We start from the raw sequence: 230,069 nt of genomic DNA on the forward strand, positions 1-230,069 counted from the left end.
CGTGGCTGCGCCACGCACTTGAGCGCCTGCCACAAGCCTCGAGTGTAGAAGACTTCGAGGCCTTGCTGCCGTGGAACTGCACACCGCAAACTCCAAGATAGCCATAGATCCCCACCTTTAAAATGTGGGGTTCATGGAGCGCTTACGAAGGACATGCCCGACAGAACACCGCACCAAGGGCGGCGTTCAGGCAAATAGGTTCAGCGAGGGATCAAGCGAAAGTATCGATCAACGTACCGAGCATTTCGTCAGAAGCCTTGGCGACTTTGACACCCAGCTCTGCCTGGATCTTGCCTTGGGACATATCGACCATATTACTGGCCAGATTCGATTGCTGGCTGCGATCGACCGAGCGCAAGCGGTCGATCTGAGCGTCGGAGGACTGGCTGGAGGCCGAACGATCGACAGTGGTACCGGCGATCTGGCTGGCGGCCTGATCAACACGGTTCTGCCCAGCCTGAATGGAACTCAGACCAGCATAAAACGCGGTGCTTCCCGAAATGTCCATGGAGCAACTCCATCCTGCAAAGGATAAACAGCGCTCATTGAACCAGAGACACCGACAAAAGGCCCGACAAAAACACTAATGGCACAGTGCCTTATCATAGGCAAAACCTAGTCAAGCAAATCCAGCTGAAGATGCTCCGCCACCGCTTCTGCCGTGACCAGCTTGAGTTTCGGCACCCGCCCCAGACACGGTGCTGGCAGCCGTTCTGCCAGCGTGGCGAGGTTCTCTTCCAGCCGCGACGTCTTGGGGTCAATGATGTTGGCCACCCAACCCGCCAGTTGCAAACCGTCCCGGGCAATCGCCTCGGCTGTCAGCAACGCGTGATTGATACAGCCCAGACGCACGCCAACCACCAGAATCACCGGCAGATCCAGCGCCATTGCCAGATCCGAGAGATTGTCCTGATCAGCCAACGGTACCCGCCAGCCACCCGCGCCTTCGATCAAGGTGAAATCGGCCTGCATGTCCACTATGTGCCGCATCGGCACCAGCAACGACTGGACCGTCAGCGCGAAACCCGCCTCACGTGCAGCCAGATGCGGTGCGATGGCCGGTTCGAAGGCCACCGGATTGACCTCGGCATAGGTCAGCGGCAACGAACATTGCGCCAACAGCGCCAACGCGTCGGCATTGCGCAAACCTTTGGGTGTCACCTCGCAGCCAGAGGCCACGGGTTTCCCGGCAGCCGTGCTCAACCCTGCCAGTCGCGCGGCGTGCAGCAGGCCGGCGGCGATGGTGGTCTTGCCGACGTCGGTATCGGTACCGGTGATGAAATAGGCTGCGCTCATAGTGGCTTCTCCAACACGGCGTAAACCACCTGATAAGTCGCGGGCAGCCCTTGCGCCTGACGAAACTGCTCATAGGCCTCGATCAAACCCATGATCCGCGCCCGACCTGTCAGCCCGCCCGGCCGACCAGGATTGAGATTATGCGCGCCCAAGGCCTTGAGTTCGTGAGTCAGGCTACGCACATCCGGATAATGCAGTACGTGCGGGCAACTTTGCAGACTGATCACGCTCATGCCGCTCGCCGAACACAATTGTTGATACGTACTGAACTCGCGGAAGCGATTGACGTGCACCAGGCCATCGACCTGACGCCAACTGTCGCGCAACTCATACAGCGTACCCACGCAAAGACTGGCAAACGCCAACACACCGCCAGGTTTCAGAACCCGATTGGCCTCGCTCAGCACCGCCCTGAAATCGGCGCACCACTGCACCGCCAGGCTGGAAAACACCAGGTCGCAGCTCGCGTCCTGCAACGGCAAGCGCTCAGCATCGCCGGCAATGAAATGTGTCGCACCGCCCAAGGGCCGTGCGTGCTTGAGCATGCCTTGCGCGATATCCAGCGCCAACCCTTCGCTGGCGTTGAATCGCTCACCCAGCGCACGACTGAAATACCCTGTGCCACAGCCCAGATCCAGCCAGCGAGCGGGCGTTCGATCAGTCGGCAAACGCCCCAGCAATTCACTGCCGACCGCCCGCTGCAATTCGGCAACGCTGTCATAGCTGGCCGCTGCACGGGAAAAGGATGCCGCGACCTGACGCTTGTCGGGCAAGCCGCCGGGCAGGTTGGGAAGGGATAAATCAGTCATCACCGGACTCATGCAAAAAGGCCTGGATGGCCCCCGCCACACCGTGGGGATCTTCCAGAAGAAACGCGTGACTGGCCTGTTCAATCAGACCAATTTCGACATCGGGGAGCAACGCCAGCAGCTCACCGGCGGCTTCGGCCGGGACCAGCCCGTCGAGCCCGGCAAACAGGTGCAACTGCGGACCTCGAAAAGCCTGCAAGGCTTGCCGATTGTCCAGTTGAGCGAGCACTTCCAACCCGCTCATCAACTGCGCCTGCGGAGTATTCGGCGCACCCGCCAGCAACAGTCGCGACAACCCGCGCGGGTCTTCGGCACCCTGGGCGCAGAGCAGGCTGAAGCGCTTGAGGGTCATGCGCGGGTCCGCGTTGCAGCCAGCCAGAAACGCATCGAAGGTCTCGCCAGGCATGGCGCTCGACCACTCGGCATGCGCCACAAAAGAGGGGTTACTTGCCAGCGTCAGCAAACCGCAGCAACGCTCGCCGCGTCGAGCCGCGAGCGCTGAGGCGAGCATCCCGCCGAGCGACCAGCCGCCGAGCCAGACATCTTTGGGCAGGGTCGAATCCAGTTCGTCGAGCCATTCATCAAGGTCGCTCGACTCCAGTTCCGGCAGCGGTTCGATCTCGACACGCAGGTGTTCGTCCAACCCTTGCAAGGCTGCCGCCAAAGGCTCCAGCGGCGAAATGCCGAGTCCCCAACCGGGCAACAGAATCAGACGATCACGCATGGTTCGGCTCCGCTCCCAGTTGCTGAAGACAATCGGCCAGACCTTCTAACAATAGCTGCACCTGCGCTTCGCTGTGCGCCGCTGTCAGGGTCACGCGCAAACGTGCACTGCCGGCCGGCACGGTGGGTGGGCGGATCGCGGTCACCATCAGTCCGCGCTGACGCAGCATCTGCGAAAAAAGCATGGCGCGCCCGGCGTCGCCGATCATGATCGGCTGGATCGGCGTAGCGCTGTCCATCAACTCCAGCCCCATCTGCTCGGCGCCTTTTCGGAATTGGCGGATCAGCACGTCCAAGTGCTCGCGTCGCCAATGTTCGCTGCGCAGCAACTCAAGACTTTTCAGGGTCGCGCATGCCAGGGCTGGCGGTTGACTGGTGGTGTAAATGTACGGTCGGGCGAACTGGATCAGGCTTTCGATCAGGTCATCGCTGCCCGCGACAAACGCGCCCGCGGTGCCGAACGCTTTGCCTAGGGTACCGACCAATACCGGCACATCCTCCAGACTCAAACCGAAGTGCTCGACGGTCCCGCCGCCATTGGCACCCAAGGGACCAAAACCGTGGGCATCATCGACCATCAGCCACGCGCCTTTGGCCTTGGCCTCGCGAGCCAGCGCTGGCAGGTCGGCGATGTCGCCGTCCATGCTGAACACCCCGTCGGTCACCACCAGCGTATTGCCGGTAGCCTTCTCCAGGCGCTTGGCCAGGCTGACCGCGTCGTTGTGTAAATAGCGATTGAAACGTGCGCCCGACAACAACCCGGCATCCAGTAGCGATGCATGATTGAGCCGGTCTTCGAGCACCGTGTCGCCCTGCCCGACCAGCGCCGTGACCGCGCCCAGGTTAGCCATGTAGCCGGTGGTAAACAGCAACGCGCGCGGGCGCCCTGTCAGGTCGGCCAAGGCTTCTTCGAGCGCTTGATGCGGACTGCTATGGCCGATCACCAGGTGCGAAGCACCGCCACCGACACCCCAGCGGGCGGCGCCGGCACGCCAGGCTTCGATCACTTGCGGATGATTGGCCAGGCCCAGGTAGTCGTTATTACAGAACGCCAGCAATGGCTGGCCATCGACCACCACTTGCGGGCCTTGTGGAGTCTCCAGCAAGGGACGCTGGCGATAGAGGTTTTCGGCACGACGGGCAGCAAGGCGTGCGGCGAGATCGAAAGACATGCAGGCCTCGCGGGGTCAGAATTCAGAAGCGATGTCGCATTACCCTGTGGGAGCCTGCTCGCGATGAGGTCATAACATTCAACATTGATGCTGGCTGTTACGTCGCAATCGCGAGCAGGCTCGCTCCCACAGTGTTTTTGCATTCCTTCAGAAGGATCGATGGAGACGTCAAACAGCGGCGTTGTAGAACTGCTCGCTGCTTTTCTGCTCGACCAGCGCTTGCTCGATAGCCGCCTGATGCACTTCATCGGCGTGCTCTTCGCGCGCTTCCGGCAGGATGCCGAGGCGCGAGAACAGTTGCATGTCCTTGTCAGCCTGCGGGTTGGCGGTGGTCAGCAGTTTCTCACCGTAGAAAATCGAGTTGGCACCGGCGAAGAACGCCAGGGCCTGCATCTGCTCGTTCATCGCTTCGCGGCCGGCGGACAGGCGCACGTGGGATTTCGGCATCAGGATACGGGCGACGGCGAGCATGCGGATGAAGTCGAACGGGTCGATATCGTCGGCATTTTCCAGCGGTGTACCGGCAACTTTCACCAGCATGTTGATCGGCACCGACTCCGGATGCTCCGGCAGGTTGGCCAGCTGGATCAGCAGGTTGGCGCGGTCGTCGAGGGACTCGCCCATGCCGAGAATACCGCCCGAGCAGATCTTCATCCCCGAATCACGAACATACGCCAGGGTTTGCAGGCGCTCGCTGTAAGTACGGGTGGTGATGATGCTGCCGTAGAACTCCGGCGAGGTATCAAGGTTGTGGTTGTAGTAATCGAGGCCGGCTTCGGCCAGGGCCACGGTCTGGTCCTGATCGAGACGGCCGAGGGTCATGCAGGTTTCCAGGCCCATGGCCTTCACGCCCTTGACCATCTCCAGCACATACGGCATGTCTTTGGCCGATGGATGCTTCCAGGCGGCGCCCATGCAGAAACGGGTCGAACCGATAGCCTTGGCGCGAGCAGCCTCTTCGAGGACCTTCTGCACTTCCATCAACTTTTCTTTTTCCAGGCCGGTGTTGTAGTGACCGGACTGCGGACAATATTTGCAATCTTCCGGGCAAGCACCGGTTTTGATCGACAGCAGGGTCGACACCTGGACGCGATTGGCGTCGAAGTGCGCGCGGTGCACCGTCTGCGCCTGGAACAACAGGTCGTTGAATGGCTGAACGAAGAGTGCTTTGACTTCGGCCAAAGACCAGTCATGACGCAGGTTTGCAGTGGTGCTGGCGCTCATGGGTGTTTCCTTGTTTATGCTTGGCAAGCGGCTGTGGAACGGAATATCCACAGACGCGACACGGATGTTCGGCATATTTAAGGAAGAGTCATGCACTGTCAACCACGATACAAAGGGTTGGTTTACATCTGGTCAAAAAATGAACAGAACTGTTTGCTTTGCGATGAACTGTCTGACACCCCTCAACCGATTTGTACTTCCTGTGAAACCGAGTTGCCCTGGCTCGGCGATCATTGCCAGACCTGTGCCCTGCCGTTGCCCGTGGGCGGCCTCACCTGCGGCCAGTGCTTGAAGGACCCTCCGGCCTTCGAGCACGTCATTGCGCCCTGGACCTACAGCTTCCCGCTCGACAGTTTGATCACTCGTTTCAAGCATGCGGCAAAGTGGCCCTATGGTCGCTTGCTTGCCGAACTTCTTGCTCAATGCCTGCAACATCGCTTCGATGAAGGCCTCAAACGCCCCGACGCGTTGGTAGCGGTGCCCCTGGCCCGCAAGCGGCTGCGTGAGCGGGGTTTCAACCAGGCAGCGATGCTCGCCCGCTGGCTCAGCGACAGCTTGAAAATCAACTGCGACGCAAACCTGCTGCTACGCATCCAGGACACCACTGCGCAACAGGATCTGGACGCCAAGGCGCGCAAACAGAACCTGCTCAGCGCTTTCGCACTGATGCCGGGTGCGCAAATCAAGGGCCGCCACCTGGCGCTGGTCGACGACGTGCTGACCACCGGCGCCACCGCGCAAAGCCTGGCTCGCTTGCTGATCAGGGCGGGCGCGGCGCGGGTCGACGTTTATTGCCTGGCGCGCACGCCAAAACCCGGGGAGCTGACTTGACTCTCACGCGCCAAGCCGCCAACGTCCAAATCCATCACTACCCGCTCGCAGCCCCTTGCCATGTCCTTGCCTACTTTGTTGTCCCAACACATCGTCCGTCGTCCGCAGCGCATCGCCTTGCTGCAACACATCGCCGAACAAGGCTCGATCACCCGCGCCGCAAAAAGCGCCGGGCTGAGCTACAAAGCCGCGTGGGATGCGATCGACGAGTTGAACAATCTGGCGCAGAAACCGCTGGTGGAACGCAGCGTCGGCGGCAAGGGCGGTGGTGGCGCAAAACTGTCCAGTGAAGGTGAACGGGTGCTGCGACTTTATCAGCGCCTGCAAGCCTTACAGGCACAGGTGCTGGAAGCCGCCGAAGACGCCAGTGACCTCGACTTGCTCGGGCGACTGATGCTCAGGACCAGCGCGCGTAATCAGCTGCATGGCACCGTCGCGGCCATCGACGCTCACGGTCGTAACGATTTGATCAGCCTGGAGCTGGCTGAGGGACTGATCATTCAGGCGCAAATAACCCACGACAGCACCCTGCGCCTGGAACTGGAAACGGGCACTGAGGTGGTGGCGCTGATCAAGGCTGGCTGGCTCGATTTGCTCGGCACAGGACAACTTGCAACACCCGGACACAATTGTCTGAAGGGCACTGTCGAGGAGATTCTCGACGCCGAAGATGGCCCCAGTGAAGTCCGAATCGCCCTGCCCAATGGTCAGACGCTATGCGCGCTGGCCGAGCCGCAGCACCTGAAAACCCTGGGTTTGAGCGCCAAAAAAGCCGTCCAGGTGCAGTTCTCGCCCTCCAATGTTTTGCTCGGCACACCGCTCTAACCCAGGCCTGCCGCGCTTTCTGTAGCAGCTGCCGAAGGCTGCGTTCGGCTGCGAAGCAGTCGCAATCCTCTCGACTCAAATAAAGACTCAGAATCGCGGTGCCAGGTTTTTGCGGCGGCCTCGCCACCGAACGCAGCCTTCAGCAGCTGCTACAGGTCTGTGCTCACCCCGATCAAAACTGCAACATTTGTGTCATAGACGCTCCTTAAGGTGGCTGCAAAAACCAGCAGGGAGCCTGATGTGAGCCTATTAGAAGAAAACCAAGCCACCGACCTCGAAAAAATCGTCGGCCTCAGTCGTCGTGGTTTTATCAGCGCCGGCGCCCTTTGCGGTGCGGCAATGTTCCTCGGTGGAAACCTGCTGAGCCGTAGCGCACTGGCCGCCAGTGTCAACGCTGCTTCGAGCAAATTGCTGGGCTTCGACAGCATTGCAGCCGCCACCAGCGACACCATCACCCTGCCGCCGGGTTACAAGTCCTCGGTGCTGATCAGTTGGGGCCAGCCGCTGCACAAGGACGGCCCGGCCTTTGACCCGAGTGGCAATGGCAGCGCCCTGGCCCAGGAAGTCCAGTTCGGCGACAACAACGATGGCATGAGCCTGTTCGCTTTCCCCGGCGACGACAATCGCGCGCTGATGGCGATCAACAACGAATACACCAACTATCGCTACCTCTACGCCCATGGCGGCATGCCGCAGTCAGCCGAAGAAGTGCGCAAAGCGCTGGCCTGCGAAGGCGTATCGGTGATCGAAGTGCAGCGCAAGAATGGCCACTGGCAATTCGTTCAGGGCTCGCGCTACAACCGCCGAATCCACGGCAATGCACCGCTGCAGTTGAGCGGCCCGGCCGCTGGCCATGAGCTGATGAAAACCGCTGCCGACAAGGCCGGTAAAAAGGTACTCGGGACCTTTCAGAACTGCGCCAATGGCAAGACGCCGTGGGGTACTTATCTGACCTGTGAAGAGAACTTCACCGACTGCTTTGGCAGCAGCAATCCCGAGCACAAGTTCGACGCCGCACAAAAGCGCTATGGCGCATCGGTCGCCAGCAAAGAGATCAACTGGCATCAACACGACCCGCGTTTTGACCTGGCGAAAAACCCCAACGAACTCAACCGTCACGGCTGGGTGGTGGAAATCGACCCGTTCGACCCACAATCGACTCCGGTCAAGCGCACCGCCCTGGGTCGTTTCAAACATGAAAACGCAGCCCTGGCCGAGACCCACGACGGTCGCGCGGTGGTGTACATGGGCGACGATGAGCGCGGCGAGTTCATCTACAAGTTCGTCAGCCGCGACAAAATCAATCACGCAACACCCAAGGCCAACCATGACCTGCTGGACCACGGCACGTTGTACGTCGCTCGTTTCGATGCCGGCGACAGCAACCCCGACCATCCAAAAGGTCAGGGCCAGTGGATCGAGCTGACTCACGGCAAGAACGGCATCGATGCCAGCAGCGGTTTTGCCGATCAGGCCGAGGTGCTGATTCACGCACGCCTGGCCGCCAGCGTCGTCGGTGCCACGCGCATGGACCGCCCGGAGTGGATCGTGGTCAGCCCGCAAGACGGCCAGGTCTATTGCACCCTGACCAACAACGCCAAGCGTGGCGAAGACGGGCAACCGGTGGGCGGGCCGAACCCACGGGAGAAAAACGTCTACGGGCAAATCCTGCGCTGGCGCACCGATCACGACGACCACGCGTCGCTGACGTTCGGCTGGGACCTGTTCGTGGTGGCGGGCAACCCGACCGTGCACACCGGGACAGCGAAAGCCGGCTCGTCGAACATCACGCCACACAACATGTTCAACAGCCCGGATGGTTTGGGCTTCGACAAGGCCGGTCGGCTGTGGATTCTCAGCGACGGGGACTACAGCAACGCCGGCGACTTCGCGGGCATGGGCAATAATCAGATGCTCTGCGCTGACCCTGCGACCGGTGAAATCCGCCGCTTCATGGTTGGCCCGGTAGGCTGTGAAGTCACCGGCATCAGCTTTTCGCCGGACCAGAAGACCTTGTTTGTCGGCATCCAGCATCCGGGGGAAAACGGTGGGTCGACCTTCCCCGAGCATTTGCCGAACGGCAAGCCGCGTTCCTCGGTGATGGCGATTACCCGGGAGGACGGCGGGATCGTTGGCGCCTGACCTGGCCTCTTCGCGAGCAAGCCCGCTCCCACATTGGTTATCCAGTGTGCACACTATCTGTGACACACAGGAGATCACCTGTGCGGGCTTGCTCGCGAATACGTCCACACAGTCACCACCTATCCGTGCCAGTCTGCGCTACCATGTTTGGCCGGACGCGGCAGCCTGCTGCGCGCAGGAGTCAGCATGTCTCACCCGTTTGAAACACTTACCCCCGATCTGGTGCTCGACGCCGTAGAAAGCATCGGCTTTCTCAGCGACGCCCGCGTCCTTGCGCTCAACAGCTATGAAAACCGTGTCTATCAGGTTGGCATCGAAGATGGCGAACCGCTGATCGCCAAGTTCTACCGTCCGCAACGCTGGACCAACGCCGCCATTCTCGAAGAGCACCGCTTCACCTTCGAACTCGCCGAGTGCGAGGTGCCTGTCGTTGCGCCGTTGATTCACAACGGTGAAAGCCTGCACGAACACGCCGGTTTCCGCTTCACCCTGTTCCCCCGCCGAGGCGGCCGCGCGCCAGAGCCAGGCAATCTTGATCAGCTCTACCGTCTGGGGCAATTGCTTGGCCGCTTGCACGCAGTGGGCGCCACCCGCCCCTTCGAACACCGCGAAGTGCTGGGCGTCAAAAACTTCGGCCATGATTCGCTGACCACCTTGCTCGAAGGCAACTTCATACCGCGCAGTTTGCTGCCAGCCTACGAGTCGGTCGCCCGCGACCTGCTCAAGCGCGTGGAAGAGGTCTACAAAGACACGCCGCACCAGAACATTCGCATACACGGTGATTGCCACCCCGGCAACATGATGTGCCGTGACGAGATGTTCCACATCGTCGACCTCGACGACTGTCGCATGGGACCGGCGGTGCAGGACCTGTGGATGATGCTCGCCGGTGATCGTCAGGAATGTCTCGGTCAGTTGTCGGAACTGATGGATGGCTACAGCGAGTTCCACGACTTCAACCCGCGTGAACTGGCGTTGATCGAACCTCTGCGTGCCTTGCGCGTGATGCACTACAGCGCGTGGCTGGCCCGTCGTTGGGATGACCCGGCGTTCCCCCATAGTTTTCCGTGGTTTGGCACCGAACGTTATTGGGGCGACCAGGTCCTGGCATTGCGCGAGCAACTGGCAGCGCTAAACGAAGAACCGTTGAAATTGTTCTGACTCACCCGTTTCTTCCCTCCAAAGAAGATCCAATGTAGGAGCGAGCTTGCTCGCGATGCGAACACCGCGGTGTGTCTGGATGATCGCAGTGATGCAATCGCGAGCATCGGAACGCCGCCCGGCCCGCTCCCACAAAGGTTCCCTGCACATCGAGAAAAATCTCCTTACAATCCCCCCTTTGTTAGCTGCCTAAGCAAGGATTCTGCATGCAAGCCGCCAACCTGCGTCGCGGGTACATATTGGGCCTGAGCGCCTACATCATCTGGGGATTGTTCCCGCTCTACTTCAAAGCCATTGCCGACGTACCTGCCGTAGAAATCATCATCCACCGGGTACTCTGGTCGGCGCTGTTCGGCGCCTTGCTGCTGATGGTCTGGAAGCATCCGGGCTGGTGGCGTGAACTGCGCGAAAACCCGCGGCGGCTGGCAGTCCTTGCATTGAGCGGCACATTGATTGCGGCCAACTGGCTGACCTACGTCTGGTCGGTGAATAACGGACGCATGCTCGAGGCCAGCCTTGGTTACTACATCAACCCGCTGGTGAACGTTCTGTTGGGTATGCTGATCCTTGGCGAACGCTTGAGACGCCTGCAGTGGGTTGCCGTCGGACTGGCCACCGTTGGCGTTGCGCAACAGGTCTGGCAAGTCGGCAGCCTGCCGTGGGTGTCGCTGGTGTTGGCGCTGACGTTTGGCTTCTACGGGTTGATCCGTAAACAGGCTCCGGTCAAAGCATTGCCCGGGCTGGTGGTGGAAACCTGGATGCTGGTGCCGATTGCCCTTGCCTGGTTGCTCTTTAATCCAACCGCTACCAGCGCGCAAGCAGCGTTCTGGACTACGTCCGAAGCCTGGTGGCTGGTCGCTGCCGGCCCGGTAACGCTGGTGCCGCTGGTCAGTTTCAACGCTGCGGCACGGCATCTGCCCTACACCACCCTCGGTTTCCTGCAATACCTGGCGCCGACGCTGGTGCTGCTGCAAGCCGTACTGCTGTTCGGCGAGCACCTGTCGTCCAGCACGCTGGTGGCCTTCATGTTTATCTGGGCAGGTCTGGCGGTTTACAGCGTCGACGCCTGGATGAGTTTGCGCCGCCGTCGCTGATCAAAAAACGCACAAACCCTTGCAGGCCACGACCGACGTGGCCTGCAAGCATCCTTCCCAAGGTTATCCACAACGTGATCCCCGCCGTTTGTGCACAAGCCCTTGAAACTGCTGGTTTTTTGATCAATCCCTGATGAGCCCCGGCCGGCGTCGGCTGGCGACGTATCTCTACAGGTTATCCACAGGCGGGTGCACGCTTTACTTGGATAACCCGTTCACGGCTCGCTGCGCAGCACCAACTCCACCATCAAATCATCGGCCAGGGTCTCCAGCCGCGACTGCAGCACGTCCAGGGAAAGGGTCAGCGGTACCGCAAGAATCGCTTCGGCGTGGAACAGCGGCTCGCTGCTCATCGGCGCCGGGCGTACGTCGGTTACCAAGCGCTCAAGGTTGACCCCCTGCTCACTCAATAAACGCGTGATGTCACGGACTATTCCCGGCCGGTCGTTACCAACCAGCTCCATGGCAATCGGCTTCCAGGTGCAGGATTGTTCGATACTGCTTTCTGCTATCAGCACTCGAATCCCTTGAGCGGACAACGCCTGAAGTGCATCGACCAGTTCGTCGTAGCCCTCAGCCGGCACGCCCACCCGAAGGATCCCGGCAAACTGCCCGGCCATCCGTGACATGCGGCTCTCCAGCCAGTTACCACCATGCTCGGCAATGCATTGGGCGATGCGCTCGACCTGGCCGGGCTTGTCCGGGGCGAATACGGTGAGTACGAGGTGGTCCATGGCGCAGCCCTCTTGTCATGACTTTTGTTATAGAAAGGCAAGTATAGGCAAGGGACCCAATTCAGCGCGGTGGCAAAAAAATCAAAGCCCCATAGCAGTGAATCCAATATTATGTGTACAAGTTTTTAGATTTATCTGGAACAATCCAATAGTTTTTTGAGAACATCCTATCCCCCGGCGTGACCGGACAGCCTGGCCGGGTCGCTAAACGACGTAATTAGTCTAATTTTCACAACCGCAATTCATCATGTAGTATGCCGCAGCGCGCACTACATAACGTTGGATCGATGTCTGCCCAGGCGCCATCACAACCCTCAAAGCCCCCGTCAGCAAGGCTTTACGCCGTTGATTGGAACCACCCAGCCGCCAGCAATGGCATGTACTGGTAGAGGGGTTTGTGGTTTAAATGGCCAGAGGCTTCATTGTCAAATTGAAGAGCTGAAAAGCGAAATAGCTGAGCAGAGTGAGGCAAGCAATGACTGAACACGTTCAAGTCGGTGGCCTGCAGGTCGCCAAAGTCCTGTTCGACTTCGTGAACAACGAAGCCATTCCCGGTTCCGGCCTCACCGCCGACAAGTTCTGGGCCGGTGCCGACAAGGTTATTCACGACCTGGCGCCGAAGAACAAAGCCCTACTCGCCAAACGCGACGACCTCCAGGCGAAAATCGATGCCTGGCACCAGTCCCGTGCTGGTCTTGCACACGACGCTGTGGCTTATAAGGCCTTCTTGCAAGACATCGGTTATCTGCTGCCAGAAGCGGCCGATTTCCAGGCAACGACGCAAAACGTCGACGACGAAATCGCCCGTATGGCCGGCCCACAGCTGGTGGTTCCGGTGATGAATGCCCGCTTCGCCCTCAACGCTTCGAACGCCCGCTGGGGTTCGTTGTACGACGCGCTGTATGGCACTGATGCCATCAGCGAGGCAGACGGCGCGGAAAAAGGCAAAGGCTACAACAAGGTTCGCGGCGACAAGGTCATCGCCTTCGCCCGCGCCTTCCTTGACGAAGCCGCGCCATTGGCTGCCGGCTCTCACGTCGATTCCACCGGCTATAAAATCGTTGACCGTAAACTGGTAGTCGCACTTAAAGGCGGCAGCAACACTGGCTTGCGCAACGACGCACAGCTGATCGGCTTCCACGGCGATGCTGCGGCGCCGACCGCGATCCTGCTGAAAAACAACGGCCTGCATTTCGAAATCCAGATCGACGCCAGCACACCGGTCGGCCAGACCGACGCCGCCGGCGTCAAAGACGTCCTGATGGAAGCCGCACTGACCACCATCATGGACTGCGAAGACTCCGTGGCCGCCGTCGATGCCGATGACAAAGTGGTGATCTACCGCAACTGGCTCGGCCTGATGAAAGGCGATCTGTCGGAAGAAGTCGCCAAGGGTGGCAAGACCTTCACCCGCACCATGAACGCCGACCGCACCTACACCGCCCCGGACGGTAGCGAACTGAGCCTGCACGGCCGCTCGCTGTTGTTCGTGCGCAATGTGGGCCACTTGATGACCATCGACGCGATCCTCGACAAGAACGGCAACGAAGTGCCGGAAGGCATCCTCGACGGCCTGGTCACCAACCTCGCGGCGCTGCACAGCCTTAACGGCAACACCACCCGCAAGAACAGCCGTACCGGTTCGGTCTACATCGTTAAACCGAAAATGCACGGTCCGGAAGAAGCGGCGTTCACCAACGAGCTGTTCGGGCGCATCGAAGACGTGCTCGAGTTGCCGCGCAATACCCTCAAAGTCGGCATCATGGACGAAGAGCGGCGTACCACGATCAACCTCAAGGCCTGTATCAAGGCTGCCAGCGAGCGCGTGGTCTTCATCAACACCGGCTTCCTCGACCGTACCGGTGATGAAATCCACACGTCCATGGAAGCCGGCGCGATGGTGCGCAAGGCTGACATGAAGGCTGAAAAGTGGATCAGCGCCTACGAAAACTGGAACGTCGACATCGGCTTGAGCACCGGCCTGCAAGGTCGTGCGCAAATCGGTAAAGGCATGTGGGCCATGCCCGACCTGATGGCTGCCATGCTCGAGCAGAAAATCGCTCACCCGCTGGCCGGCGCCAACACCGCCTGGGTGCCTTCGCCGACCGCCGCTGCGCTGCACGCGCTGCATTACCACAAGGTTGACGTGTTCGCCCGTCAGGCCGAACTGGCCAAGCGTCCTCGTGCATCGGTGGACGATATCCTGACCATCCCGCTGGCAAACAACCCCAACTGGACAGCGCAACAGATCCAGAACGAACTGGACAACAACGCCCAGGGCATCCTCGGTTACGTGGTGCGCTGGATCGACCAGGGCGTGGGCTGTTCGAAAGTGCCGGACATCAACGACGTCGGCCTGATGGAAGACCGTGCGACGTTGCGTATCTCCAGCCAGCACATCGCCAACTGGCTGCGTCACGGCATCGTCACCGAAGCCCAGGTGCTGGAAACCCTCAAGCGCATGGCCCCGGTGGTTGACCGCCAGAACGCCAGCGACCCGCTGTACCGTCCGTTGGCACCGAACTTCGACAGCAACATAGCCTTCCAGGCGGCGGTCGAACTGGTGATCGAAGGCACCAAGCAGCCAAACGGCTACACCGAGCCGGTCCTGCACCGTCGCCGTCGCGAGTTCAAGGCTGCCAATAGCCTGTGAATAAGCGTTAGCGACATGAAAAAGCCCTGATCGAGAGATCAGGGCTTTTTTATTTGAAACAGGCTGCGATCTTTTCAGTGGCTCACACGTCCATCCCCAGCTGATGCTTGACCAGCGCCAACAGCTCTTTGCTGTCGATGGGCTTGAGCAGAAAATCCACCACGCTCAAGTGCATGGCATCAATGACATCCCGGGCCTTGGCGTCACCGGAAACGATGATGATCGGCAACGCCGCCCGTTCCGACTCACGCACTTCGCGGACCAGCTCCAGACCATCGATGTGACGCATCCGCAGATCAGTGATGAGCAACCCGATCGACTTGTTCGAATCCAACAGTTTGAGTGCGCTTTCGCCACTGGCTGCCGTCATGCTGCGGATGCCATCAAGCGCAAGAATTTCCGAAAGCAGCTCGCGTGTGTCCTTGTCGTCGTCGACGATCAGCACACGTTGTGCCGGCAAATCCGGTTCGTGCATGACCGCACTCAACGCTTCACGCTCGGCATCGCTCAAAATATCGTGGTCGGACATAAATCTCTCTACATATTCGGATTAATCCCCTAGCACCATGGTCGGACATCGCTAAGCAGAACTTAAATGTGCGCTTCGCCGAATAGTTTTCCAAGTGGGCTAACCAGCGGTTTTGCGCATTAATAGCGTAGGGTATTTCCGAAATTTCGCTTCCTGCACCGCGACCTAGACTTACGTCCAATGGGCACTCTTCGCACAGGGGCCGACCATGGCAGTGACTCCGACAACAACAAATCGAAAAAGACTGCGGTAATGGTTATGAGTAAAGCGGATGCCTTCACCCAGGCAGGGAAAACAGCAGTGCTGCAGAACATCCAGGGCACCTTGCAGTTCCTTCAGCGTTTCCCGCCGTTCAACCAGATGGAACACGCACACCTGGCCTACCTGGTCGAACAATGCCAACTGCGCTTCTACGGCCCGGGCGAGAGCATCATCAAGCCCGCGGACGGACCGGTTGAGCATTTTTACATCGTCAAACAGGGCCGGGTGGTCGGCGAACGTCCGCACACGGCCAAGGGTGGCACCGAAACCACTTTCGAAATCACCACCGGCGAGTGTTTCCCCCTCGCCGCACTGCTGGGGGAGCGTGCGACCCGTACCGAACACCTGGCCGCCGAAGACACCTTTTGCCTACAGTTGAACAAGTCGGCCTTCATCAAGCTGTTCGCCCTTTCCAGCACGTTTCGCGACTTTGCCCTACGTGGCGTCAGCAGCCTGCTGGATCAGGTCAACCAGCAAGTCCAGCAAAAAGCCGTGGAAACCCTCGGCACCCAGTACTCGCTCAATACCCGCCTCGGCGAATTGGCCATGCGCCATCCCGTGACCTGTAGCCCTGCGACCCCACTGCGTGAAGCCGTGACCCTGATGCACGAGCAACAGGTCGGCAGCATTGTGGTGGTCGATGAGCAGAAAGCCCCGCTGGGGATTTTCACCCTGCGCGACTTGCGTCAGGTGGTCGCCGATGGCACCAGTGACTTCAATCAGCCCATCGACCGGCACATGATCCACGCGCCGTTCTTCCTGACGCCGGACCACAGCGCGTTCGATGCGGCCATTGCCATGACCGAACGGCACATCGCCCACGTCTGCCTGGTGAAAGACCAACGCTTGTGCGGCGTGGTCTCGGAACGCGACCTGTTTTCCTTGCAACGCGTCGATCTGGTGCACTTGGCACGCACCATTCGCAGTGCGCCACGGGTGGAAAACCTGGTGGCGCTGCGCGGTGAAATCGGCCAACTGGTCGAGCGCATGCTCGCCCACGGCGCATCCTCGACCCAAATCACCCACATCATCACCTTGCTCAACGATCACACCGTGTGCCGGGTCATCGAGCTGACGCTGGCCGATAAAGGCGACCCCGGCATACCGTTCAGTTGGCTGTGCTTCGGCAGCGAAGGCCGCCGCGAGCAAACGCTTTACACCGATCAGGACAACGGAATTCTCTTCGAGGCGCGCGATGCCGTGCAGGCGGCCGAGATTCGCAGCAAGCTGTTGCCGATCGCCCAGCAGATCAATCAGAGCCTGGCGCTCTGCGGCTTTGCGCTGTGCAAGGGCAATATCATGGCTGGCAACCCGGACCTGTGTTTGTCCCGTGCCGAATGGGCGCGGCGTTTTGCGGCGTTTATCCGCGAAGCAACGCCCGAGAATTTGCTCGGGTCGAGTATCTACTTCGACCTGCGGGTGGTCTGGGGCGATGAGCAAGGCTGCGAGCAATTGCGCCGTGCGATTCTCGATCAGGTGGCAGACAATCGGCTGTTCCAGCGCATGCTGGCCATGAACGCCCTGCGCCAACGCCCGCCTGTTGGGCGTTTCCGCGAGTTCGTGCTGGAGAAAAAGAACGGTGAAAAAGCCACTCTCGACCTGAAAGTCCAAGGGCTGACCCCGTTTGTCGACGGTGCCCGGCTATTGGCGCTGGCCAATGGCATCGGGGTCAACAATACGCTGGAGCGCTTTCGTCAACTGGTGGCCAAAGGAGTCATCGACCCGCTGGACGGTGCGGCCTATGAAGAGGCCTATCACTTCATCCAGCAAACCCGCATGCAGCAGCATCAGCGACAGACCCGTGAGAACCTGCCCTATTCCAATCGGGTCGATCCGGACAGCCTGAATCATCTGGACCGGCGCATCCTGCGTGAGTCCCTGCGCCAGGCTCAACGCCTGCAAAGCAGCCTGACCCTGCGGTATCAGCTATGAAGCTGTTTTCCTGGCTGCGCCCCGCCGGACCGACATTGACAGCCGCGCAGCAACAGCGCCTGGACCAACTGCCAAGCGCCCCGACGCTGGGCGAATGCAGCCTGCGCGAGCAACGCTGGGTGGTGGTCGATCTGGAAACCACCGGGTTGAACCTGAACAAGGACGTGGTGCTGTCGATCGGTGCCGTGGTGATCGAAGACGGTGCGATCGATTTCAGTCAGCAGTTCGAGCGAACCTTGCAGCGCAACAACCATAAACTCGGGCCTAGCGTGTTGCTTCATGGTTTGGGCCCCAGCGCGATCGCCGCTGGCAGCGATCCTCGGGACGCGTTGCTGGATTTCATGGAGTTCGTCGGTGACAGTCCGTTGCTGGCGTTTCATGCGCCGTTCGACCAGCACATGCTCGGTCGCGCCTTGAAGGACAGTCTGGGTTATCGCTTGCAGCATCCGTTCCTTGATGTGGCCGACATGGCGCCACTGCTGTGCCCACAGGCGAACATCCGCGAAGCCGGACTGGACGACTGGATCAAGTGGTTCAAGCTGCAAGTCTTCGAGCGCCATAACGCCAGTGCCGACGCCATGGCCACCGCTGAGTTGGTGTTGATCCTGTTCAACCGCGCGCGAACGCAACAGATTCACAGCCCGCTGAATCTGCAACAGCGGTTGAGCCAGTGGAAACGCCGGCAGCAAGGCCATTCCTTTTAAGAGCGCCGCAATCCCCTGTAGCAGCTGGCGCAGCCTGCGTTCGAGGACGAAGTCCTCGCAAATCTTGCCTACGTGATTTGCTTGAAAGAACACGTTGCCTGATTTACGACCGCTTCGCCCGAGCGCGGACCGAGCCGAACGCAGCCTCGCAGGCTCGGCAGCTGCTACGGGAGTTGGAGCACAAAGAGGTGTAAATACTAAGCTGCGATGGCGACTTCATGGGTGCCATCAAACCCCTCGCCAGCCGCGCCGGAACTTACTAGGCTAGACCTCTGCCCCATGCTCCCTGAATACAGCCGAGGAATGTCCATGTCCGCCCCCAGCATGACCTTGTTCCACAACCCTGCTTCGCCCTACGTGCGCAAAGTGATGGTGCTGCTGCATGAAACCGGTCAACTGGACCGCGTGGCGCTGCAGCACAGCCAATTGACCCCGGTCAGCCCCGACGCCGCGTTGAATCAGGACAACCCACTGGGCAAGATCCCGGCGCTGCGCCTGGACGACGGTAACGTGTTGTACGACAGCCGGGTGATCCTCGAATACCTCGATCAGCAACATGTCGGCAATCCGCTGATCCCTCGTGAAGGCACGGCACGCTGGCGGCGCCTGACCCTGGCTGCACTGGCCGACGGGATCATGGACGCCGCGGTGCTGATCCGTTACGAACTCGCCCTGCGCGCCCCGGAGAAACACTGGGACCAATGGCTCGACGCCCAGCGCGACAAGATCCGCCGGGCCCTGGCGGTGCTGGAAGCCGACGCCATCGCCGAGCTGACCAGCCATTTCGACGTCGCGGCCATCAGCGTTGCCTGCGCCCTTGGATATCTGGACTTGCGTCATTCGGACCTGGAGTGGCGCAAGAGCAATCCGCAACTCAGCGCCTGGTATGCCGAAGTAAGCCAGCGGCCGTCGATGCTGGCGACCGTGCCGAAGGTTTAGCAGCACCTGCCGACCTGAGGGAGCGGGGCTTGCCGATGAGGGCATCACCCCGCTCCAACGCAAACAACCCGGCAATCTGCATCACCAACCACTCAGCCTGCAACTGGTCCTCGCGCAACCCCAGCGACCTACTCATACACCACCTCCGGCTTGGCGATCTTGCCTTGGCCAATCCCGTACCAGTCCAGTTTGCGCGTCAGCACCATAAACACGCCCAGCAAGCCGAACAGCAGCAGCGAGCCCATCAACAGCGCGTAATCCTCGGCACTCAACAAGCCGTAAAGCAAACCGTAGAGCGCCGCCAATCCCGCCGAAAAACTCAACCCGTGGCGCGCACTGCGCAGCACATGGCAAACATAGAAACCGATCAACAACACGCAGGCAGCGGCCGACAGCAGATACGCCAGGGCAAAGCCGATGTGCTCGGAGAGTGACAACAACAGCAGGTAGAAGAACGCCAGCGCCACGCCCACCAAGGCGTATTGAACCGGGTGTACCGCGAGGCTTTTCAGCACTTCGAACAGAAAGAACCCGGCAAAGGTCAGCACGATAAACAGCAGCGCGTATTTGATCGCTCGATCGCTTTTGAGGTACTGATCCACCGGGTCGATGAAGCTGACACCGAAACTGCGGCTTTTGAACTCTTCACAGCTGGAATGGGACAAGCAGCTATTGAGCGCCTCTTCCAGATTGGTGGAAAAGAACGAGGTCTGCCAATTGGCGCTGAAACCTTCAGCACTTATCTCACGCTGGGCCGGCAGGTAGTTGCCGATAAAGCTCGGATGCGGCCAGTTGGCTTTCAAACTGACTTTGCTGGTTTTACCCACCGGGGTGATCTGCAACTGACCGGTGCCTTGCAGACGCAGGTCAAAACCGAAGGCCAGTTCTGTGGCTTTGTTCGCATCCAGCATCGGCAGCCTGGCGTGCACGCCCTCGCCCAGCCAGTCCACTTGCGTACCCGGAACAAAGTCCAGGCTTTGGTCATCGAGTTCAAGCTTCAAGGCGTTTTCGATGCCACGAATATCGCTGATGCCCACGGTCAGGAACGGCTGGTCGAACTGGTAGTCGGAAAAGTCCTCCTTGATGCCCAAGTGCTCCGGGATAGAGAAGTGCCCGCTGATCCGGTTATCCGCGTGAAACAGCCGCGCCTCGTAAATGCCACGGGCGCGCAGTTCGGTTTGAACCTGGCCATCGAGTTCGAAACGTTCAGGAAGGAAATACAGTCGCCCCCGTTCCTGAGTCGTTTCCTGATAACGCTCGCTGGTTTTTTCGTTGGTTTTCCAGGTCCGGACCGCCTTGCGATACGGCACCACCATCAGCGGGCCGCTCAATTGCTGGCTGTAGCTGGAACTGCGGGCGATGTCCTCAAGGACACCGTTGCGCAGTTGCTGGCGGTCAAAAATCACCCCGCTGATCATCAGCAATGGAATCATCAACAGCACAATCAGAAGGGCAATCGCCCCAAGTTTTATGGCCAAGCTGCGGTTCATGGGTTCTCTCCCTGTTCGAATGAGGGAGAGTCTGGAAGATGGGTGTGAGGGCTTTATGGGGGGAATGTGGAGAGTGTGTGGAGAAGCTACCAATCGTTCCCACACAGAACGATCAGCGGGGTAAGCGCAACGTCACCTCGACGCCGTTCGGCACATTGCCGACATGCAACTCCCCCCCATGCAACTTGACTACTTCTTCAACGAAGTTAAGCCCCAGGCCCGTGCTTTTGCGTCCACTGTCCGGACGTGGCAGTGAATAGAAGCGTTCGCTCAAACGCCCCAGGGCGTAATCCGGAATCGGTTCGGCCTGATTGAACAGTTTGAATTCGACCTGCTCGGCATGACGTTCGGCGGTGAAGCGCAAGACGCCGTGGGACGGGGAGAAATCCAGAGCGTTCTCCAGCAGATTGCCCAGCGCCTGACGCAGTAGAAACGGTTCGCCCAGCACATCCAGGTCCGTTGAAATCTGCGTCTCGATCTTCAACTGCTTGCGCTCGATGCGCGCATGCTGACCGCTGAGCAACTCATCGACCAATGCTGCCAACGGCACTGGCACGCGCTCCTCCAGCCCTTGACGCTGTTCGACTTGCGCCAGGTTCAGCAAGCGTTCGATCAACTGCTGCATCCGCGCGCTTTCGCTGTCGATATTGCTGACAAAGCGCTGTTGTTGTGTTGCCGGCATCTCGCCTTGCAGCAACTCGGCGGCACCACGAATCGCCGCCAACGGACTCTTCAATTCATGGGTCAGGGTGTGCACGTAACGTTCGACGTAAGCCTTGCCCTCCAACTGCGTGCGCATGTGCTCCACCGCTGTGGCCAGTTGCTCCAGCTCCCCCCCGCGATAATGCGGCAGCTCGGCCCGCCGGCCTTCGCTGACCGCCTGGGCGTAGGCGGTCAAACGCCGCAATGCGACGCTCAGCCACCAGGACAACGCCGCCCCGAAGAGCAAGCCAAGGCCGATCAACCCGGCGCCGTACCAGAGCAATCGACGTTCGGTGCGGTCGACGTAAGGCTGCAATGAGCTGTTGGGCTTGGCCACGGTGACAACGCCGATGATCTGCCCGTTATCGCGGATCGGCGCGCCAACGTGCATCACCGAAGAAGTGGCATCGTCAGCGATGCTGCGGGTCGAACGTGCACCGTATTCGCCGCGCAAGGTCAGGTACACATCGTTCCAGCGCGAATAGTCCTGGCCCACTGCTGCGTCGCTGGAGTCCAGCACCACGATGCCCTTGGCATCCGTGACGTAGATACGGTGGTTGACCGAATTTTTTGGCAACCCCCAGATCGTCGCCGCCGGTTGCCGCTCACCGTAAGCCTTGAGCAATTCGGGCCAGCGATTCTGGTTGAGGGTGCCCGCCTTGAAGTCGTCGCGCAGGATTTCGGCCATTAGGTTGGCGGTGTCCACCAGGGTTTCTTCGGTGGACTGGCGTACGCCGGGGCGGATTTCTTCCATCACCGTGCTGAGCACGAAATAACCGGTCAGGCCGATGAACAGTACATAGACCAGGAAAATCCGGATTCCCAACGGCATCAGCTATTCCCCGGGCTGTAGCTGTAACCGAGGCCACGGTGAGTCTGGATCGGCTCCGCACTGGCAGCCACCAAACGCAACTTGGCGCGCAGGCTTTTGATGTGGCTGTCGATGCTGCGCTCATAACCCGCATCGGCGGCGACCCCCAGCGCATCGAGCAATTGCTCGCGGCTGAAGACTCGCTCAGGTTGCTCCAGTAAACACTGCAACAGACGGAATTCGTGGCGGGTCAGGCCCAGGGGTTGACCGCGATAGCTGATCAGCACGCGGTCGGTGTCGACCTGGAACACGGCGCTGGACGACTCGTTCACCGCGCGCGGCGCCATGCGTTTGAGAATCGCCCGGACGCGCGCCGCCACTTCCCGAGGGCTGAACGGCTTGACCACGTAATCGTCGGCGCCGATCTCCAGCCCCACGACCCGATCGATCTCGCCGTCGCGGGCACTGAGGAACATCACCGGCACTTCGCTGAAACGCCGCAATTGCTTGCACGTCTCGAAGCCGCTGATGTCCGGCAGGCCGATATCCAGAATGATCAAGTCCGCCGGTGTCGCGCGCTGATGCTCAAGCGCCGCCGCGCCGAGGCTCAACCAAGTGGTGGTGAAGCCCTCGCCCTGCAAGGCAAAAATCAGCGTGTCGGCAATTGCCGCTTCGTCTTCGACAATCAGGATATGAGGCATGGCATCCAAGCCCGGCAATTAAGTGGGCGAACGGTGCCCCAAGGCTGATTCGGCGTCAATCAGCAGTCAGGCTTATCCGCGACAAAGCGCCTGGCCGGGTTCACCGCCGCGCCAAACTCACGTAATGCCTTGGCACCGATCAGCAGCGGGTAATTGAAACTGCTGCGGTCGGTCAGGTTGACCTCGACCGTGCGCTTGATGCTGCCAAGACACAGCTCCAGCTCGACGACCGGACGCTTGGCGACGTCCGCCGTGTCCTTGTCATCTTCCTCGTCGGCGCGGCTTTTGATTTTGCTGATGCGCAAGACTTTGTGTTCGAAGACCTTGTTGCTCGCATCCTTGGTGCCCAAACGGAAGCGCACCCAGTCTTCGCCATTGCGGGTGAAGGTTTCGATGTCCTTGGCCGACAGGGACGCCGTCAGCGCGCCGGTATCCATCTTGGCCTTGAGGACCTGGCCACCGATTTCCGGCAGCTTGATGTATTCGTAACGACCATAAAGGGTCGGCTCGGCGGCCATGACCGGCAGAGCCAGAAGGGCTAACAATGCGAGGACAGATTTCACGTAATGGATTCCCTGGGATTAGGACGACGGGATTTTAGACCGCAGTTGTAATGATCGTTCGAGCATACCCAGACAAAAGTGAAACATTCGTCAGCCACCCGGATTTGGCCTCCGGGCCGAAGCTGCTTATCATTGCGCGCCCAAACGCTTCCAAGAGTCATTTATGCGCCGCCTGCTCACCGGCTGTTTCGCTACCTTGCTGCTGTTGCTCAACACCCTGGTCCTGTTCGGCCCGTTGATGGTGTTTGCCCTGCTGAAACTGCTCTTGCCGGGGCGCTTTCGTGATGATGCCAGCGCGGCAGTGATGTGGATTGCCGAGACCTGGGCCGAAATCGACAAACTGATTTTCGCCCTGTGCATCCCCACGCAATGGGACATTCGCGGCGGCGAAGGCCTGCGGGTCGACACCTCTTACCTGGTGATCAGCAATCACCTGTCCTGGGTCGACATCCCGGCGCTGATCCAGACGCTCAACCGGCGCACGCCGTTCTTCAAGTTCTTCCTGAAGAAAGAACTGATCTGGGTGCCGTTTCTGGGCCTGGCCTGGTGGGCACTGGATTACCCGTTCATGAAGCGCTACAGCAAAGCTTTCCTGGCCCGGCACCCGGAACTGCACGGCAAGGACCTGGAGATCACCAAAGCCGCCTGCGAGCTGTTCAAGCGCCAGCCGGTGAGTGTGGTCAATTACCTGGAAGGCACTCGCTTCACACCAGCCAAACGCACCGAACAGCAATCGCCGTTCAAGCACTTGCTCAAGCCCAAGGCCGGCGGCGTCGCGTTTGTATTGGCGGCGCTGGGTGAACAGCTGGATGCGGTGCTCGATGTGACCGTGGTGTATCCACAGGCGAAGATTCCGGGTTTCTGGGATCTGATCAGCGGTGCAGTGCCAAGGGTGATCATCGACATCAAGACCCGTGAGCTGGATCCTGCGTTGTGCCAAGGTGATTACGAAAACGATCCGGCGTTTCGCCAGAGCGTCCAGAACTGGGTCAACCAGCTCTGGACCGAGAAGGACTCACGCATCGAGGCGTTGCGCGCCGAGCGGGCTGAATCAACCGTCGGCGCCCCAGATCCCGCCGAGGCTGTTGAGTAGCGAACCGCCGACACCCTGTTGACCGAGGAACTGCAGCAGGATCGGGGTAAACTGGCCGATCATGCCGCCGTCCATGCCCAGCGCGCTGAAGGCGCTGCTCAGGTCATTGGTGTTCTTCACGTTATCCAGGTTGCCCAGGACGCTGTCCAGAGGCGACGACTTGCCGGACGAGCCACCGAGCAGTCCGCCCAGCATACCCAGACCACCGCCAGCCGACAGCATGCCCAACCCCGGCGCGTCTTGGGTCAACTGTGAATAGTCGGTCGAGCTCAACTGGTTCTTTGCCAGACCCAGCATCGCGCTCGTGCCACCGATGGCCTGCTCCGGGGTCACGTTCAGCACACTCAGCGCGCTCAACAGGCCTGCTGCCTGCGGGGCCGGTGTTGCGGCAGCCGTCTCGTCGTCGTCCTGCATGCCGGACACAACACCCGCCACATCGTTCAGGCTGAAGCCGGCAGCGAAGACCGGGCCGGTCGCCAGGGTCATGAGCGAAGCCAAAACAAAACCACGTGAAATCTTCATCGAAACCAACTCCTGAACCCTGAAAGCCACCCGAATGCGGGCGGAAAACTGCTGGTTTGACCGGAATGGGTCAGGCATTGTTCCGTGGCTACGCCCCCCTTTTTAGCGCTGCAACGATCCAGCGTTTCGCCAGAGCGTCCAGAACCGGGTCAACCCGTTCTGGACCGAGAAAGACTCACGCATCGACGCCTTGCGCGCCGAGCGGGTTGAATCAGCCGCCGACGCCCCAGATCCCGCCGAGGCTGTTGAGTAGCGAACCGCCAACGCCCTGCTKACCGAGGTATTGCAGCAGGATCGGGGCAAACTGGCCGATCATGCCGCTGTCCATGCCCAAAGCGGTGAAGGCGTTGTTCAGGTCACTGGTGTTCTTCACGTTGTCCAAGGCGCTGTCCAGGCCTGTCGACTTACCCGGCGAACCACTGAGCAGACCGCTCAAGCCACCCAGGCTGCCCAATGCATTGCTGCCCGACAGCTGATCAAGACCCGGCACTTGATTGGTCAACTGGGAATAATCGGACGCGCCCAACTGATTCTTCGCCAGCCCCAACATGGCTCCCGTGCCACCAATCGCCTGCTCCGGGGTGACGTTCAGCGAACTCAGCGCACTCAACAAGCCTGCTGCCTGCGGGGTCGGTGCAGCGGCAGCCGTCTTGTCGCTGCCCTGCATACCAGACACGGCACCGGCCACATCGTTCAGGCTGAAGCCTGCGGCGAAGACCGGGCTGGTCGCCAGCGTCATGAGCGAAGCCAAAGCAAAACCGCGGGAAATCTTCATCGAAACCAACTCCTGAGCCCTGAAAACCACCTGCAATCAGGTGGTGGAAACCAGCCGTTCAGCTGGTCGCGACATTACGTGTTGCCGGCCATTGTGCGCCGCACCGGCTTGCGTGAAATCTAGCCGAAAAACAATTTTCCTGCGCTGCATCCGATCTCTGACCCACTGCGTATATCAAGCACGGACAGACATTCCTGGCCGATTCCTCACCTAGGACAATCACCATGAAGCGCACTTCGATTAAAGCCCCGTTGATCGCCAGCCTGCTGAGCCTGGCCGTGACCTGCGGTTTGACCCTCAACAGCGTGCACGCGGCGGACATGAGCCACGACTCTGTAATGGTCGGCGGACAAGCCATGATGCCGAGCAAGGACATCATCGATAACGCCGTGAACTCGGCGGATCACACCACTCTGGTCGCCGCGGTGAAAGCCGCCGGCCTGGTCGATACCCTCAAGGGTAAAGGCCCGTTTACCGTGTTCGCACCGGTCAACTCGGCGTTCGCCGCCCTGCCCGCCGGCACCGTCGACACCCTGCTCAAACCCGCGAACAAAGCCACGTTGAGCCACATCCTCACCTACCACGTGGTCGCCGGCAAACTCGACATGGCGACGCTGGCCCAGCAGATCAAGGCCGGCGGCGGTAAAGCCGAACTCACCACCGTCAGCGGCGGCAAGCTGTGGGTGACGATGAACGGCCCGCACAACATCACCCTCAAGGACGAAAAAGGCGCCACCGCCGACATCACGACCTATGACGTGTACCAATCCAACGGCGTGATTCAAGTCATCGACAAAGTGCTGATGCCGAAAAGCTAAGCACTGACGCCGGCCCTGTCGATCAGGGCCGGCGCTGCCTTGAGGGCTGTCGCCGTGAATGGAACAACAACGTGCCGTGAACTAACCTCAGCCTGCAACCGACAGCGCATACCCACCGGGATTACTTGGAGAACGGTCATTTCCACCGCCGACGCTGAACCGCTCAGACAGCTACTCGCCCAATGTTCACTGGGTGACCGCCGTGCGTTCGAGACGCTCTACCACAGCGTTGCACCGCGCCTGCATGGTGTAGCGCTACGCTTCATGGGACGCAGCGACCTGGCCGAAGAAGTGCTGCAGGAAAGCTTCGTGCGCATCTGGAACAACGCCTCGCGCTACCAGGCGCATTTGTCGGCGCCAATGACCTGGATGATCAACATCACCCGCAACCAGGCCATCGACCAGTTACGCAAACACCGCGACCTTCGCCTCAGCGAACGGGAAGAACAGGCGCTGGTCGACGAAGCGCCCTCGGCCCAGGAGCTACTCAGCAGCGACCGTGAAGCCAGCGCGCTGAAGCGCTGCCTGGAGACCCTTGAAGACATGCAGCGTCAATCGATCACCGTGGCCTACTTTCAGTGTTTGTCCTGTTCTGAACTGGCCGATCATCTGGCGGCGCCCCTGGGCTCGGTCAAGTCCTGGATTCGCCGTGGCATGGAGCGCCTGCGCAGGTGCCTTGAATCATGAACTATCAAAACCAGCACTTGCGCCGCGCCCTCGCCGCCGATTACGCGATTGGCCTGATGCCCGCCGCCGCGCGCCGCCGCTTCGAACAGCTGCTGCTGGACGACGCCGAACTGCGCGTCGAACTGGCCAAGTGGCAAGAAAGCCTGGCCAGCCTCAACGAACCCTTGGTGGAAGTGCCCGTGCCCGACCGGGTATGGACAGCCATCAATGCGCGGATCGAACCGCAAGAACTGCACATGCCGGCCAAACGTCCGTTCTGGAACTGGTTGCGCGTGACAGTTGCGGTCTGCTCACTGCTGGTGGCCGTGACGCTGGGTATTCTCTACAACCGTGACAGCAGCCAGTACAGCGCCACCTTGCTCAGCGCCAGCGCGCAGCCTGCCTTGCGAATCAAGGCTCACGACGATTATCTGCAAGTCGAACCGCTGGCCCTGGCCACCGTCGCCCCCGGACACAGCCTCGAGTTGTGGGCGGTTCCAGCGGATGGCAAACCGATTTCCCTGGGCGTGATCCCGGCCGGCGGCAAAGGTCGGGTCGCGTTGAGCGAGAAACAGCATGCGCTGCTGGGTAAACCGATAGCGCTGGCGGTCAGCCTGGAGCCCGAAGGCGGTTCGCCGACCGGGCAGCCGACGGGGCCGGTGTTGTATCAAGGGGCGTTGGCGGGACTCTGAATCAAGGCACAAAACAAAACCTGTGGGAGCGAGCCGGCTCCCACAGGGGATGCGCTGTCATGAATGCAAAAAAGGGCGACATCACTGTCGCCCTTTTTTCCGTCTTGCCCTAAGCCTTACGCCGCACTGAACATCTTGTGCGGATCGATCACAAACTTCTTCGGTACACCGGCATCGAATTCGCCGTAACCACGTGGTGCGTCATCAAGGCTGATGACCTCGACACCCACGATGTCGGCAATCTTGATGCGGTCCCACATGATCGCCTGCATCAGCTGGCGGTTGTACTTCATCACCGGGGTCTGGCCGGTGTGGAAGCTGTGGGATTTGGCCCAGCCCAGACCGAAGCGGATGCTCAGGCTGCCCATTTTCGCGGCTGCATCGACTGCACCTGGATCTTCTGTCACGTACAGGCCAGGGATACCGATTTTGCCGGCAACCCGAACCACGCCCATCAGCGAGTTGAGTACGGTGGCCGGTGCTTCGTGTTTCACGCCGGCATGGCCGTGACCACGGGCTTCGAAGCCCACGGCGTCGACGGCGCAGTCCACTTCCGGTTCGCCCAGCAGTGCAGCGATTTGTTCGTGCAGTGGGGTGTCTGTCGACAGGTCGGCGATTTCGAAACCCTGAGCCTTGGCATGGGCCAGGCGGATCGGGTTGACGTCACCGATGATCACCACCGCAGCACCCAGCAGGCGAGCGGAAGCGGCAGCTGCCAGGCCAACCGGGCCGGCGCCGGCGACGTACACGGTGCTGCCAGGGCCAACGCCGGCAGTCACTGCGCCGTGGTAACCGGTGGGCAGGATGTCGGAGAGACAGGTCAGGTCACGGATTTTTTCCATGGCCCGGTCGCGATCCGGCAGTTTCAGCAGGTTGAAGTCGGCATACGGCACAAACGCGTATTCGGCTTGGCCACCGGTCCAGTCACCCATGTCGACATAACCATAGGCACCGCCCGGACGCGCCGGGTTAACGCTCAGGCAGACGCCGGTATGTTGCTCTTTGCACGAACGGCAACGGCCACAGGCAACGTTGAAAGGTACCGACACCAAGTCGCCGATCTGCAGGTTCTCGACACCGCTGCCCTTCTCGATCACTTCACCGGTGATCTCGTGACCCAGTACCAGGCCGGTTTGGGCCGTGGTGCGACCACGTACCATGTGCTGGTCGGAACCACAGATATTGGTGGATACCACGCGCAGGATGACGCCGTGCTCGATCTTCCTGCCGCGCGGGTCCTGCATTTTGGGATAGTCGATTTTCTGTACTTCGACCTTGCCTGCGCCGAGATACACCACACCACGATTACCAGACATGCTTTCACCTCGCTGTTGTTTTTATGTAGCGGTCGCGTCGCCAGGAATCGGCGGCGCGTTGATTGCTCGGGTTTATTGCCTGTTTGCTTTTGTGTTGTCTGTTATGCCGCCATCGCGAGCAGGCTCGCTCCCACAGTGGATCTTTGGTGTGACTGAGATCCGAGTGCTGACACGCCCCCCTGTGGGAGCGAGCCTGCTCGCGATGACGATCTAAAGAACTACTGTTCTGTTGGCGTTGAGAAACACCCGTCGTTCAATGTGATAACCCACTGCCCGGGCCAACGTCAGCCCCTCGATATCCCGGCCTTTGGCAATCAGGTCTTCGGGGTAATGGCTGTGATCCACCGCTTCCACGCCTTGGGCGATGATCGGGCCCTCGTCGAGGTCGTTGTTGATGTAGTGCGCCGTGGCGCCCACCAGTTTCACGCCCTTGCTGTACGCCTGGTGATACGGCTTGGCGCCTTTGAAACCGGGCAGCAACGAGTGATGAATGTTGATCGCCTTACCGTCGAGCTTGCGGCACAGCTCCGGCGACAGCACTTGCATGTAGCGCGCAAGCACCACCAGTTCTGCACCGGACTCTTCGATCACCTGCCAGACCTGCCGCTCTTGTGCAGGCTTGTCGTTCGGGTCGAGCGGGAAGTGGTAATAGAGAATTCCATGCCAGTCGGCCAGCGGCTTGAGGTCCGGGTGGTTGGACACCACCGCGACCACATCCATCGCCAGTTGGCCGATGCGCTGGCGATAGAGCAAATCGTTGAGGCAGTGATCGGCCTTGGAGACCATGATCACCACTTTCGGCCGATGGTGCGGCGGGGTCAGTTCGAACACCATGCCGAACGCGTCGGTCCGTTCGGCCAGGCCTGTGCGGAATGCCTGTTCGTCGAAACTCGACGGCTGACGGAACTCCACGCGAATGAAGAAACGTGCAGACAGCCGATCATCGAAGGAGTGGTGCTCGGTAACGTAGCAACCCTGTTCGAACAGAAAGCGGGTCACCGCATCCACCGTGCCCAGGACGCTTGGGCAATGGGCAGTCAAAATCCATGTGTCTGGGGCGCGGCTCATAATGCGGTGACTCCTTTGTGGCGAGGGAGCTTGCTCCCGTCGGCTGCGTAGCAGTCGTAAATCTACGGATTCGGTCTCACTGGCGGAATGCTATAGATGGCATTGGGGCTGCTGCGCAGCCCAGCGGGAGCAAGCTCCCTCGCCACAGATCAGGCCTGGACGCTAAGGCCATACTCAGCCGCCGCATCCTGCAACCACAGCCACCAGTAATCCGAGAAGCTGCGGCGAATCAGCAGTTCCCAGGTGTCTTCAGCGGTGTGGCGGATCACCAGTTGCGACTTGGCGAACACGGTGCCCACGGCTTTGCCCACCGGGAAGTTGTTGGGGTGCACGTCGTAGCTGGTGGACTTCATCAGCACTTCGCGGACTTTCGGGCCGCTCAGCTCAAGAAGCTGCTGGCCACCGCTGACGTTGACGATGGCGATGTGCAGATCGCCCAGCGCTTCGCGCAGTTTTTTCTCGGCGGCGAATTCTTCACCGCTCGGCACGATCAGCAGCCACTCGTCCGGGCCCATCCATTGCAGGCTGGTTTCGCCTTTGGCGACCACGGTCAGCGCGACCGGCAGCTCAAGGCCCAGGGCCTTGTGCACGCCAGCGGCGAATGCCGGATTGTGGCCATCGCCACGAATGGTCAGGTGACCCAGGAGTTTTTTCTCACGCACGGTGACACCGGCGTTTTTACGGCCCTTGCCCACCAGGCTTTGCAGGCCCGCGTGGTGCAGCGACGACTCGGCCTTTGCCCCAGTGGTTGGGCGCTGTTGGTAAACGTTGGCTGTGGTCATAAAGCACCTGTCTTGAATTCTGTTGGTTCCGGCCCTGGTGGTGGCAACTTCGCCGCCATCGCGAGCAGGCTCGCTCCCACAAGGGTTACGCGATCTCCTGTGGGAGCGAGCCTGCTCGCGATGCAGTCAACGCGGTGCAGCTGCCACCCCACAGGATTCGAGGCCACTAGATGTTCTGGCGATCGCCTTTCGGATCGAAGAACACCGAAGAAACGATTTCCGCTTCGATCACGCTGCCGTCGGCCAACGGCGCGAACACGCGCTCGCCGAGGCGCTTCAAGCCGCCTTTGACCACACCCATGGCAAACGAATAGCCAAGGGAGTTGTGGGCGTAGCTGGAGGTCACGTGACCGACCATGCTCATCGGGATCGCTTGCTTGGTGTTGAACACCAGTTGCGCACCTTCCGGCAGCCATTTGGTCGGGTCGATCGGCTTGAGGCCGACCAACTGTTTGCGTTGATCACGCACACAGTCTTCACGGTTCATGCCACGCCAGCCGATCCACGAGAACGGTTTGGTGCGACCGACGCACCAGCCCATGTTCAGGTCGTCCGGGGTCATCGAGCTGTCAGTGTCCTGGCCGACGATGATGAAACCCTTCTCGGCCCGCAGGACGTGCATGGTTTCAGTGCCGTACGGCGTCAGGTTGTACTTCTTGCCAGCCTCGACGATTTTTTCCAGGACGCCCATGGCGTAGTCGGCCTGTACGTTGACTTCGTACGACAGCTCACCGGTAAACGAAATCCGGAACACCCGCGCCGGCACGCCACCGACCAAACCTTCTTTCCAGGTCATGAACGGGAAGCCGTCCCTGTCCAGATCGATGTCGGTAACTTCGCTGAGCAGCTTGCGGCTGTTCGGCCCGGACAGGGTCATAGTTGCCCAGTGGTCGGTAACCGAGGTGAAGTACACCTTCAGGTCTGGCCATTCGGTCTGGTGGTAGATTTCCAGCCATTGCAGCACGCGCGCAGCGCCGCCGGTGGTGGTGGTCATCACGAAATGGTTGTCGGCGAGGCATGCAGTAACGCCGTCGTCGAAGACCATCCCGTCTTCTTTACACATCAGGCCGTAGCGAGCCTTGCCCACGTCGAGCTTGGTCCAGGCGTTGGTGTAGACGCGGTTGAGGAACTCACGCGCATCCGGGCCTTGAATGTCGATCTTGCCGAGTGTCGAGGCATCCAGCAGGCCAACGCTTTCACGCACGGCCAGGCATTCGCGCTTGACGGCGGCATGCAGGTCTTCACCGTTTTTCGGGAAGTACCAAGGACGCTTCCACTGACCGACGTCTTCGAACTCGGCGCCGTTCTTCACGTGCCAGGCGTGCAGTGCGGTGTAACGCACTGGCTCGAAGATGTGCCCACAGTGACGACCGGCTACCGCGCCGAAAGTCACCGGCGTGTAGTTCGGGCGGAACATGGTGGTGCCCATCTGCGGGATGGTCACGTTCAGCGAACGGGCGGCGATGGCCAGACCGTTGACGTTGCCGAGCTTGCCCTGGTCAGTACCGAAGCCCAGTGCGGTGTAACGCTTGACGTGCTCGACCGACTCGAAGCCCTCGCGGGTCGCCAGTTCGATGGCGGCAGCGGTGACGTCGTTCTGCAGGTCGACGAATTGCTTCGGCGCACGTGCGGTAGCCTTTTCATGCGGCACCTGGAACAGCGCCAGAGTCGGCTCTTCGACACGGCTCAGGGCTTTTGGCAGGACGCCTTCGACCGCTTTGAAGCCGGCTTCACTGGCCGCGCGCACGCCACCTTCAAAACCGTCGGCCAGGGAATCGCCGAGACTGTAGACGCCATTGATGCCGCCCACGCAGACGCGTTTTTGCGGTGCTTCGCCCGGGATGAAACCGAGGATGTCTTCACGCCAGATCGGTTTGCCGCCCAAGTGCGACGCCAGGTGAACCACCGGGCTGTAGCCGCCGGAGCTGGCAACCAGATCGCATTCAAGCCATTCGCCAGGGCTGGTGACGGTGTGCGCCTTGACGTCGATTGCGGCAACACGAGCAGCGGTGACGCGCTTGCTGCCGCGTGCTTCGATGACGGCACTGCCGGTCAGGATACGGATGCCTTTGGCGCGTGCTTCTTCTACCAGCGCACCGCGAGGATTGCTCCGCGCATCGGCGATGGCCACCACTTGCAGGCTGGCGTCGAGCCAGTCCAGCGCCACGCGGTAGGCGTGATCGTTGTTGGTCGACAGCACCAGTTTCTTGCCCGGTGCTACGCCGTAACGGCGCACGTAAGTCGAGACGGCGCCGGCGAGCATGTTGCCCGGCACGTCGTTGTTGCCGTAGACCAGCGGACGCTCGTGAGCCCCCGTCGCCAGCACCACACGCTTGGCGCGAACCCGGTGGATACGCTGACGAACCTGGCCGATCGGTGCACGGTCGCCGAGGTGATCGGTGAGGCGCTCGTGAATGGTCAGGAAGTTGTGGTCGTGGTAACCGTTGACGGTTGCACGAGGCAACAGCAGTACGTCCGGCAAGCCTTTGAGTTCAGCGATAACGCTGGCCACCCATTCAGTCGCAGGTTTGCCGTCGAGGCTTTCACGGGAATCGAGCAGGCTACCGCCAAACTCTTCCTGTTCATCGGCCAGAATCACTCGGGCGCCGCTACGCGCAGCCGCCAAGGCAGCCGCCAGACCAGCCGGGCCACCGCCGACGATCAGCACGTCGCAGTGCTGGTTCATGTAGTCGTAAGTGTCCGGATCGTTTTCGGTCGGCGAACGACCCAAACCTGCAGCCTTACGAATGTACTTCTCGTAGGTCATCCAGAACGATTGCGGGTACATGAAGGTTTTATAGTAGAAGCCCGGTGGCATCAGCTTGCCGCCGACCTTGCCGAGAATCCCCATCATGTCGTTGTTCACGCTCGGCCAGCCGTTGGTGCTGGTGGCGACGAGGCCCTGGTACAGCGCCTGTTGAGTGGCGCGCACGTTAGGAATTTGCGTGGCTTCGGTAGCACCGATCTGCAGCACCGCGTTCGGCTCTTCAGCGCCTGCGGCGAAGATCCCGCGAGGACGCGAATACTTGAAGCTGCGACCGATGATGTCGACGCCGTTGGCCAGCAATGCAGCGGCCAGGGAGTCGCCTTCAAAGCCCTTGTAGACCTGACCGTTGAAAGTGAAGCTCAGGACTTTGTTGCGGTCGATCCGTCCACCGTTGGACAGGCGATTGATCTGGCTCATACCTTCGCTCCCAGAGCCTGCGCGGCCGCTTTCGGACTTTCAGTCTTGTCGGTGAACTGCGGCTTGGTGCCGATCTTGTAGGTTTCGAGAATCTCGTAGGTCACGGTGTCACGGGTGACGTTGAAATACTGACGGCAACCGGCAACGTGATCCCACAGCTCGTGGTGCAACCCGCGAGGGTTATCACGGAAGAACATGTAGTCGCCCCACTCCTCGTCGGTGCAGGCGCTCGGGTCCAGTGGGCGCGGGATGTGCGCCTGGCCGGATGCATGGAATTCCTCTTCGGAGCGCAGTTCGCCGCAGTGAGGACAGAAGATGTGCAACATAGGGATTTCTCCTGTTAGTGGGCAACCGCAGCAGCGCCGTGTTCATCGATCAACGCACCGCTGTGGAAGCGGTCGATGGAGAAAGGTGCAGCCAATGGGTGCATTTCACCCTTGGCAAGGCTGGCGGCAAACACGTTGCCCGAGCCTGGAGTCGCTTTGAAACCACCGGTGCCCCAACCGCAGTTGAAGAACATGTTCGGTACCGGCGTTTTCGAGATGATCGGGCAGGCGTCCGGGGTGGTGTCGACGATGCCGCCCCACTGGCGGTTCATGCGTACGCGGGACAACACCGGGAACATCTCGACGATGGCCTGGATGGTGTGCTCGATCACCGGGTACGAACCGCGCTGGCCGTAGCCGTTGTAACCGTCGATACCGGCACCGATGACCAGGTCGCCCTTGTCGGACTGGCTGATGTAACCGTGTACGGCGTTGGACATGATCACGCTGTCGATAATCGGTTTGATCGGCTCGGACACCAGCGCTTGCAGCGGGTGGGATTCGATCGGCAGACGGAAACCGGCCAGTTTGGCCATGTGCCCGGAGTTACCGGCGGTGACCACACCGACGCGCTTGGCGCCGATGAAGCCCTTGTTGGTTTCAACACCGATGCACACGCCGTTTTCCTTGCGGAAACCGATCACTTCGGTTTGCTGGATCAGGTCCACGCCCAAGGCGTCGGCTGCACGGGCAAAGCCCCAGGCCACGGCATCGTGACGGGCCACGCCGCCGCGACGCTGGACGGTAGCGCCCATCACCGGGTAGCGAGTGTTTTTCGAGCAGTCGAGGTACGGAATCTCGTCAGCCACTTGCTGAGCGGTGAGCAGTTCGCCATCGACGCCGTTGAGGCGGTTGGCGCTGACCCGACGCTCGGAATCACGGATGTCCTGCAGGGTGTGGCACAGGTTGTAGACGCCACGCTGGGAGAACATCACGTTGTAGTTCAAGTCCTGGGACAGACCTTCCCAGAGTTTCATCGCGTGTTCGTACAGGTGGGCCGATTCGTCCCACAGGTAGTTGGAACGCACGATGGTGGTGTTGCGCGCGGTGTTACCGCCGCCCAGCCAGCCTTTTTCGACCACGGCCACGTTAGTGATGCCGTGTTCCTTGGCCAGGTAATAGGCGGTCGCCAGACCATGCCCGCCGCCGCCGACGATGACCACGTCGTAGACTTTTTTCGGAGTCGGCGTGCGCCACATCCGCTGCCAGTTTTCGTGGTGGCTGAGGGAGTGTTTGAAGAGGCCGAAGCCTGAGTAGCGTTGCATAGTCATTTACTCCAAAACCGCGCTCAGCGATAAACCGGGAAGTCCGCGCACACAGCTGCCACATGCTTGGCAACATTGGCCTCGACATCGGCGTCGCCGAGGTTGTCGAGGATGTCGCAGATCCAGCCGGCCAGTTCAACGCACTGGGTAACTTTAAAGCCGCGAGTGGTGACCGCCGGGGTGCCGATACGCAGGCCCGAGGTGACGAACGGCGATTGTGGATCGTTCGGTACGGCGTTTTTGTTCACGGTGATGTGGGCACGACCCAAAGCGGCGTCGGCTTCCTTACCGGTCAGGCCCTGACGGATCAGGCTCACCAGGAACAGGTGGTTATCAGTACCGCCGGACACTACATCGTAGCCGCGTTTGATAAATACGCTGGCCATGGCCTGGGCGTTATCGATCACTTGTTGCTGGTAAGCCTTGAAACCAGGCTCCAACGCTTCCTTGAAGCACACCGCCTTACCGGCGATCACGTGCATCAGCGGGCCGCCCTGGGCACCGGGGAAGACTGCGGCGTTGAGCTTTTTCTCGATTTCTTCGTTAGCCTTGGCCAGGATCAGACCGCCACGCGGACCGCGCAGGGTCTTGTGGGTCGTGGTGGTCACCACGTCGGCATACGGCAGCGGGTTCGGGTACAGGCCGGCCGCGACCAGACCGGCAACGTGCGCCATGTCGACGAACAGCAGCGCACCCACCTTGTCGGCGATCTGACGGAAACGCGGGAAGTCCAGAGTCTTGGAGTAAGCCGAGAAGCCGGCGACGATCATCTTCGGCTTGCATTCGACGGCCAGACGCTCGACTTCGTCGTAGTCGATCAGGCCGGTTTTGGTGTCGATGCCGTACTGCACGGCGTTGTACAGCTTGCCCGAGGACGACACCTTGGCGCCGTGGGTCAGGTGACCGCCATGGGCCAGGCTCATGCCGAGAATGGTGTCGCCGGGTTGCAGCAGGGCCAGGTAAACGGCGCTGTTGGCCGACGAGCCGGAGTGCGGCTGGACGTTGGCGTAATCGGCACCGAACAGCAGTTTGGCGCGTTCGATGGCCAGCGCTTCGACCTTGTCGACGTGCTCGCAGCCGCCGTAGTAGCGCTTGCCTGGATAACCTTCGGCGTATTTGTTGGTCAGGCCACTGCCTTGCGCTTCCATGACGCGTTTGCTGGTGTAGTTCTCTGACGCGATCAGCTCGATGTGATCTTCCTGGCGCAGCTCTTCGGCATTCATCGCCGCCAGCAGTGCATCGTCGTAACCCTTGATCTGGTCTTGCTTGCTGAACATCGCGTCTCTCCCAGCGGCGGCTTTGTGCGCCTTTCGTCTCGGTGAGGCACATACCTTGCGGCAGTGCCCTTTGGAAGCGATGGTATGACCGGCGCAGACAGGTCAAATGCCTATGGACGCCACGCAAAGGTGCGTTTACGACATGACCCGGGATCAAGGGGAAAATGCTGAAGGATCATGCGGCAAGCAGGTGTTTCAAGGTTTGCAGTAGACACGCGCATAATCTCCCAAGCTGTTTGCATTTTTCCTACAGAAACAGGGCGTGTGCTCCCCTGCCAATCTTGGGTACAGTGCGCACCATCATCGACCACGGAGCCGGCCATGACCGACAAGAGCCAACAATTCGCCAGTGACAACTATTCCGGTATCTGCCCGGAAGCCTGGGCCGCCATGGAACAGGCCAATCAAGGCCACCAACGCGCTTATGGCGACGACGAGTGGACGGCGCGCGCCTCGGACGATTTCCGCAAATTGTTCGAAACCGACTGCGAAGTGTTCTTCGCCTTCAACGGCACCRCTGCCAACTCCCTGGCGCTGTCGTCGCTGTGTCAGAGCTACCATAGCGTGATCTGCTCGGAAACCGCCCACGTCGAAACCGACGAATGCGGCGCGCCGGAATTCTTCTCCAACGGCTCCAAGCTGCTGATCGCACGCACTGAAAACGGCAAGCTGACCCCGGAATCGATCCGCGAAATCGCCCTCAAGCGCCAGGACATTCATTACCCGAAACCACGCGTCGTGACCCTGACCCAGGCGACCGAAGTCGGCAGCATCTACACCCCGGAAGAAATCCGCGCCATCAGCGCCACCTGCAAGGAACTGGGCCTGAACCTGCACATGGACGGCGCGCGATTCTCCAACGCCTGCGCGTTCCTCAATTGCTCGCCCGCTGACCTGACCTGGAAGGCCGGCGTCGACGTGCTGTGCTTCGGCGGGACGAAAAACGGCATGGCGGTGGGTGAGGCGATACTGTTCTTCAACCAGAAGCTCGCTGAAGACTTCGACTACCGCTGCAAACAGGCCGGGCAACTGGCGTCGAAAATGCGTTTCCTCTCGGCACCATGGGTCGGCCTGCTGGAAAACGACGCCTGGCTCAAACACGCCCGCCACGCCAACTACTGCGCACAGTTGCTGGCCGAGCTGGTGAGCGACATTCCGGGCGTTGAACTGATGTTCCCGGTACAAGCCAACGGCGTGTTCCTGCAACTCTCGGAATCGGCCGTCGCGGCACTGACCGCCAGGAGCTGGCGTTTCTACACCTTCATCGGCAAAGGTGGCGCCCGCTTCATGTGCTCGTGGGATACCGAGGTAGAGCGCGTTCGGGAATTGGCGGCGGATATTCGGGAAGTGATGGCGGGGTAATACCCTCACCAGAATGAAATGAAACTTTGTGGCGAGGGAGCTTGCTCCCGCTCGGCGGCGAAGCCGTCGTAAATTCAGCAAACACGGCCTGCCTGACAGACCGCACTCTCAGGGTTTGGGGCTGCTACGCAGCCCAACGGGGGCAAGCCCCCTCGCCACAGGTTCTGAGCCAGAGCCAATCAGAACTCGATCCGTACATCCCCTTTCGGAATGCTGCAGCACGACAGGATGTAACCCTCGGCTTCGTCTTCTTCGGTGATCCCGCCGTTGTGCTCCATCTCGACCTCCCCGCCCAGCTTCATCACCTTGCACGTTCCGCAGATCCCCATCCCGCAGGCTTTCGGAATCAGCAGGCCAAGCTTGGAGGCGGCAGCGTGGACGGTTTCGCCTGGCGCCACACGGATGCTTTTGCCGGAGGCGGTGAATTCCACTTCATGCAGGTCGGCGGCGTCGATTGCCGGCGCGTCGGCCGCCTGTTCGGCGTGCTCCATGGCGTCCGCGCGAGCCTCCGGCGGCGTGGCACCGAAAGACTCCTCATGGTAGCGCTTCATATCGAAGCCGGCGTTCTCCAGCAGGCGCTTGACCGCATTCATGTACGGCGTCGGGCCGCAGCAGAACACTTCACGCTCAAGGAAGTCCGGGACCATCAGTTCGAGCATCTTGTGGTTCAGGTAACCGCGATACCCGGCCCATGGCTCACCGAAACCATGTTTTTCGCAGATCAGGTGCAGGCTGAAGTTTTCGATCCGCGACGCCATGTGTTCCAGCTCGCGGTGATAGATGATGTCTTTTGGCGAGCGGGCGCTGTGGATGAACGCCATATCGACATTGCCGTTAGTGTCGAAGAACCAGCGGGCCATGGACATGACCGGGGTGATTCCCACACCACCACTGAGGTACAGCACTTTCGGGTTCGGGAAGTCGATGGCGTTGAACAGCCCGACCGGCCCGTGCACCGCCAGCTCCTGGCCTTCGTGCAGGGTGTCGTGCAACCAGTTGGAAACCTTGCCGCCCGGTACGCGCTTGATGGTTACCGAAAAGCTGTAAGGCACCGACGGCGAACTGGAAATGGTGTACGAGCGCATGATCGGCACGCCCTCGATCTCCAGCTCCAGGGTGACGAACTGCCCTGGCTTGAAAAAGAACATGATCGGCTGGTCGGCCATGAAGCAGAAGGTCCGCACATCCCAGGTTTCCTGGATGACTTTGACGCAACGGACAATGTGCCGGCCATTGGCCCAGGTCTGGGTGGTGACTGGGTTCAGGAAACTATTGGACATGCTGTTCTCCACGGCCGACTGTCGGCCTCATGTTGCCGATTCTGCGCAAGGCGTGCAGTGGCCACTTACCTATCTACGACATTCACGTACTTATCGCGACCAGCCCACAACCACCGGGGGTTGAGCGTCGGGAACAGATTGGGCCATGTCGCCCATGGATAAGGTTCCAGCCTGCGCCGGCCCCACACTCGCCTCAACAGATAAACGTTGTTTTCTGCCTTGCGTAGCAACCCTGATTAACTATTCGCCGGCCACACAGATGGCCATGAGGACTTAAACGATGGACGTCACCACTACCTTGAGCTTGGGCGATCCACTGGAACCCGCACGCAAGGCCACCGCGCAGATGCTGCAAGAGCGCGAGCGTACATTTTCGCTGCCACAGCCGTTCTACTCTGATGAGCGGTTGTTCGATATCGACATGCAGGAGATCTTCCAGAAAGAGTGGCTGATCGCCGGCATGACCTGCGAAATCCCGACCAAGGGCAACTTCCTGACCCTGCAGATCGGCAAGAACCCGATCATTGTGATTCGCGGCGCAGAAGGCGTGGTCCATGCCTTCCATAACGTCTGCCGTCACCGTGGCTCGCGTCTGTGCACCAGCGAAAAAGGCAAGGTCGCCAAGCTGGTCTGCCACTACCACCAGTGGACCTACGAACTCGACGGGCGCCTGCTGTTCGCCGGCTCCGAGATGGGCGACGACTTCGACATGAAGCAGTACGGCCTCAAACCGGTCAACGTGAAGACCGCTGGCGGCTACATCTTCGTCAGCCTCGCGGAAAACCCGCCGGCCATCGATGATTTCCTGTCGACACTGAGCCATTACATGGAACCGTACGACATGGAAAACACCAAGGTGGCGGTGCAAACCACCTTGATGGAAAAGGCCAACTGGAAACTGGTGCTGGAAAACAACCGCGAGTGCTACCACTGCAACGCGTCGCACCCGGAACTGCTGAAAACCCTGCTGGAATGGGATGACGTGACCGACCCACGCGCCGACCAGGCGTTCAAGGACCACGTCGCCGCCTCCGCCGCCGCCTGGGAAGCCGAGAAGATCCCTTACGCCCACGCCAGTTTCGGCCTGCGTAACCGCATCGTGCGCATGCCGCTGCTCAAGGGCACCGTGTCGATGACCATGGACGGCAAACAGGGCTGCGCCAAACTCATGGGTCGCATCAAGAACCCGGACCTGGGCTCGATGCGCATCCTGCACCTGCCGCACTCCTGGAACCACTGCATGGGCGACCACATCATCGTGTTTACCGTGTGGCCGATCAGCGCCCAGGAAACCATGGTCACCACCAAGTGGATCGTCCACAAGGACGCCGTCGAAGGCGTGGACTACGACGTGGAGCGCATGCGCCAGGTCTGGGACGCCACTAACGACCAGGACCGTCGCCTGGCCGAAGAGAACCAGCGCGGGATCAACTCCACGGCGTACCAGCCAGGCCCGTACTCCAAGACTTACGAGTTCGGCGTGGTGAACTTCGTGGATTGGTACAGCGAGCGTCTGCTGAGCAACCTGGGCGCAGAACCTGCACCGTACCTCAAAGGCGTACCGGTTCACGGCTAAGATCCAAAGCATCGCGAGCAGGCTCGCTCCCACAGGGGATTGGTGGTGTTCACAAATGCTGCGAACACCATCATTCAATGTGGGAGCGAGCCTGCTCGCGATAGCGTCCTCCCCTGCACCACATCCCTCCCGAATACACTCTCCTGGTCTTTAGAACTGTACGAAATATGATCTATCGCGTTCCAGCCTATAAGGAACGTGGCGTACAGCCTTCCGCGAACAAGTTATCCACACCTCCACCCACAGCTAATGGGGACAACTGTGGAAAGACTGAAAACTTTCTCCACAGAAACTGAAGAAAATCCGTGACTTATTCAATTGAGCGGTTTTCGACAGCCGCTGCCTATTTTTTGATCAAAACCCTGTAAGCCACGTCTTTCATGGCTCACAGAGGATCGCAAACACCTTATCCACAGAAGCGCCAACAGACTTTGGGGGCAACTGTGCACCTTATTCAGTGCGCTGTGGAAAACCACGTCCAGGCTGCATATTTCGTGGGCTTGAGCAGTCAGCGGAGGGCAAAAACCGGTATTTGGTTATTTATTGACCAGAAGCTTGAAAGCCACGATCTGTATGGCTTACAGCGGACAGCGAACATCTTATCCACAGAAGCGCCAACAGAGATTGGGGGCAAGTCGTGAACGACTGATGCCCTTATCCACTGAAAAAAGCTCGAAAAAACGCGAGGTTAGGCTGGTTGTTTTTCGTACAAGGGCTTGCAGGGCTTGATCTGCATGGGGTGCAGCGAGGGGTGAACATGTTATCCACAGAAGCGCTAACAGGGATTGTGGGTAAAAGCTCATAACAACTGTGGGAGCGAGCCTGCTCGCGAAGAGGCCATCAAATTCAACGATGATGTTGACTGACAGACCTCTATCGTCGGATCGCCGCCCGGAGCAGGCTCGCTCCCACAGGGATTGGGTTGATGCCTTAAGGCCGATACATCAAATAGGCTTCACCCGTGACCCGAATCATCGGGTGGGGTGTGATCTGGCAGGTATCGACGACACGGAAGCCATGTCGCTCGTAAAACCGACGGGCGCCGGTGTTCGACGCATAGTCGATCAGGCTCAAGCCGTTGAGCCCCAACTGGTTGGCACGGTCGTAAGCGTAGGCGAGGAATTGTTGGCCCAGCCCCTGATTGCGCCAGCCCTCATGCAGCGCCAGGCTCGATATGTAGAGGGTGTCGGGGATTTCCAGCTTGGCATACGGCGCCAGGACCGGATCGGTGACAGGAGCGGCCAGCGGATCGTGACGCATCACATAGCTGTGCAGCATGCCAATGACCTTCCCCTCCGCCTGCGCGATCAGGCAGTTTTGATAGGAGAAATCCACATCTTCACGGGCGTAGCGACTGGCACCGACATCCAGCAGGTCCTGGCCGGGCTCCGCCAGCTGGCTCCAGATGTAATCCGCGGCGCCTTCCGATGAAATCTGAAACAGGCGAGCAATCTCCCGCGCATCCGCGCGCTGGGCCGAACGAAATTCAACTGCCATTATTTCTCCTTGTGGGAGTGAGCCTGCTCCTGGCGGCGATCCGACGAAAGCGTTGGATCAGCCGACTGCGATGCAGAGTGTTAGCCCCCATTCGCGAGCAGGCTCGCTCCCACATTAGATCTGCGCTGATTTTCTGTTAGCGAACCACGCCTTCTTCAATCAGCAACTTGAGAATCGCCTCAGCCCCGGCCTCGGCACTCAACCCCTTGAGCACTTGCCCACCGCCGCCGCTGGCCTTGGCCGTCGCGGCTTTCATCCGGTCGGCGCCGCTCTTGGCCTTGATCACTTTCAAGCGTTTTGGCCGCGGCTTGGCCGGTTGCAACGTTGCAACCGCGAGCAATTCATCGTCGATAATTTCAACGTCTTCGGCGTGCAATACACCGCGTCGAGCCGGGCCGAAGGCGCTTTGCCGTGGCTTGGGCGCGGCGTTATCCACTGTGGCGAGAAACGGCAGGCGCACTTTCAAGCGGCGACGCTGGCCACGGGGCAAGGCTTGCAGCACCAGGGCCGAACTGCCGTCGATGGATTCGACCTGCGCCAGCCCGACCACCAGCGGCCAGCCCAGGCTTTCCGCCAGCAGGAACGGCAACATGCCCGAACCTTCACCGGTTTCCGCCTGACTGCCGGTCAACACCACCTGAGCGCCGGCATCGCGCAAATAAGCGCTCAACGCTGGCAGCGCATCGGCGCCTTGGGGCTGTTCGAGCACAAGCAACTGCTCCAGGCCCATGCCCAGGTAAGCCCGCAGCGCAGGTTCCTCGACATCACCGGCGTGCAGCACTTGCAGGTTATCCCCAGCCAGTTGCAGACCGAGTTCAACCGCCCGCGCATCCTGCTCGGCGCGGCGTGGCCGGCCCGAGGTCGGGTGGGCGCCGATCGACACCAGGCTGATTACATGAGTACTCATAACCCTTTCCTTCTCTTAAGCCGCATCGCGCTTGGCGTCGTTGCGGTAAGCCTCTACCGCCGCGATCAAGGCCTGAAGAATTTCTGCGCTTTCACCTATCACCGACAGGTCGGCACGTTTGATCATGTCGCAGCCAGGATCGAGGTTGATCGCCACCACCTTGTCGCAGGCACCGATGCCTTGCAGGTGCTGGATCGCCCCGGAAATCCCCACCGCCACGTAGACCCGCGCCGTGACCCAGGTGCCGCTGGCGCCGACCTGACGGTCGCGGGCCATGAAACCATCGTCCACCGCCACCCGCGATGCGCCTTCGGTCGCGCCGAGGGCTGCTGCGGTCCTGTGGAAAAGGTTCCAGTCCTTGACCCCGTTGCCGCCCGAGAAAATGAACTCGGCTTCGGCCATGGGAATCGCTGCCGGGTCGACCGCTACCGCGCCCTGGTCCTCGATCCGCGACAGACTGCGCGCAACCGTTGTGGATAACTCCACCGGCAACGCTTCATGACGGGTTTCGCTGACCGGTTCGGCGCATTCCACCGCCGCCAGAATCAACCGTGCAACAGGGCGCGCCAAGTCTTGCAGACCGGCACCGGCGCGGCCGATGCACTCCTGATCCTTGACCTGCCAGACCCGCGTGGCCGGGCGTTCACCGAGTGCAGCGGCAAAGCGTCGACCCAGTTCACCGCCACCGGTGCGGCTGTCCGGCAGCAGCCAGTGACGAGGACTGAACTGGTTATCCACAGCCCGCAGGCCCTGCACCCGCTGTTCCGGTGCATAACCCTCGAATTCCTCGCCATCGAGCACCAACAGGCGGTCGACGCCCGCGGTGGCGAAAGCGCTTTCCTTGTGTTCGCCAAAGACCACCGCCAGCACCGCACCGTCCTTGCCGGCCAGTTGATGGGCCAGGCCCAGCAGGTCGCGGTCGTGGCTGCTCAAACGGCCGCCAACCATGTCCGGCACCACGCTGATGTAGAACGCAGGTGTCGCCACCTGATGCAGCGGCAATTGCACTTCAACGGCGGCCGTACGCTTGGTCGCCCCGCCCTGCTGTGCACCACTGCGGTCAATCCGCTTGATGCCATTGAGGCCGATGAAACCAATGCCGTGAGGATTCTTGCGAATGATCCCGTTGGGGCCCATCCAGCTGTGTTCCACCGGTTGCATGGCGGCATGCAGCGGATGCAGACGGTTGCGGGCGATCCATTCAGCGCGCGGATCGCGGCGGATAATGTCGCTCATCAGTGGGCCTCCGCGGGTTGACGTTTAGTCGGTGCCGGTGACTTGCTGGGCGCCGCGTCTTCGAGCAGCGCGTCGGCCACCAGTTCGGCGATGTCCTTGATCAGCGGCCGTGGTTCGACCACGCCTTCGAGCATCGCCGTGCACTGTGGGCAACCCACGGCCACCAGCTCGGCACCGGTTTCGCGAATGTCGTCCATGCGCATGTCAGGGATCCGTTGCTTGCCCGGGATGTCAGTGATCGGCGCACCGCCGCCACCGCCGCAGCAGCGCGAACGGAAACCGGAACGTTGCATTTCCTTGACCTCGATCCCCAGCGCACGCAGTACCTGGCGCGGCGCCTCGTATTCGCCGTTGTAGCGACCGAGGTAGCACGGATCGTGATAGGTCACGCTGTCGCCTTTGTGCTGACCCAGATTGAGCGCGCCAGCGTCGATGATTTCCGCCATGTAGGTGCTGTGGTGCTGCACCAGGTAGTTGCCATCGAAGGCGCCGTATTCATTCTTCAGCACGTGGAAGCTGTGCGGATCGCAGGTAACGATGCGGTTGAAGCTGTATTTGGCCAGGGTCTGGATATTGCGTTTGGCCAACAGCTGGAAGGTCGCTTCGTCGCCCAGACGGCGAGCCACGTCACCGCTGTCACGCTCTTCAAGACCGAGCACGGCAAAGTCGACTTTCGCGGCTTTCAGCACTTTGACGAAGGCGCGCAAGGTGCGCTGGTTGCGCATGTCGAATGCACCGTCGCCAACCCAGAACAGCACGTCGGTGGATTTCTTCTCGCTGAGCAGTGTCAGGTTCAGGTCCGCCGCCCAGTTCATCCGCCCGCCCGGCGCGAAACCGCCAGGGTTGTCGGTGGCAATCAGGTTTTCCAGGACTTCGGCGCCCTTGTTCGGGGTCGCGCCTTTTTCCAGGGTCAGATGGCGACGCATGTCGACGATCGCGTCAACGTGCTCGATCATCATCGGGCATTCTTCAACGCAGGCACGGCAAGTGGTGCAAGACCACAGGGTTTCAGCGTCCACCAGACCGTTGACGATCGGTTGATGCGGATTACCCGCGTGTTCACCGATAGCTTTACCTGGATAAGGACTGCCAGCGAACTTGGCGTCAGTGCCGCCGGCCAGGCCGACGACCATGTCCTGAATCAGTTTTTTCGGGTTCAGCGGCTGGCCAGCGGCAAACGCCGGGCACGCTGCTTCGCATTTACCGCACTGCACGCAGGCGTCGAAGCCGAGCAGTTGGTTCCAGGTAAAATCCTTGGGCTTTTCCACGCCCAAGGGGGCTTGCGGATCGTTCAGGTCAAGCGGTTTAAGACCTGTAGAACGACCACCACCAAAACGTTCGGCGCGACGGTGCCAGGCCAGGTGCAAGGCACCGGCGAAGGCGTGCTTCATCGGCCCGCCCCAGGTCATGCCGAAGAACAACTCAGACACGCCCCACAGCACGCCGACACCGAGGATCGCCGCCAACAGCCAGCCGCCGAAGTTTTCCGGAAGAATGCCCGCCACCGGCAGGGTCACCAGAAAGAACGACGCCGAGAATGCCAGCAAACTTTTCGGCAGGCGCATCCACGGACCTTTGGATAAACGCGCCGGCGGGTTGCGCCGACGCAGATAAACAAAGATCGCACCGACGAACATTACTGCCGTCATCAACAACAGTGCATAACCGAGGAAGCGGTTATGCAGGCCAAAACCGTGAACCAGGATCGCCAGCACGATGGACGCCACCGCACCACCCGCCGTGGCGACGTGGGTGTTGGCGATGTATTTGTCCCGCGCCACTACGTGGTGCAGGTCGACCATGTAGCGTTTGGGCATTGCCAGCAGGCCGCCGATCAGATCGACCTTGGACGCACGGCCCCGGCGCCACATGGCCACCCGCCGCAACGCGCCCAGGACAGCCAGGCCCAGGGCAGCAAACAGCAGGATGGGAAGAAGGGTGTTTAACATGGTGGAGCTCCCAAAGACCTCGGGGTCATGTGCGTGCCGATGAGAGCGACGCACCTACTTGTGGCGAGGGAGCTTGCTCCCGCTGGAGTGCGAAGCGCTCCCAAAACAGTCTCAGGTGTACACCTGATACACCTCGACTGCAGGTTTTGGGGCTGCTTCGCAGCCCAGCGGGAGCAAGCTCCCTCGCCACAGGTGATGGTGGTAAATCCGTTAGAAATCCTTGCACAACCGCAACGCGTCGTAGATCGCCGCGTGCGTGTTGCGCTGGGCCACGCAGTCGCCGATGCGGAACAGCAAATAGCCGTCACCCGCCTGGCTCAACGATGGCTGAGGCTTGATCGCGAACAAGGCTTCGATGTCCATCTGGCCTTTGTTGCGCGAGCCTTCCTTCAGCGCGTAGTAGATTTCTTCGTCCGGCCGCACGCCGTTCTCGACCACGACCTGGTCAACCACCCGCTCCTCTTTGGCGCCGGTGTATTCGTTTTCCAGCACCGCCACCAGCTTGTCGCCTTCGCGGTAGACCTTATCGAGCATCATGTCGCCGGTCATGATCACTTCTTTCGGGTACATGCTGCGGTAGTACGTCGGGAACGACGTACCGCCGATGGCCACGCCCGGCTTGATGTCGTCGGTGACGATCTCGACCTGGCTGCCCTTGTCCGCGAGGTAGTCGGCAACCGACATCCCGGTGAACTCGCAAATGGTGTCGTAGACCAGCACGTTCTTGCCCGGTGCAACCTTGCCGTCGAGCACGTCCCAGCTGCTGACTACCAGGCCTTCAGCCGCGCCCCAGTGTTCGTTCTGCTCAAGGAACGGATGACCGCCAACGGCGAGCACCACGATGTCCGGACGCAGGTCGAGAATGGTCGCCGCGTCAGCGGCTACGCCCAGGCGCAGGTCGACTTTCAAACGCGCCAGTTCCAGCTGGAACCAACGGGTGATACCGGCGATCTGGTCCCGTTGCGGGGCTTTCGAGGCGGTAGTGATCTGTCCGCCGATGAACTCTTTCTTCTCGAACAGGGTCACGTCGTGGCCACGTTCGGCGGCTACACGTGCCGCTTCCATCCCCGCAGGGCCGGCACCGACCACCACGACTTTACGTTTCACACCGGTCGATTTCTCGATGATGTGCGGCACGCCCATGTATTCACGGGAGGTCGCGGCGTTCTGGATGCACAGCACGTCCAGACCCTGGTACTGACGGTCGATGCAGTAGTTGGCACCCACGCATTGTTTGATCTGGTCGATCTGGCCCATCTTGATCTTGGCGATCAGGTGCGGGTCGGCGATGTGCGCGCGGGTCATGCCGACCATGTCGACGTAACCGCCTTCCAGAATGCGTGTTGCCTGGTTCGGGTCCTTGATGTTCTGCGCGTGCAGAACCGGGGCCTTGACCACTTCCTTGATACCGGCCGCCAAGTGCAGGAACGGCTCCGGTGGATAACTCATGTTGGGGATAACGTTGGCCAGGGTGTTGTGGGTATCGCACCCCGAGCCCACGACGCCGATGAAGTCGATCATGCCGGTGTCGTCGTAGTACTTGGCGATCTGCTTCATGTCCTCATGGCTCAGGCCATCAGGGTGGAATTCATCACCGCAGATACGGATGCCGACGCAGAAATCCGGACCGACTTCCTTGCGCACAGCCTTGATCACTTCCAGGCCGAAACGCATGCGGTTTTCGAAGCTGCCGCCCCATTCGTCGGTACGTTTGTTGACGCGCGGGCTCCAGAACTGGTCGATCATGTGCTGGTGCACCGCCGACAGTTCAACGCCGTCCAGGCCACCGGCCTTGGCACGCGCAGCAGCACTGGCGTAGTTGCCGATCACCCGCCAGATTTCTTCCGGCTCGATGGTTTTGCAGGTCGCGCGGTGCACCGGTTCACGGATGCCCGACGGCGACAGCAGGGTCGGCCAATGCTCGCCGTCCCAACGCGAACGACGGCCCATGTGGGTAATCTGGATCATGATCTTGGCGCCATGCTTGTGCATGGCGTCGGCCAGGTTCTGGAAGTGCGGAATAATCCGGTCATCGGCCAGGTTGACCGATTTCCACCAGCCTTGCGGACTGTCGATGGCCACGCTGGAAGAACCGCCGCAAATCGCCAGGCCGATCCCGCCCTTGGCTTTCTCTTCGTAGTACTTCACGTACCGATCGGTGGTCATGCCGCCGTCGGTGGCGTAAACCTCGGCGTGCGCGGTGCTGAGCACGCGGTTGCGGATGGTCAGTTTGCCGATTTGAATCGGCTGGAACATTGCTTCGAAAGCCATGGCAGGATCCTCGACTTACAACGGCTTGACGGTGAACAAGCCGTCGTCGTGGCCTTCTTCGGAGCCACCGTAAACCTGTTCGGCGACGGTGCGAATCTTGCTGCCGCGCGCTTGCAGGATCTGGTCCATGGCACCGGCAAACCAGCCAGTGAACATGTAGTCGACCTTGCGTCCGACCTTGCCGTAGACGTAGACGAACGCCGAGTGCTCGAGCTTGACGCTGGCAGTGCCTTTGTCGAGGTCGATGTCCTGGATCTTGAACAGGCCCCAGCCACGTTGCGACAGGCGCTTCATGTAGTGCTCGAACACCGCAACGCCTTCCAGGCCGTGGCATTCAGCTTCTTTCTCACACCAGTGCCAGGCGGACTTGTAGCCAGCCTTGTAAAGGATCTCGGCATAGGCGTCAGCGCCCAGCACTTCCTCGATGCCCATGTGGTTGTTGACGAAGAAGTGACGCGGCACATACAGCATCGGCAGGGCGTCAGAGGTCCAGACACCGGTTTCGCTGTCGACTTCGATTGGCAGTTGTGGGGCGATCTTGGCCATGCGTAAAACTCCAGAATTCGTTGTATTGAGGCGATATGTAGCAGCTGCCGAGGTACGAGGCTGCGTTGCGGTCCGCAGGACCGCCCTCGGGGGGCCGCTTCGCAGCCCAACGCAGCCTCGTGCCTCGGCAGCTGCTACAGGGACAGTTAGTTGGAAATGGTGTTATTCACCCCAAACGTCTTTCAGGACGTTGACCCAGTTTTCGCCCATGATCTTGCGCACGACGCGCTCGGAATGGCCGCGCTTGAGCAGCGTTTCGGTCAGGTTCGGGAACTCGCCCACGGTGCGGATGCCCAGCGGGTTGATGATCTTGCCGAAGCTGGTCAGACGGCGGGCGTAGCCCTTGTCATGGGTCAGGTATTCGAAGAAGTCCTGGCCATGGCCCTGGGTGAAGTCGGTGCCGATGCCGATGGCGTCTTCGCCAACGATGTTCATGGTGTATTCGATGGCTTCGGCGTAATCGTCGATGGTCGAATCAATACCTTTGGCCAGGAACGGCGCGAACATGGTCACGCCGACGAAACCGCCGTGATCGGCGATGAACTTCAGTTCTTCATCGGATTTGTTGCGCGGGTGCACTTTCAGACCCGACGGCAGGCAATGGGAGTAGCACACCGGCTTCTTGGATTCGAGGATGACTTCTTCGGAAGTCTTCGAGCCGACGTGGGACAGGTCGCACATGACACCGACGCGGTTCATCTCGGCAACGATTTCACGACCGAAACCCGACAGGCCGCCATCGCGCTCGTAGCAACCGGTACCGACCAGGTTCTGGGTGTTGTAGCACATCTGCACAATACCGACGCCCAGCTGCTTGAAGACCTCGACATAGCCGATCTGGTCTTCGAAAGCGTGAGCGTTCTGGAAGCCGAACAGGATGCCGGTCTTGCCCTGCTCCTTGGCTTTGCGGATGTCGGCGGTGGTGCGCACCGGAATCACCAGGTCGCTGTTCTCACGGATCAGCTTCTGGCTGGCGGCAATGTTGTTGACGGTGGCCTGAAAGCCCTCCCACACCGAAACGGTGCAGTTGGCCGCGGTCAAGCCGCCTTTGCGCATGTCTTCAAACAGCTCGCGATTCCACTTGGCAATAATCAGCCCGTCGATAACGATGCTGTCGGCGTGCAGTTCGGCTGGGCTCATCAGGCAGTCCCCTATTAGCGATTCATGCGCCGAATCGTCTGCCGGCGCTTTGGGGTCAGCATATGCTTGAGGGACGGGGCAGCCGGGTGCAAAAACGACAGGGGAATTGCCGAAAGCGTCAATACGCGACAAAGGGTCTCACCGCAGGCCCTTTGCCCTCCTGTTCTTTCCCGAATAGTTGCGCCAGAATTCGCCGCATCACTGGATGCATCACTGGAACAAGGGGCGGCTACGCAATGAAATCGATCTTCCTGGCTTTGGCACTGATAGCGACCGGCGTACAGGCGGCAGAAGAAGCCGACAAAAACCCGTGCGATGCGGTCGAAAACGACGTCCAGACCCTGGAGTGCTCGACCTATAGCAAAAACACCGCCGAACAACTGCTCAAGGACAATTTCCAGGGCTTACTGGATCGGATGAAAACCCAATACGCGAACAACAAGGCGCAGTTGGCAGACATCACCGGCAAACTCCAGACCGCCGAGCAGCTCTGGATGAAATCGCGGGATGCCGATTGCGCGATTGCAGCGTTCCCCGCAGCGGTGGGCAGCAAGACCTACACCATGGACCTGAACGATTGCCTGGCGAGCAAGAGCGACGAACGGTCGGAGTTCCTGGAGTCGATCGGCCAGCAATAAACGCAGCTCTATTGCCCTGCAACAGCACCACCATCTCAAGGCGTGTTCATGAAATTCTGCGGCATCGAAATCAAAGGCAGCGAGGCGATCTTCGCCGTCGCCTCTCTCGACAATCAGACGCTGACCCACGTCGCCCTGAACACCAAAAAAATCGCCCTCGACGACGATGACGAAGCCGCCAACGTCAAAGCCTTCGCCGCGCAGGTCGGCGCCTTTGTTCGTGACAACGGCATCGAGCGCATCGCAATCAAGAAGCGCAGCAAAAAAGGCGAATTCGCCGGCGGCCCGACCACCTTCAAGATCGAAGGGGTTTTCCAGTTGCTGGATAACTGCGAGGTGACGCTGCTGTCACCGCAGACCATCAATGCACAGAACAAGAAATTCGACTTTGCACTGCCGGCGACGCTGAACAAGTATCAGCATGAGGCGTACAAGGCAGCGTGTTCAGGGTTGATGAAGAAGTAGGCTTACTGAGCCTTCCGGGCGCGATAGTGCTTGAGCCAGTCGGCAAACGACTTGTCCTCAAGCGCGTAAGCGCCGCGATTCGATTTCCAGACCAGTTCCTTTTCACGCAAGGCATCGATGCACGCCTGGATGGTCTGTGTGCCCGGCACCACCTCACTGCCCATCGCTTCCAGTGCTTTTGTCACCGCAACCAACGTCGCGTCGGTGAAGGGTGCAAAAGGTTCGTTGCTCTGCGAGCGCTCGACCATGACTTCCAGTACTGCACGCTGTGCAACGGTCAGGGCGTTCCAGGCGCTTTCAAACTCAGTCCACACGCCGGCACGCAACAATTCGGCGCTGCTTCGCAGCAATTGGCTCAGATTGCTTGCTTCGCCCAGTTCCAGGGCTACCTCACCAATAATGGTCCGGAGCATTTCAGGACGGCGTCCCACTAATTCGAAAGCCTCGTCGATGTCTTCAGCGACAAACTGGTTGGTCTGCGCCAAATGGGCATTCAAATGAACGGTGTAGGCTTGGGTGAACGCTTTGCTCAATAGAGGGAACGGAGTAATGCTGGAACCGTAGAAAGGCTGGTTTCGGCTCAGTACGAGGTGAGCCAGTTTGTCGCGATTGGAGCCGGTGAACACCAGGCGCAAACCACTGGAATCTCCTTCACGCCCTTGATTCAGCTGGTCCCGAGCGGCCTTGAGCCCGAACATGGCGTTGACCCCCGCGTCAGTGCTCAACGCATGCTGGGCTTCGTCGATCACCAGCACAACAGTCTTGCCAGCAGCGTTGTGCAGCAGTTCCAGGGCTTGAGTCAGCGTCGCGCCTTCGGGCAATTGTGGTTTGCTGAAATCCCAGGACAGCGTACGCAGAAAACTGAGTTTCTCGACGCCCATCGACTTGGCCAGTTTTCGAATGCCCTTCTCATACGGCACCAATGCCCCCGCAATTGCGGTGGCAATCAGGTCAGCAGGATCTTTGTCCCTGTTAGCCCAGAGATCAACGTAGACCGTCAACCAACCTCGGGATTCACATTCCGGTATCAGGTCTTCGCGCAGGAAGGTGCTTTTCCCTGTACGCCGTGGCGCGGCCAGGAACAGGCCAGAGGTGTAGTCCTGGATTCCGGTCCCCATCAAACCATCGGCAATATTTTGAGCCAGGCTGGGGCGACGAAATACAAAACCGGTGTTTTTCGACATGGCTTTATACTCAATTATTGAAACTACTATAATTTATAGTTCCGAGTATAAATCACTGTAAATGCCTGTCAAACCACCTCCCGCCCATCCCCCAACCGCCGTCGATCCTCGCGCGGGCAGCGGGCAAACCGTGTCCGATAACTGCGGGTGAAATACGACGGCGATTCAAACCCGCAGGCGATGCTCACTTCCAGCACGCTCATGTCGGTCTGGCGCAGCAGCTGCCGGGCTTTTTCCAGTCTTAACCCCAAGTAGAAGTTGCTCGGCGTGTCGTTGAGGTGCAAGCGGAACAGCCGCTCAAGCTGACGTCGCGTCACCTTGATCGAGTCCGCCAGTTCCAGCGTGCTGAGTGGCGGTTCGCTGTGTTGTTCCATCTCGCCAATGACGTGCACCAGTTTCTTGTTGCTGATGCCGTAACGCGTGGCGATTTGCATGCGTTGATGGTCTTTACGCGGACGGATGCGCCCGAGCACGAATTGCTCGCTGACCTGGATCGCCAACTCGGGGCCGTGAGCCTGGGCGATCAGATCAAGCATCAGGTCGATAGAGGCTGTGCCGCCGGCTGAGGTGATGCGGCGCCGGTCGATCTCGAACAGCTCCTGGGTCACGCTGAGCTGTGGATAAGACTCCTTGAACGCGTCGATGGCTTCCCAGTGCAGGGTCACGCGGTGGCCGTCGAGCAACCCCGCTTCGGCGAGGACAAAACTGCCGGTGTCGATGCCGCCGAGGGTCACGCCGTCGTGATCGAGGCGACGTAGCCAGTGCTCCAGTGTCGGGTTGACGAACTTCAACGGCTCGAACCCCGCGACCACCAACAAGGTCGCGCCCTTTTTCAGTGGTTCCAGCGCCGCATCGGCGTTGAGCGACATGCCGTTGCTGGCCAATACCGGACCGCCGTCGGCGCTCAGCACATGCCAGCGGTACAACTCGCCACGAAAGCGGTTGGCCACCCGAAGCGGTTCGATCGCCGAGATGAAACCGATGGCCGAGAAACCCGGCATCAACAGAAAGTAGAAATCCTGGGACATGGAGCGCACTCGGATGGCGGGCAGCGTGGAACAGGTGATACGCCAATTACCACCCCGCCACAAGAGCACAGGTCGCTGCAGTGCAAGAGCTGGTCGCCGCTGTGCGTTTTCTGCCGGGTTCAGCTGCGTAACTTGACATCACCGGCGCACAGAGACGCCGGACCCCACAATAACGACCTGCCGAGGATCCCACCATGAAACGACTGATCAGCAGCTGCGTTCTCGCACTCAGTGGTACCGCTTTCTTGAGTTCCGGCGCGATGGCTGCCGACCCCGCCGCCTGCCAGAACGTGCGCATGGGCGTGGTGAACTGGACCGACGTGATCGCCACCAGCGCCATGACCCAGGTCCTGCTCGATGGCCTCGGCTACAAGACCAAACAAACCAGTGCTTCCCAGCAAATCATCTTCGCCGGCATCCGCGACCAGCGCCTGGACATGTTCCTCGGCTACTGGAATCCGCTGATGACCCAGACCATCACCCCGTTTGTCGCCGGCAAGCAGGTGACCGTCCTGAGTGAACCGAGCCTCAAGGATGCCCGCGCCACCCTGGCCGTGCCGACCTACCTCGCCGACAAGGGCCTGAAAACCTTCGCCGACATCGCCAAGTTCGAAAAAGAACTGGGCGGCAAGATCTACGGCATCGAGCCAGGTTCGGGCGCCAACACCCAGATCAAGGAAATGATCGCCAAGAACCAGTTTGGCCTGGGCAAATTCCAGCTGGTCGAATCCAGTGAGGCCGGCATGCTCGCAGCGGTGGATCGCGCCGTACGACGCAACGAAGCCGTGGTGTTCTTCGGCTGGGCGCCGCACCCGATGAACGTCAACGTGAAAATGACTTACCTCACCGGTAGCCAGGACGCCCTGGGCCCGAATGAAGGCTCGGCCACCGTCTGGACCGTGACCGCCCCGAACTACGCCAGCCAGTGCCCGAACGTCAGCCGCTTGCTGAGCAACCTGACTTTCACCGCCGAAGACGAGAGCCGGATGATGCAACCGCTGCTCGATCACAAGGACGCTTTCGAATCGGCCAAGCAATGGCTCAAGGATCACCCGCAAGACAAGCAACGCTGGCTTGAAGGCGTGACCACGTTCGACGGCAAACCGGCTGCCGAGAATCTGCAACTGAGCAGTAAATAAACCCGAATGAATCCCCTCTTCGCAGCCGGTTTCGGCTGCGAGCGGGTCCGCTACGCCCAAAAATCATGTCTGAAGGAAACCGCACCATGAACCACGACGTCATCATCACCTGCGCACTCACCGGTGCTGGCGACACGACCGCCAAAAGCCCACACGTGCCGGTCACCCCGAAACAAATCGCGGCCGCTGCCGTGGAAGCCGCCAAGGCCGGGGCCACCGTGGTCCACTGCCATGTGCGCAACCCTGAAACCGGCAAGTTCAGTCGCGATGTGGCGCTGTACCGTGAGGTGATGGAGCGCATCCGCGAAGCGGACGTCGACATCATCGTCAACCTGACGGCTGGCATGGGCGGCGACCTGGAAATCGGCGCTGGCGAGAACCCGATGGAGTTCGGCCCGAACACCGACCTGGTCGGCCCACTGACCCGTCTGGCTCACGTCGAAGAGCTGCTGCCGGAAATCTGCACGCTCGACTGCGGCACGCTGAACTTCGGCGACGGCGACACCATTTACGTCTCCACCCCGGCCCAGCTGCGCGCTGGCGCCAAACGCATTCAAGAGCTGGGCGTGAAAGCCGAGCTGGAAATCTTCGACACCGGTCACCTGTGGTTTGCCAAACAGCTGATCAAGGAAGGCCTGCTCGACGACCCGCTGTTCCAGCTGTGCCTGGGCATCCCATGGGGCGCTCCGGCTGACACCACCACCATGAAAGCCATGGTCGACAATCTGCCGGCCAATGCGGTCTGGGCCGGGTTCGGCATCGGTCGCATGCAAATGCCGATGGCAGCTCAAGCGGTGCTGCTGGGCGGCAACGTGCGGGTCGGGCTGGAAGACAATATCTGGCTGGATCGTGGCGTACTGGCGACCAATGGCCAACTGGTCGAACGCGCCAGCGAAATCCTCAGCCGCCTCGGCGCCCGCGTTCTGACCCCTGCCGAAGGCCGGGCGAAGATGGGCCTGACCAAGCGCGGTTAAACCACACCACACCTATTTCCCCCTGTGGGAGCGAGCCTGCTCGCGATGGCGTCAGTACATCCAACGCATATCTGCGGCAGGAATACCGCCATCGCGAGCAGGCTCGCTCCCACACAGGATCACCAAATTTTTCAGGAATTCACCATGAGCTTTATCACCGAAATCAAAACATTCGCCGCGCTGGGCAGTGGTGTCATCGGCAGCGGTTGGGTATCCCGCGCCCTCGCCCATGGCCTGGACGTGGTGGCCTGGGACCCGGCGCCCGGTGCCGAAGCCGCGCTGCGCAAACGCGTCGCCAATGCCTGGGGCGCGCTGGAAAAACAAGGCCTGGCACCCGGCGCTTCGCAAGATCGCCTGCGCTTTGTCGCGACCATCGAAGAGTGCGTGCGGGATGCCGACTTCATCCAGGAAAGCGCCCCGGAACGCCTTGAACTGAAGCTCGAACTGCACAGCAAAATCAGCGCGGCGGCCAAGCCCAATGCACTGATCGGTTCCAGCACTTCAGGGCTGTTGCCGAGCGAGTTCTACGAGGGCTCGACCCACCCGGAACGTTGCGTGGTCGGCCATCCGTTCAACCCGGTTTATCTGTTGCCACTGGTGGAAGTGGTCGGTGGCAAGAACACGGCACCGGAAGCGGTGCAGGCAGCGATGAAAGTCTACGAATCGCTGGGCATGCGCCCGCTGCATGTGCGCAAGGAAGTACCGGGCTTTATCGCTGACCGTCTGCTCGAAGCGCTGTGGCGCGAGGCGCTGCACCTGGTCAACGATGGCGTGGCGACCACCGGCGAAATCGACGATGCGATCCGGTTTGGCGCCGGGCTGCGCTGGTCGTTCATGGGCACGTTCCTGACCTACACCCTGGCCGGCGGCGATGCCGGTATGCGGCACTTCATGGCGCAATTCGGTCCGGCGCTGCAACTGCCTTGGACTTACCTGCCCGCACCGGAACTGACCGACAAGCTGATCGACGACGTGGTCGACGGCACCAGCGAGCAACTGGGCAAACACAGCATTTCGGCGCTGGAGCGCTATCGTGATGATTGCCTGCTGGCGGTGCTGGAAGCGGTGAAGACCACCAAGGCCAAACATGGCATGACCTTCAGCGAATAACCTGCCAGCAGGTCCGCCCCCATCGCGAGCAGGCTCGCTCCCACAAGGACAGCGTAACCCCTGTGGGAGCGAGCCTGCTCGCGATAGCGTCAGTCCAGTCACCACCAACGTCGGAACCTGAACAATGCCAACCCTCACCACCTACACAACCACCATCGCCCCCGACTGGGTCGACTACAACGGCCATCTGCGCGATGCGTTTTACCTGCTGATTTTCAGCTACGCCACCGATGCGCTGATGGATCAACTGGGCATGGACAGCAATAACCGCGAAGCCAGCGGCAACTCGTTGTTCACCCTCGAACTGCACCTCAACTACCTGCACGAAGTGAAGCTCGGCGCCGAGGTCGAGGTGCATACCCAAATCATCGGTCACGACCGTAAACGCCTGCACCTTTATCACAGCCTGCATTTGGTCGGCGACGCACAGGAACTGGCGGGCAACGAACAAATGCTGCTGCACGTCGACCTCGCGGGGCCGCGTTCGGCACCGTTCAGCGAACCGGTGCTGAACAAACTGCTGGCCATGACCGCATTGCAATCGGACCTGCCCACCCCAGCCTATATTGGCCGAGTGATCGCACTACCGCCTGAAAAATAACAACCAAGACAAGGAGCTCGCATGAACACCGCCGCCGCTGTTGCCGACTTCCGCAGTTACCCGCTGATCAGCGCCTTGACCGCCGTGCAAACCCTGGCGGATCACGTGCGGGTGACCTGGGCCGATGGCCGGGTCAGCCCCTTTCATCATCAATGGTTGCGCGACAACTGTCCGTGCCCGGTTTGCGTGTATGCCGTGACCCGCGAGCAGGTGCTGGAAATCGTCGATGTCGCTGAAGATCTGCGCCCCGCCGTGACCCAAGTGGATGCCGAGGGCTGTCTGTCTATCGACTGGTCGGACGGCCATACCAGCCGCTTCGATCCCGGCTGGTTGCGTGCTCACGCCTATGACGATAAATCCCGGGCCGAGCGCAGCGCCGGCAAACCGAAAAGCCAGCTGTGGAACAGTCAACTGAAGCTGCCAGTGTTCGCCTATCAGGCGGTAATGGAGGATCCCAAAGCCCTGCTGCAATGGCTTCTGGCACTGCGCGATATCGGCCTGACCCAGGTGCGCGGCGTCCCCACCGAACCCGGCTCGCTGACGCACATCGCCAAGCGGATTTCATTTATCCGCGAGAGCAATTTCGGTGTGCTGTTCAACGTGCAATCCAAGGCTGACGCCGACAGCAACGCTTACACCGCATTCAACCTGCCGCTGCACAGCGACCTGCCGACGCGCGAGTTGCAACCGGGGCTGCAATTCCTGCATTGCCTGGTCAATGACGCGGACGGTGGCGAGAGCATTTTTGTCGACGGTTTTGCCATTGCCGACGCCTTGCGCCAGGAAGACCCCGAAGCCTTCCGTGCGCTGTGCGAGATCCCCGTGGAGTTTCGCAACAAGGACCGCCACAGCGACTACCGCTGCCTGGCGCCGATCATCGCCCTCGATACGCAGGGACAAGTGTCGGAAATCCGCATGGCGAATTTCCTGCGGGGGCCGTTCGATGCATCGGTCGAGCAGATGCCCAGCTTGTACCGCGCCTATCGACGGTTTATCGCCATGACCCGCGAAGCGCGTTTCAGGCTTATCACCCGGCTCAATCCTGGTGAAATGTGGTGCTTCGACAACCGCCGAACCCTACATGCGCGTAACGCTTTCGACCCCAGCAGCGGCGCCCGGCATTTCCAGGGCTGCTACATCGATCGCGATGAATTGCTGTCGCGGATTCTCGTGCTGCAACGCTAGACCGCGTCATCGTTCCGACGATGGCGGTAGACCGGACACCCATAACGACCTGATTCACAGACAAAAAAAACCCCGATCAAGCCGTGACAGGATCGAGGCAGAAGTTACTGTTGAGGAGCTGTTGCGCGAGGGTGACCAAACCTTCGTGAAGCCAGCTGAATCCAGTGTGCCTACTCCCCGCTCACGCAAGTTAGTCGAAAACGACCTGTTCATAGGTATAGCGGCCATTGCGACAAATCGTCCTTGCCCCGCCCCATCACCGCTACCAGAATCGAACCACGACACCGTTCCCTGAAGAAGGATTGCGTCATGATGCACGCTGATTTGATTGACCAGGAAGACCTGTTGGGCCAGCTCAAGGCACGCGGATTTGAAGTCCCGATGGGGGCCACTGCAGAGCAGGCCTGTGAATGCGCGGTACGTGGCCTGGATGACACGCGAGCCTATGAGCTGCGCAAGATGGTCAAGGACATGTACACCAGCAGCGCAACGATTCTGCCCGCCGTGCGCCAGGCGATCGACAAGCAACTACTGCCGGCATTGGCGCTGTACCAGCAAAGCCGTAGCGCCTGATAAACCCAATCGCGAGCAGGCTCGCTCCCACAAGGACCGCGTAAATCCTGTGGGAGCGAGCCTGCTCGCGATGAAGGCGCTGCGGTTTAGAGCCTTACGCTAGCGAAAGTCGACTCGTTACGCGCCTGGCTCAATGCCGACATCGGCCCGGACAACGGTGCCAGCACCAGTGCCTGCGGGATCGGCATCATCGCCACCTGTTGGGTGGTGTTGGAACCGACGCGTTCGTCACGCGGTGGAATGCCGAAGTATTCGCGGTAGCACTTGGAGAAGTGCGGGGTCGACACGAAGCCGCAGACCGAGGCCACTTCGATGATCGACATCGGCGTTTGCTTGAGCAATTGCCGGGCGCGGATCAGCCGCAGCTTGAGGTAGTAGCGCGACGGCGAGCAGTGCAGGTATTTCTGGAACAGCCGCTCCAGCTGACGACGCGATACCGCGACGTACACCGCCAGTTCATCGAGGTCGATCGGCTCTTCAAGGTTGGCTTCCATCAGCGCGACGATTTCCTGCAACTTCGGCTGATTGGTGCCCAGCATGTGCTTGAGCGGCACGCGCTGGTGATCCTGCTCGTTACGGATGCGCTCGTAGACGAACATCTCCGAGATCGCCGCCGACAGTTCGCGGCCGTGGTCGCGGCTGATCAGGTGCAGCATCATGTCCAGTGGCGCGGTGCCGCCGGAGCTGGTGAAGCGGTTACGGTCGAGGGTGAACAAGCGAGTGCTCATGGCCACCCGCGGGAAAGCTTCCTGCATCGACGCCAGACATTCCCAGTGCACGCTGCAATCGAAACCGTCCAGCAGACCAGCACACGCCAAGGCCCAGCTGCCGGTGCAGACGGCGCCAAGGCGGCGCGACTGACGGGCCTGGCTTTGCAGCCACGACACGTGTTCACGGGTTACGGTGCGTTGAATGCCGATGCCACCGCAGACAATCACGGTGTCCAGGGCCGGGGCTTTGTGCATGGAGGCGTCAGGGGTGATTTGCAGACCGTCACTGGCCCAGACCTGGCCGCCGTCAACGGTGAGGGTGCTCCAGCGATACAGCTCGCGACCGGACAATTGGTTGGCCATGCGCAGGGGTTCTACTGCGGAAGCCAGGGAAATCAGCGTGAAATTGTCCAGCAGCAAAAAGCCGATGGATTGAGGCGCACGGTTCTGGGGTTGGGCCCCGGAGTTGAACGACGTCATCGCGGTATCTCCTCACACAAAGCGGGTGATGGCCTCAGGCGGAGGCTCTTGTTATGGCCATCGTTCTCTTGCGTGAGACGGGGCTTTGTTATGACAGAGCAATTGCCATGCCTAAAATTGAATGCGCATTCAATAACTCCTGAAAACGACGTCGCGATGTGTCTATATGTGTCTATAGAGGTCAGTCGACGCGTAAGGGTTATCAGGCTGGCAGATGCCCTACCCCGCGGGGTGTGAGCAAATCGGTAGCACTTTTGGGAAGCGCATCAAAAGTGCCGGGAAAGAGTGTCACCCCAAGCACAGGTGACGAGCGGTCAGAGCCCGGAATGACGTCTGACCGTTGACTATATTTGTTGCCTATTTGCGACGCGCTAAAAGGTGGCGCTCAGTTGGATCAGTGTTCACTTAACGCGCAGTTTTGACTGGTCCTCCCTCATCGCGAGCAGGCTCGCTCCCACACTGGTTTTGCAGCGCTCACAAATCCAATGTGGGAGCGAGCCTGCTCGCGATCGGGGTCAAATCGGTCTCAGCACTCAACCGCGCTGACTGCCAACCCACCGCGCGATGTCTCTTTGTATTTATCGTGCATGTCGGCGCCGGTATCGCGCATGGTGCGGATCACCCGGTCCAGCGAGATGAAGTGCTGACCGTCACCGCGCAAGGCCATTTGTGCAGCATTGATCGCCTTCACCGCGGCAATCGCGTTGCGCTCGATGCACGGCACCTGCACCAGCCCGCCGACCGGGTCGCACGTCAGGCCAAGGTTGTGCTCCAGGCCGATTTCCGCCGCGTTGCAGAGTTGTTCCGGCGTCGCACCAAGAATCTCCGCCAACCCGGCCGCCGCCATCGCGCAGGCCGAACCGACCTCACCCTGGCAACCGACTTCAGCGCCGGAAATCGAAGCGTTCTTTTTACACAGGATCCCGACCGCCGCCGCACCGAGGAAATAGTCGACGACGTTAGCGTCCGTCACCGCCTCGCTGAACTTCATGAAGTAGTGCAACACCGCCGGGATGATCCCTGCCGCGCCATTAGTCGGTGCCGTGACCATCCGCCCGCCCGCCGCATTCTCTTCGTTGACTGCGAGGGCGAACAGGTTGACCCACTCCATGGCGCTCAAGGTCGAGCCGATCACGTTGGGCTTGTTCAGCTCTTGCAGGCTGCGATGCAGCTTAGCGGCACGGCGGCGTACATTCAGGCCACCAGGCAGGATGCCTTCGTGCTTGAGGCCCTGCTCGACACAGTCCTGCATGGCGCGCCAGAGTTTCATCAGGCCGCTGCGGATTTCCTCTTCCGAACGCCAGACCTTTTCGTTCGCCATCATCAACTCGGCGACGCGCAAGTTGTGTTTCTTGCACAGGGAAAGCAGCTCCGCTGCGCTGGAAAAATCGTAAGGCAACACGGTGCTGTCCAGATCGACCACGCCGCTTGAAGCCTGCGCCTCATCAACGACAAAACCGCCGCCGACTGAATAGTAGGTGTCGCGGTGCAACTCAGCGTTTTCGCCTTCAGCCACCAGGGTCATCGCATTGGGATGGAATGGCAGGTTCTCATCGATCAGGCGCATGTCCCGTGCCCAGATGAAGGGCACCGGCAAGCGACCGTCGAGCAACAGGGTGTGGGTTTCACGCAAGGTGTCGATGCGAATACCGATTTGCGACGGGTCAATCGCGTCCGGCCATTCGCCCATCAAGCCCATGATCACCGCATTGTCGCTGCCGTGACCGATGCCGGTAGCCGACAACGAACCAAACAGCTGGACCTCGATCCGGTGCACCTGCTCCAGCAACCCCTTCTCGCGCAACGATTCGACGAACAACGCCGCAGCGCGCATAGGCCCCACCGTGTGCGAACTAGAGGGGCCAATACCGATTTTGAACAGGTCGAAAACACTGATAGCCATGACTTGCGAGACTCCTCGATGAGCAGATTCCAGGCGTCAAAGCACCCGGTGACGGAGCTGCTACGCTCAAGCTGCGATCCGCCGAGATAACCGCATCATCGGGCTTTTGCGATGTCGTTCGACGTCTCACACCGACGTACCCATGCTCACCAACGCCGCTGGCCGCAGACGGCACGTTTTGGCCGTTTTTTTACAGTTCAGAGGACTAAAAAGCGCTGAAAAAAGCTGTAAACGACCTCACCGACACTGGAAGCGACCATCCCTGTACTGGATACGACGCACCCTGTAGGCGTCAGAATTTCACTGGTCCATGATCAGTCTCGACTCGATTGCACGGCGCTGTGGTAGAGCAGTCTTCATAACGCCGACCAACCGCAACACTCATAAGTGCGGTCAGAACACCGCCATAAAAAACACTCAGGAGTCCACCCATGAAAATAGGTTCCCCGTCGTTGTTGTTGGCCGCGATGCTGAGTCTGCCGCTTCTGGCTCATGCCGCAGAACCGGCGCAGTGCAGCACCGTAAACTTCTCCGATGTCGGCTGGACCGACATCACCGCCACAACCGCGACCACCAGCGTCGTGCTCGACGCGCTGGGCTACAAGACCAAGACCACCATGATTTCCGTGCCGGTGACCTACAAGTCCCTGGCCGACGGCAAGAACATGGACGTGTTCCTCGGTAACTGGATGCCGACCATGGAAAACGACATCAAGGCCTACCGTGATGCCGGCACCGTGGAAACCGTGCGCACCAACCTCAAAGGCGCCAAGTACACCCTGGCAGTGCCGCAAGCGCTTTACGACAAAGGCCTGCATGACTTCGCCGATATAACCAAATTCAAGAAAGAACTCGACGGCAAAATCTATGGGATCGAGCCGGGCAACGATGGCAACCGCCTGATCCAGAGTATGATCGACAAGAACGCCTTCGGCCTCAAAGACGCTGGTTTCAAAGTGGTCGAATCCAGTGAAGCCGGCATGCTCTCGCAAGTCGACCGTGCTCAGAAGCGCAATACCGCCGTGGTGTTCCTGGGTTGGGCACCGCACCCGATGAACAAGCGCTTCAAGATCCAGTACCTCACCGGTGGCGATGATTATTTCGGCCCGGATTTCGGTGCGGCAACAGTCCTGACCAACACCCGCAAGGGCTACACCCAGGAATGCAGCAACGTTGGCCAGTTGCTGAAGAATCTGGAGTTCACCGTAGACATGGAAAGCTCGCTGATGGGCAACATCCTGGACGACAAGATGAAGCCTGACGCAGCCGCCAAGGCCTGGCTGAAAAAGAACCCACAGGTACTCGATACCTGGCTCGCTGGCGTGACCACCATTGACGGTAAACCTGGCCTGGAAGCCGTGAAAGCCAAGCTTGCACAGTAATCGTTGACGCCGGGCGAGTTCGCTCGCCCGGGCTGTTTTTTTCCTCGCATGCGGACGTTCACTACCATGCTGATTGATCAGAAAATCCCTTTAGGCCAGTACATCGCTGCCTTCGTTGAATGGTTGACGCAACACGGCGCCAGCACATTCGATGCGATCGCCACGACACTGGAAACGATGATCCACGGCGTGACGTTTGCGCTGACCTGGTTCAACCCGCTGGCACTGATCGGATTGATCGCATTGCTGGCTCACTTCATCCAACGCAAATGGGGCCTGACCGCTTTCGTCATCGCCTCCTTCCTGCTGATCCTCAATCTGGGTTACTGGCAGGAAACCATGGAAACCCTCGCCCAGGTGCTGTTCGCTACTTTCGTCTGCGTGATCATAGGCGTGCCGTTGGGCATCGTCGCCGCGCACAAACCGATGTTCTACACGCTGATGCGTCCGGTGCTCGATCTGATGCAGACCGTACCGACGTTCGTGTACCTCATTCCTACCCTGACCCTGTTCGGTCTGGGTGTGGTCCCGGGTCTGATTTCGACGGTAGTGTTCGCGATTGCCGCGCCTATTCGTCTGACCTACCTGGGCATCCGCGATGTGCCGCAAGAACTTATGGACGCCGGCAAGGCCTTTGGCTGCTCGCGCCGTCAGCTGCTCTCGCGTATTGAACTGCCCCACGCCATGCCAAGCATCGCAGCCGGTATCACCCAGTGCATCATGCTGTCGTTGTCGATGGTGGTGATCGCGGCACTGGTGGGCGCCGACGGCCTGGGCAAACCCGTGGTCAACGCACTGAACACTGCTGATATCGCCCTGGGCTTCGAAGCCGGGTTGGCGATCGTACTGCTGGCGATCATGCTCGACCGTATCTGCAAACAACCCGACGCCAAAGTAGGGGGTGACGCATGAGCATAATTCGCTTCGATAACGTCGACGTTATCTTCTCCAAGGATCCACGCGAGGCCCTCAAGCTGCTGGATCAGGGCATGACCCGCGACCAGATCCTGAAGAAAACCGGGCAAATCGTTGGCGTTGAAAAAGCCAGCCTGGACATCGAGAAAGGCGAAATCTGCGTGCTGATGGGCCTCTCCGGCTCCGGCAAATCCAGCCTGCTGCGCTGCATCAACGGTTTGAACACGGTCAGCCGTGGCAAGCTGTTCGTCGAGCATGAAGGCCGCCAGATCGACATCGCTTCCTGCACCCCTGCAGAGCTGAAAATGATGCGCACCAAGCGCATCGCCATGGTGTTCCAGAAGTTCGCCCTGATGCCCTGGCTGACGGTGCGCGAGAACATCAGCTTCGGCCTCGAAATGCAGGGCCGTCCCGAGAAGGAACGTCGCCAGCTGGTCGACGACAAGCTCGAGCTGGTGGGCCTGGCCCAATGGCGCAACAAGAAGCCCGACGAACTCTCCGGCGGTATGCAGCAACGTGTGGGCCTGGCCCGTGCGCTGGCGATGGACGCCGACATCCTGCTGATGGACGAACCCTTCTCGGCACTTGACCCGCTGATTCGCCAGGGCCTGCAAGACGAACTGCTGGAACTGCAACGCAAGCTGCACAAGACCATCGTCTTCGTGAGTCACGACCTCGATGAAGCGCTGAAACTCGGCAGCCGTATCGCAATCATGAAAGACGGCCGGATCATCCAGTACAGCAAGCCGGAAGAAATCGTCCTCAACCCGGCCGATGACTACGTGCGGACCTTCGTCGCGCACACCAACCCGCTGAACGTACTGTGCGGTCGCAGCCTGATGCGCACGCTGGACAACTGCAAACGCATCAACGGTTCGGTATGCCTGGATCCGGGCGGCGACTCGTGGCTGGACCTGGCCGAAGGCAACACCATCAAAGGTGCACGCCAGAATGGTTCCAGCCTGGACTTGCAGAACTGGGTACCGGGGCAAGCGGTGGAAGGCCTGGGCCGTCGCCCAACGCTGGTGGATTCGAACATCGGCATGCGCGATGCGTTGCAGATTCGTTATCAGACCGGCAACAAGCTGGTGCTGCACGACAACAATCGAGTGGTGGGGATTCTCGGCGACAGCGAGCTGTACCACGCGCTGCTCGGCAAGAACCTGGGGTAAGACAGCAGACACAAAAACGCCGCGAGAGGATCGCGGCGTTTTTGTTTATCGGGATAGCGGGTAAAGGGGCTTCGACGCTGATGCCCCCTTCGCGAGCAAGCCCGCTCCCACAGGTGACCGAGTTCTATCAGAAACATGCGGTCGAATGTGGGAGCGGGCTTGCTCGCGAAGAACACGACGCGGTGCTTCAGAGAGAAACACCGCGCCCTATCAAGTCTTAGCTATACACCCGGCCCAGGAGCTGCCGATGGCTTTCAAACTGATCGAGCACATCACGGGTGATCTGATCCTGAGTGAAGCCCATCAAGTCGTAGTCCTGGCTGCCGTTGTGCAGGTACACCTCGGCGCGGTAGTAACGCGTGCGCGCTTCATTCGGGTTCGGCGACTCGCTCGGCGCTGCCAGATAGCCGTCCAGGCTCACTTCGTAGACAAACGGGTTGCCCTCTTCCATCTCGATCCGCACGCCCATGCAACGCTTGGCTTTACCCAACAACGTTTGCACGTCCAGCCCCTGAGTACGCAGTTGTGCCGCCGCATCTTCCAGCGCCGGGCTGACGTGCTTGTCCATGAAGCGTTGAACGATCGACTGGCTCGGTTGCAAGTCCAGCTGGGTCAGACGCTCGCTGAAACCACGACGACCACGCGCCGCCAGTTCGGCCTGTTCCTGCTCGATCTGCACGTCCTGGCGCATGGCCTTGTGCAAGCCGAACATGAAGAACACCAGCACCACCGAGAACGGCAGGCCGGCCAGCACGACCATGGTTTGCATGGCTTCGAAGTTACCGGCGAACAGCAGGCCGATGGTCACCAGCGTGATCACTACCGACCAGAAGATCCGCAGCCAGTGCGGGGCATCTTCGTCGACGTTGCCGCCCTTGCAGGACAGGTTCGCCATCATCACCGCGCCAGAGTCGGCCGGGGTCAGGAACAACACGAAACCGACAAAAATCGACACGCCGATCACGATCTTCGACGCCGGGTAGTGCTCAAGCAGTTGGTAGATCGCCATGGACGGCTGTTCCAGCGCCGTCTTCCCGAGCTCCACCGCCCCGTGGTTCATCACCAGATCCAGCGCCGAGTTACCGAAGATCGACAACCAGGCCAAGGTGAAGCCCAGCGGAATCAGCAGCACGCCGGCCACCAGTTCACGCACCGTGCGACCGCGAGAAATACGTGCGATGAACATGCCTACGAATGGCGCCCAGGAAATCCACCAGGCCCAATAGAACAGAGTCCACAGGCCCAACCAGCGCTCGGATTTGGCGTTGTCGGCTTCGTACACGTACAGGTCGAAAGTTTTCAGCACCACCCCGTTCAGGTAGTCGCCGATGTTCTGCACGAAGCCGTTGAGCAGGTGCAGGGTCGGGCCGAACAGCAGGACGAAAATCAGCAGGCCGCTGAACAGCACGATGTTCAGGTTGGACAGACGGCGGATACCGTTTTCCACGCCCGACACGGCAGCGATGGTCGCCACGGTGCTCATCACGATGATCACGATCAGCAGGTTGGTGTTGCTGTGCTCCATGCCGAACAGGTTCTCAAGACCCGACGACACTTGCAGCGAGCCGATCCCCAGGTTGGTCACCAGACCCAGCAGGGTCACGAACATGCCAAAGCCGTCTACCGCATGACCGGCCGCGCCTTTGACCCAACGCTCGCCCACCAGCGGATACAGCGCCGAACGCAACGCCAGCGGCTGGTTATGACGGTAGGCAAAGTACGCCACGGCCAAGCCGACCAAAGCGTAGATCGCCCAGCCATGCAGGCCCCAATGCAGGAACGTCAGCTGTACTGCCTGACGCGCTGCCAGGTTGCTGCCCGCCACGCCTTCCGGCGGATTGAAGTAGTGATCCAGCGGTTCGGATGCACCGAAGTACAGCAGCGAGATACCGATACCGGACGAGAACAGCATCCCGGCCCAGGCGCCATAGCTGAAGTCCGGAGTATCGTCCTTGCTGCCCAGTTTGAGCTTGCCGTAGGACGAAAACGCCAGGCCGACGACGAATACCAGATAGGCGGCGATCACCACCATGTAGTACCAACCGAAGCTGCGCGACAACCAGGCCTGAGCGATCCCCAGCATTCTCCCGGCTTCTTGCGGCGCGGCGATGAGGATGGCGGTCAGCAGCAGGATCAATGCGGTCGAGGTGTAGAACACCCAGCCGTTGACCGCCACCTTCTCGGGTGGGGTCTTTATAAGAGAGGCAGAACTCATTGCACAGATGCTCCAGGCAGTGCGAGAGAAAGACACAAGGCAAAGCAGTACCCGACCAATCGATTAGTTGGCAGCCGACCAGCGGGTGATATAAAGACACCCCGAAAAAAGCCCGAAACCGCGGTAGCCGTGTTGAAAACCGACCTCGAAGATCGCGTGCGCGTACATGACACAGCACATGACCCCGAGCGTCTTGCCCATTCAATACGTCCATTGAAATCGGTTCGCAGCATGCCCCGTGTGGGTTTCGAGCATTTTCAGATGTCGTTTTTCCGCCAACCACACGTAGGAAAAACCTGTAGGCAGCGACGATTTGTCGCAGATCTTATTCTTTGTTGATTGAACGTTCAATCAAAACAAAATAGACTGGCTCTCAATCCGGTAGCCGTTTTTCGTCCACCGGGAGGCCTAAGGAGATGTGCAAGATGCCCAAGGTCGGTATGCAACCCATCCGCCGCCAGCAGTTGATCGAAGCCACATTGCAGGCGGTCGATCAGGTCGGGATGGGGGACGCCAGCATTGCGCTGATCGCCCGTTTGGCCGGTGTCTCGAATGGCATCATCAGTCACTATTTTCAGGACAAGAATGGCCTGATCGCCGCCACGATGCGGTATCTGATGAACGTCCTCAGCGAGAACGTCACCGCGCGCCGCCTGGCGCTGAGAGATAACAGCCCGCGGGCTCATCTTCAGGTGATTATCGAAGGCAACTTCGACGCCAGCCAGGTCAATGGCCCGGCAATGAAAACCTGGTTGGCCTTCTGGGCAACCAGCATGCACCAACCGTCTTTACACAGGTTGCAGCGGATCAACGATCACCGCCTGTATTCCAACCTGTGCTGCGAGTTCCGCCGAGTGCTGCCGCTTGATCAGGCACGCAGCGCAGCACGCGGACTGGCGGCCCTGATTGATGGTTTGTGGTTGCGCGGCGCGCTGTCGGGAGACGCTTTCGACACCGAGCAGGCACAACGAATCGCTTACGAATATATGGATATCCAACTGGCTAAACAGGAGTTGCTGGAGCACACATAACCGCTCGGCCCCTGAACGGCGACTGATCAACGTGCCCAGGTTTTACGGCGCGTCCAGTGGCCAATGCCAATAACTAATGCACTTGCGAGGACTCTATGGCCCGTTTCGAACTGCAAAAACTTTACATCGACGGCGGTTACTCCGACGCCAGCGGCGACGCCACCTTCGAAGCTATCAACCCGGCTAACGGTGAAGTTCTCGCCACAGTGCAACGTGCAACCTTCGCCGACGTTGAGCGCGCTGTCGTCAGCGCCGAAAAGGGCCAGAAAATCTGGGCCGCGATGACCGCCATGGAGCGTTCGCGCATCCTGCGCCGTGCCGTTGAAATCCTGCGCGAGCGCAACGATGAACTGGCCGCCCTGGAAACCCTGGACACCGGCAAGGCGTACTCCGAAACCCGTTACGTCGACATCGTTACCGGCGCTGACGTACTGGAATACTACGCAGGCCTGGTGCCGGCCATCGAAGGCGAGCAAATCCCGCTGCGCACCACGTCGTTCGTTTACACCCGTCGCGAGCCACTGGGCATCGTGGCCGGTATCGGCGCGTGGAACTACCCGATCCAGATCGCCCTGTGGAAATCCGCTCCAGCCCTGGCGGCCGGTAACGCGATGATCTTCAAGCCAAGCGAAGTCACTTCCCTGACCACCCTGAAACTGGCTGAGATCTACACCGAAGCAGGCCTGCCAGCGGGCGTGTTCAACGTTCTGACCGGCAGCGGCCGTGAAGTCGGCACCTGGCTGACCGAGCACCCACGCATCGAAAAAATCTCCTTCACCGGCGGCACCGACACCGGCAAGAAGGTCATGGCCAGCGCTTCCGGTTCGTCCTTGAAAGACGTGACCATGGAACTGGGCGGCAAATCCCCGCTGATCATTTTCGATGACGCCGACCTCGATCGCGCCGCCGACACCGCGATGATGGCCAACTTCTACAGCTCCGGCCAGGTCTGCACCAACGGCACTCGCGTGTTCGTACCGAGCCACCTGAAAGCCGCTTTCGAAGCCAAGATCGTGGAACGCGTTGCGCGCATCCGCGTCGGCAACCCGCAAGACGAAAACACCAACTTCGGCCCGCTGGTCAGCTTCGCCCACATGGAAAGCGTGCTCGGCTACATCGCCAAAGGTAAGGAAGAAGGCGCGCGTCTGCTGTGCGGCGGCGAGCGTCTGACCGAAGGCGAATTCGCCAAAGGCGCCTTCGTGGCACCGACCGTGTTCACCGACTGCACCGACGAGATGACCATCGTTCGCGAAGAAATCTTTGGCCCGGTGATGAGCATCCTCACCTACGAAACCGAAGAAGAAGTGATCCGCCGCGCCAACGACACCGAGTTCGGCCTGGCTGCCGGCGTCGTCACCCGTGACCTGAACCGCGCTCACCGTGTGATTCATCAACTGGAAGCCGGTATCTGCTGGATCAACGCCTGGGGCGAGTCCGACGCCAAGATGCCGGTCGGCGGCTACAAGCAGTCGGGCGTAGGCCGTGAGAACGGCATCAGCTCGCTGAACAACTTCACCCGCATCAAATCGGTACAGGTCGAGCTGGGCGATTACGCCTCGGTTTTCTAAGGCGAAATTTGCTTCGCCCGCGAGGCCGTCATCGCGAGCAGGCTCGCTCCCACAGGGACCCCATTCCAATGTGGGAGCGAGCCTGCTCGCGAATCGAGTGCGCAGCGCTCGCCATGGCCGAACCTGACCAACTTCAAAGAGGGTGCATTCAATGTCCCACGAATACGACTACATCATCATCGGGGCCGGCTCTGCCGGTAACACCCTGGCGACCCGTCTGACTGAAGATGCAGGCGTCACCGTCCTGCTGCTCGAAGCCGGCGGTCCGGACTACCGTTTAGACTTCCGCACACAAATGCCTGCGGCACTGGCGTTCCCGCTGCAAGGCCGTCGCTACAACTGGGCCTACGAGACCGATCCAGAGCCACACATGGACGGCCGCCGGATGGAATGCGGTCGCGGCAAGGGCCTGGGCGGTTCTTCGCTGATCAACGGCATGTGCTACATCCGCGGTAACGCCATGGACTACGACGGCTGGGCGAAAAACCCTGGCCTGGAAGACTGGACCTACCTGGACTGCCTGCCGTATTTCCGCAAAGCGGAAACCCGCGACATCGGCCCGAACGACTACCACGGTGGCGAAGGCCCGGTCAGCGTGACCACGCCTAAAGCCGGCAACAACCCGCTGTTCCACGCGATGGTTGAAGCAGGCGTACAAGCCGGTTACCCGCGCACCGAAGACCTGAACGGCTACCAGCAGGAAGGTTTCGGTCCGATGGACCGTACCGTGACGCCTAAGGGCCGTCGCTCCAGCACCGCGCGCGGCTACCTGGACATCGCCAAAAAGCGTTCGACCCTGAACATCGTCACCCACGCCCTGACCGACAAGATTCTGTTCGAAGGCAAGCGTGCGATCGGCGTCCGTTACCTGGTGGGCAGCGCCGAAGAGCCCGTTGAAGCCCGTGCACGCAAAGAAGTGTTGCTGTGCAGCGGCGCGATTGCTTCGCCGCAAATCCTGCAACGCTCCGGCGTCGGCCCGGCCAAGCTGCTCAAGAGCCTCGACATTCCGGTGGTTCACGACCTGCCTGGCGTTGGCGAGAACCTGCAGGACCACTTGGAGCTGTACCTGCAATACGCGTGCACCCAGCCGGTTTCGCTGTACCCGTCGCTGCTCTGGTACAACCAGCCGGCCATTGGTGCCGAGTGGTTGTTCAATGGCACCGGCATCGGCGCCAGCAACCAGTTCGAGGCCGGCGGTTTTATCCGTACGCGTCCGGACTTCGAATGGCCGAACATTCAGTACCACTTCCTGCCGGTGGCGATTAACTACAACGGCAGCAACGGCGTGAAAGAGCACGGTTTCCAGGCGCACATGGGTTCCATGCGTTCGCCAAGCCGTGGCCGCATCCAGGTCAAATCCAAGGATCCGCGCCAGCACCCGAGCATCCTGTTCAACTACATGGCCACCGAGCAAGACTGGCAGGAATTCCGTGACGGCATCCGCCTGACCCGTGAAATCATGCAACAGCCGGCACTCGACGCGTTCCGTGGTCGCGAGCTGAGCCCGGGCATCGAAGTGCAAACCGATGAGCAACTCGACAAGTTCATCCGTGAACACGCCGAAACCGCGTTCCACCCGTCCTGCTCCTGCAAAATGGGCACCGACGAGATGGCCGTGGTCGATGGCCAGGGTCGTGTCCACGGGATGCAGGGCCTGCGTGTGGTCGATGCCTCGATCATGCCGCTGATCACCACCGGTAACCTGAACGCGCCAACGATCATGATCGCCGAGAAAATCGCCGACAAGATCCGTGGTCGTCAGCCACTGCCACGCAGCAAGGCCAAGTACTACGTCGCGGGCGACGCCCCGGTACGTGGCAAGCCGTTGCGTGAAGTGGGTCCTACCGCGCAGTAACACCGCGCCTGCGGCGCATCGCGAGCAGGCTCGCTCCCACATTGGATTTGCATCGAATCGCTATTTAGCGTTCAACACAGATCAAGTGTGGGAGCGAGCCTGCTCGCGATGGCTTTCTAGCAAACAACACACCTCTCCCCGCCTTACATCCTTCCCACACCGCTTCACCCTTGATCCCACCCCCCGCGCAGGCCTACTCTAGTCACCGCGCAAACGTTTCACCCCCCGCCCCCATCGACAAGCCGCCACCTGGCTGGCCACGAGGCTTACTCATGTTTGATGTCGTGTCTTCGAGCAAATGGCCCACCGGCTACCTGATCAACCCCAACGTAGAACCCCTCGATCCGAAGTGGCTGAAGGAATTCAGCAAGATCCCCGCAGCGGCCGTCAGCGACTGCCTGGGTCGCAACGTCGGTGGCCTGGGTTTGAAAGCCTTCCACGGCAATGCGCCGATGCTCGGCAGTGCGCTGACCGTTCGCGTGCGCCCCGGTGACAACCTGATGATCCTCAAAGCCATGCAGATGGCCCGCCCGGGCGATGTGCTGGTGATCGACGGCAGTGCCGACCTGACCCGCGCCGTGTTCGGCGGCATCATGCGCGCCATGGCCCTCAAGGCCGGGATCGTCGGCGTAGTGATCAACGGCGCCCTGCGTGACCTCGACGAGTGGCAAACCGGTGAACTGCCGGCCTACGCCATCGGCGGCGTACACCGTGGCCCGAGCACCGACGGTGGCGGCGAAATCAACGTACCGATCTCCTGCGCCGGCATGCTGGTTGCTCCCGGTGACCTGATGATTGGCGACGGTGACGGCGTGGTGGCTGCATCGCGCAGCGAACTGCCGGAACTGCTGGTGCGTTGCCACGACCTGCTGGCTCGGGAAAAGGCTACGCTGGCGGCTATCGAAGCCGGCACGCTGGACCCGGATCGGTTTGACGCCATCCTGCGCGCCAAGGGTTGCCCGGTTTAACCGCCAAAAGCATCGTCGGAACGCCGCCCGGAGCAGGCTCGCTCCCACAAGGACTGCGCAAAACCTGTGGGAGCGAGCCTGCTCGCGATGAGGCCCTAGAAGTCGCCGCCACTCACAAGGAGGTCCCCGCATGTTCGATTTCCACCCCCAGCTCAAGCAGCGTTTCGCTGCCTTGCGCACGGGCGCTGAATTTTTTTCGCTGCGCTATGTGCGCGAGTCGGGTCAGTACCTGTCGGTACGCAAAAACGTTGCCGAGCCTCCAAGTCTGAGCCGTGACGAAGGGGCGATGCTGACTGCACGGGTCAATGGCGTCGAAGCCTATGCCGCGACCAACGACCTGTCGCCATCCGGCCTGCAAGCAGCCCTCGACCGCGCCGAACGACAGGCCCGCTCGATTGCCGCCCACGCCCTGCTCGACCTGCGTCAGCAAACGGTTTCCAGCGAGCGCGCCGATTACCTGTCACCGAACCTTGAACAACCGTTCCCGTCCCTCAGCGATTGCTACCAACTGCTCGGCGCCGAATCCGCCGCCGTGCCCAAGGACGAGCGACTGGTGAACTGGCAGGTCAGCATCGGCATCACCCATGTCGAGCAGATCTACCTCAACAGTGCCGGCGCCGAACTGCGTCAGGCGCAACGCTTCGTCTACCCGGGGCTGGATGTCACCGCCTACGACGGTAACGACAGCCAGACCCGCAGCCTGGGCCGCGAAAACTTCGGCCAGCAAGGCGGCGCAGACGTGATCAGCCGCTGCGGCCTGATCGGCGCCGGCCCGCATGTCGCCGATCAGGCACTGCAATTGCTGCTGGCCCCCAACACCCCGCAGGGCAAACGCGACCTGCTGCTGATGCCGGACCAGATGATGCTGCAGATCCACGAGTCCATCGGCCACCCGCTGGAACTGGACCGCATCCTCGGCGATGAGCGCAATTACGCCGGCACCAGCTTCGTCAAAACCAGTGATTTCGGCAGCCTGCAATACGGCTCCGAACTGCTCAACGTGACCTTCGACCCGGACATTCCCGAGCAGCTCGCCAGCTACGGCCATGACGACGACGGCACGGCGGCGAGCAAACAGTTCCTGATCCGCGAGGGTTTGCTGATCCGTCCGCTGGGTGGTGCGCTGTCGCAGTTCCGTGCAGGCCTCGACGGCGTTGCCAACAGCCGCGCCTGCGGCTGGAACCGCCCGCCCATCGACCGCATGGCCAACCTCAACATCGAGCCTGGTGACCAGTCGCTGGAACAGTTGATCAGCGGCATAGAACACGGCGTGCTGATGTCGACTAACCGCTCATGGTCAATTGACGACGCACGGAATAAATTCCAGTTCGGCTGCGAGTGGGGCCAGTTGATTGAAAACGGCGAACTCAAGGGCGTGGTGAAAAACCCGAACTACCGGGGTATTTCTGCGCAGTTCTGGCGCAACCTCAGCGCCGTTGGCGACGTCGGCACCTTCAAGGTGCTGGGCACGCCGAACTGCGGCAAAGGCGAACCGAACCAGGTGATCCGCGTCGGCCACGCCTCGCCGGCCTGCGTGTTCAGCAACATTGATGTGTTTGGAGGAGACGCCTGATGAGTACGGCATTGAGTCAGGTCGAACAATTCAAAGGACTGGTGGCCTGGTTGCGCAGTGCCCTGCGCGAGCCTGAGCGGTTCACCTTGAGCTACGCCGCCGAATCGTCGGCGTTCGTGCGCTTCAACCACGCCAAGGTGCGTCAGGCTGGCCAGGTCCAGCAGGCCAGCGTCGGTTTCAAACTGATCAACGACGGCCGGCATGCGGACCTGAGCATCACCCTCGCCGGTGATCCCGAGGTCGACCTTCAGCGCCTGGCCGAAGGCCTGCAACAGTTGCGCGAGACCCTGCCGTTGTTGCCGCAGGACCCGTATCTGCTGCTCAACCACACAGGCTGGCAGAGCAAGAACGTACAGGATCACCCGTTGCCGGACACCGAGCAGGTGGTCGCCGAAATCGCCCGCGCCGCCGAAGGGCTCGATCTGGTCGGTTTCTACGCCGCCGGGCCGATCAGCCGGGGTTTCGCCAGTTCGTCCGGCGCCTTCGGCTGGCATCAGGCCAACAGCTTCAATTTCGATTTCAGCCTGTTCCACGCCAACGGCCAAGCGGTGAAAGCCAGCTACGCCGGGCACGACTGGAACAGCGAAGGTTTCGCCAAACGCTTCCAGCAGGCCCGCGAGCAATTGGAGTTCCTGGGGCGGCCACTGCGCACGTTGGCGCCGGGTCAATACCGCGCCTATCTGGCGCCAGCCGCTTTGGAAGAGATCGTCGGCATGCTCTGCTGGGGTGGGTTCTCCGCGCAGTCGATTGCCAGCAAAAGCAGCCCGCTGCAAAAACTCTACGCGGGTGATAGCGCGTTCAGCCCATTGCTCTCGCTGGATGAAAAAGTCAGCGGTTCCCTGAGCCCGGCGTTTTCGGGCGAAGGCTACCCGCGCAGCGATCTCGGGTTGATCGTTGCGGGCAAGGCCGGCGAGCGGCTGGTGGGTTCGCGCAGCGCCGCCGAATACGGCCTGACCGCCAACGGTGCTGGTGGCGGTGAGTCGCCAAGCGCGTTGAACATGGCCGCCGGTGTATTGCCGGAAGCCGAGATTCTCAAGCAGCTCGGCACTGGCCTGTACATCAGCAACCTGTGGTACCTGAATTACTCGGACCAACCGGCCGCACGCTTGACCGGCATGACCCGCTTCGCGACCTTCTGGGTCGAGAACGGCGAGATTCAGGCACCGGTCAGCACCATGCGCTTCGATGACAGCGCCTACAGCCTGCTCGGTTCGCAGCTGGAAGCACTGACGAGTGAGCGTGAGCTGATTCTGTCGCCCAGCACCTACAGCCAGCGAGCCACGGCTTCGGCGGTATTGCCGGGGGCGCTGGTCAGCCGCCTGACGTTGACCCTGTAAAAAAGCATCGCGAGCAAGCTCGCTCCCACATGGACAGCGCAGTTCCTGTGGGAGCGAGCTTGCTCGCGATGAAGCCACCACGGACTACCTGATTTCACTCTCACACGAGGTCCCATGCCCAACCATCCGGCTCTTGATGCAATCACCGCCCGCTGGGTCCCCTGGGTGGTGGCGATTGCGTTTTTCATGCAGTCCCTCGACGGGACCATCCTCAACACCGCCCTGCCCGCCATGGCCCTCGATCTGGCAGAAGACCCACTGCGCATGCAGGGCGTGATCATCGCCTACATGCTCACGGTCGCCTTGCTGATTCCGGCGTCGGGCTGGGTCGCCGACCGCTTCGGCACCAAGAAAATCTTCTTCGGCGCGATCCTCTTGTTCAGCCTCGGTTCCTTGCTCTGTGCGCTCTCCAGCACCTTGACCATGCTGGTCGGCGCCCGGGTGATTCAGGGGCTGGGCGGCGCATTGATGTTGCCGGTCGGGCGCCTGGTGGTGCTGCGCGCTTACCCGCGTTCGGAGCTGGTGCGGATCATGGGCTTCATCACCATTCCCGGCCTGCTCGGGCCGTTGATCGGTCCGACCATGGGCGGCTGGATGGTGCAATACCTGACCTGGCACTGGATCTTCCTGATCAACCTGCCGGTCGGGCTGGTCGGCTGCTACGCGGTCTGGAAGTTCATCCCCGATCTGCGCGGCTCTGAGCGCACGCGCTTCGATGGCTTGGGTTTCCTGCTGTTCGGCGCGGCGATGGTGTTGATCACCATTGCCATGGAAGGTCTGGGCGAACTGCACCTGCCGCATTTGCGGGTGATGCTGCTGCTGTTTGGTGGCATGGCGTGCCTGGCGGCGTACTGGTTGCGGGCCGGGCATATCGACAATCCGTTGTTCGCACCAGCGCTGTTCAAGACCCGGACTTTCGCCGTGGGCATTCTCGGCAACCTGTTCGCCCGGCTCGGCAGCGGCGCCCTGCCGTTTCTGGTGCCATTGCTGCTACAGGTCGCCTTGGGCTACTCGCCCTCCCTGGCAGGGATGAGCATGTTGCCGCTGGCGGCAGCGGCGATGTTCGCCAAGTCGATTGCGCGCCACCTGATCGAACGCCTGGGTTATCGCATCGTGCTGACCAGCAACACCCTGGCGCTGGGAATCATGCTGGCGAGCATGGGCCTGGTCAGCGAGCAGACGCCTTATTGGTTGCTGCTGGTGCTGCTGGCGATACTCGGGGCGATCAACTCCTTGCAGTTCACGGCAATGAATACCGTGACCCTGATCGACCTCGACGACGCCAGCGCCAGCAGCGGCAACAGCCTGCTGTCGGTGGTCGCGCAGTTGTCGCTGAGCCTCGGCGTCGCTTGCGCCGGCGCCCTGCTGGGTGGTTTCACGGCGGAGGTCGGCAATGATGGCGTAGACACGGTGCTAGGCGCGTTCCAACTAACCTTCGTCACCGTCGGGATCATGGCAATGCTGGCCGCAACGATCTTTTCCCAGCTGTCCCCAAAGGATGGCCGACGGAAGGTCAGCCGCGAGCACGATATCGAGCACTAACCTGTAGCAGCTGCCGAGGCACGAGGCTGCGTTGCGTGTCCGCAGGACCGCCCTCGGGGGGCCACTTCGTAGCCCAACGCAGCCTCGTGCCTCGGCAGCTGCTACGAATATTGGCTACGACTATTCGTCCAGAATTTGCAGGTGGGGCGCGCGGGACTGGTACACTGCGCGACATTTTGTTTTGCAGGCCAGTCCCGTGACCACCATCGCCACCGCTTTTAGTACTTTGCCGCTGTCCGCCGCCATGCTGGCTAACCTCGACTCCCTCGGTTATGCCCAGATGACGCCGATCCAGGCGCAAAGCTTGCCGGTGATCCTCAAGGGGATGGACCTGATCGCCCAGGCCAAGACCGGCAGCGGCAAAACCGCCGCCTTCGGTATCGGCCTGCTGAACCCGATCAATCCGCGCTTCTTCGGCTGCCAGGCACTGGTGATCTGCCCGACTCGTGAGCTGGCTGACCAGGTTGCCAAGGAAATCCGTCGACTGGCCCGCGCCGAAGACAACATCAAGGTGCTGACCCTCTGTGGCGGCGTGTCGTTCGGTCCGCAGATCGGCTCGCTGGAGCACGGCGCGCACATCATCGTCGGCACTCCGGGGCGTATCCAGCAACACCTGCGCAAGGGTTCGCTGGTGCTCCACGGCCTGAACACCCTGATCCTCGACGAAGCCGACCGCATGCTCGACATGGGTTTCTACGACTCCATCGAAGAAATCATCGCCCAATGCCCTGAGCGTCGCCAGACCCTGCTGTTCTCCGCCACTTACCCGGTGGGCATCAAGCAGTTGGCATCGAAGTTCATGCGCAACCCGCAGCAAGTGAAGGCCGAGGCGTTCCACGACGACACGCAGATCGAACAGCGTTTCTTCGAGATTTCGCCGGAAGAGCGCATGGACGCGGTGGTCAAGGTCCTCGCCCATTACCGCCCGCAGTCCACCGTCGCTTTCTGCTTCACCAAGCAGCAAGTGCAGGAAACCGTCGACCACCTGACAGCCAAAGGCATCTCGGCCGTTGGCCTGCACGGTGACCTGGAACAGCGTGATCGCGACCAGGTGCTGGCAATGTTCGCCAACCGCAGCACCTCGGTACTGGTCGCCACCGACGTCGCCGCCCGTGGTCTGGACATCGATGCGCTGGACATGGTGGTCAACGTCGAACTGGCCCGCGACTCGGAAATCCACATCCACCGCGTTGGCCGTACCGGTCGTGCCGGTGAAAAAGGCATCGCCATCAGCCTGGTAGCGCCGTCCGAAGCCCATCGCGCCCAAGCCATCGAGCAACTGCAGAAGTCGCCGCTGAGCTGGGATCAACTGGACAGCCTGACCTCACAGGGCGGCGCCCCGCTGCTGCCGGCCATGAGCACCCTGTGCATCGGCGCCGGCCGTAAAGACAAGGTTCGCCCGGGCGACATCCTCGGCGCACTGACCGGCGATGCCGGTGTTCCTGGCGCCCAGGTCGGCAAGATCGCAATCTTCGACTACCAGGCCTATGTCGCCGTGGAACGCGGAATCGCCAAGCAAGCCTTGCAGCGCCTGAACGACGGCAAGATCAAAGGCCGCTCGCTGCGCGTACGGATTTTGTAACAAGCGCTGCCCACCTCTGTGGCGAGGGAGCTTGCTCCCGCTGGCCTGCGAAGCAGGCCCAAAACCTGCTACCGCGTTTTAACAGTCAGAATGCATCTGCTGGCTTTGCGAGTGCTACGCACTCGAGCGGGAGCAAGCTCCCTCGCCACAAAAGCATTTGCCAGCCTTGCTAACGAAACTTGAGGACACCGTTTTGCGCTCTACCGAAGTCGTGATCATTGGCGCTGGCGCCGCTGGGTTGATGTGTGCACTGACCGCCGCCCGGCGCGGGCGCAAGGTGATGTTGCTCGACCACGCGAACAAGGCCGGCAAGAAAATCCTCATGTCCGGTGGTGGTCGCTGCAATTTCACCAACATGTACACCGAGCCGAGCAACTTTCTGTCGCAAAACGCGCACTTCTGCAAATCCGCACTGGCGCGCTATACCCAGTGGGATTTCATCGGGATGGTGGCCAAGCACGGCGTGCCGTACCACGAGAAAAAACTCGGCCAGCTGTTCTGCGATAACAAATCCAGCGACATCCTCGGCATGCTCCTCGACGAGTGCGATCAGGTCGGCGTCAGCCTGCACCTCGACACCTCGATCCAGCAGATCGAAAAACTCGACAGCGGCTACCTGCTGGAAACCACGTTGGGCCAGTTGACCTGCGAATCGCTGGTGATCGCCACCGGCGGCCTGTCGATTCCAACCCTGGGCGCCACCGGTTTCGGCTATCAAGTAGCCAAGCAGTTCGGCCACCAGTTGCTGCCCACCCGCGCCGGCCTGGTGCCGTTCACCATCACCGACCAGCTCAAAGAGCTGTGCACCGAGCTGTCCGGTACGTCGGTGGATTGCCTGGTGAGCTGCAACGATCAGAGCTTTCGCGAGAACATCCTGTTCACCCACCGCGGCCTCAGCGGTCCGGCGATTTTGCAGATTTCGTCATTCTGGCAATCCGGTGACGCGGTCGAAATCAATCTGATGCCCGACCACGACGTGCCGAGCTGGTTGCAACAGCAGCAAGCCGAACGCCCGAACAGCGAACTGAAAACCCTGCTCGGCGAAATCTTCACCAAGAAGATGGCCAACCTGCTGGCCGACAACTGGTTCGTCTCCAAACCGATGAAGCAGTACACCCACGCCGAACTGGCCGATATCGCCGCCAAACTGGCGAGCTGGACGCTGGTCCCGGCCGGCACCGAAGGCTATCGCACGGCCGAAGTCACGCTCGGTGGCGTCGACACTCACGAAGTCTCGTCCAAAACCATGGAATCGCTGAAAAGCCCTGGCCTGTACTTCATCGGTGAAGTGCTGGACGTCACCGGGCACCTGGGCGGTTTCAACTTCCAATGGGCCTGGGCCTCGGGTTACGCAGCAGCGCAGTACGTCTAACGCCATCGCATGCGGTGATCAGGCTTTTGTGGCGAGGGAGCTTGCTCCCGCTGGCCTGCGAAGCAGGCCCAAAACCTGTCACCACTGTCTGCCAGACACACCGCATGCATAGGGTTTACGACGGCTACGCCGCCGAGCGGGAGCAAGCTCCCTCGCCACAGGGTTCAATGCAGACCTGACAGTTTTACCCAGGAAGGAACAGTTTTTGCTGTCAGATGTGATCGGCGCCATTGCGTCGTCGTCATTACTGGCTCAATTTAGTTGCATTGCCCCGGAAGGCCTCCGCACTTCATGCCATCAACCTCGTTTCGTCAGACTCTGCGTCGCCTTTGGGCGCTGGATAAATTCAGCTACAGCGTGCGGGTGTTCATCGCCCTGACCGGCACCATGGCGCTGTGTTGGTATCAAAATGAAATGGGCCTGCTGATCCCGCTATTCCTGGGGATTATCGCCAGCGCCCTGGCCGAAACCGACGACAGTTGGCAGGGCCGTCTCAATGCGCTGGCCGTGACGCTGGTGTGCTTCAGCGTTGCCGCGTTCTCGGTCGAACTGCTATTCCCCTACCCATACATCTTCGTGGTCGCCCTGGCATTGGCCAGTTTCGGCCTGACCATGCTTGGAGCCTTGGGTGAACGCTATGGCGCGATTGCCTCGGCGACGTTGATCCTGTCGGTGTACACCATGATTGGTGTGGACCAGCGCGGCGGCGCGGTCACCGATTTCTGGCATGAACCGGTGTTGCTGGTGGCCGGCGCCGCCTGGTATGGCTTGCTCTCGGTGCTGTGGCAGGCGCTGTTTTCCAACCAGCCGGTGCAACAGAGCCTGGCGCGGTTGTTTCGCGAGCTGGGGTTTTACCTGAAGCTCAAATCATCGTTGTTCGAGCCGATCCGCCAGATGGACGTCGAAGCCCGGCGACTGGAACTGGCGCAGCAAAATGGTCGCGTGGTCGCGGCGCTCAACGCCGCCAAGGAAATCATCCTGCACCGGGTCGGCAACGGTCGGCCGGGCTCGAAAGTCAGTCGCTACCTGAAGCTGTATTTCCTCGCCCAGGACATCCACGAACGCGCCAGCTCTTCGCACTATCCGTACAACGCCCTGGCCGAAGCCTTTTTCCACAGCGACGTGCTGTTCCGCTGCCAACGCCTGCTGCGCCAGCAAGGCAAAGCCTGCCGGGCATTGGCCGAGTCGATCCAGATGCGCCAGCCGTTCGTCTACGACGACAGCTTTGCCGAAGCCCTGAGCGACCTGCACGCCTCCCTCGAACACCTGCGCATCCAGAGCAACCCGGCCTGGCGCGGTTTGCTGCGTTCATTGCGCGCACTGGCGGCCAACCTCGGCACCCTGGATCGTTTGCTCAGCGACGCAAGCAACCCCGACGCCCTGGCCGACGCCACCGACAGCAGCCTGCTCGACCGTTCGCCGCGCAACCTCAAGGACGTCTGGACGCGCCTGCGCACGCAGCTGACGCCGACCTCGCTGCTGTTCCGACATGCCCTGCGTTTGCCTCTGGCCCTGACCGTCGGCTATGGCATGGTGCACTTGATCCACCCATCGCAGGGCTATTGGATCATCCTCACCACACTATTTGTTTGCCAACCGAACTACGGCGCCACCCGGCGCAAACTCGGTCAGCGGATCCTCGGCACCGCAATCGGCCTGACCCTGGCCTGGGCACTGTTCGATCTGTTCCCCAACCCGTTGGTGCAATCGTGTTTCGCAATTGCCGCCGGCGTGGTGTTCTTTATCAACCGCACCACCCGCTACACACTGGCCACGGCGGCAATCACCCTGATGGTGCTGTTCTGCTTCAACCAGGTCGGCGACGGCTACGGGCTGTTCCTGCCAAGGCTGCTCGACACCTTGCTCGGCGGTCTGATCGCGGGGCTCGCGGTGCTGCTGTTCCTGCCGGACTGGCAGGGCCGCAGCCTGAACAAAGTGCTGGCCAACACCCTGACCTGCAACAGCATTTACCTGCGCCAGATCATGCAGCAATACGCCGCCGGCAAAACGGATGACCTGGCCTATCGACTGGCTCGGCGCAATGCCCACAACGCCGATGCGGCGCTGTCGACCACGCTGGCCAACATGCTCATGGAGCCGGGGCATTTTCGTAAGGAGGCTGACGTCGGCTTCCGTTTCCTGGTGCTTTCCCACACCTTGCTCAGCTACCTCTCGGGCCTCGGCGCCCACCGCGAAATCCGGCTACCTGCTGACGTTCGTGAACAGCTGATCAGCGGTGCCGGTGTCAGTCTGGCGACCAGCATCGACGAAATCGCCCAAGGGTTGGCGAGCAAATCGCCGATTGCGATTCAGAGCGACGAAGAAGAAGCCCTGGCCGCCGGGCTTGAACAAATGCCTGACGAGATCGACGAAGGTCAGCGTCTGGTGCAAACCCAACTGGGGTTGATCTGCCGGCAACTGGGACCGTTGCGCACGCTGGCGGCGCATTTGATCAAGGATACGAGTGAGGATTGAGATCTTCAGGGCCTGTCAGGTCCTCATCGCGAGCAGGCTCGCTCCCACACTGATCTGCGACACGACGAAGGTCCCCTGTGGGAGCGAGCCTGCTCGCGATGGGGTCATCCACCACACCACACAACCCGGACTCTCACATCCCATGCTGCCTGAGCAATCGCTCATAGCTGCCATCCTCCTTCATTGCCGCAATCTCGCGATCGAAACCGGCAACAATCTGCTCATGGTCGGGGTTCTTCAGGCTGACCAGAATATGCAGGCTGTTCTCGCTCAGAGGATTGGGCAGAAACTCCACGGCATTGCGCACCTTGGATGATTCACGCGCCAGGTAATAACGGGCGACGTATTCATCTTCCAGGGTCAGCTTCACCCGGTCAGCGGCGAGCATGCGCACCGCCATGGGGAAGCTGTGCACCTGTACTTTCTGCAAGGCGGCGTCGCCGTCAAACTCGGGCGAGTAGGCGTAGCCGCGCACCACGGCAACCGGATAGGTGTGCAGTTGCTGCAAGTTGTTGTATTCGATCGGTGTGTCTTTGCGCTTGAGGAAACGTACGCGGTTGAGCAGATACTCGCTGGAGAACTGCCCGATGTGGGTGCGCTCTTCGTTGAACCAGGCATTGACCAGCACGTCATAGCGCCCTTCGCCCACCCCCAGCAAGGCTCTGGCCCAAGGCACCTGTTCGAAATCACTGGCATAACCCGCCCGCGCCAGCGCGGTACTGACAATGTCAGTCGCCACCCCGCCATTGACCAGCGTGGCATCGGTAAACGGTGGCCAGGCATCGGCCACCAGCCGCAGTTTTTCTGCTGCGGCGATTTGGCTCAGCAACAGCAATCCAATCAAAGCAACAGCTCGATGCAATCGCGGCATGCTAAAAAAGTCCTTAGCGGGCGGGCAGCCCAGCGTGTTTTTAGCCAAAACTCGAAGGCCTGTGTGCCGAATCGCGGCCACAGCCCAGGCCTTAACAGTAGCTCATTGAAGCCACAACAAACCGCTAAAAATCAGATTACACAAAGAAGACAGCGTCGCGAGAAATGAATGATGGCATTTTGGCCTTTATCAGAGTTTTTTTCGCCACAAGACATCCCGCTGCGGGACGCTTAGTATCGGAGTGACGTTGTTCAAGGAATGTGAAGATGACAATCGATTGGGTCTGCAAACACCACAGCGATCTGGGCAAAGAGCAGTTGTACGCCATTCTGCAGTTGCGCACGCAAGTGTTCGTCGTTGAGCAAAAATGCGCCTATCAGGAAGTCGATGGACTGGACCTGGACGGTGACACCTGTCACTTGATGGCCTGGGACGGCGATCAGCTGGTGGCCTACCTGCGTTTGCTCGACCCGATTTCACAGGGTGGCGACGTGGTGATCGGGCGAGTGGTGATTGCCCCTCAGGCGCGAGGCCAGGGCCTCGGTCATGAGTTGATGGCGCAGGGGCTCAAGCAGGCCGGGAAGTATTGGCCTGAAGTGCCGATCTATCTGTCGGCCCAGGCGCATTTGCAGGGGTATTACGGACGGTACGGGTTTGTCGTGGTGGGTGAGGAATACCTGGAGGATGACATTCCGCATATCGGGATGCGTCGTTCTTGAGGGCCCATCGTCGGATCGCCGCCCGGAGCCGGCTCGCTCCCACACWGATCTGCGACACAACGAAGATCCCCTGTGGGAGCGAGCCTGCTCGCGATGGCGTAAGCGGCATCACCGCAAAAGCTCAGGGATATTCCAGCACCGCTTTGATCTGCTGAAGATTGCGCTCGATCCAGCACGGATCAATCGCTCCCCAGCTCAGGATCCGATAACGCCCGGCATGATTACGCCCGCCCTCTTCCTGCTCGAACTCGCACACGATATCCAGATCGGCCAACGCGGCAATGGTGTCCTGGGCCGTACGCCGCGGCATACCGGTGACGTCGGTAAGTGCCGGGACATTGCTGGCCAGACCGCGGTCGATCAGGTACGCCACGTACAGCCGGCGGTAGAAGCTGCTTTTGGTCTTGCTGACGTCCATTCCCACACTCCCGATTCCGATATTTACTGCATATCCCGCCACGTCAGGTACACCCGCAAGTCGAACTCCAGCTGGTGATAGCCCGGCAGCATGTGCTCGCACAGCTTGTAGAACGCCTTGTTGTGATCGGACTCTTTGAAGTGCGCGAGCTCATGCACCACGATCATTTTCAGAAACTGCGGCGCGGCGTCCTTGAATAACGAGGCGATGCGGATTTCTTTCTTGGCCTTGAGCTTGCCTCCCTGCACCCGCGAAATCGCGGTGTGCAGGCCGAGGGCACGGTGGGTCAGGTCGAGGCGGTTGTCGAACAGCACTTTGTCGATGGCCGGCGCATTGCGCAGGTATTCCTGTTTCAACTCCAGCGCGTAGCTATACAGCGCCTTGTCACTCTGCACCGCGTGCTTGTCCGGGTAACGCTGGCTCAGGTAATCGCCCAGCCGATCCTGATCGATCAACTGGCGCACTTGATCTTGCAAGGCAGCGGGATAAGCCTGGAGGTACTTCAGCGCGGTCATGGGTCAACAACAGAGGGACGAAAGACCGCCAGTGTAGCGAATTCAGGCGGTCAGCGCGCTCCAGTCAAACGGCTGCGCAAAGCCACCGGCATCCTCGGCCATCAGCGGCCTGGCCACCAGGAACCCCTGCACATACTGGCAACCGTTGGCCTCAAGCCATCGATACTGTGCAACGGTCTCCACGCCTTCGGCGATCACCAACATCCCGAATTGCTTGCACAACTCGATGACGCTGCGCACCAGCGCTGCATCCCGAGGTGAATCGGGTATCCGGGCAATCAGGTGCCGGTCGAGCTTGAGCGTGTCCAACTGCAGATCGCGTAAATGCGCCAACGAGCATGGCCCCGAACCAAAGTCATCCAGCGCCACGCGCACCCCGAGGTGACGCAACAGACGCAGCTGTTTACGAGACTCATCAACGTTCTGTATCAAGGCGTCTTCGGTGATTTCAACTTCCAGCTGACACGGCTGCAGCTCATGACGCTCCAGCACCTGACGCAATTCGGTAACCAGGTTCGGCATGCCGAACTGGGTGCTGCTCAAGCTCACACCGAGCACCAGATCCTTGGCAAACAGGCTTTCCCAGGCCTTACGCTGCTTGGCACCGCGGTGGTAAATCCAGCTGCCGAGACGGCTGATCAGCCGCGCCTCTTCCAGCAGCGGTAAAAACAACCCTGGAGGTACATCGCCGACACTCGGATGCTGCCAGCGCAGCAACGCTTCAAACCCGCGTACGCGACCGTCGGCAATCGCCACCTGGGGTTGATACACCAGGTTGAAATCCTGATTCTCGATGGCCGTGCGCACGCTTTCTTCGAGCATCAGCCGCGAGCGCGCGCGACCGTTCATTTCATGGTCGTAGAAACGATACTGCTGACGCCCGGCACGCTTGGCCTCGTACATCGCGATGTCAGAGGCGCGCAACAAGCCGTCAAGGTTGGAACCGCAATCGGGATAGGTCGCAATGCCGATGCTCGCACCAAGCACCACATCCAGCCCCTCAATCTGCTGACAGATCGAGATTCGCTCGATGAGCTTCTCGGCAATCTTCGCCGCTTGCTCGGGAAATTCCAGATCGAGCAACGCCGTGAACTCATCACCGCCCATGCGCGCCAGAATATCGAACGGCCGAAGACAGGCCTTCAACTGCTCGGACACCCAACGCAGCACCCGGTCACCGGCGTCGTGGCCCAGGGAATCGTTGACCCGCTTGAAGCCGTCAAGGTCCAGGTACAACAAGACCCACGCACTGTCGGAACGCTCACCGCGCAACAGCAGGTTTTCCGCCGTCTGGTAAAAACCACGGCGATTGAGCAGCCCGGTCAGCGGGTCTGTGACAGCCTGGAACTCCAACTGCTGATGCAGATGGCGCACCACCGACATGTCGAGCACGGTCACCACCATGGCCCGCTGTTCGGACGGCAAGGGCGCACAGGACAGCGCCACCGGCACTTGCTGACCCGGCGCCGTGCGCAGGATTGCATCGTGCACGCGCCAGGTCTCACCCCGTTGATAACCGGCATAAATGTCAGAATCAGCCCACACCGGCACGTGCGGTTTTTGCAGGAAGTCCACAAACTCCGCGCCTTGCAATTCGCTGACTGTCGCATTGAGCAGGCGGGACATGGCCGGGTTGGCGAAGCGGATCAGGCCGTCATCGCCCACCACCAGAATCCCTTCGGCGGCGTTATCCAGCACCGAGGCATTGAAAGCGCGCGCGGCTTCCAGGTCATGGCTCAGCCGCTGCAAGGCCCGGCGATTGCGTTGGTGCTCAAGCAGGGCCTGGACTTTGGGCTTGAGGATTTGCGGGTCAAAGGGCTTGAACAGGTAATCCACCGCGCCACTGGCATAGCCCTTGATCACCGCATCCTGGGACTGTTCGTTGGCGGTCAGGAAAATGATCGGGGTCAAACGGGTACGCTGGCTACCGCGCATCAAACGCGCCACTTCAAAACCGTCCATTTCTGGCATCTGCACATCGAGCAGCACCAGGTCGATTTCATGTTCGAGCAACAGGCTCAGGGCTTCAAAGCCGGAAGCCGCGGTCATCACCTGCCAGTCCTGGCGCTGCAACAACGCACGCATGCTGATCAGGTTTTCAGGGTAATCATCCACGATAAGTAGAACTGAGCTGCCTTCAACTGGCTTGGGTTGCGCGCATTCCATGCTGCTTCTCTTGTAGTGACGTCAGGCCGGGTACCGTCGAAAAAAACCGGACAACTCCACTCTAGACCGGGATCTGCGAAAGCAGTAGGTGTCATGGCGCCATCACCGAGTCAAAGCCCCAGACTCCGACTAACGGTCAGCGCCAGAAACAGAAAGACCGGAAAAAGTGGCCATTCGACAGATCGTTGACGCCAGTTATCCGCCAGACGGGCATTAACAAGCACCCGTTCTACGCTTATAAAGATTGCCCTCTAACGCGCGGGCTAGAGCTTCTGGTACGCGCGTGCAGCTAGCATTCGCGGAAGCTTTGACCATGATCGATCTCGCAACCTGGAACCTCAGCGTTCCTGTCGGCAGTCCACCGTACACCGTTGATACCGCCAAACTGGTGGACGGTTTCAAGGATCAATACTTTCACTCCGACACCGGCACGTTGTTCTTCTGGGCACCGGTGACCGGTTCTCGCACGGAAAACGCGATTTACCCGCGCACCGAGCTTCGCGAAACCTACAGCAACGGCACCTTGCGCAATTGGCTCTACCACGACGCTGACAACTTGCTGCACGCGACCCTTGCGGTGAACCAGGTGCCGAGTTCGGGCAAGATCGTCATTGGCCAGATCCACGTCTTCAACAGCCAAAAGCCCTTGGTGAAAGTCGAGTACCAGTACAAAACCAGCACCTCGACCGGCAACATCGTCGCCAAGGTGCGCATGCACCCGGACGATGATGTTGGTCGGGTGATCACCATCGCCACAGGGGTGAAGCTGGACCAGAGTTTCTCCTACCTGATCCACCTCAGCCCCGGCGGCGCCCTGGGCATCAGCGCCGCGGGCTACTCATGGGACACCCAGATCAGCGCCACCTGGCGCGACAAACCGCTGTACTTCAAGGCCGGGGTGTACGTGCAGGACAACACCGGATACACCAGCGAGGGCGGGAAAGTGACGTTCAGCAAGCTGAATATTGATCACAACAAGAGATGATGACTTGACCTCAACCCTTGAGGACGACTCGCTCCCCGTAGCAGCTGCCGAGCTTGCGAGGCTGCGTTCGGCTGCGGAGCAGTCGTAAAACCTGACACCGAGTTTTTTCAGGTAAACCGCATTTACCGGATTACGACCGCTTTGCGGCCGAACGCAGCCTCGCAAGCTCGACAGCTGCTACGGACTGGGAACGATCTGACCGTCCGCAAATCCCGTAGGATTGCTCCCACTGTGGCGAGGGAGCTTGCTCCCGCTGGGTTGCGAAGCAGCCTCAAACCCTGCCACCGCATTTCCTCAGACACACCACACCGCCCGGTTTACGACGGCTACGCCGCCGAGCGGGAGCAAGCTCCCTCGCCACAATGACCGCGCAACGGTCCTACAGTCCGGTTGCAGCCACCAAAATCGGCGCTTACAGTCCATCCCGTCAGCTGGCTTCGGTCAGCGGCAGGGTTTCGCAGCCCCTAACAACATGAGCTACATCCGTCCCAAAAAGTTATGCTGGCAACCTCTCGCCAGCATGGTGATTTATGGCGGCTGTATGTGGGAGATCTTCGGATCTGCCGGGTTCTCTTGTTGCTCGGTCTGCGAACCCGCGTACAGCTGCCACCCAATTTGTTTCGCAGCGAACGGTGGCAATCTTTCTTTAAATAAGAGGTTGCACCCAATGACTACGCAAACCCCGCCCCGCCGCTTCACCCCCTTCACCCAAATCGCCACCGACTACCCCGTCCTGCTCATCGACAGCCACGCCCCGCTACGCGAACTCCACGCCTGCGTTAGCGAACGCCTGCACGCGGTCCTCAGCTACCTCACCCTCATGGCCTGCACCAGCCTGCCCGACTACGCCGAGCGCGACATCAACACCGTCACCAACGTGGCGCGCTTGATGGTTCAGGACATTACCGACGTGTTTGGGGTGATTGAGCAGCGAGGGTTTGACGCGCCAGCGAATGGCTGAGAATCAGGCTTATACGAACAAAAAGGGGGCCGACTGAAAGAATCGGCGCCCTTTCAACTCAAAAAATCCGCCTCACGGTGCTTTTCTGACTGATGCCAAAAAAAACCGCCCCTTTACATCTGAGAAATCTTTACAAACAAGAAACATTTATTACAGAATGAGTCCTTATGATGGCGAATATAATGTCTGTCCTATAGGTATTTTTCACATCCAAATACCCGCACCACCTCAGGGGAACTGAGTTCCATGAACACTCGAGTCATCCGCAAAAAAGCAGTCTCGGCAATCACTATTCTCGCTATTGCTGCCATTATTTATTGCTTTCCGGTAGCCACTCTTTGGTTTGTTATTGTGCTTTGTGTTTGTGGCATCTATGACTTCCTGCGCAATGGCATCTTCGACAAAGACATCATCAAAAAATATTTTATAGGTGGCGGCCGTAATACATGGTTACTCGCGCCGCTGAATACCTTTTTCGATCTGCTGTCCAAGCCAAGTCGTTATGTTTACAAGTTGCGCGATCTTCCCGAAAGCCACCAGCATGACATCAACTACGTGATTGAAACCGCGATGGCTCACAAGGAAGAGATCATTGCATTCCTCGATGCGCGCATGGCCCAGAAAAAGCGTGGCATGTTGTTCTTCCAATGGTATGGCCGCAAGATCGATACCGAACTCAATATCCCCGCACTTCAGAAAAAACTGCCTTATATAAAGACCATCGGTGTATCGGTTTTCAATGAAAACCAGTCGACGTCGTTTCACTTCGGGCCTTTGCGCATGATGTACCGCGTGCTCTACAACATCATGCCGGCCGCTCATCATGACGGTGTATACATTCAAGTCAGGAAGCAAAAACACTACTGGCACGATGATCCATTGTTCATCTTTGACGACACCCTGCTGCACGCCTCCTTCAATAAGAATGACGCCAAGCGCTACTGCCTGTTTCTCGACATACTGCGCCCGTCCTGGGCCTCTTTTATCCTGAACGGCATCGTCGCGTCATTTGCAGGAGTAGCGTTTGCCTTGCGCCGATTCTTTTACAAAAACTGGAAACTTATTCAGTAAGTGTAAACAACAGAGAAAGCCTACTTACTCCATCGCGATCACCCAATAAAAAACCCGCCTCTCGGCGGGTTTTTTATTAATGCAATTAAACGTTCAGGTCTTAGTTAACCTTGGCGTTCAACTCACCCTTCAAATAACGCTGGAACATCGCTTCCAACGAGATCGGCTTGATCTTCGAAGCATTACCCGCCGTACCAAACTGCTCATAACGTGCGATACATACATCACGCATCGCTGTCACGGTCGCACCAAAGAACTTACGTGGGTCGAACTCGCTCGGGTTGGTGGCCATCAGGCGACGCATCGCACCGGTGGAGGCCAGGCGCAGGTCGGTGTCGATGTTGACCTTGCGCACGCCGTGCTTGATGCCTTCGACGATTTCTTCAACCGGTACACCGTAGGTTTCTTTGATGTCGCCGCCGTACTGGTTGATGATCGCCAGCCACTCTTGCGGTACCGAAGAGGAACCGTGCATCACCAGGTGGGTGTTCGGGATGCGTTTGTGGATTTCCTTGATGCGGTCGATGGCCAGCACGTCGCCGGTGGGTGGCTTGGTGAACTTGTAAGCGCCGTGGCTGGTGCCGATGGCGATAGCCAGGGCGTCGACCTGGGTGCGTTTGACGAAGTCAGCGGCTTCTTCCGGATCGGTCAGCATTTGGCTGTGATCGAGCACGCCTTCTGCACCGATACCGTCTTCTTCACCGGCCATGCCGGTTTCCAGCGAACCCAGGCAGCCCAGCTCGCCTTCTACCGATACGCCGCAGGCGTGAGCCATGGCTACGGTTTGTTGGGTGACACGGACGTTGTAGTCGTAGTCGGTCGGGGTCTTGCCGTCTTCGCCGAGGGAGCCGTCCATCATCACCGAGCTGAAGCCCAGCTGGATCGAGCGCTGGCAGACGTCAGGGCTGGTGCCGTGGTCCTGGTGCATGCACACCGGGATGTGCGGGAATTCTTCGATCGCCGCCAGAATCAGGTGACGCAGGAATGGCGCGCCAGCGTATTTACGGGCGCCGGCCGAAGCCTGGACGATCACCGGGGAGTCAGTCTTGTCAGCGGCTTCCATGATGGCGCGCATCTGCTCAAGGTTGTTGACGTTGAAGGCTGGAACGCCGTAGCCGAACTCGGCTGCGTGGTCCAGCATCTGGCGCATGCTGATAAGTGCCATGGTGTGTGTCTCTCCCGGTTGAGGGTCGTTAATCGTGCAAGCCTGCCGTAGCGGCGGCTGCTATTCAAGTTAATGCAGATCGGGGGTAAGGCCGGCCTGCGAATTCGGTGATGCATCAATCTCAAGAACGACACTGACCCACTTGTGGGAGCGAGCCTGCTCGCGATAGCGGTAGCCCAGTCACATCATCGTTGAATGTGCCGCCCTCATCGCGAGCAGGCTCGCTCCCACATTAGGTCCGTGGTGTATCAATTACTTGGCTTTACAGCCGCGGCCGATCAAGTCGTTGGTGGCGACCCAGTACACCAGGCCTTCCTCACCTTTGACGTGAAACGCCAATTTGTCATCGCTGTACAGCGAACCACTGCCTGCGGGCTCCAGCTTCAAACGGTGTACCTGATCGTCGCCACCCAGGCGCACGTCAACAGCGTTGTGGCTGTTGTCAGTGTAGTGCCAGAGCACTTGAGCCTGGCTGTCGCAAACCCAGGTCGTCCACGCATCAGGCGCGGGCGACGACGCGAACGGGTTCATAGTGGCGCAACCGGCAAGTAGTGCCAGCGACCCCACGGCTATCAAGCCTTTCATCCATTTTCCTCGGCAGTCGGCACACGCCAACTGCGCTGGGTATCAGTGAGTCAGACCGGTCAAGGGCAACCATGTTCCTTGGCCGGGGTCCGCGTCTCGTATTTATCCAGGCCATCCGGCCCGGAGCGCTTGTTGAGTACCGGGTTGGTTTCGGCTTGCCAGTCGGCCTGGTAACAGCCTTTGTCCGGCGCGCCGGCATCCGATTCCTGCGCGGCTTTCGGGGTACTCCCGCAGCCGGCCAGTACGCCCGCTGCGAACAATGTCGCTAACATCTTGACCATGTAAACACTCCTTTGCCTGGTCAATGGATGACCCTTAGGCCTTTGCCCGGCTTTCCAGGACTTCAACAGCCGGCAGCACTTTGCCTTCGACGAACTCGAGGAACGCGCCACCGCCGGTAGAAATGTAGGAGATTTGATCCGCAACGCCATACTTATCGATGGCTGCCAGGGTGTCGCCGCCGCCCGCGATGGAGAATGCCGAGCTGTCTGCGATGGCCTGAGCCAGGACTTTGGTGCCGTTTCCGAACTGGTCGAATTCGAATACGCCGACCGGGCCGTTCCACAGGATGGTTTTCGACGATTTCAGCAGCTCAGCGAAGTGCGCTGCGGTCTGTGGGCCGATGTCGAGGATCATGTCGTCTGCTGCTACGTCGGCGATCAGCTTGACGGTCGCGGTCGCGCTTTCAGCGAATTCCTTGGCAACCACCACGTCGACTGGCAACGGTACGCTGACTTTGGCGGCGATGGCACGGGCGGTGTCCAGCAGGTCTGGCTCGTACAGCGATTTGCCGACCGGGTGACCGGCAGCGGCCAGGAAGGTGTTGGCGATACCGCCACCAACGATCAGTTGGTCGCAGATCTGGCTCAGGCTGTTCAGCACGTCGAGTTTGGTCGAGACCTTGGAGCCGGCGACGATGGCCGCCATTGGCTTGGYCGGGGCGCCCAGGGCTTTGCCCAGTGCGTCCAGCTCGGCAGCCAGCAACGGGCCGGCCGCAGCGACTTTGGCGAACTTGGCCACGCCGTGGGTCGAACCCTCGGCACGGTGAGCGGTGCCGAAGGCGTCCATCACGAACACGTCGCACAGGGCAGCGTATTGCTTCGCCAGTTCGTCAGCGTTCTTTTTCTCGCCTTTGTTGAAGCGCACGTTCTCGAACAGCACGATGTCGCCGGCCTTGACGTCAACGCCGCCCAGGTAGTCGGAGACCAGAGGCACTTCACGGCCCAGGGCCTTGCTCAGGTAGTCAGCGACTGGCTTGAGGCTGTTCTCGGCCGAGAATTCACCTTCGGTCGGACGGCCCAGGTGCGAGCAGACCATCACCGCCGCGCCTTTTTCCAGGGCCAGCTTGATGGTCGGCAGCGAGGCCAGGATTCGCGCATCGCTGGTGACAACACCGTCCTTGACTGGGACGTTGAGGTCTTCGCGGATCAATACGCGCTTACCTTGCAGATCGAGGTCGGACATCTTCAACACGGTCATGGGTCGCATTTCCTGGGTAGCTGTTTTAGAGAGCAGGTTTTTTAGAAACAGAGAGTTGAGAAGCAGAGAGCTTGATGGCTGTTTGCAGATAGTGTCCTGCAACATCCAGCATTCGGTTTGCAAACCCCCATTCGTTGTCGAACCAGGCCAGTACGTTCACCAGCCTTGGGCCGGAAACGCGGGTCTGACTGGCATCGACGATCGCCGAATGCGGGTCATGGTTGAAATCACAACTGGCGTGAGGCAACTCGGTGTAAGCCAAAAGCCCCTTGAGCGGGCCATGGGTGGCGGCCTCGCGCAGGATCCGGTTGACTTCAGTCGCGTCGGTGTCAGTGACGGTTTGCATCGTGATGTCGAGGCACGACACGTTGACCGTCGGCACGCGTACAGCTTTGGCCTGAATTCGCCCGGCAAGTTCCGGCAGCAGGCGTTCGATACCGCGCGCCAGGCCGGTGGACACCGGGATCACCGACTGGAACGCCGAACGGGTGCGGCGCAGGTCTTCGTGATGGTAGGCGTCGATGACCGGCTGGTCGTTCATTGCCGAGTGAATCGTGGTGATCGACACGTAGTCCAGGCCAAAGGCCTGATCCAGCAGACGCAACAGCGGCACGCCGCAGTTGGTGGTGCAGGACGCGTTGGACACCAGCAGTTCATCGCCGGTCAGGCACTCCTGATTGACGCCGTAGACGATGGTGGCGTCGACATCCGCTTCGCTGGCCATCGGCTGGGAAAACAGCACGCGCGGTGCGCCGGCGTCGAGGAAACGCTGGCCGTCCGCGCGTGTGTGGTAAGCACCGGAGCACTCAAGCACCAGATCGACGCCCAGCGACGCCCAATCGATGCCTTCGGGGGTGGCACTGCGCAGGACCTTCACGCAGTTGCCATTAATATGCAGACAATCGCCGTCAACCCTCACCTCACCGGGAAAACGCCCGTGGGTGGAGTCGAAGCGTGTCAGGTATTCGACGCTGGCCATGTCAGCCAGATCGTTGATTGCCACAATTTCAAACCCGGCAGCCGCCCCTCGCTCGAACAAGGCACGCAAGACGCAACGACCAATCCGGCCGTAGCCGTTGAGTGCAACTTTGTAAGGACGCGGTTGAGGCATGGGGTTCTCGATTACCGTGGTGAATCCTTCAATCCGGTGTTGCCTGAACCAACGCTATCGCGAGCAGGCTCGCTCCCACAAGGATCTTCACCGACCCTGTGGGAGCGAGCCTGCTCGCGATGACGTCAGATCAGACGACACATTTTCTGGATCAGTCTTCCAGCAGTTCTTCAGCCTGGCCCAGGATGTTTTCCAGGGTGAAGCCGAACTCTTCGAACAAGGCCGGCGCAGGCGCCGACTCGCCGTAGGTGGTCATGCCGATGACGCGGCCTTCCAGGCCCACGTACTTGTACCAGTAGTCCGCGTGCGCGGCCTCGATGGCGATACGGGCGCTGACCTGCAACGGCAGAACCGCTTGCTTGTAGCCGGCATCCTGAGCATCGAACACGCTGGTGCATGGCATGGAAACCACGCGCACCTTGCGACCCTGTTCAGTCAGCTTGTCGTAGGCCTGAACGGCCAGGCCGACTTCCGAACCGGTGGAGATCAGGATCAGCTCAGGCTCACCCGCGCAATCCTTGAGCACATAACCACCACGGTTGATCAGTTCGATCTGCACCGCGTCACGGGTTTGGTGCTGCAGGTTCTGACGCGAGAAGATCAACGCTGTAGGACCGTCTTTACGCTCCAGGGCGTTCTTCCAGGCCACTGCCGATTCAACGGCATCGGCTGGACGCCAGGTGTCGAGGTTCGGCGTGCAACGCAGGCTGGCCAGTTGTTCGATTGGCTGGTGAGTCGGACCGTCTTCGCCCAGACCGATGGAATCGTGGGTGTAGACGTGGATCACGCGCTGCTTCATCAGGGCGGACATGCGCACGGCGTTGCGGGCGTATTCCATGAACATCAGGAAAGTCGCGCCGTAAGGCACCAGGCCGCCGTGCAAGGCAACGCCGTTCATGATGGCAGTCATGCCAAACTCGCGAACGCCGTAGTACATGTAGTTGCCGCTGGCGTCTTCAGCGCTGACACCTTTGCAACCTTTCCACAGGGTCAGGTTGGAGCCGGCCAGGTCAGCCGAACCGCCAAGCATTTCCGGCAGCAGCGGGCCGAACGCGTTCAGGGCGTTCTGGCTGGCTTTACGGCTGGCGATGGTTTCGCCTTTGGCCGCCACTTCAGCGATGTAGGCCGAGGCTTTTTCAGCGAAGTCTTCTGGCAACTCACCGCTCAGACGACGGACCAGCTCGTTGGCCAGCTCCGGGAATTCAGCGGAGTAGGCAGCGAAACGCTGATCCCACTCGGCTTCGACCGCGCGGCCGGCTTCCTTGGCATCCCACTCGGCATAGATGTCGGCCGGGATTTCGAAAGGGCCGTAGTTCCACTTCAGCGCAGTGCGGGTCAAGGCGATTTCCGCGTCACCCAGTGGGGCACCGTGGCAATCTTCCTTGCCTTGCTTGTTCGGCGAACCGAAGCCGATGGTGGTTTTGCAGCAGATCAGCGTCGGTTGCGCGCTTTTGCGTGCCGTCTCGATCGCGATCTTGATCTCTTCCGGGTCGTGACCGTCAACGTTACGGATCACCTGCCAGTTGTAGGCTTCGAAACGCTTCGGGGTGTCATCGGTGAACCAGCCTTCGACTTCGCCGTCGATGGAGATGCCGTTGTCATCGTAGAAAGCGATCAGTTTGCCCAGGCCCAGGGTACCGGCCAGGGAGCTGACTTCGTGGGAAATGCCTTCCATCATGCAGCCATCACCCAGGAACACATAGGTGTGGTGGTCGACAACGTTGTGACCTGGACGGTTGAACTGCGCCGCCAGGACTTTTTCTGCCAGGGCAAAGCCCACGGCGTTGGCCAGGCCCTGACCCAATGGGCCAGTGGTGGTTTCAACACCCGGGGTGTAGCCGAGTTCCGGGTGACCCGGGGTACGGCTGTGCAGTTGGCGGAAGTTTTTCAGATCATCGATCGACAGGTCGTAGCCGGTCAGGTGCAGCAACGAGTAAAGCAACATCGAGCCGTGACCGTTGGACAGGATGAACCGGTCGCGGTCGGCAAACGATGGATTGCTCGGGTTGTGCTTGAGGTAGTCACGCCAAAGCACTTCGGCGATATCCGCCATGCCCATAGGGGCACCGGGATGGCCGCTGTTGGCTTTTTGCACGGCATCCATGCTGAGGGCACGAATGGCGTTGGCACGCTCACGACGGCTGGGCATCGCTGTTCTCCTGCTGATACTGAATCGAGAGTGAATAAAACGAAACGGAAAAAAGGCGAGCATTTTCCCTCAGCGGACAGCCTCGGGGCAATGACAGATAGTCATCTGGAGGCGTTTTTCCCACGGATAACGGCGGTTTCGGGTGATGAAACCTTTCCGCTGTACGTTTGTAGAGTTAATCATCCCGTGAGAAGTGCCATCCATCGAGCAATATCAAAACTTTTTGATATTGCCCTTGCAGGGATTTCGACGCATCACTAGACTGCTGGCCTTATGAATTTACGCGTGCCTTCCATTCGCCATGACGATTGCGATGAGCTGGCGGCCTTGTGCAAGGCCGGCGGCGATCCGTTGCGGCTGAACGTTTTGCGCGCCTTGGCCAACGATTCGTTCGGCGTGCTGGAACTGGCGCAGATCTTCGCCACCGGCCAATCGGGCATGAGCCACCACTTGAAGGTGCTGGCCCAGGCTGACCTGGTAGCGACCCGCCGTGAAGGCAACGCGATTTTTTACCGTCGCGCCCTGCCCCACACCGAATTGCTGGGCGGCAGGCTGCACGCGGCACTGCTTGAAGAAGTGGACAACCTGACCCTGCCCAGCGATGTGCAGGCGCGGATCAGCCAGGTCCATGGGCAACGAGCCGCTGCCAGCCAGGACTTTTTCTCACGGGTTGCGGAAAAGTTTCGCGCCCAGCAAGACTTGATCGCCGGCTTGGCGCAGTACCGTGAAAGCGTGCTGGCCCTGCTCGACAAGTTGAGCTTCAGCGAAGGTGCCACCGCGATTGAAGTCGGCCCCGGCGACGGCAGTTTTCTGCCGGAACTGGCGCGCCGCTTCAGTCAGGTCACAGCGCTCGACAACAGCCCGGCGATGCTCGAACTGGCGTGTCAGGTCTGCGAACGTGAAAAGCTGGCTAACGTCAGCCTGCAATTGGCCGATGCATTGGATGGCGTAAGCCTTGAGGCCGATTGCGTTGTACTGAACATGGTCTTGCACCATTTCGCCGCGCCAGCCGATGCACTCAAGCAGATGGCCGGCTTGCTGCAACCAGGCGGTAGCCTGTTAGTGACAGAGTTATGTAGCCACAACCAAAGTTGGGCCAGGGAGGCCTGCGGTGATCTTTGGTTGGGGTTTGAACAGGACGATTTGGCCCGTTGGGCCACCGCTGCGGGACTCGTTCCCGGGGAAAGCCTCTATGTAGGCTTACGTAATGGTTTCCAGATCCAGGTCCGCCACTTTCAGCGACCGGCTGGCGACACTCACCATCGGTAAATTCAGGAAAACATCGAGATGAGCGAATACTCCCTCTTCACCTCCGAGTCCGTGTCTGAAGGGCATCCGGACAAAATCGCCGACCAGATTTCTGATGCGGTGCTGGACGCCATCATTGCTGAAGACAAGTTCGCCCGTGTGGCGTGCGAGACTCTGGTGAAAACGGGCGTGGCGATCATCGCCGGCGAAGTCACCACCTCGGCCTGGGTCGATCTGGAAGACATCGTCCGTAACGTGATCCTCGACATCGGCTACAACAGCTCGAATGTCGGCTTCGACGGCGCAACCTGCGGCGTGATGAACATCATCGGCAAGCAGTCCCCCGACATCAACCAGGGTGTTGATCGTGCCAAGCCTGAAGACCAGGGCGCCGGCGACCAGGGCCTGATGTTCGGCTACGCCAGCAACGAAACCGACGTGCTGATGCCAGCACCGATCACCTTCTCGCACCAACTGGTTCAGCGCCAGGCTGAAGCCCGCAAGTCCGGCCTGCTGCCTTGGCTGCGTCCAGACGCCAAGTCGCAAGTGACCTGCCGCTACGAAAACGGCAAGGTTGTCGGTATCGACGCCGTTGTACTGTCGACCCAGCACAACCCGGAAGTATCCTACAAAGACCTGCGCGAAGGCGTGATGGAACTGATCGTCAAGCACGTGCTGCCTGCCGAGCTGCTGTCCAAGGACACCCAGTTCCACATCAACCCGACTGGCCAGTTCATCATCGGTGGCCCGGTGGGCGACTGCGGCCTGACCGGCCGCAAGATCATCGTTGACAGCTACGGCGGCATGGCTCGTCACGGCGGCGGCGCGTTCTCCGGTAAAGATCCATCGAAGGTTGACCGTTCGGCTGCCTACGCCGGTCGTTATGTGGCCAAGAACATCGTGGCTGCCGGCCTGGCCGAGCGTTGCGAGATTCAGGTTTCCTACGCCATCGGCGTCGCTCAACCGACTTCGATTTCGTTGAACACCTTCGGCACCGGCAAGATCAGCGACGACAAGATCGTCAAACTGGTCCGCGAAGTGTTCGACCTGCGTCCATACGCAATCACCACCATGCTCGACCTGCTGCACCCGATGTACCAGGACACCGCTGCGTACGGCCACTTCGGTCGCACCCCGGAAACCAAAACCGTGGGCGACGATACATTCACCACGTTCACCTGGGAAAAAACCGACCGCGCCGACGCCCTGCGCGCTGCTGCCGGCCTGTAAGACTTTCCTGGCTGCACAAAAAGCCCCGCACGGTTCGCCGTGCGGGGCTTTTTCATGGGCGTTGATCCGGCCTGGACACACCCTGAAAACTACCTGCGCTCGCCAGCCTCCCTGCTGATCTAGCCTTCAGGCATCCCCCTCGAGCAAGGATGCTCATGATGCCGCCCATGCTTCGTCTGTTGATCGGTTTCTGGTTGATAGCTGCCTGCCTGAACGCCAACGCCAATAGCTGTCCCGACTGGCTCCCCACCCAAGCCCTAACCGAAATCACCGCACTGCAAGCGCAAATCGATCATTGGGACGACAGCTATCACCGACAGGGGCGCTCACTGGTCGCCGACGAAATCTACGACCAATCCCGTGCCCGCCTCAACGCTTGGCGAGCATGCTTTGGCGGGACCACAACACCCGAGAATCCGTTGCGTGCCGCCCGCGGCACGGTGCCCCATCCGATTTCCCACACCGGCCTCGAAAAGCTCATCGACGGTCGTGCCGTCGAAGCCTGGCTCAAGACACGCGACGATATCTGGGCTCAGCCCAAAGTCGATGGCGTTGCAGTCACGCTGGTTTACCGCGAGGGTCAGTTGCAGCAGGCGATCAGTCGCGGGGACGGTATCAACGGCCAGGACTGGACCGCCTCGGCGCGCAAGATCGCCGCCATCCCCCAGCAACTGCCGCAGTCACTGGACTTGCTGCTGCAAGGCGAACTCTATTGGCGCCTGACGGATCATGTACAAGCCAAGAGCGGCAGCCTGAACGCCCGCAGCGCCGTGGCCGGGTTGATGGCCCGTAAAGAACTGAACCCTGTGGACGCCAACGGAATCGGGCTATTTGTCTGGGATTGGCCGCAAGGTCCGGCCAGCTTGCCGGAGCGCCTGGTCGCCCTGAAAGCACTGGGCTTCCCTGACAGCGAGCTCTACAGCCAGCCCGTCAGCGCATTGGCCGATGCCGAACGTTGGCGCGATCACTGGTATCGCACACCTCTGCCGTTTGCCAGCGACGGTATTGTCTTGCGCCAGAGTCGACGTCCGGCGGCGGAGCGTTGGGAGGCGAAAACACCGCTCTGGAGCGTGGCCTGGAAATACCCTTTCGCCCAGGCACTGGCTGAAGTGCGCAAGGTCAACTTCAAGATCGGACGCACCGGGCGCATCACCCCGGTGCTGGAGCTTGCGCCGGTCATGCTCGATGATTGACAGATCAAACGTGTGAGCGTCAGTTCGTTGCAGCGCTGGCAGGCCATGGATATCCGCCCCGGCGATCAGGTCGCCATCAGCCTTGCCGGGCTGACCATCCCAAGACTCGACAGCGTCGTGTTGCGCAGCACTGAACGACCCGAGGTAAGCGCACCGCGTGCAGAAGACTTTCATCACCTCAGTTGTTGGCAACCGACACCGGGCTGCGAAAGTCAGTTTCTCGCGCGACTGACCTGGCTCAGTGGCAAGCAAGGCCTCGCGCTGCGCCATATCGGCCCCGGCACCTGGGAAAAACTGATCAGCGCCGGACGCCTCAAGGGTTTGCTCGATTGGTTGACCCTCGACGCCCAAGAGCTTGCTAACATTGACGGCTTCGGCGAGCGCAGCAGTGTCCGCTTGCTGAACAGCCTGCAAAGCGCCCGGCAACAGCCCTTTTCACGTTGGCTGAAAGCATTGGGTTTGCCGCCCACCGGTGAGGCCAGACTTGCAGACTCATGGCAATTACTGGCGCAACGAGACACTGAGCAATGGCAGACCGAAGCCGGAATCGGCCCGGGGCGCGCAGCGCAATTAAGCGCATTTTTTCGCGATCCGCAGGTGCTGGCCTTGAGCGAACAATTACACGCTGCCGGAATAGACGGTTTTTAGCTATGCAGAGAGCCGGCAGTTTTGAACCCAATGAGTATCGATGCGCTCCAACAGCCCATCTGCTGCCGACCTGATGTTTTATTAAACGGAGCCTTTATGAAATTTCTTTCACCGCTCGCCATGCTGGTCCTTTGTGGCGTCATGGTGACACCGCTGATGGCTGCCGAAGAAACTCCGCAACTCACTGGCTGCGCCGCCAAGCGCCAGTCCATCAGTAACCAGATCGAACAGGCCAGGGCGCACGGCAATGCCGGGCAAAAGGCTGGCCTGGAAAAAGCCCTGAGCGAAGCCACCGAGCACTGCAACGACGCCGCCTTGAAGAAAGAGCGCGAGAACAAGGTGCTCGACGCCAAGCACGAAGTCAGCCGCCGTCAGGCCGACCTCGACAAGGCCATGAAGCAGGGCGACGCCGAGAAAATCAACAAACGCAAAGACAAACTCGCCGAGGCCCGCAAGGAATTGCAGCAGGCGCTGGATGAACTGGATAAGTAAATCCGAGATCAATGAGTGCAGCAGCTTTTGTGGCGAGGGAGCTTGCTCCCGCTCGGACGCGTAGCGTTCGCAATCCGGCTATCGCGATTTCCCGGGATAATCGCGATAGCCGATTTTGGGGCGGCTTCGCCACCCAGCGGGAGCAAGCTCCCTCGCCACAGAGTTATCAGTTGAAGCTGAAATCAGTGATCACGAAACTGTTTATGGCACGCACTACAGGCGTCTTCGACTTTCTGCACAGCCGGGCCCAGGTTACTGGCCTTGTACGGCTGAACCTGGCTGGCAATCACCAAGTCACCGGTGGCGGCTTCGAGTGTGCGGGCCATGTCCTGGAAACGTGCCTGCTGCTGCCAGACACCGTCTTTGGCGCTGGTGTTGCCGTCCTCACGAACCTGTGGGAAATGCTTCCACGGCTCATGGGACAAGGCGTCGAGCTTGACGGCGCCTGCGGTAAAACGCGGGCCATCGAACGGGATACGTCCCCGCAACATGCCGCCCAGGTCTTCGCCGGTCTTGAGCATTTGCTTGAAAATCGCCTTGCGCTGACCCAGCGGCGAGTTCGGATCGACACCGCCACAGGCGGACAGCGTCAGACAGGCCAGCAATACAACAGAAAGTCTTTTAAGAGTCATGGTGGCTTCAGGTCACGGGAAACGGCGACCAGTATCCTCGTGTCGTCGGCAAAGACCAATAGCCCTATTAACAACAAGGGTTGCTTGAATGCTGGAAGCACTCGGGCAACCTGCACAGGAAATACCGCATGAACAGCCGTTTCAAGGCCTGGCGCAACACTCTGCTCTGGACCGTACCGATGGTCGCCCTGCTCGCCGGCTGCAACAGTGGCGACACTGCAAAACCACAAACCCATGCCATCGCCACCTATTCCAGCGCGACCTGGGAAGCCTTGCCGGCAGTCTCTGATAATGACTTGCTGGCCGGCTTCGGTTCCTGGCGCAGCGCCTGTATTCGCCTGAAGTCCGACCCGGTCTGGGGCGCGACCTGCGCAGCTGCCGCCAACGTGCCGCAAACCGCAGACGCCATCCGTGGCTTTCTCAAGGAACAGCTGGCGGTCTACGGCCTGCGCTCCTCCAGCGGCAATGCCAATGGCTTGATCACCGGCTATTACGAGCCGGTCTATCCGGGCAGCCTGACGCAGAACCCGGTGGCCAATGTGCCGGTTTACGGTGTACCGGACGACATGATCATCGTCTCGCTTGAGAGCATTTACCCCGAACTCAAAGGCAAGCGCCTGCGCGGTCGCCTTGAAGGCCGGGTGCTCAAGCCTTACGACGATGCCGCCGCCATTGAAACCAAAGGGGTCCAGGCGCCTGTGCTGGCGTGGCTGACCGACCCGATGGACCTGCAGTTTCTGCAAATCCAGGGCTCGGGGCGTATTCAATTGGAAGATGGTCGCCAACTGCGCATCGGTTATGCCGACCAGAACGGCCACCCGTACCGACCTATCGGCCGCTGGCTGGTGGATCAGGGCGAGTTGAAGAAAGAAGACGTGACCATGGGCGCCATCAGTGCCTGGGCCAAGGCCCACCCGACGCGCATTCCTGAACTGCTCGGCAGTAACCCGAGCTACGTGTTCTTCAGCCGCAATCCTGACAGCAACGAAGGTCCGCGCGGCTCGCTGAACGTGCCACTGACCTCGGGTTACAGCGTGGCGGTGGATCGCAAGGTGATTCCGCTGGGCAGTCTGCTCTGGTTATCCACCACCCGCCCTGATGGCAGCGCACTGGTACGCCCCGTCGCCGCACAGGACACCGGTGGCGCGATCACCGGCGAAGTGCGCGCCGACCTGTTCTGGGGCACCGGCGACGCCGCCGGGCAACTGGCCGGCGACATGAAACAGCAAGGGCAAATCTGGATGCTCTGGCCAAAAGGCGCAGCGCTGCCGCAATTGCCGCAGGTGACCGAGGCGGTAAAGACTACCCCTTAGGTATTGTGTCGGCTCGGCTATTGCTATCGCGAGCAGGCTCGCTCCCACATTGGAATGCATTCTCCTGTGGGAGCGAGCCGGCTCCGGGCGGCGCTCCGACGATGAGGCCAGTCGAAACACCGAAAATTCCGGCAGCTGAACTTCAGATCGACACAAAAAAGAAGGCGGCAATCAGCCCCATGCCGACAAACCACACCAGCGAACGCAGGATTGCCCAGTCTGCCAGGTAGCAGATGATGTAAAGCAGGCGACTGGTGATGAACAGCACCGACAGCACGTTGATCGTCACCAGTTCGGCATTGCCGACCAGGTGCGCAACGATGACCGCGGCGGCAAACGCCGGGGTGACTTCAAAGCTGTTCAACTGGGCCCAGTGGGCACGCCTGGCGAACCCTTCGAGGGACTCAAGGAAATCTCGCGGATCATGATTATCCCGAAGCCCGAACTTGCCGCCGATCTTGGCGATGGCGGTGAAAACGTACGGCAAGAAAATCGCAATCAATACACACCACAGGGCAACGTTCATTGCACATTCCTTTTTAGAGTTTCGTAAGCACTCGCTCAGAACTTCATCACGAGCATGCCGGCCAGTACCAGCCCACAAGCCAAGAGCCTGGGCCTGCCAAAAGGTTCCTTGAGGTAACGCATGCCGAACAGCACCACCAGAATCACACTGATCTCGCGCAGCGCCGCCGCTTCGGCAATTGACCCCAACTGCATGGCCCAGAGCACCAAAGCGTAGCTGAACAACACGCAGAACCCGACGCTCCCCCCCAGTCGCCACTGTTCACGCCAGAACAGCATAAAAGCCGGACGCTTGCGCACCAGTGCCAACAGCGGAAACGGCCAGGCACTGAGCAGCGTCACCCAGACCAGGTAATCGAGCGGGTGCGACCAGCGCCGCAACGCCTGCCCATCGATAAAGGTGTAGCCGCCGATGCACAAGCCGATCAGCACCACTACCGGCAACATTGACCACGGCAAACGCTCCCCGCCACCGCCCTGCCAAAGCAGGCACAGCATGCCGAACGGGATCAGCAAAATGCCGAGGATCTGCTGGGTCGTCAGCACTTCGCCGGCAAAGACCAGTGTCAGCGCCAGGACCACCAACGGCGACAAACCGCGCATCAGCGGATAGACCAACCCGAGATCGCCGACCCGATAGGCCTGGATCAGCAGATAGCGATAGAGCAACTCGAAGGCGGCCGAAGCGAGTATCCACGGCCAGATGTCCATCGGCGGCAGCGCGACGAAACCCAGCATCAGCGCGACAAACAGCATCGCCACGCTGTCCATGCAGGCCACGACCAATAACCGCTCAGCACTGAACTTGATCAGGGTATTCCAGGCTGCGTGCAACAACGCCGCCACCAACACCAGAATCGTCGCTAGCACCCTGCTCTCCTTGCCCGCATCAACCGAATTGATTCGCCATATGTCAGCAGCTGTTTATACTGCAACCGACCACGCCGCACTCAGTTGCGCACATACTTATTCCAATAAATTTCTGCTGCTACCCGATCCTCACGGAGCCGGGAGTTTGCATGCGTATGCCTGATCAGAGCGTCAAGACTACCGACAGAGACCTTGCGCATGCCACTCGCCTTGCTTGCACTGGCTGTTGCCGCCTTCGGCATCGGCACCACTGAATTCGTCATCATGGGCTTGCTGCCCGATGTCGCCCGCGACCTCGCCGTGAGCATCCCCGAGGCCGGCCTGCTGATTACCGGCTACGCCCTGGGCGTGGTGTTCGGCGCGCCGATCCTCGCGATCGGGACGGCCAACATGCCACGCAAAGCCACGCTGCTGGGCATGACGCTGATGTTCATCCTTGGCAACATGCTCTGCGCACTCGCCCCGAACTACGCCACGTTGATGGCCGCGCGGGTGATTACTGCGTTGTGCCACGGCGCATTCTTCGGCATCGGCTCGGTGGTCGCGGCAGGTTTAGTGGCGCCGAACAAACGCGCCCAGGCGATTGCGATGATGTTCACCGGCCTGACCCTGGCCAACGTACTCGGCGTACCGTTGGGCACGGCGCTTGGGCAATACGCCGGCTGGCGCTCGACCTTCTGGGCGGTGTCGGTGATCGGAGTCATCGCCGCCATCGCCCAATGGGTCTGGCTGCCGAAAGAGATCGCCATGGACAAGGCCAACCTGGCCAGCGAATTCAAGGTACTGGGCAAAACCAATGTGCTGCTGGCGTTGGGCATGAGTGTGCTGGCGTCCACCAGCCTGTTCAGCGTCTTCACCTACATCGCACCGATCCTGCAGGACATCACCGGCGTCAGCCCGCACGGCGTAACCATCATGCTGTTGCTGTTCGGGGTGGGTTTGACCGCTGGTAGCATGCTCGGCGGACGCCTGGCCGACAGCCGTTTGCTACCATCATTGGTCGGCATGGCCCTCGCCGTCGTGCTGGTGCTGGCGGCGTTCAGCCAGACCAGCCACTCGGTGATCCCGGCCGCCATCACCCTGGTACTGTGGGGCGTGTTCGCCTTCGCACTGTGCCCGATCCTGCAACTGCTGATCATCGACCAGGCTCATGAGGCGCCGAACCTGGGTTCGACGCTAAACCAGAGCGCCTTCAACCTGGGCAATGCCGCCGGAGCGTGGATCGGCGGACTGGTCGTCGCCAGCGGCGCCAACCTTGCAGACCTGCCATGGACCGGCGCACTGGTCAGCGGTTTGACCGTGCTCACCGCGCTGTTCTTTATCTACCTGCAACGACGCGAAACCGCAACGGCCAACGTCCCCGGCTAAGTCTTTAGATAATCTGTGCAACGATACAAAACCCTGTGGCGAGGGAGCTTGCTCCCGCTGGGGCGCGCAGCGGCCCTAAAACCTGCAATCGAGTTATTTCAGACACAACGCATTAATCGATCTGCGACCGCTGCGCGGCCGAGCGGGAGCAAGCTCCCTCGCCACAAGGGCCGCGGTCATTCGACCGTGGCGTCGTCCTGGAACTGGTCCTTGACGTACTTGATCTCGGTCCGGCCATGGGGCGCAGGCAAGCCGTCTTCGCCCAGATTGACGAAGACCATCTTCTCGACCGTCAGGATGCTCTTGCGGGTGATCTTGTTGCGCACCTCGCACGTCAGGGTTATCGAGGTACGACCGAACTCGGTAGCGGTGATACCCAGCTCGATGATGTCGCCCTGGCGCGAGGCGCTGACGAAGTTGATTTCGGAAATGTACTTGGTGACCACGCGCTGGTTGCCCAGCTGGACGATCGCGTAGATGGCCGCTTCTTCGTCGATCCAGCGCAGCAGGCTACCGCCGAACAACGTGCCGTTGGGGTTGAGGTCTTCGGGTTTTACCCATTTGCGGGTGTGGAAATTCATGCTCGCTCCTGACCGTCTTGCCGATTGATGCCGGCCATCATGGCAGACCAGGCAGTCATGCTCCATGAGGCTTCGACTATGGTCGCCATTAGCGATCTTCATTTGGCCGACAGAAACCCTTTGGAAGATGAGCGTAGCCCGCTATAATCGCCCCCGTTTCAAAACGGTCATCTTCGATTGATACCGTTTTCCCGCCACCTGTCCGAGGGGCGCTGCAGCAGGTTCGACCTGTCAGGCTCGGATGGGGCGTTGCCCGGCCATGATCGGCTGGACACTAAACGCACAACGGCGCCCATTCGCATACTTACGAATGGAGGCTCTTCATGAGCGCTGTTATCACGCCTGCAGATTTTAACGACTACAAAGTTGCCGACATGTCCCTGGCTGCCTGGGGCCGTCGCGAAACCATCATCGCCGAATCGGAAATGCCGGCCCTGATGGGTCTGCGCCGCAAGTACTCCGTCGAGCAACCGCTCAAGGGCGCGAAGATTCTCGGCTGCATCCACATGACCATTCAGACTGCCGTGCTGATCGAAACCCTGGTTGCCCTGGGTGCCGAAGTACGCTGGTCGTCCTGCAACATTTTCTCGACTCAGGATCAGGCCGCCGCTTCGATCGCCGCTGCCGGCATCCCGGTATTCGCCTGGAAGGGCGAGACTGAAGAAGAGTACGAGTGGTGCCTGGAGCAAACCATCCTCAAGGATGGCCAGCCTTGGGATGCCAACATGATCCTCGACGATGGCGGCGACCTGACCGAGCTGCTGCACAAGAAGTACCCACAAGTACTGGACCGCGTTCACGGCGTCACCGAAGAAACCACCACCGGCGTTCACCGTCTGCTGGACATGCTGGCCAAGGGCGAGCTGAAAATCCCGGCCATCAACGTCAATGACTCGGTGACCAAGAGCAAGAACGACAACAAGTACGGCTGCCGTCACAGCCTGAACGACGCGATCAAGCGCGGCACCGACCACCTGTTGTCCGGCAAGCAAGCGCTGGTCATCGGTTACGGTGACGTGGGCAAGGGTTCGGCCCAGTCCCTGCGTCAGGAAGGCATGATCGTCAAGGTCTCCGAAGTTGACCCGATCTGCGCCATGCAAGCCTGCATGGACGGTTTCGAACTGGTTTCGCCGTTCATCGACGGTATCAACAACGGTACTGAAGCGAGCATCGACAAGGCCCTGCTGGGCAAGATCGACCTGATCGTGACCACCACCGGCAACGTCAATGTTTGCGACGCGAACATGCTCAAAGCCCTGAAGAAGCGCGCCGTTGTCTGCAACATCGGTCACTTCGACAACGAAATCGACACTGCTTTCATGCGCAAGAACTGGGCATGGGAAGAAGTGAAGCCACAGGTTCACAAGGTTCACCGTACTGGCGCGGGCGATTTCGACCCACAGAACGACGACTACCTGATCCTGCTGGCCGAAGGCCGTCTGGTTAACCTGGGCAACGCCACTGGCCACCCAAGCCGCATCATGGACGGTTCGTTTGCCAACCAGGTTCTGGCACAGATCTTCCTGTTCGGCCAGAAGTACGCCGACCTGTCGCCAGCCCAGAAAGCCGAGCGCCTGACCGTTGAAGTACTGCCGAAGAAACTCGACGAAGAAGTGGCCCTGGAAATGGTCCGCGGTTTCGGTGGCGTGGTCACTCAACTGACCAAGCAACAGGCTGAATACATCGGCGTGACCGTCGAAGGCCCGTTCAAGCCGCACGCTTACCGCTACTGATCGGTCCTGCTGCCTGCTCTCCCTGTGGGAGCGGGCTTGCCCGCGAAGGCGATTTATCATTCAGCATTGATGTTGACTGACCCATCGCTTTCGCGGGCAAGCCCGCTCCCACACGGGATGTGCAAGCCCCACAGGCTTATGCGTTTGCAAGGGTATTCCTATGTCCCAAGACCGCCGCTACAGCTTCGAGTTCTTCCCGACGAAGACCGATGCCGGGCATGAAAAGCTCATTGCCACTGCCCGTCAGCTGGCTACCTACAACCCCGATTTCTTCTCCTGCACCTATGGCGCTGGTGGTTCGACCCGTGATCGCACCCTCAACACCGTGTTGCAGCTCGAAAGCGAAGTCAAAGTCCCTGCCGCACCGCATCTGTCTTGCGTAGGCGACAGCAAGGCAGACTTGCGCGGCCTGCTGGCTCAATACAAGGCAGCCGGCATCAAGCGGATCGTTGCTTTGCGCGGTGACCTGCCTTCTGGCATGGGCATGGCCAGCGGCGAATTGCGCCATGCCAATGACCTGGTGAGCTTCATTCGTGAAGAGACCGGCGACCACTTCCACATCGAAGTCGCCGCTTACCCGGAAATGCACCCGCAAGCCCGCAACTTCGAGGACGATCTCAACAACTTCGTGCGCAAGGCCAACGCCGGCGCCAACAGTGCGATCACCCAGTACTTCTTCAACGCCGACAGCTACTTCTACTTCGTCGAGCGTATACGGGCGATGGGCGTGAACATCCCGGTTGTTCCGGGCATCATGCCGATCACCAACTACAGCAAGCTGGCACGCTTCTCCGACGCCTGCGGTGCGGAAATCCCGCGCTGGATCCGCAAGCAGCTGGAAGCCTACGGCGACGACACCCAGAGCATTCAGGGTTTCGGCGAGCAAGTGATCACCGAAATGTGTGAACGCTTGCTGCAAGGCGGTGCGCCAGGGCTGCATTTCTATACCCTGAACCAGGCCGAACCTAGCCTGGCGGTATGGAGCAACCTGAAACTGCCGCGTTAAAAGTCGTACAGGCAAGATCAAAAAATCGCAGCCTGCGGCAACCCCTACCTGGATAATCCGTAGGAGCTGCCGCAGGCTGTGATCTTTCGATTCTCGGATCACACTCCCAAGTCCCTTGTGCTAGAGCACTCACTTCCAGCATCCGCTTCTGGCTATTGCCCAAATCTCGTCGTAATCTCCAGCGATGCCCGTCATTGCCCAATTGCTGACAGCCGTGCTTTTTGCTTGCCTGAGCTTTGCCGCTCGGGGCGAGAAACTGCGCATTGTCACCGAGCCTTGGGCGCCCTACGTCTACGAGGAAAACGGCCAGGCCCTCGGACTGGACTACGAAACCACCGCGATCGTCTTCAAGCGCCTGGGGATTGAGGTCGAGTGGCAGTTCCTGCCATGGAAGCGCTGCCTGGCCATGCTTGATCAAGGGCTGGCGGACGGCGTACTGGACATTTTCCATAGCGACGAGCGCGACGCCACCCTGCTCTATCCCAGCGAACCGCTCTCGGAAGTCGAGTTCGTGCTGTTCTATGCCAATGATCGCCCCCACCCCTTCCGCACCCTTGAAGACCTGCGCGGCCTGACCATCGGCACGTCGCCCGGCTACCTGTACAGCCAGGACTTCAGGGAATCGACCCTGTTCACCCGCGAGCCTGCGCCGACCCATGAAGCCAACTTTGGCAAGCTGCAACGTGGCCGCATCGACCTGCTGATCACCGACCGCCGGGTTGGCCAAACCCTGCTCGACACTTTGAAACTGCGCGACCAGATCAGCGAAAGCCCCACGGTTATCAGTCACCAAAGCCAGTTCCTGGCCCTGCGCCGCAATGCCGGCATGGACCTGCTGGTGCAGCGTTTCGGCGCCGAGCTCAAGCGTTTCAAACGCGAACCGGCCTACGCGCAATTGAGTGCGCGATATGGCGCCAGCCCGGCACCTGACGCTGTGCAGGTCACGCCGCAACCCAGCGACAGTAAAACCGTTGAGCAGCAGGAAAGCAGCGCTCCGTGATTGCTCTGTTATACTCCGGCCTTCCCGCCAGGCTTACGCCCGGACGCTCGGTCTTGTTTAAGGCATCTCGACACCGCTACAGCGCAGCTTTCCAGCCCGCGCGAGCACTCGAACATGAGCCTTCAAGCCCCAGCAGGACCGGACGCGATTGCGCTTCTCTCAAACGCCATTCGCGCCAGGCAAGACTATCCCATTGGGCCAAGCCCTAACTAAAACAGGATTACTCATGTCCTTTGCTTCCCTCGGTCTCTCCGAGGCTTTAGTCCGCGCCATCGAGGCAGCGGGCTACACCCAGCCTACCCCGGTGCAACAGCGGGCCATTCCCGCCGTGTTGCAAGGTCGCGACTTGATGGTTGCGGCGCAGACAGGTACGGGTAAAACCGGCGGTTTCGCCTTGCCGATTCTGGAGCGCCTGTTCCCCAACGGTCACCCGGACAAATCCCAGCGTCACGGCCCGCGCCAACCACGCGTCCTGGTCCTGACCCCGACTCGCGAACTGGCCGCCCAGGTGCACGACAGCTTCAAGGTCTACGCCCGTGACCTGAAATTCGTCAGTGCCTGCATTTTCGGCGGCGTTGGCATGAACCCGCAGGTTCAGGCCATGTCCCGCGGTGTCGACGTGCTGGTAGCTTGCCCGGGCCGTTTGCTCGACCTGGCGGGCCAAGGCAGCGTCGACCTGTCCCACGTGGAAATCCTGGTACTGGACGAAGCGGACCGGATGCTCGACATGGGCTTCGTCCATGACGTGAAGAAAGTCCTCGCCCGCCTGCCGGCCAAACGCCAGAACCTGCTGTTCTCGGCAACCTTCTCCAAGGACATCACTGACCTTGCCGGCAAGTTGCTGCACAACCCGGAACGCATCGAAGTCACGCCACCGAACACCACGGTCGAGCGCATCGAGCAACGGGTGTTCCGTCTGGCCGCCAGCCACAAGCGCTCGCTGCTGGCGCACCTGATTACTGCCGGCGCCTGGGAACAGGTTCTGGTCTTCACCCGCACAAAGCATGGCGCCAACCGCCTGGCCGAGTACCTGGACAAACACGGCCTGAGCGCCGTCGCGATCCACGGTAACAAGAGCCAGAATGCTCGCACCAAAGCCCTGGCCGACTTCAAGGCCGGTGAAGTGCGCATCCTGGTGGCCACCGATATCGCCGCTCGCGGCCTGGATATCGATCAGTTGCCACACGTGGTCAACTTCGAGCTGCCAAACGTCGACGAAGACTATGTGCACCGTATCGGCCGTACCGGCCGTGCCGGTCGTTCGGGCGAAGCGATCTCTCTGGTTGCCCCGGACGAAGAAAAACTGCTGAAAAGCATCGAGCGCATGACCAAGCAGAAAATCGCCGATGGCGACCTGATGGGCTTTGATTCCAGCGCTGTAGAAGCCGAGAAACCGGAAGTTCGCGAGCGTCCGGATGTGCGTAACCCGCGCAACCCTCGTGGCCCGCGCGGCGACGGTCCAAACGGCAGCGGCGGCGGTCGTAAAGACAAGGGCAAGGACAAGGGCGGCAAGGAAAAACCGGCTGCCGGCCGTGGCGAACGCCCGGCTCAAAAGCCGCGTGAAGGCACCCCGGCCCGTGAACAGCAGCGCCCGGCACCTCGCGCCGCCGCTGACCGCGCACCGGACGAGTTCCTCGACGACGATATCGATAACTTCGGTAACCGCGTCGACTACGTTCCGCAGCAAAAGGCCCCTCAAGGCCGTGGCCGCCGTCCAGGTGCTCCGGCACAAGGCGCTGGTGCAGGTGCGCCACGCAGCGGCCAGCCACAAGGTCGCCAGAACGGTCCGCGTAACAGCAGCGGCGCCAGCACTGGCACCCCGCCTGCCAAGCGCAGCGGCCCACGCAGCGGCGCTCCACGTGACGGCCAGGCCCGTCGCGAAGAGTCGCGCAACCGCCGCCCGGCCCGTGACGACCAGTCGCGTCAGGAACCCGCCGTGCAAAACCCGCGCGGTACCCAGCCGAAGATCATGCACAAGGAGTCCAAGGCCGATCGCTTCCCGACACCTGAGCAGCTCGATCAACTGCCAAGCCGTCCACGTGGCGAGAAACCGGCGTTGCTGACGCGCAACCGCTGATTTCTCCTGCTAACAAAAACGCCCCTGATCTCGCGATCAGGGGCGTTTTTGTGTCAGCCGCGAAAATTACTTCGCTTGAACACCTTCAAACGAGATGTCCAGGTCCAGGGTCTGGGAGGTAGCGCCCGGGCCTTTGATGCCGAACTCGCTCAACTGCAGGGTAGTCGTGCCGTTGAAACCGGCACGGTAGCCACCCCATGGATCCTTGCCTTCGCCGTTGAAAGTTGCCTTGAACACGACTGGCTTGGTCACACCGTGCAGGGTCAGGTCGCCGGTCACGTCAGCAGTTTTTTCGCCAGTGGATTTGACACTGGTGGAAACGAACTTGGCTTCAGGGAATTTGGCTGCGTCCAGGAAGTCCGGGGTACGGATGTGCTTGTCACGTTCAGCGTGGTTGGTGTCAACGCTGGCGGTTTTCAGCACAACATCGATTTTGCTGGCTTCTGGAGCCTTGGCGTCGAAGCTGAACTTACCGTCCCAGTCCTTGAAAGTACCGTGGATGAAGCTGTAGCCCAGGTGGCTGATCTTGAAGTCGACGAAAGCGTGATTGCCTTCTTTATCGATCTTGTATTCTGCGGCCATCGCTTGCCCTGCCGACAACAGCGCGGTACCGATTGCCAGAGCGGCGAGAGTCTTTTTCAACATGCTTTCTATTCCTTGGAGTCGAGGTTGAACATCAGGCTTTGCGTCCCAGCATTCGCGTCAGGGTCGCATCACGGTCGATAAAGTGGTGCTTCAGTGCTGCCAACGCATGGAGGCCGGAAAAAATCACCAGCGCCCAGGCCAGATACAGATGAATCGCACCGGCGGTGTCTGCCTGGTCCGGTAGACCGGAAATCAGCGCAGGAATTTCAAACAGACCAAACACCGGAATCCCGACACCGTCTGCGGTGGAAATCAGGTAACCGGCAACCATCACAGCGAACAGGCTGAGATAGAGAAACGAATGACCGAGCTTGGCGCCGAGGCGCGTCATGCGGCTATAGCTTTGCAGCGTCGGCGGCGGTGGGCTGATAAAGCGCCACAACACCCGCAACAACAAGAACGCGAACAGCGTCAAGCCGATGCTTTTGTGCAAGTCAGGCGCTTCTTTGCGCCAGTTGCTGTAGTAGTCGAGACCGACCATCCACAAGCCCAGAGCAAACAGACCGAAGACTGCCAGCGCCACGCCCCAGTGCAGAAAGATGCTGACCCCGCCGTAGCGGGAGGAAGAGTTACGTAGCTGCATTGCCCAAATCCTGTAAGAACTGCGACCAAGACTATCGAGTTATCTATCGATTTAAAGCCGAAAATTTCGCTTTGAAATATCGAGAAATACGATCAAGAGTCTGAAAGAGGTGTGTTAAGGAAAGATTAACCCCCCAACGTGCGACGCAAACATAAGACGCTCTAGCGTGCCCTGCCAGCGTATATGCACGTCAATACAACCACGTAGCGCACTGCGTTTCCATGCGCAAACACCACAATAGGTTGTCCGCTCGCCCGGCATTGCATAGGCTTGCGCGATTGCATGTCCGCGCACGTCACGGACCGCCTCGAGGAGAGTGAAAATGGGCCTGAATAATCAGTGGATGCAGCGCGATCTCGCGGTTCTGTGGCATCCCTGCACCCAGATGAAAGACCACGAACAGCTGCCGCTGATCCCGATCAAGCGCGGCGAAGGCGTATGGCTCGAAGACTTCGAAGGCAAACGCTACCTCGACGCGGTCAGCTCCTGGTGGGTCAACGTGTTCGGCCACGCCAACCCGCGGATCAACCAGCGGATCAAGGACCAGGTCGATCAACTGGAACACGTGATCCTCGCCGGTTTCAGCCATCAGCCAGTGATCGAGTTGTCCGAACGCCTGGTGAAGATGACGCCGGAAGGCCTGACGCGGTGCTTCTACGCCGATAACGGTTCGTCCTGCATCGAAGTGGCGCTGAAGATGAGCTTTCACTACTGGCTCAATCGCGGCCAGCCGAACAAGAAACGCTTCGTCACGCTGACCAACAGCTACCACGGCGAAACCATGGCCGCGATGTCGGTCGGCGACGTGCCGCTGTTCACTGAAACCTATAAAGCGCTGCTGCTGGACACCATCAAGGTGCCGAGCCCGGACTGCTACCTGCGTCCCGAAGGCATGAGCTGGGAAGAACACTCGCGCAACATGTTCGCCGCGATGGAACAGACCCTCGCCGAAAACCATGAAACCGTCGCCGCGGTAATCGTCGAGCCGCTGATCCAGGGTGCTGGCGGGATGCGCATGTATCACCCGGTGTACCTGAAACTGCTGCGCGAAGCCTGTGACCGTTACGGCGTGCACCTGATCCACGATGAAATCGCCGTCGGCTTCGGCCGCACCGGAACGATGTTCGCCTGCGAACAGGCCGGCATCCGTCCGGACTTCCTGTGCCTGTCCAAAGCCTTGACCGGCGGTTACCTGCCGCTGGCAGCGTGCGTCACCACGGATGAGGTCTACAGCGCCTTCTACGACGACTATCCGACCCTGCGCGCCTTCCTGCATTCCCACAGCTACACCGGCAACCCGCTGGCCTGTGCGGCGGCGTTGGCGACGCTGGATATCTTCGAAGAAGACAACGTCATCGAGAACAACAAGGCCCTCGCCCAGCGCATGGCCAGCTCGACCGCGCACCTGGCTGACCACCCGCATGTTTCGGAGGTACGCCAGACCGGCATGGTGCTGGCCATCGAGATGGTTCAGGACAAGGCCAGCAAAACCGCTTATCCCTGGCAGGAACGCCGTGGGCTGAAGGTGTTCCAGCACGCACTGGAACGTGGTGCGCTGTTGCGGCCGTTGGGCAGCGTGGTGTATTTCCTGCCACCGTACGTGATTACCCCCGAGCAGATCGACTTCCTTGCCGAGGTGGCCAGCGAAGGGATCGATATCGCCACCAGCAACAAGGTCAGCGTGGCGGTACCGAAAGACTTCCACCCGGGCTTCCGCGATCCGGGCTGATGGATCGCCCTATAGGTCAATGTGGGAGCAGCCGGGCGGCGTTCCGTCTGCTCGCGATGCGGACACCGAAGTCGATCTGCCAGACCTCGGTGATGCTATCGCGAGCAGGCTCGCTCCCACACAGGCAGGCCGCAAAGATGTCGGTACCGACTCAGATAACCAGCACCCTTTTCAGAGAACCCAGATGAGACTGTCCCGCTTCTTTATCGACGCCCCCTTGAGCCTCGGCGAGCATGAATTGCCGGAGGCCCAGGCGCACTACATCAGTCGCGTGCTGCGCATGGCCGAAGGCGATGCGTTGCAAGTGTTCGACGGTTCAGGCCAGGAATTTCGCGGCACGCTGGCGGAAGTCGGCAAAAAACGCGTGCGCGTGGCGTTGACGGAAAGCTTCGCCGGGCAAATCGAGTCGCCGTTGCAGATTCATCTGGGCCAGGGCTTGTCTCGCGGCGAGCGGATGGACTGGGCGATCCAGAAAGCCACCGAACTGGGCGTGACTGAAATCACCCCGATCTTCAGTGACCGCTGCGAAGTCCGGCTGAAGGACGAACGCGCCGATAAACGCTTGCAGCACTGGCGCCAGGTCGCTATCAGCGCCTGCGAACAATGCGGTCGTTCACGAGTACCGGTGATCCACCCGCCCCTGTTACTGGCCGACTGGCTCAAACAATCCGAGGCCGAACTGAAGCTGGTGCTGCACCCAGTGGCCGAGCCGCTGGTCAGCCATGCAAAACCTTCGACACTGGCGTTCCTGATCGGCCCGGAAGGCGGGTTGTCGGACGTGGAAGTCGATCAGGCTCAAAGTGCCGGCTTCCACTCTGCCCGCCTCGGCCCACGAGTGCTGCGCACCGAAACCGCGCCGGTGGTGGCATTGGCCGTGGCCCAGCAGTTGTGGGGTGACTTCTAGTCCCCTATCGTCGGAACGCCGCCCGGAGCCGGCTCGCTCCCACAGGTACAGCGGTGTTCTTGTGGGAGACAAAGTGCAGCAAGCTGCCGGCGATGACGAACAGGTGCCAGATGCCGTGGGCGTGGCGCAGTCGGCTGTCGAGGGCGAAGAAGATGATGCCGACGGTATAAAACACCCCGCCCGCCGCCAGCCAGGCAAATCCGATGGTGCCCAACGCCGCCAGCAGCGGCTTGACCGCCACCAGCACGATCCAGCCCATCACCGCATAGATCACGATCGACAGGATCCGTGCCTCGGAGCGCGGTTTGATCTCTTGCAGCATGCCGATCACCGCCAGCCCCCAGACAATCCCGAACAGCGTCCAGCCCCACGGGCCGCGCAAAGTCACCAGACAAAATGGCGTGTAACTGCCAGCGATCAGCAGGTAGATCGACAGGTGATCGACCTTCTGCATGATCACCTTCGCCCGCCCGCGCACGCTGTGATAAACCGTCGAAACGCTGTACAGCACCAGCAAGGTAAACCCGTAAATCGCCACGCTGACAATCTTCCAGGGGCTGCCGTCCAGACTGGCAATCACCAGCAACCAGACCGCCCCGACACACGCCGCAACCGCCCCGAACAAATGGCTCCAGGCGTTGAATTTTTCTCCGTGATACATGTGTCTCCAACCTCAAAAAATCACTGCAACATCGCACAAGCCTCAGGCTTGCAGCCTGAGAGCGCAATGTTTCAAATCAAATGTCATGGACGAAATCGGTCCCTTAGTGGGACTGATCGCTCCCCAAAAAGGACCGATCAATTCACTGCGCAACCAACCCCGCCCCCACCAACAACTCCTCCAGCGCCAGCAGATCCGGGACTTTCGCCACGTGTTCGGCGACCTGTACCGCGGCATGCTCCAGTGAGCACAGCGGCACGTCGACGTAGCTCAACTGGCTGTCGAGTTTGTAGGAGCGTGGAATGCCTTGCACCAGCAAGGCGATGAATTTGAGGTGCGGGCGCCCGCCGAGGGCATTGAGGACGACGATGCGCGCGCGATCGCCGATCACGGTTTTGTTGCCGCAAGCCGATTCGAAGCTCAACAGCGGGATTTTCCGGTCACGCCACGTCACCAGGCCCAGGTACCAGGGCGGTGAGTCGAGGTCAAAGGCACCGGGCTGATAGTCGATCAACTCGGCGACAGCGACATTGGGCAGGATCAGGTTGCGATCGGCCAGGGGCAGCAGCAGCCCGGTGAGGTTGCTGGTGCGGTGTTCAAGCATGGGTTTTGCTCCATAACGCGATGCTTTCGAGCAATACCGATTCCTGGTACGGCTTGCCGAGGTAGTCGTTGACGCCGATGGCCATCGCCCGGTCGCGGTGTTTCTGGCCGGTGCGCGAGGTGATCATGATGATCGGCAGGTGCTGCAACCGTGGATCGTTGCGCACCTGAATGGCCACTTCAAAACCATCCATGCGCGGCATTTCAATGTCCAGCAACATCAGGTCGGGCATGTGCTCTTCGAGCAACAGCATGGCGTCGACACCGTCCTTGGCGGTCAGCACGTTCATGCCGTGGCGTTCGAGCAGGCGGCTGGTGACCTTGCGCACGGTGACCGAGTCGTCGACCACCAGGACCAGCATTGAACGCTTCGGCTCGGCCTCCGTGGCCGTCTCCTGAATGACCCGCTGCGGTGACACTTGCGTCTGCATGGCGCGGATATGCGTCAGCAGGTCGAGAATCAGCACCACCCGGCCATCGCCAAGAATGGTCGCGCCAGACAATCCCTGGACCGCCGCGAACTGCGGGCCGAGACTTTTCACCACGATTTCCCGGGTACCGGCCGTCGCATCGACCTGCACTGCGATGCGCCGCTCGTTGCACTGCACCAGCAACACCGGCAACGGCAGGCTCTGGCCCAGCAGTTTCGGGCGGACGCTGGTCTTCAGCAGCTCGCCGAGGTAGCACAGTTCATAGCGTTGCCCGGCGTATTCGTATAACGGCGGATCGAGCTGGTAATAGCCCTCCAGCTCAAAGGGCAGCACGCACACGATGCCTTCGATGGTGTTCAGCGGGATCGCGTATTGATCCTCGGCACACTGCACCATCAACGCGCGGTTGACCGACACGGTAAACGGCAAACGAATGCGGAAGTGCACGCCCTGCCCAGGTACAGAGTCAATGACCATCGAGCCACCGAGTTGCCGCACTTCTTCGTGAACCACGTCCATGCCGACGCCACGCCCGGAGATCTGGGTGATTTTCTCGGCAGTGGAAAACCCTGGCTGCAGAATGAACTGCAACACGTCGCGATCGCTCATGTCGCTGTCGGCGGCGAGCAAACCCCGCTTGATCGCCTTGCGCCGCACGGCATCCAGCGGCACGCCGGCACCGTCGTCGCGGATGTCGAAAATGATGTCGCCACCCTCACGGGAAAGGTCCAGGGTGACTCGGCCTTGCTCGGGTTTACCGGCCGCTCGGCGTACTTCGGCGGACTCCAGACCGTGGTCGACAGCATTGCGCAGCATGTGCTCAAGCGGCGCCGCCATGCGTTCCAGCACATTGCGGTCCATCTCGCCTTCGGCGTTCCCGACAATGAACTCGACGTCCTTGCCCAGCTCGCTGGAGACCTGACGAACGATACGCTTCAAGCGCGGCAGCATCCGTTCGAACGGCACCATGCGCGTGCGCATCAAGCCTTCTTGCAGTTCGGTGTTGATCCGGCCTTGTTGTTGCAGCAGGTTCTCGGCGTCGTGGTTGCAGCGGTCGAGGGTTTCCTTGAGGTCGAGCAAGTCGGAAGCCGACTCGAACAACGCTCGCGACAACTGCTGCAACTGCGAGTGCCGATCCATTTCCAGCGGGTCGAACTCTTCGTAGCCCAGGCGCTCGGCCTCAACCTGCTGCCGGCTGAGAATCCGGCCCTGGGTTTCGGTGTCGAGCCGGCGCAACTGATCGCGCATGCGCTCGATGGTGGTTTCCATCTCGCTCAGGGCGACTTGCGCATCGTTGACTTGCTGCTCGATGCGACCGCGGAAGATCGAGGTCTCCCCGGCCAGGTTGACCAGATCGTCCAGCAGTTCGGCCGACACCTTGACCATATCGGCGCCTGCGTCCGGTTGCAGCGCTGCAGTCTCAGGCTTGGCCACCGGTGCCACTTCAACCAGCGGAGCTGGCGTCGGGGCCTTGTCAGCCGTCGGGTGAGTGAAGGCCTTGATCGCGTCTATCAGGCTGTCAGCCGGCAACACCGGCTGACCGGCGCGGGTCGCATCGAGCATCTGCGCCAACCGGTCATGACTGCGTTGCAACAGATCGAACAGCGCCGGTATGGCGTGCAGCAAGCCGGTCGACAACCCTTCGTAAAGAAATTCCAGCTCATGGGCCAGGTCGCCAATCGGGGCGATTTCGACCATTCGTGCGCCGCCCTTGAGGGTGTGCAGGTCGCGCAGCAGGGTTTCCATTTCCTGACGGTTCTGTGGGTCCGCCTGCCAGCGCGACAGCGCCGCACCCGAGCTGTCGATGATGTCGAAACCTTCCTCGAGGAAGATCTCCAACAGTTCCGGATCGTGGCTCGCCGCATCATTCGCAGCCGCCGCTTCGACCACATCGGCTGTGCTGCCGGTGCTTTGCCGAAATTGCTGGATCGCCTCGATCAACGTTCCCGGATCGCTCAGTGGCTGATGGTTTTGCAACTGTTCGAGCAACATCGCGAGGCGGTCGTGGCTCTGTTGCAGTAACACCCCGAGTGCTGGTGAATGACTGAAGCGCCGGTCGACCAGACCTTCATAAAGGCTTTCAAGTTCGTGGGCCAGATCGCCGACCGGCCCGACCTCGGCCATTCGCGCGCCACCCTTGAGGGTGTGCAAGTCGCGCTGTAACGACGACAACGGCGCAGCGCTCTCCGGATCATTGAGCCAACGCTGCAAGGCTTGTCCGGCGCTTTCGAGGATATCCACCGCTTCTTCGAGAAAGATCGAAACGATTTCATCGTCAATCGTCAACGCCTGCGCCTGCGCCTGCGCCTGCGCCAGCTCGCTGGTGGCGCTGCCCAGTTCGGTAATGCTCAGCGTGCGGCTGCCATCGCTGCGAATCAGGCCCATGGCCGACGGATCAAGGCCCTCATTGAGCAGATCACGCAAGGCCCGCACCCGCGCCGGTTGCGGGCCGACTTCCTGGCCGGCGGCCAGTTCGTCGAGCATGTTGATCAGCGCTTCGTGAGCGCTTTGTGCCTCGTGGAAGAACCGTTCATTGACCACCAGGCTGCTTTCTTCCACCGCGCCGTAGAGGTCGAGCAAGGCTTCGCACAGCTCGTCCACCGGGTGCAGATCGGCCAGGTGCGCGTTCTCGCCAAGGGTCGTCAATTCATCCAGCAGTGCGCTGAGTTCCTGCCGTTCCCCGGGGTGTTGCTGCCAGCGCTGCAACAGGCTTTCGGCGTCCAGCAGGATGTCCATGCCCTGGGCCAGGAATTTGTTGATCAGTTGCGGATCACGCTTGATCCGCAGCCCCGTGTTCGGCGCATTGAGGATGGCATCCAGACGCTCGGCAAGCAGCGCCTGAGTGCGCCCGATCAAGTTTTCGGCGCCCCTGATCGGTGTCAGCGGATCACTGTTCAATTGCTTCAGCCCGCGCCGAAACAGGTCGCCGGCTTCGAGTAGCAGCTCGACTTCGTCCAGGTCCAGCGCAATCTGGTGCGCCTTGTACTCGCGGGCCAGATGATCGAACGGCGCCGCCAGTTCGGCGATCGGCAACACACCGGCCATCGAAGCGCTGCCCTTGAGGGTGTGCAACGCGCGCTGCAACTCATCGCTGGCCTGCAACGGCACGTGCTCGGCGGCCCGGTCGAGAAAACGGTCGAGGCTCTGGAGGTGAGTTTCAGCTTCGTTGCGGAAGATCTCCAGCAACTGCGGATCAAGCATCGCGTCATCCTGCGACGCAGTGTCCGGCAGGGTGTCATCCCCCTTCGCCAGGGCATGGGCGCGAGCGGCCAGGCGGTCGACATCGTCACGCTGACGCTGGGTGTTGCCGGCAAACTCAGCGATCAGTTCGGGGAGCAGTTGCAGCACTTCATCCAGCAGTTGATAAACCGGCGGACCCGGTTCGACACTGCGTTCCAGCACCCGGTTGAGCAGATTCTCCAGCGCCCACGCCAACTCGCCCAACACCAGTGCACGGACCATTCGCCCGCTGCCTTTCAAGGTGTGGAAGGCGCGACGCAACTCGCTCAGGACCGAGGTGCTTTCGGGGCTGGCGACCCAGCGCGGCAAGTATTCGCGCAGGATATCCAGGACTTCATCGGTCTCCTCGAGAAAGACTTCGCGCAGCTCGGCATCCACCGGTTCTTCGTCGGCCGGTGGCGGCAACAGACTGCCCGGCGTGATCAGCGCGGGCGGATTGACGGCACGGGCCGGGCTGGCCAATACCTCGGCCAGCGACTGGGCAATCTGCGGGTTATCCAGTGTCGGCAGATCCGGCATCACGAGTGCCAAGCCTGGGCTCAGCACGTCTTCGGGCAGCGGCACAGGCACCTCGCCGGGGAAATACCCCAGAGCCGCCAGGCTTTGCTCGGCGACATCGAGGATCTTTTCGCCGGGCGCCTCGGGGTCTTCACTCAAACGCTCCAGGTAATACTCGATGCTGGTAATGGCGTCGGCCAGGCTGTCGAGTTGCGGCCAATCGGGACGCCTCTGGTCTGCCAGCAGATGCTCGCGAATGAAACCGTTGCAGGCTTCCAGCAGGCTCGCCGCGCGACTCAACGGAATCATCGCCAACGCGCCACGCACCTGGGTCAGCACGGCCGGAAGCGGCTGCAACACCTGACGATCCCAATCGCTGTCGATGTAGTCGACGATCATGTCCTTGGCCTGTTGCAGGCAGATTCGCGCTTCCTTGATGACGATCTGGTGGATCTGCGTCAGGTCGGTGGTCGGCAACCGGCTCTCTTCGCGGTTTTCCTCAACGGTGCCGACCATTCCGGCCAGGGTCGCCTCGACGTAAAGCAGGGCTCCGGCGACATCCATCAGGATCGCGTCGTTCGGCTCGCGCTGGCCTTGGGCAAGGCTCAGGACCACCGCCAGTTGATCGATGATCACCTTGCGCGGCTGACCGAAGCCGAGCACCGCCAGGGTGTCGGCGATTTGCCGCAGTGGCGCCAGCAGGCTGTCGAGGTCCGAGACATGTTGTCGGTCACTGCGCACGAACAGGTCGAGGCGCTCCTTGACCCGCACCAGTTCTTCGCAGAGCGCGGCCAGCACCGAGCGCATCGCGTCGCGGTCCGGGCCGGCCAGACGGGCGCGTTCTTCATCGACCATTGCACTGTCGGGCAACGCGTCGTCCAGGGCATAACGCTCTTTCATGGCTTGCATCTGCGCAGTGGGATGTTGTGCCTTGGCAATGTAGAACAGCAGGCTCTTGAGCAACTCTGGCGGTGCCGGCTGATTGATTTCCGAGATGCCGTGTTCGAGCAGGCGCTTGAGTTCCTTGTCAGCGTCCTTGAACAGGCTGCGCAGCGCCGGACTGTTGGCGACACTGCCGCTGAGCATGCCTTCGACCAACGCCGAAGCGATCTGCCACAAAGGCCCCAATGGCGCCCCGTCGCAGAGCATTTCGAGGCGTGCAAAGACCTTGGCCAGATAGCCGAGATTGGTGGTGTCGTCCTGTTCGCGAAGCAACCCAACCAGTCCCATCTGCAACATTTGCCGCAATTTGCGCAGCACATTCGGCAGCTCGGCCGGCTCAAGCATTGCCAGCGTGTCGTCATCCAATTCGGGAAGCGCTTGCCACTGCGGGCTGAACAGGCTGGTTTCCGACAACAGGCTTTCGCCGCGGGCGCTGCGCAGGTCGTTGATCAACGGCAAGACCACCAACGGCAAGTCACGGCGGGCACTGTGCACGCGGTCGAGGTAAATCGGCAGTTGGCCGAGGGCTTGTTGCAACAGGCGAATGGCTTCATCGCGGTGGCTGACGCGGTTGTGCTGCAACGCTGCCGCGAGCTGCTCCATCTCTTCGGCGAGCAACGCCGCGCCGTAGAATTCGACCATCTGCAAACTGCCGTGAACCTGATGAATCCCCGCCAGGCACTCTGCGATCGCGTGCGCCGTCAGCGGCTCTTCGACCCGGTTGTCGAGGGCCATGCTTTCAAGGGCAATAAACGCCTGCTTCAACGTTTCGGCAATTTCGCCCTTGACCCATTCGAGGGCCACATAGTCGTGCCGATCACCCATAACCACTCCCATCAAAATGCTGTTCCAGCAGGCATCGTTCAAGCCTTGTCGGCACTGCGCTCAGGCACCGCCGGCAAGGTGAAACCAGACACCGAACGCCGCAGCTGGCTGGCCATCTTCGCCAGGTTGCCGATGCTCTCGGCGGTGGCCGTGGAGCCCGACGAGGTCTGCGTGGTGATCTGCTGGATCACGTTCATCGTCAAGGATATCTGACCCGCCGAAGACGTCTGTTGCTGCGCCGCGTTGGAAATACTCTGGATCAACGCTGCGAGCGTTTTCGATACGCCTTCGATTTCTTCCAGGGCCACCCCCGCATCCTGCGCCAGTCGCGCGCCGCGCACCACTTCGGTGGTGGTCTGCTCCATGGAAATCACCGCTTCATTGGTGTCAGTCTGGATCGCCCGCACCAGGGTTTCAATTTGCCGGGTGGCCGCCGACGAACGTTCCGCCAGCCGCTGGACTTCATCGGCAACCACCGCAAAACCGCGCCCGGCGTCACCGGCCATGGAGGCCTGGATGGCGGCGTTCAGCGCGAGAATATTGGTCTGGTCGGCAATGTCGTCGATCAGGCTGACGATGTCGCCGATTTCCTGGGACGACTCGCCCAGACGCTTGATCCGCTTGGCCGTGTCCTGAATCTGCTCACGGATATTGTCCATGCCGTGAATGGTGTTGTGCACCACCTCGTTGCCCTTGTTGGCGATCTCCACCGAGCGCTCGGCAACGGCGGACGACTCGGCGGCGTTGGCCGAGACCTGATCGATGGACTGGGCCATCTCGTTGATCGCCGTCGAGGCTTCGGAAATCTGCTGCGCCTGATGCTCCGAGGCCTGGGCCAGGTGCATCGCGGTCGCCTGGGTTTCCTGCACCGCAGCAGCGACCTGGCCGGCGGTCAGGTTGATGGTCGCGACCAGATCACGCAGCTGATCGACCGAGTAATTGATCGAGTCGGCGATGGTCCCGGTAAAGTCTTCGGTCACCGATGCCGTGACCGTCAGGTCGCCATCGGCGAGGTCTTCGATCTCGTCGAGCAAGCGCATGATCGCGTTCTGGTTACGTTCGTTCTTCTCGGCGGTTTCCCGCAACTGGCGATTGGTTTCACGGACCATCACCAGGCCGATCAGGATGATTGAGGTCAGCGCCAGCAAACCCAGCACGTAACCGCCGATGGTGTCGGTCGAACGCCCGCCCACCATGTTTTCGAAGCCGTTGGCCAGGTGCGAAGCTTCATCGAGCAAGGTCTGCGACAAGTTGAAGATGTTGCCCGCCGACTCGCGGACCTTGAACAGTTCAGGCGAGGTTTCGAGGATCTCGTCGACCGAACCCGAAACAAACTCGAACAGTTCGGAAATTTCGCTCAGCCGGGCACGCGCGTCCTGGTCTTCGACCTGGCTGATCTTCAGGGCCGGATTGCCCTGGAGCATGCCGTTGAGCACCTGACCGAAGCGCGCCGCATCACGGCCAAAGGCGTCGGCAGCCTGTTGGGCGTTTTCGTCGCCGGCGAGCACCGTGTTGACTGCACCAAGGATCCGTTCGGCCAGCAACGACTGGCGCTGAGCCATGGCGACCTGAGCAGCAGGTGCGCCACGCTGGAGCAGGATTTCGACGACTTTTTCGTATTCGACCTGCAACTGCGGCACGGTCTCGGCCAGCGTCGCGGCGACCTGATGCAGCGACAGCACAGTCTGTTCGCTGGAAAGGATCGCGTCGGTATTTTTCAGCAGGCGCTCCCAGTCCAGCTGCACCGCGCGCATTTCCGCGTGTACCGCGTGGGGCGCTGGTGGCAGACCGGTGGTCGGGTCACCTTTCTTCAAGTAGCCCCAACGCTGGGCGAAGTCGTTGCGCGAATCGCTCAGCAGCTTGAACGCTGCCGCTTTGCCGGCCGCCGCTTCAGTCGCGTTCTTGGCGATGCGCTGGGACAGCACGCGCAGCTCTCCGGCGTGACCGATGTACTGCTTGTCGTAGGAGGCCTGGGTATTGAGGTAAGCGAAGTTGGCGAACAGCAACACGATGAACACGATCAGCGCCATGAACAGCACAATGATCTGTGCACGACTGCGCGACCCTTCCGTAGCCTTGCCTGTATTTGCTTTTATCATCGATCCTCGCCTAAAAGATCGCGATCCGTAGCAGCTGGCGAAGCCTGCGTCCGGCCGCGAAGCGGTCGTAAATCCTGCCAACCTTTTCAACCTGACACTCTGCGGTGCCTGGTTTTACGAGTGCTCCGCACTCGAACGCAGCCTTCGGCAGCTGCTACAGGGATAGTGCCAACCCGTCCATCGTGTTTACAGGGCTACGTCCATGAATCGCTGGGACTGCGCCAGGGCAAACGGGCTGAAGACCTGCCAACGTTGCTCACGCCCGAACTGTCCTTTTATGAAAGCCCCCGCCGGGCCGTTCTGTGCGTCCAGTGACGCCGGCTCGAAGCTGGCCTGGTCAAAGTGCTGCATACCGAGCACCTCATCGACCATCAACCCGACGAACACCTCTTTATACTCAACGACCAGTACGCGCCGCTGCTTGCGCAGCGCAGGCAATTCAATCCCGAGGAAACCGCACAGGTCCATGACCGGCAACAGTCGTCCGCGCAGGTTACCCACGCCCCTGACCCACGACTTGACCCCCGGCAGCTGAGTCAGGCGCGGTTCGTGCAACACCTCGCTGACCTCGCCCATCGGCGCCACGTACCAGTGCTCGCCGAGGCGGAAGCCGATCCCGCTCCAGCCGTGGTTACGGGTTTGCTGTGAAGGCAGGTCCGCCGCCAGCAGACGGCAGCGCTGGTCGATCTGCAGCAGCAGTTCGAAGGCAGTCAGCGACTCGGCCATGGGTCGGCCGTCAGCCTGCCAGCACGTTGTTCAGGGTCTTGATCAGGGTGTCTTCTTCCACCGGTTTGGTGAGGTAGTCCCTGGCGCCCTGGCGGGTGCCCCAGACCTTGTCGGTTTCCTGATCCTTGGTGGTGATGATGATCACCGGGATGTGCCCGGTTTCCGGGTCTTTGGTCAGCTGGCGGGTGGCCTGGAAACCGTTGAGGCCGGGCATGACGATGTCCATCAGCACCGCGTCCGGTTTTTCCTGACGGGCCAGTGCCACGCCGTCTGCGCCGTTTTCGGCTTTCAACACTTCGTGACCGTGCTTTTCCAGCATGCCGGTCAGTTTGTACATTTCGGTCGGCGAATCATCGACGATCAGAATACGTGCCATGGTCTTCCCCATTCTTGTAGACGCCGGGCCCGCTGGCCGAGCGTCACTGTGCGTGTCTTACTGCGGCGAAACAACGGCAAAGCCCGGTACATGGGCCTGGATCGCGCTCAGCAGTTCTTCCTTGCTGAAAGGCTTGGTCAAAAACTGGTCAGAGCCGACGATACGCCCCTTGGCCKTGTCGAACAGTCCGTCCTTGGACGACAGCATAATCACTGGCGTGGACTTGAACGCACTGTTGTTCTTGATCAAGGCGCAGGTCTGATAGCCATCCAGACGCGGCATCATGATGTCGACAAAGATGATGCCGGGATGATTGTCGGCAATCTTGGCCAGGGCATCGAAACCATCGATGGCCGTGATGACCTCACAGCCTACGTTTTTCAATAACGTTTCGGCGGTACGGCGAATCGTTTTCGAATCGTCGATCACCATGACCTTCAAGGCGCTGGAATGCTGTTCCATATCTGCTCTACCGTCGCCTTTGCGAATCAAATTGTCGTTTGCGGCTTACCGAGGGCCCGAAACCCTTGATGCTCAAGGGCCAGAACGATATGGCAGCCTTTTTAGCACAGTCTCCAAATCCAATCTATCGAGCAACCTTCGAGGTGGTTTTTCCTTGACCGGGAACACACTGGGCGCCACTCTGACGCCACTTTTTCATGTCGCTTCGACCACCCAAATTTCGAGGAAAAACCCATGAGCGTTCGCGTCGGGATTGTCATGGACCCTATCGCCAGCATTTCCTATAAAAAGGATAGCTCGCTGGCCATGCTGTTGGCCGCCCAGGCGCGCGGCTGGACGCTGTTCTACATGGAACAGCACGACCTGTACCAGGCTGAAGGTGAAGCCCGGGCCCGCATGCGTCCTTTGAAAGTTTTCGCCAACCCGGAAAAATGGTTTGAGCTGGAAGCCGAAACCGACGCGCTGCTGAGCGATCTGGACGTGATCCTGATGCGTAAGGATCCGCCGTTCGACATGGAGTTCGTCTACTCCACTTACCTGCTGGAGCAAGCCGAGCGCGCTGGCGTATTGGTAGTCAACAAGCCGCAGAGCCTGCGCGACTGCAATGAAAAGCTGTTCGCCACGCTGTTCCCGCAGTGCACCCCGCCGACCGTGGTCAGCCGCCGTCCCGATGTACTGCGCGAATTCGCCGATCATCATGGTGATGTGATTCTCAAGCCGCTGGACGGCATGGGCGGTGCGTCGATCTTCCGTCATACCGCCGGTCACCCGAATCTCTCGGTCATCCTCGAAACCCTGACCCACCACGGCAAGCAGCAGATCATGGCGCAGGGTTACCTGCCAGCGATCAAGGACGGCGACAAGCGCATCCTGATGATTGATGGCGAACCGGTGGATTACTGCCTGGCGCGGATTCCCGCCGCGGGCGAAACCCGTGGCAACCTGGCCGCCGGCGGTCGTGGCGAAGCACGCCCGCTGACCGACAAGGACCGCTGGATCGCCGCACAGGTCGGCCCGACCCTGCGTGAAAAGGGCTTGCTGTTCGTCGGCCTCGACGTGATCGGCGAGCACCTGACCGAAATCAACGTCACCAGTCCGACCTGCATCCGCGAGATCGACAACGCTTTTGGCACGAACATCGGCGAAATGCTGATGGCTGCCATCGATCAGAAGCTTAAAGCGCGTTGATATAGAACACCCAAGTTACGACCAACATTGCGTTATCATGCGCGGCTTGTGAAAAACGCGATGTTGGTTTTCTTGTTATGACACTTCCGTCCGATCTGCCTCCCGAACTCGCCCACCGTGGCGTGCGCCCGGCCGATCGCCTCGGTTTTACCCTGTTTCTCGCGGCGCTGATTCACCTGGCCTTGCTGTTGGGCGTCGGGTTCACCTTTGTCGAACCCAAGCAGATCAGCAGAACCCTGGAAATCACCCTCGCCACCTTCAAAAGCGAAAAGAAGCCGGCAAAAGCCGATTTCCTCGCCCAGGAAAACCAGCAAGGCAGCGGCACCCTGGATAAGAAGGCGATTCCCAAGACCACCGAGATCGCACCATTCCAGGACAACAAGGTGCAAAAGGTCTCGCCCCCGCCGTCGGTCAAGCCCCAGGTAGAGGAAGCCGCGCCGAAAGCCGCCGTGACCACCATCGCACCCGCGCCAAAGAAAGCCGCGACCAAGAAACAAGAGGTCAAGGCCGAGCCGACGCCCAAGGCCGTGACACCGACATTCGACAGCTCGCAGCTGTCCAGCGACATCGCCAGCCTGGAAGCGGAGCTGGCCAACGAACAACAGCTGTATGCCAAGCGCCCGCGCATCCACCGCCTGAGCGCCGCCTCGACCATGCGCGACAAGGGCGCCTGGTACAAGGACGAATGGCGCAAGAAGGTCGAGCGTATCGGCAACCTGAACTACCCCGAAGAAGCCCGGCGCAAGCAGATCTACGGCAACTTGCGACTGATGGTCTCGATCAACCACGACGGTTCGCTGTATGAAGTGCTGGTGCTGGAATCCTCCGGCCAACCACTGCTGGATCAAGCCGCGCAACGTATCGTGCGCCTGGCCGCACCGTTTGCGCCGTTTACCGGCGACCTGTCGGATATCGACCGGCTGGAAATCATTCGCACATGGAAATTTGCGCGCGGGGACAAGCTCTCCAGTAACTGACCACCATAAATCCCTTGTGGGAGCGAGCCTGCTCGCGATGACGGCGGTAGATTCAAAGTTGAAGTGTCAGACAGACCGCTATCGCGAGCAGGCTCGCTCCCACATTTGATCGCTGTCGACTGCCAAATTGCGGCATCCCCAGCTTGTCAGTTTGCCCCTCCAACGCCACACTAGCGCCTATGAAGAACGTCAGCCCGAGCTACCTCAAGCATCAATTCCTGATCGCCATGCCTCACATGGCCGACCCGAACTTTGCGCACACCTTGACCTACATCGTCGAGCACACGGCCAATGGTGCCATGGGGTTGATCATCAACCGCCCACAAGACCTCAGCCTGGCGGACATTCTCGAGCAATTGCGCCCAGACGTAGAGCCGTCACCGCTGTGCCAGCACGTGCCGATTTTCACTGGCGGCCCGGTACAGACCGATCGCGGTTTTGTCCTGCACCCGATCGGCTCGACGTATCAGGCAACGGTCGAACTGGATGGGCTGGCGCTGTCCACCTCCCAGGACGTGCTGTTTGCCATCGCCGATGGCGTTGGCCCGAGCAAAAGCCTGATCGCCCTCGGCTACGCCGGTTGGGAACCCGGGCAGCTGGAGACCGAACTGGCCGACAATGCCTGGCTGACCTGCCCGTTCGATGCCGACATTCTGTTCAACACCAGCAGCGAATTGCGCCTGGAAGCAGCCGCCAAGCGCCTGGGCATCAACCTCAGCCTGCTGACCAGCCAGGCGGGACACGCCTGATGGCCCTGCGTCTGATTCTGGGTTTTGACTACGGCACCAAACAGATCGGCGTTGCAGTCGGCCAGGTGATTACCGGCCAGGCCCGCGAGCTCTGCACCTTGAAGGCGCAAAACGGCATTCCTGACTGGAATCAGGTCGAAGCCCTGATCAAGGAATGGAAACCCGACGCTGTGGTGGTCGGCCTCCCGCTGAACATGGACGGCACGCCCAGTGACATGTGCTTGCGCGCCGAGAAGTTCGCCCGCCGCCTGAATGGCCGCTACAACCTGCCCTTCTATACCCACGATGAACGCCTGACCACCTTCGAAGCCAAAGGCGAGCGCCTGGTCCGTGGCGGGCAGAAAGGCAGTTACCGCGACAACCCGGTCGACGCCATCGCCGCCGCCCTGCTGCTGCAAGGCTGGCTCGACGAAAACACTGCACTGTTCGAATCCTGAAAACGCCGAATCCTGAAGAGGCGCCGCAGTGCCTCTCTTCGCTACAACCCGAGCCACACTGTGCACGCAGCGCGCTCGGGCCCATGAAGGAGCAACCATGAGCCTGCCCAATCCCGCCGAACTGATCAGCCAAATGGCGGTCCGTCTCAAGGCCCATCTTGAACACCGCGGCATCAGCGAGCCGCGCTACATCGGCATTCGCACCGGTGGCGTGTGGGTCGCCCAGGCCTTGCTCGAAGAGCTGGGCAGCGACGCGCCACTGGGCACGCTGGACGTTTCCTTCTACCGTGACGACTTCAGCCAGGGCGGCCTGCATCCACAGGTGCGCCCTTCGGCGCTGCCGTTCGAGATCGAAGGCCAGCACCTGGTGTTGATCGACGACGTACTGATGAGCGGTCGCACGATCCGCGCCGCCATGAACGAACTCTTCGATTACGGCCGTCCGGCCAGCATCACCCTGGTGTGCTTGCTCGACCTGGATGCCGGCGAGCTGCCGATCCGCCCGAACGTGGTGGGTGCCACCCTGTCGCTGGCGGCCCACGAACGGGTCAAGCTGACCGGACCCGACCCGCTGCAACTCGAACTGCAAGACCTCGCCCTTTAATTCGCCCTTTTAAAGAGTCCATTGCGATGACGCCTTTAGACACCAAGCGCCCGCTGCAGCTCAATGATCAGGGCCAGCTGCGCCACTTCCTCTCGCTCGACGGTCTGCGCCGCGAGCTGCTGACGGAAATCCTCGACACCGCCGACTCGTTCCTTGAAGTCGGCGCCCGGGCAGTCAAGAAAGTCCCGCTGCTGCGCGGCAAGACCGTGTGCAACGTGTTCTTCGAAAACTCCACCCGCACCCGTACCACCTTCGAACTGGCAGCCCAGCGGCTGTCGGCAGACGTGATCACCCTGAACGTGTCGACGTCGTCGGCGAGCAAGGGCGAAACCCTGCTCGACACCCTGCGCAACCTTGAAGCCATGGCCGCCGATATGTTCGTGGTGCGCCACGGTGACTCTGGTGCCGCGCACTTCATCGCCGAACATGTTTGCCCACAGGTGGCGATCATCAACGGTGGTGACGGCCGTCACGCCCACCCGACCCAGGGCATGCTCGACATGCTGACCATCCGTCGGCACAAGGGCAGCTTTGAAAACCTGTCGGTGGCCATCGTCGGCGACATCCTGCACTCGCGGGTTGCACGCTCGAACATGCTCGCGCTGAAAACCCTCGGCTGCCCGGACATCCGCGTGATCGCGCCGAAAACCCTGCTGCCGATCGGCATCGAGCAGTACGGCGTGAAGGTCTACACCGACATGACCGAAGGCCTGAAGGACGTCGACGTGGTGATCATGCTGCGTCTGCAGCGTGAGCGCATGACCGGCGGCCTGCTGCCGAGCGAGGGCGAGTTCTATCGCCTGTTCGGCCTGACCACTGCGCGCCTGGCCGGTGCCAAACCGGATGCCATCGTCATGCACCCGGGCCCGATCAACCGGGGTGTCGAGATCGAATCGGCGGTGGCCGACGGTCCGCACTCGGTGATTCTCAATCAGGTGACCTACGGGATCGCCATTCGTATGGCCGTGCTGTCCATGGCCATGAGCGGGCAGACTGCCCAGCGCCAATTCGAGCAGGAGAAGGCCCAGTGAAGCTCAGCATTCTCGGCGCCCGCGTCATCGACCCAAGCAGCGGCCTGGATCAAGTCACCGATATTCACATCGAAGCCTGCAAGATCGTCGCCATTGGCGCCGCTCCAGCCGGTTTCGTCGCTGTCGAGACCCTTGAGGCAAAAGGCCTGGTAGTCGCTCCCGGCCTCGTCGACCTGAACGTCGCCCTGCGCGAACCGGGTTACAGCCGCAAAGGCACGATTGCCAGTGAAACCCGTGCTGCTGCGGCTGGCGGCGTCACCAGCCTGTGCTGCCCGCCACGGACCAAACCGGTGCTGGACACCTCCGCCGTGGCCGAACTGATCCTCGACCGCGCCCGCGAGGCCGGCAATGCCAAGGTGTTCCCGATTGGCGCCCTGAGTAAAGGTCTGGACGGCGAACAGCTGGCAGAACTGATTGCCCTGCGCGATGCCGGCTGCATTGCCTTCGGCAACGGCCTCGATAATTTCCGCAATACCCGGACCCTGTGCCGGGCGCTGGAATACGCGGCGACGTTCGACCTGACGGTGATCTTCCATTCGCAGGATCATGACCTGGCCGAAGGTGGCCTGGCTCACGAAGGCCCAACCGCGAGTTTCCTCGGCTTGCCGGGGATTCCCGAAACCGCTGAAACCGTGGCCCTGGCCCGCGATCTGCTGCTGGTCGAACAAACCGGCGTGCGGGCGCACTTCAGCCAGCTCACCAGCGCCCGTGGCGTGGCATTGATCGCCCAGGCTCAGGCCCGTGGCATGAAAGTGACGGCCGATGTGGCGTTGTATCAGCTGATCCTCACCGACGAGGCGCTGATCGACTTCAACAGCCTGTACCACGTCCAGCCGCCGCTACGCACCCGCGCTGACCGCGATGGCCTGCGCGCAGCCGTGAAGTCGGGGGTGGTTCAAGCCATCTCCAGCCATCACCAGCCGCACGAACGCGATGCCAAGCTGGCACCGTTCGGCGCGACCGAACCGGGCATCAGCAGCGTTGAGTTGCTACTGCCACTGGCCCTGACACTGGTAGAAGACGGCTTGCTCGACCTGCCGACGCTGCTGGCACGCCTGAGTGCCGGTCCGGCCGATGCGCTGCGTCTGCCGGTAGGCAAGCTGGCGGTGGGCGCTCCGGCGGATCTGGTGGTGTTCGATCCAGCCGCCTCCACCGTGGCCGGTGAGCACTGGCTGTCGAAGGGCGAAAACTGCCCGTTCCTCGGCCATAGCCTGCCGGGCGTGGTGCGCTACACCCTGGTGGACGGACGGATCACCCACCAGGCGTAAAACCGCGTTCCCCCCATCGCGAGCAGGCTCGCTCCCACAGGATTGACGCGATCCCTGTGGGAGCGAGCCTGCTCGCGATGACTTACTGGAAAGCGCCTCTGTTCTGAGCATTGCGAACCGAGATCTGGTCATTCAATGTCCAGAAGTCATACAGCACGCCCACAAAGAACAACCCGCCGGTCACCAGGTACAGCAGGCCCGTCAGCCACTTGCCTTGGTACATGCGGTGCAGACCGAACACGCCCAGGAAGGTCAGCAGGATCCAGGCAACGTTGTACTCGATAGGGCCGGCGGTAAAACGCAGGTCCGCTTCACGGTCCATGGCCGGGATCAGGAACAGGTCGATCAACCAGCCAATACCCAGCAACCCGAAGGTGAAAAACCAGATCGTGCCGGTGACCGGCTTGCCGTAATAGAAGCGGTGAGAGCCGGTAAAACCGAAAATCCACAGCAGGTAACCGATCACCTTGCTGTGGGTGTCCTGGTGTGAAACATCCTGACGATAGGTGTTCATGGGTTCCCTCATTTGCCTCGATAGATAAATATTCTTGAATTCTTTGTGACTTTTTTACAGGCGACCGACGTGTGGCAAATGCTACCTTGTCTCCCGTCAAAGCCTTGTAACACCTGACTTCTGTCCGACAATTGAGTTCGTTTGCCGCTTCTTTGCTGCAGTTGACCCCCGGGTTGAATCGACCAACGGCCTCGGAAAGGACAAAAAAGCTGTTATAAAGTTGCGCGCTTACCTACATAGAGCCTTGCCTAATGCGTCCATTTTTCAAGACATGGCTAACCATTTGCCTATTAATGCCACTGGCCGCCCACGCCACCAATCGTGAGCAACGTCTTCCGAACGTTAATGGTTACACCCCAAAATCTCATGTTTCTGCTGTCACCAGCAAAAACAAACACGCGGTAAAAGGTCTGACTCACCTGAGCAAGGCCGACAGCAAACCGGTCCCGCCAATGGGAGCCAAACAAAGCAGCAATGTGCTGAGCCGTGCGGTAAACGTACTCGGCACTCCTTATCGTTGGGGCGGCAGTAGCCCAAGTAAAGGCTTCGATTGCAGCGGGCTGGTGAAATATGCCTTCAATGGCGTGGGTGCGGCTGATCTGCCACGCACTTCCAACGCCATGGCCGCCGGTCACGGACAGAAAGTCGATCGCAAGGACTTGAAGCCCGGCGACCTGATTTTCTTCAATATCAAGAGCCGCAAGGTCAACCACGTCGCCATTTACCTGGGCAACGACCGCTTCATCCACGCACCGCGTCGTGGCAAGTCGGTGACCATCGACACCCTGAAGAAACCGTACTGGGAAAGCCATTACGTGGTTGCCAAGCGGGTTGAAACGAAAGAATCGAAAGCCCTGCGCCTAGCTCAGCGCTGATCCGAAGCAAGCTCATTGTGGCGAGGGAGCTTGCTCCCGCTGGGTCGCGAAGCGGCCCCAAAAACCTGCGAGCGCTGCGCACTCGAACGGGAGCAAGCTCCCTCGCCACAGGCCCGCATTCCAGCCCCCTCAGAAATTATCCGGTGACCGCGCCCTCTCCCGCGCATGCTCGCGAGTGATCAGGCCTTTGCTCACCAGTTCCTTCAAGCTCATATCCAGCGTCTGCATCCCCAACGAACCCCCGGTCTGAATCGACGAGTACATCTGCGCAATCTTGTCTTCGCGGATCAGGTTACGAATTGCCGAGGTGCCCAGCATGATTTCGTGGGCCGCCACCCGGCCACCGCCGATTTTCTTGATGAGGCTCTGGGATATCACTGCCTGCAGTGACTCGGAGAGCATCGAACGCACCATCGACTTCTCGTCACCCGGAAACACGTCTACCACCCGATCAATGGTTTTCGCCGCCGAGTTGGTGTGCAGGGTGCCAAAGACCAGATGCCCGGTCTCGGCCGCCGTCAGCGCCAGGCGGATGGTTTCCAGGTCACGCATTTCCCCTACCAGAATCACGTCCGGGTCCTCGCGCAATGCCGAACGCAACGCCGTAGCGAAACTGCGCGTATCGCGGTGCACTTCACGCTGATTGATCAGGCATTTGCGTGACTCATGGAGGAATTCGATGGGGTCTTCGATGGTGAGGATATGGTGATGCCGGTGGTTGTTCAGATAATCGATCATCGCTGCCTGAGTGGTCGATTTACCGGAACCTGTCGGCCCGGTGACCAGCACCAGCCCACGCGAGACCTCGGCAATACGGCGAAACACATTCCCCATGCCCAGATCTTCCATGCTCAGGATTTTCGAGGGGATGGTCCGGAACACCGCGCCCGGACCGCGATACTGATTGAACGCATTGACCCGAAAACGTGCCACACCCGGCGCTTCGAAGGAAAAGTCGGTCTCCAGCGCCTGCTCGAACTCCACCCGCTGCTTGTCGTTCATGATCGCGTAGATCAGTTCGCGCACCTGCTTGTCATCCAGCGCCGGCAGGTTGATCCGCCGCACATCGCCATCCACCCGGATCATCGGCGGCAGCCCCGCCGACAGGTGCAAGTCGGAAGCCCCTTGTTTGGCGCTGAACGCCAGCAGTTCAGTGATATCCATAGCACTCCCCAATTCCAGTAGAATGCCGCGAACCTCAGACTGCCGGCGTCCCTTGAATGTCCACGATAGCAGACAACATAGCGCAGGTAGCTGCGCGTATCCGCGCAGCGGAGCAAGCCGCGCAACGTGCCGAGCACAGCGTCCGCCTGCTGGCCGTGAGCAAGACCAAGCCCAGCGATGCCGTGCGTGAAGCCTATGCCGCCGGTGTGCACGACTTTGGCGAGAACTATCTGCAGGAAGCCTTGGGCAAACAGCTCGAGTTGGCCGACCTGCCCTTGATCTGGCACTTCATCGGCCCCATTCAATCGAACAAGACGCGTGCTATCGCCGAGAACTTCGCCTGGGTGCATTCCGTGGATCGCTTGAAAATCGCACAACGCCTGTCCGAACAGCGTCCAGCCGAGCTCCCACCCTTGAACATCTGCATTCAGGTCAATGTCAGCGGTGAAGCCAGCAAATCCGGTTGCACCCCAGCTGATCTGCCGGCACTGGCCAGCGCCATCAGCGCGCTGCCGCGGTTGAAACTGCGCGGTTTGATGGCAATTCCCGAGCCGACCGAAGATCGCGCCGCTCAAGACGCAGCCTTCGCGGCTGTGCGTGACTTGAACAAAAGCCTGCAAGCCAACCTGAATCTGCCACTCGACACACTTTCCATGGGCATGAGCCACGACCTGGAGTCGGCCATCGCCATGGGCGCCACCTGGGTTCGTATCGGTACGGCCCTGTTTGGCGCCCGCGACTACGGTCAGCCATAACGTGGCTGACTTACCTCTCTATAAGGACCTGACATGAGCAAGACACGAATTGCCTTTATCGGTGCCGGAAACATGGCCGCCAGCCTGATCGGCGGCCTGCGCGCCAAAGGTCTGGACGCTGCACAGATCCGCGCCAGCGACCCGGGCGCTGAAACCCGCGCACGGGTAACCGCCGAACACGGCATCGAAACGTTCGCCGACAACGCCGACGCCATTCAAGGCGCAGACGTGGTCGTACTGGCGGTCAAACCCCAGGCCATGAAAGCCGTGTGTGAAGCACTGCGCCCAAGCCTGGCGCCGAATCAGCTGGTGGTGTCGATTGCCGCCGGGATCACCTGCGCCAGCATGAACAACTGGCTCGGCGCTCAGCCAATCGTGCGTTGCATGCCCAACACCCCGGCGCTGCTGCGTCAGGGCGTCAGCGGTTTGTTCGCCACGACCCAAGTGAATGCCGAACAGCGTCAGCAGGCCCAGGAGCTGCTGTCTGCCGTCGGCATCGCCCTGTGGCTGAACGAAGAGCAGCAACTGGACGCGGTCACCGCCGTTTCAGGCAGTGGCCCTGCGTACTTCTTCCTGCTGATCGAAGCCATGACCGCTGCGGGCGAGAAACTGGGCCTGCCACGGGACATCGCCGCCCAGCTGACCCTGCAAACCGCGCTGGGCGCTGCGCACATGGCCGTCGCCAGTGACGTCGACGCCGCTGAGCTACGCCGTCGCGTGACCTCGCCAGCCGGCACCACCGAAGCCGCGATCAAGACCTTCCAGGCCGGTGGCTTCGAAGCACTGGTCGAAAAAGCACTCGGCGCCGCAGCCCACCGTTCAGCCGAGATGGCCGAGCAACTGGGTCGCTAATCAGCTCTTACAAAGGAATCCATAATGCTCGGACTCAACGACGCTGCCATTTTCATCATTAAAACCCTGGGCAGCCTGTACCTGCTGATCGTGCTGCTGCGTTTTATCCTGCAACTGGTTCGGGCGAACTTTTACAACCCGCTCTGCCAGTTCATCGTGAAAGCCACTCAGCCGCTGCTCAAGCCTCTGCGCCGGGTAATCCCAAGCATGTTCGGGCTGGACATGTCGTCTCTTGTACTGGCGCTGATCGTGCAGATGCTGCTGATAGCCGTCATCCTGGCGCTCAAAGGCTTCCTGGTCGACTCGCTGCTGTTGGTGCCTTGGGCACTGATCGCCATCTTCTCGCTGTTTTTGAATATTCTGTTCTACGCGATGATCATCAGCGTGATCCTGTCCTGGGTCGCCCCGGGGAGCCACAATCCGGGCGCAGAGCTGGTCGCTCAGATTACTGAACCGGTACTCGCCCCATTCCGCCGTATCGTGCCGAACCTGGGTGGCCTCGATATCTCGCCGATCTTTGCGTTTATCGTGATCCAGTTGCTGCAAAGCTGGCTGATCCCACGCCTTGCGTACTTCGCCCTCATGCCGCAGGGACTGCTCGGGCTCATCTGATGAGCTACTTTCGCTGGGACGGGGATGATCTGATCCTCGACTGTCACCTGCAACCGGCGGCCCGCAGCGATGATTTCTGCGGGCTGCATGGCGATCGACTGAAGATCCGCCTGACCGCCCCGCCGGTCGAAGGCAAGGCCAATGCCTATCTGATAGCGTTTCTGGCCAAGGCGTTTGGCGTGTCCAAGAGCCAGGTAAGCCTGATCAGCGGTGAGCTGAACCGGCAGAAGCGGGTTCGGATCAGCTCGCCGAAGAAGCTTCCAGAGTTGCCGGATTTAGTGCGTCCATCAGGTTGACCGCGTCACCGTTCATCGCGAGCAGTCGAGCGTCGACCGGCTGCTCCCACATTGGAATGCGTTCCCTTGTGGGAGCGAGCCTGCTCGCGATTGCCCCACCTCGGTCCAGCCGAATGAAATCAGGCCCGGCCTTTGCTTGCCGCTGGGGGCCCTGCTCATTAGACTTACGCCTCATTTCAACGAGAGCAGGGTCGATGCCAACTGCCTTTCCCGCCGATTCTGTTGGCCTGGTGACGCCGCAAGTGGCGCACTTCAGCGAGCCCCTGGCCCTTGCCTGCGGCCGCTCATTGCCAGCCTATGACCTGATCTATGAAACCTACGGCACGCTGAACGCCACGGCGAGCAACGCCGTGCTGATTTGCCATGCCTTGTCCGGTCACCATCACGCTGCCGGTTATCACAGTACCGAAGACCGTAAACCCGGTTGGTGGGACAGCTGCATCGGCCCGGGCAAACCGATCGACACCAACAAGTTCTTCGTGGTCAGCCTGAACAACCTCGGCGGCTGCAACGGCTCTACCGGCCCGAGCAGCACCAACCCGGACACCGGCAAGCCGTTCGGTGCCGACTTCCCGGTGCTGACCGTGGAAGACTGGGTGCACAGCCAGGCGCGTCTGGCGGACCGGATCGGCATCAAGCAGTGGGCCGCGGTGATCGGCGGCAGCCTGGGCGGGATGCAGGCGATGCAGTGGAGCATTACCTACCCTGATCGCATCCGTCACTGCCTGGCCATTGCCTCGGCGCCGAAACTCTCGGCACAGAACATCGCCTTCAACGAAGTGGCGCGCCAGGCGATCCTCACCGATCCGGATTTCCATGGCGGTTCATTCCAGGAAGCGGGCGTGATCCCCAAGCGCGGGCTGATGCTGGCGCGGATGGTCGGGCACATCACCTACCTGTCGGACGATTCCATGGGCGAGAAATTCGGCCGTGGCCTGAAAAGCGAAAAACTCAACTACGACTTCCACAGCGTCGAGTTCCAGGTCGAAAGCTACCTGCGTTATCAGGGCGAAGAATTCTCCGGGCGTTTTGATGCCAACACCTACCTGCTGATGACCAAGGCGCTGGACTACTTCGATCCGGCAGCGAACTTCGACGATAACCTGGCGAAAACCTTCGCCGGTGCCAAGGCCAAGTTCTGCGTGATGTCCTTCACCACCGACTGGCGCTTCTCCCCGGCCCGCTCGCGGGAACTGGTGGATGCACTGATGGCGGCCAAGAAAGACGTTTGCTACCTGGAGATCGATGCTCCGCAAGGCCACGACGCCTTCCTGATTCCGATCCCGCGCTACTTGCAGGCGTTTCGCAATTACATGAACCGAATTTCGCTTTGAGGAAGACATGAGAGCCGATCTGGAAATCATCCAGGAATGGATCCCCGCCGGCAGCCGCGTGCTCGACCTCGGTTGCGGTGATGGCGAGCTGCTGACCTGGCTGCGCGACAACAAGCAAGTGACCGGCTACGGCCTGGAAAACGATGCGAACAACATCGCCGAATGCGTGGCCAAGGGCATCAACGTCATCGAACAGGACCTGGACAAGGGCCTGGGCAACTTTGCCAGCAACAGTTTCGACATTGTGGTGATGACCCAGGCCCTGCAAGCCGTGCATTACCCGGACAAGATCCTCGACGAAATGCTGCGGGTCGGTCGTCAGTGCATCATCACCTTCCCCAACTTCGGTCACTGGCGCTGCCGCTGGTACCTGGCGAGCAAGGGCCGGATGCCGGTTTCGGAGTTTTTGCCATACACCTGGTACAACACGCCGAACATCCACTTCTGCACCTTTGAAGACTTTGAAGCGCTATGCCGCGAACGTGAAGCCAAGGTCATCGATCGGCTTGCTGTCGATCAACAACACCGACACGGGTGGGCCAGTAAGCTATGGCCTAATCTATTAGGTGAGATTGGCATCTACCGCGTCAGCAGTCCTGGCCTGCAGGATCACCAGGTAGCGGTTTAACGAGGTTTTTCGAGGAGAGCGATCATGGGTCGTCTAGCCCTGTTTCTATTAACTGCCTGCCTGAGCGTCAGCGCCATGGCCGCCGAACCGATCAAAGGCGAACGTCAGGAAACCTTCGGTGACGTGACGGTGCACTACAACACCTTCAATTCCACCTACCTGACGCCGGATATCGCCAAAAACGCCGAACTGGTCCGCAGCAAGAATCAGGGTGTGATCAATGTGTCGGTGATCAAGGCCAACAAACCGGTCATCGCCCAGGTCAGTGGCACGGTGAAAGACCTGACCAGTAAAAGCATCCCGCTGAAGTTCAAACAGATCACCGAAACCGGGGCCGTCTACTACATCGCCCAGTTCCCGGTGGATCAGCAGGAAGTCCGCACCTTCGAAATCAATGTGCAAACCGGCGACAAGATCAACACCATCAATTTCAACCAAGAGCTCTTCCCCGGCGAATGATCAATTTCACGCAACTCGTATTGGCCAGCCATAACGCCGGCAAACTCAAAGAACTCCAGGCCATGCTCGGCGAATCGGTGCGCCTGCGCTCGATTGGCGAGTTCAGCAGCGTCGAGCCTGAAGAAACCGGCCTGTCGTTCGTCGAAAACGCCATCCTCAAGGCCCGCAATGCCTCGCGCATTTCCGGTTTGCCGGCACTGGCCGATGATTCGGGGCTGGCGGTGGACTTCCTCGGCGGTGCGCCGGGTATCTACTCGGCGCGCTATGCCGACGGCCAGGGCGACGCGGCGAACAACGCCAAGCTGCTCGACATACTGAAAGACGTCCCTGAAGCCGAACGCGGTGCGCAGTTTGTGTGCGTGCTGGCGCTGGTGCGCCACGCCGATGATCCGCTGCCGATTCTCTGCGAAGGCCTGTGGCACGGGCGCATCCTGACCGAAGCCAGCGGCGAACACGGTTTTGGCTACGACCCGCTGTTCTGGGTGCCGGAGCGCGAGTGCTCCAGTGCAGAATTGAGCCCGGCCGAGAAAAACCAGCTCAGCCACCGCGCCCGTGCAATGGATTTGCTGCGCCAACGCCTGAGCCTGAAATGACCCACGACTCGTCCGCGTCGCCGCTGATCTACGGCGGCGCGCAATCGCCTCGGGCGGCCCTGCCAGTGCTGCCGCCCTTGGCGCTGTACATCCATATTCCGTGGTGCGTCCGCAAATGCCCTTATTGCGACTTCAACTCCCACACCGCAAGCCCCGTGCTGCCGGAAGAAGAGTATGTCGATGCCCTGCTGGCTGACCTCGACCAAGACCTGCATGCGGTTTACGGCCGCGAGCTGAGCTCGATCTTCTTCGGCGGCGGCACACCGAGCCTGTTCAGCGCGCAAGCGTTGGGCCGTTTGCTCAAAGGTGTGGAGCAGCGAATCCCGTTTGCCAGCGATATCGAAATCACCCTGGAAGCCAACCCCGGGACCTTCGAACAGGAAAAGTTTGTCGCTTACCGCGCCTTGGGCATCAATCGCCTGTCGATCGGTATCCAGAGCTTCCAGCAAGAGAAACTCAAGGCCCTGGGACGGATCCACAACGGCGATGAAGCGATTCGCGCTGCCGGCATGGCCCGACAGGCCGGGTTCGACAACTTCAACCTGGACCTGATGCACGGCTTGCCCGATCAGTCGCTGGAAGACGCTTTGGACGACCTGCGTCAGGCCATCGCGCTGAAGCCGACCCATTTGTCCTGGTATCAGCTGACGCTGGAACCGAACACGGTGTTCTGGAACCAGCCGCCAACCCTGCCGGAAGATGACACCCTGTGGGACATTCAAGAGGCCGGCCAGGCGCTGCTGGCCGAACACGGTTACGCTCAATACGAAGTGTCGGCCTATGCTCAACCTGGTCGCCCGGCGCGGCATAACCTCAATTACTGGAGTTTTGGCGACTTCATCGGCATCGGCGCCGGGGCTCACGGCAAGCTCAGCCATCCGGACGGACGCATTGTCCGCACCTGGAAGACTCGCCTGCCGAAGGACTACCTCAACCCGGCAAAAAGCTTTCAGGCGGGTGAGAAAGCCCTGACCAACGAAGAGCTGCCGTTCGAGTTCCTGATGAATGCCCTGCGCCTGACCGAGGGTGTCGAGGCGCGCCTGTATCCAGAGCGCACCGGACTGACACTGGAAAGCCTTGCCGAAGGTCGCCGCGAGGCCGAACAAAGTGGCTTGTTGCAGGTCGAACCGTCACGTCTGGCGGCGACGATGCGCGGACAACTATTCCTCAATGACTTGCTGCAGAATTTTCTGACTTAAGGAAATCGAATGGATTTGGTACTCGATCTGCTTGCCACCGTATCCCGCTGGAGCCGTAGCAACCTGTCGGAAATCGCCCTGGCGCTGGTGGGCTGCCTGCTGGTGCTGTTTGGCGCCGATATCAAAGGCTGGATCGATCAACGCCTGGGCAGCATCGCCGGCGCCTTGCGCGTCCCGCTGATGGCCCTGGTGTGCATGATCGGCAGCGGCGCCGCACTGATCTACGCCACGCCGTGGATCGTTCGCGGCCTGAGCCAGTTCAACAACTACAGCCTGGCGCCGGTGTTGCTGGTGGTGCTGGTGTTGATCGGCGTCGTCGCCGACCGCCGCTGATTCCAGCTACAACCGAAAACAACTGTGGGAGCGAGCCTGCTCGCGATGACGGCCTGACAGTCAACCTGGATGTTGAATGTTATGGCCTCATCGCGAGCAGGCTCGCTCCCACAGTTTGTATTGCGTTATGGCTTAGGATTGTTTTTCGAACTTCAAATCCCACACGCCGTGCCCAAGACGTTCGCCGCGGCGTTCGAACTTGGTGATCGGGCGCTCGGCCGGGCGTGGCACGCACTTGCCGTCTTCGGCGAGGTTGCGGTAGCCCGGCGCGACGTTCATCACTTCCAGCATGTATTCGGCATACGGTTCCCAGTCGGTGGCCATGTGCAGCACACCGCCGACTTTCAACTTGCTGCGTACCAGTTCCGCGAACGACGCCTGAACGATGCGACGCTTGTGGTGACGGCTCTTGTGCCATGGGTCCGGGAAAAACAGCATCAGGCGATCGAGGCTGTTATCGGCCACGCAACGGTTGAGCACTTCGATTGCATCGCAATCGTAGACCCGCAGGTTGGTCAGGCCTTGAGTCAGCACGCCATTGAGCAACGCGCCGACACCTGGACGGTGTACTTCAACGCCAATGAAATCCTGATCCGGCGAAGCCGCGGCCATTTCCAGCAGCGAATGGCCCATGCCGAAACCGATTTCCAGCGAGCGCGGTGCCGAGCGCCCGAACACCTGGTCAAAATCCACCGGCGCGTCGGCCAGCGGCAGGACGAACAGCGGCGTGCCCTGGTCCAGGCCGCGCTGCTGGCCTTCGGTCATGCGCCCGGCGCGCATCACGAAACTCTTGATGCGGCGGTGTTGGCGCTCTTCGCCTGCTTCCGTCTGGATAGGCGTGTCGTTCGATTCAGTCATCAATGGCTCTTACTTGATCAGACCATCCAGCGGCGAGGAAGCGCTGGCATAGAGTTTTTTCGGCATGCGTCCGGCGAGGTACGCCAGACGACCTGCAACAATGGCGTGCTTCATGGCTTCAGCCATCATGATCGGCTGTTGGGCGTGGGCGATGGCCGAGTTCATCAGCACCGCTTCGCAACCCAGTTCCATGGCAATGGTGGCGTCGGATGCAGTACCGACACCAGCGTCCACCAACACCGGGATCTTGGCTTCTTCGAGGATGATCTGCAGGTTGTACGGGTTGCAGATCCCCAGGCCCGTGCCAATCAGACCGGCCAGCGGCATGACGGCGATGCAGCCGATTTCCGCCAGTTGACGGGCAATGATCGGGTCATCGCTGGTGTAGACCATCACGTCGAAACCTTCCTTGACCAGCACTTCGGCGGCCTTGAGGGTTTCGATCACGTTAGGGAACAGGGTTTTCTGGTCCGCCAACACTTCCAGCTTCACCAGATTGTGGCCGCCGAGCAGCTCACGGGCCAGGCGGCAGGTGCGCACGGCCTCGGTAGCGTCGAAGCACCCGGCGGTGTTCGGCAGGAAGGTGTAGCGATCCGGCGACAGGACTTCGAGCAGGTTCGGTTCGCCCGCGTTCTGGCCGAGGTTGGTGCGGCGCACGGCGAAGGTGACGATCTCGGCACCCGAGGCTTCGATGGCCAGGCGGGTTTCTTCCATGTCGCGGTACTTGCCGGTACCTACCAGCAAACGCGACTGGTAAGTACGACCGGCCAGGACGAAAGGCTTGTCGCTGCGAACGTTGCTCATCGGAAATCCTCTGTTGGGGTGAGGTTCTTGCAGAATGCTGTGATTGCTCGGTAATCCGAAAGGTCTAGCCGCCGCCGATGGCGTGTACGACCTCTACGGAATCGCCTTCCTTGAGAGCAGTTTCCGTGTGCTGGCTGCGCGGGACGATATCCAGATTGAGTTCGACCGCCACCCGGCGTCCGGTCAGTTCCAGTCGGGTCAGCAGGGCCGCAACGGTTTCACCGTCGGGCAGTTCAAGGGATTCGCCGTTCAACTGAATGCGCATGCCGGATGCCGCCATCATTTTTAGGGGCCAGCATTCTAGCCCGATCAGTCAGGTCGACCCAAGCCATTCGTCTTGAAACGGACTCTTAAGTCAGCTAAGGCGCCAGGCGGCTATCCCAAGGCACAGCCAGCCCACAAGGAACGCCAATCCGCCGAACGGCGTCACGATGCCCAGCTTGCTGACGCCGGTCAGGGTCAGCAGGTACAGGCTGCCGGAAAACAACAGGATGCCGATGGCAAATGATACGCCTGCCCAGGTGATCAAACGCCCGGGAATCTGCGCGGCCAGCAGTGCTACGCCCAACAGCGCCAGGGTGTGCACCAGTTGGTAGGTGACGCCGGTGTGGAAAATCGCCAGGTATTCGGCACTCAGGCGGGCTTTCAGGCCATGAGCGGCAAACGCGCCCAGGCCCACGCCGGTGAAACCGAAGAAAGCGGCCAGCATCAGAAAGCCACGCAGCATGAGGAACTCCAGTCAGAATCATCGGGCAGGGTCTGTATAATGGCCCGCTCGACGGGTTCGGCCAAGCCATCTCTATGCTGCGTTTATTGTTCCGCCGTTTCACAAAAGCCCTGCTCTGGTTCGCCTGTGGCAGCGTGTTGCTGGTGCTGGTGTTTCGCGTCGTTCCGCCTCCGGGGACCGCGCTGATGGTCGAGCGCAAGATCGAATCCTGGGTTGATGGCGAGCCTATCGACGTGCAGCGCAACTGGCAGCCGTGGGAAAACATTTCCGATGACCTGAAGGTCGCGGTGATGGCTGGCGAAGACCAGAAATTCCCCGAGCACTGGGGTTTCGACTTCGGCGCGATTCAGGCCGCACTGGCCCACAACGAACTCGGCGGCTCGATCCGCGGCGCCAGCACGTTGAGCCAGCAAGTGTCGAAGAACCTGTTCCTGTGGTCCGGCCGCAGTTGGCTGCGCAAAGGGCTGGAAGCCTGGTTTACCGGTCTGATCGAAGTGTTCTGGCCCAAGCAGCGGATTCTTGAGGTGTACCTCAACAGCGTGGAATGGGATGACGGCGTGTTTGGCGCCGAAGCGGCTGCCCGCCATCACTTTGGCGTGAGCGCCCGGTCGCTGAGCCGTCAGCAGGCCAGTTTGCTGGCCGCGGTACTGCCAAACCCGCGAGTCTGGAGCGCCGGCCATCCGAGCCCTTATGTATTGCGCCGCGCGAGCTGGATTCGGCAGCAAATGAGCCAGTTGGGCGGGGATAGCTACCTGACCGGGATCAATTCTTCGCGCCGTGCGCCGTGGAACCAGTAACCGATCACAATTCCAGCAGCACTGAAGATCCAATGTGGGAGCGAGCCTGCTCGCGATGACGGTTGATCATTTGACATCGATATCGACTGATCCGACGCTTTCGCGAGCAGGCTCGCTCCCACAGGGGCCGGTTCGAGGCAGGATTATTGGGCACAAACAAAAACGCCCCGATCAATGATCGGGGCGTTTTTTATTGCGTTACCGCTTAAGCAGCAATCGACAGCTTGAGCTTGTTCATCGCGCTCTTCTCGAGCTGGCGAATACGCTCGGCCGACACGTTGTACTTCTGCGCCAGGTCGTGCAGCGTGGCTTTTTCTTCTGCCAGCCAACGCTGGTAGAGGATGTCACGGCTGCGGTCGTCCAGCACTTCCAGCGCTTCGTGCAGGTTGTGGGTGGAGTTGTCGGTCCAGTCGGCATCTTCCAGTTGACGGGCCGGGTCGTACCGGTGGTCTTCCAGATAGTTGGCCGGCGACTGGAAAGCGCTGTCGTCGTCCGCTTCGGCGGCCGGGTCGAAGGCCATGTCATGGCCGGTCAGGCGGCTTTCCATCTCGCGAACTTCCCGCGGCTCTACGCCAAGGCTTTCAGCTACGCGATGGACTTCCTCATTGTTCAGCCACGCCAGACGCTTTTTCTGGCTGCGCAGGTTGAAGAACAGTTTGCGCTGGGCCTTGGTCGTGGCGACCTTGACGATGCGCCAGTTGCGCAGGATGAATTCGTGGATTTCAGCCTTGATCCAGTGCACAGCAAAGGACACCAGGCGCACGCCCATTTCCGGGTTGAAACGCTTGACCGCTTTCATCAGGCCAACGTTGCCTTCCTGAATCAGGTCAGCCTGGGCCAGGCCGTAGCCGGAATAGCTACGGGCAATATGTACAACAAAACGCAGGTGGGCGAGCACCATCTGCCGAGCCGCCCCCAAATCCTGCTCATAGTAGAGACTCTCGGCCAGTTCACGCTCCTGCTCCGGCGTCAGCAATGGAATGCTGTTCACCGTATGCACATAAGCCTCCAGGTTCGCGCCTGGGACCAGAGCATAAGCAGGTTGCAAAGAAGTGGTCATACGAAAAAACCTCCGACTCACATAACTCGTGCAGTTCAGCACTGCGAAAAGTTGACCGGGAACCGAAGGACAAGTTCCCCTATACGCTGAAAGGTCATACAAGCAATAAGACACTACTTCGGTGCGAGCTCTCTCAAATGGCGCGCTACCGCAATCCATGCACCGATATACCCCAACAGCACTGCGCCTAGCAAGAGTGACAGCCCATCGGCAACCGGGACCCCGGCCAACGCGAAATTACTGCCATACAAGCCGGCCAGCCCAACCACTGCATCGTTCAGCCAGTTCAGGCCAAACGCCAGAACACCCCAGGACAGAATCCCCGCACCGAAGCCATAGAGCGCGCCCATGTACAGAAAAGGCCTGCGCACATAACTGTCAGTGCCGCCGACGAGTTTAATCACTTCTATCTCTGTGCGGCGGTTTTCAATATGAAGACGAATGGTATTGCCTATCACCAAAAGTAATGCTGAAACCAGCAACACGGTCAGGCCGAAGACAAACCGCTCGCCCAGCTTGAGGATGGCCGCCAAACGCTCGACCCAGACTAGATCAAGTTGCGCCTGTTGTACCTTCGGCAATTCGGAAAGTTTTTGTCTTAATGCTTCAAGGGTCGCCTTGTCGACTTCCTTCGGCGTGACCAGCACCACACCTGGCAACGGGTTCTGCGGCAGCTCCTTGAGCGCCTCGCCCAGACCGGACTGCTGCTGGAACTCGTCCAGCGCCTGTTCACGGCTGATGTATTCGGCATCGGCCACACCCGGCATGCCTTTGATCTGCTCGCGCAGTTGCTCGCCTTCGTTGGCGCTGGCATCGATCTGCAGGTACAGCGAGATCTGTGCCGCACGCTGCCAGGAGCCCCCCAGACGTTCGACGTTGTTCAACAGCAACGACAAGCCCATCGGCAAACTCAGGGCAACCGCCATCACCAGGCAGGTGAAGAAGCTGCCGATGGGCTGCTTGCCCAGACGCCGCAGGCTGTCCAGCAGACTGGCGCGGTGACTTTCAATCCAGGCGCGCAGCAAGGTGCTGAAGTCCGGACCATCGTCTTCGTCGCGCTTTTTCTTCTGTGGCTGCGGATCGGCGGCCTTCGGGGCCACGCGTTCGGAAACCTTCGGACTGCGTGTTGCACTCATACCCCGGCCTCCCCGTCGCCGATCAATCGGCCACGTTGCAAGGTCAGCATGCGATGTCGCATGCGGGCGATCAGCGCCAGATCGTGACTGGCGATCAGCACGCTGGTGCCCAGACGATTGATGTCTTCGAAGACACCCATGATTTCTGCCGCCAGACGCGGGTCGAGGTTACCGGTCGGCTCATCCGCCAGCAGCAAGGCCGGGCGATGGACGATGGCGCGGGCAATGCCGACGCGCTGTTGCTGACCGGTGGACAGATCACCTGGATAGAGGTCGGTCTTGTCCGAGAGTGCAACGCGCTCCAGGGCCGAATCCACGCGCTTGGCGATTTCAGCCTTGGACAAGCCAAGAATCTGCAACGGCAAGGCGACGTTGTTGAACACCGTACGATCGAACAACAACTGGTGGTTCTGGAACACCACGCCAATCTGCCGACGCAGGTACGGGATCTGCGCGTTGCTGATGGTCGCCAGGTCCTGCCCGGCCAGCAGCAGTTTGCCGGTGGTCGGACGTTCCATCGCGAGCAACAGCCGCAGCAAGGTACTTTTACCGGCGCCGGAGTGGCCGGTGACAAACAAGAATTCGCCCCGACGGACTCGAAAGCTCAGCTCATGCAAGCCGACGTGACCGTTCGGATAGCGCTTACCGACCTGTTCGAAACGAATCATTAACGCTCCCGTTCGGCAAACAATGCCTGGACAAAGGGTTCTGCTTCAAAGGTACGCAAATCATCGATGCCTTCACCGACACCGATGTAGCGAATCGGCAGACCAAACTGCTTGGCCAGGGCGAAAATCACCCCGCCCTTGGCCGTGCCATCGAGTTTGGTCAGGGCCAGGCCGGTCAGTTCGACCGTCTGGTTGAATTGCTTGGCCTGGTTGATGGCGTTCTGGCCAGTACCGGCGTCGAGCACCAGCAGCACCTCATGCGGCGCATCGGCATCGAGCTTGCTGATGACCCGGCGAACCTTTTTCAGTTCTTCCATCAGGTTGTCTTTGGTGTGCAGGCGACCGGCGGTGTCAGCGATCAACACGTCAATGCCACGGGCCTTGGCGGCCTGCACGGCATCGAAGATAACCGAAGCCGAGTCGGCACCGGTGTGCTGGGCGATCACCGGAATCTTGTTGCGCTCGCCCCAGACCTGCAATTGCTCGACCGCCGCGGCGCGGAAGGTGTCACCCGCCGCGAGCATGACTTTCTTGCCTTCGAGTTGCAGCTTCTTCGCCAACTTGCCAATGGTGGTGGTTTTGCCGGCGCCGTTGACGCCGACCACCAGAATCACGAACGGCTTGTTCTGCGAGGTGATTTTCAGCGGCTGCTCGACAGGCTTGAGCATGGTGGCAAGCTCGGCCTGCAAGGATTTGTACAGCGCATCGGCGTCGGCCAACTGCTTGCGCGCGACCTTCTGGGTCAGGCTCTGGATGATCACCGATGTCGCTTCGACACCAACGTCAGCGGTCAGCAGGCGGGTTTCGATGTCCTCGAGCAATTCGTCATCGATGGTCTTCTTGCCGAGGAACAGGCTGGCCATGCCCTCGCCGATGCTGGCGCTGGTTTTCGACAGGCCTTGCTTGAGGCGGGCAAAGAAGCCGGCTTTGGTTTCTTCGGTGCGAGCCTGTTCGGCCGCAACCGGAGCCGCAACCGGTGCAACCGGCGCTGGCGCTGGCGGCGTTAGCGGTGCCGCGACAACGGGTGCCGGCGCTGGGGCAGGCACAGGTTCTGGCGCCACAAATGCCGCAATCACCGGCTGAGGCAGATCAGGCTCATCAACTATCAGCTGTTCAGCCGCCGGATTGATGACCGGGACCGGCTCGACCACCAGCAGCTCTACCGCTTGCTGGACCACTGTCGGCGCAGGAATCGGTGGCGTGACATGCGGCGCGAGCTCGTTTTCGACCAGGGCCACCGGTTCTTCAGCCACCGGCAGCGTCAACCACGGCTTGTGTACGACTTCCGGCGCGCGCGGCACTTCAGCCACTGGCGCAGGCGCTGGCTCGACAACCGGCTGCACTACCGGCTCGGCTATCGGCGATTCGACGGCGATCGGCGCTTGCGCAACGGGCGCAGCTTCTATTACCGGCTCAGGCGTAACCTCTGGAAGTGGCTGTGGCTGTTCGACGGCGGGTGCCTGCGGTTTTTTGCGCAGCCATCCGAACAGGCTTTTCTTCTCGCCAGCCGCAGCTGGGGTCTTCTTGTCGTCGTTGGAACCAAACATGGAGGACGGCTATCTCACGGTAGCGACGCGCCAATGGCGCCTCGGCAAATAAATATTCGATGCAGAACAGACTGCGTTTCACCCAGCTTGTTCACGCGCAACATTTTGTCGAAGTGCTCAACAGCACCTCAAGGATCGATTTTACGAAGGACTGAACTGGCAAAATCGGCGAAAAAGCGGAGTTTAGCTGATAAACAGAGGCTTTCCGCCGTGAACCCATACAACCTGATCAAGCACAAAAGCCTGATAGACGTGGCCGCCAGTAAAACGGATCAGTATCCTAGCACCCTCTAGCCCGCCGACGCTAAGACCAAGCGGGCAGCCCAACAGGTTAAAAAACGAATGAATGCTCTAGCCCGCCGCGCTGCAGGCCTGCTGCTCAGCACAGTTTGTCTGCCCCTTTCAGCTTTGGCTGCCGCCCCCCAACCGACCCACGAATTCACCCTCGACAACGGCCTCAAGGTCGTCGTGCGCGAGGACCATCGGGCCCCCGTGGTGGTTTCCCAGATCTGGTACAAGGTTGGCTCCAGCTACGAAACCCCGGGCCAGACCGGTCTGTCCCACGCCCTGGAACACATGATGTTCAAGGGCAGCGAGAAAGTCGGCCCCGGCGAAGCGTCGTTGATCCTGCGCGACCTCGGCGCCGAAGAGAACGCCTTCACCAGCGACGACTACACCGCGTACTACCAGGTGCTGGCCCGTGACCGCCTGGGCGTGGCCTTTGAACTGGAAGCCGACCGCATGGCCAACCTGCGCCTGCCGGCCGACGAGTTCAGCCGCGAGATCGAAGTGATCAAGGAAGAGCGCCGCATGCGCACCGACGACAAGCCGATGGCCAAGGCTTACGAGCGCTTCAAGGCCATGGCCTACCCGGCCAGCGGCTACCACACGCCGACCATCGGCTGGATGGCCGACCTGGACCGCATGAAGGTCGAAGAACTGCGCCACTGGTACAAATCCTGGTACGTGCCAAACAACGCCACGCTGGTAGTGGTCGGTGACGTAACCCCGGACGAAGTCAAAGCCCTGGCGCAACGCTACTTCGGGCCGATCCCGAAGCGCGACGTACCGCCAGCTAAGATTCCGCTGGAGCTGGCCGAGCCCGGCGAGCGCCAGATCACCCTGCATGTACAGACGCAGTTGCCAAGCCTGATGCTGGCCTTCAACGTGCCGAGCATCGCCACCGCGCAAGACAAACGCTCGGTCAATGCCCTGCGGTTGATCGCGGCATTGCTTGATGGCGGCTACAGCGCACGCATCTCGGCACAACTGGAGCGCGGCGAAGAACTGGTCTCCGGCGGTTCGTCGGGCTACGACGCCTACACCCGCGGTGACAGTCTGTTTACCTTGTCGGCAACGCCGAACACCCAGAAACACAAAACCATGGCCCAGGTCGAAGCCGGTCTGTGGAAACTGCTCGATCAGCTGAAAACCACCGCGCCATCGGCTGATGAGGTTGAACGCGTACGCGCGCAAGTGATCGCCGGCCTGGTCTACCAGCGCGACTCGATCACCAGCCAGGCCACTGCCATTGGTCAGCTGGAAACCGTCGGTCTGTCGTGGAAGTTGATGGACACCGAACTCGCCGAGCTGCAAAGCGTGACACCGGAAGACATCCAGAAAGCCGCCCGCACCTATTTCACTCGCGAACGTCTCAGCGTTGCGCATGTACTGCCACTGCCCGAGGAAACCGCTCATGAGTGAGAGTAAAAAACCACGCCTGGCCCTGATCGGCCTGGTACTCGTCGCACTGGCCGCTTCGCTCGGCTTTTACTTCAGCCGTTCGACCGACACCCATGCCAGCGAAGCCCTCGACCAGGCCAAGGCCAGCAAAAAGCTGCAATCACTGGCCGAACTCGACGGTAAAGCGCCGAGCCACCGCACGCTGGACGTGCAAACCTGGAAAACCGCAGAAGGCTCCAAGGTGTTGTTCGTTGCAGCCCCGGAACTGCCGATGTTCGACATGCGCCTGATCTTCGCCGCCGGCAGCAGTCAGGACGGTGATACGCCAGGGCTGGCCGTGCTGACCAATGCCATGCTCAACGAAGGCATCGCCGGCAAAGATGTCGGCAAGATCGCCGAAGGTTTCGAAAGCCTGGGCGCCGACTTCGGCAACGGCGCTTACAAGGACATGGCCGTCGCCTCGCTGCGCAGCCTGAGTGCAGTGGATAAACGCGAACCGGCGTTGAAGCTGTTCGCTGAAGTCGTTGGCAAGCCGACGCTCCCGACTGACTCACTGGCGCGGATCAAGAACCAGTTGCTCGCCGGCTTCGAATACCAGAAGCAGAACCCCGGCAAACTGGCGAACCTGGAGCTGATGAAGCGCCTGTATGGCAACCATCCTTACGCGCACTCAAGCGACGGAAACGCGCAAAGTGTCCCACCGATTAGCGTGGCGCAACTGCGGGCCTTCCACGAGAAAGCCTATGCCGCGGGCAACGTGGTGATTGCACTGGTGGGCGACTTGTCGCGCAGCGAAGCCGAAGCGATTGCCGAACAGATTTCCGCCGCACTGCCAAAGGGCCCGGCGCTGGCGAAAATCGAACAACCGGTTGAACCGAAAGCCAGCATCGGTCACATCGAGTTTCCGTCCAAGCAAACCAACCTGATGCTCGCGCAACTGGGCATCGACCGTAGCGATCCGGACTATGCGGCTGTCTCCCTGGGCAACCAGATCCTCGGCGGCGGTGGCTTCGGCACCCGACTGATGAGCGAAGTCCGTGAAAAACGCGGCCTGACCTATGGCGTCTACTCCGGATTCACCCCAATGCAGGTCCGCGGCCCGTTCATGGTCAACCTGCAAACCCGCGCCGAAATGAGCGAAGGCACGCTCAAACTGGTGCAGGACGTGCTCGCCGACTACTTGAAAACCGGCCCCACCCAGAAAGAACTCGACGACGCCAAGCGTGAACTGGCCGGCAGCTTCCCGCTGTCCAACGCCAGCAACGCCGATATCGTCGGCCAACTGGGCGCCATGGGCTTCTACGACTTGCCGCTGAGTTACCTTGAAGACTTCATGCGGCAGTCGCAAAGCCTGACCGTCGAGCAGGTCACCGCGGCAATGAACAAACACCTGAGCACGGACAAAATGGTCATCGTTTCTGCTGGCCCGACCGTGCCGCAAAAGCCGTTACCGGCCCCCACTGACAAACCATCCGAGCAGCCGCTCGGGGTTCCGGAGCATTAATGGCCAGTCCATCGCGTCCTAAAAAACCAGTTCATAACGTGCACAACGGCGTGAACCAATTGCGCATCATCGGCGGCGAATGGCGCAGCCGGCGCCTGAGCTTCCCGGACGCTCCGGGCCTGCGCCCGACGCCCGACCGCGTGCGTGAAACCCTGTTCAACTGGCTCGCACCGTATGTTGCCGGGGCCAAAGTGCTCGACCCGTTTGCCGGCAGCGGCGCGTTGTTCCTTGAAGCGCTGTCCCGTGGCGCCGCCATGGGCCAGGCGCTGGATGCCAGCAGCCTGGCGGTTTCCAGCCTGAAAGAGCATTTGGGAACGCTGCGTTGCACCGTCGGCCAGGTGCAAACCGCCGATGCCTTGCGCTACCTGGAAACCCAGCCAGCGATCGCCTACGACCTGGTGTTCCTCGACCCACCGTTCAACCAGAACCTGTTGCCCGCCGTTTGCACGCTGCTTGAAGAACGCCAATGGCTCGCCGACAACGCGTGGATCTACACTGAAAGTGAAACCGCGCCATCAACCCTCGGTCTGCCAGCGGGCTGGCGCCTGCACCGGGAGCAAAAGTCCGGGCGGGTCTACTACGCGTTGTGGCAGCGAAGCACTGAACTAAATTCTTAAAGGAATCGCCTAGACGGGCGAACCGCCTGCTCGGGGCGCCCTCCCGTTTTTTCAAACAGCAACATACCCGGTTTGCTTAGTTCTTTTCCTTTAGTTCATTGTGAACTTGCGAAACAAATCGCATGGACGCAAAGGACTATTAACGGAATGAACGCATTAACTAACGAGATAACTTCCAGTTCAACTACCGAGTTCACACTCGATAACGGCCTCAAGGTCATCGTGCGCGAGGATCATCGGGCACCGGTGGTCGCTTCCCAGGTCTGGTACAAGGTCGGTGCCAGCTACGAGCCTCCGGGTCAGACCGGCTTGTCCCACGCCCTGGAACACATGATGTTCATGGGCAGCAAAAAAGTCGGCCCAGGCAAACTCTTGCCGCTTCTGCGCGAGCTCGGTACCAAATTCAACGCCTTCACCAGCAGCGACTCCACCGCGTACTACCAAACGCTGGCGCGGGATCGTCTGGGCGTGGCCTTCGAACTGGAAGCGGACCGCATGGCCAATCTGCTTCTGCCGGCCGACGAGTTCGCCCGGGAGATCGAAGTCATCAAGGAAGAACGTCGCCAGACCACCGATGACAAACCACTGGCCAATGCCTACGAACGCTTCAAGGCCATGGCCTACCCGACCAGCGGTTATCACACGCCGACCATCGGCTGGATGGCGGACCTCGACCGGATGAAGGTCGAAGAACTGCGCCACTGGTATCAGTCCTGGTATGCACCGAACAACGCCACGCTGGTGGTGGTCGGCGACGTGACCCCGAACGAAGTCAAAACCCTGGCCCAGCGCTACTTCGGCCCGATCGCCAGACGCAATGTGCCGGCCGCGAAAAGACCGCTGGAACTGGCAAGGCCCGGTGAACGCCAGATCACGCTGCACGTGAAGACCCAAGTGCCCAGCCTGATGCTGACCTTCAACGTGCCGAGCATTGCCACCGCCAAAGACAAACGCTCTGTGAATGCCTTGCGCCTGATTTCGGCCCTGCTCGGCGACGGCCACAGCGCGCGCATCCCGACGCAACTGCAACGCGATGAAGAGCTGGTGTCCGACGGTTCGTCGAGCTATAGCGCCTACACCCGGGGCGACAGCCTGTTCCTCCTGTCGGCAACACCCAACAGCCATAAAAACAAAACCATCGCCCAGGCCGAAGCCGGTTTGTGGAGGCTACTGGACCAGCTGAAAACCACTCCGCCAACCACTGAAGAACTGGGACGCGTACGCGCGCAGGTCATCGCCGAGCTGGTTTACGAGCGTGACTCGATCACCAGCCAGGCCAGAGCTATTGGCCGACTGGAAACCTTCGGTCTGTCGTGGAAACTGATGGACACCGAACTGGCCGAACTGGAAAGTGTAACGCCAGAAGACATCCAGAAAGCCGCCAGGCTGTATTTCACCCGCGAGCGGCTCAGCGTCGCCCACGTACTGCCAACGGAGGCAAATAAAGAGGATGGGGATGAGTCCGGCGACGGTGAAGTGCCAGACAAGGAAAACTCCAGCCAGATGCTGCAATCGCTGACTGAGCTCGACGGCAAGGCACCCAGTCACCGCACGCTTGATATCCAGACCTGGAACACCGCCGAAGGCGCCAAGGTGTTGTTCGCCGAAGCCCGAGGGTTACCGATGTTCGATGTGCGGCTGACCTTCGCTGCCGGCAGCAGCCGGGATGGAGACACTCCGGGTCTGGCAATGCTGACAAACCTGATGCTCAACGAAGGTGTTGCCGGCAGGGATGCCAACGCTATTGCCCAAGGTTTCGAAAGCCTGGGCGCACAGTATGTCCCCGGCACTGATCTGGATACGGCGCAGGTATCCCTGCGCAGCCTTAGCGCCAAGGACAAACGCGATCCGGCATTGACGCTCTTCACCGAAGTCGTAGGCAAGCCGACCTTCCCTGACGACTCGTATGCACGCCTGAGCAATCAGACCCTCGCCGCTTTCGAAGATCAGAAGCGTGACCCCGGCAAACTGGCGAGCCTTGAGTTGATGAACCGTTTGTATGGTGATCATCCGTACGCGCACGCCAGCGATGGCACGGCGCAAGCCATTCCGTCCGTGACCCCGGCACAGCTGCGCGCATTTCATGAAAAAGCCTACACGGCCGGCAACGTGGTGATCGCCTTGGTGGGCGACTTGTCCCGTGCCGAAGCCGAAGCCATTGCCGCGAAGGTATCCGCTAGCCTGCCCAAAGGCCCGGCCCTGGCGAAAATCCCGCAACCGATAGAACCCAAGGCCAGCATCAGCCACATCGAATTCCCATCGAAACAGACCACTCTGATGCTCGCGCAGCTGGGCATCGACCGTGACAATCCAGACTACGCGGCACTGTCCATGGGCAACCAGATCCTTGGCGGCGGTTTCGGCACTCGACTGATGAGCGAAGTCCGCGAGAAACGTGGCCTGACGTACGGCGTGGTTTCGGCCTTCACCCCAATGCAGGCACGCGGAACGTTCATGATCAAGCTGCAGACCCGCGCCGAAATGAGCGAAGGCACTCTGAAACTGGTAAAGGACTTACTCGACGACTACCTCAAAACCGGTCCGACCGAAAAAGAACTTGAGGATGCCAAACGTGAGTTGGCCGGCAGCTTCCCGCAATCCACTGCCAGCAACTCACAAATCGTCTCGAAACTGGCGTCTATCGGTTTTTATAACCTGCCGTTGAATCACTTGGACGACTTCATGCAGCAGTCTCAGCGTCTAACCGTCGAGCAAGTCAAAACCGCATTGAAAAAACACCTGAGCATGGACAAATTGGTCATCATCAGCGCGGGACCGATCGTCCTGCAAAAGCCATTGCCAGAGCCTACCGGCAAACCTGCCAGGTAATTGCCAATCCGTCAGGCGACTATCAAAGCATCGGAAAGCAGAAAACCGAGCAACTCTGTTGTTCGTTGTGGCAACGTATGGCGAAGATTGCCGGTTAACCGACTATTCTGAAAAGGTGCGCACAGGTTGCGCACCGTTGCATTGAGAGCCATCGTGTTTTTTCCGCCTGAACGCTTCACCCCTGCCTTCGGCCTTGGCAACCCGCACTTGCAAACCTTGTGGGGACCGCTGTGGCGCAAAACCACGCACATCGAACGCGAGCGCGAACGCTTGTGGCTCGAGGATGGCGACTTTCTTGACCTGGACTGGCACGGGCCGCACAGCGCCGATGCGCCCTTGGTGCTGGTGTTGCACGGTTTGACCGGTTCTTCGAACTCGCCCTATGTCGCCGGCCTGCAAAAAGCCCTGTTCGCCCAAGGCTGGGCCAGCGTGGCGCTGAACTGGCGCGGCTGTTCGGGCGAACCGAATCTGTTGCCGCGCAGCTATCACTCCGGCGCCAGCGAAGACCTCGCGGCGGCGATCAACCACCTTCGAGCCACCCGCCCGTCGGCGCCGCTGTATGCCGTCGGCTATTCGCTGGGCGGCAACGTGCTGCTCAAGCACCTGGGGGAAACCGGCAGCGACAGTCAGTTGCAGGCTGCGGTGGCGGTCTCGGTACCCTTTCGCCTGGACCAATGCGCCGACCGCATCGGCCAGGGATTTTCGAAGATCTATCAAGCGCACTTCATGCGCGAAATGCTCGCCTACATCAAGACCAAGCAACAGAAGTTCCTGCACGACGGCCACCATGAGGGCCTGGAGACCCTGGCCAGACTGGGGTCACTGGAGAACCTGCGCACTTTCTGGGATTTCGATGGCCGGGTGACTGCGCCACTGAACGGCTTCAAGGACGCGCATGACTATTATCGCCGCGCCTCCAGCCGTTATTTTCTCGGTGAAATCCGCACGCCGACCCTGATCATTCAAGCGGCCGACGATCCTTTCGTGTTTCTCCACAGCCTGCCGCACGCCAGCGAGCTATCGGACTGCACGCAGTTCGAATTGCAGGCCAAGGGTGGGCATGTCGGTTTTGTCGACGGTACGTTCCGCAACCCCGGTTACTACCTGGAGCGGCGTATCCCGCGCTGGCTGACCAACGCAGGTCGCGAGTAAGGTCATGGGGGCCAATCCGGGCGAGTCGATCCACTTCTGGCAAACGGCCCCATTGGCCGGCGTCGAGCTACTGTCTGCGCGCTACATCGAACAGCGCTTCGTCCCTCATGTACACGACGGTTTTGTCATCGGCATCATCATGGCCGGCGCTCAACGCTACCGCTACCGTGGCGCCGAACATCTGGCCGGCAGCGGGACGCTGGTGGTGATCAATCCGGACGAATTGCACACTGGCCACAAAGGGACGGACAACGGCTGGTTGTACCGGGCGTTCTATCCCGACAACCGGCAAATCCTTTCGTTGCTCAGCGAACTCGAGCTGCCTGACCACGACTTGCCGGCCTTTGGGGCGACGCTGTATCGCGACCCGGACCTGGTGAGTGGCCTCTGCCAACTGCACCGTTTGCTGGAGAGTCCTGCCAGTGCGCTGCAACAGCAGACCGCGTGGCGGGAAATGATGCTGGCGTTGCTGCAACGTCACGCCGCAGTGGCAACGCCCGGTCAACCCGGCCAGGAACATCGGGCCATCGCCCGGGCCAAGGAACTGATGCACGCGCAGCTCGCTGCACCGCCCTCCCTGGAAGAACTGGCCGCTGCGGTGAGCCTTTCGCCCTTCCACTTCGCCCGAGTGTTTCGCTACGCCACCGGCATGCCGCCGCACGCCTGGCTGATGCAGCAGCGTATCGCCCAGGCCCGTGCGTTATTACAGGAAGGCTGCCTGCCGCTGGACGTTGCCGCCCGGCTCGGCTTTGCCGACCAGAGTCATCTGAGCCGGCAGTTCAAGAAGGTTTACGGCGTAGGGCCGGGGGCTTATCGCAGTGCCCGACTGCTTTGAATCTCAAAGCCCAATACCCATGTGGGAGCGAGCCTGCTCCGGGCGGCGCTCCGACGATGAGGCCGTCAGACTCAACAACGATGTTGACTGACAGTCCGCCATCGCGAGCAGGCTCGCTCCCACAAGGGATCTGCGATTAGTCGCCGGTAGCAACGCCACGCGCGGGATCGGTGATCCACTCGCTCCACGACCCGGCATACAGCGAACCCAACGGATAACCGGCCAGGCACAACGCAAACAGGTTATGGCACGCGGTCACGCCCGAGCCACAATACGCCACCAGTTCGGTCGGCGAACGATCGCCCAGTTTCGCGGCAAAGCGCTGCTTGAGCTGATCGGCAGGAAGAAAGCGCCCGTCGGCATCCAGGTTGTCGGTAAAGGCCGCGCATTGCGCGCCGGGAATGTGCCCGGCGACCGGGTCAATCGGCTCGACCTCGCCTCGAAAACGCGGCAGGCCTCGGGCGTCAAGCAAGGTCAGGCTCGGTTGACCGAGACGCTGTTGCAGTTTTTCGGCACTCACTAACAAGGTGTGGTCCGGCGCGCCGGTGAAGGAGCCACGGCTGATTGCCGGTGCATCCAGGCTCAGCGGTAAACCGGCCGCGTGCCAGGCCTTGAGGCCACCGTCGAGAATGAACACGCCATCGCGCTTGCCCAACCACGCCAGCAACCACCAGGCCCGCGCGGCATACATGCCGGGGCCGTCGTCATACAAAACGATTTCGCTGTCGTGACTGATACCCCAATCCTGCAAACGCTGAATCAAGTGGTGCGGCGTCGGCAATGGATGGCGACCGGTGACACCCTTGACCACGGGTCCGCTGAGGTCACGTTCGAGGTCCGCAAACGAGGCCCCCTCGATGTGCCCCAGGGCATAGCTGCGCTGGCCGTAATCCGGGTCTTCGAGGGCAAAACGACAATCCAGAATCACCAACCCGGCCTGAGCCTTTTTCTGGTCCAGGGCATTCGGGCTGATCAGTTGCGCAATGGGCATAGCGGGCTCCTTTAAGTCTTTGATCGATCCTACTGCACTTCTTCCAGGGCCTGGGCCAACGGCACGTAAAACTCCTCGAACAAGGCGTTGACCGCCTCGCGGGCTTGCTCCGTGACAAATCCTGCTTCCAGCACCAGCACCTGATACACGCCACGTTTAATGGCTTGCTCGCTGAGGTGGTTGGAGTTTTCCCGTGTGGTGCACAGAAAACGCACCCAGGACGTGAGGATGATCCAGGCATTGAGCGTCAGGGATTCGATCTGGACCTTGTCCATGCTCAGGATGCCGGCGTCGACGAAGCCTGCATAAATCGCCGTGCCCTGTATCAGGCAACGCTGGGAAAAACGCCGGTAGCGGGCAGCCAGTTCCGCATCGTTGTCGAGCAAGTGCTCGAGATCGCGGTGCAAAAAACGGTAGCGCCACATGGCCGACAGGAGTTCCTGCAAGTAGAAGCGCTTGTCTTCAACGGTCGCGGCGCGGCCCTGGGGTGGGCGCAGGAAGCTCTCTACCAGGGCTTCGTACTCACTGAACAACACGGCGATGATCGCCTGCTTGTTGGGGAAGTGGTAGTACAGGTTGCCCGGAGAAATCTCCATATGCGCAGCGATATGGTTGGTACTGATGCTGCGTTCACCCTGTTGATTGAACAGCTCCAGGCTGTTCTGCACGATGCGCTCGCTGGTTTTTATTCGTGGGGCCATGGCTTGAGCTTTAATTCTTCAGTGCGTTGCCGGGCATCTTACGACCTATCCGCTGGCGGATAAATCATCGCTTCCCGAGGACATCATTTGACTTTCTAGAGCATAGACTCTAAAAACTTCCTCATTCTAAAAAAAACCGGAGCTACCATGCCCGCCGACATTGCCTACCTGCAAAGCTCCCAACAGCTACTGAGTGAGCTTCACGATCTGTTTGCCGCCCAGCGTCAGGCCTACGCGGCCCACCCGATGCCGCCGGCGGCGCAACGCCAGCAATGGCTCAAGGCACTGCGTGATCTGCTGAGTGACGAGCGTCAGGCCTTGATCGACGCGATCAGCCAGGATTTCAGCAACCGCAGCGCCGATGAAACCCTGCTCGCCGAGCTGATGCCGAGCCTGCACGGCATTCAGTACGCCAGCAAACACCTCAAAGGCTGGATGAAAGCGTCCCCGCGCAAGGTAGGAATTGCCTTTCAGCTGGCAGCGGCCAAGGTGGTTTATCAGCCGCTAGGCGTGGTCGGGGTCATCGTGCCGTGGAACTATCCGCTGTACCTGGCCATCGGCCCGTTGGTCGGCGCGTTGTCGGCGGGAAACCGGGTGATGCTCAAACTCAGCGAGTCCACGCCAGCCACCGGGCAACTGCTGAAAACGTTGCTGGCCAAAGTGTTCCCCGAAGACCTGGTGTGCGTGGTGTTGGGCGAAGCCGAGGTCGGCGTGGCCTTTTCCAGGCTGCCCTTCGATCACCTGCTGTTCACTGGCGCCACCAGCATCGGCAAACATGTCATGCGTGCGGCGGCAGAGAACCTGACGCCGGTGACACTGGAATTGGGCGGCAAGTCTCCAGCCATCGTTTCCCACGACGTACCGCTCAAGGACGCCGCCGAACGTATTGCCTTCGGTAAAACCCTGAATGCCGGACAAACCTGTGTCGCGCCGGACTACGTGCTGGTCCCGGAAGAACGGGTCGGCTCCTTTGTCGAAGCCTATCGTCAGGCGGTTCGCGGGTTTTACCCGACACTCGCGGACAACCCGGACTACACCGCGATCATCAATGAGCGCCAATTGGCCCGGCTGCGCAGCTACCTCAGCGATGCCACCAGCAAGGGCGCGCTGCTGATCCCGGTCTTCGAACAGGATCAGGACCGACGCATGAGCCATAGCCTGCTGCTGAATGTCAGCGACGAGATGACCGTGATGCAGGACGAAATCTTCGGCCCGGTGCTGCCGATCGTGCCTTACAAGAATCTGGACCAGGCGTTCGCCTACATCAACCAGCGGCCACGTCCGCTGGCGCTGTACTTCTTCGGCTACAACAAGGCCGAACAAAACCGCGTACTCAACGAAACCCATTCCGGCGGCGTGTGCCTGAACGACACCTTGCTGCACGTCGCGCAAGACGACATGCCGTTTGGTGGTATCGGCGCTTCAGGCATGGGCCATTACCACGGACATGAAGGCTTCCTGACGTTCAGCAAAGCCAAAGGCGTGCTGATCAAGCAGCGCTTTAACGCGGCGAAGCTGATTTATCCGCCTTACGGCAAGTCGATCCAGAAACTGATCCAGAAGCTGTTCATCCGCTGACGCCTCATGACCGGGTAATAACAATAATGCATCCAAGCCTGACCGAATCCCCCGCGCTGACGCGGCGCGGCCTGCTCAAATTCAGTCTCTGCGCCACGGCCTTCCTGACCACGGCCGGCCTTGGCGCCAGCCTCAGTGGTTGCTCGGCCAGCAGCCCGGCCAGCGGTTTCGCGATTTTGCGCAGCAGTGATCTGCCGTTCTTGCGCGCGCTGATCCCGGTGATGCTCGACGGCGCCGTGGCCGTCGAAAAACTCCCGGCCGCCGTCGAAGGCACCCTGCTATCGCTCGACCATGACCTCAATCACCTGTCGCCGGAAATGCTCAAGCTGACCCAACAACTGTTCGATGTGCTCGGCATGGCTATCACTCGCGGGCCACTGACCGGAATCTGGGGCCACTGGGAAAACGCCAGCAGCGACGACATCCGCCAATTCCTCCAGCGCTGGCAAAACAGCTCGCTGAGCCTGTTGCGCATGGGCCACAGCTCGATCCTGCAACTGGTGATGATGGCCTGGTACAAACGCGCCGAATCGTGGGCACATTGCGGGTATCCGGGGCCGCCCGCCGTTTGAGACCGAGGTGTCCCTATCGCGTTCCGCTTGCTCGCGAAGGCCGCAGCCGCATCACCACCGAATCCAAAACAATAAGAGAGCCCAAAGATGCCCGTACCCGATCCGTTCCGCGAAGGCCTGGCCCGTGGCTGGAAAACCTACAACGGCTCGCAACTGGCCAATGATCTGACGCTGGAGGCCGACATTGCGATCATCGGCAGTGGCGCTGGTGGTGGCACTACCGCCGAAATTCTCAGCGCCGCCGGCTACAAGGTGCTGCTGATCGAAGAAGGCCCGCTCAAGACCAGCAGCGACTTCAAGATGCTCGAAGACCAGGCCTATTCCAGCCTTTATCAGGAAGGCATCGGCCGCATGAGCAAGGACGGCGCGATCACCATCCTGCAAGGCCGCGCAGTCGGTGGCACGACGCTGGTCAACTGGACCTCAAGTTTTCGCACCCCCGCGCCGACCCTCGAACACTGGGCCACAGAACACGACGTCAAGGGCCACAGCCCGGCGGAAATGGCGCCCTGGTTCGAAAAAATGGAGCAGCGCCTCGGTGTCGCCCCGTGGATGGTCCCGCCCAACGCCAACAACGATGTGATCAAAAAAGGTTGTGAACAGCTCGGCTACAGCTGGCACGTGATCCCGCGCAACGTGCGCGGTTGCTGGAACCTCGGCTATTGCGGCATGGGTTGCCCGACCAACGCCAAGCAATCGATGATGGTCACGACCATTCCCGCGACCCTGGAAAAAGGCGGTGAGCTGCTCTATCTGGCCCGTGTCGAACAATTGCTGATCAAGGATGACAACGTCACCGGCCTGCGCTGCGTGGCAATGGATGAGCGCTGCGTGGCGCCGACCGGGCGCAGCATCACCGTCAAGGCGCGGCACTATGTGCTGGCCGGTGGCGGCATCAACAGCCCGGCATTGTTGCTGCGCTCCAAAGCCCCGGATCCCCATGAGCGCCTTGGCAAGCGGACCTTTCTGCACCTGGTGAACATGTCTGCCGGGCTGTTCGACGAGGTGATCAACCCGTTCTACGGCGCGCCGCAGTCGATTTACTCCGACCACTTTCAATGGCAGGACGGCACCACCGGCAAAATGTCCTACAAGCTGGAAGTGCCGCCGCTACACCCCGCGTTGGCGGCGACCTTGCTCGGTGGCTTTGGCGAAGAGAACGCTCGACACATGCAGCAATTGCCGCACACCCACGCGATGCTGGCCCTGCTGCGTGACGGTTTTCACCCTGACAGCCCTGGCGGCAGCGTCGAATTGCGCGGCGATGGCTCACCGGTGCTCGACTATCAGGTCTCAGCCTATGCCTGGGACGGGATACGTCGAGCGTTTCATAGCATGGCCGAGATCCAGTTTGCCGGTGGCGCCAACGCGGTCATGCCGATGCACGCCGACGCGCGCTACGTGAAAACCCTCGCCGAGGTGCGCACATTGGTCGACGGCCTGAGCCTTGAGCTGTACCGCACTCGACTGGGCAGTGCTCATGTGATGGGTGGATGTGCCATGGGTGAAGACCCGAAAAATGCCGTCACCGACAGTCTCGGTCGTCATCATCAACTGAGTAATCTTTCGATCCATGATGGCTCGCTGTTCCCCACCAGCATTGGCGCCAACCCGCAATTGTCGGTCTATGGACTGACCGCGCAACTGGCGACAGCGTTGGCCATGCGTTTAAAAAACCCATGAAAAAACCCATAATTCGCATCGTCTATAGTGCTTTCTTACCCCAAAGGCGACTTGGCCGACCGGGAAGGCTGCGATACCATCCGACTCCCCAACGGACTCCCGCCAGGACGACGCGATGAACCGAGTGTTGTACCCAGGTACCTTCGACCCTATTACCAAGGGCCATGGCGATCTGGTCGAACGCGCCTCGCGCCTGTTCGATCATGTGATCATCGCCGTCGCCGCCAGCCCGAAGAAAAACCCGCTATTTCCCCTGGAACAGCGTGTTGAGCTGGCCCGCGAGGTCACTAAACATCTGCCGAACGTCGAAGTCGTCGGATTTTCGACGCTGCTGGCGCACTTTGCCAAAGAGCAGAACGCCAACGTGTTCCTGCGTGGCCTGCGCGCGGTATCGGATTTCGAATACGAATTCCAGCTGGCCAACATGAACCGCCAGTTGGCCCCGGATGTGGAAAGCCTGTTTCTTACCCCGTCCGAGCGTTATTCGTTCATTTCTTCGACGCTGGTCCGTGAAATTGCTGCCCTGGGCGGCGATATCACCAAGTTCGTCCACCCTGTCGTGGCCGACGCGCTGACCCTGCGCTTCAAGAAGTAAGCGCTGCCGCAGACTGCAATCTCTTGCAGTCCATCGCGCCTGCGTGCACTGCGGGCGCCGATGCGGCACAATTGTACGCATCAGTTTTCAGATGCCTGGGCAGACTACCCCGGCAGGAGTCAGTCCCAATGTCCCTGATCATCACCGACGATTGCATCAACTGCGACGTCTGCGAACCCGAGTGCCCGAACGCCGCCATCTCCCAGGGCGAAGAGATCTATGTGATCGACCCGAACCTCTGCACCCAGTGCGTCGGCCACTACGACGAGCCACAGTGCCAGCAGGTTTGCCCGGTGGATTGCATTCCGCTGGACGAAGCGCATCCAGAGACTCAAGAGCAGTTGATGGAGAAGTACCGCAAGCTTACCGGCAAGGCTTAAGTATGCGGTGTCCGTAAGGACGCCATCGCGAGCAGGCTCGCTCCCACATTGGATCTATGTCGAACACACTTGTTGTGGACGCCACAAAGCTAATGTGGGAGCGAGCCTGCTCGCGAAGAGGCCATCAGCCACACCGATGATCCAGCTGATTCAGTTCTGCTGCTCAAAACCCTCCCCGATACACCCCAGGCAACGGACGAACGCCGCTTTCGCCGGATCGACCACCAGCGCCTGCCCCGCATCGCCTACCCCGCCGCCCAGCGCGGTAAACGGCAATGACACGATAAACACCCCCGCACCAATCACCGTCGCTGCCACCAGCAACGGGCGGGCGATCAGCAGATCGCCGATCATCGCGTAGGCCGGTGGGTTGTGGATGCTGTAATTGGGGTCGCCACTGCCGCCGTCGGACGCCTGGGCAGATAAGCCGATGCTCAACAGCAGCGCGGCAGCAAGGGATCGAATCGATGTCATGGTACGGTCCTTCGTCTGGGCAATCAGACCACTAACTATAGACCGTAGGAATTCTCAGCTCTGACAACGTGGGCAAAAGACGCTGGCGCGCTGCCCGAGGCGAACTTCCCGCAATTCGCTACCACAGACCTTGCACTGCTCACCGCCACGGCCGTACACGAACAGCTCTTGCTGGAAATAGCCCGGCTGGCCGTCACCGCCAATGAAGTCGCGCAGCGTGGTGCCGCCGCGTTCGATCGCGGCGGCCAGAATGCGTTTGATCTCGATCGCCAGCTTCAGATAGCGCGCCCGGGAAATCCCCTTGGCCTCGCGGCGCGGGTCGATCCCGGCAGCAAACAGCGCTTCGGTCGCATAAATGTTGCCAACCCCGACCACCACCGCGTTGTCCATGATGAACGGCTTGACCGCCATCGAACGCCCGCGTGACAGCTGGAACAGCCGCTCACCATCGAACAGATCAGTCAGCGGCTCCGGCCCCAGACGAACCAGCAATTCGTGATTCAGCGGATCGAGGCTCCAGAGCATCGCCCCAAAACGTCGCGGGTCGGTGTATCGCAGCGCCAGGCCGGATTCGAGTTCGATGTCCACATGCTCGTGCTTGAGCGCCGGCAAGCCGACTTCCACCAGACGCAAATTTCCCGACATGCCCAAATGGCTGATCAACGTGCCGACCTCGGCGTTGATCAGCAAATACTTGGCACGTCGCTCCACCAACACGATGCGCTGCCCGGACAGCCGCACATCGAGGTCCTCGGGGATCGGCCAGCGCAGACGCCGATCACGCACAATCACGCGGCTGACGCGCTGCCCTTCAAGGAACGGGGCAATACCGCGACGGGTGGTTTCGACTTCTGGCAGTTCAGGCATGGCGCACTCGGTTCAGGAAAGGTCTAGGGTCTGTTGACGTTTGGTGGCGGCCGCGACGGATGCCACCAAACGTCAACAGCCCCTAACACTCAGTGGTGAGCGCCGAGCTCACGAATCGTCTGTTTGAGGTTTTCGAAGTCGTAGTCCGAGAGACCGACATAATCGAGCACCAGGTGCCCGATGCTATCCCACTCGTGGTCTTCGGTCTGATTGCCCAGCACCCGATACGACGCGCAAATGTGTTCCGCCATCTTCAGGATCGCCAGCAAGTTTTTCAACTGGCTGTTACGGGATGATTCGTCGCTGAAAATCGCCAGCGCATTGTGGTGATTGGCGATAGCGTCGGTCACATGCTCCGGCAGACGCCAGGACTTCGCAGTGTAGTAACCGACCACGGCGTGGTTGGTATTGAGCACACGGTTCTCGGTATCCACCACCCGGCACTCGGCGTTGGCACTGGCGTAGGCTTCTTCCAGCACCGACATATAGTTGGGGAATCGCTTGAGCATCAACGGTACGCCGCAATCGTGGAACAGGCCTAACGCATAAGCCTCGTCCACCGCTTGCGAGCCAATGCGCTTGGCCAGGCTCAGGCTGGTCATCGCCACGTCCTGGGCGGTGTCCCAGAACCGGTTCAAGGTGACGATGGTGTCATCATTCATCTCGCCCTTGATCGACTGTGCGTTGATCAGGTTGATGACCGAACGACTGCCCAGCAGGTTCACCGCGCGCTGGATCGAGGCGATCTTGTTGCTCAGCCCGTAATACGGCGAATTGACGATCTTCAACAAAGCGCCAGAGAGGCCCGGGTCCTGGGAGATCAACTTCGCAATCACTTCCAGGTCCGGGTCCGGCATGTACTGCTCCATCTGCAAATCCACCATGATTTGCGGCTGAGGCGGCACGCTGATGCCTTGCAGGGCCTGTTGAATCTGTTCGGAAGATAGCTCTTGGGACATACGTACTCACTCTGGGCCAAGGGGCGATTCTAGCGGAAAAAATCCGCCACATGGGCGATCTGTCCGACGCAACGCCCAGAAACAACCGCGCTGCGCCTCCCATCTAGCGCTATAATCCCGCTCTTTTTTTTCACCTGGAGCGACGTCATGTCCCTGCCAAGCTTGCGCCTCAAAGCCAACGCCGACCGTCGCCTGCGCGCCGGCCACCTGTGGGTCTACAGTAACGAAATCGACGTAGCCGCCACCCCGCTGCACGGCTTCAAGGCTGGCGACCAAGCGATTCTCGAAGCTGCCGGCGGCAAGCCGCTGGGCATCGTCGCCATGAGCCCGAACAACCTGATCTGCGCTCGCCTGCTGTCGCGCGACATCAAGTTGCCGCTCGACAAGTCGCTGCTGGTGCACCGCCTCAACGTTGCGCTGTCCCTGCGCGAGCGCCTGTTCGACAAACCGTTCTACCGCCTGGTCTACGGTGACTCCGACCTGCTGCCGGGCCTGGTGGTCGACCGTTTCGGCGACATCCTGGTGGTGCAGATCGCTTCGGCGACCATGGAAGCTCATAAGGACGACGTGATCGCTGCGCTGACCCAAGTGCTCAAGCCAAGCGGCATTCTGTTCAAGAATGACTCTGCGGCCCGTGACGCCGAAGGCCTCAACCGCTACGTCGAAACCGTCTTCGGCCTGGTGCCGGAGTGGGTTGCCCTGGAAGAGAACGGCGTGAAGTTCGAAGCACCGGTCATCCAGGGACAGAAAACCGGCTGGTTCTACGACCACCGTATGAACCGCGCGCGCCTGGCACCCTATGCCAAAGGTAAACGCGTGCTGGACCTGTACAGCTACATCGGCGGCTGGGGCGTGCAAGCTGCCGCTTTCGGTGCCAGTGAAGTGTTCTGCGTCGACGCTTCGACCTTTGCCCTCGATGGTGTCGAGCGTAACGCCGCACTGAACGGTTTCACCGACAAAATAACCTGCCTTGAAGGCGACGTGTTCGAAGCCCTGAAAGAGCTGAAAGCCAACGAAGAACGATTCGACGTCATCGTGGCCGACCCGCCAGCCTTCATCAAACGCAAGAAAGACATGAAGAATGGCGAAGGCGCCTACCGTCGCCTGAACGAGCAAGCCATGCGTCTGCTCAACAAGGACGGCATCCTGGTCAGCGCTTCGTGCTCGATGCACCTGCCCGAAGACGATCTGCAGAACATCCTGCTGACCAGCGCCCGTCACCTGGACCGCAACATCCAGCTGCTGGAACGTGGCGGTCAGGGTCCGGATCACCCGGTGCACCCGGCGATTGCCGAGACGCGGTATATCAAGAGCATTACTTGCCGACTGCTACCTAACAGCTGATGGCTGAACTCGCTGTAGGAACGGGTTTTCCCGCTCCTACAGCGACGGCCCGCATTACTACGGGAAGCCTCCTACGTTACTTTTGATTGAATTCCATTTTTCGCAGACTAGTATCGGTTTCTGGATTTACTCCGGAAAACAAAAACAATGTCTGAGTCCACCTGTTCACCCTCAATCAGTGGCGACGTAAAGCGCCAACAACTCTCCCGTTTCATCCTCATCACCTGCATTTCCTTGATCAGCTTTTTCCCGATCAACATCCTGCTGCCTTCTTTTCCTGCCCTGGGTTCCAGGTTCGATACGCCAACGGCAGAAGTCGCACTCTCCATCAGCTTGTTCACGCTCGTCTTCTCGATCTCCCAACTGATCGCCGGTCCGCTATCGGATAAATGGGGCCGCAAGGAAGTCCTGATCGGCTGCATTACCCTGTCGATCCTCGGCGCTATTGGTTGTGCACTGGCCCCCAACTACCTGGCCTTCCTACTGTTTCGCGGTGTCCAAGCCATAGGCTGTGGTTTCTTCGTCCTGGGCCACGCGCTGGTGGAGGACCTGTTCGACGAACAAGACCGTGCCCGCGTGCGCCTCTATTACATGACCTTGAGCGGTTCGTTCGTCGCACTCTCGCCGCTGATCGGCTCATGGCTGCAAACCACATTCGACTGGCAAGGTAGCTTCTACGGGTTCGCCGCGATGGCGCTGGGCATGTTGATCCATGCGTTCTGCATCCTGCCCTCCAAGTCCGCCAGCCCGCACCGCGAGCCCTCATCGATCATCGGCACGCTGAAAGCCGTCATACGTAATGGAGACTTCCTGCGCTACTGGTGGATCGCCGCGCTGGTATTCGCCTGCTACTTCGCGCTGATCAGCGTGACGCCATTGATTTTCATGGATGCGCTGAAACTGTCCGAATACCAGTACGCACTGGTGCTGATGGTGTACGGCGTGGCTTATCTGCTTGGCGGTGTGGCGGCCTCGTATCTGCAAAAACGCATCGCGCTGTCCCGGCAAATCAATATCGGCCTCGGATTGCTTTGCGTCGCGGGTGTGCTGCTGACGCTGATCCTCAGCTTTGATGTCATCACCACCGTGACTCTGCTGATCCCGATGCTCATCAGCGCCCTCGCCGTCACCCTGGTTCGACCCGCCGCGATTTCTGCGGCGATGCTGCTGTTTTCCAGCAGCGCCGGCACGGCAGCCTCGGCGGGCAACAGCATTATGTTCCTCACGGCCGCCGTCAGCAGTGCGGCATTGGCCCAGGCTGGCGATCATCTACTCATGACCATCGCCTTCAGTTTCATTGGGCTCAGCCTATGGGGGTTACTGACCAATCACCGAACAGGCCGCCGCTAAGGCTCTCGAATCACTGGTGTGAGCAGCATATCGCTGGACTGCAATTGTCTGTAACGCGGTTTGACCAACGAAATCCTGCCTTCGCGGATATCGTTAATCAGCGTCTCGGTGTCAACATAACCTTCGGGGAGTTGCGTCCACACCAGAGGGCCGCGATCGTCCCACTCGCCTTTCCCGTCCAGGGCATAAATGCGCGGCGGTTTGAAATCGTGGCGGAAAATGGTGCGAGGCACTACCAACACCTCGTTCTGGCCGTCCTGGTCGAGGTCGACCGCCCATAGCACGCAGCCGGACTCGCAAGGCGAATCGGTGTTCAGACTGATCTCGGCAAACTGCTCACTGCCTTTGGGCTTGGGGCCGATCCATTCCAGTTCGGGCTTGGGTCGTCGGGACCGCTCCTTTGCATCCTGCTCACTGTAACTCAGCGATGTGTCGTCCATCCTCTCGCGCAACGCGCGGCGTGCGTCCGGATCAAGAATGCTCTCCTGATCCAGATCGACTTGCAGCTTGGCATACGCCTCTTCACCGGCCTTCTCCAGGCCAAACCGCAGGTAGTGCGCATCAAACGCCTCAGCCTTGGTGCGCCCATCGAGCAAGCGCCGCACCTGATCGTCAACGCTGAGCTGTACCGGGTTGAGCAGCGGCGTATTGATCAACACCAACAGCCCACAAAACAGCAACGCCAGTGCCGGGTTGGTCACACGCAAGTTGCCCAGCCAGGCCGGCGAGCGCAAGGCCACCGCCCACACCGCCGCCAGGCCGTACAAGCTACACAGCAAGGCAAGCGCCAGCGCGACGAAACGTTGCGGCGACAAGGCATATTGCTCGACCCGCAGCCAGCTTGAGTAAAACGCCAAGGCGGCGAGAACCGGCAAGCACAAAAGGCTCAACTCGATAAAGTGCGTCAACCATTTGGGGTACGGCCGAGTCTGGACGCCCTCCTGGAAAACGCCATTGAGCAAGAACAGTTGAGCGCCGGCCAACACCAGCAAAATCGGGGTGGAGTAGCCCGTGGCCCAAATCCGATCAAGCCCGGTGAAAGGCAAGGTCAGGGTAAACAGCACACTGATCAGAGCAATCAACGGCAACAGCAATCCACAGGCACTGAACAACATGCCGCGCATCTGGCCGATGACTTTCTCGCTGCGCGCCGCCAAGTACATGCCTGACGCGAACACCAGCGGCAGGCTGAAGCACAGGAACACCTGGCTCCAGAAGTGGCGCTCGAAAAATTCGATGCCCAACATCAGGAACAGTCGGCTCCAAAGCTTGAGCAACAACATGAACAATCCCACCAGAATCAGCGCGTACAGCACGATGAACACACTGTTCCAGGCTTGCTGAAACAAGTCTTCATAGCGCCAGCGCTGCCCTTTGACGGCGGGCCAGGCGAACAGGAAGCTGGCGCAGACATAGCTCAGCAACACCAGGCTGATGAACCAGGAGTTGATCGCCCAGCGGCTGCTGACGACATGCTCGGGGCCGTAGCAGACCCACAGCGTCATACCGCCCATCAGCAGGGTGAACGCCAGCGTAGGCAGCAGAGAGCGCCACTGTCGGACTTTCTCCCCGAGCAACTGCAACGTTGTCCCGCCCACCAGGACCACGGTGCAGGTGACAAAAAACAGCGTTTCGCTCACGCGATAGAGCTGGTCGGAGTAGAAGAATACGATTCCCTGGATCAGGCCGATCAGCAGGTAAAACCCAAGAAAACGATTGAGACCGGGCATTCCAGTTCCTTTGGAGTGGGGGAAGGGCAAAAGGTCGCCAGTCTAAACAAAGCCGCCGGCCCTGAGTATTGCCCCGTTCCCTCCAGCCGCCAGCGGTGTAGAATCGAACGATTCATCGCCAGTCATCCCCCGGCGGGTTTATGAGCTCAGGCTGAGGCGCGCGGCGATCCCGCAAAGTCATCGGCAACTTTCGGACACACGGCCATTTCTGAGTGTTCCCGAGGTCAATAGAAGCTCACTCCCCTTTTGATACCTGCTTAGCCGCCCGGAGTGCTCCATGCCTGATTACCGCTCGAAAACATCCACCCACGGCCGCAACATGGCCGGCGCCCGCGCATTGTGGCGCGCCACGGGGATGAAAGATGACGACTTCAAAAAGCCGATCATCGCCATTGCCAACTCGTTCACCCAGTTCGTACCGGGCCACGTCCACCTCAAGGACCTCGGCCAACTGGTCGCCCGCGAGATCGAACGTGCTGGCGGCGTTGCCAAGGAATTCAACACCATCGCAGTCGATGACGGCATCGCCATGGGCCATGACGGCATGCTGTATTCGCTGCCGAGCCGCGAGATCATCGCCGACTCCGTCGAGTACATGGTCAACGCCCACTGCGCCGACGCCATCGTGTGCATCTCCAACTGCGACAAGATCACCCCTGGCATGCTGATGGCCGCCCTGCGCCTGAACATCCCGGTGATCTTCGTCTCCGGCGGCCCGATGGAAGCCGGCAAGACCAAACTCGCCAGCCACGGCCTCGACCTGGTCGACGCCATGGTCATCGCCGCCGACTCCAGCGCTTCTGACGAGAAAGTCGCCGAGTACGAGCGCAGCGCCTGCCCGACCTGCGGTTCATGCTCCGGCATGTTCACCGCCAACTCGATGAACTGCCTGACCGAAGCCCTCGGCCTGGCGCTGCCTGGTAACGGTTCGACACTGGCTACCCACAGCGACCGTGAACAACTGTTCCTGCAAGCCGGCCGCACCATCGTCGAACTGTGCAAACGCTACTACGGCGAGAACGATGAGTCGGTGTTGCCACGCAACATCGCCAACTTCAAGGCGTTCGAGAACGCCATGACGCTGGACATCGCCATGGGCGGCTCGACCAACACCATCCTGCACTTGCTGGCCGCTGCCCAGGAAGCCGAGATCGATTTCGACCTGCGCGACATCGACCGTCTTTCGCGCCACGTTCCGCAACTGTGCAAAGTCGCGCCGAACATCCAGAAGTACCACATGGAAGACGTGCACCGCGCCGGCGGGATCTTCAGCATCCTCGGTTCCCTGGCCCGTGGCGGCTTGCTGCACACCGACCTGCCGACCGTGCACAGCAAGACCATGGCTGAAGGCATCGCCAAGTGGGACATTACCCAGACCAACGACGAAGCGGTGCACCACTTCTTCAAGGCCGGTCCGGCAGGCATCCCGACCCAAACCGCGTTCAGCCAGTCGACCCGTTGGGAAACCCTCGACGACGACCGTGAAAACGGCTGCATCCGCAGTGTCGAGCACGCTTACTCGCAAGAAGGCGGCCTGGCCGTGCTGTACGGCAACATCGCCCTCGACGGCTGCGTGGTGAAAACTGCTGGTGTCGACGAGTCGATCCACGTCTTCGAAGGCAACGCGAAGATCTTCGAAAGCCAGGACAGCGCCGTGCGCGGCATCCTTGCCGATGAAGTGAAAGAAGGCGATATCGTCATCATTCGCTACGAAGGTCCGAAAGGCGGCCCGGGCATGCAGGAAATGCTCTACCCGACGTCCTACCTGAAATCCAAGGGCCTGGGCAAAGCCTGCGCCTTGCTCACCGATGGTCGCTTCTCCGGCGGCACCTCGGGCCTGTCCATCGGTCACGCTTCCCCAGAAGCCGCTGCCGGCGGTGCAATTGGCCTGGTACGGGACGGCGACAAGGTGCTGATCGACATTCCGAACCGCTCGATCAACCTGTTGGTCAGCGACGAAGAACTGGCTGCGCGCCGCGTAGAGCAAGACAAGAAAGGCTGGAAACCGGTTGAAGTGCGCCCACGTAAAGTGACCACCGCACTGAAAGCCTATGCCTTGCTGGCGACCAGCGCCGACAAGGGCGCTGTACGTAACAAAGCGATGCTCGACGGGCTGTAATGCTTAACCGTTGAACACAAAAATGCCCCGCCAAGTGCGGGGCATTTTTTTGCGTTTCAGAAGCCTCTGTGGGCGCCTAAAGCTGTGCAGCCGCAGCAAGGCTCACGGCATGCGCTCGCCCAACTGCTCCCGCAGGAAGCGATACAGTCCCTCGGCGCTCTTGCGATAACCATCCGCGGTCAGGTGCACCAGATCATTGCGGGCCAGCTCATTGGCCTGCCACCGGCTGATTGAGCAATCACCGCCCATAAAGGCTTGCCAGTCCCAGAACAGCACGCGATTGCGCTGCGCCACGGCTTTCTGGATCTGGATAAGCTGTCGCAAGGGCTGCGGCTGCGCGGAAGCGCAGGCACTCGCGCCACGGTGTTTGATGGAGTCCGGCGCACCGACCAGCAGAATCACGGCCTTGGGCAAGGTTTTACGCAACAGGGTGATTTTGTCCTGCAACTGGCTCCGGTATTTATCCAGGTCCAGGTCGTCGTCGAAGGCCTCGTTGGTGCCGTAGGCCAGGATAACCATGTCCGGGAGCAACGCCTTGAGGGTGTCCGGCCAATCGGCCTGCCACTTGTCCAGCACGTCCAGCCGGGCACCGTTGATGCCCAGCGCCGAATAAATCACCCCGGAGCTCTTCTGCCCAAGGATATTCCAGCCACCCAGGGCCAGTCCCTCGGTATGGGTGACACTCATTTCCACTGGCAGCGTCACGTTGTTGAACGGCGGGCTGAAGCGCCACTGCCCGCCCGTGGCCGCAAGCATGCGAGTGGCCTGAGTGAGATTGGTCTGGGCCTTGAGGCTGCTGTTGGCAGACGCCTGATAGAGCGCTGAAATCCGGTACTGCTGGAGACTGCCTTCGCGCTCGGCAATCTGCACCTTGGCCCCCGGGGTCATCGGTAACGACAAGTAACCGCCCAGTGGGAACTGAGTACTTTGTTGATTGCGCGCCGAGACCAGCGACCACTGACGATTGGCGGCGGTGAGGATGACGCGTTCATAGCGCGTGCCGGGCACAGGCGTTGCGGCGACAACCCCTATCCCGCCGTCACCGTACTGGGCCTGCAACAACCGCCGCACCTCACCACTGAACAGATCGGCCGCCGTGTGGGAGTCGCCCAACTGCACAATAGTGATCGGCGTGCGATCCGCCGTTTTGAACTTGCGCGCCAGTGCCGCCAGGTTCGGATCGCCGCCCCCCACCGGCACGACGTTCTTCGAGGTGTAGCCAGGCTTTTTCGGCGCAGGCGCCGGTGTGGCCTGGACCTCGGCCGTGGGGCTGCAACTGCTCAGCAGGGTAATGCTCAACAACAGCGCAATGCCGTGCAGTCGCCGCATATCAGTGCTCCGTCAATTGTTGGCTGGGAAAGTTGATCAGCGACAACACGCGTTCGGCGATCAGCCTTTGCCCGGTCGGCGTGAAATGGATGCCGTCATCGACCCGGGTCTTGACCTTCCGGTTACCGTCGACCGTCAGGTAATAGGAGAACTCATCGGTTTGATAGCCCAGAATCTCGTTGGCCGACACAAACTGCTGATGGTAGGCCGCAAGCTGGCTCTTGTAGAGCCCGTTCAGGTAGGCCATGGCCGCCGACAGCTTGGCCTTCTCCATGTTTGGCGGGCCGACCCAGATCACCTGTACCCGATGCGCGCGGGCGGAGTCGAGAATGGAGTCGATACGCTGACGATAGGCCACTTCCCATTCAGGGGTCTTGAAGCGCAAGAACGGTTTGTGCTTGCCGTCGGGCATGTCCCAGGGATCGTTGGGACCGAGGAACATCACCATCAGGCGAATCTTCGGGTGGCCCTGCAAGGTGCTTTCGACGGTCTTCGGCCAGTTGAAGAAGCTCGGGTAGGCCAGCCCGGTACTCTGCCGGCTCAGGTTGATGCTCTTGACCTTGTAACGCTTGAGCAGGGTATTCGCCATATGCGGGGCAACCCCTTGCATCAGCGAGTCACCGACAAAAAGCACCTCATCACCGAGCGCCAGCGTCGCCATCAGCGGAGTGACCGGCGCGCCGTCAACGGACGGCGCAGGCTTCACCGCGGGATCAGTCACGACCTGGGGTGGAGCTTCTACCGGTTTCGCTGCCTGTTCGAGTGTCGGCAATGGCGCAAGCGTCTCGCCAAGCGGTTCCTCTTCATTCACTGCGGCTTGAGCCTGATCGATCAGTTTGACGTCATCCAGGCCCTCAAGCCGGGCGATGAAACCTGACCGCGCCTCCGCCAGCGTCTGGTTCAACTGAGCTCCGAAACGCCACTGCGGATTCTGCGCCAGACCGGGAATCTCGCAGCCATCGTGATACTTCTGCTGGCAGTACAGACGAATCGAGTCCTGGTTGAACCAAAACAGCAGCGCGCTGATGACGAGGATCGCATACAGCACTTTGAGTGCGCCGCTCAGGTTCGTGGACAGTGGCGATGCGTTAGAAACTGGCATAGATAAACCCCGGTACGCCCGATGGAGAAGCAAAGATCACCACGCAAATGAACAGCCCCAACGGCACTGGATACAGCAGCCATGGCAACCGGACACTGGCGTCGAACAACCGACGCGTCAGCGCCACAATCTGTGGATAGATCGCCACGAACAGCAGGCAGCCCAACAATGAAAGACCATTGCTGACCAGCCCCGCCCGCGACATCCCGCCCAGACCGCCGAGCATCTCAATGGCATCCCCAAGGGATGCACAACGGAAGAAGATCCAGGCAAACGCCACATAGTGGAAGGTCAACAACCGCGCCAGCAGATCGGCCCCCAGCCAGGTCGGACGCTCCGGCAGCCAATGGCTGAAGAGTTTGTACAGCGCCAGTCCCACGCCATGCAGTGCACCCCAGATGATGAAATTCACACTGGCGCCGTGCCACAGCCCGGAAATCAGCATGGCCAGCAGCATGTTCAGATTGCCGCGCCAGACCCCACGGCGATTGCCACCGAGCGGGATGTACACGTAGTCACGGATAAACGTCGACAGGCTGATGTGCCAGCGCCCCCAGAACTCCTTGAGGTTACGCGCGGTGTACGGGAAGTTGAAGTTCAGCGGCAAACGGAAACCCAGCAACAAGGCAATGCCCGTCACCAGGTCGGTGTAGCCGCTGAAGTTGAAGTAAATCAGGAACGAATAACCGTAAACGCTGCGCAAGATCTGCTCGGCCGAAAAGCTGGCGGACGACTCGAACACCGGGTCGACCCACTCGTTGGCCAGCCAGGAGCTGAGGAAGAACAGCTTGACCACCGCCAGCGCAATCAGCCCCAACGCCCGCTGCGGTTCCAGCACCTGCCGGGCTTGCACTGGGCGAATCTGCGGCAGCATGTCGGTGGCCCGGTTCACGGGACCGGCGATCAGGCTCGGGAAAAACGCCAGGTACAACGCCAGGTCAAAAGGCGAACCTGGTTTCAGCTCGCCACGGTTGATCGACACCAGGTAGCTGACTGAGTGAAAGGTGTAAAACGACAGTCCGACCGGCAGCAACACTTCCAGCAGCGGCAGCGAGACTTCAAGCCCTAGCTGAGCGAAGGCGCTTTGCACCGTACTGGTAAAGAAGTCCTGGTACTTGAACAGGTAAAAGCAGCCGAGCACCAGTAACAACATCAACCCGTTGACGAATGAGCGCCCCGGAAAACGTTCACTCAGCAACCCGAGCAGGTACACCAGTGCGGTGTAGCCCAGCAGGATGTAGAGGAAGCCCAGACTGAAACTGGCGAGGATCGCGTAACTGGCGGCCAGCAACAGTACGTTCTGTAGACGCGTACTCCAGCACACAGACCAGTAAACGAGGAAAAAAAGGATGAAACACAAGCCGAATTCAATCGAGAGATAGCTCACAACGTAGTCCATTACGTACTGCAGAAATCCAAGCCCGGCACTGAAAAACAGGCCGGGGCGCAAACGGCCGCGAGTATGGCAGAACGCCTTTCGCCGTCACAAGTTGAAACACTATTACGAACGAACAAAGCGACCAGGCGCACCAGCCCTTCAGAAGCCGCGGTAATCACATAAACCTCGATACCGTTTTCCATGAGCTTGTTGTACAGCTCAGCTTGGCCGGTTTCGCCACAACGCCATCTGCTTATTCCAAAAACCATGGCAGCCATACGTTTTTGATATTAATTCATTAGATATCAAGCTGTTAGGCTTGCCGGTTCGCAATCGCCCCGGAACGCGATTGGCACAAGTCTTTTTGGAGCCTCAATGAATCTGCCGCTGATCCTCAATCTGCTGGTATTCCTCGCCTTGCTGTTCGGCCTGGCGCAAACCCGTCACACCACCTGGAGCCTGGCGAAAAAAGTCCTGGTCGCGCTGGTGCTCGGCGTGGTGTTCGGTGTTGCCCTGCACACTGTTTACGGCGCCGGTAGCCCGGTGCTGAAGGCCTCGATCGGCTGGTTCGATCTGGTCGGCAACGGTTATGTGCAGTTGCTGCAAATGATCGTGATCCCGCTGGTATTCGCCTCGATCCTCAGCGCCGTAGCCCGTCTGCACAATGCCTCTTCGCTGGGCAAGATCAGCTTCCTGACCATCGGCACCCTGCTGTTCACCACCGCCATTGCGGCGCTGATCGGCATTGGCCTGACCAACCTGTTCGGCCTGACGGCTGAAGGCCTGGTCGCCGGCACCCAGGAAATGGCTCGCCTGCAAACCATCCAGACCGACTACGCGGGCAAGGTCGCCGACCTGAATGTCCCACAGTTGCTGTTGTCGTTCATCCCGCAGAACCCGTTCGCCGATCTGGCCCGGGCCAAGCCGACCTCGATCATCAGCGTGGTGATCTTCGCTGCATTCCTTGGGGTCGCGGCGCTGCAACTGCTCAAGGATGACGTCGAAAAAGGTCAGAAAGTGCTCAACGCCATCGACACCCTGCAAGCCTGGGTGATGCGTCTGGTGCGTCTGGTGATGAAGCTGACCCCGTACGGCGTACTGGCGCTGATGACCAAAGTGGTCGCCGGTTCCAACCTGCAAGACATCATCAAGCTCGGCAGTTTCGTGGTGGTGTCGTACATCGGCCTGGGCCTGATGTTCGTGGTTCACGGCCTGCTGGTGTCGCTGGCCGGGATCAACCCGCTGCGCTTCTTCCGCAAGGTCTGGCCGGTGCTGACCTTCGCCTTCACCAGCCGCTCCAGCGCCGCGAGCATTCCGCTGAGCATCGAAGCGCAAACCCGCCGCCTGGGCATTCCACAATCGATCGCCAGCTTCGCCGCCTCGTTTGGCGCGACTATTGGCCAGAACGGTTGTGCCGGTCTTTACCCTGCGATGTTGGCAGTGATGGTTGCGCCGACCGTGGGCATCAACCCGTTGGACCCGCTGTGGATCGCGACCTTGGTAGCGATTGTGACCTTGAGTTCGGCAGGCGTTGCCGGTGTCGGCGGTGGCGCAACCTTCGCCGCGCTGATCGTGCTGCCGGCCATGGGCTTGCCGGTGTCACTGGTGGCGCTGCTGATCTCGGTTGAACCGCTGATCGACATGGGCCGCACGGCATTGAACGTCAGTGGTTCGATGACCGCTGGCGCGATCACCAGCCAGATCATGCAGCAGACTGACAAAGAGCTGCTGGATGCGGATGAGCATGAGGAGTTGGCGCAGGCGTAATCAATGCCTGTAGACCGCTATCGCGAGCAAGCTCGCTCCCACAGTAGATTTCAGTTGTTCACAAAATTTGTAGCAAACCTGAAACCCTGTGGGAGCGAGCTTGCTCGCGATGCTTTTAAGCTTTCTCCCAAACCTCGAAGCTGTAGGCGGGCTTATCGCCTTCCGCCGGATTCGGGACATTCGACACAAGCGTCCACTGTTCCAGATCAAACTCCGGAAACCATGCATCGCCCTCGGGGCTCAGCGCCACGCGGGTCAGGTATAGCCGATCGGCCTGTGCCAGGCCTTGCGCATACAACTGCGCGCCGCCAATCAGCATCAGCTCATCGACGCCCTGCTCCAGCGCCCATTCCTGCGCCCGTATCACTGCGGCTTCCAGCGACGGATAGACTTCCGCGCCTTCAAGTTGCAGGTCGGTCTGACGGCTGACCACGATGTTCAGCCGGCCGGGCAGCGGGCGACCGAGCGAATCCCAGGTCTTGCGCCCCATGATGATCGGCTTGCCCAGCGTTGTGGCCTTGAAGTATTTGAAATCCCCCGGCAAGTGCCAGGGCATGCTGTTGTCGACGCCGATCACGCGGTTTTCACCGAGGGCTGCGATCAGGCTGAGAGGGAGAGTTTTTTTCATGTCGGCGAGGATACCAGAGCCTCGCTTACCCCGATAAGCGCCACAGCGGTTATGCTCAACGTTCATTTGAGCGACGGGATGCCGCGTGACTGAACTGACCACACTGCAAACACTTTGGCTGACCGAAACCATCCGCCTGCGCGAGGAACACGCGGGCCCCCTGGAAGATCAGGAAGCCAATCGTCTGGCCCGCAGCGCGGGCGGCGATCTGCCGACCCGCATCGAGGCCCGCGCCCTGTGGCTGGCCGAACGCGATGGCTTGACCGGCGCGCTGCGCCATTGGCTGCAAGGGGCGCGACTGGCGCTGATCGTTCTGGTCGTATTGGCGATCGTCAGCGGTGCCGGGCTGGCATTTGCCGCATTGAACGACGGCCAGACACCGGTCAACGTGTTCTGGGCCCTCGGCAGTCTGCTGGGGTTGAACCTGATTCTGCTGCTGAGCTGGGCCTCGGGCCTGATATTCGCTGGCGATTACGGCGCCACGCTCGGGCGCTTGTGGTTGTGGCTCAGCGAAAAACTCGCCCGCGACGCCAAAGCCGCACAACTGGCGCCGGCCCTGCTGCTGTTGCTGCAACGGCAGAAACTCAATCGCTGGGCGCTCGGCATGCTGGTCAACGGCTTGTGGCTGCTGGCAATGCTCAGCGCCCTGGCGATTCTGCTGACGCTGATGGCCACCCGGCGCTACGGTTTCGTCTGGGAAACCACGATTCTCAGCGGCGACACGTTCGTGGCCATGACCCAGGCCCTTGGTGCGCTACCGGCACTGCTCGGCTTCAGCGTGCCGACGGTGGAGATGATCCGCGCCAGCGGCGACACCGCGCTGAATATCGAAAGCGCCCGGCAAGCCTGGGCCGCATGGCTGGTGGGCGTATTGCTGGTGTACGGCGTATTGCCGCGCCTGCTGCTCGCGCTGTTCTGCCTGTGGCGCTGGACTACCGGTCGTGCGGCATTGCATCTGGACTTGAACCTGCCCGGCTACGCGCCGTTGCGTGAACAACTGATGCCGAGCAGCGAACGCCTCGGCGTCAACGATCTCGCGCCCGAGCGCCTGCATCAGGTCGAAGGCGGCGCCAGCGCGCTGGACAGCGACGGTGCGTTGCTGGTGGCCATCGAACTCGACGACCAGCGTCCATGGCCGCCGCAACTGCCGAAGAACGTCAAGAACGCAGGCATCCTCGACAGCCGCGAGTCCCGACAAAAGTTGCTGGAACAGCTGACCCGTTTCCCACCGGAACGCCTGGCCATTGCCTGCGACCCTCGGCGTTCACCGGATCGCGGCAGCCTGGCATTGATCGCCGAACTCGCCCGCAGCGCCAGCGCGACCCGGATCTGGCTGCTGCAAGCGCCACCCGGTCAGGCACTCGACGCCGAACGCCTCGGCGACTGGCACACCGCGCTGCAACAGTTGGCGTTGCCGTTCGCTGACTGCGCGCCGATGAACTGGCTGGAGTCGGGTCATGACTGATTCTGCAAAGAAGCCGCTGAAGCTCGCCGTGGTCGGCCACACCAACGTCGGCAAAACCTCATTGCTGCGCACCCTGACCCGCGACGTCGGTTTCGGCGAAGTCTCCCATCGTCCGAGCACAACGCGGCATGTCGAGGGCGCCCGGTTGTCGGTGGACGGCGAGGCCTTGCTTGAGCTTTACGACACGCCGGGGCTGGAAGACGCCATCGCCCTGCTCGATTACCTGGAGCGGCTGGAACGCCCCGGCGAACGCCTCGACGGCCCGGCGCGGCTGGCGCGTTTCCTCGACGGCAGCGAGGCGCGTCAACGTTTCGAGCAGGAAGCCAAGGTGCTGCGGCAACTGCTGGCGTCCGACGCCGGCCTCTATGTGATCGACGCCCGCGAACCGGTGCTGGCCAAGTACCGCGATGAACTGGAAGTGCTGGCCAGTTGCGGAAAACCGCTGCTGCCGGTGCTGAATTTCGTCAGCAGCGCCAACCACCGCGAGCCGGATTGGCGCGACGCCCTGGCCCGTTTGGGCCTGCATGCGCTGGTGCGTTTCGACAGCGTGGCGCCGCCCGAAGATGGCGAGCGCCGGCTCTATGAAAGCCTCGCGCTGCTGATGGAAAGCGCACGCGCTCAGCTTGAGCGATTGATCATCGACCAACAGGCGCAACGCGCAGCGCGCCAGCAAAGCGCGGCACGCTTGATTGCCGAACTGCTGATCGATTGCGCCGCCTGTCGGCGCAGCGTGGTCAGCGATGCCGCACAGGAACAGCAGGCCATCGGCGAACTGCGCAAAGCCGTTCGCCAGCGTGAACAACGTTGCGTCGACGCGCTGCTCAAGCTGTACGCCTTCCGCCCACAAGACGCCGCCGCCAGCGACTTGCCGCTATTGGACGGCCGCTGGGGCGATGATTTGTTCAACCCCGAAACCCTCAAGCAACTGGGCGTACGCGTCGGCGGCGGGATCGCCGCTGGCGCGGCGGCCGGTGCCGGCGTGGATTTGCTGGTCGGCGGCCTGACCCTCGGCGCGGCGGCGCTGGCCGGGGCGATTGCCGGCGGCGCCCTGCAAACGGCGCGCGGCTACGGCAGCCGCTTGCTGGGCAAAATCAAAGGCCAGCGTGAGCTGACCGTTGACGACAGCGTGCTGCGTTTGTTGGCGTTGCGTCAGCGGCAACTGGTGCAGGCCATGAACATGCGCGGACACGCGGCGATGGACAGCATCCAGGTCGCCACACCACAGGACAAGAGTTGGCGCGAAGGCAAACTGCCGGAGGCGCTGACCAAGGCTCGCGCCCATCCGCAGTGGTCTTCGCTCAATCCTCATGCACGGTTGAGCCAGGCGGAACGCCAGGAGCAGATTGAGGCGCTGACAGGCAAAGTGCTGGAATGATCTATTTCCAGCCAAACTTCAAAAACTCCTTGGCCAACAACCTGACAAGCCCCCGGTCCTTTCGGTCTGCCCGCCCGTCATTGTTCACGTCCGAACTCAAGATCAACTCCAGAGTCCCGTCGTTATCAAGGTCACGTGCAACGGCTTTGTAGACTGTTATCGCCCCTTCGCGGAAGTACATCCACACCGCCTCAGGCCTGCCGTCACCGGTGAGGTTATCAGCGAGGATGTGCAGATAACGCTCAGCCTCATCCGTCTTGTGCCAGTCGAGCTTCAAAAAAGCCTGGGCGAACGTGCGAAGAGCTGGAAGATCAGTTCCAGCGTCACGGATTGTCTCTTCCCGATACACCACCGCATCCGCATAAAACTGAAAATGAACGGTGTCCACCGCTCCCCTTTCGCTACTGTCCCAAGCAATCACGTTTACATAACGCATCCATGCGCTTCCTTCTCAAAAGACCAACCTAAATCCTTGCATCAAGGCGGTCCATGCCGCGTTTCGCTATTGGTCGTGAGATAGCTCAACGCACGGCGAGCGCCACAGGGCCGGTGCTGCGCAATAACCTGTAGGCTTTCGCCTTCAAGACCTCCAGATCAATCACCGGCACCCATATCTCTTTCGCCTGCTCGTCCCACTGGCGCATCCGCAGGCTGATCGCACACAACGGATCGAGCTCAAACGCCTGTGCCTCTTCAGCCGTCATTACCCCGCCCTGATAGTCCAGCGTGCGCCGACTGGCCTCGCTCAAGCGTTCGTAGTACCCCGGCTCTTTGAACGTCAGGTAACGCTTGGCCTGAACGTGGTATTCCACCAGCCGCGCCATCCGCTCGCCAAAACCCAGACGACGCAGGTAGTCAGCACCGAGGCGTTCATGACTGACCACGCCAAAGCCACCCATGTTTTCGGCGTTCTCGGCGCACAGATGCCCGATGTCGTGGAAGAACGCGGCCAGCACCACTTCATCGTCGAAGCCTTCGGCCATGGCCAGTTCGGCGGCCTGGGACATGTGCTCGATCTGCGACACCGGCTCACCGATGTAGTCGCTGTCGCCGAAGCGCTCGTACCAGCCGAATACTTCAGCGATCACCTGTTCGTTGCGGCCCATCAGTGTTCTCCCAACAAGGTCCTGATGTTGCGCTCAGCCATCGCCGGCCCGACGCTCATGCCGACGCCCGTGTGCATCAACGCGGCATGCACACCGGGTGCGGCCTGCAGGAACGAAAACGGCTGCGCTCCACGAGCGCCATAGACGCCCTGCCACCGCTCGACCACCTGCACCTTGCAGCCCAGGGTTTGTTCGGCCAGTTCGATCAGCCAGTTATCGACCTGTTCAGCATTGAACGGTGAAGGGTCGCTGCCGTAATGGTGAGAATCACCGAGGATCAGTTCGCCGTGCGGCGTCGGGCTGATCAACAGGTGAATACCGTGTTCGTRCAAGTGCGGCGCCTCACGCAGAATCTGCGCCTGCACTGGCGCAGCTTCCGGCAAATCGGCAAAGGCGCCGTAATGCACGCAGCTCAAACCGGTGAGCAGCGCATGTTGCAGATTGAGGTGGATGTGCGGTCGCGCGCGGAGCATTTGCAGACGGCAGATCTGCGGTTTGAGTGCAGCGATCGGCTCGGCCAGCAGGGTCTGATAATCGTGGCCGGAGCAGACGATGATCTGCTCCCCCGTGAAGCTGCCGGCGGTGCTGTGCACACGACCGGGTTCGATGTCGCGCACCAGGGTGGAAAAGTGAAACTCCACGCCGAGGTCGCGACGCAGGTAGTCGATCAACGCTGGAATGGCTTCGCGCGAATACAGTTGCTGGTCATCCAGACCGTGCAATGCCGCACGGTGATGACGGAACTGGCCGCCGTACACATCGCCCAATGCGGCGCCGCGCAACAGCTCGACGCGGTAACCATGTTCGATCGCGCGGCCGGCGCAGAAGGCTTCCAGCAGTTGCTCTTCAGCTTCGGTGCGAGCAAACAGATACGAGCCGTTGCGCTTGAGCTGCAAGCCCGAGAGTTGCGCCCATTGGCCCCAGATTTCGCGGCTGGCCCTGGCCAGTTCGAGCATCTGCCCCGGCGGCTGGCCGGTGACCAGCGCCTGGCCAAAGTTGCGCACCGACGCGCCCAAGGGTGTGGCGCTGCGCTCGAAGACCTTGACCTTGAGCCCGCGCCTGGCCGCGGCATAGGCGTGGGAAAGGCCGAGAATGCCGGCGCCGATGATCAGCATGTCGCTGTGGTGTGTCATGGAGATATGTCCTGGGTTCGAGACCGCTTTCGCGAGCAGGCTCGCTCCCACAGTTGACCGCGTTCCCCTGTGGGAGCGAGCCTGCTCGCGATGAGGCCCTATCAGCCGATGAAGATCTTACTTGGCAACCACCTTCTCGGACTTGCCGTCATAACGCTTGCGCCACTCGCTGAGGATTTCGTCGCGATTTTTCGAGGCCCAGGCGAAGTCGTTCTTGATCAGGCGTTGCTCGTAGTCGGCCGGCAGTTCGGTCTGCGGCTTGGCGATGCCAGGCTGGGCGAGTACCGCGAAGTTTTCCTTGTACAACTCCATCGCCGCGGGGCTGGCGGAGAAGTCCGCGAGTTTCTTCGCCGCGTCTTCATGTGGCGTGCCTTTGATCACGGCGGTGGCTTCGATTTCCCAGCCCAGGCCTTCCTTCGGCAGGATGATGTCCAGCGGCGCACCCTGGCGCTTCAACTGCACGGCCGGGTATTCAAACGAGATACCAATCGGGAATTCGCCGGCAGCCGCCAGCTTGCACGGCTTGGAACCGGAATGAACGTACTGGCCGATGTTCTGGTGCAGTGCGTCCATGTACTGCCAGCCCTGCTGCTCGCCGAAGGTTTGCAGCCAGGCGCTGACGTCGAGGAAACCGGTGCCGGACGACGCCGGGTTCGGCATGACAATCTTGCCTTTGTATTCAGGCTTGGTCAGGTCCTGCCAGCTCACCGGTTTGCTCAGGCCTTGTTTCTCGGCTTCGACGGTGTTGAAGCAAATGGTCGCCGCCCACACGTCCATGCCGACCCAGGCTGGCGGGTTGGCAACGTCGCGGTAGTTGCTGCCGATCTTGCCGAGGTCCTTCGGTGCGTAGCTTTGCAGCATGCCTTGCTGGTCGAGAATCGCCAGGCTGGACGCGGCCAGGCCCCAGACCACATCAGCCTGCGGGCGGGCTTTTTCGGCCAGCAGTTTGGCGGTGATGATCCCGGTGGAATCGCGCACCCACTTGATCTCGACGTCCGGATTGGCCTTTTCGAATGCTTCTTTGTAGGTCTTCAGTTGTTCGGCTTCGAGGGCGGTGTAGACCGTCAACTCGGTTTTCGCCGCGAAGGCGTTCAGGCTGAAAGCAGTGAGGACAGCAGCGGCCAGGGCCATAGGCTTGAACATGTTTTTTTCCTTTTGTTTACCGGCAGTTGAGTTCAGGTTTGCGGGATTGGAAATCAGCAACCGGGCGCGCTTTGCCGCCAGGCCTGGGAACGGCGCAGCAAGCCGCACGAGGCCCAGGCCAGGAGCAGGGAAACGCCCGCCGAGGTGAACAGAATCAGGGTCGACATGGCCGCTGCGCCGCCGACGTTGCCGGCGTCGTCCATGTTCAACACCGCCACCGCTGCGAGGATGGTGTCGGGGCTGTAGAGGAAAATCGCCGCCGACACCGTGGTCATCGCCGAGACGAACAGGTAGCGCACGATGTCCAGCAGCGCCGGCAGACAGATCGGCACGGTGACGCGCAGGTAGTGGCGGTACAGCGGCGCCTTGAGCGACAGCGCAGCGGCTTCGAACTCGGCGTCGAGCTGGCGCAATGCGGTGGTGGCGGTCATTTGCGCGGTGGTCAGATAGTGCGCAATGGTGCAGACCACCAGCAGGGTCATGGTCCCGTAGAACACATGCAGCGGGTTGCCGCTCAGGTTGAAGAAGAACACGTAGCCCAGGCCCAGCACCAAACCCGGCACCGCCATCGGCACAAAGCTGAGCATGCGCAGCGCCAGGTTCAGGCCGCGCTGGCCACGGGTTTTTTCCATCAGATAGGCACCGGTGAAAATCAACCCGCTGCCGATCAACGCTGTGCACAAGGCCATCTTCACGCTGTTGCCGTAAGCCAGCCAGCCGCCACCGGCGGTGTCACCGAACTGATAGTGGTTGAGCGACAGCGACAGGTTGTACGGCCAGAACTTCACCAGCGACGAGTACACCGCCATGCCGAACACCAGCAGCAGCGCGGCGCAGATCAGCAACACGATGGTCAGGTAGCAACCGTCCCGCAGCCGCGACGGCGCCGGTTGAAAGACTTGCGCCCGCCCGCTCATGGCGTCGCCATGCCGACGACGCAACCACCCGTCGACGCCGAAGCTGAACAGTGCCGGCAGCAGCAACACCATGCCGATCAACGCACCGCGACCGAATTGCTGCTGGCCAATCACGGCTTTGTAGGCTTCCAGCGCCAGCACTTGGTAGTCGCCACCGACCACCACCGGCACGCCGAAATCGGTGATGGTCAGGGTGAACACCAGGCAAAACGCGGCGAACACTGCTTGCCGGGTTGCCGGCCAGGTGATGCTGCGAAAGGCCTTGGCGGGGCTGGCGCCCATGCTCGACGCGGCGTCGAACAAGCGCGCATCGGCCAGCGACAACGCCGAGAGCAGGATCATCAGCGCGTGGGGAAAGGTGTAAATCACTTCGCCGAGGACAATGCCCCAGAAGCCGTAAATGTTCTCCGGCAGCAGCCCGCGCAACAGGCCCTGGTTACCGAACAGGTAGACCAAGGCGATACCCGGCAGCATTGACGGCGCCATCAATGGCAACAGCGACATGCCGCGCCAGATCGCCTTGCCGGGAATCAGTGTGCGTTGCAGCGCGTAGGCAAACAGGTAGGCCAGCGGTACGACAATGGCCGCCACGCTGAGGGAGACTTTCAGGCTGTTGCCCAGCAACCAGTGGAAGTTGCCACTGGTCAGCAGTTCGCGGGCAGCAACCAGACCACCGCCCTGCCCGGCGTCGCTGCTGAAGCCGCGCCAGAAGATCGCCAGTAGCGGCATCAACACCGCGATGCCGAGCAGGCACAGCAGCAGCACTTTTCCGCCGACTACGAACAGCCGGTCGCCGATTTCGGCCCGGGAAGTCTGCCAAACCTGCTTGTGCGGTATTGGCAGGGCGATCGGCGTGCTCATCAGGCAAACACCTGCAAACTGCGCGGCGGCAAGGCGACCATGATGTCCTGCGCGCCGAGGCGTGGCATGGCTTCAGGCGCCAGTTCGGCGAGCAGCGCATGGCCCGGCAATTGGTTGAGTTCGAAACTCATCCGGCAGCGATTGCCGAGAAAGGTGATCTCGCGGACCTTGGCCGGAAACAGGTTTTCTTCATGCACCGGCGGGTTGACGCTGATCGCCTCCGGGCGACAGAACAGTCGGCCCGATGCGGCTTTACCGGAGTTGTCGGCCAGGCGCACATTCATCCCGCCGACCTGCGCGTGACTGTCACTGCTGCGCTGGAACGGCAGCCAGTTACCCTGCCCGACGAACTCGGCAACAAACGGCGTGGCCGGACGATTGTAGATTTCCTGCGGTGTGGCGTACTGCTCGACCTTGCCGTTGTTCATCACGGCAATGCGGTCGGCCATCAGCATGGCCTCGTCCTGGTTGTGCGTAACCATCAAGGTGGTGATGCCGAGGTTGCGCTGCAATTGACGCAACTCGGTGCACAGGTGCTCGCGAACCCGGGCGTCGAGGGCCGACATCGGTTCGTCCAGCAGCAACAGCGACGGTGCCGGCGCCAGGGCTCGGGCCAGTGCCACGCGTTGTTGCTGACCGCCGGACAATTGGCCGGGGTACTTCTTTTCACTGCCGATCAGGCCCACCAGTTCGAGCATTTGCACGACGCGCTTGCGCACTTCCTCGCGGCCGCTGCCGGCCAGGCCGTAGGCAATGTTGGCTTCGACGGTGAGGTTGGGGAAAAGCGCGTAGGACTGGAACAGAATGCCGTAGTCCCGAGCCTGCGGTGCCAGCAGGGAAACGTTTCGATCACCGAGGTACAACTCGCCGCGATCCTGGCGTTCGAGGCCGGCGATACAACGCAGCAAGGTGGTTTTGCCACAGCCGGAAGGCCCGAGCAGACACACCAGCTCGCCTGCGGCGACGTCCAGAGAAACGTTATCCAGCGCGGTGAATGCGCCAAAGCGTTTCTCGATACCGCGCACCTTCATCGGCGCGCCGGGGAAGACCTGGGCAGTTGCGTTCGGGTGGTTCATGGTCGGACCTCATCAAGCAGATGAAGGCCATCCTAGGTGGGTAATGCGTCCGTCCTGTGGCAGCGAGGCAAAAACGGCCGATAGTGGTATTCGGGGATTTGGGTTGTTCGAGACTTCAGGATCTACCGACGGGAACATTGTGGCGAGGGAGCTTGCTCCCGCTGGACCGCGCAGCGGTCCCAAAATCAGAGCAGAGCACTGTCAGGTAAAACGCATTCTCGGGGTTTACGACTGCTGCGCAGCCGAGCGGGAGCGAGCTCCCTCGCCACAGGGTGGGAACGATCATTACGCCGGGGCCATTTCCTGCGCCAGGCCGAGAAACGCCGCCGGCAGGCGTGCGCCTTTGCGCTCTTTGAGGCAGTACAGGTATTCGGGGATCTGCGGCGCGTTTTCGATCGTCAGCACCCGCAGTTGCGGATCATGGGGCACTTCCTGGCGGGCGATGATGCTGATGCCGATGTTGCGCAGCACCGCTTCACGAATCGACTCCCGGCTGCCGATCTCCAGCAACGGGCCGAAACTCACTCCAGCGGTTGCCAGCAACGCTTCTGTCAGACGCCGGGTGGTCGAGCCGCTTTCACGCATCAACAAGGTGTGTCCGACCAAGGCGCTCAGCGGCACATGATCATGCACCGCCAGCGGATGGTTGCGGTGCACCGCCAACACCAGCGGATCGCTGCCCAATACGCGACGGATCAACCGCGAATCTTCGAGCAATTGCGATGACGCAGCGATGTCGACCCGGTATTCCTCAAGGGACTCAAGCACCTGTTGGGAGTTGCCGATTTCCACCGAGACTTCCACGTGCGGCAGGCGCTCGCGGAAGGTCTTCACCAGATCGAGAATGTAATACGGCGCAGTGGCGGCGATACGCAACGCGCCCTGGACCTGACCGCTGTTGCGCAGGAAAAACTCGATGTCGGCTTCCTGCTGCAACAGCGTTTTGACCATCGGCAGCAACCGCGCGCCGTCCTCGCTGACCGTCAGCCGACGACCACCGCGATAGAACAATTCAACCGAGTACTGGCTTTCCAGATGACGAATCTGGGTGGTCACCGTGGGTTGGCTCAGGCCGAGCTTTTTCGCCGCGAGGGTAATGCTGCCCAAACGCGCGACCATGTAAAAAGCCTTCAGCTCGGCACTCAGCACTTAACCCTCGTCTTGATTATTTGCGCAACAGGCGCAGACCGTTAAACACCACCAGCAGGGCCACGCCCATGTCGGCAAATACCGCCATCCACATGGTGGCGAGCCCCACGAAGGTTACCCCAAGAAAGATCGCCTTGATGATCAATGCCAGGGCGATATTTTGCGTGAGGATATTCGAGGTCTGTCGTGACAGCCGGATAAATGCCGGAATCTTGCGCAGATCATCGTCCATCAGGGCAACATCGGCGGTTTCAATCGCGGTATCGGTGCCGGCTGCAGCCATGGCAAAGCCGATCTGCGCACGGGCCAGCGCCGGTGCATCGTTGATGCCGTCGCCGACCATCCCGACCCGATGCCCCTTAGCGTACAAGCCTTCGATAGCCTTGAGCTTGTCGGTCGGCAGCAGGTCGCCTCGCGCCTCATCGATACCCACCTGGGCGGCAATTGCCCGAGCGGTGTGCGGGTTGTCGCCGGTCAGCATCAAGGTCTTGATGCCCAGTTCATGCAACTGCCGGATCGCTTCGCGGCTGGAGGCCTTGACCGTATCGGCCACTGCGAACAGTGCCAACGGACCCGAGGTGTCGAGCAACAACACCACGGTCTTGCCCTGCTCTTCGAGGGCAAACAGTTTCTCTTCCAGCGCTGGCGAGCACAGGCCCAGCTCTTCCACCAAGCGGTGATTGCCCAAGTGGTAAACCTGACCATCAATCTCACCGCGCACGCCACGGCCGGTCAGCGCTTCGAAGTTATCCACAGCGAGCAACGTCAGCTGTTTATCCACAGCCGCGCTGGCGATGGCCAGCGATACCGGGTGATCGGAACGCCCGGCGAGGCTGGCGGCCAAGACCTGCGCGGTGTTTTCGACCGTGGGGTCCAGGGACAGGTAATCGGTCTGCACCGGCTTGCCATGGGTGATCGTGCCGGTCTTGTCCAGCGCCAGGTAATCCAGTTCGTGACCACCCTCCAGGTACACGCCGCCCTTGATCAGGATGCCTTTGCGCGCCGCTGCCGCCAGACCGCTGACGATGGTCACCGGGGTGGAAATCACCAGTGCGCAAGGGCAAGCGACCACCAGCAGCACCAGGGCGCGGTAGATCCAGTCGAACCAGGCCGCACCCATGAACAGCGGCGGGATGAGTGCCACGGCCAAGGCGAGGATGAACACCACCGGCGTATAGATTTTCGAGAAGCGGTCGACGAACCGCTGGGTCGGCGCCCGTGCGCCCTGGGCGGCTTCGACGGCATGAATGATCCGCGCCAGGGTCGAGTTGTTGGCCGCGGCGGTCACTTTGAACTCCAGCGAACCTGCCTGGTTGATGGTCCCGGCGAAGACTTTGTCGCCGACAGTTTTCTCGACAGGCAGGCTTTCACCGGTAATCGGCGCCTGGTCTATGGTCGAGCTGCCGGACAGCACTTCGCCGTCCAGACCAATGCGCTCGCCGGGACGAACCCGCACCCGCGCACCGAGATCGATACTTTTGGCTTCACGTTCGACCCAGCTTCCGTCTTCCTGCTGCACCGTGACCTTTTCCGGGGTCATCTGCATCAGCCCGCTGATTGCATTGCGCGCGCGGTCCAGGGATTTGGCTTCGATCAGCTCGGCCACGGTGAACAGGAACATCACCATCGCCGCTTCCGGCCACTGGCCGATCAACACTGCACCGGTCACCGCGATGCTCATCAGCGCGTTGATGTTCAGGTTGAGGTTCTTCAGGGCAATCCAGCCCTTCTTGTAAGTGCCCAAACCGCCGCTGAGGATCGAGATCAGCGCAACGATCGCCACTACCCAGGTCGGCGCGGCGCCGGTGAAGTGAATCACCTCGGCCGCCAAGGCACCGACACCTGATACTGCCAACGGCCACCAGGGTTTTTTCACTGGGGCCGGACGGCTGTCATTCGCTTTGGCGCCCTCCTCGATCGGCTCGGCCAACATGCCGATGGACTTGATGGCGTCGATGATCGGTGCAGTCGTCGGCAGATCATGGGTGACGCCGAGTACGCGGTTGATCAGGTTGAATTCCAGTTGCTGCACACCCGCAAGCTTGCCGAGCTTGTTCTGGATCAGCGTCTGCTCGGTCGGGCAGTCCATGGCATCGATGCGAAAACGGCTCAGGCGCGCGCCATCGGTCGGCGTTTCACTGAGCTTGATCAATGAAGGCGCTGCGGCGCTGGAACAGCAAGAGCCGCCATGGTTGGCGTGATCGTGTTTCTGGACCGGCTGAAGTTTTTGCCCGTGATCGTGATCGTGATCGTGATCAGCGTGGGGTTTGTGGGTGTGCTGGGAATCGCTCATAAGGTCGCGTCCGAAAAGGTGCCTGTTGCCAAGTGAACACCCTATAGCCACTATAGGGTCAAGCAACCTTTTGGAGATCGACGCAATGAAGATCGGCGAACTGGCGAAACTGACCGACTGCCAGGTCGAAACCATCCGTTATTACGAGCGCGRAGGCCTGTTGCCGGAACCAGCCCGCAGTGAAGGCAATTACCGCGTGTACACCCAGGCCCACACCGAGCGCCTGACCTTCATCCGTAACTGCCGCACCCTCGACATGACCCTCGAGGAAATCCGCAGCCTGCTCAGCCTGCGCGACAGCCCGCAGGATCAATGCGAAAGCGTCAACGCGCTGATCGACGAGCACATCCACCACGTCAAGGCACGGATCGACGGCCTGCTGGCCTTGCAGGCACAACTACTGGAACTGCGCCAAAGCTGCAGCGAACGGCCGGATATCGAACAGTGCGGGATCTTGCAGCAGCTGGAAGTCAGCGGCGGCGTGGCGGCAAGCGAAGCCGAGCATTCCCATGTCGGCCGAAGCCACGGGCATTAAGCCGCCCGGCGTAGCAGCAAAAGCATGGCTAACGCGGCCAACACCGCGCCGGTGATGAACGTGCTCTGCGCCCCGACGGTTTGCCACAGCCAGCCGGCGAGAACACTGGCAATCAGCAGGCAAACGCCGCTGATCAGATTGAAAATACCGAACGCCGTGCCCTTCAGCTCGTCGGGGGCGGTGTCAGCTACCAGTGTGGCGAGGATGCCTTGGCTGAAACCCATGTGCAGTCCCCACAGGGCTACGCCCAGCATCATTGTCAGGGGCGAATGGCTTTGCGCGAGCACCAGGTCCGCCAGCACCAACAGCGCCATACCGAGGCAAAGCAGTTTAGTGCGACTGATGCGATCGGACAGCCAACCGGCCGGGTACGCGGACAGCGCATAGAACACCGACATGACGACCATCACCAGCGGCACCCACGTGGCTGACAAACCGGTCTGCTGCGCCTTCAACACCAGAAATGCTTCGCTGAAACGCGCCAGCGTAAACACTCCACCCACAATGACCACCCACCAGTACCCGGACGAGAAGTCGTGAAGGACTCGCCAATGTATGGGCGATCGAAAGGTGTGCTTGCCAACAGCGTGCTCAGGCTCTTTTACACCGGTGACAATCAGCGCCACCGCGATGACCGCCGGGATCACCGCGAACCAGAGTACAAGCTGGATATCGGCGAGCCAGAGCATCAGCACGATGGCCAGCGCAGGGCCGAAAAAGGCGCCGACAGTGTCCATCGACTGGCGCAAACCGAAACAGGCACCGCGAATTTCCAGCGGAGCGACATCCGCCACCAAGGCATCGCGCGGCGAGCCGCGAATGCCTTTGCCGATACGATCGAGAAAGCGCGCGGTAAACACCACCTCCACCGAGTGAGCCAGCGGGAACAGCGGTTTGGACAACGCGGCCAGACCGTATCCCACTAACAGCAAGCCTTTGCGTCGACCGATAAAGTCGCTGATCGCCCCCGAGAAGACTTTGACGACCATCGCCGTCGCCTCGGCGATGCCCTCGATCACCCCGACAGTCAGCGCGCTCGCGCCCAGGGTCGTGACCAGAAACACCGGCAGCAGGCTGTGCACCAGTTCGGACGAAACATCCATGAACAGGCTGACAAAGCCCAAGGCCCAAATGGTTCGCGGGATACGCAGAGACTCCGACCTGGCCTGATTCACGTGTTCATCCTGTCGTGCTCCAGGGCCCTATTCAAGGCGATGAACGGACCCTATCAGTGCATATTGCGCCGGGCGAGTGCCGGAAATATTCGCTGGTACAGACGCTCAACAACGTCGAGCAGACGCTCGCCCTGCTGTCTCCAGTCCAGCACTTGCTTGACCAGCCAGGCGCTGATCAGCGAAACCAGGAACGACCCGGCGATATCGAATGGAAAGTGCACACCCAGGTAGACACGCGCCCAGCCAACCAACGCCCCCAGCAGCAAAACCAGCAGGCCTAGCTTGCGTAGCGAGGCCAGTATCAACCCAAAGGCTAGCGCAAACATCACCGTGGCGTGGTCGCTGGGAAAAGATGATTCAGCGGCATGCGCCAGGAAATTTTGCCCCAGCCCCAGCATAAAGGGACGTGGGTGAAACCAAAGGCTGCTGATCAGCAGATTGCAGCCCAGCGCGAAGACGATACTCAGCGTCGCAGTGAGCGCCACCGCCCGCTGCCGGCGTGCGCCTTGCAACCACAACCCGGCCAGCAAAAGCGGTACACAGAGGATCAGCCACTGTGCCAGAAATATCGCCAAGGACCGCATGGGCGCCGAGGCATCTGCGCTGGCGTTGATCGTCAGGAACAGGCTGCGATTGAGTTCTTCCACACATAGACGCCATTCAGATCATCAGAAAACCCCGCATCGCGATCACACGCCAAGCGGTTCCTATCCTACTCATTTCAATCGCCCGGACAGTCGGAGTACCCCGCCATCCGGGCTTCAGGCGTTTGACACCTGTATCGCCACAAGTTCTGCCGCCACACGGCGCATCAGCAACTGGGTAAAAGCCGCCGTCAATTCGAGCGTTCGACAGTGTCGGACTGGGCTTTCTGACTGCTTGCTACAGCCTGCGCATGTTCAGACTGCTGATAGTGAACCATCGCCACATCGCGTGCGGCGTCCATTCGGGCCTGAACCTTGTCGCCGCCGCCTTCAGCCATCGCAGCCACAGAAGCGCACATCAGGGAAACGACCAAAAAAGCTTTCAGGGATTTCATTGGGAACTCTCCAGTAGTTGGGTTCTGCCAGACCCTGTATTGGCCTGACTGGAGCTCATCCTATAGGGCGCTATTTATCGGCCCTTTCCCCGGGAGATGAATTTTCTGACATGTAGGTTTTTAGATTCGTGGTACTGACGCTTGATCGCTCCCACAGCGTGGGAACGATCAGGGCGGGAGGTCTTTAGACCGCCATTGGCGCGGTCATTGGGGCGTGGTGTTCGTAACCTTCCAGCGAGAAGTCGCTCGGCTCGATCTGTTCCAGCCACTCCGGCTGGTACACGCCGGTCTTGGCGAACTCCGGCACGCGGTCGGAAATCACCAGCTTGGGCATCGGGAACGGCTCGCGCTTGAGCTGTTCGTTGAGCATGTCCAGGTGGTTTTCGTAGACGTGGGCGTCACCGATGAAATAGGTGAACCAGCGCGGCGTGTAACCGGTCAGGCGACCGATCAGGCTCAGCAGCGCGGCACCTTCGGTGAGGTTGAACGGCGTGCCCAGGCCCAGGTCATTGGAGCGGATGTAGAGCGTCAGGGAGATCTCTTTGGTCTCGACGTTCGGGTGGAACTGATACAGCAGATGGCACGGCGGCAGCGCCATTTCATCGAGCTGGGCGCAGTTCCAGCCGTGGAACAGGATACGGCGGCTGCCCGGGTCCTTGATGATGGTGTCGACGCACTGGCGAATCTGGTCGATCGCCTTGTACAGCACCACATAGGCCTGGCCGTCTTCTTCACCTTCAGCGATCTGCCGATAGCCCTGGCTCAGCGTCTGCTCGATAGCCGCCTGATTGTTGACCGGGATCTGCTTGTACGCCGGCCATTTGCGCCATTGCACGCCGTAGATCTCGCCCAGGTCGTCTTCGCCCTGACGGAACGGGTTGGCCAGCCACTGGGCGTTTTCATTGGCATTCTGGTCCCAGACCTTGCAGCCCAATGCCCGGAATTCAGCTGCGTTGTTCACACCCCGCAGGAAACCGACCATCTCGCCGATAGCCGATTTGAACGCCATCTTGCGGGTAGTGATCGCCGGGAAACCTTCTTTCAGGTCATAGCGCAGCATCGCGCCGGGAAAGCTGATGGTGTTCACGCCGGTACGGTTGGCTTGCTTGGTGCCGTTCTTGATGACGTGGGCGACCAGATCGAGATATTGCTTCATGAGTTACCTGTGTCCTTGAACCCGGGACCAAAGCCCCGGGGTTCGAATGTAGAGCGCGACGGCTTAAGCGGTCGGGGCAACCGGAGCCGCCGGGGCACGGTGATAAGCCAGCCAGATCAGGAACAGACCGGCCAGGATCATCGGTACGCACAGGACCTGGCCCATGGTCAGCCAGTTCCAGGCCAGATAGCCCAGTTGTGCATCCGGCACGCGGACGAATTCGACGATGAATCGGAAAATACCGTAGAACAGCGTGAACATCCCGGACACGGCCATGGTCGGCCGCGGCTTGCGCGAGAACAACCACAGGATCAGGAACAGCGCCACGCCTTCCAGCGCGAACTGATACAGCTGCGACGGGTGACGCGGCAGCTGTGCCGGATCGCTGAACGGCGGGAAGATCATTGCCCATGGCAGGTCAGTCGGCTTGCCCCACAACTCGGCGTTGATGAAGTTACCGATACGCCCGGCACCCAGGCCGATCGGCACCATCGGTGCAACGAAGTCCATCAGCTGGAAGAACGACTTGCCGTTCTTCCTGCCGAACCACAGGGCCGCCAGCATCACGCCGATGAACCCGCCGTGGAACGACATGCCGCCCTTCCACACTTCAAAAATCAAGGTCGGGTTGGCCAGGTAAGCATTCAGATCGTAAAACAGCACATAACCCAATCGGCCGCCGACAATCACGCCCATCGACATCCAGAAGATCATGTCGGAGAGCTTTTCCTTGGTCCAGGTCGGGTCGAAGCGGTTCAGCCGACGCGATGCCAGTATCCAGGCGCCGCCGATGCCGATCAGGTACATCAGGCCGTACCAGTGGATTTTCAGCGGGCCGATGGCCAGGGCCACCGGGTCAATCTGCGGGTAAGGCAGCATTGCGACTCCTCGTTAGAGTTGAAACGTAAAATTCCTGGCGCGACCGTGCCACGCCTGGATTAAGCCAGGATTGTGTCGCTGTTCCCGGCAAAAAGAGCTCAAAGCAAAAAGCTCAAACCCACGCAAAACAGCAACGCGGCAAACAGTCTTTTCAGCAACCGCGGTGACAGCTTGTGGGCCAGTCGCGCACCGATGCGGGCAAAGACCATGCTGGTCAGGGCAATGCCCAGCAGCGCCGGTAAATAAATGAACCCGAGACTATGAGCCGGCAGGCGCGGATCGTGCCAGCCCAGAATCATGAAACTTAATGCACTGACGAGCGCAATCGGCAGACCGCAGGCCGAAGAGGTGGCCACGGCTTGCTGCATCGGCACGCTGCGCCAGGTCAGAAACGGCACTGTCAGTGAGCCTCCGCCGACCCCGAAAATCGCTGAAGCCCAGCCGATCACACTGCCGGCCAGGGTCAGGCCGACTTTGCCGGGCACCGTTCGGCTGGCCTTGGGCTTGACCTCCAGCGCCAGCTGCAAGGCAATGACCAACGCGAACACACCGATGATCTTCTGCAAATGCGGTCCCGAGATGGCTTCGGCCGTCAGTGCACCAAAACCTGCACCGATCAGGATCCCGACGGTCATCCAGACAAAAATCGGCCAGCGCACCGCGCCTTTCAGATGATGTTCGCGCACCGCATTGACCGACGTGAAGATGATCGTCGCCAACGACGTGCCGACGGCCAGGTGAGTCAACACCGACACATCAAAACCCTGCAAGGTGAAACTGAACACCAGTACCGGGACGATGATGATCCCGCCGCCCACCCCAAACAGCCCGGCCAGCACGCCGGCGCAGGCACCCAGCAGTAGATAGAGCGGAAATTCCATGGCTGCATCTCGAAATAAGTGCGGCATGGTAACGGATGCAGGGCCTCAAGCTCCACTGGATGGCGATGGATACCCGACAGCTCTATGCGTACAGTGGGCAAAAAAAGCCAAGAGGGATAACCCCATGTGCTTGATCGTCTTCGCCTGGCGGCCGCGTCACGCAACGCCGCTGATCGTTGCGGCCAACCGTGACGAGTTTTATGCACGCCCCAGCCTGCCGCTGGCGCAATGGCCTGAAACGCCGCAGGTGTATGCCGGGCGCGACCTGGAAGCGGGTGGCACCTGGCTGGGCATTGGGGCCAACGGACGCTTTGCCGCATTGACCAACATCCGCGACCCGCACCAGCCGCCGGCGCGCAAATCACGAGGCGAGCTGGTGGCGGGGTTTCTCACCGGCGACTTGCCGATTGATCAGTATTTGGCCGACGTTGTCGACAGATCACCGGAATATGCCGGGTTCAATCTGCTGATCGGCAATCTTCATGAGCTGTGGCATTACAACGCCCGCGAGCCTGGGCCCGTAAAACTGCAATCCGGCATCTATGGACTGTCGAATGCCGGGCTTGATACGCCGTGGCCGAAAGTGCTCAAGGCCAAGGCGGCGTTGAGTGAAGTCCTGGCCGACCCGCAGCCACAGGCCTTGCTGGCCCTTTTAGGCGACCCGCAAACAGCGCCATTCGCCGACTTGCCGGATACCGGGGTCGGGCTGGCGACCGAGAGTTTGTTGTCGAGCGTGTTTATTGCCAGCCCCACGTATGGCACCCGAGCGAGTACCGCGTTGATTGTGCGGGCCGACGGGACGCGGCTGATGGTTGAACGAAGTTTCGGGCCGTATGGCGGGCATCTTGGGGAAGTGGAGATCAGGCTTTAGCTTTGTGCTGCCTGAACTGGCTTCATCGCGAGCAGGCTCGCTCCCACATTTGATCTTCGGTGCTCACAAATAGTGTGTTCACAGCAGATCCAGTGTGGGAGCGAGCCTGCTCGCGATGAGGCCATCAGCACTTTAGAGGGGCTTGATCGCCGCCGGATTGATCATCCGCGCCAACCCAAGGTTCTTCAGCGCCAGTTGCAGCGAGCTGTGGATCACTTGCGGGTTGTCGATGGTCATCAGCTCGGCAAGCAGGTCCCTGGCCCAGCTCAGGTTGATCTGGCGCAGCATCCACTTCACTTTTGGCAAGTTGGTGGCGTTCATCGACAGGCTGTCAAAGCCCATCGCCATCAACAGCACCGCCGCCGCCGGATCACCGGCCATCTCGCCGCAGATACTCACTGGCTTGCCTTCGGCATGCGCATCGCGCACCACGGTTTGCAGGGCTTGCAGCACCGCCGGGTGCAGGTAGTCGTAAAGATCGGCTACCCGTGGGTTGTTACGGTCCACGGCCAGCAGGTATTGGGTCAGGTCGTTGGAGCCGACCGACAGGAAGTCCACCTGCCGTGCCAGTTCCTTGGTTTGGTACACCGCTGCCGGAACCTCGATCATCACACCAACCGGCGGCATCGGCACGTCGCAGCCTTCATCGCGAACTTCACCCCAAGCGCGGTGAATAAGGTGCTGTGCTTCTTCCACTTCATGGGTGCCGGAGATCATCGGCAACAGAATCCGCAGGTTGTTCAGGCCTTCGCTGGCCTTGAGCATGGCGCGGGTCTGTACCAGGAAGATTTCCGGGTGGTCGAGGGTCACGCGAATCCCGCGCCAGCCGAGGAACGGGTTGTCTTCCTTGATCGGGAAGTACGACAGTGACTTGTCGCCGCCGATGTCCAGGCTGCGCATGGTCACCGGTTGCGGGTGGAAGGCCGCGAGTTGCTCGCGATAAATCGCCAGCTGCTCCTTTTCGCTCGGAAAGCGCTGATTGATCATGAACGGCACTTCGGTGCGGTACAGACCTACACCTTCGGCACCGCGCTTCTGCGCCCGTGCCACATCCGCCAGCAAGCCGGTGTTGACCCACAGCGGCATGCGGTGGCCGTCGATCGTCACGCACGGCAAATCGCGCAGTGCATCCAGCCCCAGGGCCAGTTGCTTCTCTTCCTCGACCACGTCGGCGAACTGCTTGCGCAGCACGTCGCTCGGGTTGGTGTAGACCTCGCCGTGGTAGCCGTCGACGATCATCTGGATGCCGTCGACCTTGGAATACGGCAGGTCGACCAGGCCCATCACCGTCGGGATACCCATGGCTCGCGCCAGGATCGCCACGTGGGAGTTGCCGGAACCGAGCACCGACACCAACCCCGCCAGCTTGCCTTCCGGCACCTCGCCGAGCATCGCCGGCGTCAGTTCTTCGCTGATCAGAATGGTGTTGTCGGGATAGACCAGCGTCTGCTGACGTTCTTCCTGCAGGTAAGCCAGCAGGCGTCGGCCAAGGTCCTTGACGTCCGAGGCGCGCTCACGCAGGTAGGCGTCGTCCATCAATTCGAAACGATTGACGTGATCGGTGACCACCTGACGCAGTGCGCCCTGGGCCCACTGACCGGTCTTGATCACGGTGGTCACTTCGCTGCCCAGCGAAGCGTCGTCGAGCATCATCAGGTAGACATCGAACAGCGCCCGCTCTTCCGGCCGCAATTGCGTGGCGAGCTTGGCGGACAGCGCGCGCATGTCGGCGCGCACGCCTTCGATGGCGGTCTTGAACAACCCCAGCTCCGCGTCGATGTCAGCGATGGCCTTGTCAGGCACCACGTCCAGATCGGCCGGCGGCAACATGACCACCGCGGTACCGACCGCCGCACCGGGCGAGCCGGGTACGCCGACGAACTTTGCTTCCTGAATGCCCTTGCCCTGACGCCCCAGGCCACGGATCGAACCGGTGGCCTCGGCGTGGGCGATAACGCCCGCGAGCTGGGCGCTCATGGTCACCAGGAAGGCTTCTTCACCTTCGTCGAACTGGCGACGTTCTTTTTGCTGGATGACCAACACGCCGACAACGCGGCGGTGGTGAATGATCGGGGCTCCGAGGAACGAGGCATAACGCTCTTCACCGGTTTCGGCGAAGTAGCGATAACGCGGGTGATCCGCGGCGTTTTCGAGGTTGAGGGGTTCTTCACGCGTGCCGACCAGGCCAACCAGACCTTCGTTGGGCGCCATGCTGACCTTGCCGATCGAGCGCTTGTTCAAGCCCTCGGTGGCCATCAGCACGAAGCGGTTGGTTTCGGGGTCGAGCAGGTAGACCGAGCAGACCTGGCTGCCCATGGCCTCTTTGACGCGCAACACAATAATCCCCAACGCCGCCTTGAGATCCTTGGCGGAGTTAACTTCCTGGACGATCTTGCGCAGCGTATTGAGCATGGCTCGGGGTCGAACTCCGTCGTCAGTCGCGCGCTAAAAGGCGCGGGGCAAGCTCTTTGAGAGCGCGGCGATAAACCTCGCGCTTGAATGTCACCACCTGGCCCAACGGATACCAATAACTGACCCAGCGCCAGCCATCGAACTCCGGTTTACCGGTCAAATCCATCCGCACCCGCTGCTCGTTAGAGATCAGGCGCAGGAGAAACCACTTCTGTTTCTGGCCGATGCACAGCGGTTGGCTGTGCGTTCTGACCAGGCGTTGCGGCAAACGATAGCGCAACCAGCCCCGGGTGCAGGCGAGAATTTCAACATCTTCGCGCTCCAGCCCCACTTCTTCGTTCAACTCGCGGTACAAGGCGTCTTCGGGCGTCTCCTGAGGGTTGATACCACCTTGAGGAAACTGCCAGGCATCTTGATTGATACGGCGAGCCCATAGCACCTGGCCAGCATCATTCGTGAGAATGATCCCGACATTGGGTCGGAAACCATCGGGGTCGATCACGGCAACAACCTCGCAAACGCATGTCGTCGCATTGTTCCACAAAGGTCGTGAAGGCGGCAACGAAGCTTCCTACGTTATGTGCACTCTTGTGAAAAGACCGTATTCTGGAGGCCTTTTTACAGACTTTTCAGCGAGTAACTGCAAATGCGTCTGGCTTTATTCGACTTGGACAACACACTTTTGGGTGGCGACAGCGATCACGCATGGGGCGACTACCTGTGCGAACGCGGCTTGCTCGACGCCGTCGCCTACAAAACGCGCAACGATGAGTTCTACCAGGACTACCTGGCCGGCAAGCTGGACCAGGCCGAGTACCTGAATTTTTGCCTGGAAATCCTCGGTCGGACCGAGATGACCCTGCTGGACGAATGGCACCGCGACTACATGCGCGACTGCATCGAGCCGCTCGTGTTGTCCAAGGGGCTCGAGTTGCTGGCCAGGCACCGGGATGCCGGTGACAAACTGGTGATCATCACCGCCACCAATCGTTTTGTCACAGGTCCCATTGCCCAGCGTCTGGGTGTCGAAACCCTGATTGCCACCGAATGCGAAATGGTCGACGGCCGCTACACCGGGCGCAGCACCGACGTGCCGTGCTACCGTGAAGGCAAGGTGACGCGCCTGAATCGTTGGCTGGAAGAGACCGGCATGTCGCTCGAAGACAGCTATTTCTATAGCGATTCGATGAATGACCTGGCACTTCTGGAGGAAGTGGCAAACCCGGTGGCCGTGGACCCGGACCCGAATCTGCGCGCCGAAGCACAGAAACGTGGCTGGCCGATCATGTCCTTGCGCGACTGAAGTCAGCGACTTTATCTGTGGCGAGGGAGCTTGCTCCCGCTCGGTCGCGCAGCGGCCGCAAATCCGGCCGACGCGCTCCGCCTGACTAAACGTCTTAGCCGAATTCAGGAGCGCTTCGCGCTCCAGCGGGAGCAAGCTCCCTCGCCACAGTTGATCGCATGAATCAGGTCAGACCGGCTTCGCGCCCATCAACCCGGCAATCGCGATAAAACAGACAAAACTGAACAACGCCAAGGCAAACGTAAACTTGCCATTGCCACCCGGCGCAGTGCGCAACTTGTTAAGCCGCACCAGCAGCCAGAACATCGCCAGCGCACCGACGGTGTAGGTCACGCTGGAAGCCAGAATCCACATCTGCCCCAGCGGCCAGCCCACCAGGTGCACCATCCACCATCCGGTGAACGGCATGCTCAGCAACGCCAGGCCCATCACCAGCCAGACAAACACCCATGGGCGCTGCAGGGTGCGCGCGTGCGCCGTCACATCGCCGTTACGGCGCGTGCGCCAGACCCGGATCGCCAGGCCCAGCGCACCGACCAGCAACAACACCGTTGCCAGGACGTGCGCAATTTTCAGGGCGGTTAACGTTTCCATTGTTCGATTTCCTTATGGACTGGCCATCAGCGTAGACGCTCAGCCGAGGAACAGCTTATACGCCGGGTTGTCACTCTCATCCCAATACGGGTAACCGATTTCCGCCAGCGCCGCCGGCACCAGATGGCGCTCTTCATGCGGCACTTGCAGACCGGCGACCACCCGACCATCGGCCGCGCCGTGGTTACGGTAGTGGAACATCGAGATGTTCCAGCGCCCGCCGAGCTTGTTGAGGAAGTTGAACAGCGCTCCCGGACGCTCAGGGAACTCGAAGCGCAACACCACTTCATCGACGACCTGCGCCGCACGACCGCCGACCATGTGGCGAATGTGCAACTTGGCCAGTTCGTTGTCGGTCAGGTCGAGCACCGGGAAGCCCTGCTCGGTCAGACTGGCGAGCAGCGCACTGCGTGGATCGTTTTCCGGGTGCGTCTGCACGCCGACAAAGATGTGCGCTTCGCTGCCGGTGTTGTAGCGGTAATTGAATTCGGTGATCTGGCGTTTGCCGATGGCTTCGCAGAACGCCTTGAAGCTGCCCGGCTTCTCCGGGATCGTCACGGCGATGATCGCTTCGCGGCCTTCACCCAGCTCGGCGCGCTCGGCGACGTGGCGCAGGCGGTCGAAGTTGACGTTGGCGCCTGAGTCGATGGCCACCAGGGTCTGCCCGGCTACACCGCGCAACTCGACGTACTTCTTGATCCCCGCTACACCCAAGGCGCCGGCAGGCTCGGTGATCGAGCGGGTATCGTCGTAGATATCCTTGATTGCTGCACAGATCTCGTCAGTGCTGACGGTGATCACTTCATCGACGTAATCCTTGCAGATGTCGAAGGTGTGCTGGCCGATCTGCGCCACTGCCACGCCATCGGCAAAGAGCCCGACGGTCGGCAGAACCACGCGCTCACCGGCCGCCATGGCCGCCTGCAGGCAGTTGGAGTCGTCCGGCTCGACACCGATGATCTTGATCTCGGGCCGCAGGTACTTCACGTACGCGGCGATCCCGGCGATCAGGCCGCCACCGCCCACCGGGACGAAAATCGCATCAATCGGCCCCGGGTGCTGGCGCAGAATCTCCATCGCCACGGTGCCCTGCCCGGCAATGGTGTGCGGATCATCGTAAGGGTGGATGTAGACGTAGCCCTTTTCGTCGACCAGTTTCAGCGAATAGGCCAGGGCTTCTGGGAAGGAATCCCCGTGCAGCACCACTTTGCCGCCGCGTGAGCGCACGCCTTCGACCTTGATCTCAGGGGTGGTCTTGGGCATGACGATGGTCGCTTTCACGCCCAGCACCTTGGCCGCGAGCGCCAGGCCCTGCGCATGGTTACCTGCCGAGGCGGTGACCACGCCACGGGCGCGCTCTTCATCGCTCAATTGGGTCAGCTTGTTGTAAGCGCCGCGAATCTTGAACGAGAACACCGGCTGCAAGTCTTCGCGCTTGAGCCAGATCTTGTTGCCCAGCCGCTCGGAGAGCTGGCGAGCAGTCTGCAATGGGGTTTCTACGGCAACGTCATAAACGCGCGAGGTGAGGATCTTTTTGACGTACTGTTCGAGCATCGGAAAGCATCACTGAGCGGGTTGGGCAGGGCCAAGGAGTCTAACCCGGCTTTTGCCCGTGCGACCACACGAATCCAGAGGATTTAGCCAGGCATGGGGCTATAATGCGGGCCTTTCGTTCCCCTTTGGCACCTCGGAGCCCGCATGACCCAGGATCAACTCAAACAGGCAGTGGCTCAGGCCGCCGTCGACTTCATCCTTCCAAAACTCGACGACAAGAGCATCGTCGGGGTCGGCACCGGCTCCACCGCCAACTGCTTCATCGACGCACTGGCCCAGCACAAGGGCGCATTCGACGGCGCGGTTGCCAGCTCCGAAGCCACCGCCGCGCGCCTCAAGGGCCACGGGATTCCGGTGTATGAGCTCAACACCGTCAGCGACCTGGAGTTCTATGTCGATGGCGCCGATGAAAGCGATGAGCACCTGAACCTGATCAAGGGCGGTGGCGCAGCCCTGACCCGCGAGAAGATCGTTGCAGCCGTGGCCAAGACGTTCATCTGCATCGCCGACGCCAGCAAACTGGTGCCGGTCCTGGGCACCTTCCCACTGCCGGTCGAAGTGATCCCGATGGCCCGCAGCCACGTGGCCCGCGAGCTGGTAAAACTGGGCGGCGATCCGGTTTACCGTGAAGGTGTGTTGACCGACAACGGCAACATCATCCTCGACGTGTTCAACATGCAGATCACCAACCCGGTCGAGCTCGAGACTCAAATCAACGCCATCGTCGGCGTGGTCACCAACGGCCTGTTCGCCGCCCGTCCGGCAGACGTGCTACTGCTGGGCACGAGCGAAGGCGTGAAGACTCTGCACGCCAAGTAAGGCGAACACAAAACCTGTGGGAGCGAGCCTGCTCGCGATAGCGGTCGGTTATTCAACATCGATGTTGAATGTGCCGGCCTAATCGCGAGCAGGCTCGCTCCCACATTGGTTTTGTGGTGTTGATCAGGGTTGTGGGGGCTTTTTGAAGACGTAAAACAGGTTGGGTTCGCTGACCAGGTACATCGTGCCGCTGTCGTCCATGGCGATCCTCTCCGCTTGCGGTACCGTCTTTTGCAAACCCTGACGCCCCTTGTCCAGCGACATCGTGCTTAACGGCCGACCGTCGACATCCAGTTCCAGCACCAGGTGCGACTCATCCGATAGCGCCAGCAAATGGCCGCTGCGCTTGTCATATTGCAGGCTCGACAGGTCGCGCACGAACAGCCCGGCATCGCGCTTGGGGTTATTGACCACATGCACCGCGTAGGATTTCTCCGGATTGTAATGCGGGAAGCCCTGCACTTCGTAGATCAGCATCGGGTCGCGTTCCTTGGCGACGAACAGCCGCTTGCCTACCGAATCGTAGGCCAGGCCTTCAAAGCCCTTATTGCTGCTCATGTGCACGCCAAGGGTCATCTGCTCGGAATCCGCAGCGTCGAGAAACTCCGTTTCATCCGTCAGGTGAATCTTGATCAGGCGCTGCTGATATTCATCGGCGATCACATAGGTATCAGCACTGATGAACTCCACCGCTTCCGGGTCGCCAAACCCGATCAGCGTCACGCGGCGCAGGATTCGCCCGTCGAGGGACAGCTCGAGCAGCTCGGAGTTTTTATTGGTCACGGTGAACAGGCTTTGGCGCACCGGATCAAACGTCAGCGCCGAAACGTCAGCACTCAGCCCGTCAATGACCTTCGCCTCGACAACCACCTGGTAATCGTTGAGTGCCATGGACTGGCCGTCGGCCGGGTGCAACCAGGCCTGCAGGTCGAACCAGCTGCGCTCGAACAAACGATAATGCTGCCCGGCCGCGCCCAACGCCACGACTGCAGCGAAGAGCACGATCAGGACTCGGTTTTGCGGTTTAGCGAACACTGCTCTTGAAGCTGCCGGCGCCCGGCAATTCCAGTACCAGTTCATCACCAACGTTCAACGGACCGACGCCAGCCGGAGTGCCGGTCATGATCACGTCACCGGCTTGCAGCGAGAAGCAGCCTGCCATGTGCTGGATCATTGGCACGATCGGGTTGAGCATCAAGCTGCTGTTGCCGTCCTGGCGAACTTCACCGTTGATGGTCAGGCGGATACCGATGTCGGTCAGGTCCGGGAAGGTGCTGCTGACCACGAACGGCGCCAGCACGCAGGCGCCGTCGAACGACTTGGCGATTTCCCATGGCAGGCCTTTGGATTTCAGCTCGGCCTGCTTGTCGCGCAAGGTCAGGTCCAGCCCCGGTGCAAACCCGGAGATCGCATCCAGCACTTCTTCGCGGCTTGGCTTGGTCGACAACGGCTTGCCGATCAACACGGCGATTTCCGCCTCGTAGTGGACCGAACCACGCTCGGTCGGAATCGCAAAACCACCCTCCAGCGACACCACGCAACTGCCCGGCTTGATGAACAGCAGCGGCTCGGTCGGCACCGGGTTATCCAGTTCCTTGGCGTGTTCGGCATAGTTACGCCCGATGCACACCACTTTCCCGACCGGGAAATGAATACGCGTACCGTCGACATACTGGTGCTGATAGCTCATAACCGACTCCCTTATTGATTCATCAGGTACAGCGGCTTCAAACAGCGAAGATCTTGCCCGGGTTCATGATGCCGTTCGGGTCGAACACCGCCTTGACCGCTTTCATGTACTCGATCTCAACCGGCGAACGGCTGTAGGTCAAGTAATCCCGCTTGGTCATGCCCACGCCATGCTCGGCCGAGATCGAGCCGTTGTACTTCTCGACGGTTTCGAACACCCACTTGTTGACGGTCGCGCACTTGGCGAAGAACTCGTCCTTGCTGAGGTTCTCTGGCTTGAGGATGTTCAGGTGCAGGTTGCCGTCGCCGATGTGGCCGAACCAGACGATTTCGAAATCCGGGTAGTGTTCGCCGACAATCGCGTCGATTTCCTTCAGGAACGCCGGGACTTTCGACACAGTGACCGAAATGTCGTTCTTGTACGGCGTCCAGTGGGAGATGGTCTCGGAGATGTATTCGCGCAGCTTCCAGAGGTTTTGCAGTTGCGATTCGCTCTGGCTCATCACGCCATCCAGCACCCAACCCTCTTCAACACAGTGCTCGAAGGTTTCCAGCGCATGGTTGGCCACTTCCTCGGTGGTCGCTTCGAATTCCAGCAGCGCGTAGAACGGGCAATCGGATTCGAACGGCGCCGGCACGTCGCCGCGCGCGAGGACTTTGGCCAGGGCCTTGTCGGAGAAGAATTCGAACGCAGTCAGGTCGAGCTTGTTCTGGAACGCGTGCAGCACCGGCATGATCGAGTCGAAATCGGCGGTGCCGAGGACCATCGCGGTGAGGTTTTTGGGGGCACGATCCAGACGCATGGTCGCTTCGACCACGAAACCCAAGGTACCTTCGGCGCCGATGAACAGCTGACGCATGTCGTAGCCGGTGGCGTTCTTGATCAGGTCGCGGTTCAGTTCCAGCAGGTCGCCCTTGCCGGTCACGACTTTCATGCCGGCAACCCAGTTACGGGTCATGCCGTAGCGAATAACCTTGATCCCGCCGGCATTGGTGCCGATATTGCCGCCAATCTGGCTGGAACCTGCAGAAGCGAAGTCCACCGGATAGTACAAACCGTGCTCTTCGGCGCGGTTTTGCAGTTGTTCGGTGACGACACCCGGCTGGCAAGTCGCAGTCCGGTCGGTCAGGTTCACGTCGAGGATCTGGTTCATATAGTCGAAGGAAACCACCACTTCGCCATTCGCTGCCACGGCAGCAGCGGACAGCCCGGTGCGTCCGCCCGACGGCACCAGCGCAATCTTGTGCTCATTCGCCCAACGGACAATGGCCTGGACCTGCTCGGTGGTCTTGGGGAACACGATGGCCGTCGGGGCCGGGGCGAAATGCTTGGTCCAATCCTTACCGTAAGCATTCAGGGAGTCGGCATCGGTCAGCACCTTGCCAGGCTCAACCAGGGTCTTCAGCTCTTCAATCAGGGCGGGATTGGTCATCGACAGAACTCTCGAACAATTCATGGTCATCCTGAGTACGCTTCACGTCGCAGGAATGAGTGTTTGCGGGGTGCATATGCTAGCATACCGCCCCCGCAGGATAGTGCCCAAAGGCTGTTCTGCGGCGACGGCGTTCCTGCCGCTCGGGTCAGCATCTGCTGGCCACTTCCCTGCCATTTTTCTCCGGGACACAGGTTTACGCAGATGAGCAAGACTTCTCTCGATAAGAGCAAGATCAAGTTCCTTCTTCTCGAAGGCGTCCACCAATCGGCTGTCGACGTCCTCAAGGCGGCGGGCTACACCAGCATCGAGTACCTGACAGGTTCTCTGCCGGAAGCCCAGCTGAAGGAAAAGATCGCTGATGCGCACTTCATCGGCATTCGCTCCCGCACTCAACTGACCGAAGAAATCTTCGATCACGCGAAGAAACTGGTCGCTGTTGGCTGTTTCTGCATCGGCACCAACCAGGTCGACCTCAACGCTGCTCGCGAACGCGGCATCGCTGTCTTCAACGCACCGTACTCCAACACCCGTTCGGTGGCCGAGCTGGTGCTGGCTGAAGCGATCCTGTTGCTGCGCGGCATCCCTGAGAAGAACGCTTCCTGCCACCGTGGCGGCTGGATCAAGAGCGCGGCCAACTCCTTCGAAATCCGCGGCAAGAAGCTGGGTATCGTCGGTTATGGCTCGATCGGTACTCAACTGTCGGTCCTGGCTGAAGGCCTGGGCATGCAGGTGTACTTCTACGACACCGTGACCAAGCTGCCTCTGGGCAACGCCACTCAGGTCGGCAACCTGCACGAGCTGCTGGCGATGTCCGACATCGTGACCCTGCACGTACCGGAAACGGCTGCTACCCAGTGGATGATCGGCGAGAAGGAAATCCGCGCCATCAAGAAAGGCGGCATCCTGATCAACGCCGCTCGCGGCACCGTGGTCGAACTGGACGCCCTGGCGGACGCGATCAAGGACAAGCACCTGATCGGCGCGGCCATCGACGTATTCCCGGTGGAGCCACGCTCCAACGACGAAGAGTTCGAAAGCCCGCTGCGTGGCCTGGACAACGTGATCCTGACCCCGCACATCGGCGGCTCCACCGCTGAAGCGCAAGCCAACATCGGCCTGGAAGTCGCGGAGAAACTGGTCAAGTACAGCGACAACGGTACGTCGGTGTCCTCGGTCAACTTCCCGGAAGTAGCTTTGCCGGCTCACCCTGGCAAGCACCGCTTGCTGCACATTCACCAGAACATTCCGGGTGTACTCAGCGAGATCAACAAGGTCTTCGCCGAAAACGGTATCAACATTTCCGGTCAGTTCCTGCAGACCAACGAGAAAGTCGGCTACGTCGTGATCGACGTCGACGCCGAATACTCGGACCTGGCGCAAGAGAAGCTGCAACACATCAACGGCACCATCCGTTGCCGCGTGTTGTTCTAACGCTCAAGCGTCAATGAAAAGGGAGACCCTCGGGTCTCCCTTTTTCATGCCTGGAAATAACTTACTTTACCGTCACGGTGATTTTTTTCGAGAGAATCGGCGGATCGAACGGCACGTGGTTCTTGTCGCCCAGCTCCAGTTGCAAGGTGTGCTTGCCCGGCGTCAGGGTCACTTCGGTTTCGGTCTGTGCCTTGCCGAAATGCAGGTGGTTGGCGTCCGCCGGGATCGGCATGTTCTCGGCTGGCAACTGGTTGACGTCGATCAGCAGGTGGTGGTGCCCGGTATGCGGGGTCTGATCGCCGGCCGGCGCCAGGGCAATTTTTTCAACAGCGAATCGGACCTTGAAGGTTTTGTCCACGGTCGCACCGTCCGCCGGAGAGACGATATACACCTTCGCACCCGCAGGGGCCTTGGTGCGGGGGACGTCCGCGGCGCTCGCCAGCATCGAAGCGCTGAGCATCAGACCGGCGAGAACTGCACGTGACATAAAGGTTTTCATTCTTTTCTCCAGTTTTGAACTTAATCTTTACGGTTGTGACAACTTCGTGGCGATTCGTTGTCGAAGCTCCTCAACACCATAGCAAAGCGCACTGAAACAGCGCGCCGCATATAATGAATTCAAGGAGTGACCATGCGCTTTCTGCCTGGCCTGATACTGTTGCTGCCCCTTGTGAGCCCTTTTGCTCACGCTGAACTGATCGACGATGTAAACGACCGCGGCGAGTTGCGCATTGCGCTTGAAGCCAACACTCCTCCCTTCAATTTCAAGGAAGACGGCAAGCTCAGCGGCTTCGAAGTCGAACTGGGCCAACTGCTGGCCAACGAACTGGATGTCCGCGCCGACTTCGTTGTCACCGATTCGACCGATCTGTTGCCGGGGGTCGAGAGCGGCAAGTACGACGTCGCCATCAACCACATAGCACTGACTCCAGAGCTCAAGGATCGTTTCGACTTCAGCGAACCTTATAGTTATTCAAGCGCACAATTGATCGTGCGCCAGGAAGAACAACGCCCGCTCGGCACTTTGCTGGCGCTCAAGGGCCAGGCCCTGGGTGTGGCGCAAGGCAGTCAGTTCGTCGAACAGGCACGCGGTGTCGAAGGTATTGACCTGCGCAGCTATCCCGACGCGCAGCAACCGCTCAAGGATGTGGCAGAAAAGCAGATCGACGCCGCCATCAGCGATCGCTTGCTCATCCCCTACGCCATTCGCGACAGTCGTCTACCGGTAAAAGAAGGTGCCAAGGTCGGTCCGACCCTGAGCCTGGCGATTCCGTTTCAGAAAGGTAACCCGGCATTCCAGGCCAGCCTTGACCGGGCCCTGCAACGGATCAAGGCGGACGGCCGATTGATGACGCTGTCGGAGAAATGGTTCGGCATGGACGCGAGCCAACCACCGAAACCTTGATATAGAAATGTACGCAATCCTGTAGCAGCTGGCGAAGCCTGCGTTCGGCGGCGAAGCCGTCGCAAGCGTCCTAATGCACTACGTCAGGAACTGCGTGGTGTTAGCTCTGCGAGGACTTCGTCCTCGAACGCAGCCTTCGGCAGCTGCTACAAGGACAGTGCAGCCAACGCGAGCGCAGCCTCGGCCAACTCCAACTCGCTGAACACTTGCACCCCATTGCGGGTCAGCAAGGCTGCGGTGACACCCTCGCCGCTGACTTTGACCCCGCTGAAAGTCCCGTCATAGGTCAATCGATTGCCGCAGGACGGGCTATTGGCCTTGAGCACGGCGATGCGGATCGCGTGTTTGCGGACCAGTTCCAGCGCCTGATGGGCGCCGGAGAGAAACTCGGCGCTGACGTCCTCGCCCTCGGTCGTTATCACCCGTGCAATACCGTCGAGCACCTGGCCGCCCTGCCCACCCGGAATCTCGGCCGCAGCCCGAGGTGTTGGCAAACCGCCGGCGACTTCCGGACACAAGGGGATCACCCGACCTTCGGCGATCCACTGTTCCAGCTGATTGAACGGCCCGCTGGCCCCGCCGTCGTAACGCACGCGGTGGCCCAGCAGACAACGACTCACCAGAATTTTCTGCATGATCAGAATGGCTCGTTGCCGCGCCGGCGAAACCAGCCCGTCAATGACAGGCGCTCGCGGGTCGCGGGCAGGACTTCATGGGGCACTTCGCCCGACAGGAACACCACCAGACAACCGCCAGTGGGCACCACATCGTGCTCTCTGCCCTCCTTCAGGTACATCCGCAACTGGCCGCCATGCTCCGGCAGCCAGGCGTCATTGAGGTAGATGACCGCCGACACCATGCGCCGGTCGTCGTCGCGAAAGCGGTCGACGTGCTTGCGGTAGAACGCGCCCGGTGGATACAGCGCGAAATGGCTCTCGAAATCCTCAAGCCCAAGAAACAACCCACGGTTCATCGCCTCGCGCAGGCTGTCCATCAACCCCAGATAGCTGTCGCAGGCCTCGTCTTGCCCGGGCTCAAGCCACTGAATATGGTCGCCACGAATGCCTTCGCGAATCTCCGAGAAAGGCCCGCGCCCCACTGCCGCTGGCGCCAGTTCGCCCTCGGCTGCACGTTTACGGCACTCAGCCGCCAGTTCCAGGGTCAGACCCTGAGGCAGGAAAATATTCTGCTGCGACCAGCCGTGTGTAGCCAGGTCGTCGACGATACGTAACAGCAGCGGGTGATCAGAGGGTATTTGCATGGCGCGCATAGTATTCCTGCGCCAGGAAATCCGACAGAGCCGTGTAGCGGAGGATCGTCGGATAAGCTGACGAGCCTGATACGAATTCTCGACAACCTGCGGCCGCCCCCGGAGAATAGTCGCCTGCCGACAGGAGTCCTTATGCGACGTTTGTTTTTTTCACTGTTGATGCTCTGCACTTTGCCCGCCTGGGCAGACAGCCACGACCAGTTGTACAAGGTCGCCGGTTGGCCAGACCAACGCGCGCATTTTAACGATGCCCTCACTGCCGCCCAGCAACGTTACCAAAGCAGCCTGCCGCCCGCGGTGTTTCAAGCGCTGGTCAGTAACAGCAACCAGCGCTTTGCCCCGCAGGCCATGGACCGTCGAGCCGAAGCGCAACTGCGCAAGAACCTCGCAGACCCGAAACCTGCACTGGCGTTTTTCCAGTCGCCACTGGGGCGCAAGATCATCGCCGCCGAACTGTTGGCGACCCGCCGCGACCAGCTGGCGAAGAACGCCAAAGGCCTGCCGAAAATCGAAGCCAGTGACGCCCGGCAGTTGATCATTGGCCATTTGGCCCAGGCACTGCCGGCACGCGAAGCCGGTGCCGAAGTCAGTCTGGCGATTGCCGGCGTAGCGGCCGACAGCCTGAGCCAGATGATCCCCGGCCTGCTCGGCGGCGCTCAGGCCCAAGGCATGCTGGACGGCCAGCGTAAGCGCTTGATGGATCAGATCGGCTCCGACTTGAACAACACGTTGCTGTATGTCTATCGCGACCTGTCGGATGACGAACTGGAGGAATTCGCCACATTTGCCGAATCCGCTGAAGGCAAGGCCTATTACCGGGCGGCGTTGGCAGCGATTCGAGCGGGGTTGGCGGTGGGGCAAAGCACCTCGAGCCTCAGCCAGTAAGCTTCTGCGTCTGGAAGATCGCCATCGTCGGAACGCCGCCCGGAGCAGGCTCGCTCCCACAATGGTTTTATGTCGTTCACAAATCCAGTGTGGGAGCGAGCCTGCTCGCGATGGCGTCATAACAGTCGCTAGAAATTTCGCCCTTTGATGCGCTTGGTCAAAAACCCGAAATACTCCTGGCGCAACGCCGGGATTTCATTCGCCAGATGATGGCGGGCCTCGGGCAGTTTCAACACCTGCGGCCGGTCGAACTTGCTCCCCAGCACTTCAAGGTTGTGCTCCCAATCCACCGTCATGTCCGCCTGCCCCTGGACGATCAGTGGCCGACGGCTGCTGCGCGGAGCCGCTTCAATGCGCTTGATCCACCGCGCCAGCGCCCCGACCCACGCGCTCGGCAAACGCAGCGGCTGTAGCGGATCGGCTTGCAGGAATGGCAAGAACGCCGGGTCGTTGGTGTTTTCGCTGAAACGCCGGGCGATGCCTTTGACGAAAGGCTTCATCAGGTAATAGCTGAAATGCGACCAGCCCCAGGAGCGCGGCCGAACCAGCGGCGCAAGCAGTATCACCTGCCCTTGCGCAGGACTGTCCGCGCCAGCGCTCAACACGTGATCGATGACAATCGCACCGCCCGTACTCTGCCCGCACAGGTGCCACGGTTGCGGCAGGTCCAGTGACCGCGCCTCAGCGAACAGCCCTTGCAGCGCCGCCTGATACTCGGCGAAATCCTCGATGCTCGCGCGCTCGCCGCTCGACAACCCATGCCCCGGCAAATCACAGGCGATCACCACGAACCCCTGATCCAGCGCCCATTCGATCACATGCCGATACAGGCCCATGTGATCGTAGAAACCGTGGAACAGGAACATCGTCGCCACCGACCGCTGCGGCCACCAGACCTGGCTGACCAACTGATAGTCACCGACCTTGAAACTGCCAAGCCCGCGTTTGACCGGCACACTGCGCTGCGGGAAATCCAGCCCGTAGAAATGCTGATAGGCCTGCGCTTCCTCCGACAACGGCTGCGCCTCGGCCAAGGGCCGCAGGCTGGCACGCAGATGATCGGGGTCGAAGGTGGCTGGCATCACGGGTTTCCAGGCAAAGCGCGGAGCGCAAAAAAGACTTTATGGGCCTGCGATATTCATCTGTCGCGGCAAGCATGGCAAGCTACGCGACCTTCGAGGATGGTTCCGTATGCGCCCGCACTACCGCACGACACTGCTTGCCAGTCTGCTCGCCCTTGTGTGTGCCGGCGTGCTGTGGGCCGCCTATGACTGGTTTCAGGGACGCTACCTGCGGACGTTCAGCTCGCACACCGCGTTGTTTTCCGGCGATCCGCTGAACCTTCCCGCGAACCTGGCAGGCCCCGGTGCGATTCGGGTCGTGCACTTCTGGGACCCGGCCTGCCCGTGCAACGTCGGCAATCAACAGCACCTGGCCGAACTGCTTGAGCACTTTGTGCCGCAAGGCGTTGAGTTTTAYGCGGTACAGAAGCCCGGCAGCCAGGGTCAGTTACCCGGCACCTTGAGCCGCCTCAAACCCCTCGACGCCCTGCCAGGCTCCGAACAAATCCCCGCAAGCCCGGCGGTCGCGATCTGGGACCGCAGCGGCAAACTGGCGTACTTCGGCCCCTACAGCGAAGGCCTGACCTGCAACTCCAGCAACAGCTTTATCGAACCGATCCTGCAAGCACTGAGCGAAGACCGCCCGGTGAGCGCCACACATACCCTCGCGGTGGGCTGCTACTGTCCATGGGCGAAGACGGATGAAACTCACTAAGGCATTCCGGACTTTTCAAGGAAGGTAATGCTCGGCACAGAGGGTCTGTGCTAAATGTTTGCAGCCTTGACGGCGGCAATTTCGAAAGCACAAGGAGTCACCATGAAACGCGTTCTGACCCTGCTGGCCCTGCTACTCGTCGTCCTCGCGGCTGGCGGTGGCTGGTATGTGTACAGCAAGCAACCGACGCGTCAGGGCCAGGTGGAGTTGCAACGCCTGCAAGGCTCGGTGACGGTGCGCTACGATGAACGCGGCGTGCCGCATATTCGCGCCGAAAACGAAACCGACCTCTATCGCGCCCTCGGTTACGTGCATGCCCAGGACCGGCTGTTCCAGATGGAAGCCATGCGCCGCCTGGCCCGTGGCGAGTTGGCCGAAGTCCTCGGGCCGAAACTGATCGACACCGACAAACTGTTCCGCAGCCTGCGCATCCGCGAGCGCGCCGAAAGCTACGTGGCCGCACTCGACCGCCAGTCTGCGGCGTGGAAGGCCCTGCAAGCCTATCTGGACGGGATCAACCAGTATCAGGACACCCACGCAGCGCCGATAGAATTCGACGTGCTGGGCATCCGCAAACGCGCGTTCACCGCCGAGGACACCGTCAGCGTCGCCGGCTACATGGCCTACAGCTTTGCCGCGGCGTTTCGCACCGAACCATTGCTGACCTATGTGCGCGATCAACTGGGCAGCGATTACCTGAATATCTTCGATCTCGATTGGCAGCCCAAAGGCGTGCTGGCCAAACGTCAGTCCAGCAAAGCCCCGGTGCTCTCCGCCGCTGACTGGAAAGACCTCAACGCCATTGCGCGCCTGAGTGAGCAAGCGTTGGCCGACAACGGCCTGCCACAGTTCGAGGGCAGTAACGCCTGGGTGGTTTCCGGCTCGCGCACCCAAAGCGGCAAACCGCTGCTGGCCGGTGATCCGCACATTCGTTTTTCGACGCCGTCGGTGTGGTACGAAGCGCAACTCTCGGCGCCGGGTTTCGAGCTCTACGGGCACCATCAGGTCCTGGTGCCTTTTGCCTTCCTCGGCCACAACCTGGACTTCGGCTGGAGCCTGACCATGTTCCAGAACGACGACCTCGACCTGATCGCCGAGAAGGTCAACCCGGACAACGCCAACCAGGTCTGGTATCACGGCAAGTGGGTCGACATGGTCAACACCGAGCAACAGATTGCCGTGAAGGGCCAGGCAGCGGTCACGTTGATCCTGCGTCAATCGCCCCATGGCCCGATCATCAACGACGTGCTCGGTGCCAGCGCCGGCAAGACGCCGATCGCCATGTGGTGGGCGTTCCTCGAAACCCAGAACCCGATCCTCGAAGGCTTCTACCAGCTCAATCGTGCCGACACCCTGGTCAAGGCTCGCGCGGCGGCGGCCAAGGTTCATGCGCCGGGGCTGAATATCGTCTGGGCCGATGCCAAGGGTGACATTGGCTGGTGGGCGGCAGCACAACTGCCTAAACGTCCGGCCGGGGTCAAGCCGTGGTTCATACTCGACGGCAGCACCAATCAGGCTGACAAGGAAGGTTTCTACCCGTTCAGCGCCAACCCGCAGGAAGAAAACCCGGCGCGCGGCTATATCGTCTCGGCCAACTTCCAGCCGGTTTCGCCGACAGGCATGGAGATCCCTGGCTACTACAACCTGCCGGATCGCGGTCAGCAGCTCAATCGCCAGCTCAGCGACAAGAGCGTGAAGTGGAACATCGACGCCAGCCAGAAACTGCAACTGGGCACCACCACCGACTACGGCCCTCGCCTGTTGGCCCCGCTGTTGCCGGTACTGCGTGAAGTGGTCAGCGACCCGCAAGAGCTGCAACTGGTGGAGCAACTGGCCAAGTGGAAAGGCGATTACCCGATGAACTCCACCAGCGCCACCCTGTTCAACCAGTTCCTGTTCAACCTCGCCGATGGCGCACTGCACGATGAACTCGGCGACAGCTTTTTCGAGACCCTGCTCTCGACCCGCGTGATCGATGCTGCACTGCCTCGGCTGGCTGCCTCCGCGGATTCGCCGTGGTGGGACAACCGCAACACACTCGGCAAGGAAACCCGCGCCGACATCGTCAAGGCTGCGTGGCAGGCGAGTATCGCCCACCTGAAAACCACCATTGGCCCTGACCCGGCGCAATGGCTATGGGGCGACGCCCACACCCTGACCCACGGCCATCCGCTGGGCATGCAAAAGCCGCTGGATCGAATCTTCAACGTCGGCCCGTTCGAGGCCCCCGGCAGCCACGAAGTGCCGAACAACCTCTCGGCAAAAATCGGCCCGGCGCCATGGCCCGTGACTTACGGCCCGTCGACCCGCCGGATCATCGACTTCGCCGACCCGGCGCACGGCCTGACCATCAACCCGGTCGGCCAAAGCGGCGTGCCATTCGATTCACACTACGATGACCAGGCCGAAGCCTATATCGAAGGCGTCTACCAGGAGGCGCATTTCAACGAGGAAGAAGTCACGGCCAATACCCGCAGCACCTTGAAGCTGTTGCCGGCGCGGGTGGCGCAGTAGGTTAAGATTTTTGTTGGCTGGGCTGCCGTCATCGTCGGAACGCCGCCCGGAGCAGGCTCGCTCCCACATTGGATCTCCAGTGTTCACAAATTATGTGTTCACCGCAGATTAAAGGTGGGAGCGAGCTTGCTCGCGATGAGGCCCCGACAGACAACACAGATCTAAACTCTTCGCCACAATCTTCCCGGCGCTGTTTGCTTGAACTTCTTGCTGAACGCGCAGGCCGGTCAAAGCGATGAGTTTATCGATCGAGTTCATTTGCGACGATTGGATCAACAATTGAGCGGATCGGGCAAACGCAAACCGCCCGAGTGGTCAAAACTGTACGTGTCGCACGCCGTACATCCCAACCTGCTCAGGAGTGAATGCAATGTTCAATAACTGGTCCGAACTGCTGCCCACCATCCAGAAAGCCTTCGGCGCACTGGGCAAGAGCAACCCGAAAATGGTCAAGGCCTTTATGGCGCTGGATGAAGCTGCCGCTGAAAATGACGTGCTCGACGCCAAGACCCGCGAGTTGATTTCCATCGCCGTCGCCATCACCACTCGTTGCGATGGCTGCATCGGTGTACACACTGATGCGGCGATCAAGGCCGGTGCCACCCGCGAAGAAATCGCCGCCACCCTGGCCACCGCAATCTCGTTGAACGCTGGCGCGGCGTACATCTACTCGCTGCGAGCACTTGAAGCACATGACATGCTGAAAGGCTGACATCAACCCCTGTGGCGAGGGAGCTTGCTCCCGCTGGAGTGCGCAGCACTCCCAAAACCGATGAGTGCGGTACACCTGATACAGCACGGTTGCAGGTTTTGGGGCCGCTCGCGGCCCAGCGGGAGCAAGCTCCCTCGCCACAGAAGCCTTTCCATTCGCCAACCCTGCAGATAAAAAAACCTCGCTCTCTTTGCAGGGAGCGAGGTTTTTTTGTGCTGCCGGGGTTAAGCCGCTTCCGGCGCCTGCGCGCGGCGTACGTCCGGTTGTTTCCATGAATCCGCAGCGCCCTCTTCGATGGCTTGCTGGATCGCACGCTTGCGACTTTCTTCAGCGCGGCGGCTGAAGAACCAGACCAGGAAGGTCACGATCGAAACAGCCAACAGAATCAGGCTGGCCACGGCGTTGATCTCGGGCTTCACGCCCAGACGCACAGCCGAGAACACTTCCATCGGCAAGGTCGTGGAACCCGGACCGGAGACGAAGCTCGCCAGCACCAGGTCATCCAGCGACAGGGCAAACGACATCATGCCGCCGGCGGCCAGCGACGGCGCGATCATCGGGATGGTGATCAGGAAGAACACCTTCCACGGCCGTGCACCGAGGTCCATGGCCGCCTCTTCGATGGACAGGTCCAGCTCACGCAATCGTGCCGACACCACCACCGCCACATAGGCGGCGCAGAACGTAGTGTGAGCGATCCAGATAGTCACCAGGCCACGTTCCTGTGGCCAGCCGATCATCTGCGCCATCGCCACGAACAGCAGCAACAACGACAGGCCGGTGATCACTTCCGGCATCACCAGCGGCGCGGTGACCAGGCCGCCGAACAGTGTGCGGCCCTTGAAGCGGGTGACGCGGGTCAGCACAAAGGCCGCCAGCGTGCCCAGCGCTACGGCGGCAATCGCGGTGTAGCAGGCGATTTCCAGCGAGCGCACCACCGAGCCCATCAGTTGGGTGTTGTCCAGCAGGCCGACGTACCACTTCACCGACCAGCCACCCCAGACCGTCACCAGTTTGGAGGCGTTGAACGAGTAGATCACCAGGATCAGCATCGGCGCATAAATGAACAACAGGCCGAGCACCAGCATCAGGCTGGAGAAACGGAAGCGCTTCATTCTTTACCCTCCATTTCCTTGGCCTGACTGCGGTTGAACAGAATGATCGGCACAATCAGGATCGCCAGCATCACCACCGCCAGGGCGGACGCCACCGGCCAGTCACGGTTGTTGAAGAACTCTTGCCAGAGCACTTTACCGATCATCAGGGTTTCCGGGCCGCCGAGCAGTTCCGGGATCACGAACTCACCGACCACGGGGATGAACACCAGCATGCAGCCGGCGATGATGCCGTTTTTCGATAATGGAACGGTGATCTTCCAGAAGCTGTTGAAGGTACTCGAACCCAGGTCCGAAGCGGCTTCCAGCAAACTGTTGTCGTGCTTCACCAGGTTGGCGTACAGCGGCAGGATCATGAACGGCAGGTACGAATAAACCACGCCGATATAGACCGCCAGGTTGGTGTTGAGGATCTGCAGCGGCTCGTTGATCCAGCCCATCGACATCAGGAAGCCGTTGAGCAGGCCGTTGTTACTGAGAATGCCCATCCACGCATACACGCGGATCAGGATGGCGGTCCAGGTCGGCATCATGATCAGCAACACCAGCACCGTCTGTATCTCTTTGCGCGCACTGGCAATGGCGTAGGCCATCGGGTAGCCGATCAGCAAACAGAGAAGAGTGCTGAAAAACGCCATTTTCAACGAGCCGAGGTAGGCAGCGATGTACAACTCGTCGCCGCCCAGCATCGTGTAGTTGCCCAGGTTCAGCAGCAACTGGACCTTCTGATCGACGTAGCTGTAGATCTCGGTGTACGGCGGAATGGCCACGTCGGCTTCGGCGAAGCTGATCTTCAGGACGATGAAGAACGGCAGCATGAAGAACATGAACAGCCAGAGGAACGGGACCCCGATGACCAGATGACGACCCGCGGGAATTATTCGACTGAGTCGGCTCGTGAGTTTTTGCGTGTTCATGAGCGCAGTACCACGCCGCTGTCGTCTTCCCACCAGACGTAAACCTGATCGCCCCAGGTAGGGCGCTGGCCACGACGTTCGGCGTTGGCCACGAACGACTGCACGATCTTGCCGCTTGGCAGTTCGACGTAGAACACCGAGTGGCCACCGAGGTAGGCGATGTCGTGGACCTTGCCGCTCGACCAGTTGTGCTCACAGGTCGGCATTTCTGCCGTCACCAGCAGTTTTTCCGGACGAATCGCGTAGGTCACCGACTTGTCTTGCACCGAGGTGCTGATGCCGTGGCCGACGTAGATGTTGCGGTCCAGGTCCTTGCAGGTAATCAGCGCGTGGCCCTCGGCGTCGTCCACCACTTCACCTTCGAAGATGTTGACGTTGCCGATGAACTCACAGACCAGGCGGCTGGTCGGGGTTTCGTAGATGTCGATCGGGCTACCGATCTGGGCGATCCAGCCCAGGTGCATGATCGCGATACGCTCGGCCATGGTCATTGCCTCTTCCTGGTCGTGGGTCACCATGACGCAGGTCACGCCGACGCGCTCGATGATTTCCACCAGTTCGAGTTGCATCTGCGAGCGCAGTTTTTTATCCAGTGCGCCCATCGGTTCGTCGAGCAACAGCAGCTTCGGACGCTTGGCCAGGGAACGAGCCAGCGCAACACGCTGACGCTGACCGCCGGAAAGCTGGTGCGGCTTGCGCTTGGCGTACTGGCTCATCTGCACCAGCTTGAGCATTTCGGTCACACGGGCGTCGACTTCAGCCGACGGGATCTTGTCCTGTTTCAGGCCGAAAGCGATGTTCTGCGCCACGGTCATGTGCGGGAACAAGGCGTAGGACTGGAACATCATGTTGATCGGCCGCTCGTACGGCGGCATCTCGGTGATGTCTACGCCGTCGAGGAAAATGCGCCCCTCCGTAGGCCGTTCGAAACCTGCCAGCATGCGCAGCAAGGTCGATTTGCCCGATCCCGAACCGCCGAGCAAGGCGAAGATCTCGCCTTTCCTGATTTCCAGGGACACATCGTCCACAGCAATCGTCTCGTCGAACTTCTTCGTGACCCGGTCGATTTTGACCAGCACCTGTTTCGGTGTCTGGTCGCCCTCGAGGGCTTTCTTATAGGCGCCGGAGGCAACTGCCATTTACGAAACTCCCAACAAAATTTGCAGTTCACCCAATACAGGCAAACCTTGGATAGTTTGAGCCTTTGTCACTATTTACCCGACTTGACCTTGGTCCAGCTGCGGGTCATCAACCGTTGGATCTTTGGCGGCAGCTCAACCTGCACGTAGGTCTTGTCGAGGACCGCTTGCGGTGGATACACCGATTGATTGCTGCGAATCGATTGCTCCATCAGTTTGTCCGACCCGGGATTGGGGTTGGCGTAGCCGACGGCGTCACTCACCTGAGCGATCACTTCAGGCTTGAGTACATAGTTGATGAAGGCATGGGCCTGTTTGACGTTGGCGGAGTCCTTGGGAATCGCCAGCATGTCGAACCACAGCGCACCGCCTTCCTTTGGAATCGCGTAGGCAACATTCACGCCTTTACCAGCTTCGGCAGCACGGGCCTTGGCCTGGAAAATATCCCCGGAGAAACCGACCGCGACACAAATGTTGCCGTTGGCCAGGTCCGAGATGTATTTGGACGAGTGGAAGTAGGTCACATAAGGCCGTACCGCCAGTAACTTGGCTTCAGCCTTTTGGTAGTCGTCCGGGTTGGTGCTGTTGGCGTTCAGGCCCATGTAGTTCAGGACCGTCGGCAGCATTTCGTCAGCCGAGTCGAGGAAGGCTACGCCACAACTGTTGAGCTTCTTGATGTTCTCGGGTTCGAACAGCACGGCCCAGGAGTCGATCTTGTCGACGCCGAGCACCGCCTTGACCTTGTCGACGTTGTAGCCGATGCCGTTGGTGCCCCACAGGTACGGCACGGCGTACTGGTTGCCAGGGTCGTTCATTTCCAGGCGCTTGAGCAGCACCGGATCGAGGTTGGGGTAGTTCGGCAACTGCGACTTGTCGAGCTTCTGGAACGCCCCGGCCTTGATCTGCTTGCCCAGGAAGTGGTTGGACGGCACGACCACGTCATACCCGGTGTGCCCGGCCAGCAACTTGCCTTCCAGGGTTTCGTTGGAGTCGAACACGTCGTACACCGGCTTGACGCCAGTGGCTTTTTCGAAATCGGCGAGGGTGGTCTGCCCGATGTAATCCGACCAGTTATAAATATGCACGGTGGACGCAGCTTGAACGCTGACGGCAAGTGTCAGGCCGGCGCCGACCAGCATGGCGTTGCGAAATAAAGAAACAGGCAAGTGAAGGTCCTCTAAAATAGTTGGGCCCAAGTTGCCCAGCGTTACGTGACAGCCATGGCTGCGTGGCAACAAAACCGGCGCGCAACTTACCCTCGATAAACCTTTCCAGCAAAACTTTCTGTCATTTAATTAATCCTGCTGCCGCCGCCAGAGCGACGACGGCAACAGGTGATTGCCTCAAACCGGTTTATTTACCGGATTTGATCTTGGTCCAGCTACGGGTCAGCTCACGCTGGGTAGCGGCTGGCAAATCGGCGATTGCATACAGCTTGGCCTGCACATCGGCAGTCGGGTAGATGCCCGGATCCGAGGTGATTTCCTTGTTCACGTACTGAGTGGCTTCGGCGTTGCCGTTAGGGAAACGCACGGCGTTGGTGATTTCAGCCATCACTTTCGGCTGCAACAGGTAGTTCATGAACTTGTAGGCGCCCTCGACGTTTTCCGCATCTTTAGGGATAGCGACCATGTCGTAGAAGCTGCCGGCGCCTTCTTTCGGAATGGCGTAGCTGACTTTCACCTTGTCACCGGCTTCGGCTGCACGGGTCTTGGCCTGCTGCACGTCACCCGAATAGCCGACGGCTACGCAGATGTTGCCGTTGGCCAGGTCAGAGATGTACTTGGACGAGTGGAAGTAGGTGACCGAAGGACGAATCTTCAGGAACAGCTCTTCAGCCTTCTTCAGGTCTTCCTTTTTCTGGCTGTCGGTCGGCAGGCCCAGGTAATGCAGGGCGACTGGCAGCATTTCGGTCGGCGAATCGAGGAAGCTCACGCCGCAGCCCTTGAGCTTGGCAATGTTCTCCGGCTTGAGCACCACATCCCAGGAATCGATCTTGTCGATGCCCAGCGCCGCTTTGACCTTCTCGGCGTTGTAACCGATACCGATCGAGCCCCACATGTAAGGGAAGGCATGTTTGTTGTCCGGGTCGCTGACAGAAACCGCCTTGAGCAGCGACTTGTTCAGGTTGCCGTAGTTGGACAGCTTGGACTTGTCCAGTTCCTGGTAAACGCCAGCCTTGATCTGCTTGGCCAGGAAGTTGTTGGACGGCACAACCACGTCATAACCGGACTTGCCGGCCAGCAACTTCGCTTCGAGGGTTTCGTTACTGTCGAACACATCGTAGACGACCTTGATCCCGGACTCTTTTTCAAAGTTCGCGATGGTGTCCGGTGCGATGTAGTCGGACCAGTTGTAAACGTGCAGTACTTTATCGTCGGCCTGGGCTGCCCCAGCCATCACGCCCATCAGGGACAAGGCGAGCAGTGTCTTGCCAGTTTTCTTCAAACCTAATGCCTTCATGCGTAATGCTCCAATTATTCTTTTTAACCACATTTTTTTTGTGAACCAAGATCCAGCGGCCGATTCCTTGGCAACTCAAACAGCGGATAGTCTGGCAAGTTACAAGGCAGGCTTTCAAGGAAAGACCCGTCCTTTGTGCGCCCTGAGCGAAGTGCCAGCCACGGACCTCGCTCAGAGCCTAGCACTTAGCTTTGCAGCACACTCAGGGTCAGGTCCAGGCACTTGCGCGCCTTGGTCACCAGTTCGTCGATCTCGGCCTTGGTGATGACCAGTGGCGGAGCGATGATCATGGTGTCGCCCACGGCGCGCATGATCAGCCCGTTGTCGAAGCAGAACTGCCGGCAGATCATGCCAACCCCCTTGCCGACATACCGCGCACGGGTCGCCTTGTCCTGAACCAGTTCGATAGCCCCCAACAGACCTACCCCACGAACTTCACCCACCAGAGGGTGATCGTTCAGTTCCCGTAGACGCTTTTGCAAATAAGGTGCCGTTTCTGTACGAACGCGCTCGATAATTTTCTCTTCGCGCAGAATGCGAAGGTTTTCCAGTGCCACCGCAGCGGCGACCGGGTGCCCGGAATAGGTGAACCCGTGGTTGAAGTCGCCCCCTTCGTTCAGCACATCGACCACTTCGTCACGCACGATCAGCCCACCCATCGGGATGTAGCCGGACGTCAGGCCTTTGGCGATGGTCATCATATCGGGCTTGAGGCCGTAGAAATCGCTGCCGAACCACTCGCCGGTACGGCCGAAACCACAGATCACCTCGTCCGCCACGAACAGGATGTCGTACTTGGCAAGGATTTCCTTGATGCGCGGCCAGTAGCTGTCTGGCGGAATGATCACGCCGCCGGCACCCTGGATCGGCTCGGCAATGAACGCACCGACCGTGTCGACGCCAAGTTCGAGAATCTTTTCTTCCAGCTGGTTGGCAGCCCAGATACCGAACTCTTCAGGGGTCATGTCGCCCCCTTCACCGAACCAGTACGGCTGCGGGATGTGAACGATGCCCGGGATCGGCAAGTCGCCCTGTTCGTGCATGTAAGTCATGCCGCCCAGGCTCGCGCCGGCCACGGTCGAGCCGTGGTAGCCGTTTTTGCGGCTGATGATGACCTTCTTCTTCGGCTGGCCCTTGATCGCCCAGTAGTGGCGGACCATACGCAGCATGGTGTCGTTGCCTTCGGAGCCGGAACCGGTGAAGAACACGTGGTTCATGCCTTCTGGCGCGATGTCCGAGATAGCCTTGGCCAGCTCCAGTACCGGCGGGTGGGCGGTCTGGAAGAACAGGTTGTAATAAGGCAGCTCGCGCATCTGTTTGCTGGCGGCATCGGCCAGTTCATCGCGACCGTAACCGATGGCCACGCACCACAGGCCGGCCATGCCGTCGAGGATCTTGTTGCCTTCGCTGTCCCAGAGGTAAACGCCCTTGGCGTTGGTGATGATCCGCGGGCCTTTCTCTTTCAGCTGCTTGAAGTCGCTGAAAGGCGCCAGGTGGTGTTCGCGGCTCAAGGTTTGCCATTCACGGGTTTGCGGGTTCTTGCTGGTCATAAAGCTCTCCTTATAGGGTGAGAGTGCGGCTGTTCAGGGCCGCACCCGGCGCATCAGACGGCGAACAACAGGAACTCCCGCTCCCACGAACTGATCACGCGCTTGAAGTTTTCATGCTCGGCCCGCTTGACCGCGACGTAGCCAGTGATGAATTTTTTGCCCAGATACTTCTCGATGGTCGCGCTGTGTTCCATGTGCTCCAGTGCGTCTTCGATGGTCAGCGGCAGACGCAGATTGCGTCGCTCGTAACCCCGTCCAACCACCGGTGCGCTCGGGTTGATACCTTCCACCATGCCGATGTAACCGCAGAGCAGGCTCGCGGCGATCGCCAGGTAAGGGTTGGCATCGGCGCCCGGCAGGCGGTTTTCCACCCGACGGTTTTGCGGGCCTGCGTCCGGGACTCGCAGGCCGACTGTGCGGTTTTCTTCGCCCCACTCCACGTTCACCGGCGCCGAGGTATCCGGCAGGAAGCGGCGGAACGAGTTGACGTTGGGCGCGAACAGCGGCAACAGCTCGGGGATGAACTTCTGCAAGCCACCGATGTGGTGCAGGAACAGCTCGCTCATCGTCCCGTCTTCGTTGGAGAAGACGTTCTTGCCGGTTTCTATGTCGATGATGCTCTGGTGCAAATGCATCGCGCTGCCCGGCTCGCCGGTCATCGGCTTGGCCATGAAGGTCGCGGCCACGTCGTGCTTGAGCGCCGCTTCGCGCATGGTGCGCTTGAACACCAGGATCTGGTCGGCCAGGGACAGCGCGTCGCCGTGACGGAAGTTGATCTCCATCTGCGCCGTGCCGTCTTCGTGGATCAGCGTGTCCAGGTCCAGCTCTTGCAGTTCGCACCAGTCGTAGACGTCTTCGAACAACGGGTCGAATTCGTTGGCTGCTTCAATGGAGAACGACTGACGACCGGTTTCCGGGCGACCGGAGCGGCCAATCGGCGGCTGCAACGGGAAGTCCGGGTCTTCGCAACGCTTGGTCAGGTAGAACTCCATCTCCGGCGCCACGATCGGCTGCCAGCCCTTGTCGGAATAGAGCTTCAGGACTTTCTTGAGCACGTTGCGCGGCGACAGCTCGATCGGGTTGCCCTGCTTGTCATAGGTGTCGTGAATCACCTGCGCGGTCGGCTCGATGGCCCACGGCACGAGGAATACCGCGTTCGAGTCCGGGCGGCAGATCATGTCGATGTCGGCCGGGTCGAGCAGTTCGTAATAGATGTCGTCTTCGACGTAGTCGCCCGTCACTGTTTGCAACAGCACACTCTCGGGCAGGCGCATGCCTTTTTCGGCAATGAACTTGTTGGTCGGCGAAATCTTGCCGCGGGTGATCCCGGTCAGGTCGCCAATCATGCATTCGACTTCTGTGATCTTGTGGTCTTTCAACCAATCGGTGAGCTGGTCGAGGTTGTTACTCATAAATGCCTCTGGGCTGAGTGTCCTGACATCTGTAAAAGTCGGGCGTTGTTTGACGCATCCGCGTCGCGTTGTGCTGCACGCTTGCCGGCGCGAATCAACGAAAGCGTGGTGGCGCCGCGTGCAGGATCATGAGCAGTTCCCGGCGCACTCGCAGGACCGTTATAGTGAAAAGGTTCTACAGTGGAAGGAGAGCCGGTAAACAGGATGCCATCCAGACCGTCAATAATATCGGTCGGATCGAGCAGTTCCGCCTGGGACGGACGTATCGACGGCAGGCCCTTGGCAACGGTGGCCGCTGCGCGGACGCACTTATCGCGGGTGACGTGATAAG

207 protein-coding genes, 6 pseudogenes and 1 riboswitch (1 of these 214 running past the window's edge) are annotated in these 230,069 nt (G+C 60.4%); of the genes and pseudogenes, 101 read left to right on the forward strand and 112 right to left on the reverse strand.

Annotated elements, in window-relative coordinates:
• Positions 1-101: transposase domain-containing protein (locus AC1DIH_RS08385; protein ID WP_477771584.1), on the forward strand; the 101-nt coding region annotated here is incomplete at its 5' end.
• A 110-nt stretch (positions 102-211) separates the two neighbouring features.
• On the opposite strand, the gene AC1DIH_RS08390 is transcribed toward AC1DIH_RS08385, so the two are convergent.
• The 6 genes from AC1DIH_RS08390 to bioB all read right to left on the reverse strand — a co-directional run bounded on the left by AC1DIH_RS08390 (position 212) and on the right by bioB (position 5,224).
• Positions 212-508 carry a hypothetical protein gene (locus tag AC1DIH_RS08390; protein ID WP_054594343.1) on the reverse strand — a complete coding sequence of 99 codons (297 nt, stop codon included), beginning with the start codon at positions 506-508 and terminating at the stop codon, positions 212-214.
• Between the two features lie 107 nt (positions 509-615).
• Positions 616-1,296, reverse strand: a complete 681-nt coding sequence (bioD, locus tag AC1DIH_RS08395; RefSeq protein WP_477771345.1) for a dethiobiotin synthase — start codon at positions 1,294-1,296, stop codon at positions 616-618.
• A complete protein-coding gene (gene bioC, locus AC1DIH_RS08400) occupies positions 1,293-2,105 on the reverse strand; it encodes a malonyl-ACP O-methyltransferase BioC (protein ID WP_477771346.1) in 813 nt (270 codons plus the stop codon). Before bioC ends, bioD begins: the two co-directional genes overlap by 4 nt.
• Positions 2,098-2,829 (reverse strand): alpha/beta fold hydrolase, encoded by a 732-nt coding sequence (locus AC1DIH_RS08405; RefSeq protein ID WP_477771347.1) that lies wholly within the window; start codon positions 2,827-2,829, stop codon positions 2,098-2,100. The genes bioC and AC1DIH_RS08405 overlap by 8 nt, the downstream gene beginning before the upstream one ends.
• Positions 2,822-4,000, reverse strand: a complete 1,179-nt coding sequence (gene bioF / locus AC1DIH_RS08410; RefSeq protein WP_477771348.1) for an 8-amino-7-oxononanoate synthase — start codon at positions 3,998-4,000, stop codon at positions 2,822-2,824. Before bioF ends, AC1DIH_RS08405 begins: the two co-directional genes overlap by 8 nt.
• Positions 4,001-4,168: 168 nt before the next feature.
• Complete coding sequence (gene bioB / locus AC1DIH_RS08415; protein ID WP_054594348.1) at positions 4,169-5,224, reverse strand: biotin synthase BioB; 1,056 nt, start codon at positions 5,222-5,224, stop codon at positions 4,169-4,171.
• Positions 5,225-5,314: 90 nt separating this feature from the next.
• Here bioB and AC1DIH_RS08420 point away from each other — a divergent pair, with 90 nt between their 5' ends.
• From AC1DIH_RS08420 to rarD, 5 genes are all read left to right on the forward strand, one after another.
• The gene (locus AC1DIH_RS08420) at positions 5,315-6,055 is read left to right on the forward strand and encodes a double zinc ribbon domain-containing protein (protein WP_477771349.1); all 741 of its coding nucleotides are present in this window, start codon (positions 5,315-5,317) and stop codon (positions 6,053-6,055) included.
• A gap of 60 nt (positions 6,056-6,115) precedes the next feature.
• A complete protein-coding gene (locus AC1DIH_RS08425) occupies positions 6,116-6,880 on the forward strand; it encodes a TOBE domain-containing protein (RefSeq protein ID WP_477771350.1) in 765 nt (254 codons plus the stop codon).
• A 240-nt stretch (positions 6,881-7,120) separates the two neighbouring features.
• On the forward strand, positions 7,121-9,022 hold the full coding sequence (locus AC1DIH_RS08430; RefSeq protein ID WP_477771351.1) for a PhoX family protein: 1,902 nt from the start codon (positions 7,121-7,123) through the stop codon (positions 9,020-9,022).
• 186 nt (positions 9,023-9,208) lie between these two features.
• Entirely contained in the window at positions 9,209-10,183 is a 975-nt protein-coding gene (locus tag AC1DIH_RS08435) for a serine/threonine protein kinase (RefSeq protein ID WP_477771352.1), read from the forward strand.
• 206 nt (positions 10,184-10,389) lie between these two features.
• Positions 10,390-11,277, forward strand: a complete 888-nt coding sequence (gene rarD / locus AC1DIH_RS08440) for an EamA family transporter RarD (protein ID WP_477771353.1) — start codon at positions 10,390-10,392, stop codon at positions 11,275-11,277.
• A 215-nt stretch (positions 11,278-11,492) separates the two neighbouring features.
• Here rarD and AC1DIH_RS08445 read toward each other — a convergent pair whose 3' ends face one another.
• A complete protein-coding gene (locus AC1DIH_RS08445) occupies positions 11,493-12,011 on the reverse strand; it encodes a glycine cleavage system transcriptional repressor (protein WP_019693970.1) in 519 nt (172 codons plus the stop codon).
• A gap of 475 nt (positions 12,012-12,486) precedes the next feature.
• Here AC1DIH_RS08445 and AC1DIH_RS08450 point away from each other — a divergent pair, with 475 nt between their 5' ends.
• Positions 12,487-14,664, forward strand: coding sequence for a malate synthase G (locus AC1DIH_RS08450; RefSeq protein WP_477771354.1), 2,178 nt, complete (start codon positions 12,487-12,489; stop codon positions 14,662-14,664).
• A gap of 82 nt (positions 14,665-14,746) precedes the next feature.
• Here the strand turns inward: AC1DIH_RS08450 and AC1DIH_RS08455 are convergent, their stop codons facing one another.
• Positions 14,747-15,193 carry a response regulator gene (locus AC1DIH_RS08455; RefSeq protein WP_477771355.1) on the reverse strand — a complete coding sequence of 149 codons (447 nt, stop codon included), beginning with the start codon at positions 15,191-15,193 and terminating at the stop codon, positions 14,747-14,749.
• Positions 15,194-15,445: 252 nt separating this feature from the next.
• Between AC1DIH_RS08455 and AC1DIH_RS08460 the strand changes: the two genes are divergently transcribed.
• The 3 genes from AC1DIH_RS08460 to AC1DIH_RS08470 all read left to right on the forward strand — a co-directional run bounded on the left by AC1DIH_RS08460 (position 15,446) and on the right by AC1DIH_RS08470 (position 19,029).
• Positions 15,446-17,386: a putative nucleotidyltransferase substrate binding domain-containing protein gene (locus AC1DIH_RS08460; protein ID WP_477771356.1), complete on the forward strand. Its 1,941-nt coding sequence runs from the start codon at positions 15,446-15,448 to the stop codon at positions 17,384-17,386.
• Positions 17,383-18,090 carry a 3'-5' exonuclease gene (locus tag AC1DIH_RS08465; RefSeq protein WP_477771357.1) on the forward strand — a complete coding sequence of 236 codons (708 nt, stop codon included), beginning with the start codon at positions 17,383-17,385 and terminating at the stop codon, positions 18,088-18,090. The genes AC1DIH_RS08460 and AC1DIH_RS08465 overlap by 4 nt, the downstream gene beginning before the upstream one ends.
• 309 nt (positions 18,091-18,399) lie before the next feature.
• A complete protein-coding gene (locus AC1DIH_RS08470) occupies positions 18,400-19,029 on the forward strand; it encodes a glutathione S-transferase (RefSeq protein ID WP_477771358.1) in 630 nt (209 codons plus the stop codon).
• 128 nt (positions 19,030-19,157) lie between these two features.
• Here AC1DIH_RS08470 and creD read toward each other — a convergent pair whose 3' ends face one another.
• From creD to rloA2, 4 genes are all read right to left on the reverse strand, one after another.
• Complete coding sequence (gene creD / locus AC1DIH_RS08475) at positions 19,158-20,519, reverse strand: cell envelope integrity protein CreD (RefSeq protein ID WP_477771359.1); 1,362 nt, start codon at positions 20,517-20,519, stop codon at positions 19,158-19,160.
• A gap of 112 nt (positions 20,520-20,631) precedes the next feature.
• Positions 20,632-22,053, reverse strand: coding sequence for a two-component system sensor histidine kinase CreC (gene creC / locus AC1DIH_RS08480; RefSeq protein WP_477771360.1), 1,422 nt, complete (start codon positions 22,051-22,053; stop codon positions 20,632-20,634).
• Positions 22,053-22,733 (reverse strand): two-component system response regulator CreB, encoded by a 681-nt coding sequence (gene creB / locus AC1DIH_RS08485; protein ID WP_477771361.1) that lies wholly within the window; start codon positions 22,731-22,733, stop codon positions 22,053-22,055. The genes creC and creB overlap by 1 nt, the downstream gene beginning before the upstream one ends.
• Before the next feature lie 59 nt (positions 22,734-22,792).
• Positions 22,793-23,296, reverse strand: a complete 504-nt coding sequence (gene rloA2 / locus AC1DIH_RS08490; protein ID WP_477771362.1) for a retropepsin-like aspartic peptidase RloA2 — start codon at positions 23,294-23,296, stop codon at positions 22,793-22,795.
• Between the two features lie 163 nt (positions 23,297-23,459).
• On the opposite strand from rloA2, the gene AC1DIH_RS08495 reads away from it, so the two are divergent.
• Complete coding sequence (locus AC1DIH_RS08495) at positions 23,460-24,389, forward strand: acyltransferase (protein WP_477771363.1); 930 nt, start codon at positions 23,460-23,462, stop codon at positions 24,387-24,389.
• Here the strand turns inward: AC1DIH_RS08495 and AC1DIH_RS08500 are convergent.
• Positions 24,348-24,911 (reverse strand): DUF2780 domain-containing protein, encoded by a 564-nt coding sequence (locus tag AC1DIH_RS08500; protein WP_477771364.1) that lies wholly within the window; start codon positions 24,909-24,911, stop codon positions 24,348-24,350. The two genes, AC1DIH_RS08495 and AC1DIH_RS08500, sit on opposite strands and share 42 nt — an antisense overlap.
• 112 nt (positions 24,912-25,023) lie before the next feature.
• Here AC1DIH_RS08500 and AC1DIH_RS08505 point away from each other — a divergent pair.
• Positions 25,024-25,164, forward strand: a pseudogene (locus tag AC1DIH_RS08505) (acyltransferase); the annotation flags it as partial.
• On the opposite strand, the gene AC1DIH_RS08510 reads toward AC1DIH_RS08505, so the two are convergent.
• Positions 25,123-25,686 carry a DUF2780 domain-containing protein gene (locus AC1DIH_RS08510; RefSeq protein ID WP_477771365.1) on the reverse strand — a complete coding sequence of 188 codons (564 nt, stop codon included), beginning with the start codon at positions 25,684-25,686 and terminating at the stop codon, positions 25,123-25,125. The pseudogene AC1DIH_RS08505 and the gene AC1DIH_RS08510 sit on opposite strands and share 42 nt — an antisense overlap.
• 224 nt (positions 25,687-25,910) lie before the next feature.
• Between AC1DIH_RS08510 and AC1DIH_RS08515 the strand changes: the two genes are divergently transcribed.
• Genes AC1DIH_RS08515 through AC1DIH_RS08525 form a run of 3 tightly spaced genes read left to right on the forward strand, consistent with a single transcriptional unit; the run spans position 25,911 to position 27,862 of the window.
• A complete protein-coding gene (locus tag AC1DIH_RS08515) occupies positions 25,911-26,504 on the forward strand; it encodes a fasciclin domain-containing protein (RefSeq protein WP_019693981.1) in 594 nt (197 codons plus the stop codon).
• 54 nt (positions 26,505-26,558) lie between these two features.
• Entirely contained in the window at positions 26,559-27,191 is a 633-nt protein-coding gene (locus tag AC1DIH_RS08520; protein WP_477771366.1) for a sigma-70 family RNA polymerase sigma factor, read from the forward strand.
• Positions 27,188-27,862 carry an anti-sigma factor gene (locus tag AC1DIH_RS08525; protein WP_477771367.1) on the forward strand — a complete coding sequence of 225 codons (675 nt, stop codon included), beginning with the start codon at positions 27,188-27,190 and terminating at the stop codon, positions 27,860-27,862. Before AC1DIH_RS08520 ends, AC1DIH_RS08525 begins: the two co-directional genes overlap by 4 nt.
• 116 nt (positions 27,863-27,978) lie before the next feature.
• Here AC1DIH_RS08525 and fdhA read toward each other — a convergent pair whose 3' ends face one another.
• The 7 genes from fdhA to glyA form a co-directional block, all read right to left on the reverse strand.
• Entirely contained in the window at positions 27,979-29,178 is a 1,200-nt protein-coding gene (fdhA, locus tag AC1DIH_RS08530) for a formaldehyde dehydrogenase, glutathione-independent (RefSeq protein WP_305424815.1), read from the reverse strand.
• 210 nt (positions 29,179-29,388) lie between these two features.
• Positions 29,389-30,246 (reverse strand): formyltetrahydrofolate deformylase, encoded by an 858-nt coding sequence (purU, locus tag AC1DIH_RS08535; protein ID WP_477771368.1) that lies wholly within the window; start codon positions 30,244-30,246, stop codon positions 29,389-29,391.
• Positions 30,247-30,395: 149 nt separating this feature from the next.
• Positions 30,396-31,028, reverse strand: a complete 633-nt coding sequence (locus AC1DIH_RS08540) for a sarcosine oxidase subunit gamma (protein ID WP_477771369.1) — start codon at positions 31,026-31,028, stop codon at positions 30,396-30,398.
• A 166-nt stretch (positions 31,029-31,194) separates the two neighbouring features.
• Positions 31,195-34,212, reverse strand: coding sequence for a sarcosine oxidase subunit alpha (locus AC1DIH_RS08545; RefSeq protein WP_477767382.1), 3,018 nt, complete (start codon positions 34,210-34,212; stop codon positions 31,195-31,197).
• The gene (locus AC1DIH_RS08550; protein WP_216743918.1) at positions 34,209-34,538 is read right to left on the reverse strand and encodes a sarcosine oxidase subunit delta; all 330 of its coding nucleotides are present in this window, start codon (positions 34,536-34,538) and stop codon (positions 34,209-34,211) included. The genes AC1DIH_RS08545 and AC1DIH_RS08550 overlap by 4 nt, the downstream gene beginning before the upstream one ends.
• Before the next feature lie 14 nt (positions 34,539-34,552).
• The gene (locus AC1DIH_RS08555) at positions 34,553-35,803 is read right to left on the reverse strand and encodes a sarcosine oxidase subunit beta (protein WP_019693993.1); all 1,251 of its coding nucleotides are present in this window, start codon (positions 35,801-35,803) and stop codon (positions 34,553-34,555) included.
• Between the two features lie 23 nt (positions 35,804-35,826).
• Positions 35,827-37,080, reverse strand: a complete 1,254-nt coding sequence (glyA, locus tag AC1DIH_RS08560; RefSeq protein ID WP_347928190.1) for a serine hydroxymethyltransferase — start codon at positions 37,078-37,080, stop codon at positions 35,827-35,829.
• Between the two features lie 321 nt (positions 37,081-37,401).
• On the opposite strand from glyA, the gene AC1DIH_RS08565 reads away from it, so the two are divergent.
• Positions 37,402-38,442, forward strand: coding sequence for a threonine aldolase family protein (locus tag AC1DIH_RS08565; protein WP_477771370.1), 1,041 nt, complete (start codon positions 37,402-37,404; stop codon positions 38,440-38,442).
• 179 nt (positions 38,443-38,621) lie between these two features.
• Here the strand turns inward: AC1DIH_RS08565 and gbcB are convergent, their stop codons facing one another.
• On the reverse strand, positions 38,622-39,722 hold the full coding sequence (gbcB, locus tag AC1DIH_RS08570) for a glycine-betaine demethylase subunit GbcB (RefSeq protein WP_477771371.1): 1,101 nt from the start codon (positions 39,720-39,722) through the stop codon (positions 38,622-38,624).
• Between the two features lie 280 nt (positions 39,723-40,002).
• Between gbcB and gbcA the strand changes: the two genes are divergently transcribed.
• The gene (gene gbcA, locus AC1DIH_RS08575) at positions 40,003-41,298 is read left to right on the forward strand and encodes a glycine-betaine demethylase subunit GbcA (protein WP_477771372.1); all 1,296 of its coding nucleotides are present in this window, start codon (positions 40,003-40,005) and stop codon (positions 41,296-41,298) included.
• A gap of 930 nt (positions 41,299-42,228) precedes the next feature.
• Here gbcA and AC1DIH_RS08580 read toward each other — a convergent pair.
• The 7 genes from AC1DIH_RS08580 to AC1DIH_RS08610 form a co-directional block, all read right to left on the reverse strand.
• On the reverse strand, positions 42,229-42,795 hold the full coding sequence (locus tag AC1DIH_RS08580; protein WP_477771373.1) for an N-acetyltransferase family protein: 567 nt from the start codon (positions 42,793-42,795) through the stop codon (positions 42,229-42,231).
• 136 nt (positions 42,796-42,931) lie between these two features.
• Complete coding sequence (gene etfB / locus AC1DIH_RS08585; RefSeq protein ID WP_477771374.1) at positions 42,932-43,702, reverse strand: electron transfer flavoprotein subunit beta; 771 nt, start codon at positions 43,700-43,702, stop codon at positions 42,932-42,934.
• 15 nt (positions 43,703-43,717) lie between these two features.
• Positions 43,718-44,938 carry an electron transfer flavoprotein subunit alpha gene (gene etfA / locus AC1DIH_RS08590; protein ID WP_477771375.1) on the reverse strand — a complete coding sequence of 407 codons (1,221 nt, stop codon included), beginning with the start codon at positions 44,936-44,938 and terminating at the stop codon, positions 43,718-43,720.
• The gene (gene dgcB, locus AC1DIH_RS08595) at positions 44,938-46,887 is read right to left on the reverse strand and encodes a dimethylglycine demethylation protein DgcB (RefSeq protein ID WP_054594379.1); all 1,950 of its coding nucleotides are present in this window, start codon (positions 46,885-46,887) and stop codon (positions 44,938-44,940) included. The genes etfA and dgcB overlap by 1 nt, the downstream gene beginning before the upstream one ends.
• A gap of 210 nt (positions 46,888-47,097) precedes the next feature.
• Positions 47,098-49,158, reverse strand: coding sequence for a dimethylglycine demethylation protein DgcA (gene dgcA / locus AC1DIH_RS08600; protein WP_347928196.1), 2,061 nt, complete (start codon positions 49,156-49,158; stop codon positions 47,098-47,100).
• A gap of 15 nt (positions 49,159-49,173) precedes the next feature.
• Positions 49,174-49,704 (reverse strand): DUF5943 domain-containing protein, encoded by a 531-nt coding sequence (locus AC1DIH_RS08605; RefSeq protein WP_008033249.1) that lies wholly within the window; start codon positions 49,702-49,704, stop codon positions 49,174-49,176.
• A 162-nt stretch (positions 49,705-49,866) separates the two neighbouring features.
• On the reverse strand, positions 49,867-50,844 hold the full coding sequence (locus AC1DIH_RS08610; protein WP_007907542.1) for a dipeptidase: 978 nt from the start codon (positions 50,842-50,844) through the stop codon (positions 49,867-49,869).
• Positions 50,845-51,080: 236 nt separating this feature from the next.
• On the opposite strand from AC1DIH_RS08610, the gene AC1DIH_RS08615 reads away from it, so the two are divergent.
• Entirely contained in the window at positions 51,081-51,482 is a 402-nt protein-coding gene (locus AC1DIH_RS08615; protein WP_019694004.1) for a lysozyme inhibitor LprI family protein, read from the forward strand.
• A 48-nt stretch (positions 51,483-51,530) separates the two neighbouring features.
• Entirely contained in the window at positions 51,531-51,947 is a 417-nt protein-coding gene (locus tag AC1DIH_RS08620; protein ID WP_477771376.1) for a DUF3010 family protein, read from the forward strand.
• Between the two features lie 2 nt (positions 51,948-51,949).
• Here the strand turns inward: AC1DIH_RS08620 and AC1DIH_RS08625 are convergent, their stop codons facing one another.
• Complete coding sequence (locus tag AC1DIH_RS08625) at positions 51,950-53,131, reverse strand: ATP-binding protein (RefSeq protein ID WP_477771377.1); 1,182 nt, start codon at positions 53,129-53,131, stop codon at positions 51,950-51,952.
• Between the two features lie 68 nt (positions 53,132-53,199).
• On the reverse strand, positions 53,200-54,159 hold the full coding sequence (locus AC1DIH_RS08630) for a GlxA family transcriptional regulator (RefSeq protein WP_103322148.1): 960 nt from the start codon (positions 54,157-54,159) through the stop codon (positions 53,200-53,202).
• 194 nt (positions 54,160-54,353) lie between these two features.
• On the opposite strand from AC1DIH_RS08630, the gene choX reads away from it, so the two are divergent.
• The 6 genes from choX (at position 54,354) to AC1DIH_RS08660 (ending at position 59,741) form a co-directional block, all read left to right on the forward strand.
• Entirely contained in the window at positions 54,354-55,298 is a 945-nt protein-coding gene (gene choX / locus AC1DIH_RS08635; protein ID WP_123581264.1) for a choline ABC transporter substrate-binding protein, read from the forward strand.
• Positions 55,299-55,384: 86 nt separating this feature from the next.
• Positions 55,385-56,272 (forward strand): 3-dehydrocarnitine:acetyl-CoA trimethylamine transferase CdhC, encoded by an 888-nt coding sequence (gene cdhC / locus AC1DIH_RS08640; RefSeq protein WP_019694008.1) that lies wholly within the window; start codon positions 55,385-55,387, stop codon positions 56,270-56,272.
• 144 nt (positions 56,273-56,416) lie between these two features.
• On the forward strand, positions 56,417-57,382 hold the full coding sequence (locus AC1DIH_RS08645; RefSeq protein WP_477771378.1) for an L-carnitine dehydrogenase: 966 nt from the start codon (positions 56,417-56,419) through the stop codon (positions 57,380-57,382).
• Positions 57,383-57,506: 124 nt separating this feature from the next.
• The gene (locus tag AC1DIH_RS08650) at positions 57,507-57,983 is read left to right on the forward strand and encodes a thioesterase family protein (RefSeq protein ID WP_477771379.1); all 477 of its coding nucleotides are present in this window, start codon (positions 57,507-57,509) and stop codon (positions 57,981-57,983) included.
• 21 nt (positions 57,984-58,004) lie between these two features.
• Positions 58,005-59,168 carry a gamma-butyrobetaine dioxygenase gene (locus AC1DIH_RS08655; protein WP_477771380.1) on the forward strand — a complete coding sequence of 388 codons (1,164 nt, stop codon included), beginning with the start codon at positions 58,005-58,007 and terminating at the stop codon, positions 59,166-59,168.
• A 309-nt stretch (positions 59,169-59,477) separates the two neighbouring features.
• On the forward strand, positions 59,478-59,741 hold the full coding sequence (locus AC1DIH_RS08660; RefSeq protein ID WP_019694012.1) for a hypothetical protein: 264 nt from the start codon (positions 59,478-59,480) through the stop codon (positions 59,739-59,741).
• An 86-nt stretch (positions 59,742-59,827) separates the two neighbouring features.
• Here the strand turns inward: AC1DIH_RS08660 and gbdR are convergent, their stop codons facing one another.
• On the reverse strand, positions 59,828-60,931 hold the full coding sequence (gene gbdR / locus AC1DIH_RS08665) for a choline metabolism transcriptional regulator GbdR (protein WP_071553003.1): 1,104 nt from the start codon (positions 60,929-60,931) through the stop codon (positions 59,828-59,830).
• A 526-nt stretch (positions 60,932-61,457) separates the two neighbouring features.
• A complete protein-coding gene (locus tag AC1DIH_RS08670; protein ID WP_477771381.1) occupies positions 61,458-62,834 on the reverse strand; it encodes an L-serine ammonia-lyase in 1,377 nt (458 codons plus the stop codon).
• A 431-nt stretch (positions 62,835-63,265) separates the two neighbouring features.
• On the opposite strand from AC1DIH_RS08670, the gene AC1DIH_RS08675 reads away from it, so the two are divergent.
• The 3 genes from AC1DIH_RS08675 to choV all read left to right on the forward strand — a co-directional run bounded on the left by AC1DIH_RS08675 (position 63,266) and on the right by choV (position 66,303).
• Positions 63,266-64,216: a choline ABC transporter substrate-binding protein gene (locus tag AC1DIH_RS08675; RefSeq protein WP_477771382.1), complete on the forward strand. Its 951-nt coding sequence runs from the start codon at positions 63,266-63,268 to the stop codon at positions 64,214-64,216.
• A 66-nt stretch (positions 64,217-64,282) separates the two neighbouring features.
• Positions 64,283-65,128, forward strand: a complete 846-nt coding sequence (gene choW, locus AC1DIH_RS08680; RefSeq protein WP_477771383.1) for a choline ABC transporter permease subunit — start codon at positions 64,283-64,285, stop codon at positions 65,126-65,128.
• On the forward strand, positions 65,125-66,303 hold the full coding sequence (gene choV, locus AC1DIH_RS08685; protein WP_477767399.1) for a choline ABC transporter ATP-binding protein: 1,179 nt from the start codon (positions 65,125-65,127) through the stop codon (positions 66,301-66,303). Before choW ends, choV begins: the two co-directional genes overlap by 4 nt.
• 217 nt (positions 66,304-66,520) lie before the next feature.
• Here choV and AC1DIH_RS08690 read toward each other — a convergent pair whose 3' ends face one another.
• Both AC1DIH_RS08690 and AC1DIH_RS08695 read right to left on the reverse strand, forming a co-directional pair.
• Complete coding sequence (locus tag AC1DIH_RS08690; protein WP_477771585.1) at positions 66,521-68,461, reverse strand: BCCT family transporter; 1,941 nt, start codon at positions 68,459-68,461, stop codon at positions 66,521-66,523.
• A 120-nt stretch (positions 68,462-68,581) separates the two neighbouring features.
• A complete protein-coding gene (locus AC1DIH_RS08695; protein ID WP_477771384.1) occupies positions 68,582-68,719 on the reverse strand; it encodes a hypothetical protein in 138 nt (45 codons plus the stop codon).
• A gap of 224 nt (positions 68,720-68,943) precedes the next feature.
• Between AC1DIH_RS08695 and betI the strand changes: the two genes are divergently transcribed.
• The 10 genes from betI to yccS all read left to right on the forward strand — a co-directional run bounded on the left by betI (position 68,944) and on the right by yccS (position 83,821).
• Complete coding sequence (gene betI, locus AC1DIH_RS08700) at positions 68,944-69,549, forward strand: transcriptional regulator BetI (RefSeq protein ID WP_477771385.1); 606 nt, start codon at positions 68,944-68,946, stop codon at positions 69,547-69,549.
• A gap of 95 nt (positions 69,550-69,644) precedes the next feature.
• Positions 69,645-71,117: a betaine-aldehyde dehydrogenase gene (gene betB / locus AC1DIH_RS08705; protein WP_477771386.1), complete on the forward strand. Its 1,473-nt coding sequence runs from the start codon at positions 69,645-69,647 to the stop codon at positions 71,115-71,117.
• A 151-nt stretch (positions 71,118-71,268) separates the two neighbouring features.
• A complete protein-coding gene (gene betA / locus AC1DIH_RS08710) occupies positions 71,269-72,972 on the forward strand; it encodes a choline dehydrogenase (protein WP_054594395.1) in 1,704 nt (567 codons plus the stop codon).
• Positions 72,973-73,244: 272 nt separating this feature from the next.
• Entirely contained in the window at positions 73,245-73,940 is a 696-nt protein-coding gene (locus AC1DIH_RS08715) for an RraA family protein (protein WP_019694022.1), read from the forward strand.
• Positions 73,941-74,070: 130 nt separating this feature from the next.
• On the forward strand, positions 74,071-75,513 hold the full coding sequence (locus tag AC1DIH_RS08720) for a TldD/PmbA family protein (RefSeq protein ID WP_477771387.1): 1,443 nt from the start codon (positions 74,071-74,073) through the stop codon (positions 75,511-75,513).
• On the forward strand, positions 75,513-76,850 hold the full coding sequence (locus tag AC1DIH_RS08725) for a TldD/PmbA family protein (RefSeq protein ID WP_477771388.1): 1,338 nt from the start codon (positions 75,513-75,515) through the stop codon (positions 76,848-76,850). The genes AC1DIH_RS08720 and AC1DIH_RS08725 overlap by 1 nt, the downstream gene beginning before the upstream one ends.
• Positions 76,851-76,964: 114 nt before the next feature.
• Positions 76,965-78,392, forward strand: coding sequence for a multidrug transporter subunit MdtD (mdtD, locus tag AC1DIH_RS08730; RefSeq protein WP_477771389.1), 1,428 nt, complete (start codon positions 76,965-76,967; stop codon positions 78,390-78,392).
• A gap of 244 nt (positions 78,393-78,636) precedes the next feature.
• Positions 78,637-79,974, forward strand: a complete 1,338-nt coding sequence (dbpA, locus tag AC1DIH_RS08735) for an ATP-dependent RNA helicase DbpA (RefSeq protein WP_427533416.1) — start codon at positions 78,637-78,639, stop codon at positions 79,972-79,974.
• Between the two features lie 193 nt (positions 79,975-80,167).
• Complete coding sequence (locus AC1DIH_RS08740; protein WP_477771390.1) at positions 80,168-81,346, forward strand: BaiN/RdsA family NAD(P)/FAD-dependent oxidoreductase; 1,179 nt, start codon at positions 80,168-80,170, stop codon at positions 81,344-81,346.
• A gap of 291 nt (positions 81,347-81,637) precedes the next feature.
• On the forward strand, positions 81,638-83,821 hold the full coding sequence (yccS, locus tag AC1DIH_RS08745; protein WP_477771391.1) for a YccS family putative transporter: 2,184 nt from the start codon (positions 81,638-81,640) through the stop codon (positions 83,819-83,821).
• A gap of 133 nt (positions 83,822-83,954) precedes the next feature.
• Here the strand turns inward: yccS and AC1DIH_RS08750 are convergent, their stop codons facing one another.
• Entirely contained in the window at positions 83,955-84,692 is a 738-nt protein-coding gene (locus AC1DIH_RS08750) for a substrate-binding periplasmic protein (protein ID WP_477771392.1), read from the reverse strand.
• 266 nt (positions 84,693-84,958) lie between these two features.
• On the opposite strand from AC1DIH_RS08750, the gene AC1DIH_RS08755 reads away from it, so the two are divergent.
• Complete coding sequence (locus tag AC1DIH_RS08755) at positions 84,959-85,411, forward strand: GNAT family N-acetyltransferase (RefSeq protein ID WP_477771393.1); 453 nt, start codon at positions 84,959-84,961, stop codon at positions 85,409-85,411.
• Positions 85,412-85,532: 121 nt separating this feature from the next.
• On the opposite strand, the gene AC1DIH_RS08760 is transcribed toward AC1DIH_RS08755, so the two are convergent.
• From AC1DIH_RS08760 to AC1DIH_RS08770, 3 genes are read right to left on the reverse strand one after another with little or no spacing between them, the layout of a single operon-like run.
• The gene (locus AC1DIH_RS08760; RefSeq protein ID WP_477771394.1) at positions 85,533-85,829 is read right to left on the reverse strand and encodes a winged helix-turn-helix domain-containing protein; all 297 of its coding nucleotides are present in this window, start codon (positions 85,827-85,829) and stop codon (positions 85,533-85,535) included.
• A 23-nt stretch (positions 85,830-85,852) separates the two neighbouring features.
• Positions 85,853-86,344 carry a M48 metallopeptidase family protein gene (locus AC1DIH_RS08765; protein ID WP_019694032.1) on the reverse strand — a complete coding sequence of 164 codons (492 nt, stop codon included), beginning with the start codon at positions 86,342-86,344 and terminating at the stop codon, positions 85,853-85,855.
• Between the two features lie 42 nt (positions 86,345-86,386).
• Positions 86,387-88,510 (reverse strand): putative bifunctional diguanylate cyclase/phosphodiesterase, encoded by a 2,124-nt coding sequence (locus AC1DIH_RS08770; protein WP_477771395.1) that lies wholly within the window; start codon positions 88,508-88,510, stop codon positions 86,387-86,389.
• A gap of 313 nt (positions 88,511-88,823) precedes the next feature.
• On the opposite strand from AC1DIH_RS08770, the gene AC1DIH_RS08775 reads away from it, so the two are divergent.
• From AC1DIH_RS08775 to AC1DIH_RS08785, 3 genes are all read left to right on the forward strand, one after another.
• The gene (locus AC1DIH_RS08775) at positions 88,824-89,495 is read left to right on the forward strand and encodes a polysaccharide lyase family 7 protein (RefSeq protein WP_477771396.1); all 672 of its coding nucleotides are present in this window, start codon (positions 88,824-88,826) and stop codon (positions 89,493-89,495) included.
• A 667-nt stretch (positions 89,496-90,162) separates the two neighbouring features.
• Positions 90,163-90,456, forward strand: coding sequence for a fructose-bisphosphate aldolase (locus tag AC1DIH_RS08780; protein ID WP_477771397.1), 294 nt, complete (start codon positions 90,163-90,165; stop codon positions 90,454-90,456).
• Between the two features lie 246 nt (positions 90,457-90,702).
• Positions 90,703-91,527: an aspartyl/asparaginyl beta-hydroxylase domain-containing protein gene (locus AC1DIH_RS08785; protein ID WP_477771398.1), complete on the forward strand. Its 825-nt coding sequence runs from the start codon at positions 90,703-90,705 to the stop codon at positions 91,525-91,527.
• A 100-nt stretch (positions 91,528-91,627) separates the two neighbouring features.
• On the opposite strand, the gene fba is transcribed toward AC1DIH_RS08785, so the two are convergent.
• The 6 genes from fba to tkt all read right to left on the reverse strand — a co-directional run bounded on the left by fba (position 91,628) and on the right by tkt (position 98,016).
• Entirely contained in the window at positions 91,628-92,692 is a 1,065-nt protein-coding gene (fba, locus tag AC1DIH_RS08790; RefSeq protein WP_030130215.1) for a class II fructose-bisphosphate aldolase, read from the reverse strand.
• A gap of 252 nt (positions 92,693-92,944) precedes the next feature.
• Positions 92,945-93,277, reverse strand: a complete 333-nt coding sequence (locus AC1DIH_RS08795) for an MliC family protein (RefSeq protein WP_427545150.1) — start codon at positions 93,275-93,277, stop codon at positions 92,945-92,947.
• 59 nt (positions 93,278-93,336) lie between these two features.
• Positions 93,337-93,558 carry a hypothetical protein gene (locus AC1DIH_RS08800; protein ID WP_477771399.1) on the reverse strand — a complete coding sequence of 74 codons (222 nt, stop codon included), beginning with the start codon at positions 93,556-93,558 and terminating at the stop codon, positions 93,337-93,339.
• A 34-nt stretch (positions 93,559-93,592) separates the two neighbouring features.
• The gene (locus AC1DIH_RS08805; protein WP_477771400.1) at positions 93,593-94,756 is read right to left on the reverse strand and encodes a phosphoglycerate kinase; all 1,164 of its coding nucleotides are present in this window, start codon (positions 94,754-94,756) and stop codon (positions 93,593-93,595) included.
• A gap of 25 nt (positions 94,757-94,781) precedes the next feature.
• Entirely contained in the window at positions 94,782-95,867 is a 1,086-nt protein-coding gene (epd, locus tag AC1DIH_RS08810) for an erythrose-4-phosphate dehydrogenase (protein ID WP_477771401.1), read from the reverse strand.
• 151 nt (positions 95,868-96,018) lie between these two features.
• The gene (tkt, locus tag AC1DIH_RS08815; RefSeq protein ID WP_054594422.1) at positions 96,019-98,016 is read right to left on the reverse strand and encodes a transketolase; all 1,998 of its coding nucleotides are present in this window, start codon (positions 98,014-98,016) and stop codon (positions 96,019-96,021) included.
• 273 nt (positions 98,017-98,289) lie between these two features.
• On the opposite strand from tkt, the gene AC1DIH_RS08820 reads away from it, so the two are divergent.
• From AC1DIH_RS08820 to AC1DIH_RS08835, 4 genes and pseudogenes are all read left to right on the forward strand, one after another.
• Positions 98,290-99,285, forward strand: a complete 996-nt coding sequence (locus tag AC1DIH_RS08820) for an ArsR/SmtB family transcription factor (RefSeq protein WP_477771402.1) — start codon at positions 98,290-98,292, stop codon at positions 99,283-99,285.
• Positions 99,286-99,303: 18 nt separating this feature from the next.
• Positions 99,304-100,494: a methionine adenosyltransferase gene (metK, locus tag AC1DIH_RS08825; RefSeq protein WP_103316704.1), complete on the forward strand. Its 1,191-nt coding sequence runs from the start codon at positions 99,304-99,306 to the stop codon at positions 100,492-100,494.
• Positions 100,495-100,652: 158 nt separating this feature from the next.
• Positions 100,653-102,335: pseudogene (gene ligB / locus AC1DIH_RS08830) on the forward strand (NAD-dependent DNA ligase LigB).
• A 96-nt stretch (positions 102,336-102,431) separates the two neighbouring features.
• The gene (locus tag AC1DIH_RS08835; RefSeq protein ID WP_477771403.1) at positions 102,432-102,827 is read left to right on the forward strand and encodes a DUF1090 domain-containing protein; all 396 of its coding nucleotides are present in this window, start codon (positions 102,432-102,434) and stop codon (positions 102,825-102,827) included.
• Between the two features lie 182 nt (positions 102,828-103,009).
• Here AC1DIH_RS08835 and AC1DIH_RS08840 read toward each other — a convergent pair whose 3' ends face one another.
• Entirely contained in the window at positions 103,010-103,459 is a 450-nt protein-coding gene (locus AC1DIH_RS08840; protein ID WP_477771404.1) for a c-type cytochrome, read from the reverse strand.
• A gap of 128 nt (positions 103,460-103,587) precedes the next feature.
• Here AC1DIH_RS08840 and mltA point away from each other — a divergent pair, with 128 nt between their 5' ends.
• Positions 103,588-104,772 carry a murein transglycosylase A gene (gene mltA / locus AC1DIH_RS08845; RefSeq protein ID WP_477771405.1) on the forward strand — a complete coding sequence of 395 codons (1,185 nt, stop codon included), beginning with the start codon at positions 103,588-103,590 and terminating at the stop codon, positions 104,770-104,772.
• A 142-nt stretch (positions 104,773-104,914) separates the two neighbouring features.
• Here the strand turns inward: mltA and AC1DIH_RS08850 are convergent, their stop codons facing one another.
• Both AC1DIH_RS08850 and AC1DIH_RS08855 read right to left on the reverse strand, forming a co-directional pair.
• Positions 104,915-105,298 carry an MAPEG family protein gene (locus AC1DIH_RS08850; RefSeq protein WP_477771406.1) on the reverse strand — a complete coding sequence of 128 codons (384 nt, stop codon included), beginning with the start codon at positions 105,296-105,298 and terminating at the stop codon, positions 104,915-104,917.
• 35 nt (positions 105,299-105,333) lie between these two features.
• On the reverse strand, positions 105,334-106,167 hold the full coding sequence (locus tag AC1DIH_RS08855) for an EamA family transporter (protein WP_477771407.1): 834 nt from the start codon (positions 106,165-106,167) through the stop codon (positions 105,334-105,336).
• Positions 106,168-106,365: 198 nt separating this feature from the next.
• Here AC1DIH_RS08855 and AC1DIH_RS08860 point away from each other — a divergent pair, with 198 nt between their 5' ends.
• A complete protein-coding gene (locus AC1DIH_RS08860) occupies positions 106,366-107,535 on the forward strand; it encodes an MFS transporter (RefSeq protein WP_477771408.1) in 1,170 nt (389 codons plus the stop codon).
• Between the two features lie 176 nt (positions 107,536-107,711).
• Here the strand turns inward: AC1DIH_RS08860 and AC1DIH_RS08865 are convergent, their stop codons facing one another.
• On the reverse strand, positions 107,712-108,116 hold the full coding sequence (locus AC1DIH_RS08865) for an acyl-CoA thioesterase (RefSeq protein WP_123426459.1): 405 nt from the start codon (positions 108,114-108,116) through the stop codon (positions 107,712-107,714).
• Between the two features lie 198 nt (positions 108,117-108,314).
• Positions 108,315-108,417: riboswitch (S-adenosyl-L-homocysteine riboswitch) on the forward strand.
• Between the two features lie 22 nt (positions 108,418-108,439).
• Here AC1DIH_RS08865 and ahcY point away from each other — a divergent pair.
• The 4 genes from ahcY (at position 108,440) to AC1DIH_RS08885 (ending at position 113,932) form a co-directional block, all read left to right on the forward strand.
• Positions 108,440-109,849, forward strand: coding sequence for an adenosylhomocysteinase (gene ahcY, locus AC1DIH_RS08870; protein WP_103316727.1), 1,410 nt, complete (start codon positions 108,440-108,442; stop codon positions 109,847-109,849).
• 160 nt (positions 109,850-110,009) lie between these two features.
• Positions 110,010-110,855 carry a methylenetetrahydrofolate reductase [NAD(P)H] gene (metF, locus tag AC1DIH_RS08875; protein ID WP_477771409.1) on the forward strand — a complete coding sequence of 282 codons (846 nt, stop codon included), beginning with the start codon at positions 110,010-110,012 and terminating at the stop codon, positions 110,853-110,855.
• A 184-nt stretch (positions 110,856-111,039) separates the two neighbouring features.
• Positions 111,040-111,855, forward strand: coding sequence for a substrate-binding periplasmic protein (locus AC1DIH_RS08880; protein ID WP_477771410.1), 816 nt, complete (start codon positions 111,040-111,042; stop codon positions 111,853-111,855).
• A 226-nt stretch (positions 111,856-112,081) separates the two neighbouring features.
• Positions 112,082-113,932, forward strand: a complete 1,851-nt coding sequence (locus AC1DIH_RS08885; protein ID WP_477771411.1) for a DEAD/DEAH box helicase — start codon at positions 112,082-112,084, stop codon at positions 113,930-113,932.
• A gap of 66 nt (positions 113,933-113,998) precedes the next feature.
• On the opposite strand, the gene AC1DIH_RS08890 is transcribed toward AC1DIH_RS08885, so the two are convergent.
• Both AC1DIH_RS08890 and AC1DIH_RS08895 read right to left on the reverse strand, forming a co-directional pair.
• Positions 113,999-114,577 carry a YceI family protein gene (locus AC1DIH_RS08890; protein ID WP_477771412.1) on the reverse strand — a complete coding sequence of 193 codons (579 nt, stop codon included), beginning with the start codon at positions 114,575-114,577 and terminating at the stop codon, positions 113,999-114,001.
• 31 nt (positions 114,578-114,608) lie between these two features.
• Positions 114,609-115,160: a cytochrome b gene (locus AC1DIH_RS08895; protein ID WP_477771413.1), complete on the reverse strand. Its 552-nt coding sequence runs from the start codon at positions 115,158-115,160 to the stop codon at positions 114,609-114,611.
• 322 nt (positions 115,161-115,482) lie between these two features.
• On the opposite strand from AC1DIH_RS08895, the gene AC1DIH_RS08900 reads away from it, so the two are divergent.
• A complete protein-coding gene (locus AC1DIH_RS08900) occupies positions 115,483-116,889 on the forward strand; it encodes an adenosylmethionine--8-amino-7-oxononanoate transaminase (RefSeq protein WP_477771414.1) in 1,407 nt (468 codons plus the stop codon).
• Positions 116,890-117,073: 184 nt separating this feature from the next.
• Positions 117,074-117,793 (forward strand): 16S rRNA (uracil(1498)-N(3))-methyltransferase, encoded by a 720-nt coding sequence (locus AC1DIH_RS08905; RefSeq protein ID WP_054594441.1) that lies wholly within the window; start codon positions 117,074-117,076, stop codon positions 117,791-117,793.
• A 4-nt stretch (positions 117,794-117,797) separates the two neighbouring features.
• On the opposite strand, the gene trhA is transcribed toward AC1DIH_RS08905, so the two are convergent.
• From trhA to pilG, 7 genes are all read right to left on the reverse strand, one after another.
• Positions 117,798-118,454: a PAQR family membrane homeostasis protein TrhA gene (gene trhA, locus AC1DIH_RS08910; protein WP_477771415.1), complete on the reverse strand. Its 657-nt coding sequence runs from the start codon at positions 118,452-118,454 to the stop codon at positions 117,798-117,800.
• 142 nt (positions 118,455-118,596) lie between these two features.
• Complete coding sequence (locus AC1DIH_RS08915; RefSeq protein ID WP_427531946.1) at positions 118,597-119,058, reverse strand: chemotaxis protein CheW; 462 nt, start codon at positions 119,056-119,058, stop codon at positions 118,597-118,599.
• Complete coding sequence (locus AC1DIH_RS08920) at positions 119,051-124,993, reverse strand: hybrid sensor histidine kinase/response regulator (protein WP_477771416.1); 5,943 nt, start codon at positions 124,991-124,993, stop codon at positions 119,051-119,053. Before AC1DIH_RS08920 ends, AC1DIH_RS08915 begins: the two co-directional genes overlap by 8 nt.
• Before the next feature lie 38 nt (positions 124,994-125,031).
• On the reverse strand, positions 125,032-127,092 hold the full coding sequence (locus tag AC1DIH_RS08925; RefSeq protein ID WP_477771417.1) for a methyl-accepting chemotaxis protein: 2,061 nt from the start codon (positions 127,090-127,092) through the stop codon (positions 125,032-125,034).
• Between the two features lie 186 nt (positions 127,093-127,278).
• Positions 127,279-127,818, reverse strand: a complete 540-nt coding sequence (locus AC1DIH_RS08930) for a chemotaxis protein CheW (protein ID WP_477771418.1) — start codon at positions 127,816-127,818, stop codon at positions 127,279-127,281.
• A gap of 10 nt (positions 127,819-127,828) precedes the next feature.
• Positions 127,829-128,194 carry a twitching motility response regulator PilH gene (gene pilH / locus AC1DIH_RS08935; protein ID WP_019694067.1) on the reverse strand — a complete coding sequence of 122 codons (366 nt, stop codon included), beginning with the start codon at positions 128,192-128,194 and terminating at the stop codon, positions 127,829-127,831.
• Between the two features lie 57 nt (positions 128,195-128,251).
• Positions 128,252-128,656: a twitching motility response regulator PilG gene (pilG, locus tag AC1DIH_RS08940; RefSeq protein WP_477771419.1), complete on the reverse strand. Its 405-nt coding sequence runs from the start codon at positions 128,654-128,656 to the stop codon at positions 128,252-128,254.
• 234 nt (positions 128,657-128,890) lie between these two features.
• Here pilG and gshB point away from each other — a divergent pair, with 234 nt between their 5' ends.
• From gshB to AC1DIH_RS08975, 7 genes are all read left to right on the forward strand, one after another.
• Positions 128,891-129,844, forward strand: coding sequence for a glutathione synthase (gene gshB / locus AC1DIH_RS08945; RefSeq protein ID WP_477771420.1), 954 nt, complete (start codon positions 128,891-128,893; stop codon positions 129,842-129,844).
• A 77-nt stretch (positions 129,845-129,921) separates the two neighbouring features.
• Positions 129,922-130,821, forward strand: a complete 900-nt coding sequence (locus tag AC1DIH_RS08950; RefSeq protein WP_477771421.1) for an energy transducer TonB — start codon at positions 129,922-129,924, stop codon at positions 130,819-130,821.
• Positions 130,822-131,000: 179 nt separating this feature from the next.
• Entirely contained in the window at positions 131,001-131,570 is a 570-nt protein-coding gene (locus AC1DIH_RS08955; protein ID WP_477771422.1) for a YqgE/AlgH family protein, read from the forward strand.
• Positions 131,570-132,007, forward strand: a complete 438-nt coding sequence (gene ruvX / locus AC1DIH_RS08960) for a Holliday junction resolvase RuvX (RefSeq protein ID WP_007897947.1) — start codon at positions 131,570-131,572, stop codon at positions 132,005-132,007. The genes AC1DIH_RS08955 and ruvX overlap by 1 nt, the downstream gene beginning before the upstream one ends.
• A 97-nt stretch (positions 132,008-132,104) precedes the next feature.
• Complete coding sequence (gene pyrR, locus AC1DIH_RS08965; protein ID WP_477771423.1) at positions 132,105-132,611, forward strand: bifunctional pyr operon transcriptional regulator/uracil phosphoribosyltransferase PyrR; 507 nt, start codon at positions 132,105-132,107, stop codon at positions 132,609-132,611.
• Positions 132,612-132,637: 26 nt separating this feature from the next.
• On the forward strand, positions 132,638-133,642 hold the full coding sequence (locus AC1DIH_RS08970) for an aspartate carbamoyltransferase catalytic subunit (RefSeq protein WP_019694074.1): 1,005 nt from the start codon (positions 132,638-132,640) through the stop codon (positions 133,640-133,642).
• Positions 133,639-134,910, forward strand: coding sequence for a dihydroorotase (locus AC1DIH_RS08975; protein WP_477771424.1), 1,272 nt, complete (start codon positions 133,639-133,641; stop codon positions 134,908-134,910). The genes AC1DIH_RS08970 and AC1DIH_RS08975 overlap by 4 nt, the downstream gene beginning before the upstream one ends.
• 82 nt (positions 134,911-134,992) lie before the next feature.
• On the opposite strand, the gene AC1DIH_RS08980 is transcribed toward AC1DIH_RS08975, so the two are convergent.
• Positions 134,993-135,424: an NINE protein gene (locus tag AC1DIH_RS08980; protein WP_477771425.1), complete on the reverse strand. Its 432-nt coding sequence runs from the start codon at positions 135,422-135,424 to the stop codon at positions 134,993-134,995.
• Positions 135,425-135,675: 251 nt separating this feature from the next.
• Here AC1DIH_RS08980 and AC1DIH_RS08985 point away from each other — a divergent pair, with 251 nt between their 5' ends.
• Positions 135,676-136,299: a C40 family peptidase gene (locus tag AC1DIH_RS08985; protein WP_477771426.1), complete on the forward strand. Its 624-nt coding sequence runs from the start codon at positions 135,676-135,678 to the stop codon at positions 136,297-136,299.
• A gap of 129 nt (positions 136,300-136,428) precedes the next feature.
• On the opposite strand, the gene AC1DIH_RS08990 is transcribed toward AC1DIH_RS08985, so the two are convergent.
• Positions 136,429-137,463: a type IV pilus twitching motility protein PilT gene (locus tag AC1DIH_RS08990; RefSeq protein ID WP_477771427.1), complete on the reverse strand. Its 1,035-nt coding sequence runs from the start codon at positions 137,461-137,463 to the stop codon at positions 136,429-136,431.
• 56 nt (positions 137,464-137,519) lie between these two features.
• On the opposite strand from AC1DIH_RS08990, the gene AC1DIH_RS08995 reads away from it, so the two are divergent.
• From AC1DIH_RS08995 to AC1DIH_RS09040, 10 genes are all read left to right on the forward strand, one after another.
• Positions 137,520-138,218 carry a YggS family pyridoxal phosphate-dependent enzyme gene (locus tag AC1DIH_RS08995; RefSeq protein WP_477771428.1) on the forward strand — a complete coding sequence of 233 codons (699 nt, stop codon included), beginning with the start codon at positions 137,520-137,522 and terminating at the stop codon, positions 138,216-138,218.
• A 33-nt stretch (positions 138,219-138,251) separates the two neighbouring features.
• Positions 138,252-139,070, forward strand: a complete 819-nt coding sequence (gene proC, locus AC1DIH_RS09000) for a pyrroline-5-carboxylate reductase (protein ID WP_477771429.1) — start codon at positions 138,252-138,254, stop codon at positions 139,068-139,070.
• 24 nt (positions 139,071-139,094) lie between these two features.
• Positions 139,095-139,682, forward strand: coding sequence for a YggT family protein (locus AC1DIH_RS09005; RefSeq protein ID WP_054594462.1), 588 nt, complete (start codon positions 139,095-139,097; stop codon positions 139,680-139,682).
• Positions 139,682-139,978, forward strand: coding sequence for a DUF167 domain-containing protein (locus AC1DIH_RS09010; protein WP_477771430.1), 297 nt, complete (start codon positions 139,682-139,684; stop codon positions 139,976-139,978). Before AC1DIH_RS09005 ends, AC1DIH_RS09010 begins: the two co-directional genes overlap by 1 nt.
• 194 nt (positions 139,979-140,172) lie before the next feature.
• A complete protein-coding gene (gene metX / locus AC1DIH_RS09015) occupies positions 140,173-141,312 on the forward strand; it encodes a homoserine O-succinyltransferase MetX (RefSeq protein WP_477771431.1) in 1,140 nt (379 codons plus the stop codon).
• A 7-nt stretch (positions 141,313-141,319) separates the two neighbouring features.
• Complete coding sequence (gene metW, locus AC1DIH_RS09020; protein WP_145014311.1) at positions 141,320-141,940, forward strand: methionine biosynthesis protein MetW; 621 nt, start codon at positions 141,320-141,322, stop codon at positions 141,938-141,940.
• A gap of 24 nt (positions 141,941-141,964) precedes the next feature.
• Positions 141,965-142,399 carry a DUF4426 domain-containing protein gene (locus AC1DIH_RS09025; protein WP_216744024.1) on the forward strand — a complete coding sequence of 145 codons (435 nt, stop codon included), beginning with the start codon at positions 141,965-141,967 and terminating at the stop codon, positions 142,397-142,399.
• Entirely contained in the window at positions 142,396-142,992 is a 597-nt protein-coding gene (rdgB, locus tag AC1DIH_RS09030) for an RdgB/HAM1 family non-canonical purine NTP pyrophosphatase (RefSeq protein ID WP_477771432.1), read from the forward strand. Before AC1DIH_RS09025 ends, rdgB begins: the two co-directional genes overlap by 4 nt.
• Positions 142,989-144,191: a radical SAM family heme chaperone HemW gene (hemW, locus tag AC1DIH_RS09035; protein ID WP_477771433.1), complete on the forward strand. Its 1,203-nt coding sequence runs from the start codon at positions 142,989-142,991 to the stop codon at positions 144,189-144,191. The genes rdgB and hemW overlap by 4 nt, the downstream gene beginning before the upstream one ends.
• A 9-nt stretch (positions 144,192-144,200) precedes the next feature.
• Positions 144,201-144,524, forward strand: coding sequence for a DUF3392 domain-containing protein (locus tag AC1DIH_RS09040; RefSeq protein ID WP_054594469.1), 324 nt, complete (start codon positions 144,201-144,203; stop codon positions 144,522-144,524).
• A gap of 132 nt (positions 144,525-144,656) precedes the next feature.
• Here AC1DIH_RS09040 and trmB read toward each other — a convergent pair whose 3' ends face one another.
• The 4 genes from trmB to AC1DIH_RS09060 all read right to left on the reverse strand — a co-directional run bounded on the left by trmB (position 144,657) and on the right by AC1DIH_RS09060 (position 146,913).
• A complete protein-coding gene (gene trmB / locus AC1DIH_RS09045) occupies positions 144,657-145,382 on the reverse strand; it encodes a tRNA (guanosine(46)-N7)-methyltransferase TrmB (RefSeq protein WP_054594470.1) in 726 nt (241 codons plus the stop codon).
• 9 nt (positions 145,383-145,391) lie between these two features.
• Positions 145,392-146,186, reverse strand: coding sequence for a thiazole synthase (locus AC1DIH_RS09050; protein WP_427531908.1), 795 nt, complete (start codon positions 146,184-146,186; stop codon positions 145,392-145,394).
• 64 nt (positions 146,187-146,250) lie between these two features.
• Positions 146,251-146,451 (reverse strand): sulfur carrier protein ThiS, encoded by a 201-nt coding sequence (gene thiS / locus AC1DIH_RS09055; RefSeq protein WP_177474842.1) that lies wholly within the window; start codon positions 146,449-146,451, stop codon positions 146,251-146,253.
• Between the two features lie 90 nt (positions 146,452-146,541).
• Positions 146,542-146,913 (reverse strand): DUF423 domain-containing protein, encoded by a 372-nt coding sequence (locus AC1DIH_RS09060; RefSeq protein ID WP_477771434.1) that lies wholly within the window; start codon positions 146,911-146,913, stop codon positions 146,542-146,544.
• Between the two features lie 74 nt (positions 146,914-146,987).
• On the opposite strand from AC1DIH_RS09060, the gene mtgA reads away from it, so the two are divergent.
• Positions 146,988-147,710 carry a monofunctional biosynthetic peptidoglycan transglycosylase gene (gene mtgA, locus AC1DIH_RS09065; RefSeq protein ID WP_477771435.1) on the forward strand — a complete coding sequence of 241 codons (723 nt, stop codon included), beginning with the start codon at positions 146,988-146,990 and terminating at the stop codon, positions 147,708-147,710.
• A 205-nt stretch (positions 147,711-147,915) separates the two neighbouring features.
• On the opposite strand, the gene rpoH is transcribed toward mtgA, so the two are convergent.
• From rpoH to ftsY, 4 genes are all read right to left on the reverse strand, one after another.
• A complete protein-coding gene (gene rpoH, locus AC1DIH_RS09070) occupies positions 147,916-148,770 on the reverse strand; it encodes an RNA polymerase sigma factor RpoH (RefSeq protein ID WP_019694095.1) in 855 nt (284 codons plus the stop codon).
• Positions 148,771-148,883: 113 nt separating this feature from the next.
• Positions 148,884-149,906 (reverse strand): permease-like cell division protein FtsX, encoded by a 1,023-nt coding sequence (gene ftsX, locus AC1DIH_RS09075; protein ID WP_427531900.1) that lies wholly within the window; start codon positions 149,904-149,906, stop codon positions 148,884-148,886.
• On the reverse strand, positions 149,903-150,574 hold the full coding sequence (ftsE, locus tag AC1DIH_RS09080; RefSeq protein ID WP_019694097.1) for a cell division ATP-binding protein FtsE: 672 nt from the start codon (positions 150,572-150,574) through the stop codon (positions 149,903-149,905). Before ftsE ends, ftsX begins: the two co-directional genes overlap by 4 nt.
• A complete protein-coding gene (gene ftsY, locus AC1DIH_RS09085) occupies positions 150,574-152,121 on the reverse strand; it encodes a signal recognition particle-docking protein FtsY (RefSeq protein ID WP_477771436.1) in 1,548 nt (515 codons plus the stop codon). The genes ftsE and ftsY overlap by 1 nt, the downstream gene beginning before the upstream one ends.
• A 342-nt stretch (positions 152,122-152,463) precedes the next feature.
• On the opposite strand from ftsY, the gene AC1DIH_RS09090 reads away from it, so the two are divergent.
• The 7 genes and pseudogenes from AC1DIH_RS09090 (at position 152,464) to AC1DIH_RS09120 (ending at position 160,741) form a co-directional block, all read left to right on the forward strand.
• Positions 152,464-153,825 carry a M16 family metallopeptidase gene (locus tag AC1DIH_RS09090; protein WP_477771437.1) on the forward strand — a complete coding sequence of 454 codons (1,362 nt, stop codon included), beginning with the start codon at positions 152,464-152,466 and terminating at the stop codon, positions 153,823-153,825.
• Entirely contained in the window at positions 153,818-155,308 is a 1,491-nt protein-coding gene (locus AC1DIH_RS09095) for a M16 family metallopeptidase (protein ID WP_477771438.1), read from the forward strand. The genes AC1DIH_RS09090 and AC1DIH_RS09095 overlap by 8 nt, the downstream gene beginning before the upstream one ends.
• Complete coding sequence (rsmD, locus tag AC1DIH_RS09100; protein ID WP_427543922.1) at positions 155,308-155,925, forward strand: 16S rRNA (guanine(966)-N(2))-methyltransferase RsmD; 618 nt, start codon at positions 155,308-155,310, stop codon at positions 155,923-155,925. Before AC1DIH_RS09095 ends, rsmD begins: the two co-directional genes overlap by 1 nt.
• Positions 155,926-156,072: 147 nt before the next feature.
• Positions 156,073-157,374, forward strand: a pseudogene (locus AC1DIH_RS09105) (M16 family metallopeptidase); the annotation flags it as partial.
• A 24-nt stretch (positions 157,375-157,398) separates the two neighbouring features.
• Positions 157,399-158,754 (forward strand): annotated as a pseudogene (locus AC1DIH_RS09110) (M16 family metallopeptidase); the annotation flags it as partial.
• 153 nt (positions 158,755-158,907) lie between these two features.
• Positions 158,908-159,906, forward strand: a complete 999-nt coding sequence (locus tag AC1DIH_RS09115; RefSeq protein WP_477771439.1) for a hydrolase — start codon at positions 158,908-158,910, stop codon at positions 159,904-159,906.
• 4 nt (positions 159,907-159,910) lie between these two features.
• Positions 159,911-160,741, forward strand: a complete 831-nt coding sequence (locus AC1DIH_RS09120; RefSeq protein ID WP_477771440.1) for an AraC family transcriptional regulator — start codon at positions 159,911-159,913, stop codon at positions 160,739-160,741.
• 136 nt (positions 160,742-160,877) lie between these two features.
• Here AC1DIH_RS09120 and AC1DIH_RS09125 read toward each other — a convergent pair whose 3' ends face one another.
• Positions 160,878-161,732 carry a sulfurtransferase gene (locus tag AC1DIH_RS09125; RefSeq protein ID WP_477771441.1) on the reverse strand — a complete coding sequence of 285 codons (855 nt, stop codon included), beginning with the start codon at positions 161,730-161,732 and terminating at the stop codon, positions 160,878-160,880.
• Positions 161,733-161,761: 29 nt separating this feature from the next.
• On the reverse strand, positions 161,762-162,433 hold the full coding sequence (locus AC1DIH_RS09130; protein WP_477771442.1) for a TetR/AcrR family transcriptional regulator: 672 nt from the start codon (positions 162,431-162,433) through the stop codon (positions 161,762-161,764).
• Positions 162,434-162,580: 147 nt separating this feature from the next.
• Between AC1DIH_RS09130 and AC1DIH_RS09135 the strand changes: the two genes are divergently transcribed.
• The 5 genes from AC1DIH_RS09135 (at position 162,581) to AC1DIH_RS09155 (ending at position 167,241) form a co-directional block, all read left to right on the forward strand.
• Positions 162,581-164,011 carry a coniferyl aldehyde dehydrogenase gene (locus tag AC1DIH_RS09135; protein WP_477771443.1) on the forward strand — a complete coding sequence of 477 codons (1,431 nt, stop codon included), beginning with the start codon at positions 162,581-162,583 and terminating at the stop codon, positions 164,009-164,011.
• Between the two features lie 26 nt (positions 164,012-164,037).
• Positions 164,038-164,583 (forward strand): twin-arginine translocation pathway signal protein, encoded by a 546-nt coding sequence (locus AC1DIH_RS09140; RefSeq protein ID WP_477771444.1) that lies wholly within the window; start codon positions 164,038-164,040, stop codon positions 164,581-164,583.
• Positions 164,584-164,670: 87 nt separating this feature from the next.
• On the forward strand, positions 164,671-166,266 hold the full coding sequence (locus tag AC1DIH_RS09145) for a GMC family oxidoreductase (protein WP_477771445.1): 1,596 nt from the start codon (positions 164,671-164,673) through the stop codon (positions 166,264-166,266).
• A 115-nt stretch (positions 166,267-166,381) separates the two neighbouring features.
• A complete protein-coding gene (coaD, locus tag AC1DIH_RS09150) occupies positions 166,382-166,861 on the forward strand; it encodes a pantetheine-phosphate adenylyltransferase (RefSeq protein WP_008019993.1) in 480 nt (159 codons plus the stop codon).
• 128 nt (positions 166,862-166,989) lie between these two features.
• A complete protein-coding gene (locus AC1DIH_RS09155; protein WP_019694109.1) occupies positions 166,990-167,241 on the forward strand; it encodes a YfhL family 4Fe-4S dicluster ferredoxin in 252 nt (83 codons plus the stop codon).
• Positions 167,242-167,391: 150 nt separating this feature from the next.
• Here the strand turns inward: AC1DIH_RS09155 and AC1DIH_RS09160 are convergent, their stop codons facing one another.
• The 3 genes from AC1DIH_RS09160 to AC1DIH_RS09170 form a co-directional block, all read right to left on the reverse strand.
• The gene (locus AC1DIH_RS09160) at positions 167,392-167,715 is read right to left on the reverse strand and encodes a multidrug transporter (protein WP_477771446.1); all 324 of its coding nucleotides are present in this window, start codon (positions 167,713-167,715) and stop codon (positions 167,392-167,394) included.
• Between the two features lie 54 nt (positions 167,716-167,769).
• Entirely contained in the window at positions 167,770-168,582 is an 813-nt protein-coding gene (mutM, locus tag AC1DIH_RS09165; protein WP_054594486.1) for a bifunctional DNA-formamidopyrimidine glycosylase/DNA-(apurinic or apyrimidinic site) lyase, read from the reverse strand.
• 89 nt (positions 168,583-168,671) lie between these two features.
• Positions 168,672-169,487 carry an HDOD domain-containing protein gene (locus AC1DIH_RS09170; protein WP_347930089.1) on the reverse strand — a complete coding sequence of 272 codons (816 nt, stop codon included), beginning with the start codon at positions 169,485-169,487 and terminating at the stop codon, positions 168,672-168,674.
• Positions 169,488-169,688: 201 nt separating this feature from the next.
• On the opposite strand from AC1DIH_RS09170, the gene AC1DIH_RS09175 reads away from it, so the two are divergent.
• On the forward strand, positions 169,689-170,885 hold the full coding sequence (locus AC1DIH_RS09175; protein WP_477771447.1) for a class I SAM-dependent rRNA methyltransferase: 1,197 nt from the start codon (positions 169,689-169,691) through the stop codon (positions 170,883-170,885).
• A gap of 147 nt (positions 170,886-171,032) precedes the next feature.
• Positions 171,033-172,235, forward strand: a complete 1,203-nt coding sequence (locus tag AC1DIH_RS09180) for an MFS transporter (RefSeq protein WP_054594489.1) — start codon at positions 171,033-171,035, stop codon at positions 172,233-172,235.
• Here the strand turns inward: AC1DIH_RS09180 and AC1DIH_RS09185 are convergent.
• Positions 172,232-173,965, reverse strand: coding sequence for a DUF4153 domain-containing protein (locus AC1DIH_RS09185; RefSeq protein WP_477771448.1), 1,734 nt, complete (start codon positions 173,963-173,965; stop codon positions 172,232-172,234). The genes AC1DIH_RS09180 and AC1DIH_RS09185 overlap by 4 nt on opposite strands.
• A 277-nt stretch (positions 173,966-174,242) precedes the next feature.
• Between AC1DIH_RS09185 and ilvD the strand changes: the two genes are divergently transcribed.
• The gene (ilvD, locus tag AC1DIH_RS09190) at positions 174,243-176,084 is read left to right on the forward strand and encodes a dihydroxy-acid dehydratase (protein WP_145014284.1); all 1,842 of its coding nucleotides are present in this window, start codon (positions 174,243-174,245) and stop codon (positions 176,082-176,084) included.
• 102 nt (positions 176,085-176,186) lie between these two features.
• Here ilvD and AC1DIH_RS09195 read toward each other — a convergent pair whose 3' ends face one another.
• From AC1DIH_RS09195 to AC1DIH_RS09210, 4 genes and pseudogenes are all read right to left on the reverse strand, one after another.
• The gene (locus tag AC1DIH_RS09195; RefSeq protein WP_477771449.1) at positions 176,187-177,413 is read right to left on the reverse strand and encodes an SGNH/GDSL hydrolase family protein; all 1,227 of its coding nucleotides are present in this window, start codon (positions 177,411-177,413) and stop codon (positions 176,187-176,189) included.
• Between the two features lies 1 nt (position 177,414).
• The gene (locus AC1DIH_RS09200; protein ID WP_477771450.1) at positions 177,415-178,515 is read right to left on the reverse strand and encodes an SGNH/GDSL hydrolase family protein; all 1,101 of its coding nucleotides are present in this window, start codon (positions 178,513-178,515) and stop codon (positions 177,415-177,417) included.
• Complete coding sequence (locus AC1DIH_RS09205; protein ID WP_477771451.1) at positions 178,502-179,902, reverse strand: MBOAT family O-acyltransferase; 1,401 nt, start codon at positions 179,900-179,902, stop codon at positions 178,502-178,504. Before AC1DIH_RS09205 ends, AC1DIH_RS09200 begins: the two co-directional genes overlap by 14 nt.
• A 128-nt stretch (positions 179,903-180,030) precedes the next feature.
• A pseudogene (locus AC1DIH_RS09210) lies at positions 180,031-180,126 on the reverse strand (hypothetical protein); the annotation flags it as partial.
• A gap of 142 nt (positions 180,127-180,268) precedes the next feature.
• On the opposite strand from AC1DIH_RS09210, the gene AC1DIH_RS09215 reads away from it, so the two are divergent.
• Positions 180,269-181,660, forward strand: coding sequence for an L-cystine transporter (locus AC1DIH_RS09215; RefSeq protein WP_103316825.1), 1,392 nt, complete (start codon positions 180,269-180,271; stop codon positions 181,658-181,660).
• Positions 181,661-181,775: 115 nt separating this feature from the next.
• On the opposite strand, the gene AC1DIH_RS09220 is transcribed toward AC1DIH_RS09215, so the two are convergent.
• A complete protein-coding gene (locus AC1DIH_RS09220; RefSeq protein ID WP_477771452.1) occupies positions 181,776-182,288 on the reverse strand; it encodes a dihydrofolate reductase in 513 nt (170 codons plus the stop codon).
• An 85-nt stretch (positions 182,289-182,373) separates the two neighbouring features.
• On the opposite strand from AC1DIH_RS09220, the gene AC1DIH_RS09225 reads away from it, so the two are divergent.
• The gene (locus AC1DIH_RS09225; protein WP_477771453.1) at positions 182,374-183,753 is read left to right on the forward strand and encodes a DUF2868 domain-containing protein; all 1,380 of its coding nucleotides are present in this window, start codon (positions 182,374-182,376) and stop codon (positions 183,751-183,753) included.
• Positions 183,746-185,128 carry a GTPase/DUF3482 domain-containing protein gene (locus AC1DIH_RS09230; protein ID WP_477771454.1) on the forward strand — a complete coding sequence of 461 codons (1,383 nt, stop codon included), beginning with the start codon at positions 183,746-183,748 and terminating at the stop codon, positions 185,126-185,128. The genes AC1DIH_RS09225 and AC1DIH_RS09230 overlap by 8 nt, the downstream gene beginning before the upstream one ends.
• A 1-nt stretch (position 185,129) precedes the next feature.
• Here the strand turns inward: AC1DIH_RS09230 and AC1DIH_RS09235 are convergent, their stop codons facing one another.
• The 8 genes from AC1DIH_RS09235 to AC1DIH_RS09270 form a co-directional block, all read right to left on the reverse strand.
• Positions 185,130-185,564 carry a hypothetical protein gene (locus tag AC1DIH_RS09235; RefSeq protein ID WP_477771455.1) on the reverse strand — a complete coding sequence of 145 codons (435 nt, stop codon included), beginning with the start codon at positions 185,562-185,564 and terminating at the stop codon, positions 185,130-185,132.
• 85 nt (positions 185,565-185,649) lie between these two features.
• Positions 185,650-186,234 (reverse strand): phosphonate degradation HD-domain oxygenase, encoded by a 585-nt coding sequence (locus AC1DIH_RS09240; RefSeq protein ID WP_477771456.1) that lies wholly within the window; start codon positions 186,232-186,234, stop codon positions 185,650-185,652.
• Positions 186,234-187,367 (reverse strand): TIGR03364 family FAD-dependent oxidoreductase, encoded by a 1,134-nt coding sequence (locus AC1DIH_RS09245; RefSeq protein WP_477771457.1) that lies wholly within the window; start codon positions 187,365-187,367, stop codon positions 186,234-186,236. Before AC1DIH_RS09245 ends, AC1DIH_RS09240 begins: the two co-directional genes overlap by 1 nt.
• Before the next feature lie 117 nt (positions 187,368-187,484).
• Positions 187,485-188,510 (reverse strand): putative 2-aminoethylphosphonate ABC transporter substrate-binding protein, encoded by a 1,026-nt coding sequence (locus AC1DIH_RS09250; protein WP_477771458.1) that lies wholly within the window; start codon positions 188,508-188,510, stop codon positions 187,485-187,487.
• A gap of 53 nt (positions 188,511-188,563) precedes the next feature.
• Positions 188,564-190,288 (reverse strand): putative 2-aminoethylphosphonate ABC transporter permease subunit, encoded by a 1,725-nt coding sequence (locus AC1DIH_RS09255; RefSeq protein WP_477771459.1) that lies wholly within the window; start codon positions 190,286-190,288, stop codon positions 188,564-188,566.
• Positions 190,288-191,364 carry a putative 2-aminoethylphosphonate ABC transporter ATP-binding protein gene (locus AC1DIH_RS09260; protein ID WP_427533930.1) on the reverse strand — a complete coding sequence of 359 codons (1,077 nt, stop codon included), beginning with the start codon at positions 191,362-191,364 and terminating at the stop codon, positions 190,288-190,290. Before AC1DIH_RS09260 ends, AC1DIH_RS09255 begins: the two co-directional genes overlap by 1 nt.
• A gap of 285 nt (positions 191,365-191,649) precedes the next feature.
• On the reverse strand, positions 191,650-192,513 hold the full coding sequence (locus AC1DIH_RS09265) for a LysR family transcriptional regulator (RefSeq protein ID WP_477771460.1): 864 nt from the start codon (positions 192,511-192,513) through the stop codon (positions 191,650-191,652).
• A 16-nt stretch (positions 192,514-192,529) separates the two neighbouring features.
• Complete coding sequence (locus AC1DIH_RS09270) at positions 192,530-194,806, reverse strand: heavy metal translocating P-type ATPase (protein WP_477771461.1); 2,277 nt, start codon at positions 194,804-194,806, stop codon at positions 192,530-192,532.
• A gap of 85 nt (positions 194,807-194,891) precedes the next feature.
• Here AC1DIH_RS09270 and cadR point away from each other — a divergent pair, with 85 nt between their 5' ends.
• Positions 194,892-195,341 (forward strand): Cd(II)/Pb(II)-responsive transcriptional regulator, encoded by a 450-nt coding sequence (gene cadR, locus AC1DIH_RS09275; protein WP_477771462.1) that lies wholly within the window; start codon positions 194,892-194,894, stop codon positions 195,339-195,341.
• On the opposite strand, the gene AC1DIH_RS09280 is transcribed toward cadR, so the two are convergent.
• From AC1DIH_RS09280 to AC1DIH_RS09305, 6 genes are all read right to left on the reverse strand, one after another.
• Positions 195,338-196,516: an MFS transporter gene (locus tag AC1DIH_RS09280; protein WP_477771463.1), complete on the reverse strand. Its 1,179-nt coding sequence runs from the start codon at positions 196,514-196,516 to the stop codon at positions 195,338-195,340. The genes cadR and AC1DIH_RS09280 overlap by 4 nt on opposite strands.
• A 53-nt stretch (positions 196,517-196,569) precedes the next feature.
• Positions 196,570-197,163, reverse strand: a complete 594-nt coding sequence (locus AC1DIH_RS09285) for an undecaprenyl-diphosphatase (protein WP_477771464.1) — start codon at positions 197,161-197,163, stop codon at positions 196,570-196,572.
• A gap of 188 nt (positions 197,164-197,351) precedes the next feature.
• Positions 197,352-197,555: a co-regulatory protein PtrA N-terminal domain-containing protein gene (locus AC1DIH_RS09290; protein WP_019694124.1), complete on the reverse strand. Its 204-nt coding sequence runs from the start codon at positions 197,553-197,555 to the stop codon at positions 197,352-197,354.
• Positions 197,556-197,739: 184 nt separating this feature from the next.
• Entirely contained in the window at positions 197,740-198,711 is a 972-nt protein-coding gene (locus AC1DIH_RS09295) for a thymidylate synthase (protein ID WP_477771465.1), read from the reverse strand.
• A gap of 63 nt (positions 198,712-198,774) precedes the next feature.
• Positions 198,775-199,590 carry a prolipoprotein diacylglyceryl transferase gene (lgt, locus tag AC1DIH_RS09300; protein ID WP_477771466.1) on the reverse strand — a complete coding sequence of 272 codons (816 nt, stop codon included), beginning with the start codon at positions 199,588-199,590 and terminating at the stop codon, positions 198,775-198,777.
• Positions 199,591-199,688: 98 nt separating this feature from the next.
• Positions 199,689-200,471 (reverse strand): sulfite exporter TauE/SafE family protein, encoded by a 783-nt coding sequence (locus AC1DIH_RS09305; protein ID WP_477771467.1) that lies wholly within the window; start codon positions 200,469-200,471, stop codon positions 199,689-199,691.
• Positions 200,472-200,595: 124 nt separating this feature from the next.
• On the opposite strand from AC1DIH_RS09305, the gene AC1DIH_RS09310 reads away from it, so the two are divergent.
• The gene (locus AC1DIH_RS09310; RefSeq protein ID WP_477771468.1) at positions 200,596-201,342 is read left to right on the forward strand and encodes an NRDE family protein; all 747 of its coding nucleotides are present in this window, start codon (positions 200,596-200,598) and stop codon (positions 201,340-201,342) included.
• Positions 201,343-201,474: 132 nt separating this feature from the next.
• Here AC1DIH_RS09310 and ptsP read toward each other — a convergent pair whose 3' ends face one another.
• Positions 201,475-203,754 (reverse strand): phosphoenolpyruvate--protein phosphotransferase, encoded by a 2,280-nt coding sequence (gene ptsP / locus AC1DIH_RS09315; protein ID WP_477771469.1) that lies wholly within the window; start codon positions 203,752-203,754, stop codon positions 201,475-201,477.
• Positions 203,755-203,776: 22 nt separating this feature from the next.
• Positions 203,777-204,256 (reverse strand): RNA pyrophosphohydrolase, encoded by a 480-nt coding sequence (locus tag AC1DIH_RS09320; protein ID WP_007897732.1) that lies wholly within the window; start codon positions 204,254-204,256, stop codon positions 203,777-203,779.
• A 144-nt stretch (positions 204,257-204,400) separates the two neighbouring features.
• Between AC1DIH_RS09320 and AC1DIH_RS09325 the strand changes: the two genes are divergently transcribed.
• The gene (locus tag AC1DIH_RS09325; RefSeq protein ID WP_477771470.1) at positions 204,401-205,057 is read left to right on the forward strand and encodes a histidinol-phosphatase; all 657 of its coding nucleotides are present in this window, start codon (positions 204,401-204,403) and stop codon (positions 205,055-205,057) included.
• Positions 205,058-205,225: 168 nt separating this feature from the next.
• Here AC1DIH_RS09325 and AC1DIH_RS09330 read toward each other — a convergent pair whose 3' ends face one another.
• The gene (locus tag AC1DIH_RS09330) at positions 205,226-205,651 is read right to left on the reverse strand and encodes a DUF2269 family protein (RefSeq protein WP_477771471.1); all 426 of its coding nucleotides are present in this window, start codon (positions 205,649-205,651) and stop codon (positions 205,226-205,228) included.
• Positions 205,652-205,690: 39 nt separating this feature from the next.
• Positions 205,691-207,205, reverse strand: a complete 1,515-nt coding sequence (gene ilvA / locus AC1DIH_RS09335; protein ID WP_477771472.1) for a threonine ammonia-lyase, biosynthetic — start codon at positions 207,203-207,205, stop codon at positions 205,691-205,693.
• A 144-nt stretch (positions 207,206-207,349) separates the two neighbouring features.
• Between ilvA and rpiA the strand changes: the two genes are divergently transcribed.
• Complete coding sequence (gene rpiA / locus AC1DIH_RS09340) at positions 207,350-208,024, forward strand: ribose-5-phosphate isomerase RpiA (RefSeq protein WP_477771473.1); 675 nt, start codon at positions 207,350-207,352, stop codon at positions 208,022-208,024.
• Between the two features lie 123 nt (positions 208,025-208,147).
• On the opposite strand, the gene AC1DIH_RS09345 is transcribed toward rpiA, so the two are convergent.
• The 3 genes from AC1DIH_RS09345 to AC1DIH_RS09355 are packed head-to-tail and all read right to left on the reverse strand — an operon-like array spanning position 208,148 to position 211,146.
• Positions 208,148-209,059: an SdiA-regulated domain-containing protein gene (locus AC1DIH_RS09345; protein ID WP_477771474.1), complete on the reverse strand. Its 912-nt coding sequence runs from the start codon at positions 209,057-209,059 to the stop codon at positions 208,148-208,150.
• Entirely contained in the window at positions 209,049-209,714 is a 666-nt protein-coding gene (locus AC1DIH_RS09350; protein ID WP_477771475.1) for a fumarylacetoacetate hydrolase family protein, read from the reverse strand. Before AC1DIH_RS09350 ends, AC1DIH_RS09345 begins: the two co-directional genes overlap by 11 nt.
• Positions 209,715-209,751: 37 nt before the next feature.
• Positions 209,752-211,146 (reverse strand): FAD-binding oxidoreductase, encoded by a 1,395-nt coding sequence (locus tag AC1DIH_RS09355; RefSeq protein WP_477771476.1) that lies wholly within the window; start codon positions 211,144-211,146, stop codon positions 209,752-209,754.
• 204 nt (positions 211,147-211,350) lie between these two features.
• On the opposite strand from AC1DIH_RS09355, the gene serA reads away from it, so the two are divergent.
• A complete protein-coding gene (serA, locus tag AC1DIH_RS09360) occupies positions 211,351-212,580 on the forward strand; it encodes a phosphoglycerate dehydrogenase (protein WP_477771477.1) in 1,230 nt (409 codons plus the stop codon).
• 61 nt (positions 212,581-212,641) lie between these two features.
• Here the strand turns inward: serA and AC1DIH_RS09365 are convergent, their stop codons facing one another.
• Positions 212,642-213,079, reverse strand: coding sequence for a DUF4399 domain-containing protein (locus tag AC1DIH_RS09365; RefSeq protein ID WP_054594523.1), 438 nt, complete (start codon positions 213,077-213,079; stop codon positions 212,642-212,644).
• 132 nt (positions 213,080-213,211) lie between these two features.
• On the opposite strand from AC1DIH_RS09365, the gene AC1DIH_RS09370 reads away from it, so the two are divergent.
• Positions 213,212-213,985: a transporter substrate-binding domain-containing protein gene (locus tag AC1DIH_RS09370; RefSeq protein ID WP_477771478.1), complete on the forward strand. Its 774-nt coding sequence runs from the start codon at positions 213,212-213,214 to the stop codon at positions 213,983-213,985.
• A gap of 146 nt (positions 213,986-214,131) precedes the next feature.
• On the opposite strand, the gene AC1DIH_RS09375 is transcribed toward AC1DIH_RS09370, so the two are convergent.
• Together AC1DIH_RS09375 and AC1DIH_RS09380 are read right to left on the reverse strand one after the other, a co-directional pair.
• On the reverse strand, positions 214,132-214,620 hold the full coding sequence (locus AC1DIH_RS09375; protein ID WP_427546649.1) for a 2-thiouracil desulfurase family protein: 489 nt from the start codon (positions 214,618-214,620) through the stop codon (positions 214,132-214,134).
• A gap of 2 nt (positions 214,621-214,622) precedes the next feature.
• Positions 214,623-215,255 (reverse strand): 2OG-Fe(II) oxygenase, encoded by a 633-nt coding sequence (locus AC1DIH_RS09380; RefSeq protein WP_477771479.1) that lies wholly within the window; start codon positions 215,253-215,255, stop codon positions 214,623-214,625.
• A gap of 132 nt (positions 215,256-215,387) precedes the next feature.
• Here AC1DIH_RS09380 and AC1DIH_RS09385 point away from each other — a divergent pair, with 132 nt between their 5' ends.
• Positions 215,388-216,140 carry a DUF2059 domain-containing protein gene (locus tag AC1DIH_RS09385; RefSeq protein ID WP_477771480.1) on the forward strand — a complete coding sequence of 251 codons (753 nt, stop codon included), beginning with the start codon at positions 215,388-215,390 and terminating at the stop codon, positions 216,138-216,140.
• Between the two features lie 128 nt (positions 216,141-216,268).
• Here the strand turns inward: AC1DIH_RS09385 and bipL are convergent, their stop codons facing one another.
• A complete protein-coding gene (gene bipL, locus AC1DIH_RS09390) occupies positions 216,269-217,222 on the reverse strand; it encodes a phospholipase BipL (RefSeq protein ID WP_477771481.1) in 954 nt (317 codons plus the stop codon).
• 109 nt (positions 217,223-217,331) lie between these two features.
• Between bipL and AC1DIH_RS09395 the strand changes: the two genes are divergently transcribed.
• The 3 genes from AC1DIH_RS09395 (at position 217,332) to AC1DIH_RS09405 (ending at position 221,142) form a co-directional block, all read left to right on the forward strand.
• Positions 217,332-217,916 carry a DUF6436 domain-containing protein gene (locus AC1DIH_RS09395; RefSeq protein ID WP_477771482.1) on the forward strand — a complete coding sequence of 195 codons (585 nt, stop codon included), beginning with the start codon at positions 217,332-217,334 and terminating at the stop codon, positions 217,914-217,916.
• A 102-nt stretch (positions 217,917-218,018) separates the two neighbouring features.
• Entirely contained in the window at positions 218,019-220,430 is a 2,412-nt protein-coding gene (locus AC1DIH_RS09400; RefSeq protein ID WP_477771483.1) for a penicillin acylase family protein, read from the forward strand.
• 370 nt (positions 220,431-220,800) lie between these two features.
• Positions 220,801-221,142: a carboxymuconolactone decarboxylase family protein gene (locus AC1DIH_RS09405; protein ID WP_477771484.1), complete on the forward strand. Its 342-nt coding sequence runs from the start codon at positions 220,801-220,803 to the stop codon at positions 221,140-221,142.
• Between the two features lie 224 nt (positions 221,143-221,366).
• On the opposite strand, the gene AC1DIH_RS09410 is transcribed toward AC1DIH_RS09405, so the two are convergent.
• The 8 genes and pseudogenes from AC1DIH_RS09410 to AC1DIH_RS09445 form a co-directional block, all read right to left on the reverse strand.
• The gene (locus AC1DIH_RS09410; protein WP_477771485.1) at positions 221,367-222,257 is read right to left on the reverse strand and encodes an ABC transporter permease subunit; all 891 of its coding nucleotides are present in this window, start codon (positions 222,255-222,257) and stop codon (positions 221,367-221,369) included.
• Positions 222,254-223,135 carry an ABC transporter permease subunit gene (locus tag AC1DIH_RS09415; protein ID WP_477771586.1) on the reverse strand — a complete coding sequence of 294 codons (882 nt, stop codon included), beginning with the start codon at positions 223,133-223,135 and terminating at the stop codon, positions 222,254-222,256. The genes AC1DIH_RS09410 and AC1DIH_RS09415 overlap by 4 nt, the downstream gene beginning before the upstream one ends.
• Before the next feature lie 35 nt (positions 223,136-223,170).
• Positions 223,171-224,313 carry an ABC transporter ATP-binding protein gene (locus AC1DIH_RS09420; RefSeq protein WP_054594534.1) on the reverse strand — a complete coding sequence of 381 codons (1,143 nt, stop codon included), beginning with the start codon at positions 224,311-224,313 and terminating at the stop codon, positions 223,171-223,173.
• A gap of 71 nt (positions 224,314-224,384) precedes the next feature.
• On the reverse strand, positions 224,385-225,479 hold the full coding sequence (locus tag AC1DIH_RS09425) for a polyamine ABC transporter substrate-binding protein (RefSeq protein WP_477771486.1): 1,095 nt from the start codon (positions 225,477-225,479) through the stop codon (positions 224,385-224,387).
• Positions 225,480-225,666: 187 nt separating this feature from the next.
• Entirely contained in the window at positions 225,667-226,761 is a 1,095-nt protein-coding gene (locus AC1DIH_RS09430) for a polyamine ABC transporter substrate-binding protein (RefSeq protein WP_477771587.1), read from the reverse strand.
• 200 nt (positions 226,762-226,961) lie between these two features.
• Positions 226,962-228,326, reverse strand: a complete 1,365-nt coding sequence (locus tag AC1DIH_RS09435) for an aspartate aminotransferase family protein (protein ID WP_477771487.1) — start codon at positions 228,324-228,326, stop codon at positions 226,962-226,964.
• 53 nt (positions 228,327-228,379) lie between these two features.
• Entirely contained in the window at positions 228,380-229,738 is a 1,359-nt protein-coding gene (locus AC1DIH_RS09440; protein WP_477771488.1) for a glutamine synthetase family protein, read from the reverse strand.
• 74 nt (positions 229,739-229,812) lie between these two features.
• Positions 229,813-230,069 (reverse strand): annotated as a pseudogene (locus tag AC1DIH_RS09445) (gamma-glutamyl-gamma-aminobutyrate hydrolase family protein); its annotated part runs 58 nt beyond the window's last position; the annotation flags it as partial.

This window comes from Pseudomonas sp. 05N36, assembly GCF_056397385.1.

Coding starts and splice junctions, on each gene's coding strand:
- ilvD (WP_145014284.1), top strand. CDS start 174,243: ATGCCTGATTACCGCTCGAAAACATCCACCCACGGCCGCAACATGGCC.
- AC1DIH_RS08555 (WP_019693993.1), bottom strand. CDS start 35,803: ATGCAACGCTACTCAGGCTTCGGCCTCTTCAAACACTCCCTCAGCCAC.
- metF (WP_477771409.1), top strand. CDS start 110,010: ATGTCCCAAGACCGCCGCTACAGCTTCGAGTTCTTCCCGACGAAGACC.
- AC1DIH_RS09235 (WP_477771455.1), bottom strand. CDS start 185,564: ATGCGTTATGTAAACGTGATTGCTTGGGACAGTAGCGAAAGGGGAGCG.
- AC1DIH_RS09010 (WP_477771430.1), top strand. CDS start 139,682: ATGAGCTACTTTCGCTGGGACGGGGATGATCTGATCCTCGACTGTCAC.
- AC1DIH_RS08620 (WP_477771376.1), top strand. CDS start 51,531: ATGAAATTCTGCGGCATCGAAATCAAAGGCAGCGAGGCGATCTTCGCC.
- AC1DIH_RS08865 (WP_123426459.1), bottom strand. CDS start 108,116: ATGAATTTCCACACCCGCAAATGGGTAAAACCCGAAGACCTCAACCCC.
- AC1DIH_RS08610 (WP_007907542.1), bottom strand. CDS start 50,844: ATGAGCCCAGCCGAACTGCACGCCGACAGCATCGTTATCGACGGGCTG.
- AC1DIH_RS08695 (WP_477771384.1), bottom strand. CDS start 68,719: ATGGGCAAGACGCTCGGGGTCATGTGCTGTGTCATGTACGCGCACGCG.
- choV (WP_477767399.1), top strand. CDS start 65,125: ATGAGCATAATTCGCTTCGATAACGTCGACGTTATCTTCTCCAAGGAT.
- AC1DIH_RS09230 (WP_477771454.1), top strand. CDS start 183,746: ATGACTGATTCTGCAAAGAAGCCGCTGAAGCTCGCCGTGGTCGGCCAC.
- betA (WP_054594395.1), top strand. CDS start 71,269: ATGTCCCACGAATACGACTACATCATCATCGGGGCCGGCTCTGCCGGT.
- AC1DIH_RS09140 (WP_477771444.1), top strand. CDS start 164,038: ATGCATCCAAGCCTGACCGAATCCCCCGCGCTGACGCGGCGCGGCCTG.
- AC1DIH_RS09195 (WP_477771449.1), bottom strand. CDS start 177,413: ATGCGGCGACTGCACGGCATTGCGCTGTTGTTGAGCATTACCCTGCTG.
- AC1DIH_RS09375 (WP_427546649.1), bottom strand. CDS start 214,620: ATGCAGAAAATTCTGGTGAGTCGTTGTCTGCTGGGCCACCGCGTGCGT.
- metX (WP_477771431.1), top strand. CDS start 140,173: ATGCCAACTGCCTTTCCCGCCGATTCTGTTGGCCTGGTGACGCCGCAA.
- AC1DIH_RS08455 (WP_477771355.1), bottom strand. CDS start 15,193: ATGTCCGACCACGATATTTTGAGCGATGCCGAGCGTGAAGCGTTGAGT.
- rpoH (WP_019694095.1), bottom strand. CDS start 148,770: ATGACCACTTCTTTGCAACCTGCTTATGCTCTGGTCCCAGGCGCGAAC.
- AC1DIH_RS09250 (WP_477771458.1), bottom strand. CDS start 188,510: ATGTTCAAGCCTATGGCCCTGGCCGCTGCTGTCCTCACTGCTTTCAGC.
- bioB (WP_054594348.1), bottom strand. CDS start 5,224: ATGAGCGCCAGCACCACTGCAAACCTGCGTCATGACTGGTCTTTGGCC.
- cdhC (WP_019694008.1), top strand. CDS start 55,385: ATGAACCACGACGTCATCATCACCTGCGCACTCACCGGTGCTGGCGAC.
- AC1DIH_RS09125 (WP_477771441.1), bottom strand. CDS start 161,732: ATGCCCATTGCGCAACTGATCAGCCCGAATGCCCTGGACCAGAAAAAG.
- pyrR (WP_477771423.1), top strand. CDS start 132,105: ATGAGCCTGCCCAATCCCGCCGAACTGATCAGCCAAATGGCGGTCCGT.
- AC1DIH_RS09420 (WP_054594534.1), bottom strand. CDS start 224,313: ATGGCAGTTGCCTCCGGCGCCTATAAGAAAGCCCTCGAGGGCGACCAG.
- rsmD (WP_427543922.1), top strand. CDS start 155,308: ATGGCCAGTCCATCGCGTCCTAAAAAACCAGTTCATAACGTGCACAAC.
- rpiA (WP_477771473.1), top strand. CDS start 207,350: ATGACCCAGGATCAACTCAAACAGGCAGTGGCTCAGGCCGCCGTCGAC.
- gshB (WP_477771420.1), top strand. CDS start 128,891: ATGAGCGTTCGCGTCGGGATTGTCATGGACCCTATCGCCAGCATTTCC.
- AC1DIH_RS08725 (WP_477771388.1), top strand. CDS start 75,513: ATGAGTACGGCATTGAGTCAGGTCGAACAATTCAAAGGACTGGTGGCC.
- AC1DIH_RS08540 (WP_477771369.1), bottom strand. CDS start 31,028: ATGACCACAGCCAACGTTTACCAACAGCGCCCAACCACTGGGGCAAAG.
- AC1DIH_RS09330 (WP_477771471.1), bottom strand. CDS start 205,651: ATGGAAACGTTAACCGCCCTGAAAATTGCGCACGTCCTGGCAACGGTG.
- ilvA (WP_477771472.1), bottom strand. CDS start 207,205: ATGCTCGAACAGTACGTCAAAAAGATCCTCACCTCGCGCGTTTATGAC.
- AC1DIH_RS09180 (WP_054594489.1), top strand. CDS start 171,033: ATGTCTGAGTCCACCTGTTCACCCTCAATCAGTGGCGACGTAAAGCGC.
- AC1DIH_RS08760 (WP_477771394.1), bottom strand. CDS start 85,829: ATGGACGTCAGCAAGACCAAAAGCAGCTTCTACCGCCGGCTGTACGTG.
- metK (WP_103316704.1), top strand. CDS start 99,304: ATGAGCGAATACTCCCTCTTCACCTCCGAGTCCGTGTCTGAAGGGCAT.
- mtgA (WP_477771435.1), top strand. CDS start 146,988: ATGCTGCGTTTATTGTTCCGCCGTTTCACAAAAGCCCTGCTCTGGTTC.
- creD (WP_477771359.1), bottom strand. CDS start 20,519: ATGAACCGCAGCTTGGCCATAAAACTTGGGGCGATTGCCCTTCTGATT.
- bioF (WP_477771348.1), bottom strand. CDS start 4,000: ATGTCTTTCGATCTCGCCGCACGCCTTGCTGCCCGTCGTGCCGAAAAC.
- AC1DIH_RS09440 (WP_477771488.1), bottom strand. CDS start 229,738: ATGAGTAACAACCTCGACCAGCTCACCGATTGGTTGAAAGACCACAAG.
- AC1DIH_RS09175 (WP_477771447.1), top strand. CDS start 169,689: ATGTCCCTGCCAAGCTTGCGCCTCAAAGCCAACGCCGACCGTCGCCTG.
- AC1DIH_RS08445 (WP_019693970.1), bottom strand. CDS start 12,011: ATGGACCACCTCGTACTCACCGTATTCGCCCCGGACAAGCCCGGCCAG.
- AC1DIH_RS08750 (WP_477771392.1), bottom strand. CDS start 84,692: ATGCCGCGATTGCATCGAGCTGTTGCTTTGATTGGATTGCTGTTGCTG.
- AC1DIH_RS09290 (WP_019694124.1), bottom strand. CDS start 197,555: ATGAAATCCCTGAAAGCTTTTTTGGTCGTTTCCCTGATGTGCGCTTCT.
- AC1DIH_RS09260 (WP_427533930.1), bottom strand. CDS start 191,364: ATGAACCACCCGAACGCAACTGCCCAGGTCTTCCCCGGCGCGCCGATG.
- AC1DIH_RS08770 (WP_477771395.1), bottom strand. CDS start 88,510: ATGGAATGCGCGCAACCCAAGCCAGTTGAAGGCAGCTCAGTTCTACTT.
- bipL (WP_477771481.1), bottom strand. CDS start 217,222: ATGCCAGCCACCTTCGACCCCGATCATCTGCGTGCCAGCCTGCGGCCC.
- AC1DIH_RS08885 (WP_477771411.1), top strand. CDS start 112,082: ATGTCCTTTGCTTCCCTCGGTCTCTCCGAGGCTTTAGTCCGCGCCATC.
- hemW (WP_477771433.1), top strand. CDS start 142,989: ATGACCCACGACTCGTCCGCGTCGCCGCTGATCTACGGCGGCGCGCAA.
- AC1DIH_RS09155 (WP_019694109.1), top strand. CDS start 166,990: ATGTCCCTGATCATCACCGACGATTGCATCAACTGCGACGTCTGCGAA.
- AC1DIH_RS08435 (WP_477771352.1), top strand. CDS start 9,209: ATGTCTCACCCGTTTGAAACACTTACCCCCGATCTGGTGCTCGACGCC.
- AC1DIH_RS09410 (WP_477771485.1), bottom strand. CDS start 222,257: ATGAAGCGCTTCCGTTTCTCCAGCCTGATGCTGGTGCTCGGCCTGTTG.
- choW (WP_477771383.1), top strand. CDS start 64,283: ATGCTGATTGATCAGAAAATCCCTTTAGGCCAGTACATCGCTGCCTTC.
- epd (WP_477771401.1), bottom strand. CDS start 95,867: ATGCCTCAACCGCGTCCTTACAAAGTTGCACTCAACGGCTACGGCCGG.
- AC1DIH_RS09255 (WP_477771459.1), bottom strand. CDS start 190,288: ATGAGCACGCCGATCGCCCTGCCAATACCGCACAAGCAGGTTTGGCAG.
- AC1DIH_RS08470 (WP_477771358.1), top strand. CDS start 18,400: ATGTCCGCCCCCAGCATGACCTTGTTCCACAACCCTGCTTCGCCCTAC.
- AC1DIH_RS09435 (WP_477771487.1), bottom strand. CDS start 228,326: ATGACCAGCAAGAACCCGCAAACCCGTGAATGGCAAACCTTGAGCCGC.
- dgcA (WP_347928196.1), bottom strand. CDS start 49,158: ATGGCTTTCGAAGCAATGTTCCAGCCGATTCAAATCGGCAAACTGACC.
- AC1DIH_RS08785 (WP_477771398.1), top strand. CDS start 90,703: ATGAACACTCGAGTCATCCGCAAAAAAGCAGTCTCGGCAATCACTATT.
- bioC (WP_477771346.1), bottom strand. CDS start 2,105: ATGACTGATTTATCCCTTCCCAACCTGCCCGGCGGCTTGCCCGACAAG.
- AC1DIH_RS08970 (WP_019694074.1), top strand. CDS start 132,638: ATGACGCCTTTAGACACCAAGCGCCCGCTGCAGCTCAATGATCAGGGC.
- AC1DIH_RS08465 (WP_477771357.1), top strand. CDS start 17,383: ATGAAGCTGTTTTCCTGGCTGCGCCCCGCCGGACCGACATTGACAGCC.
- AC1DIH_RS08795 (WP_427545150.1), bottom strand. CDS start 93,277: ATGAAAGGCTTGATAGCCGTGGGGTCGCTGGCACTACTTGCCGGTTGC.
- AC1DIH_RS09130 (WP_477771442.1), bottom strand. CDS start 162,433: ATGGCCCCACGAATAAAAACCAGCGAGCGCATCGTGCAGAACAGCCTG.
- fdhA (WP_305424815.1), bottom strand. CDS start 29,178: ATGTCTGGTAATCGTGGTGTGGTGTATCTCGGCGCAGGCAAGGTCGAA.
- mltA (WP_477771405.1), top strand. CDS start 103,588: ATGAACAGCCGTTTCAAGGCCTGGCGCAACACTCTGCTCTGGACCGTA.
- AC1DIH_RS08895 (WP_477771413.1), bottom strand. CDS start 115,160: ATGCAGCTACGTAACTCTTCCTCCCGCTACGGCGGGGTCAGCATCTTT.
- AC1DIH_RS09005 (WP_054594462.1), top strand. CDS start 139,095: ATGCTCGGACTCAACGACGCTGCCATTTTCATCATTAAAACCCTGGGC.
- AC1DIH_RS08775 (WP_477771396.1), top strand. CDS start 88,824: ATGATCGATCTCGCAACCTGGAACCTCAGCGTTCCTGTCGGCAGTCCA.
- etfB (WP_477771374.1), bottom strand. CDS start 43,702: ATGAGTACTCATGTAATCAGCCTGGTGTCGATCGGCGCCCACCCGACC.
- AC1DIH_RS08450 (WP_477771354.1), top strand. CDS start 12,487: ATGACTGAACACGTTCAAGTCGGTGGCCTGCAGGTCGCCAAAGTCCTG.
- AC1DIH_RS08420 (WP_477771349.1), top strand. CDS start 5,315: ATGCACTGTCAACCACGATACAAAGGGTTGGTTTACATCTGGTCAAAA.
- AC1DIH_RS08650 (WP_477771379.1), top strand. CDS start 57,507: ATGCCAACCCTCACCACCTACACAACCACCATCGCCCCCGACTGGGTC.
- AC1DIH_RS09220 (WP_477771452.1), bottom strand. CDS start 182,288: ATGAAAAAAACTCTCCCTCTCAGCCTGATCGCAGCCCTCGGTGAAAAC.
- gbdR (WP_071553003.1), bottom strand. CDS start 60,931: ATGACGTCGTTCAACTCCGGGGCCCAACCCCAGAACCGTGCGCCTCAA.
- AC1DIH_RS08905 (WP_054594441.1), top strand. CDS start 117,074: ATGAGACTGTCCCGCTTCTTTATCGACGCCCCCTTGAGCCTCGGCGAG.
- AC1DIH_RS08915 (WP_427531946.1), bottom strand. CDS start 119,058: ATGCTTGAACACCGCACCAGCAACCTCACCGGGCTGCTGCTGCCCCTG.
- AC1DIH_RS08995 (WP_477771428.1), top strand. CDS start 137,520: ATGTCCACGATAGCAGACAACATAGCGCAGGTAGCTGCGCGTATCCGC.
- AC1DIH_RS08580 (WP_477771373.1), bottom strand. CDS start 42,795: ATGGCAGTTGAATTTCGTTCGGCCCAGCGCGCGGATGCGCGGGAGATT.
- AC1DIH_RS09145 (WP_477771445.1), top strand. CDS start 164,671: ATGCCCGTACCCGATCCGTTCCGCGAAGGCCTGGCCCGTGGCTGGAAA.
- AC1DIH_RS08545 (WP_477767382.1), bottom strand. CDS start 34,212: ATGAGCCAGATCAATCGCCTGTCCAACGGTGGACGGATCGACCGCAAC.
- AC1DIH_RS08850 (WP_477771406.1), bottom strand. CDS start 105,298: ATGAACGTTGCCCTGTGGTGTGTATTGATTGCGATTTTCTTGCCGTAC.
- AC1DIH_RS09400 (WP_477771483.1), top strand. CDS start 218,019: ATGAAACGCGTTCTGACCCTGCTGGCCCTGCTACTCGTCGTCCTCGCG.
- purU (WP_477771368.1), bottom strand. CDS start 30,246: ATGAGCCGCGCCCCAGACACATGGATTTTGACTGCCCATTGCCCAAGC.
- trhA (WP_477771415.1), bottom strand. CDS start 118,454: ATGTATCACGGAGAAAAATTCAACGCCTGGAGCCATTTGTTCGGGGCG.
- AC1DIH_RS08890 (WP_477771412.1), bottom strand. CDS start 114,577: ATGTTGAAAAAGACTCTCGCCGCTCTGGCAATCGGTACCGCGCTGTTG.
- AC1DIH_RS09040 (WP_054594469.1), top strand. CDS start 144,201: ATGGATTTGGTACTCGATCTGCTTGCCACCGTATCCCGCTGGAGCCGT.
- AC1DIH_RS09240 (WP_477771456.1), bottom strand. CDS start 186,234: ATGGGCCGCAACGAACAGGTGATCGCTGAAGTATTCGGCTGGTACGAG.
- AC1DIH_RS09385 (WP_477771480.1), top strand. CDS start 215,388: ATGCGACGTTTGTTTTTTTCACTGTTGATGCTCTGCACTTTGCCCGCC.
- AC1DIH_RS08900 (WP_477771414.1), top strand. CDS start 115,483: ATGGGCCTGAATAATCAGTGGATGCAGCGCGATCTCGCGGTTCTGTGG.
- AC1DIH_RS08835 (WP_477771403.1), top strand. CDS start 102,432: ATGAAATTTCTTTCACCGCTCGCCATGCTGGTCCTTTGTGGCGTCATG.
- AC1DIH_RS09090 (WP_477771437.1), top strand. CDS start 152,464: ATGAATGCTCTAGCCCGCCGCGCTGCAGGCCTGCTGCTCAGCACAGTT.
- AC1DIH_RS09380 (WP_477771479.1), bottom strand. CDS start 215,255: ATGCGCGCCATGCAAATACCCTCTGATCACCCGCTGCTGTTACGTATC.
- AC1DIH_RS08525 (WP_477771367.1), top strand. CDS start 27,188: ATGAACTATCAAAACCAGCACTTGCGCCGCGCCCTCGCCGCCGATTAC.
- AC1DIH_RS08405 (WP_477771347.1), bottom strand. CDS start 2,829: ATGCGTGATCGTCTGATTCTGTTGCCCGGTTGGGGACTCGGCATTTCG.
- AC1DIH_RS08515 (WP_019693981.1), top strand. CDS start 25,911: ATGAAGCGCACTTCGATTAAAGCCCCGTTGATCGCCAGCCTGCTGAGC.
- AC1DIH_RS08985 (WP_477771426.1), top strand. CDS start 135,676: ATGCGTCCATTTTTCAAGACATGGCTAACCATTTGCCTATTAATGCCA.
- rarD (WP_477771353.1), top strand. CDS start 10,390: ATGCAAGCCGCCAACCTGCGTCGCGGGTACATATTGGGCCTGAGCGCC.
- ftsX (WP_427531900.1), bottom strand. CDS start 149,906: ATGAGTGCAACACGCAGTCCGAAGGTTTCCGAACGCGTGGCCCCGAAG.
- AC1DIH_RS08655 (WP_477771380.1), top strand. CDS start 58,005: ATGAACACCGCCGCCGCTGTTGCCGACTTCCGCAGTTACCCGCTGATC.
- gbcA (WP_477771372.1), top strand. CDS start 40,003: ATGGACGTCACCACTACCTTGAGCTTGGGCGATCCACTGGAACCCGCA.
- serA (WP_477771477.1), top strand. CDS start 211,351: ATGAGCAAGACTTCTCTCGATAAGAGCAAGATCAAGTTCCTTCTTCTC.
- creC (WP_477771360.1), bottom strand. CDS start 22,053: ATGCCGTTGGGAATCCGGATTTTCCTGGTCTATGTACTGTTCATCGGC.
- AC1DIH_RS08720 (WP_477771387.1), top strand. CDS start 74,071: ATGTTCGATTTCCACCCCCAGCTCAAGCAGCGTTTCGCTGCCTTGCGC.
- thiS (WP_177474842.1), bottom strand. CDS start 146,451: ATGCGCATTCAGTTGAACGGCGAATCCCTTGAACTGCCCGACGGTGAA.
- AC1DIH_RS09305 (WP_477771467.1), bottom strand. CDS start 200,471: ATGGAATTTCCGCTCTATCTACTGCTGGGTGCCTGCGCCGGCGTGCTG.
- AC1DIH_RS08645 (WP_477771378.1), top strand. CDS start 56,417: ATGAGCTTTATCACCGAAATCAAAACATTCGCCGCGCTGGGCAGTGGT.
- pilH (WP_019694067.1), bottom strand. CDS start 128,194: ATGGCACGTATTCTGATCGTCGATGATTCGCCGACCGAAATGTACAAA.
- betB (WP_477771386.1), top strand. CDS start 69,645: ATGGCCCGTTTCGAACTGCAAAAACTTTACATCGACGGCGGTTACTCC.
- glyA (WP_347928190.1), bottom strand. CDS start 37,080: ATGTTCAGCAAGCAAGACCAGATCAAGGGTTACGACGATGCACTGCTG.
- etfA (WP_477771375.1), bottom strand. CDS start 44,938: ATGAGCGACATTATCCGCCGCGATCCGCGCGCTGAATGGATCGCCCGC.
- AC1DIH_RS09025 (WP_216744024.1), top strand. CDS start 141,965: ATGGGTCGTCTAGCCCTGTTTCTATTAACTGCCTGCCTGAGCGTCAGC.
- ftsE (WP_019694097.1), bottom strand. CDS start 150,574: ATGATTCGTTTCGAACAGGTCGGTAAGCGCTATCCGAACGGTCACGTC.
- rdgB (WP_477771432.1), top strand. CDS start 142,396: ATGATCAATTTCACGCAACTCGTATTGGCCAGCCATAACGCCGGCAAA.
- dbpA (WP_427533416.1), top strand. CDS start 78,637: ATGCTGGCTAACCTCGACTCCCTCGGTTATGCCCAGATGACGCCGATC.
- AC1DIH_RS08605 (WP_008033249.1), bottom strand. CDS start 49,704: ATGGCCAAGATCGCCCCACAACTGCCAATCGAAGTCGACAGCGAAACC.
- AC1DIH_RS09185 (WP_477771448.1), bottom strand. CDS start 173,965: ATGCCCGGTCTCAATCGTTTTCTTGGGTTTTACCTGCTGATCGGCCTG.
- AC1DIH_RS09350 (WP_477771475.1), bottom strand. CDS start 209,714: ATGAGCTATCAGCACCAGTATGTCGACGGTACGCGTATTCATTTCCCG.
- AC1DIH_RS09365 (WP_054594523.1), bottom strand. CDS start 213,079: ATGAAAACCTTTATGTCACGTGCAGTTCTCGCCGGTCTGATGCTCAGC.
- AC1DIH_RS08675 (WP_477771382.1), top strand. CDS start 63,266: ATGAAAATAGGTTCCCCGTCGTTGTTGTTGGCCGCGATGCTGAGTCTG.
- yccS (WP_477771391.1), top strand. CDS start 81,638: ATGCCATCAACCTCGTTTCGTCAGACTCTGCGTCGCCTTTGGGCGCTG.
- mdtD (WP_477771389.1), top strand. CDS start 76,965: ATGCCCAACCATCCGGCTCTTGATGCAATCACCGCCCGCTGGGTCCCC.
- ftsY (WP_477771436.1), bottom strand. CDS start 152,121: ATGTTTGGTTCCAACGACGACAAGAAGACCCCAGCTGCGGCTGGCGAG.
- AC1DIH_RS08390 (WP_054594343.1), bottom strand. CDS start 508: ATGGACATTTCGGGAAGCACCGCGTTTTATGCTGGTCTGAGTTCCATT.
- AC1DIH_RS08920 (WP_477771416.1), bottom strand. CDS start 124,993: ATGGGTGATCGGCACGACTATGTGGCCCTCGAATGGGTCAAGGGCGAA.
- mutM (WP_054594486.1), bottom strand. CDS start 168,582: ATGCCTGAACTGCCAGAAGTCGAAACCACCCGTCGCGGTATTGCCCCG.
- AC1DIH_RS09120 (WP_477771440.1), top strand. CDS start 159,911: ATGGGGGCCAATCCGGGCGAGTCGATCCACTTCTGGCAAACGGCCCCA.
- AC1DIH_RS09095 (WP_477771438.1), top strand. CDS start 153,818: ATGAGTGAGAGTAAAAAACCACGCCTGGCCCTGATCGGCCTGGTACTC.
- lgt (WP_477771466.1), bottom strand. CDS start 199,590: ATGCTGCCTTACCCGCAGATTGACCCGGTGGCCCTGGCCATCGGCCCG.
- AC1DIH_RS09160 (WP_477771446.1), bottom strand. CDS start 167,715: ATGACATCGATTCGATCCCTTGCTGCCGCGCTGCTGTTGAGCATCGGC.
- tkt (WP_054594422.1), bottom strand. CDS start 98,016: ATGCCCAGCCGTCGTGAGCGTGCCAACGCCATTCGTGCCCTCAGCATG.
- AC1DIH_RS08755 (WP_477771393.1), top strand. CDS start 84,959: ATGACAATCGATTGGGTCTGCAAACACCACAGCGATCTGGGCAAAGAG.
- AC1DIH_RS09310 (WP_477771468.1), top strand. CDS start 200,596: ATGTGCTTGATCGTCTTCGCCTGGCGGCCGCGTCACGCAACGCCGCTG.
- AC1DIH_RS08880 (WP_477771410.1), top strand. CDS start 111,040: ATGCCCGTCATTGCCCAATTGCTGACAGCCGTGCTTTTTGCTTGCCTG.
- AC1DIH_RS09200 (WP_477771450.1), bottom strand. CDS start 178,515: ATGCCAGTTTCTAACGCATCGCCACTGTCCACGAACCTGAGCGGCGCA.
- choX (WP_123581264.1), top strand. CDS start 54,354: ATGAAACGACTGATCAGCAGCTGCGTTCTCGCACTCAGTGGTACCGCT.
- AC1DIH_RS09325 (WP_477771470.1), top strand. CDS start 204,401: ATGCGTCTGGCTTTATTCGACTTGGACAACACACTTTTGGGTGGCGAC.
- fba (WP_030130215.1), bottom strand. CDS start 92,692: ATGGCACTTATCAGCATGCGCCAGATGCTGGACCACGCAGCCGAGTTC.
- AC1DIH_RS08715 (WP_019694022.1), top strand. CDS start 73,245: ATGTTTGATGTCGTGTCTTCGAGCAAATGGCCCACCGGCTACCTGATC.
- proC (WP_477771429.1), top strand. CDS start 138,252: ATGAGCAAGACACGAATTGCCTTTATCGGTGCCGGAAACATGGCCGCC.
- AC1DIH_RS08930 (WP_477771418.1), bottom strand. CDS start 127,818: ATGGCCGAGTCGCTGACTGCCTTCGAACTGCTGCTGCAGATCGACCAG.
- AC1DIH_RS08950 (WP_477771421.1), top strand. CDS start 129,922: ATGACACTTCCGTCCGATCTGCCTCCCGAACTCGCCCACCGTGGCGTG.
- AC1DIH_RS08425 (WP_477771350.1), top strand. CDS start 6,116: ATGTCCTTGCCTACTTTGTTGTCCCAACACATCGTCCGTCGTCCGCAG.
- AC1DIH_RS09270 (WP_477771461.1), bottom strand. CDS start 194,806: ATGAGCGATTCCCAGCACACCCACAAACCCCACGCTGATCACGATCAC.
- AC1DIH_RS08630 (WP_103322148.1), bottom strand. CDS start 54,159: ATGTCCCAGGATTTCTACTTTCTGTTGATGCCGGGTTTCTCGGCCATC.
- AC1DIH_RS09355 (WP_477771476.1), bottom strand. CDS start 211,146: ATGACCAATCCCGCCCTGATTGAAGAGCTGAAGACCCTGGTTGAGCCT.
- trmB (WP_054594470.1), bottom strand. CDS start 145,382: ATGACTGAATCGAACGACACGCCTATCCAGACGGAAGCAGGCGAAGAG.
- gbcB (WP_477771371.1), bottom strand. CDS start 39,722: ATGTCCAATAGTTTCCTGAACCCAGTCACCACCCAGACCTGGGCCAAT.
- AC1DIH_RS09135 (WP_477771443.1), top strand. CDS start 162,581: ATGCCCGCCGACATTGCCTACCTGCAAAGCTCCCAACAGCTACTGAGT.
- AC1DIH_RS09215 (WP_103316825.1), top strand. CDS start 180,269: ATGAATCTGCCGCTGATCCTCAATCTGCTGGTATTCCTCGCCTTGCTG.
- metW (WP_145014311.1), top strand. CDS start 141,320: ATGAGAGCCGATCTGGAAATCATCCAGGAATGGATCCCCGCCGGCAGC.
- coaD (WP_008019993.1), top strand. CDS start 166,382: ATGAACCGAGTGTTGTACCCAGGTACCTTCGACCCTATTACCAAGGGC.
- ahcY (WP_103316727.1), top strand. CDS start 108,440: ATGAGCGCTGTTATCACGCCTGCAGATTTTAACGACTACAAAGTTGCC.
- AC1DIH_RS09060 (WP_477771434.1), bottom strand. CDS start 146,913: ATGCTGCGTGGCTTTCTGATGCTGGCCGCTTTCTTCGGTTTCACCGGC.
- ptsP (WP_477771469.1), bottom strand. CDS start 203,754: ATGCTCAATACGCTGCGCAAGATCGTCCAGGAAGTTAACTCCGCCAAG.
- AC1DIH_RS08990 (WP_477771427.1), bottom strand. CDS start 137,463: ATGGATATCACTGAACTGCTGGCGTTCAGCGCCAAACAAGGGGCTTCC.
- AC1DIH_RS08615 (WP_019694004.1), top strand. CDS start 51,081: ATGAAATCGATCTTCCTGGCTTTGGCACTGATAGCGACCGGCGTACAG.
- creB (WP_477771361.1), bottom strand. CDS start 22,733: ATGCCTCATATCCTGATTGTCGAAGACGAAGCGGCAATTGCCGACACG.
- AC1DIH_RS09295 (WP_477771465.1), bottom strand. CDS start 198,711: ATGAAGCAATATCTCGATCTGGTCGCCCACGTCATCAAGAACGGCACC.
- AC1DIH_RS08460 (WP_477771356.1), top strand. CDS start 15,446: ATGGTTATGAGTAAAGCGGATGCCTTCACCCAGGCAGGGAAAACAGCA.
- dgcB (WP_054594379.1), bottom strand. CDS start 46,887: ATGTTAAACACCCTTCTTCCCATCCTGCTGTTTGCTGCCCTGGGCCTG.
- bioD (WP_477771345.1), bottom strand. CDS start 1,296: ATGAGCGCAGCCTATTTCATCACCGGTACCGATACCGACGTCGGCAAG.
- AC1DIH_RS08840 (WP_477771404.1), bottom strand. CDS start 103,459: ATGACTCTTAAAAGACTTTCTGTTGTATTGCTGGCCTGTCTGACGCTG.
- AC1DIH_RS08550 (WP_216743918.1), bottom strand. CDS start 34,538: ATGTTGCACATCTTCTGTCCTCACTGCGGCGAACTGCGCTCCGAAGAG.
- AC1DIH_RS08660 (WP_019694012.1), top strand. CDS start 59,478: ATGATGCACGCTGATTTGATTGACCAGGAAGACCTGTTGGGCCAGCTC.
- AC1DIH_RS09370 (WP_477771478.1), top strand. CDS start 213,212: ATGCGCTTTCTGCCTGGCCTGATACTGTTGCTGCCCCTTGTGAGCCCT.
- AC1DIH_RS08780 (WP_477771397.1), top strand. CDS start 90,163: ATGACTACGCAAACCCCGCCCCGCCGCTTCACCCCCTTCACCCAAATC.
- AC1DIH_RS08860 (WP_477771408.1), top strand. CDS start 106,366: ATGCCACTCGCCTTGCTTGCACTGGCTGTTGCCGCCTTCGGCATCGGC.
- AC1DIH_RS09405 (WP_477771484.1), top strand. CDS start 220,801: ATGTTCAATAACTGGTCCGAACTGCTGCCCACCATCCAGAAAGCCTTC.
- AC1DIH_RS08980 (WP_477771425.1), bottom strand. CDS start 135,424: ATGAACACCTATCGTCAGGATGTTTCACACCAGGACACCCACAGCAAG.
- ruvX (WP_007897947.1), top strand. CDS start 131,570: ATGGCCCTGCGTCTGATTCTGGGTTTTGACTACGGCACCAAACAGATC.
- AC1DIH_RS09050 (WP_427531908.1), bottom strand. CDS start 146,186: ATGAGCAACGTTCGCAGCGACAAGCCTTTCGTCCTGGCCGGTCGTACT.
- AC1DIH_RS08625 (WP_477771377.1), bottom strand. CDS start 53,131: ATGTCGAAAAACACCGGTTTTGTATTTCGTCGCCCCAGCCTGGCTCAA.
- AC1DIH_RS08820 (WP_477771402.1), top strand. CDS start 98,290: ATGAATTTACGCGTGCCTTCCATTCGCCATGACGATTGCGATGAGCTG.
- AC1DIH_RS08500 (WP_477771364.1), bottom strand. CDS start 24,911: ATGAAGATTTCACGTGGTTTTGTTTTGGCTTCGCTCATGACCCTGGCG.
- AC1DIH_RS08765 (WP_019694032.1), bottom strand. CDS start 86,344: ATGACCGCGCTGAAGTACCTCCAGGCTTATCCCGCTGCCTTGCAAGAT.
- AC1DIH_RS08670 (WP_477771381.1), bottom strand. CDS start 62,834: ATGGCTATCAGTGTTTTCGACCTGTTCAAAATCGGTATTGGCCCCTCT.
- AC1DIH_RS08495 (WP_477771363.1), top strand. CDS start 23,460: ATGCGCCGCCTGCTCACCGGCTGTTTCGCTACCTTGCTGCTGTTGCTC.
- AC1DIH_RS08955 (WP_477771422.1), top strand. CDS start 131,001: ATGAAGAACGTCAGCCCGAGCTACCTCAAGCATCAATTCCTGATCGCC.
- AC1DIH_RS08800 (WP_477771399.1), bottom strand. CDS start 93,558: ATGGTCAAGATGTTAGCGACATTGTTCGCAGCGGGCGTACTGGCCGGC.
- AC1DIH_RS08925 (WP_477771417.1), bottom strand. CDS start 127,092: ATGATAAAAGCAAATACAGGCAAGGCTACGGAAGGGTCGCGCAGTCGT.
- betI (WP_477771385.1), top strand. CDS start 68,944: ATGCCCAAGGTCGGTATGCAACCCATCCGCCGCCAGCAGTTGATCGAA.